Source organism: Rhodanobacter sp. DHG33, from assembly GCF_014843005.1.
Taxonomy (GTDB): domain Bacteria; phylum Pseudomonadota; class Gammaproteobacteria; order Xanthomonadales; family Rhodanobacteraceae; genus Rhodanobacter_A.
Genome location: NZ_JACYXM010000004.1, coordinates 230,687 through 455,393, shown reverse-complemented (window position 1 = coordinate 455,393; position 224,707 = coordinate 230,687). Strand labels below are relative to the sequence as shown.

At 66.8% G+C, this 224,707-nt stretch carries 217 protein-coding genes, 1 pseudogene and 1 riboswitch (2 of these 219 cut by a window edge); of the genes and pseudogenes, 125 read left to right on the top strand and 93 right to left on the bottom strand.

All coding sequences use genetic code 11. The features are described from left to right. From IHE46_RS09965 to IHE46_RS09945, 5 genes are all read right to left on the bottom strand, one after another. Positions 1–791 carry the start of an ABC transporter ATP-binding protein gene (locus IHE46_RS09965; RefSeq protein WP_192164474.1) on the bottom strand. 952 nt of this gene lie to the left of the window's left edge, so 791 of the gene's 1,743 nt are visible here — the first part of the coding sequence; its start codon is at positions 789–791; the stop codon falls past the left edge of the window. Positions 792–996: 205 nt separating this feature from the next. Then, a complete protein-coding gene (locus IHE46_RS09960) occupies positions 997–2,955 on the bottom strand; it encodes a hypothetical protein (RefSeq protein WP_192164473.1) in 1,959 nt (652 codons plus the stop codon). Positions 2,956–3,085: 130 nt separating this feature from the next. Next, complete coding sequence (locus IHE46_RS09955) at positions 3,086–5,023, bottom strand: hypothetical protein (RefSeq protein WP_192164472.1); 1,938 nt, start codon at positions 5,021–5,023, stop codon at positions 3,086–3,088. A gap of 102 nt (positions 5,024–5,125) precedes the next feature. Further along, a complete protein-coding gene (locus tag IHE46_RS09950) occupies positions 5,126–5,608 on the bottom strand; it encodes a pilin (RefSeq protein WP_192164471.1) in 483 nt (160 codons plus the stop codon). Positions 5,609–5,933: 325 nt separating this feature from the next. Continuing rightward, on the bottom strand, positions 5,934–6,362 hold the full coding sequence (locus IHE46_RS09945) for a pilin (protein ID WP_192164470.1): 429 nt from the start codon (positions 6,360–6,362) through the stop codon (positions 5,934–5,936). Between the two features lie 215 nt (positions 6,363–6,577). Between IHE46_RS09945 and IHE46_RS09940 the strand changes: the two genes are divergently transcribed. Genes IHE46_RS09940 through IHE46_RS17005 form a run of 3 tightly spaced genes read left to right on the top strand, consistent with a single transcriptional unit; the run spans position 6,578 to position 9,763 of the window. Next, on the top strand, positions 6,578–8,716 hold the full coding sequence (locus IHE46_RS09940) for a S9 family peptidase (protein WP_192164469.1): 2,139 nt from the start codon (positions 6,578–6,580) through the stop codon (positions 8,714–8,716). A 27-nt stretch (positions 8,717–8,743) separates the two neighbouring features. Continuing rightward, positions 8,744–9,211, top strand: a complete 468-nt coding sequence (locus IHE46_RS17010) for a glycosyltransferase family 2 protein (protein WP_343230015.1) — start codon at positions 8,744–8,746, stop codon at positions 9,209–9,211. Between the two features lie 42 nt (positions 9,212–9,253). Then, a complete protein-coding gene (locus IHE46_RS17005; protein ID WP_225562936.1) occupies positions 9,254–9,763 on the top strand; it encodes a bactoprenol glucosyl transferase in 510 nt (169 codons plus the stop codon). Between the two features lie 21 nt (positions 9,764–9,784). Here IHE46_RS17005 and corA read toward each other — a convergent pair whose 3' ends face one another. Together corA and IHE46_RS09925 are read right to left on the bottom strand one after the other, a co-directional pair. After that, positions 9,785–10,753, bottom strand: coding sequence for a magnesium/cobalt transporter CorA (gene corA, locus IHE46_RS09930; RefSeq protein WP_192164468.1), 969 nt, complete (start codon positions 10,751–10,753; stop codon positions 9,785–9,787). A gap of 70 nt (positions 10,754–10,823) precedes the next feature. Further along, a complete protein-coding gene (locus IHE46_RS09925) occupies positions 10,824–12,623 on the bottom strand; it encodes a tetratricopeptide repeat protein (protein ID WP_192164467.1) in 1,800 nt (599 codons plus the stop codon). A gap of 328 nt (positions 12,624–12,951) precedes the next feature. Between IHE46_RS09925 and IHE46_RS09920 the strand changes: the two genes are divergently transcribed. Further along, positions 12,952–14,946: an acyltransferase family protein gene (locus IHE46_RS09920; protein WP_225562935.1), complete on the top strand. Its 1,995-nt coding sequence runs from the start codon at positions 12,952–12,954 to the stop codon at positions 14,944–14,946. Positions 14,947–14,958: 12 nt separating this feature from the next. Here IHE46_RS09920 and IHE46_RS09915 read toward each other — a convergent pair whose 3' ends face one another. The 6 genes from IHE46_RS09915 to miaB all read right to left on the bottom strand — a co-directional run bounded on the left by IHE46_RS09915 (position 14,959) and on the right by miaB (position 21,611). Further along, positions 14,959–16,167, bottom strand: coding sequence for a DUF4105 domain-containing protein (locus tag IHE46_RS09915; protein WP_192164465.1), 1,209 nt, complete (start codon positions 16,165–16,167; stop codon positions 14,959–14,961). A 115-nt stretch (positions 16,168–16,282) separates the two neighbouring features. Then, positions 16,283–17,131 (bottom strand): transporter associated domain-containing protein, encoded by an 849-nt coding sequence (locus IHE46_RS09910; RefSeq protein ID WP_192164464.1) that lies wholly within the window; start codon positions 17,129–17,131, stop codon positions 16,283–16,285. Between the two features lie 159 nt (positions 17,132–17,290). Then, entirely contained in the window at positions 17,291–18,592 is a 1,302-nt protein-coding gene (locus IHE46_RS09905; RefSeq protein WP_225562934.1) for a hypothetical protein, read from the bottom strand. Between the two features lie 39 nt (positions 18,593–18,631). After that, positions 18,632–19,126: an rRNA maturation RNase YbeY gene (gene ybeY, locus IHE46_RS09900; protein WP_192164463.1), complete on the bottom strand. Its 495-nt coding sequence runs from the start codon at positions 19,124–19,126 to the stop codon at positions 18,632–18,634. After that, positions 19,113–20,111 carry a PhoH family protein gene (locus tag IHE46_RS09895; protein ID WP_192164462.1) on the bottom strand — a complete coding sequence of 333 codons (999 nt, stop codon included), beginning with the start codon at positions 20,109–20,111 and terminating at the stop codon, positions 19,113–19,115. Before IHE46_RS09895 ends, ybeY begins: the two co-directional genes overlap by 14 nt. Before the next feature lie 156 nt (positions 20,112–20,267). After that, complete coding sequence (gene miaB, locus IHE46_RS09890; protein WP_192164461.1) at positions 20,268–21,611, bottom strand: tRNA (N6-isopentenyl adenosine(37)-C2)-methylthiotransferase MiaB; 1,344 nt, start codon at positions 21,609–21,611, stop codon at positions 20,268–20,270. A 193-nt stretch (positions 21,612–21,804) separates the two neighbouring features. Here miaB and IHE46_RS09885 point away from each other — a divergent pair, with 193 nt between their 5' ends. Further along, positions 21,805–22,914, top strand: coding sequence for a lytic transglycosylase domain-containing protein (locus IHE46_RS09885; protein ID WP_192164460.1), 1,110 nt, complete (start codon positions 21,805–21,807; stop codon positions 22,912–22,914). A gap of 1 nt (position 22,915) precedes the next feature. Here the strand turns inward: IHE46_RS09885 and IHE46_RS09880 are convergent, their stop codons facing one another. Continuing rightward, positions 22,916–24,097: a trypsin-like peptidase domain-containing protein gene (locus IHE46_RS09880; RefSeq protein WP_192164459.1), complete on the bottom strand. Its 1,182-nt coding sequence runs from the start codon at positions 24,095–24,097 to the stop codon at positions 22,916–22,918. A 189-nt stretch (positions 24,098–24,286) separates the two neighbouring features. Between IHE46_RS09880 and petA the strand changes: the two genes are divergently transcribed. The 5 genes from petA to IHE46_RS09855 all read left to right on the top strand — a co-directional run bounded on the left by petA (position 24,287) and on the right by IHE46_RS09855 (position 28,103). Then, positions 24,287–24,892, top strand: a complete 606-nt coding sequence (petA, locus tag IHE46_RS09875) for a ubiquinol-cytochrome c reductase iron-sulfur subunit (protein ID WP_192164458.1) — start codon at positions 24,287–24,289, stop codon at positions 24,890–24,892. Next, a complete protein-coding gene (locus IHE46_RS09870; RefSeq protein WP_192164457.1) occupies positions 24,892–26,196 on the top strand; it encodes a cytochrome bc complex cytochrome b subunit in 1,305 nt (434 codons plus the stop codon). Before petA ends, IHE46_RS09870 begins: the two co-directional genes overlap by 1 nt. A gap of 13 nt (positions 26,197–26,209) precedes the next feature. After that, complete coding sequence (locus tag IHE46_RS09865; protein ID WP_225562933.1) at positions 26,210–26,959, top strand: cytochrome c1; 750 nt, start codon at positions 26,210–26,212, stop codon at positions 26,957–26,959. Between the two features lie 74 nt (positions 26,960–27,033). After that, a complete protein-coding gene (locus tag IHE46_RS09860) occupies positions 27,034–27,657 on the top strand; it encodes a glutathione S-transferase N-terminal domain-containing protein (protein ID WP_192164456.1) in 624 nt (207 codons plus the stop codon). Positions 27,658–27,677: 20 nt separating this feature from the next. Then, positions 27,678–28,103: a ClpXP protease specificity-enhancing factor gene (locus IHE46_RS09855; RefSeq protein ID WP_192164455.1), complete on the top strand. Its 426-nt coding sequence runs from the start codon at positions 27,678–27,680 to the stop codon at positions 28,101–28,103. Between the two features lie 264 nt (positions 28,104–28,367). Here the strand turns inward: IHE46_RS09855 and IHE46_RS09850 are convergent, their stop codons facing one another. From IHE46_RS09850 to IHE46_RS09835, 4 genes are read right to left on the bottom strand one after another with little or no spacing between them, the layout of a single operon-like run. Next, positions 28,368–28,832, bottom strand: a complete 465-nt coding sequence (locus tag IHE46_RS09850) for a DUF3301 domain-containing protein (RefSeq protein ID WP_192164454.1) — start codon at positions 28,830–28,832, stop codon at positions 28,368–28,370. A gap of 37 nt (positions 28,833–28,869) precedes the next feature. Then, complete coding sequence (nadC, locus tag IHE46_RS09845) at positions 28,870–29,727, bottom strand: carboxylating nicotinate-nucleotide diphosphorylase (protein WP_192164453.1); 858 nt, start codon at positions 29,725–29,727, stop codon at positions 28,870–28,872. Further along, a complete protein-coding gene (locus tag IHE46_RS09840; RefSeq protein ID WP_192164452.1) occupies positions 29,724–31,994 on the bottom strand; it encodes a DUF1631 domain-containing protein in 2,271 nt (756 codons plus the stop codon). Before IHE46_RS09840 ends, nadC begins: the two co-directional genes overlap by 4 nt. A 41-nt stretch (positions 31,995–32,035) precedes the next feature. Next, positions 32,036–32,308: a Trm112 family protein gene (locus IHE46_RS09835; protein WP_192164451.1), complete on the bottom strand. Its 273-nt coding sequence runs from the start codon at positions 32,306–32,308 to the stop codon at positions 32,036–32,038. A gap of 61 nt (positions 32,309–32,369) precedes the next feature. Between IHE46_RS09835 and purE the strand changes: the two genes are divergently transcribed. Continuing rightward, the gene (gene purE / locus IHE46_RS09830; protein WP_192164450.1) at positions 32,370–32,873 is read left to right on the top strand and encodes a 5-(carboxyamino)imidazole ribonucleotide mutase; all 504 of its coding nucleotides are present in this window, start codon (positions 32,370–32,372) and stop codon (positions 32,871–32,873) included. Further along, on the top strand, positions 32,870–34,027 hold the full coding sequence (locus tag IHE46_RS09825) for a 5-(carboxyamino)imidazole ribonucleotide synthase (protein ID WP_192164449.1): 1,158 nt from the start codon (positions 32,870–32,872) through the stop codon (positions 34,025–34,027). The genes purE and IHE46_RS09825 overlap by 4 nt, the downstream gene beginning before the upstream one ends. A gap of 75 nt (positions 34,028–34,102) precedes the next feature. On the opposite strand, the gene tsf is transcribed toward IHE46_RS09825, so the two are convergent. After that, the gene (gene tsf / locus IHE46_RS09820; protein WP_192164448.1) at positions 34,103–34,981 is read right to left on the bottom strand and encodes a translation elongation factor Ts; all 879 of its coding nucleotides are present in this window, start codon (positions 34,979–34,981) and stop codon (positions 34,103–34,105) included. A 103-nt stretch (positions 34,982–35,084) separates the two neighbouring features. Continuing rightward, the gene (gene rpsB, locus IHE46_RS09815; protein ID WP_192164447.1) at positions 35,085–35,960 is read right to left on the bottom strand and encodes a 30S ribosomal protein S2; all 876 of its coding nucleotides are present in this window, start codon (positions 35,958–35,960) and stop codon (positions 35,085–35,087) included. Between the two features lie 316 nt (positions 35,961–36,276). Here rpsB and map point away from each other — a divergent pair, with 316 nt between their 5' ends. The 7 genes from map to IHE46_RS09780 all read left to right on the top strand — a co-directional run bounded on the left by map (position 36,277) and on the right by IHE46_RS09780 (position 43,000). Further along, positions 36,277–37,041, top strand: coding sequence for a type I methionyl aminopeptidase (gene map / locus IHE46_RS09810; RefSeq protein WP_192164446.1), 765 nt, complete (start codon positions 36,277–36,279; stop codon positions 37,039–37,041). Between the two features lie 29 nt (positions 37,042–37,070). Then, positions 37,071–37,352 carry a hypothetical protein gene (locus IHE46_RS09805; RefSeq protein ID WP_192164445.1) on the top strand — a complete coding sequence of 94 codons (282 nt, stop codon included), beginning with the start codon at positions 37,071–37,073 and terminating at the stop codon, positions 37,350–37,352. A gap of 31 nt (positions 37,353–37,383) precedes the next feature. After that, the gene (gene glnD / locus IHE46_RS09800; RefSeq protein ID WP_192164444.1) at positions 37,384–40,029 is read left to right on the top strand and encodes a [protein-PII] uridylyltransferase; all 2,646 of its coding nucleotides are present in this window, start codon (positions 37,384–37,386) and stop codon (positions 40,027–40,029) included. Positions 40,030–40,135: 106 nt separating this feature from the next. Next, a complete protein-coding gene (locus IHE46_RS09795; protein WP_192164443.1) occupies positions 40,136–40,618 on the top strand; it encodes a PepSY domain-containing protein in 483 nt (160 codons plus the stop codon). Between the two features lie 17 nt (positions 40,619–40,635). Then, positions 40,636–41,568 carry a 2,3,4,5-tetrahydropyridine-2,6-dicarboxylate N-succinyltransferase gene (gene dapD, locus IHE46_RS09790; protein ID WP_225562932.1) on the top strand — a complete coding sequence of 311 codons (933 nt, stop codon included), beginning with the start codon at positions 40,636–40,638 and terminating at the stop codon, positions 41,566–41,568. Further along, positions 41,565–41,921: a Spx/MgsR family RNA polymerase-binding regulatory protein gene (locus IHE46_RS09785; protein WP_192164441.1), complete on the top strand. Its 357-nt coding sequence runs from the start codon at positions 41,565–41,567 to the stop codon at positions 41,919–41,921. Before dapD ends, IHE46_RS09785 begins: the two co-directional genes overlap by 4 nt. Positions 41,922–41,935: 14 nt before the next feature. Next, complete coding sequence (locus tag IHE46_RS09780) at positions 41,936–43,000, top strand: VIT1/CCC1 transporter family protein (protein ID WP_192164440.1); 1,065 nt, start codon at positions 41,936–41,938, stop codon at positions 42,998–43,000. 12 nt (positions 43,001–43,012) lie between these two features. Here the strand turns inward: IHE46_RS09780 and IHE46_RS09775 are convergent, their stop codons facing one another. Continuing rightward, positions 43,013–43,948: a helix-turn-helix domain-containing GNAT family N-acetyltransferase gene (locus IHE46_RS09775; RefSeq protein ID WP_192164439.1), complete on the bottom strand. Its 936-nt coding sequence runs from the start codon at positions 43,946–43,948 to the stop codon at positions 43,013–43,015. A gap of 129 nt (positions 43,949–44,077) precedes the next feature. Here IHE46_RS09775 and dapE point away from each other — a divergent pair, with 129 nt between their 5' ends. Both dapE and IHE46_RS09765 read left to right on the top strand, forming a co-directional pair. Further along, complete coding sequence (dapE, locus tag IHE46_RS09770) at positions 44,078–45,214, top strand: succinyl-diaminopimelate desuccinylase (protein WP_192164438.1); 1,137 nt, start codon at positions 44,078–44,080, stop codon at positions 45,212–45,214. A 23-nt stretch (positions 45,215–45,237) separates the two neighbouring features. After that, positions 45,238–46,614, top strand: coding sequence for an MBL fold metallo-hydrolase (locus IHE46_RS09765; protein ID WP_192164437.1), 1,377 nt, complete (start codon positions 45,238–45,240; stop codon positions 46,612–46,614). 1 nt (position 46,615) lies between these two features. Here IHE46_RS09765 and IHE46_RS09760 read toward each other — a convergent pair whose 3' ends face one another. Then, on the bottom strand, positions 46,616–47,452 hold the full coding sequence (locus tag IHE46_RS09760; protein WP_192164436.1) for a helix-turn-helix domain-containing protein: 837 nt from the start codon (positions 47,450–47,452) through the stop codon (positions 46,616–46,618). Between the two features lie 143 nt (positions 47,453–47,595). Here IHE46_RS09760 and IHE46_RS09755 point away from each other — a divergent pair, with 143 nt between their 5' ends. Beyond that, positions 47,596–47,982 carry a DUF3224 domain-containing protein gene (locus tag IHE46_RS09755; RefSeq protein ID WP_192164435.1) on the top strand — a complete coding sequence of 129 codons (387 nt, stop codon included), beginning with the start codon at positions 47,596–47,598 and terminating at the stop codon, positions 47,980–47,982. A 4-nt stretch (positions 47,983–47,986) separates the two neighbouring features. Here the strand turns inward: IHE46_RS09755 and IHE46_RS09750 are convergent, their stop codons facing one another. After that, positions 47,987–48,790, bottom strand: a complete 804-nt coding sequence (locus IHE46_RS09750) for a phosphodiester glycosidase family protein (protein ID WP_192164434.1) — start codon at positions 48,788–48,790, stop codon at positions 47,987–47,989. A gap of 100 nt (positions 48,791–48,890) precedes the next feature. Here IHE46_RS09750 and IHE46_RS09745 point away from each other — a divergent pair, with 100 nt between their 5' ends. Continuing rightward, positions 48,891–49,379 carry an 8-oxo-dGTP diphosphatase gene (locus IHE46_RS09745; RefSeq protein WP_192164433.1) on the top strand — a complete coding sequence of 163 codons (489 nt, stop codon included), beginning with the start codon at positions 48,891–48,893 and terminating at the stop codon, positions 49,377–49,379. 108 nt (positions 49,380–49,487) lie between these two features. Here the strand turns inward: IHE46_RS09745 and IHE46_RS09740 are convergent, their stop codons facing one another. The 14 genes from IHE46_RS09740 to IHE46_RS09675 form a co-directional block, all read right to left on the bottom strand. Further along, positions 49,488–49,988: a hypothetical protein gene (locus IHE46_RS09740; protein ID WP_192164432.1), complete on the bottom strand. Its 501-nt coding sequence runs from the start codon at positions 49,986–49,988 to the stop codon at positions 49,488–49,490. A 135-nt stretch (positions 49,989–50,123) separates the two neighbouring features. Beyond that, a complete protein-coding gene (gene parC, locus IHE46_RS09735) occupies positions 50,124–52,361 on the bottom strand; it encodes a DNA topoisomerase IV subunit A (protein WP_192164431.1) in 2,238 nt (745 codons plus the stop codon). A gap of 531 nt (positions 52,362–52,892) precedes the next feature. After that, the gene (gene cfa, locus IHE46_RS09730) at positions 52,893–54,011 is read right to left on the bottom strand and encodes a cyclopropane fatty acyl phospholipid synthase (RefSeq protein WP_192164608.1); all 1,119 of its coding nucleotides are present in this window, start codon (positions 54,009–54,011) and stop codon (positions 52,893–52,895) included. A 14-nt stretch (positions 54,012–54,025) separates the two neighbouring features. Further along, positions 54,026–54,364: a DUF190 domain-containing protein gene (locus IHE46_RS09725; RefSeq protein ID WP_192164430.1), complete on the bottom strand. Its 339-nt coding sequence runs from the start codon at positions 54,362–54,364 to the stop codon at positions 54,026–54,028. A gap of 15 nt (positions 54,365–54,379) precedes the next feature. Continuing rightward, entirely contained in the window at positions 54,380–54,781 is a 402-nt protein-coding gene (gene crcB / locus IHE46_RS09720) for a fluoride efflux transporter CrcB (protein ID WP_192164429.1), read from the bottom strand. 54 nt (positions 54,782–54,835) lie between these two features. Continuing rightward, positions 54,836–55,219 (bottom strand): fluoride efflux transporter CrcB, encoded by a 384-nt coding sequence (crcB, locus tag IHE46_RS09715; protein ID WP_192164428.1) that lies wholly within the window; start codon positions 55,217–55,219, stop codon positions 54,836–54,838. A gap of 66 nt (positions 55,220–55,285) precedes the next feature. Beyond that, a riboswitch (Fluoride riboswitch) is annotated at positions 55,286–55,386 on the bottom strand. Between the two features lie 31 nt (positions 55,387–55,417). Further along, positions 55,418–56,521 (bottom strand): DUF2235 domain-containing protein, encoded by a 1,104-nt coding sequence (locus tag IHE46_RS09710; RefSeq protein WP_192164427.1) that lies wholly within the window; start codon positions 56,519–56,521, stop codon positions 55,418–55,420. A gap of 97 nt (positions 56,522–56,618) precedes the next feature. After that, the gene (locus tag IHE46_RS09705; RefSeq protein WP_192164426.1) at positions 56,619–58,391 is read right to left on the bottom strand and encodes a DUF885 domain-containing protein; all 1,773 of its coding nucleotides are present in this window, start codon (positions 58,389–58,391) and stop codon (positions 56,619–56,621) included. Between the two features lie 96 nt (positions 58,392–58,487). After that, a complete protein-coding gene (locus IHE46_RS17220) occupies positions 58,488–59,567 on the bottom strand; it encodes a glycosyltransferase family 9 protein (RefSeq protein ID WP_192164425.1) in 1,080 nt (359 codons plus the stop codon). Between the two features lie 24 nt (positions 59,568–59,591). Continuing rightward, entirely contained in the window at positions 59,592–60,119 is a 528-nt protein-coding gene (locus IHE46_RS09695) for a hypothetical protein (RefSeq protein WP_192164424.1), read from the bottom strand. A 38-nt stretch (positions 60,120–60,157) separates the two neighbouring features. Then, positions 60,158–60,433 (bottom strand): cell division topological specificity factor MinE, encoded by a 276-nt coding sequence (minE, locus tag IHE46_RS09690; RefSeq protein WP_192164423.1) that lies wholly within the window; start codon positions 60,431–60,433, stop codon positions 60,158–60,160. Between the two features lie 4 nt (positions 60,434–60,437). Further along, entirely contained in the window at positions 60,438–61,256 is an 819-nt protein-coding gene (minD, locus tag IHE46_RS09685) for a septum site-determining protein MinD (RefSeq protein ID WP_192164422.1), read from the bottom strand. Between the two features lie 55 nt (positions 61,257–61,311). Next, positions 61,312–62,079 (bottom strand): septum site-determining protein MinC, encoded by a 768-nt coding sequence (minC, locus tag IHE46_RS09680; RefSeq protein ID WP_192164421.1) that lies wholly within the window; start codon positions 62,077–62,079, stop codon positions 61,312–61,314. Continuing rightward, a complete protein-coding gene (locus IHE46_RS09675) occupies positions 62,076–62,693 on the bottom strand; it encodes a GNAT family N-acetyltransferase (RefSeq protein WP_192164420.1) in 618 nt (205 codons plus the stop codon). The genes minC and IHE46_RS09675 overlap by 4 nt, the downstream gene beginning before the upstream one ends. 193 nt (positions 62,694–62,886) lie before the next feature. On the opposite strand from IHE46_RS09675, the gene IHE46_RS09670 reads away from it, so the two are divergent. From IHE46_RS09670 to IHE46_RS09640, 7 genes are all read left to right on the top strand, one after another. Continuing rightward, positions 62,887–64,107 (top strand): sensor histidine kinase, encoded by a 1,221-nt coding sequence (locus IHE46_RS09670; RefSeq protein WP_225562931.1) that lies wholly within the window; start codon positions 62,887–62,889, stop codon positions 64,105–64,107. A 121-nt stretch (positions 64,108–64,228) separates the two neighbouring features. Continuing rightward, positions 64,229–64,870, top strand: a complete 642-nt coding sequence (locus tag IHE46_RS09665) for a response regulator transcription factor (RefSeq protein ID WP_192164418.1) — start codon at positions 64,229–64,231, stop codon at positions 64,868–64,870. A 265-nt stretch (positions 64,871–65,135) separates the two neighbouring features. Then, the gene (locus tag IHE46_RS09660; protein ID WP_343230014.1) at positions 65,136–66,563 is read left to right on the top strand and encodes a polyketide cyclase; all 1,428 of its coding nucleotides are present in this window, start codon (positions 65,136–65,138) and stop codon (positions 66,561–66,563) included. Positions 66,564–66,733: 170 nt separating this feature from the next. After that, positions 66,734–67,669, top strand: coding sequence for an ABC transporter ATP-binding protein (locus IHE46_RS09655; protein ID WP_192164416.1), 936 nt, complete (start codon positions 66,734–66,736; stop codon positions 67,667–67,669). Further along, positions 67,666–68,400: an ABC transporter permease subunit gene (locus IHE46_RS09650; protein WP_192164415.1), complete on the top strand. Its 735-nt coding sequence runs from the start codon at positions 67,666–67,668 to the stop codon at positions 68,398–68,400. The genes IHE46_RS09655 and IHE46_RS09650 overlap by 4 nt, the downstream gene beginning before the upstream one ends. Beyond that, positions 68,400–70,319, top strand: coding sequence for a GldG family protein (locus tag IHE46_RS09645; protein ID WP_192164414.1), 1,920 nt, complete (start codon positions 68,400–68,402; stop codon positions 70,317–70,319). Before IHE46_RS09650 ends, IHE46_RS09645 begins: the two co-directional genes overlap by 1 nt. Beyond that, positions 70,316–71,176, top strand: coding sequence for a cytochrome c oxidase assembly protein (locus IHE46_RS09640; RefSeq protein WP_192164413.1), 861 nt, complete (start codon positions 70,316–70,318; stop codon positions 71,174–71,176). The genes IHE46_RS09645 and IHE46_RS09640 overlap by 4 nt, the downstream gene beginning before the upstream one ends. Positions 71,177–71,257: 81 nt before the next feature. On the opposite strand, the gene IHE46_RS09635 is transcribed toward IHE46_RS09640, so the two are convergent. Together IHE46_RS09635 and IHE46_RS09630 are read right to left on the bottom strand one after the other, a co-directional pair. Further along, positions 71,258–71,698, bottom strand: coding sequence for a copper chaperone PCu(A)C (locus IHE46_RS09635; RefSeq protein ID WP_192164412.1), 441 nt, complete (start codon positions 71,696–71,698; stop codon positions 71,258–71,260). Continuing rightward, complete coding sequence (locus IHE46_RS09630; RefSeq protein WP_192164411.1) at positions 71,695–72,309, bottom strand: SCO family protein; 615 nt, start codon at positions 72,307–72,309, stop codon at positions 71,695–71,697. The genes IHE46_RS09635 and IHE46_RS09630 overlap by 4 nt, the downstream gene beginning before the upstream one ends. 81 nt (positions 72,310–72,390) lie before the next feature. Between IHE46_RS09630 and IHE46_RS09625 the strand changes: the two genes are divergently transcribed. The 4 genes from IHE46_RS09625 to IHE46_RS09610 all read left to right on the top strand — a co-directional run bounded on the left by IHE46_RS09625 (position 72,391) and on the right by IHE46_RS09610 (position 76,040). Further along, complete coding sequence (locus tag IHE46_RS09625) at positions 72,391–72,768, top strand: DUF423 domain-containing protein (RefSeq protein ID WP_225562975.1); 378 nt, start codon at positions 72,391–72,393, stop codon at positions 72,766–72,768. 61 nt (positions 72,769–72,829) lie between these two features. Further along, complete coding sequence (locus tag IHE46_RS09620; protein ID WP_225562929.1) at positions 72,830–73,180, top strand: hypothetical protein; 351 nt, start codon at positions 72,830–72,832, stop codon at positions 73,178–73,180. An 88-nt stretch (positions 73,181–73,268) separates the two neighbouring features. Next, entirely contained in the window at positions 73,269–74,450 is a 1,182-nt protein-coding gene (gene purT, locus IHE46_RS09615; protein WP_192164408.1) for a formate-dependent phosphoribosylglycinamide formyltransferase, read from the top strand. Positions 74,451–74,531: 81 nt separating this feature from the next. Further along, positions 74,532–76,040: an FMN-binding glutamate synthase family protein gene (locus IHE46_RS09610; protein WP_192164407.1), complete on the top strand. Its 1,509-nt coding sequence runs from the start codon at positions 74,532–74,534 to the stop codon at positions 76,038–76,040. Positions 76,041–76,117: 77 nt separating this feature from the next. On the opposite strand, the gene IHE46_RS09605 is transcribed toward IHE46_RS09610, so the two are convergent. The 4 genes from IHE46_RS09605 to IHE46_RS09590 all read right to left on the bottom strand — a co-directional run bounded on the left by IHE46_RS09605 (position 76,118) and on the right by IHE46_RS09590 (position 78,791). Beyond that, positions 76,118–76,822 (bottom strand): arginyltransferase, encoded by a 705-nt coding sequence (locus IHE46_RS09605; protein ID WP_192164406.1) that lies wholly within the window; start codon positions 76,820–76,822, stop codon positions 76,118–76,120. Between the two features lie 72 nt (positions 76,823–76,894). Continuing rightward, positions 76,895–77,287 (bottom strand): DUF2007 domain-containing protein, encoded by a 393-nt coding sequence (locus tag IHE46_RS09600; protein WP_192164405.1) that lies wholly within the window; start codon positions 77,285–77,287, stop codon positions 76,895–76,897. Between the two features lie 9 nt (positions 77,288–77,296). Then, complete coding sequence (locus IHE46_RS09595) at positions 77,297–78,163, bottom strand: acyl-CoA thioesterase II (RefSeq protein ID WP_192164404.1); 867 nt, start codon at positions 78,161–78,163, stop codon at positions 77,297–77,299. Between the two features lie 67 nt (positions 78,164–78,230). After that, positions 78,231–78,791, bottom strand: a complete 561-nt coding sequence (locus IHE46_RS09590) for an N-acetylmuramoyl-L-alanine amidase (protein ID WP_192164403.1) — start codon at positions 78,789–78,791, stop codon at positions 78,231–78,233. Between the two features lie 74 nt (positions 78,792–78,865). Here IHE46_RS09590 and IHE46_RS09585 point away from each other — a divergent pair, with 74 nt between their 5' ends. From IHE46_RS09585 to IHE46_RS09575, 3 genes are all read left to right on the top strand, one after another. Further along, positions 78,866–79,384 (top strand): alpha/beta fold hydrolase, encoded by a 519-nt coding sequence (locus IHE46_RS09585; protein ID WP_192164402.1) that lies wholly within the window; start codon positions 78,866–78,868, stop codon positions 79,382–79,384. Then, entirely contained in the window at positions 79,381–81,567 is a 2,187-nt protein-coding gene (gene rlmKL / locus IHE46_RS09580) for a bifunctional 23S rRNA (guanine(2069)-N(7))-methyltransferase RlmK/23S rRNA (guanine(2445)-N(2))-methyltransferase RlmL (RefSeq protein ID WP_192164401.1), read from the top strand. The genes IHE46_RS09585 and rlmKL overlap by 4 nt, the downstream gene beginning before the upstream one ends. A 68-nt stretch (positions 81,568–81,635) precedes the next feature. After that, positions 81,636–82,037 carry a hypothetical protein gene (locus IHE46_RS09575; protein ID WP_192164400.1) on the top strand — a complete coding sequence of 134 codons (402 nt, stop codon included), beginning with the start codon at positions 81,636–81,638 and terminating at the stop codon, positions 82,035–82,037. A gap of 63 nt (positions 82,038–82,100) precedes the next feature. Here IHE46_RS09575 and IHE46_RS09570 read toward each other — a convergent pair whose 3' ends face one another. Both IHE46_RS09570 and IHE46_RS09565 read right to left on the bottom strand, forming a co-directional pair. After that, positions 82,101–82,550, bottom strand: a complete 450-nt coding sequence (locus IHE46_RS09570) for a DUF6491 family protein (RefSeq protein WP_192164399.1) — start codon at positions 82,548–82,550, stop codon at positions 82,101–82,103. Between the two features lie 100 nt (positions 82,551–82,650). Continuing rightward, entirely contained in the window at positions 82,651–84,159 is a 1,509-nt protein-coding gene (locus tag IHE46_RS09565; RefSeq protein ID WP_192164398.1) for a peptidase S10, read from the bottom strand. A 248-nt stretch (positions 84,160–84,407) separates the two neighbouring features. On the opposite strand from IHE46_RS09565, the gene IHE46_RS09560 reads away from it, so the two are divergent. The 4 genes from IHE46_RS09560 to IHE46_RS09545 all read left to right on the top strand — a co-directional run bounded on the left by IHE46_RS09560 (position 84,408) and on the right by IHE46_RS09545 (position 89,215). Beyond that, complete coding sequence (locus IHE46_RS09560) at positions 84,408–86,177, top strand: GGDEF domain-containing protein (RefSeq protein WP_192164397.1); 1,770 nt, start codon at positions 84,408–84,410, stop codon at positions 86,175–86,177. Between the two features lie 81 nt (positions 86,178–86,258). Beyond that, on the top strand, positions 86,259–87,077 hold the full coding sequence (locus IHE46_RS09555) for an SAM-dependent methyltransferase (protein WP_192164396.1): 819 nt from the start codon (positions 86,259–86,261) through the stop codon (positions 87,075–87,077). A 49-nt stretch (positions 87,078–87,126) separates the two neighbouring features. Beyond that, positions 87,127–87,426: a hypothetical protein gene (locus IHE46_RS09550; RefSeq protein ID WP_192164395.1), complete on the top strand. Its 300-nt coding sequence runs from the start codon at positions 87,127–87,129 to the stop codon at positions 87,424–87,426. A gap of 19 nt (positions 87,427–87,445) precedes the next feature. Beyond that, positions 87,446–89,215: a GGDEF domain-containing protein gene (locus IHE46_RS09545; protein WP_192164394.1), complete on the top strand. Its 1,770-nt coding sequence runs from the start codon at positions 87,446–87,448 to the stop codon at positions 89,213–89,215. 10 nt (positions 89,216–89,225) lie between these two features. Here the strand turns inward: IHE46_RS09545 and IHE46_RS09540 are convergent, their stop codons facing one another. From IHE46_RS09540 to IHE46_RS09530, 3 genes are all read right to left on the bottom strand, one after another. Further along, entirely contained in the window at positions 89,226–89,654 is a 429-nt protein-coding gene (locus tag IHE46_RS09540) for an FKBP-type peptidyl-prolyl cis-trans isomerase (RefSeq protein WP_192164393.1), read from the bottom strand. 85 nt (positions 89,655–89,739) lie between these two features. After that, a complete protein-coding gene (locus tag IHE46_RS09535; protein WP_192164392.1) occupies positions 89,740–90,399 on the bottom strand; it encodes an SH3 domain-containing protein in 660 nt (219 codons plus the stop codon). An 85-nt stretch (positions 90,400–90,484) separates the two neighbouring features. After that, complete coding sequence (locus tag IHE46_RS09530) at positions 90,485–92,353, bottom strand: 3'-5' exonuclease (protein ID WP_192164391.1); 1,869 nt, start codon at positions 92,351–92,353, stop codon at positions 90,485–90,487. 181 nt (positions 92,354–92,534) lie between these two features. On the opposite strand from IHE46_RS09530, the gene IHE46_RS09525 reads away from it, so the two are divergent. The 4 genes from IHE46_RS09525 to IHE46_RS09510 all read left to right on the top strand — a co-directional run bounded on the left by IHE46_RS09525 (position 92,535) and on the right by IHE46_RS09510 (position 96,023). Next, complete coding sequence (locus IHE46_RS09525; protein ID WP_192164390.1) at positions 92,535–93,728, top strand: GGDEF domain-containing protein; 1,194 nt, start codon at positions 92,535–92,537, stop codon at positions 93,726–93,728. Positions 93,729–93,945: 217 nt separating this feature from the next. Further along, positions 93,946–95,025, top strand: a complete 1,080-nt coding sequence (locus IHE46_RS09520; RefSeq protein WP_192164389.1) for a 3-deoxy-7-phosphoheptulonate synthase — start codon at positions 93,946–93,948, stop codon at positions 95,023–95,025. 36 nt (positions 95,026–95,061) lie between these two features. After that, a complete protein-coding gene (locus tag IHE46_RS09515; protein WP_192164388.1) occupies positions 95,062–95,337 on the top strand; it encodes a GNAT family N-acetyltransferase in 276 nt (91 codons plus the stop codon). Continuing rightward, positions 95,334–96,023 (top strand): DUF1345 domain-containing protein, encoded by a 690-nt coding sequence (locus IHE46_RS09510; protein WP_192164387.1) that lies wholly within the window; start codon positions 95,334–95,336, stop codon positions 96,021–96,023. The genes IHE46_RS09515 and IHE46_RS09510 overlap by 4 nt, the downstream gene beginning before the upstream one ends. Before the next feature lie 20 nt (positions 96,024–96,043). Here IHE46_RS09510 and IHE46_RS09505 read toward each other — a convergent pair whose 3' ends face one another. Continuing rightward, positions 96,044–96,526 (bottom strand): YajQ family cyclic di-GMP-binding protein, encoded by a 483-nt coding sequence (locus tag IHE46_RS09505; protein ID WP_192164386.1) that lies wholly within the window; start codon positions 96,524–96,526, stop codon positions 96,044–96,046. 47 nt (positions 96,527–96,573) lie between these two features. Here IHE46_RS09505 and IHE46_RS09500 point away from each other — a divergent pair, with 47 nt between their 5' ends. Both IHE46_RS09500 and IHE46_RS09495 read left to right on the top strand, forming a co-directional pair. Beyond that, entirely contained in the window at positions 96,574–97,782 is a 1,209-nt protein-coding gene (locus tag IHE46_RS09500) for an NAD(P)/FAD-dependent oxidoreductase (RefSeq protein WP_192164385.1), read from the top strand. 74 nt (positions 97,783–97,856) lie between these two features. Continuing rightward, positions 97,857–98,744, top strand: a complete 888-nt coding sequence (locus tag IHE46_RS09495) for an NAD(P)-dependent oxidoreductase (protein WP_192164384.1) — start codon at positions 97,857–97,859, stop codon at positions 98,742–98,744. Here the strand turns inward: IHE46_RS09495 and IHE46_RS09490 are convergent. After that, complete coding sequence (locus IHE46_RS09490; RefSeq protein ID WP_343230013.1) at positions 98,741–99,196, bottom strand: YaiI/YqxD family protein; 456 nt, start codon at positions 99,194–99,196, stop codon at positions 98,741–98,743. The two genes, IHE46_RS09495 and IHE46_RS09490, sit on opposite strands and share 4 nt — an antisense overlap. Further along, positions 99,193–100,074, bottom strand: coding sequence for a PhzF family phenazine biosynthesis protein (locus IHE46_RS09485; protein ID WP_192164382.1), 882 nt, complete (start codon positions 100,072–100,074; stop codon positions 99,193–99,195). Before IHE46_RS09485 ends, IHE46_RS09490 begins: the two co-directional genes overlap by 4 nt. A gap of 134 nt (positions 100,075–100,208) precedes the next feature. On the opposite strand from IHE46_RS09485, the gene IHE46_RS09480 reads away from it, so the two are divergent. The 3 genes from IHE46_RS09480 to IHE46_RS09470 all read left to right on the top strand — a co-directional run bounded on the left by IHE46_RS09480 (position 100,209) and on the right by IHE46_RS09470 (position 102,349). Then, positions 100,209–100,817 (top strand): rhomboid family intramembrane serine protease, encoded by a 609-nt coding sequence (locus IHE46_RS09480; protein WP_192164381.1) that lies wholly within the window; start codon positions 100,209–100,211, stop codon positions 100,815–100,817. Positions 100,818–100,882: 65 nt separating this feature from the next. Further along, positions 100,883–101,257 carry a hypothetical protein gene (locus IHE46_RS09475; protein WP_192164380.1) on the top strand — a complete coding sequence of 125 codons (375 nt, stop codon included), beginning with the start codon at positions 100,883–100,885 and terminating at the stop codon, positions 101,255–101,257. Positions 101,258–101,341: 84 nt separating this feature from the next. Continuing rightward, entirely contained in the window at positions 101,342–102,349 is a 1,008-nt protein-coding gene (locus IHE46_RS09470; protein WP_225562973.1) for an aminopeptidase, read from the top strand. Positions 102,350–102,352: 3 nt separating this feature from the next. Here the strand turns inward: IHE46_RS09470 and IHE46_RS09465 are convergent, their stop codons facing one another. Then, the gene (locus tag IHE46_RS09465) at positions 102,353–103,162 is read right to left on the bottom strand and encodes a cytochrome c (RefSeq protein ID WP_192164378.1); all 810 of its coding nucleotides are present in this window, start codon (positions 103,160–103,162) and stop codon (positions 102,353–102,355) included. Between the two features lie 358 nt (positions 103,163–103,520). On the opposite strand from IHE46_RS09465, the gene pncB reads away from it, so the two are divergent. Beyond that, a complete protein-coding gene (gene pncB / locus IHE46_RS09460; RefSeq protein WP_192164377.1) occupies positions 103,521–104,705 on the top strand; it encodes a nicotinate phosphoribosyltransferase in 1,185 nt (394 codons plus the stop codon). Positions 104,706–104,708: 3 nt separating this feature from the next. Here the strand turns inward: pncB and queG are convergent, their stop codons facing one another. Then, positions 104,709–105,773: a tRNA epoxyqueuosine(34) reductase QueG gene (gene queG, locus IHE46_RS09455; RefSeq protein WP_192164376.1), complete on the bottom strand. Its 1,065-nt coding sequence runs from the start codon at positions 105,771–105,773 to the stop codon at positions 104,709–104,711. A gap of 41 nt (positions 105,774–105,814) precedes the next feature. Between queG and IHE46_RS09450 the strand changes: the two genes are divergently transcribed. From IHE46_RS09450 to IHE46_RS09430, 5 genes are all read left to right on the top strand, one after another. After that, positions 105,815–107,296 carry an NAD(P)H-hydrate dehydratase gene (locus IHE46_RS09450; protein ID WP_192164375.1) on the top strand — a complete coding sequence of 494 codons (1,482 nt, stop codon included), beginning with the start codon at positions 105,815–105,817 and terminating at the stop codon, positions 107,294–107,296. Then, positions 107,293–107,754, top strand: coding sequence for a tRNA (adenosine(37)-N6)-threonylcarbamoyltransferase complex ATPase subunit type 1 TsaE (gene tsaE / locus IHE46_RS09445; protein ID WP_192164374.1), 462 nt, complete (start codon positions 107,293–107,295; stop codon positions 107,752–107,754). The genes IHE46_RS09450 and tsaE overlap by 4 nt, the downstream gene beginning before the upstream one ends. Positions 107,755–107,970: 216 nt before the next feature. Next, on the top strand, positions 107,971–109,500 hold the full coding sequence (locus IHE46_RS09440) for an N-acetylmuramoyl-L-alanine amidase (protein WP_343230012.1): 1,530 nt from the start codon (positions 107,971–107,973) through the stop codon (positions 109,498–109,500). 26 nt (positions 109,501–109,526) lie between these two features. Further along, positions 109,527–111,368, top strand: coding sequence for a DNA mismatch repair endonuclease MutL (gene mutL, locus IHE46_RS09435; RefSeq protein ID WP_192164372.1), 1,842 nt, complete (start codon positions 109,527–109,529; stop codon positions 111,366–111,368). Positions 111,369–111,438: 70 nt separating this feature from the next. Then, positions 111,439–112,359, top strand: a complete 921-nt coding sequence (locus IHE46_RS09430) for a DUF1684 domain-containing protein (protein WP_192164371.1) — start codon at positions 111,439–111,441, stop codon at positions 112,357–112,359. Positions 112,360–112,412: 53 nt separating this feature from the next. Here IHE46_RS09430 and IHE46_RS09425 read toward each other — a convergent pair whose 3' ends face one another. Then, complete coding sequence (locus IHE46_RS09425; protein WP_192164370.1) at positions 112,413–113,195, bottom strand: enoyl-CoA hydratase-related protein; 783 nt, start codon at positions 113,193–113,195, stop codon at positions 112,413–112,415. 144 nt (positions 113,196–113,339) lie between these two features. On the opposite strand from IHE46_RS09425, the gene IHE46_RS09420 reads away from it, so the two are divergent. The 4 genes and pseudogenes from IHE46_RS09420 (at position 113,340) to IHE46_RS09400 (ending at position 116,239) form a co-directional block, all read left to right on the top strand. Then, complete coding sequence (locus IHE46_RS09420) at positions 113,340–114,083, top strand: FKBP-type peptidyl-prolyl cis-trans isomerase (RefSeq protein WP_192164369.1); 744 nt, start codon at positions 113,340–113,342, stop codon at positions 114,081–114,083. A 33-nt stretch (positions 114,084–114,116) separates the two neighbouring features. Next, positions 114,117–114,898, top strand: a pseudogene (locus tag IHE46_RS09410) (CoA pyrophosphatase). Further along, on the top strand, positions 114,895–115,743 hold the full coding sequence (locus tag IHE46_RS09405) for a sulfurtransferase (RefSeq protein WP_192164366.1): 849 nt from the start codon (positions 114,895–114,897) through the stop codon (positions 115,741–115,743). The pseudogene IHE46_RS09410 and the gene IHE46_RS09405 overlap by 4 nt, the downstream one beginning before the upstream one ends. 7 nt (positions 115,744–115,750) lie before the next feature. After that, on the top strand, positions 115,751–116,239 hold the full coding sequence (locus IHE46_RS09400; RefSeq protein WP_192164365.1) for a GNAT family N-acetyltransferase: 489 nt from the start codon (positions 115,751–115,753) through the stop codon (positions 116,237–116,239). Positions 116,240–116,245: 6 nt separating this feature from the next. Here the strand turns inward: IHE46_RS09400 and IHE46_RS09395 are convergent, their stop codons facing one another. The 3 genes from IHE46_RS09395 to IHE46_RS09385 form a co-directional block, all read right to left on the bottom strand. Beyond that, entirely contained in the window at positions 116,246–117,001 is a 756-nt protein-coding gene (locus tag IHE46_RS09395) for an enoyl-CoA hydratase/isomerase family protein (RefSeq protein ID WP_192164364.1), read from the bottom strand. Positions 117,002–117,079: 78 nt separating this feature from the next. Next, a complete protein-coding gene (locus tag IHE46_RS09390; RefSeq protein ID WP_192164363.1) occupies positions 117,080–118,552 on the bottom strand; it encodes a DUF4139 domain-containing protein in 1,473 nt (490 codons plus the stop codon). A 114-nt stretch (positions 118,553–118,666) separates the two neighbouring features. Further along, a complete protein-coding gene (locus IHE46_RS09385) occupies positions 118,667–119,440 on the bottom strand; it encodes an IclR family transcriptional regulator (RefSeq protein WP_192164607.1) in 774 nt (257 codons plus the stop codon). Between the two features lie 153 nt (positions 119,441–119,593). Here IHE46_RS09385 and fucP point away from each other — a divergent pair, with 153 nt between their 5' ends. After that, positions 119,594–120,901, top strand: a complete 1,308-nt coding sequence (fucP, locus tag IHE46_RS09380) for an L-fucose:H+ symporter permease (protein ID WP_192164362.1) — start codon at positions 119,594–119,596, stop codon at positions 120,899–120,901. 2 nt (positions 120,902–120,903) lie between these two features. Further along, on the top strand, positions 120,904–121,287 hold the full coding sequence (locus tag IHE46_RS09375; protein ID WP_192164361.1) for an L-rhamnose mutarotase: 384 nt from the start codon (positions 120,904–120,906) through the stop codon (positions 121,285–121,287). Positions 121,288–121,375: 88 nt separating this feature from the next. On the opposite strand, the gene IHE46_RS09370 is transcribed toward IHE46_RS09375, so the two are convergent. The 6 genes from IHE46_RS09370 to IHE46_RS09345 are packed head-to-tail and all read right to left on the bottom strand — an operon-like array spanning position 121,376 to position 127,668. Beyond that, positions 121,376–122,785: an alpha-L-fucosidase gene (locus IHE46_RS09370; RefSeq protein WP_192164360.1), complete on the bottom strand. Its 1,410-nt coding sequence runs from the start codon at positions 122,783–122,785 to the stop codon at positions 121,376–121,378. Between the two features lie 17 nt (positions 122,786–122,802). After that, complete coding sequence (locus IHE46_RS09365; RefSeq protein ID WP_192164359.1) at positions 122,803–124,122, bottom strand: L-fuconate dehydratase; 1,320 nt, start codon at positions 124,120–124,122, stop codon at positions 122,803–122,805. Then, the gene (locus IHE46_RS09360; protein ID WP_192164358.1) at positions 124,119–124,979 is read right to left on the bottom strand and encodes a fumarylacetoacetate hydrolase family protein; all 861 of its coding nucleotides are present in this window, start codon (positions 124,977–124,979) and stop codon (positions 124,119–124,121) included. Before IHE46_RS09360 ends, IHE46_RS09365 begins: the two co-directional genes overlap by 4 nt. A gap of 10 nt (positions 124,980–124,989) precedes the next feature. Continuing rightward, positions 124,990–125,736, bottom strand: a complete 747-nt coding sequence (locus IHE46_RS09355; RefSeq protein WP_192164357.1) for an SDR family oxidoreductase — start codon at positions 125,734–125,736, stop codon at positions 124,990–124,992. 22 nt (positions 125,737–125,758) lie between these two features. Next, on the bottom strand, positions 125,759–126,634 hold the full coding sequence (locus IHE46_RS09350; RefSeq protein WP_192164356.1) for an amidohydrolase family protein: 876 nt from the start codon (positions 126,632–126,634) through the stop codon (positions 125,759–125,761). Further along, entirely contained in the window at positions 126,631–127,668 is a 1,038-nt protein-coding gene (locus IHE46_RS09345; protein WP_192164355.1) for an aldo/keto reductase, read from the bottom strand. Before IHE46_RS09345 ends, IHE46_RS09350 begins: the two co-directional genes overlap by 4 nt. A 122-nt stretch (positions 127,669–127,790) precedes the next feature. Between IHE46_RS09345 and IHE46_RS09340 the strand changes: the two genes are divergently transcribed. Both IHE46_RS09340 and IHE46_RS09335 read left to right on the top strand, forming a co-directional pair. Beyond that, a complete protein-coding gene (locus IHE46_RS09340) occupies positions 127,791–130,037 on the top strand; it encodes a family 20 glycosylhydrolase (protein ID WP_192164354.1) in 2,247 nt (748 codons plus the stop codon). Between the two features lie 94 nt (positions 130,038–130,131). Further along, positions 130,132–130,617, top strand: a complete 486-nt coding sequence (locus tag IHE46_RS09335) for a GNAT family N-acetyltransferase (protein ID WP_192164353.1) — start codon at positions 130,132–130,134, stop codon at positions 130,615–130,617. Between the two features lie 7 nt (positions 130,618–130,624). Here the strand turns inward: IHE46_RS09335 and IHE46_RS09330 are convergent, their stop codons facing one another. Genes IHE46_RS09330 through uvrA form a run of 3 tightly spaced genes read right to left on the bottom strand, consistent with a single transcriptional unit; the run spans position 130,625 to position 134,689 of the window. Continuing rightward, positions 130,625–131,260: an AraC family transcriptional regulator gene (locus tag IHE46_RS09330; RefSeq protein ID WP_192164352.1), complete on the bottom strand. Its 636-nt coding sequence runs from the start codon at positions 131,258–131,260 to the stop codon at positions 130,625–130,627. 10 nt (positions 131,261–131,270) lie between these two features. Beyond that, complete coding sequence (locus tag IHE46_RS09325) at positions 131,271–131,762, bottom strand: thioesterase family protein (protein ID WP_192164351.1); 492 nt, start codon at positions 131,760–131,762, stop codon at positions 131,271–131,273. Then, positions 131,759–134,689 carry an excinuclease ABC subunit UvrA gene (gene uvrA / locus IHE46_RS09320; RefSeq protein WP_192164350.1) on the bottom strand — a complete coding sequence of 977 codons (2,931 nt, stop codon included), beginning with the start codon at positions 134,687–134,689 and terminating at the stop codon, positions 131,759–131,761. The genes IHE46_RS09325 and uvrA overlap by 4 nt, the downstream gene beginning before the upstream one ends. A gap of 191 nt (positions 134,690–134,880) precedes the next feature. Here uvrA and rplU point away from each other — a divergent pair, with 191 nt between their 5' ends. The 3 genes from rplU to cgtA all read left to right on the top strand — a co-directional run bounded on the left by rplU (position 134,881) and on the right by cgtA (position 136,688). Beyond that, the gene (gene rplU, locus IHE46_RS09315) at positions 134,881–135,195 is read left to right on the top strand and encodes a 50S ribosomal protein L21 (RefSeq protein WP_192105614.1); all 315 of its coding nucleotides are present in this window, start codon (positions 134,881–134,883) and stop codon (positions 135,193–135,195) included. A 19-nt stretch (positions 135,196–135,214) separates the two neighbouring features. Next, a complete protein-coding gene (gene rpmA / locus IHE46_RS09310) occupies positions 135,215–135,472 on the top strand; it encodes a 50S ribosomal protein L27 (RefSeq protein WP_192105613.1) in 258 nt (85 codons plus the stop codon). Between the two features lie 145 nt (positions 135,473–135,617). Further along, positions 135,618–136,688 carry an Obg family GTPase CgtA gene (gene cgtA / locus IHE46_RS09305; RefSeq protein ID WP_192164349.1) on the top strand — a complete coding sequence of 357 codons (1,071 nt, stop codon included), beginning with the start codon at positions 135,618–135,620 and terminating at the stop codon, positions 136,686–136,688. 248 nt (positions 136,689–136,936) lie between these two features. Here the strand turns inward: cgtA and ccsA are convergent, their stop codons facing one another. Next, positions 136,937–137,734, bottom strand: coding sequence for a cytochrome c biogenesis protein CcsA (ccsA, locus tag IHE46_RS09300; RefSeq protein WP_192164348.1), 798 nt, complete (start codon positions 137,732–137,734; stop codon positions 136,937–136,939). Between the two features lie 117 nt (positions 137,735–137,851). Between ccsA and IHE46_RS09295 the strand changes: the two genes are divergently transcribed. From IHE46_RS09295 to IHE46_RS09280, 4 genes are all read left to right on the top strand, one after another. Next, a complete protein-coding gene (locus IHE46_RS09295; RefSeq protein ID WP_192164347.1) occupies positions 137,852–138,136 on the top strand; it encodes an autorepressor SdpR family transcription factor in 285 nt (94 codons plus the stop codon). Beyond that, positions 138,136–138,801: an SdpI family protein gene (locus IHE46_RS09290; protein ID WP_192164346.1), complete on the top strand. Its 666-nt coding sequence runs from the start codon at positions 138,136–138,138 to the stop codon at positions 138,799–138,801. The genes IHE46_RS09295 and IHE46_RS09290 overlap by 1 nt, the downstream gene beginning before the upstream one ends. Continuing rightward, the gene (locus tag IHE46_RS09285) at positions 138,798–140,126 is read left to right on the top strand and encodes an alpha/beta fold hydrolase (protein ID WP_192164345.1); all 1,329 of its coding nucleotides are present in this window, start codon (positions 138,798–138,800) and stop codon (positions 140,124–140,126) included. The genes IHE46_RS09290 and IHE46_RS09285 overlap by 4 nt, the downstream gene beginning before the upstream one ends. Positions 140,127–140,317: 191 nt before the next feature. Next, complete coding sequence (locus tag IHE46_RS09280) at positions 140,318–142,033, top strand: DUF6538 domain-containing protein (RefSeq protein WP_192164344.1); 1,716 nt, start codon at positions 140,318–140,320, stop codon at positions 142,031–142,033. 112 nt (positions 142,034–142,145) lie between these two features. Here IHE46_RS09280 and IHE46_RS09275 read toward each other — a convergent pair whose 3' ends face one another. Then, positions 142,146–142,709, bottom strand: coding sequence for a DUF4755 domain-containing protein (locus tag IHE46_RS09275; protein WP_192164343.1), 564 nt, complete (start codon positions 142,707–142,709; stop codon positions 142,146–142,148). A gap of 204 nt (positions 142,710–142,913) precedes the next feature. Here IHE46_RS09275 and IHE46_RS09270 point away from each other — a divergent pair, with 204 nt between their 5' ends. After that, positions 142,914–143,219, top strand: a complete 306-nt coding sequence (locus tag IHE46_RS09270) for a helix-turn-helix transcriptional regulator (protein ID WP_192164342.1) — start codon at positions 142,914–142,916, stop codon at positions 143,217–143,219. A 55-nt stretch (positions 143,220–143,274) separates the two neighbouring features. Here the strand turns inward: IHE46_RS09270 and IHE46_RS09265 are convergent, their stop codons facing one another. Beyond that, positions 143,275–143,571 carry a hypothetical protein gene (locus tag IHE46_RS09265; protein WP_192164341.1) on the bottom strand — a complete coding sequence of 99 codons (297 nt, stop codon included), beginning with the start codon at positions 143,569–143,571 and terminating at the stop codon, positions 143,275–143,277. Positions 143,572–143,796: 225 nt separating this feature from the next. Here IHE46_RS09265 and mobQ point away from each other — a divergent pair, with 225 nt between their 5' ends. Next, positions 143,797–145,170 carry a MobQ family relaxase gene (gene mobQ, locus IHE46_RS09260; RefSeq protein ID WP_192164340.1) on the top strand — a complete coding sequence of 458 codons (1,374 nt, stop codon included), beginning with the start codon at positions 143,797–143,799 and terminating at the stop codon, positions 145,168–145,170. Positions 145,171–145,669: 499 nt separating this feature from the next. Here the strand turns inward: mobQ and IHE46_RS09255 are convergent, their stop codons facing one another. Further along, a complete protein-coding gene (locus IHE46_RS09255; protein ID WP_192164339.1) occupies positions 145,670–147,121 on the bottom strand; it encodes a J domain-containing protein in 1,452 nt (483 codons plus the stop codon). Positions 147,122–147,286: 165 nt separating this feature from the next. Between IHE46_RS09255 and IHE46_RS09250 the strand changes: the two genes are divergently transcribed. The 6 genes from IHE46_RS09250 to rplS all read left to right on the top strand — a co-directional run bounded on the left by IHE46_RS09250 (position 147,287) and on the right by rplS (position 152,187). After that, positions 147,287–147,430 (top strand): hypothetical protein, encoded by a 144-nt coding sequence (locus IHE46_RS09250; protein ID WP_192164338.1) that lies wholly within the window; start codon positions 147,287–147,289, stop codon positions 147,428–147,430. 1,085 nt (positions 147,431–148,515) lie between these two features. Further along, a complete protein-coding gene (gene ffh / locus IHE46_RS09245; RefSeq protein WP_192164337.1) occupies positions 148,516–149,901 on the top strand; it encodes a signal recognition particle protein in 1,386 nt (461 codons plus the stop codon). Between the two features lie 272 nt (positions 149,902–150,173). After that, positions 150,174–150,428, top strand: coding sequence for a 30S ribosomal protein S16 (gene rpsP / locus IHE46_RS09240; protein ID WP_192105606.1), 255 nt, complete (start codon positions 150,174–150,176; stop codon positions 150,426–150,428). A 2-nt stretch (positions 150,429–150,430) separates the two neighbouring features. Beyond that, positions 150,431–150,946, top strand: coding sequence for a ribosome maturation factor RimM (rimM, locus tag IHE46_RS09235; protein WP_192164336.1), 516 nt, complete (start codon positions 150,431–150,433; stop codon positions 150,944–150,946). A gap of 19 nt (positions 150,947–150,965) precedes the next feature. Next, entirely contained in the window at positions 150,966–151,718 is a 753-nt protein-coding gene (gene trmD, locus IHE46_RS09230) for a tRNA (guanosine(37)-N1)-methyltransferase TrmD (RefSeq protein ID WP_192164335.1), read from the top strand. 70 nt (positions 151,719–151,788) lie between these two features. Beyond that, positions 151,789–152,187, top strand: a complete 399-nt coding sequence (rplS, locus tag IHE46_RS09225) for a 50S ribosomal protein L19 (protein WP_192164334.1) — start codon at positions 151,789–151,791, stop codon at positions 152,185–152,187. A gap of 102 nt (positions 152,188–152,289) precedes the next feature. On the opposite strand, the gene IHE46_RS09220 is transcribed toward rplS, so the two are convergent. Together IHE46_RS09220 and epmB are read right to left on the bottom strand one after the other, a co-directional pair. Beyond that, entirely contained in the window at positions 152,290–154,332 is a 2,043-nt protein-coding gene (locus IHE46_RS09220; RefSeq protein WP_192164333.1) for an EAL domain-containing protein, read from the bottom strand. A gap of 129 nt (positions 154,333–154,461) precedes the next feature. Next, a complete protein-coding gene (epmB, locus tag IHE46_RS09215) occupies positions 154,462–155,484 on the bottom strand; it encodes an EF-P beta-lysylation protein EpmB (RefSeq protein WP_192164332.1) in 1,023 nt (340 codons plus the stop codon). Positions 155,485–155,592: 108 nt separating this feature from the next. Between epmB and efp the strand changes: the two genes are divergently transcribed. The 7 genes from efp (at position 155,593) to folE2 (ending at position 161,396) form a co-directional block, all read left to right on the top strand. Continuing rightward, entirely contained in the window at positions 155,593–156,162 is a 570-nt protein-coding gene (gene efp, locus IHE46_RS09210) for an elongation factor P (RefSeq protein ID WP_192164331.1), read from the top strand. Between the two features lie 89 nt (positions 156,163–156,251). Next, positions 156,252–157,583 (top strand): TRZ/ATZ family hydrolase, encoded by a 1,332-nt coding sequence (locus IHE46_RS09205; RefSeq protein ID WP_192164330.1) that lies wholly within the window; start codon positions 156,252–156,254, stop codon positions 157,581–157,583. Between the two features lie 139 nt (positions 157,584–157,722). Next, complete coding sequence (locus tag IHE46_RS09200) at positions 157,723–157,977, top strand: YciI family protein (protein WP_192164606.1); 255 nt, start codon at positions 157,723–157,725, stop codon at positions 157,975–157,977. 156 nt (positions 157,978–158,133) lie between these two features. Next, positions 158,134–158,838 carry a bifunctional 2-polyprenyl-6-hydroxyphenol methylase/3-demethylubiquinol 3-O-methyltransferase UbiG gene (gene ubiG, locus IHE46_RS09195; protein WP_192164329.1) on the top strand — a complete coding sequence of 235 codons (705 nt, stop codon included), beginning with the start codon at positions 158,134–158,136 and terminating at the stop codon, positions 158,836–158,838. Then, on the top strand, positions 158,835–159,509 hold the full coding sequence (gene gph / locus IHE46_RS09190; RefSeq protein WP_192164328.1) for a phosphoglycolate phosphatase: 675 nt from the start codon (positions 158,835–158,837) through the stop codon (positions 159,507–159,509). Before ubiG ends, gph begins: the two co-directional genes overlap by 4 nt. Further along, positions 159,506–160,360, top strand: coding sequence for a phytoene synthase (locus IHE46_RS09185; protein ID WP_192164327.1), 855 nt, complete (start codon positions 159,506–159,508; stop codon positions 160,358–160,360). Before gph ends, IHE46_RS09185 begins: the two co-directional genes overlap by 4 nt. A 91-nt stretch (positions 160,361–160,451) precedes the next feature. Then, positions 160,452–161,396: a GTP cyclohydrolase FolE2 gene (folE2, locus tag IHE46_RS09180; RefSeq protein WP_192164326.1), complete on the top strand. Its 945-nt coding sequence runs from the start codon at positions 160,452–160,454 to the stop codon at positions 161,394–161,396. A 10-nt stretch (positions 161,397–161,406) separates the two neighbouring features. Here folE2 and yidD read toward each other — a convergent pair whose 3' ends face one another. Together yidD and IHE46_RS16995 are read right to left on the bottom strand one after the other, a co-directional pair. Continuing rightward, a complete protein-coding gene (yidD, locus tag IHE46_RS09175) occupies positions 161,407–161,700 on the bottom strand; it encodes a membrane protein insertion efficiency factor YidD (RefSeq protein WP_192164325.1) in 294 nt (97 codons plus the stop codon). Beyond that, positions 161,697–162,356 carry a hypothetical protein gene (locus tag IHE46_RS16995; protein ID WP_225562966.1) on the bottom strand — a complete coding sequence of 220 codons (660 nt, stop codon included), beginning with the start codon at positions 162,354–162,356 and terminating at the stop codon, positions 161,697–161,699. Before IHE46_RS16995 ends, yidD begins: the two co-directional genes overlap by 4 nt. A gap of 196 nt (positions 162,357–162,552) precedes the next feature. Between IHE46_RS16995 and dksA the strand changes: the two genes are divergently transcribed. Beyond that, on the top strand, positions 162,553–162,915 hold the full coding sequence (dksA, locus tag IHE46_RS09170) for an RNA polymerase-binding protein DksA (protein WP_225562928.1): 363 nt from the start codon (positions 162,553–162,555) through the stop codon (positions 162,913–162,915). Between the two features lie 132 nt (positions 162,916–163,047). On the opposite strand, the gene IHE46_RS09165 is transcribed toward dksA, so the two are convergent. Continuing rightward, positions 163,048–163,494, bottom strand: coding sequence for a SufE family protein (locus IHE46_RS09165; protein WP_192164324.1), 447 nt, complete (start codon positions 163,492–163,494; stop codon positions 163,048–163,050). A 55-nt stretch (positions 163,495–163,549) separates the two neighbouring features. Continuing rightward, positions 163,550–164,923: a cysteine--tRNA ligase gene (gene cysS, locus IHE46_RS09160; protein ID WP_192164323.1), complete on the bottom strand. Its 1,374-nt coding sequence runs from the start codon at positions 164,921–164,923 to the stop codon at positions 163,550–163,552. Positions 164,924–165,262: 339 nt separating this feature from the next. On the opposite strand from cysS, the gene IHE46_RS09155 reads away from it, so the two are divergent. From IHE46_RS09155 to IHE46_RS09075, 17 genes are all read left to right on the top strand, one after another. Continuing rightward, complete coding sequence (locus IHE46_RS09155) at positions 165,263–165,823, top strand: glycine zipper 2TM domain-containing protein (RefSeq protein ID WP_192164322.1); 561 nt, start codon at positions 165,263–165,265, stop codon at positions 165,821–165,823. A 452-nt stretch (positions 165,824–166,275) separates the two neighbouring features. Further along, entirely contained in the window at positions 166,276–167,283 is a 1,008-nt protein-coding gene (locus IHE46_RS09150; protein WP_192164604.1) for an N-acetylornithine carbamoyltransferase, read from the top strand. A gap of 7 nt (positions 167,284–167,290) precedes the next feature. Continuing rightward, entirely contained in the window at positions 167,291–167,914 is a 624-nt protein-coding gene (locus IHE46_RS09145) for an FMN-binding negative transcriptional regulator (protein WP_192164321.1), read from the top strand. Continuing rightward, the gene (locus IHE46_RS09140) at positions 167,911–168,384 is read left to right on the top strand and encodes an OsmC family protein (protein ID WP_192164320.1); all 474 of its coding nucleotides are present in this window, start codon (positions 167,911–167,913) and stop codon (positions 168,382–168,384) included. The genes IHE46_RS09145 and IHE46_RS09140 overlap by 4 nt, the downstream gene beginning before the upstream one ends. A gap of 28 nt (positions 168,385–168,412) precedes the next feature. Further along, positions 168,413–169,603, top strand: a complete 1,191-nt coding sequence (locus tag IHE46_RS09135; RefSeq protein ID WP_192164319.1) for an argininosuccinate synthase — start codon at positions 168,413–168,415, stop codon at positions 169,601–169,603. A 1-nt stretch (position 169,604) separates the two neighbouring features. Continuing rightward, positions 169,605–170,108, top strand: coding sequence for a DinB family protein (locus IHE46_RS09130; protein WP_192164318.1), 504 nt, complete (start codon positions 169,605–169,607; stop codon positions 170,106–170,108). Beyond that, positions 170,108–170,560 (top strand): GNAT family N-acetyltransferase, encoded by a 453-nt coding sequence (locus IHE46_RS09125; RefSeq protein ID WP_192164317.1) that lies wholly within the window; start codon positions 170,108–170,110, stop codon positions 170,558–170,560. The genes IHE46_RS09130 and IHE46_RS09125 overlap by 1 nt, the downstream gene beginning before the upstream one ends. Next, positions 170,557–170,928 (top strand): nuclear transport factor 2 family protein, encoded by a 372-nt coding sequence (locus IHE46_RS09120; RefSeq protein WP_225562927.1) that lies wholly within the window; start codon positions 170,557–170,559, stop codon positions 170,926–170,928. The genes IHE46_RS09125 and IHE46_RS09120 overlap by 4 nt, the downstream gene beginning before the upstream one ends. Positions 170,929–170,941: 13 nt before the next feature. Continuing rightward, complete coding sequence (locus tag IHE46_RS09115) at positions 170,942–172,135, top strand: acetylornithine deacetylase (protein ID WP_192164316.1); 1,194 nt, start codon at positions 170,942–170,944, stop codon at positions 172,133–172,135. A 6-nt stretch (positions 172,136–172,141) separates the two neighbouring features. Beyond that, positions 172,142–173,464, top strand: a complete 1,323-nt coding sequence (locus IHE46_RS09110) for an acetylglutamate kinase (RefSeq protein WP_192164315.1) — start codon at positions 172,142–172,144, stop codon at positions 173,462–173,464. Then, positions 173,461–174,081 (top strand): GNAT family protein, encoded by a 621-nt coding sequence (locus IHE46_RS09105; protein ID WP_192164314.1) that lies wholly within the window; start codon positions 173,461–173,463, stop codon positions 174,079–174,081. Before IHE46_RS09110 ends, IHE46_RS09105 begins: the two co-directional genes overlap by 4 nt. Position 174,082: 1 nt before the next feature. Continuing rightward, positions 174,083–175,063: an N-acetyl-gamma-glutamyl-phosphate reductase gene (argC, locus tag IHE46_RS09100; protein ID WP_192164313.1), complete on the top strand. Its 981-nt coding sequence runs from the start codon at positions 174,083–174,085 to the stop codon at positions 175,061–175,063. Between the two features lie 55 nt (positions 175,064–175,118). Then, positions 175,119–176,480, top strand: a complete 1,362-nt coding sequence (gene proS, locus IHE46_RS09095) for a proline--tRNA ligase (RefSeq protein ID WP_192164312.1) — start codon at positions 175,119–175,121, stop codon at positions 176,478–176,480. Next, on the top strand, positions 176,477–177,772 hold the full coding sequence (locus IHE46_RS09090) for an argininosuccinate lyase (RefSeq protein ID WP_192164311.1): 1,296 nt from the start codon (positions 176,477–176,479) through the stop codon (positions 177,770–177,772). The genes proS and IHE46_RS09090 overlap by 4 nt, the downstream gene beginning before the upstream one ends. Positions 177,773–177,784: 12 nt before the next feature. After that, on the top strand, positions 177,785–178,144 hold the full coding sequence (locus IHE46_RS09085) for a cupin domain-containing protein (protein ID WP_192164310.1): 360 nt from the start codon (positions 177,785–177,787) through the stop codon (positions 178,142–178,144). Beyond that, on the top strand, positions 178,141–179,292 hold the full coding sequence (gene proB, locus IHE46_RS09080; RefSeq protein WP_192164309.1) for a glutamate 5-kinase: 1,152 nt from the start codon (positions 178,141–178,143) through the stop codon (positions 179,290–179,292). The genes IHE46_RS09085 and proB overlap by 4 nt, the downstream gene beginning before the upstream one ends. Further along, positions 179,289–180,554 carry a glutamate-5-semialdehyde dehydrogenase gene (locus IHE46_RS09075; RefSeq protein WP_192164308.1) on the top strand — a complete coding sequence of 422 codons (1,266 nt, stop codon included), beginning with the start codon at positions 179,289–179,291 and terminating at the stop codon, positions 180,552–180,554. The genes proB and IHE46_RS09075 overlap by 4 nt, the downstream gene beginning before the upstream one ends. Positions 180,555–180,601: 47 nt before the next feature. Here IHE46_RS09075 and ggt read toward each other — a convergent pair whose 3' ends face one another. The 3 genes from ggt to IHE46_RS09060 all read right to left on the bottom strand — a co-directional run bounded on the left by ggt (position 180,602) and on the right by IHE46_RS09060 (position 187,393). Next, complete coding sequence (gene ggt / locus IHE46_RS09070) at positions 180,602–182,305, bottom strand: gamma-glutamyltransferase (RefSeq protein WP_225562926.1); 1,704 nt, start codon at positions 182,303–182,305, stop codon at positions 180,602–180,604. A 261-nt stretch (positions 182,306–182,566) separates the two neighbouring features. Continuing rightward, positions 182,567–184,162 carry a tetratricopeptide repeat-containing sulfotransferase family protein gene (locus tag IHE46_RS09065; RefSeq protein ID WP_192164306.1) on the bottom strand — a complete coding sequence of 532 codons (1,596 nt, stop codon included), beginning with the start codon at positions 184,160–184,162 and terminating at the stop codon, positions 182,567–182,569. Positions 184,163–184,273: 111 nt separating this feature from the next. Next, positions 184,274–187,393 carry a TonB-dependent receptor gene (locus IHE46_RS09060; RefSeq protein WP_192164305.1) on the bottom strand — a complete coding sequence of 1,040 codons (3,120 nt, stop codon included), beginning with the start codon at positions 187,391–187,393 and terminating at the stop codon, positions 184,274–184,276. Between the two features lie 402 nt (positions 187,394–187,795). On the opposite strand from IHE46_RS09060, the gene IHE46_RS09055 reads away from it, so the two are divergent. After that, a complete protein-coding gene (locus tag IHE46_RS09055) occupies positions 187,796–189,685 on the top strand; it encodes a M61 family metallopeptidase (protein WP_192164304.1) in 1,890 nt (629 codons plus the stop codon). A 975-nt stretch (positions 189,686–190,660) separates the two neighbouring features. Here IHE46_RS09055 and gltS read toward each other — a convergent pair. After that, complete coding sequence (gltS, locus tag IHE46_RS09050; RefSeq protein WP_225562963.1) at positions 190,661–191,860, bottom strand: sodium/glutamate symporter; 1,200 nt, start codon at positions 191,858–191,860, stop codon at positions 190,661–190,663. A 63-nt stretch (positions 191,861–191,923) separates the two neighbouring features. After that, positions 191,924–192,964 (bottom strand): N-acetyltransferase DgcN, encoded by a 1,041-nt coding sequence (dgcN, locus tag IHE46_RS09045; RefSeq protein ID WP_192164302.1) that lies wholly within the window; start codon positions 192,962–192,964, stop codon positions 191,924–191,926. A gap of 217 nt (positions 192,965–193,181) precedes the next feature. On the opposite strand from dgcN, the gene IHE46_RS09040 reads away from it, so the two are divergent. Beyond that, a complete protein-coding gene (locus tag IHE46_RS09040) occupies positions 193,182–194,075 on the top strand; it encodes a LysR substrate-binding domain-containing protein (protein ID WP_192164301.1) in 894 nt (297 codons plus the stop codon). A gap of 19 nt (positions 194,076–194,094) precedes the next feature. Here the strand turns inward: IHE46_RS09040 and IHE46_RS09035 are convergent, their stop codons facing one another. From IHE46_RS09035 to IHE46_RS09015, 5 genes are all read right to left on the bottom strand, one after another. Continuing rightward, complete coding sequence (locus IHE46_RS09035) at positions 194,095–194,895, bottom strand: hypothetical protein (protein ID WP_192164300.1); 801 nt, start codon at positions 194,893–194,895, stop codon at positions 194,095–194,097. A gap of 61 nt (positions 194,896–194,956) precedes the next feature. Beyond that, positions 194,957–196,234: a kynureninase gene (kynU, locus tag IHE46_RS09030; RefSeq protein ID WP_192164299.1), complete on the bottom strand. Its 1,278-nt coding sequence runs from the start codon at positions 196,232–196,234 to the stop codon at positions 194,957–194,959. A 119-nt stretch (positions 196,235–196,353) separates the two neighbouring features. Beyond that, entirely contained in the window at positions 196,354–196,872 is a 519-nt protein-coding gene (locus tag IHE46_RS09025) for a hypothetical protein (protein ID WP_192164298.1), read from the bottom strand. Positions 196,873–196,881: 9 nt separating this feature from the next. Further along, positions 196,882–197,922: an amidohydrolase family protein gene (locus tag IHE46_RS09020; RefSeq protein ID WP_225562925.1), complete on the bottom strand. Its 1,041-nt coding sequence runs from the start codon at positions 197,920–197,922 to the stop codon at positions 196,882–196,884. 60 nt (positions 197,923–197,982) lie between these two features. Further along, entirely contained in the window at positions 197,983–200,037 is a 2,055-nt protein-coding gene (locus IHE46_RS09015; protein ID WP_192164297.1) for an FUSC family protein, read from the bottom strand. Here IHE46_RS09015 and IHE46_RS09010 point away from each other — a divergent pair. Next, positions 200,036–200,686, top strand: a complete 651-nt coding sequence (locus IHE46_RS09010; protein WP_343230016.1) for a DinB family protein — start codon at positions 200,036–200,038, stop codon at positions 200,684–200,686. The two genes, IHE46_RS09015 and IHE46_RS09010, sit on opposite strands and share 2 nt — an antisense overlap. A 33-nt stretch (positions 200,687–200,719) precedes the next feature. Here the strand turns inward: IHE46_RS09010 and yeiP are convergent, their stop codons facing one another. The 3 genes from yeiP to IHE46_RS08995 all read right to left on the bottom strand — a co-directional run bounded on the left by yeiP (position 200,720) and on the right by IHE46_RS08995 (position 203,008). Then, a complete protein-coding gene (gene yeiP / locus IHE46_RS09005; protein WP_192164296.1) occupies positions 200,720–201,283 on the bottom strand; it encodes an elongation factor P-like protein YeiP in 564 nt (187 codons plus the stop codon). Beyond that, positions 201,280–202,176, bottom strand: coding sequence for an alpha/beta hydrolase fold domain-containing protein (locus IHE46_RS09000; RefSeq protein ID WP_192164295.1), 897 nt, complete (start codon positions 202,174–202,176; stop codon positions 201,280–201,282). Before IHE46_RS09000 ends, yeiP begins: the two co-directional genes overlap by 4 nt. 64 nt (positions 202,177–202,240) lie before the next feature. Beyond that, positions 202,241–203,008: an SDR family NAD(P)-dependent oxidoreductase gene (locus tag IHE46_RS08995; protein WP_192164294.1), complete on the bottom strand. Its 768-nt coding sequence runs from the start codon at positions 203,006–203,008 to the stop codon at positions 202,241–202,243. Between the two features lie 209 nt (positions 203,009–203,217). Here IHE46_RS08995 and IHE46_RS08990 point away from each other — a divergent pair, with 209 nt between their 5' ends. Continuing rightward, positions 203,218–203,556, top strand: a complete 339-nt coding sequence (locus IHE46_RS08990; protein ID WP_192164293.1) for an RcnB family protein — start codon at positions 203,218–203,220, stop codon at positions 203,554–203,556. A gap of 48 nt (positions 203,557–203,604) precedes the next feature. Here IHE46_RS08990 and IHE46_RS08985 read toward each other — a convergent pair whose 3' ends face one another. From IHE46_RS08985 to IHE46_RS08975, 3 genes are read right to left on the bottom strand one after another with little or no spacing between them, the layout of a single operon-like run. Further along, positions 203,605–204,174 (bottom strand): GNAT family N-acetyltransferase, encoded by a 570-nt coding sequence (locus IHE46_RS08985; protein ID WP_192164292.1) that lies wholly within the window; start codon positions 204,172–204,174, stop codon positions 203,605–203,607. 13 nt (positions 204,175–204,187) lie between these two features. Next, entirely contained in the window at positions 204,188–204,790 is a 603-nt protein-coding gene (locus IHE46_RS08980) for a YdeI/OmpD-associated family protein (RefSeq protein WP_192164291.1), read from the bottom strand. An 8-nt stretch (positions 204,791–204,798) separates the two neighbouring features. Next, positions 204,799–205,284 (bottom strand): GNAT family N-acetyltransferase, encoded by a 486-nt coding sequence (locus IHE46_RS08975; protein ID WP_192164290.1) that lies wholly within the window; start codon positions 205,282–205,284, stop codon positions 204,799–204,801. A 143-nt stretch (positions 205,285–205,427) separates the two neighbouring features. On the opposite strand from IHE46_RS08975, the gene IHE46_RS08970 reads away from it, so the two are divergent. The 4 genes from IHE46_RS08970 (at position 205,428) to IHE46_RS08955 (ending at position 208,281) form a co-directional block, all read left to right on the top strand. Beyond that, on the top strand, positions 205,428–206,951 hold the full coding sequence (locus tag IHE46_RS08970; RefSeq protein ID WP_225562924.1) for a serine hydrolase domain-containing protein: 1,524 nt from the start codon (positions 205,428–205,430) through the stop codon (positions 206,949–206,951). Positions 206,952–207,024: 73 nt separating this feature from the next. Further along, complete coding sequence (locus IHE46_RS08965) at positions 207,025–207,393, top strand: DUF6249 domain-containing protein (protein ID WP_192164289.1); 369 nt, start codon at positions 207,025–207,027, stop codon at positions 207,391–207,393. Continuing rightward, the gene (locus tag IHE46_RS08960; protein WP_192164288.1) at positions 207,386–207,961 is read left to right on the top strand and encodes an RNA polymerase sigma factor; all 576 of its coding nucleotides are present in this window, start codon (positions 207,386–207,388) and stop codon (positions 207,959–207,961) included. Before IHE46_RS08965 ends, IHE46_RS08960 begins: the two co-directional genes overlap by 8 nt. Next, on the top strand, positions 207,958–208,281 hold the full coding sequence (locus tag IHE46_RS08955; protein WP_192164287.1) for a hypothetical protein: 324 nt from the start codon (positions 207,958–207,960) through the stop codon (positions 208,279–208,281). Before IHE46_RS08960 ends, IHE46_RS08955 begins: the two co-directional genes overlap by 4 nt. Before the next feature lie 151 nt (positions 208,282–208,432). Here IHE46_RS08955 and rpsT read toward each other — a convergent pair whose 3' ends face one another. Then, a complete protein-coding gene (gene rpsT, locus IHE46_RS08950; protein ID WP_181301634.1) occupies positions 208,433–208,696 on the bottom strand; it encodes a 30S ribosomal protein S20 in 264 nt (87 codons plus the stop codon). 195 nt (positions 208,697–208,891) lie between these two features. Between rpsT and murJ the strand changes: the two genes are divergently transcribed. The 13 genes from murJ to IHE46_RS08885 all read left to right on the top strand — a co-directional run. Next, positions 208,892–210,499 carry a murein biosynthesis integral membrane protein MurJ gene (gene murJ, locus IHE46_RS08945; RefSeq protein WP_192164286.1) on the top strand — a complete coding sequence of 536 codons (1,608 nt, stop codon included), beginning with the start codon at positions 208,892–208,894 and terminating at the stop codon, positions 210,497–210,499. Positions 210,500–210,629: 130 nt separating this feature from the next. Beyond that, a complete protein-coding gene (locus tag IHE46_RS08940; protein WP_192164285.1) occupies positions 210,630–211,583 on the top strand; it encodes a bifunctional riboflavin kinase/FAD synthetase in 954 nt (317 codons plus the stop codon). A gap of 180 nt (positions 211,584–211,763) precedes the next feature. Continuing rightward, positions 211,764–214,625, top strand: coding sequence for an isoleucine--tRNA ligase (ileS, locus tag IHE46_RS08935; protein WP_192164284.1), 2,862 nt, complete (start codon positions 211,764–211,766; stop codon positions 214,623–214,625). A gap of 151 nt (positions 214,626–214,776) precedes the next feature. Then, a complete protein-coding gene (lspA, locus tag IHE46_RS08930; RefSeq protein WP_192164283.1) occupies positions 214,777–215,277 on the top strand; it encodes a signal peptidase II in 501 nt (166 codons plus the stop codon). A 66-nt stretch (positions 215,278–215,343) separates the two neighbouring features. Beyond that, entirely contained in the window at positions 215,344–216,288 is a 945-nt protein-coding gene (gene ispH / locus IHE46_RS08925; protein ID WP_192164282.1) for a 4-hydroxy-3-methylbut-2-enyl diphosphate reductase, read from the top strand. Between the two features lie 127 nt (positions 216,289–216,415). Further along, a complete protein-coding gene (gene mltB, locus IHE46_RS08920) occupies positions 216,416–217,435 on the top strand; it encodes a lytic murein transglycosylase B (RefSeq protein WP_192164281.1) in 1,020 nt (339 codons plus the stop codon). Next, on the top strand, positions 217,432–218,373 hold the full coding sequence (locus IHE46_RS08915; RefSeq protein ID WP_192164280.1) for a septal ring lytic transglycosylase RlpA family protein: 942 nt from the start codon (positions 217,432–217,434) through the stop codon (positions 218,371–218,373). Before mltB ends, IHE46_RS08915 begins: the two co-directional genes overlap by 4 nt. Before the next feature lie 64 nt (positions 218,374–218,437). Next, on the top strand, positions 218,438–219,721 hold the full coding sequence (locus IHE46_RS08910) for a D-alanyl-D-alanine carboxypeptidase family protein (RefSeq protein WP_192164279.1): 1,284 nt from the start codon (positions 218,438–218,440) through the stop codon (positions 219,719–219,721). Continuing rightward, positions 219,721–220,011 carry a DUF493 family protein gene (locus IHE46_RS08905; protein ID WP_192164278.1) on the top strand — a complete coding sequence of 97 codons (291 nt, stop codon included), beginning with the start codon at positions 219,721–219,723 and terminating at the stop codon, positions 220,009–220,011. Before IHE46_RS08910 ends, IHE46_RS08905 begins: the two co-directional genes overlap by 1 nt. Before the next feature lie 49 nt (positions 220,012–220,060). Next, on the top strand, positions 220,061–220,762 hold the full coding sequence (gene lipB, locus IHE46_RS08900; protein ID WP_192164599.1) for a lipoyl(octanoyl) transferase LipB: 702 nt from the start codon (positions 220,061–220,063) through the stop codon (positions 220,760–220,762). After that, the gene (gene lipA, locus IHE46_RS08895) at positions 220,759–221,769 is read left to right on the top strand and encodes a lipoyl synthase (RefSeq protein ID WP_192164277.1); all 1,011 of its coding nucleotides are present in this window, start codon (positions 220,759–220,761) and stop codon (positions 221,767–221,769) included. Before lipB ends, lipA begins: the two co-directional genes overlap by 4 nt. Positions 221,770–221,777: 8 nt before the next feature. Beyond that, on the top strand, positions 221,778–224,054 hold the full coding sequence (locus tag IHE46_RS08890; protein WP_192164276.1) for a carboxy terminal-processing peptidase: 2,277 nt from the start codon (positions 221,778–221,780) through the stop codon (positions 224,052–224,054). A 120-nt stretch (positions 224,055–224,174) separates the two neighbouring features. Then, positions 224,175–224,707 carry the 5' portion of a DUF4126 domain-containing protein gene (locus tag IHE46_RS08885; protein ID WP_192164275.1) on the top strand. Its footprint extends 76 nt past the window's final position, so only the first 533 of its 609 coding nucleotides appear in the window; its start codon is at positions 224,175–224,177; its stop codon lies off the right edge, out of view.

Genomic DNA, 224,707 nt, shown 5'->3' with positions numbered 1-224,707 from the left:
GGCGACTGGCTCAAAGTATCGTTGGTGGCCATGTGGCGCGAGAACAGGCGCGAAGCATCCTCGAACTGCTTCTGATAGGCCGCGGCCGAATGAGTGATCTTCACGTCCTTGATGCCGCCCAGCGCCTCGTTGCAGGCCAGGTAGCGTTGGCCATTCGCGATCTGACGCTCCTTGCCGATATGCGCCAACCGTTTGCGCGCCATGCCGTAGATGACACCGTAGAGCAGCGTCAGCACAGAGACGATGCAAATGGCTGTCAGCGGGTCATAGCAGAAGATCAGCAGTGCCATTGCCAGCACCACGGTGCCCTGGGCGATCAGTTGCGAGAGCGGCTGGATCAGCTCGAACAGCAGCTGGTCGACTTCGGAAAGCACATTCTTGCCAAGGACCGACGAATTGCGGGTCAGAAAGAACTCATATGGCTGATGCAGGTAACGCGACAGCAGGCGCGCGCTGATGGAATGCCGCTCCAGATGCACGAAGCGGTTGAGCAGATGCAGGGTCGCCGTCTTGAAGATCGAGGAGCCGATGACGATCGCGATCGAGGTCAGACCCAGGGCGAGGATGAACCCGCGCGTGTCATGAAAGCCGAAGCTCTGATAGACGGACTGCAGCAGCGGGTTGTCGTGGATGATCGCGGGCCGACCAAGCACCGAGAGGAAGGGCATGATGGAAACCACGCTCAGGGTTTCCGCCACAGCCATCAGGACGACAAGCACCAGCATGCCGACGGCCTTTCGCCGCTCGGGTGGGGTGAAGACTGTCCAGATTTTCTTGAGATCGCTGGTCATGCGGTGGCGGGTAGGCAAGATGGCTCATACAGCATGGAGCGGGGTCGACGGGTGCCGGTAACTCGCCTGAGGATCATGGGCAGACTCCGGTCGCTCCGCAATGGGGGCATGCAAGCCTGGCCGAGCCACCCTTGTGGAGCTTCCTGGAGCGCCGCCTGGCATGTGGTAACAACATTGATGGGGGTAGTTTCGCGATCAAGGCGCGTTATTCCTTGCTATCCGCCGGGACCAGGGCCTGCAGACCTGCAATGTCGCGATCCAGCCGTCCGCCGATGTCGAGTGCACGCAACGCCTGGATTTGTTCGCGGACATCGGCATATCGGCCTTGCGCCGCAGCCATGCGCGCCAGGGTGATGCGATATGCCGGTTCATTCGGGCTGGTTTTCACGGCGTCGGCCATCATGCTTCCACCCAGCGCATGGTTGCCGAGCACGTTCCACGCATAGTCGCCATAAGTGGCCTGCAGTCTGGCGCTGGGGCCCGGATGGTCAAGAGCCGCCTCGAACGCCTGCACCATGCGGTCGGGGGGTAGGGGGCAGGAGCCGTCCCTGGCGCATTGGGTCAGCGCGGCCAGCGAGCTTTCGTCCTGCACGCCGGGTTTGCGCGCCCTGAGCTTGGCGATCAGGCTGTCCCACCATGCAGCTTTCAGTGGCAGGCCCATGCGCGAGTTCATGAAGATCAGCGCCTGCTGCGGCAGGATCGAGCTTTCGGGGAAGCTTGCGGCCTTTTCCAGCGGAGCGTAAGCGAGCTGGGTGAACAGGGAGGCCGGGTCGTAGCGCGAGTCGATGATGTAGGTGCGGCCCAGCTCATATTCCGCGCGCGGCGAGTCGGGGGCTCGAGCAGCCAAATCCTGTGCTAGCCGCAGTGGGTCGCCCCATACATAGGCGGTGATGGCGGTAAGGCTGCCCCACCATACCAACAGGCAGCCCAGCAGCATGCGCCTGGGCAACAGCCATGCGGGTCGTTGCGCACCTGAGGATGGCGACGGAATGGCCGTCAGCCAAGGCACCACAGCCAGCAGCAAGCCTAAGCTGGCGAAATAGTTGCGGTGTTCATAGACCAGCTCGAGCGGCAGAATGGTGCCGGTCAACGATTGGCAGCCAAGAAACAGGGCAATGCCCAGGGCCGGCAACGGATAGTGTCGGCGCAGTCGCATCATGGCGACGACAAGGGCGGCCAATATCAGCAAGCTGGCCAGCGTAGTCCAAGGGCTGAGCAGGCCGGTCGAGATGCGGAACTGGTCGTGATAGAACGAAAGCGCATCTGGCGTGGGCAGCAGTGTCCACGCGATGTAATCGCAGACGACGCGCGTTTCGGTGAGCAGTCGCTGTCCCAGGGTGAAATTGCGCGTGGCCCAATAGGATTTATGCAACACGGCGGCCAATTGCCATGCAAGGCCAGCCAGCATCGGCAACAGCAGTACTGCGGTGAACAACACATACAGGCGGCGCTCGCGAACGCCTGTCGGGGTTCGGAACCGGAATATGATCCACTCGATCAAGAAGGCGTAGAGCGGCAGCATCACCGCTGTTTCCTTGGCGAGCAGGCCGATGGCGACGGGCAGGGTGATACTGGCGGCACAGAGCCAGAAGCCGTTCCAGTCCCTGGCGCGCAACATCCGCTGCCGCCCAGTCATGTAGCCGATCAACCCGAGCAGAACGAACAGGTTGGCCATGCTTTCCTCGCGCTGCACTACGTAGAGCACGGCGGTGAGGTTGATGGGCAGCAGCATCCAGCCGGCGGCAATCAGCGTTGCCACCGTATCCGTTTCGGGAAGTGGTTTCGGCGGTGACTCCGCGGGAAATGTGGTTGAAACCTTCCCGTAGATCAGCAGCCGCCGCGTCAGCAGAAACACCAGCCATCCGTTCAACAAGTGGATGACGAGGTTGGTGAGTTTCCAGCCGAAAGGGTCGAGCCCGCTCGCCAGATAATTCGTGGCAAAGCTCAGCGAAGCCAGCGGTCGTTTGAACTCGCTGGCCGGAGAGGACAGCGCCGCGCGCACCAGAGCCGGCACGCTGACCTCGTGGGGCTGCACACCGGGGTTATCCACAATGTTGGGGTTGTCGTCGAACAGCCAGCTGCCGGAGAGGCCGGGCCAGTACGCCACAGCGGTGACGAGCATTGCCGCGAGCAACAGCCAGCGGGCACGGAGTCGGATGTTCATCGCGTGGTCGGGCCGCGGCTTGAGAGGTGCATGAGGCTTGGCGTCGATTATTTGGCAGGAGCCGTTATCTTAATGACTCCGGCCAATCGTTCGGTTGCCTGCGATGGGCATGGCAACCGGCAAGCCAAGGTCAATGCGCCAAGGTTGCCTTGTTGAGGGTTTGGGCGCTGGCCTGCAAGGAGCGCAAGGTGGCGTCGTTGTGCAGGCCTGGCCGCAGCTGCATTGCCTCCGAGATCACGGCTAGCGCTTCTTGCGGACGCTTCTGTTTGACAAGGTATTCAGCCAGTCGTGAGGCGTAGTTGCCGATGTCCGAATCATGCGACAGCGCTTGTTGCCACTGCTCGATGGCAAGCGAGGTGTCGTGCAATACGGCGCCAGCCAGTTCGGCGTACTCGGCATGCAGGCTGCTTCGCCAGGGGGCGCGCGAAACGGCGATGGCATAGGCCTCGGCCAATTGTTGCGCATCGATATGGGTATTGCCGCCGACGCGTTCGGTCATCAGCTGGCTCAGTGCTCGCCAGGTATCGGAAGTCAGTGGGCGCGTCTGCAGTTTGTGTTTGATGCTGTCCCACCAAGGTTGGGTCGGTAGCTGGGGATTTTTCGCGGCCTCCAACAACAGGGCTTCTTCGGCCAGCGGCGAGTCCGTATTCAGGGTGGTGGCATGCTCCAGCAGCCGGATACTCAACGAGTACAGCGGCATATTTGGATTGTCGCCAGACATCGCCATGTACCTGCGTGCCAGATCCATGGTGGCTCGGGTCGAGTCGGGATTGGTATCCACCAGGGTGGTGGCCAGCATCTGCCCATTGCCCCAGACGGAGGCGCGCAGCATGGTGAGGTAGCCGAGGTTGAGGATTAGCGCGCAGGCCACCAGCGCCGGCACAATCGAGCGGCTGCGCCGGGTGGCGCTCCAGGCGAGGTCGGCCAATGCGAACACCACGCCCAACAGCGCCGGATAGTTGCGATGCTCGAATACCAGTTCCAGATTGATGGGGGCGCTGGTCAGTGCATGCGCCATGAAGAACCAGACAATGCCCAGTGCCAGCAGCGGGCGTCGCTTGCGCAATGCAACGGCAGCCCCGAGCAACCCGAGCAGGAACAGGCCCCCCAGCAGGGTGGTGGCCGGGTGCAGCCATCCGGTGGAGGCCGCATAGTTGTCGTAATAGAACACCATGTGGCCAGGAGCCGGCCACACGATCCAGTACAGGTAGAGCGGCAGCACGCGAAGCTGGGTGAGTTCGCGCTGCCATGCGCTGAAGTCGCGGCCGGCATAAGCCCCTGCCGTGGCGTAATGCGGCAGCAGATAGAGCGCGAACACGAGCGAAGCGGCGATGCAGCCTGCAATGTAGAACAGTTTCCAGCGGCGACTCGTGAGAGGGCTGGCGGCAGCAAAGCGCAGCACGGTCAGCTCCATCAGCAGCGCGTAGCCGGGTACCAGCACGGCGGTTTCCTTGGCACCGTAGCCCACCGCAATCAGTACCGTGCACAGTAGCAGCCAGGGCCAGCTGCGTTGCCCATCCTGTTGCAACTGGCGTGCATGCCAGTAAGCCAGCAGGGCCATCAGCACGAAGCTGAAACCCATCAGCTCCATGCGTTGCACCACGTACATCACCGCCGAAACCTGCAGCGGATGCATGGCCCAGGCTGCTGCGATGCCCAGCGCCCACCAGTCGAGTTGGCGTGCGTAGGCCCCGGCCTCTTCGCCGCTGCGCGATGGCCAGCATGCGCCCAGCAACCGCCGGGCGAGCAGCAGCACTAGCGCTGTGTTGAACAAATGGATGAGCAGGTTGGTGAACTTGAAGCCCCAGGTGCCATTACCCAGCGCGTAGTTCAACGCATAGCTCAGCATGGCCAGCGGGCGCTGGATATTGATGCGTGACCACACCCATACACGCTGCCATTCCGCCCAATGCCAGCCCATAACATGGATGGTGGGGTTCTCGACGAAGATCGGGTAGTCGTCGAAGATGAAGCTGCCGGTGAGGGCTGGCCAGAAAGCTAGGGCGACCAGCCCCAGCATGGCCGCTGCAATCGATAGGTGGCGGATGGTGGGCTTGGGTGGCGGCATGCTGACAATAAATAACGGGAGTACACAAAAAGCGAAGGCCGCACGATGGCGGCCTTTGCTCTGAAGCGACGGCGTGAGAGCCGTAACGTCTGCAGGCAGGCGTTACTGGCAGCTGGCCGGAGCGTAGTTGCTCGTGATGATCGTACCGTCGGTCGAGCAGGTCCAAGCGCCGCTACCAGTGCGTGCCCAGGTAATCGTGCCGCCAGAGATCTTGGCAGAAGCGTGGTTGCCCAGGGTGGCGATGACTTTCGTCTGACCCGTGCCGCTTAAGGGGTTGACTTGCGCGTAACCGGTGCCGGTCGGCGGAGCAGCCTCACTACCTTGCTGAGCGCCGCTAAGGATGTCGGAAGGGGTAAGCGCCTGCAGCGTGCAGTCCGTGGAGGCGGTACCGACGGTGCTCTGGCCGTTGTTCAAACAGTCCTCGATCACAACCTTGGCATCACCAGCTTCGCCCATGGCGCGCGACACCTGCGACTTGATCACGTAGGTCTGGTACTGCGGGATGGCGATGGCCGCCAGGATGGCGATGATCGCGACCACGATCATCAGTTCGATCAGGGTGAAGCCCTTTTGCATGCTCTTCATGGTGGTTCCTCGTGGTTTGAATGACCTTTGTTGCCCCCTGAGCTCCCGATCCCATCCCCCTGAATGGAACCGGCCCCTGTCATGCGTCGTCGGGAACGACCAGGAAGCTCGCTGAAACAGGCTGCACGTTGTGTGCCACGCCGACTTTCGAACGCTGCCTGCAGCAGCGCAGGCGGGTGGATTGTGCAGAGCTTCGCATTGCGTTAGCAAGCCGTGGCGGAGGGCGAGATGATCGGATTGTGGCGTCCGTCGCGTCACCTTTGCAGGTGCTGACGCAGAGGGGCAGGGAGTGACGCTGTATGTCACGTGCCTGCCGGGTATGGGCTCAGCCGGAGACGCAACTGCTCGGCATGTAGTTGGCATTGAGATTGGAAAGACACTGCCAGGAACCGCTACTGCTGCGCTCAAGATTGATGTAATGCCCGCTGACGGCCGGCGAGCCCTTGAGCGTGCACTGAATCGAGCCGCTGCCACGGACGGATGTCGTCGCGGTGATCGTGCAATTGGAGGTGTCGGTGGGGAGGCCGAGGTTGCCCACGTCGACGTAGCTGCCATTGCTGACCACGCCTTGGTTCACCAGGGTTTCGTAGGCGGTGCGGCCTGGCGTGATCTCGCTGAGGCCCGCGGTGGCCTGGGCACGGGCCACGTAGGTTTGGTACATCGGTATGGCAATGGCGGCGAGTACCGCGATGATTGCCACCACGATCATCAGTTCGATCAGTGTGAAGCCGCCAGAGGCTCGTGCGTGTGGCATGGTCATTTCCCCCTTGAAATTCCCCTACCCTCAGGCAGGTTTCGTACCAGTAGCGCGCCTTCCATGTGGGTTTGGGCGGATTCGAAGTGAGTTCGGCGAGGCCGATGCTGTGTGGGGTGAACCGCATCACATATTCGGTTTGTGTGGCGACTTGCTTGCCTCATTGGGCCGATCTGCTTACCTTGCCCCCGTGCCGACCACCCTGGGGAATCTCCATGAAGAACACCTTGGCTGCTGCGCTGCTGCTGGCGTTGGCGACTTCACCTGTGCTGGCGGCGGACACAGACACCGTCGCACCGGTGGATACCGCAATCACGCTGGACCACGCGCCGCACCCGTTCAACGTGCGCGACCTGGTGATGATGCAGCGGGTGAGCGATCCGCAATTGTCCGTGGACGGGCGCTACGCGGCCTTCGGCGTGCGCAGCACGGACTACGCTGCGAACAAGGGTGTCAACGCGATCGCGGTGCTGGATCTGTCGCACGACGGCCAACCGGTGACGGTGGTGGAGAAGGGCGCTTCCTCGCCGCGCTGGTCGGCGGATGGCAAGAGCCTGTATTACGTGGCGGCAGCCAAAGGCGTGGCGCAGTTGTGGCGGCTGGACTTCACGACGGGCAAGAACGGACTTGATCTCGCCGCCCACAAGGCGCCGGTGCAGGTGAGCCACGGCGTGCTGGACATCCAGGACTACAAGCTCGCGCCGGACGACAAGAGCGTGCTGTTGTCCTATGCGGTGTTCACCGATTGCGACACGCTGGCCTGTACCAAGCAGATGCAGGACAAGCGCGCGGCGGACAAGGCCACCGGCACGATCTATAAGAAGCTGTTCGTGCGGCACTGGGACACCTGGGCGGACGGCACGCGCAACCAGCTCTATCTCGGCCGTTTCGATGCGAACGGCCAGCTGCCGGCGGAGCCGGCGCTGCTTTCGCGCGGCATCGACGGCGACGTTCCCAGCAAGCCCTTCGGCGACGACAGCGAGTTCGCGTTCTCGCCCGATGGCCGCACCGTGTACTTCGGCGTGCGCATCGCAGGCAACAGCGAGCCGTGGTCGACCAACTTCGACATCTACAAGGTGCCGGCCGACGGCTCGGCTGCGCCGGTGAACCTGACTGCCGAAAACAAGGCATGGGACGCCTACCCGGTGCCCTCGCCGGACGGCAAGACGCTGTACTACCTCGCGATGAAGACCCCGGCTTTCGAGGCGGACCGCTTCGGCATCATGGCGCTGGACTTGGCCACGGGCGCGAAGCATGAAGTCGATCCTCAGTGGGACCGTTCGCCGGGCGGCATGGGCATTTCCGCCGACGGCAAGACGCTCTATGTCACTGCCGACGACAACGGCCAGCATCCGTTGTTCGCCGTGGATACGGCCAGCGGCAAGGCGCGTCAGGTAGTGGGCGATGGCGAAGTGGACAGCTATTCGCTGGCCGGCTCGCACCTGCTGCTTGCGCGCAACGATCTGAAGCGCCCCACCGATCTCTACACCGTGAACACGGACGGCAAGGATCTCAAACAGGTCACCCACTACAACGCTGCGATGCTCGCGAACGTGCACCAGGGCGACTTCGAGTTCTTCACCTTCAAGGGCTGGAACGACGAAACGGTGCAGGGTTACGTGGTGAAGCCGGCGGATTATCAGCCCGGCAAGAAGTATCCGGTGGCCTTCATCATCCACGGCGGCCCGCAGGGCGCGATGACCAACAGCTGGAGCTATCGCTGGAATCCGCAGACCTATGCGGGCCAGGGCTTCGCGGTGGTCACCATCAACTTCCATGGTTCCACCGGCTACGGCCAGAAGTTCACCGATGCCATCTCCGGCGACTGGGGCGGCAAGCCGCTGCAGGATCTCAAGCTCGGCTGGCAGGCGGCGCTGGACAAATACAGCTTCCTCGACGGCAGCCGCGCCTGCGCCTTGGGCGCCAGCTACGGCGGCTACATGACCTACTGGATTGCCGGCGTATGGAACCAGCCGTGGCGCTGCCTCGTCGACCACGACGGCGTATTCGATGCACGCATGATGTATTACGCCACCGAGGAACTGTGGTTCGAGGAACACGAGAACGGCGGCCCGCAGTTCGAGGTGCCGGCCAACTACGAGAAGTTCAACCCGGTCGACCACGTCAAGGACTGGCGCGTACCGATGCTGGTCGTACACAGCGGCGACGATTTCCGCATCCCGATCACCCAGGGCATGGGCGCGTTCACCGCGATGCAGCGCCGCGGTATTCCCAGCGAATTCCTCACCTTTCCGGACGAGAACCACTGGGTGCTGAAGCCGCACAACAGTGTGTTGTGGCACGACACGGTGAATGCGTGGCTGAAGCAGTGGGCGGGTGCGCCCAAACAATAGGCCGCCCGTGACCGTTCTGGATTCGAAGTGGCAGCGGCATCGATGCGCCCGACAGAGGAAGAGGTATTCATGCAAATACGGACGCCACACGCTGTGCAGCGTATCTCCCTTGTTGTTCCTTTCTACAACGAGTCCGTCGTCATCGCCGATTTTTTCCGAGAAGTGCCGAAGGTGCTGGCGTCGATCGAGCAGGCCGACTATGAAATAGTCTGCGTGAACGATGGCAGCAAGGACGATACGCTAGCGCAGCTGTGCGCCGCCGCGCGCCTGGATCCTCGGATCAAGGTGGTCGATCTGTCGCGAAACTTCGGCAAGGAAGCTGCGCTAACTGCCGGGATCGATATTGCGATGGGGGATGCGGCGATACCGTTCGATGCGGATCTGCAGGACCCGCCCGGACTGATACCGGAGCTTGTGCGCAAATGGCGGGAAGGCTCTGACGTCGTCATTGCCCGACGCATCGAACGCAATAGCGACACTTACGCAAAGCGTTGAACCGCGGCCCTCTTCTACAGATTCCACAATTCGATAGCCGATGTGAAGGTCCCCGAGAATGCGGGTGATTTCAGGCTAATGTCGCGCCAAGTGGTCGATGAGCTGAAGCGCCTGCCAGAGAACCGGCGGTTCATGAAGGGGCTGTTTGCATGGGTAGGTTTCTCGCAAGCCTACGTGGATTATGCGAGGGCACCGCGCGCTGCCGGGAAAACCAAGTTCTCGGGCTGGAAACTGTGGAATCTCGCGCTGGAAGGCCTCACGAGTTTCAGTACCTTGCCGCTGCGGGTTTGGACTTATATCGGCATATTGAGTGCGCTTGTGTCGATGACGTACGCGATATACCTGGTGGCTAGGACGATTCTGTACGGGCGAGACTTGCCCGGCTATGCGTCGATCATCACCGCGGTACTTTTCCTTGGCGGCATCCAGTTGATCGGCATCGGCGTGATTGGTGAGTACGTCGGGCGTATCTACATCGAGTCCAAACGTAGGCCCATCTATGTTGTCCGGAGCGTGTTCCAGTCATCGAGGACCGATGGCGCGCATGAGTGAGTGCGGTCGGGTCATCCGGCGTTACAGCCATTTAGCCCGCTTCAATCCGATGTAGATGCCGCCGACCACGCAGATCACCACCCCAATGATGAGCGGGTAGCTCCAGGGCTCGGACAGTTCGGGCATGTGCTGAAAATTCATGCCGTACCAGCTGGTGATGAGGGTAGGGGCGGCGAGCATCGCGGCCCAGCCGGCGAGTTTCTTCATCACCTCGTTCTGACCGAAAGTGACCAGCGAAAGATTCACGGAGATGGCCGCGGAGAGCATTTCACGCATCGCGTTGATTGAATCGTTCAAGCGTGTCACGTGGTCGTGCACGTCGCGGAAATAGACGCGCAGTTCGTCGGGGATAAGCTGTTGATGCAGACGCACCAGCTGGCTGATGACATCCTGCAGCGGAGCCACCGCGAGGCGCAGCGTCATCAAATCGCGTTGCATGTCGTACAAGCGGCGCACGGTGTCGCGGTTGAAGCTTTCCGAGAAGATGTCCTGTTCCAGCTCCTGCAGCTCCTCGCGGTAGTCGCGCACGATGGGCAGCAGGTTGTCCACGATGAAGTCCAGCACGCTGTACAGGCCGTAGCTCGGTCCCAGCGCCAGCAATTCCGGCGTGTGCTCGCAGCTGCGTCGTGCCGGCGCATAGGACAGCGACGCGCCGTGGCGCACAGTGACCAGATAGCGCGGCCCTAGGAAGATGTGCGTCTCGCCGAACGCGATGTGGCCACCGTCCAGCTGGGCGGTCTGCACCACGATGAATAGCGAATTGCCGTAGGCCTCGACCTTGGTACGCTGGTGCGCGGCCTGTGCGTCCTCGATGGCGAGGTCGTGCAGGTCGAACTCCTCCTGGAGCTTCAGCAGCAATGCCTCGTCCGGCTCGTGCAGTCCAACCCAGACGAAGGTGTCAGGCTCTTTCAGCACATCGCTGATCGCATCCAGTCCTATATCGCCCATACGCTGGCCGTCGCTGCGATAGGCGACGCAGTTGATCACCATGGAGCCTTGCGCTGCATGGTTGGCAGTGTCACATGTCATAGGGATGGACCGGGACGATGCGCGGGTGATTTCATTTCGTCTGTGGCGCCAATTGACTCAGTTGGTCGTCCAGGGCCTTCTGTACAATGGGGCGTCGGGAGGCCGGCTGCATGGCTACACCGGTCTCGCCAATCGAACGCGCTTCGGATGAATGCCCCTGTCTTGCCAAGGCCAGGGCAAGCAAGATGTAGGACTGCGAATTGTCCGGGGCAACCTTGATTGCGCCGCGGAGGACTTCGATCGCATCCGGCACGTTGTTTTTCTGAAGAAGCATCTCGCCGGTGGTTTGCAGGTACAGGCCGAACAAGGTTTTGCTTGCGACAACTTCTCTCGAAGTTCTCACTTCCTCGAGATACCTGGATGCAGCGGTGGCATCGTTTTTCTCAAGAGCCATGTTGGCAGCATTCAACATGCAGTATGCGCACTCTACATGGGTGGCACTGATCTTCTCCAGAAGCGCGTCGGCATCTCTGTAATCTTTGCGGTTGATATACGCGGACAACAGGTTGTTCATGGCATCCGCCGATTCCGGATTCACCGTGAGGGCCCATTGCCATAATTCGATGTTGCTTGACCACATCGGGATGGTGGTCCGTATCGACACGACGGCCGCCGCAAGCCAGATAACAGCCAGGAAGGCCGCCGCGCGTGAAGCCAAGAGTACAGTCCTCTCCCTCTGGTCGGCAGCCAGGCCAAGGCGCAGGCGCGGCAGCATGGCGCAGGCGGCGGCCAGTCCAGTGATGACGTAACGTTCATGGTAAAGACTGGTGTCGAACCCGGAAGGAATGATGTGCAGCACGGGGAGAAGCGCTGCGGTCACCACCATCACGATGCATGCCAGTACCGATCGGCGCGCCACTGCGAAATAAAGAGCGCCAAGGACCATTGCGATGGCGAGGATGTCGACGAGCAAAGAGCCAGGAGTCGCAACGGCGAACGGGGCCATGTCGATGGGATGAATCGGGCTCATGCCGGGCATCGGCACGAACAGGGTTCGCCAGTAGTGGAGGTAGAGGAAGCAGACTTCCTGAAAACGACCAAATGCCGACGGCGCGTCGCTGCCGGTCGGTTGAAGCAGCTGCCCCAGCGCCCAATGCCGGAAAGCCAGATACATCAATCCTGCGGCCAGGAATGCAACAAAGGTCTGCCAATGGCGATCCAGGAAGGCGCGAATGCCCGTGCGCAGGTCGCCAGTGGATGACATGGCCCAGTCATGGAAAACAAGGATCAGCGGGAACGCGGCGGCGGACTCCTTGCAGCAGGCAGCAAGGAAGAACAACAGACCTATGGTGGCTGCCCGGAGCGTTTTGCTGCGAATCAGCTGATTGGCCAGCAATCCCAGCAACATAAACATTGTTGCCATCAGATCGAACTGGCAGCCGATCCATGTCACGCTTTCTATGAGTATGGGATGCAAGCCATAGAGAAGCATCGAACACGCAAGAAGAATGACTCTTTGGCGCGAGTGGCGTGATGCGGCAGTCGCGGAGAGCCAAGCAAGCAGGCCCACGAGCAAGGTGTCGATCAGGTGCATGCATAGGGATACAACATGCATCGGAGCAGGCTGGCTGTTGAAGAGCCGCACCTGCGCGGTGAACAACGCGACTACCAGTGGCCTGAAGTAGCTCGACCAGAAGTTGAAATCCTTGAAGATGTAGTGCTTCCACTCGTCGCCATAGGTCAGCCACGACATTTTCTGGAAGTCGGTGACATCGTCCCATACGAAGCCTGCACGCATGACAGGCCAGTAAGCCAGCACAATCAAGGCCAAGACGAATCCGGCGACGATCGCTGGCTTGGCGCCCCAACTGGATAATGGTTTGGTGATCATGCTTCGTGGAATCGAATGAGGTCTTGATGTGTCCGTCGGCAAGCATGTTTGAAGCGCGGAGCTGATGGACGAGCGCTTCTTGCCAAATTCAATTTCACGATGGATCCCTCCCCCTGAAAGACTGTCGATGCGCTGTAGTCGAGGATGTGGCCGGCCGCCATGTGATTCGGTCGCCAGGACAATCGCGCATAGGGCTGCATAATGCCGTTCTGGCATGCGTCTGGGCAAACATCGAAGCGATCGGTGTTCCCGGAACGCTGCCGCAAGTTGTGTAATGCATGGCTTGTGGCGCAGGCTGGCATTCGTGACGAAACAGGGGTGTTGGGTGATGGGGCACGATTACCGGCTGGGTTACCGGGCCGATCTGGAAGGTCTGCGCGCCATCGCGATCATGCTGGTGGTGGCGGTGCATGCCAGCGTGCCGTGGCTGCACGGCGGTTTCGTCGGCGTGGACGTGTTCTTCGTGCTGTCGGGCTTTCTCATCACTGGCCTGCTGGTGCAGGAGGTGTCGGGCAGCGGACGGTTGCGGTTCGCGGAGTTCTATGTGCGCCGTTTGCGCCGGCTGCTGCCGGCGTTGCTGCTGATGCTGTTGGTCGTTGGCATGCTTGCGTCGCTATTGCTCGCCCCCGTGGAGCAACGCGATCAGTCGTCTGCGGCGGCCGCGGCGGCGCTGTGGCTCAGCAATATCCATTTCGCTTTCGCGCGATTGGATTATTTCTCGCCTGGCACGGAAACCAATCTGTTCCTGCACACGTGGTCGCTGGGCGTGGAGGAGCAGTTTTACTTGATCTGGCCTGCACTGCTGGCGTGGCTGCTCGGTGGCGATGGCGGGCGCGGTGTCGCGCGCTTGAAGGTCGGGATGTTTGCCGTGGCAATCGTCAGCTTCGCGGCTTGCGTGTGGTTGAGCTACAAGGCGCCGTCGCAGGCGTTCTACATGATGCCCATGCGGGCCTGGCAATTTGCTGCCGGCGCATTGGTCTGGCTCTATTTCAAGGTGCCTGGGGTAGCCGACGCCTCGCCATGCTGGGTTCGTTATCCGGGAATAACGAAGGTTGCAGGGTGGATCGGCCTAGCCATGATCACGTTGGCCAGTGTGTGGTTCGGAGCGAATATCCCTTATCCCGGCGGTTATGCGCTGCTGCCCACACTGGGAGCCGTGAGCATCATTGCCTCCGGCAGCGCGGCCGCCCGTCCGGATGGAGTGTCGCGGCTGCTGGCATGGCGTCCTCTGCAATGGATCGGCGGCATTTCCTATTCGTGGTACCTGTGGCATTGGCCGGTCCTGTTGCTGGGGCATGCGGTCACGGGTTCGGACGCCCCGTCGTATCGCGCATCCTGGGTATTGCTGTCGTTGGTGTTGGCCTGCTTGTCTTGCTGGTTTGTCGAATCGCCGATCCGCAATCGTCGGGAGTGGTTGGCGCGCCCGCGCGCGGCGATCTATGTCGCATTGACACTGATGCTGGCGGCCAGCGGGTTGTGCGTGCATTGGAACAATCGGGCAGGCGACCTCATGCAGTCGTCGGACATGCAGCGGTATGCCATGGCGCATGGCGATGCGCCGGCGATCTATGGCATGGGTTGCGATGACTGGTACCAGAGCGATCGAGTGCGTATCTGCGCGTTCGGCCCCGCCGATGCGATGCATACAGCGGTATTGATGGGCGACAGCCACGCCGGGCAGTGGTTTCCCGCGGTCGCCAGGGCATTCGACCGGCCGGATTGGCGTGTGCTGGTACTCACCAAATCGTCCTGTCCCATGGTGGACGAGCCGTTTTTCTATACCCGCATCGGCAAGGAATACACCGTGTGTGCGACGTGGCGCGCGCATGCCTTGAAGCAACTTGCAAGGATCAAGCCTGATGTAGTGATGCTTGGCACCGCAGATGCAGACGGCTTTTCGAAGGAGCAATGGATAACTGGTACGACGAAGGTGCTGGCTTCGCTCAGCCCGGTAGCAGGGCATGTATGGCTACTGCGCGATACGCCCAGTTTGCCGTTTGATGGCCCGGATTGCCTGGCCGAACACGCAGGGCGCCCGGCATGGCTGGGCCTGCAGCATGCTTGCAGTGCACCAACGGGTGACCGGCGCGCGGATCAGGTGTATCGATGGCAAGGCGAGGCAGCGGGCCGCTACGCCAATGTCAGCATGTTGGATATGAATACGCAGGTTTGCCCGGACAACATCTGCGCTGCGGAGCGCAATGGCTTTGTGGTGTTTCGCGACAGCCAGCATCTGACCGGCAGTTTCGCGGCCTCGCTGGGCCCGGTGATGGCGGAGAAACTGGGCATCGGTGCGGCAAGCCCGCCTGTTGTTTCACGCTGACGCGGATAGCCGTCAGGAGTGTGCGAGCAAGGGGCGCCGCAGACTCCACGCCAGCGCCAGCCAAACCGGCAGCGCGAACAGTATCCAAGGCTGGTTCTGCTGCACGGTGCCGGGCAGCAGGTGCAGCAGCACGGCGGTGAGAGCGGCGAGCAGTTGCAGCACCAGCACGGTATCGACGAAGCGCGTGGGCGCGATACCGCGGCGCATGCGCCACGGTGCGCGAAGCAGCAGGAAGGCGAGCGGACTGAACAGCAGCAGATTGGCGTTGGCCCAGGCGGAATGGTGGCTGGTGAGCGTCCAGAGCACGAGCAACAGCAGACCGACCAGCCCGGCAGCGAGCAGCCAGAGTGTGGCCAGTAGGGCATGCATCGTTGGCCAGCGACGCGCAGCCAGTATCAGCACGATGGCGAACGCCAGGCCTGCCGCGCCCAGCGGCAGACGCAGATCGGGCGCCTGTGCCGGCGGTACGGCGACATGGTTGGGCGACAGGAGTTGTTCGTCCTGTACCAGTGATTGGGTGCCGCCGTGGCCATCGGGTACGCGGATGCCGCGCAGGTTGTCCTGCAACTCGTAAGGCAGGAAGCTTTCCTGCCATGCATCGAGCGGCTGGTCGGCGTAGGGGCCGAGGCCGAGGTCTAGCACCAGCATCAGCCAGGGCTGGGCGCTCATCAGGCGGTCGGTCTGCTGGCGGTAGGTCATGCCGCCGGACTGCGCGGTCAGGCGCGCCTTGATGATGCCGCCCAGCGCCTTGTCCAGCGCATCGCGCACGCGGGTGGTGCAATTGTCGGCGTAGTAGTCGTAGTTGTAGCCGGCGTTTTCCGGGCGCATGTTCCACAGCAGGAAGTCGCGCAGCGCGCTGGCCTGTTCTGGCGTGAGCGCCAGGCGCTGGCGGGTGATCGAGCGACCCACCTGCACGTAATAGCTTTCTTCTTCACCCGTGTACTCGGCATCCATCAAGTAATGCATGCGGCCGCGCGCAAAGTTGAGGAAGAAGTTTTTCTCGTTGAAGTCGAATACGCCGTAATTGAAATTCACGGCTTCGCCGCTGACGGTGTCGCGCAGTTCCAGCGCGTCGTGGCCGAAACGCTCCCAATAGACGTCGCCGGGACCGTAGGTGACCAGCGCGACTTCCAGGTTCGCGCCCGGGGCGTCGGCCACGCTGGCGTGGGCCGGCACAACGGCCAGCAGGAAGAGGGCGAGCAGCAGGGCGAGGGCGCGCATGGATTCCGGTCTTTTCTCTTTCCCCTGCATGCAGGGGAAGGTCGGGAAAGGGTGAAAGCCTGCGGCAGGATTGCTGCCCCGATCCCTCCCCGCAAGCCGGGGAAGGGAAGCGCCGTCAGGCGTCGTGGCGCCGCGTGACGCGGAACTGCTGCACGCGGCGGTCGTCGGCTTCGGTGACGTGGAACAGGAATTCGCCCGCCTCGGTTTCCTCGCCCGCCTCGGGCAGGTGGCCGAACTCGGCGGTGACAAGGCCGCCGATGGTGTCGAACTCCTCGTCGGAGAACGCCGCGCCGATCTCCTCGTTGAAGTCCTCGATGGGCGTGAGCGCGCTGACCAGCCACGAACCGTCGGCCTGGGCATGGATCTGCGCCGGTTCCTCCGCATCGTCGTGTTCGTCGTCGATCTCGCCGACGATCTGTTCGAGCACGTCCTCGATGGTGATCAGGCCGGCCACGCCGCCGTATTCGTCCACCACCATCGCCAGGTGGTTGCGGCTGCGGCGGAACTCGGCCAGCAGCACGTTGAGGCGCATCGACTCGGGAATCAGCACCGCAGGGCGCAGGATCGCGCGTATGTCGAAATCGGCGCCGTTGCCGAAATACTTCAGCAGGTCCTTGGCCAGCAGCACGCCGAGGATCTCGTCCTTGTCCTCGCCGTGCACGGGGAAGCGCGAGTGGCCGGATTCGACCACGGCGGAGAGGATGTCCGAAAGCGGTGCGTCGGCGGCGATCATCACGATCTGCACACGCGGCACCATCACGTCGTCCACGGTCAGCTCGGTGACCTTGAGCGCGCCTTCCAGCATGGGCAGGGTGTCGGCGCTCAGCAGGCCGTTGACCTGGGCGGTGCGCAGCTCGTCGATCAGTTCCGCGCGGTTGCGCGGTTCGCCGGAAAACAGGTGGCCCAGTCGATCCCACCATTTGCGATGGGCCGGGCCGCTGGTACTGCCGGGGTCGTCGTTCATTACTCTTGGAGATGCTGCCCTGATGCGGGCGGAAGATCGAGTCTAGCGGAAAAGTCGTGACAATTCAGGAACAAGGCCTCAGGTAGACCGGGCGCCGGCTCCCCGCAGAAGGTAGGGGTCCAGGGTGATGGCGATAAGCCATGGGACACCGAAAGGCACTCATGGCTTGCCCTCTGCATGGGCCATCTGCCTGCCGGTAAATGGGTTCCAGGCCTTCGCGGCCAGCGCGGTCCAGGCGGTCGCCCCCAGGTGTGGGTAGTGGTAGTAGAAAAAGTCGGCGTGGGTCGAGGTGGGACCGATCGCGAAATCGGTGCCGATGCGCGGCTGTGGCGTGGCGTAGAGCATGCCGTCGTCGCTGCGCTGGGCCGCGAGCAGTTGCCACAGCGAATCAGGGACGGCTTTCCCGCCGGCTTGCATGGCGGCGGCAACCTGCGCGGTGCCTTCCGTCCATACCCCGTCGGGTTGGCGCCGGTAACCGTAACCCTCGCCGCTGCGATGCTGGCTATCGACCCAGGTCCATACCTGATTCCATTCGGCAGGGTGAGGATTGAAGGCCAGCAGCGGCCACACCTGCGCGTCCAGCCCGGACTTGTCGCGTGACAGCGTCATGCCGTCATCCAGCGTGCCGACCAGGAAGCGATGCTGCGTGCCGTCCCACATCATGTGAACAAAGCTGCCCGCGAATTTGGCCTGTTGCGTCAACGTCGCATCGCCGGATTCGCGTGCGGCCCAGGATGCTGCGGCGTAGACATCGATATTGTGTTCGGTGGCCTTCCAGTGCTGTGCGCGCTGGGCATTGTCGTAGCCGAATAGGCCGCCTTCGTAGGCCGGAGGGTTGATGCCGCTGGCGGTATGTGCCTGTATCCAGTGCAGTTGCGCGACAGCGGCGTCCAGATAGCGCCTATCGTGCGTGCTGTCGTACACGTTCAATAGCAGCAACGCCGCCCATGCCACGTTGCCTGTCGCGGTGCCTGTTTGATAAGGATCCTGGCTCCAGTAGTTGCCATGACTCTGCCAATAGCCCGGAAGTTCGACTTTCCCGCCGTCGATCGCGCCGCTGCGATAGGCATTGCGCAAGCGGCCATCGCTGAAACCCGGGTCATGTGCGGAAGCCAGCACGAAGGCGTCCGCGATGCGGCGGGCCTCGGCTGGCTCGCCACAGGCAACAAGCGCGACACCTGCCAGTGCGTTGTCGTAGACAAAAGCAACACCTTGCAAGGCACGAATGGAGTCATCGCCCTGCTTCAGGCTCGGATAGCTCGGCAATAGCATCGGGCCGTTGCCGGGCACGGTCTGCGCGGCCGAGCGCAAGGCTGCGCAAGTGCTGGCCGCCAGTTGCTGCTGGGTGGTGTCCGCCGCATGCGCCGGAAGGGCGGCCGCCATGACGAGCATCGAGCCGATACTTGCAGCAAGATGGAATGGTGCGGACATGCAGATCTCTCCAGTGCCGCGACGGCACAAACGTTCGAGCCGTTCGAACGTGAAAAGATGTCTGAATGTTCAGACGTCGCGTTCGATGGCGTAAGGATCGTCGATGCCGAGCTTGGCCAGGATGCGCGTTTCCAGCGCTTCCATCACTTCGGCTTCGCCATCTTCGATGTGATCGTAGCCCAGCAGATGCAGCACGCCGTGTACGGTCATGTGTGCCCAGTGATGGTTTGATAGCTTGCCTTGTTCCTTCGCTTCACGCGCAACCACCGGGGCGCAGATCGCCAAATCGCCGATCAGCGGCAGGTTTACGCCCGGCGGAAGCTCAGCCGCAAAAGACAGCACATTGGTGGCGTAGTCTTTGTCGCGATAGTCGCGATTAAGACTACGGCCCTCTCGCGTACCAACGATGCGAATGGCCAGTTCGGCCGGCCTGCGCCGCTTTGCGCCAGCGAGCGCAGCGTTCGCCCAGCGGCGGAAGCTCAATGCGGAAGGCAACCCTTTGCGTCCCACGCCATAGCTGAGATGCACAATATGGTCGTCGGTGGATGCGTTATTTCGCGCCATTACCTTGCTTTCCCTCGTCGGCGTTTTCAAATGCCTCGTAGGCGCGCACGATCTTCGCCACCAGCGGATGACGCACCACGTCGCGCGAGGTGAAGAAGGTGAAGCTGATGCCGTCCACGCCGCGCAGCACTTCCACCGCATGGCGCAGGCCGGAGCGCACGTTGCGCGGCAGGTCGACCTGGCTGACGTCGCCGGTGATCACCGCCACCGAGCCGAAGCCGATGCGGGTGAGGAACATCTTCATCTGCTCGACAGTGGTGTTCTGCGCCTCGTCCAGGATGACGTAGGAGTCGTTCAAGGTGCGCCCGCGCATATAGGCCAGCGGCGCGATCTCGATCACGTTGCGTTCGATCAGCTTGGCCACCTTTTCGAAGCCGAGCATTTCATAAAGCGCGTCGTACAGCGGACGCAGGTAGGGGTCGACCTTCTGCGTGAGGTCGCCGGGCAGGAAGCCCAGCTTCTCGCCGGCCTCGACGGCAGGGCGCACCAGCAGCAGGCGCTGCACGCGGTTCGCCTCCAGCGCCTCCACCGCGCTGGCCACAGCGAGGTAGGTCTTGCCGGTGCCGGCCGGCCCCACGCCGAAGTTGATGTCGTGGCGCGAGATGGCGTGCAGGTAGCGTGCCTGGTTGGGACCGCGGCCCTTGATCACGCCGCGCTTCACCTTGATGACGACTTCCTGGGCGCCTTCGCCCGCATCCTCGGTGAGGGAATCCACGCCCGATTCGGCCAGGTGCAGGTTGATCTTGGCGCCGTTCAAGGTCTCGTTCTCGGTGACGGCGTACAGCGCGCGCAGCACTTTTTCGGCGCTGCGCGCGGCGGCTTCCTCGCCGATCGCCTTGAACAGGTTGCCGCGGTGGTCGATCTCCACGCCCAGGCGCAGCTCGATCTGGCGCAGGTGCTCGTCGAACGGCCCGCACAGGCTGGCAAGCCGGGCGTTGTCTTCCGGGTCGAGGGCGAAGTCGCGTTCGTGGATGCCTGGGTTCATGGATTTGGTCAAGGACTTGAAGGGTGAATCCTTCTCCCTCCGGGAGAAGGTGCCGACAGGCGGATGAGGGTGCGGGCGGAGCGTGTCGTTGAAATGCTTCGCAAGCCCCGTACCCTCACCCCAACCCCTCTCCCGCCGGGAGAGGGGCTTCAAAGCTCAGGCAACCGCCTCGGCCAGCGCGTGCACGCGCCCGCGCAGCGAGTTGGTCATGGCGTCGGTGATGAGCACGTCGACGAAGCGGCCGATCATGCGTGCGTCGCCGGGGAAATTCACGTAGCGCATGTTCTCGGTGCGGCCGGCGAGTTCGTTCGGATTCTTGGTGCTGGGTTTCTCCACCAGTACGCGCTGCACGGTGCCGACCATCGCTTCGTTGATGGCCTTCGCCTTGGCGTTGATCGCCGCCTGCAGGCGTTCCAGGCGCTGGTGCTTCGCCGCCATCGGCGTGTCGTCGGCGAGGCTGGCCGCAGGAGTGCCGGGGCGGGCGGAGAAAATGAAGGAGAAGCTCTGGTCGAAGCCCATGTCTTCGATCAGCTTCATGGTCTTCTCGAAGTCTTCGTCGGTTTCGCCAGGGAAGCCCACGATGAAGTCGGACGACACGCAGATGTCCGGGCGCACGGCGCGCAGCTTGCGGATCTTCTGCTTGAACTCCAGCGCGGTGTAGCCGCGCTTCATCGCCGCGAGGATGCGGTCCGAGCCGGCCTGCACCGGCAGGTGCAGGAAGTTGGCGAGCTTGGGCACGCTGGCGTAGGCCTCGATCAGCGAGTCGGAAAACTCCAGCGGGTGCGAGGTGGTGAAGCGGATGCGGCCGATGCCTTCGATCTGCGCGATGGCATGGATCAGCACGGCGAGATCCGCGATGCCGCCGTCGTGCATGGGACCGCGGTAGGCGTTGACGTTCTGGCCCAGCAGGTTCACCTCGCGCACGCCCTGCTCGGCGAGCCGGGCCACCTCCACCAGCACGTCGTCGAACGGACGGCTGATCTCGGTGCCGCGGGTGTAGGGCACCACGCAGTAGCTGCAGTACTTCGAACAGCCTTCCATGATCGAGACGAAGGCGGTGGGGCCCTCGGCGCGCGGTTCGGGCAGCTTGTCGAACTTCTCGATCTCGGGGAAGGAGATGTCCACCTGCGGCTTGCCGCTTTCGCGGCGCGATTCGATCAGCTCGGGCAGGCGGTGCAGGGTCTGCGGGCCGAACACCAGGTCCACGAAGGGGGCGCGCTTGATGATGGCCTCGCCCTCCTGCGACGCCACGCAGCCGCCCACGCCGATCAGCACGGCCTTGCCGCCCTGCTTGTGTTCCTTCCAGCGGCCGAGCTGGCTGAACACCTTCTCCTGCGCCTTCTCGCGGATCGAGCAGGTGTTGACCAGGATGACGTCCGCCTCGGATTCGTCCTGGGTCAGTTCCAGGCCGTGCGAAGCCTTGAGCACGTCGGCCATCTTGGCCGAGTCGTACTCGTTCATCTGGCAGCCGTGGGTTTTGATGAAAAGCTTGCCGCTCATGGTGCTGGTTACCGTGGTTGCGCGAGGCACGGCGCGGATCGCGCCGAACTGGTCATTTTACGCGGACGAGCCGCCGCCCGCCATCGAATGGCCATGCGCGATCAAGCACTTGGGCCATTCGGCCGGCGGCTGCCGTGCAGGAAACGATACGCTTGCACTTGGCGCTGGAGCCATGCGGCGGCACACTGCCGCCATGTTTGAAGCCGCACGCCACAGGGGGAGGGCTGGCCGGCTCGAGGCAGGCTCCCCGCCGAAACGTCCGCTATTCCGCTCGATCCTGGGGCGGATCGCGCTGGGCTGCGCCTTGCTGGCGGGGGCGCTGTGGCTGCCGGGGGCGCATGCCGGAGTCCTGTACCGCTGCACCGGGGCCAGTGGCGAGACGGTGTTCACCGGCAATACCGCCGGTTACCGCAGCTGCCACAAGCTGGGCGATTACGGTACGCCTGCGCGCCGTAAGTCGCCGGCTTCGCTGGAGGGCGTGCGAGGCGTGGCGGTGGGTACCCGCACCCAGGCCGAAACCGCCTCGACCCTGCTGGCGACGGTGAAAGGCAGCGTGTTCACCACGGCGAAGGCGACGGCCGCCGACCCGCTGCCGTCGGCCTCGGCGGTGCCGCCTGGGCTGCGCGGACATTGGACCTACAGCCAGGCGAGCGACGGCGACGCTGCGCTGCCCGGCATGCCGGCCGCCGCTGCGCCGAGCGACCGCGTGCTGCGCGGCGCGGTGTACCGCATCGCGCGCGCCGACGGCAGCGTGGAATACACCAACATCCCGCCCGCCGGCCACGCCGCGCAGACGGCGAAGATGCTGTTCACCTACATCGCCACCTGTTTCGCCTGCAACCTGCACTCGAACATTCATTGGGGCAGCGTGCCGCTCGACGTCACCGACTACGCCGACGTCATCCGCGCGGCCAGCGTGGAATACGGCGTGGACGAGGCGTTCATCCGCGCGATCATCCATGCGGAGAGCGCGTTCAACCCGCGTGCGATGTCGATCAAGGGCGCCCAGGGGCTGATGCAGCTGATGCCGGGCACGGCCGGCGACATGGGCGTGCTCGACGCCTTCGACAGCGCCCAGAACATCCGCGGCGGCGCGCGCTACCTTGCCATGTTGCTGCGCGACTTCAACGGCAACGAGCATCTCGCCGCCGCCGCCTACAACGCCGGCCCCGCCGCGGTGCAGAAGTACAACGGCATACCGCCGTATGCGGAAACCCAGGTCTACGTGGAACGCGTGGACACCTTGCGCAAGCGTTACGAGGTGGCCCTGCATCCGCCGCTGGCGGCGGCCCGGCCGGGCTGACTCACTGCTGGCTGTCGTCGGTGGCGGTCGTGGTGTCCGCGCTCATCGCCGGGCGCTCGCTCAGCGTAGCCTTGGTGTGGAACGGGCTGCCGTTGCGCAGGCCGGAAATCTCCACCGTGGTGCCGGGCTTGATGGCCGACTCGCGCTTGCGCAGGTCGGCCGGGTCGCGAATGTCGTCGTCGCCGATGCGCAGCAGGATGTCATGCGGCTGGATACCCGCCAGCGCGGCGGGGCTGCCGGGGTAGACGTCGGTGACCGAGGCGCCACGTGCCGCGCTGGGCAGGCCGCTGTCGGCGGTCACCGGTACAAAGCTGTAGTCCGCGCCCAGCCAGCCGCGCATCACGTGGCCGGTGGCCACGATCTGGTCCAGCACGTTCTTGGCGGTGTCCGCCGGGATCGCGAAGCCGATGCCTTCGGCGTTGGCGGCCCGGCCGATCAGCAGGGCGTTGATGCCCACCAGCTTGCCCTCGGCGTTGACCAGTGCGCCGCCGGAGTTGCCGAAGTTGATCGCCGCATCGGTCTGGATAAAGTCCTCCGCGCTGGAGTCGTTCAACTGGCGGCCTACCGCGCTGACGATGCCCATCGTCACAGTCTGGTTGAGGCCCAGCGGGTTGCCGATCGCCAGCACCACGTCGCCGGGGCGCGGCTTCTGCTCGGCGAGCTGGATCACCGGCAGGTTGCCGGCGTCGATCTTCAGCACGGCGAGGTCGGTCTCCTCGTCCGAGCCGACCACGCGGGCCTGGGCCACGCGGCCGTCGTAGAGCAGCACCTGGATGTCGGTGGCGTGCGCGATCACGTGATAGTTGGTGAGCACGTAGCCCTGCGCGCTGATAATCACACCCGACCCCAGGGTCTTCTCGGGGCGCGCGTAGGTGGTGAGCGTGCCGCCCAGCATCTGCTGCAGGATGGGGTTGTCGTACATCTTGATCGCCCGCTCGTTGACGATCTTGTTGGCGTAGATGTTCACCACCGAGGGCGCGGCGACGGCGACCGCATCGGCATAGGAGGTCGGCGCGGGCGCGGCCTGCGCGCCCGGAGAGGCCGCCGGTGCCGCGGGCAGATGCAGCCCCGCGCGCAGGCGTTCGCCGCTGGCGGGCCAGACCAGGCCGATCACGAAGGCCGCGGCGAGGCCGACGACGACACAGCGGGCGAGGAAGGCGAGCGTGCCGGCGGCATGTTTCATGTCGTGCTGCGAATCCGTGACGGGCGGGCGGACGGTAGGGTAGTCTGGCCACGGCATGGAGCGTCGATACGACGTGGCCCTTTTATTGTACGGTGTGGGGGCTGACGCTAGACTAAAACGATTTTAAGGGGTTCCAATCTGATCGCGGGGCGCAAGCCCTTCCTGACGCAGCAAGTACCGGAGAGCCTGATGGCGAACGAAGTCGTCGACCATGGCCGCCGCCGGTTTCTCACGACGGCCACCGCAGTGGTCGGAGGTGTGGGAATCGTTTCGGCAGCCGTGCCCTTCATCAAGTCGTGGGAACCCAGCGCCCGAGCCAAGGCCGCCGGGGCTCCGGTCACCCAATCGCTGAAGAAGATCGAACCCGGCCAGCAGTTGATCATCGGCTGGCGCAGCCTTCCGGTGTTTATCGTCAACCGCACGCCGGAACAACTTGCGGCATTGCCGAAGCAGGATCCCCGCCTCGTCGATCCCAAATCCGACGGCTCCTCCGCCGAGCAGCAGCCGACGTACGCGCAGAACGGAACCCGCTCGATCAAGCCCGAATGGCTGGTCATGGTCGGCATCTGCACCCACCTGGGCTGCGTGCCGAACTACGTGGGCGAGATGAAGCCCGAGCCGTTCGATCCGAACTGGCAGGGCGGCTACTACTGCCCCTGCCACCACTCGCGCTACGACATGGCCGGCCGCGTGTACCAGGGCGTGCCCGCGCCCAAGAACATGCAGATCCCCCCATACCACTTCATCGACGACACGACCGTGCAGATCGGCGTGGATGCGAAGGGGAACGCGTGATGGCCAACGTATTTGTCCGTATCGGCGACTGGGTCAACGAGCGTGCGCCCGGCCTTGCGCCGACGTACCGCAAGCACATGACCGAGTACTACGCGCCGAAGAACTTCAACCTCTGGTACTACTTCGGTTCGCTCGCCTTGCTGGTGCTGGTCAACCAGATCGTCACCGGTATCTTCCTCACGATGAACTACGACCCGAGCGCGGCAGGCGCCTTCGACTCGGTGCAGTACATCATGCGCGACGTGGAGTGGGGCTGGCTGATCCGCTACATGCACACCACCGGTGCCTCGCTGTTCTTCGTGGTGGTGTTCCTGCACATGTTCCGCGGCATCATGTACGGCTCGTTCAAGAAGCCGCGCGAGCTGGTGTGGCTGCTCGGCATGCTGATCTTCCTGGTGCTGATGGCCGAGGCCTTCATGGGCTACGTGCTGCCCTGGGGCAACATGTCGTTCTGGGGCGCCAAGGTGATCGTGTCGCTGTTCGGCACCATCCCGAAGATCGGCCCGGGCCTGCAAGAGTGGATCATGGGCGACTTCCTGCCCGCCGACGCCACGCTCAACCGCTTCTTCGCGCTGCACGTGATCGCGCTGCCGATCGTGCTGCTGCTGCTGGTGGTGCTGCACCTGGCCGCCCTGCACGAGGTGGGCTCCAACAACCCCGACGGCGTGGACATCAAGCATGGCCCCAAGGGCAACCGCTGGGATGCGCTGAAGCCGGCCGACGGCATTCCGTTCCATCCGTACTACACGGTGAAGGACCTGGCCGGCGTGGGCTTCTTCCTGCTGATCGCGGCCTTCATCATCTTCTTCGCACCGACCTTCGGCGGCTGGTTCCTGGAGCACGACAACTCCATTGCAGCCAACAACCTGGTCACGCCCGCGCAGATCAAGCCGGTGTGGTATTTCACGGCCTTCTACGCCATCGTGCGCATGATCCCGTCGGCCTTCGGCACCGCGGTCTGGGGCGTGCTCGGCATGTTCGGCTCGATCGCGCTGCTGTTCGCCCTGCCGTGGATCGACGTGGGCCCGGTCAAGTCGATCCGCTACCGCGGCACCGGCTACAAGGTGGCGCTCACGATCTTCGTGATCGCGTTCCTGTGCCTGATGGCGATCGGCATGGACCTTACCGACGAATACTTCCCGAAGATCTTCGGTGCCGACATCGACATCACGCTGTGGGACAACGTCTTCGGCCGCATCATGACGCTGACTTACTTCGGGTTCTTCGTGTTCCTGTGGCTGTACACACACCTCGGCTGGGAAAAGACCAAGCCGGTTCCGGATCGGGTGACGACGCATGACTAAGCCGACGCTCTTGATGAAGCCCATGCTCCTGGTGAAGCGTGTCCTTCCCGCGTGCGCGCTGGCCCTGGGCCTGTTGTTCGCCGGCCAGCAGGCGGCGCACGCCGAGGACGACGGACAGCTGATGGCGTCCGGTTCCAGCATCCGCGACCAGGCTTCGCTGCAGCGTGGCGCCCGGCTGTTCTTCAACTACTGCGTGGGCTGCCATTCGCTGAAGTACGTGCGCTATTCGCGCATGGCCGACGACCTCGGCCTGACCGAACAGCAGGTGATGCAGAACCTCAATTTCACCGGCGCCAAGTTCGACGAGCAGGTGGTCTCGCACATGCCGGCGGACGACGCCGGCAAGTGGTTCGGCAAGGCGCCGCCCGATCTCTCGCTGGAAGTCAGCGCGAAGGGTTCCGACTGGGTCTACACCTACCTCAACACCTTCTACCTCGACCCGAAGAGCCCGATCGGTTGGAACAACACCACCCTGCCGAACGCGGCGATGCCGTTCCCGCTGTGGGAGCTGCAGGGCGAGCAGACCGCGGTGACCAAGCCCGGCTCCGGCGAGGTGGAGAAGCTGGAACTCGCCCATCCCGGCAAGCTGACCCCGGAGCAATACCAGCAGGCGACACGTGACCTGGTGAATTTCCTGGAGTACGTTTCGGAGCCAGCGGCCCTGCAGCGGCAGCACTACGGCATCTGGGTGCTGCTGTTCTTGGTGGCGTTCACCATGCTGGCCTATCTGCTCAAGAAGGAGTACTGGAAAGACGTCCACTGATTTCCAGAGGCAACACCCATCGGGTGGGTGGCTCCGGCCACCCACCCGTGCAACCGCAACAGGGAATACCGCGCATGGTTCCAAGCGCTCGCTCGCGTACCGCACTCACTCTCTACACCACGGCCGACGGCATCCAGTGCCATCGTGCCCGCTTGGTGCTGGCCGCCAAGGGCGTCAGCTACGAGCGGGTGCTGGTCGATCCGGACAAGCCGCCGGAGGACTTGCTCGACCTCAACCCGTACGGCAGCGTGCCTACCCTGGTCGACCGCGATCTGATCCTGTACGACGCCAGCGTGGTGTGCGAGTACCTGGACGAGCGCTACCCGCACCCGCCGTTGATGCCGATCGATCCGCTGTCGCGCGCGCGCCTGCGCGTGGCCGCAGTGCGCATCGAGAAGGACTGGCTGACCGAGGTGGACACGATCCGCGCCGGCGGCCGTACCACGGAGCCTGCGCGCAAGCGCCTGCGTGCCAACCTGCTGGGCGCGCTGCCGCTGTTCAAGGCGTCCAAGTTTTTCCTCAACCCCGAGATGAGCCTGGCGGATTGCCTGGTGGCGCCGGTGGTATGGCGCCTGCCGTGGCTGGGCGTGGACCTGGGGCGCGAGGGCAAGCCGATCATGGATTACGGCGAGCGTCTGTTCCATAGCCAGGGTTTTGCGCGCAGCATGACCGAGCAAGAAAAGGCCATGCGTCCCTGATGAGCGAAGCATCACTCCCCATGAGCTCCAACCGTCCGTACCTGCTGCGGGCGATCTACGACTGGATCAGCGACAACGGCCTGACCCCGTACCTGCTGATCGATGCCACCGGCGAAGGCGTGCGCGTGCCACCGCAGGTGATCAAGAACGGCCAGGTGGTGCTGAACATCGCGATGCGCGCGGTGGCCAGCCTGGAACTGGGCAACGACTGGATCGGCTTTTCCGCACGCTTCTCCGGCGTGAGCCACGTGGTGCGCATCCCGGTCGGCTCGGTGCTGGCGCTGTACGCGCAGGAAAACGGGCAGGGCATGATGTTCCCCGCCGAAGAGGAAGGCGGCGACACGCCGCCGCCCGCTCCCGCTCCTGACGAACCGCCGACCGGCCAGGGCGGCACGGGCGACGACAAGCCCAAGCGCGGCGCCCCGTTCCTGCGGGTCATCAAGTAGCGCAGCGATAGGCGTCCGCCCCGTCTTTCGGAGACTGGTCAAAACTCAGCATGCAAGGCGTCTGATCCAGTTTGTACTGGGACGGCGAGCGCGTGCCCAGTTTCCAGCGGCAGTGCGAGATGGCCGTGCCGTCCGTCAGCGGCTGGCTCTCCGGTCCTGGACGCGGTCTGCTTGCCATCCTGGAAGGTCGAATCTGGATATTTCTCCGGATTGCCTCTCATGACTCCAGGCATGCTGCCCTCCCGCAAGGAGGACAGGACATTTTTAATGCAAGGTGTCGTCGCCGCTGGAGTAACGGCGCGGGCGCAGCGGGACCACGTTGCTGCCGGATGCAGACTGGTCGGTGCGACCGTCCGTCGATTCGCCCGATGCCCGGGACTCCGCATCGATGTCCGGAAGCTCGCCTTGCTCCGGCGGCGTGAGCACCACGGTGGGCAACCGCAATTCGCTCAATGCATCGCCCAGCATCCACAGCGAAGCCTGTTCGCGATCCGCACCGTCGATGCTGACCTCGAAACCGTAGCAGCGCTCCAGCCGCAGGCGTCCCGCCACGCGGCGCAGGCGCAGCGCGCGCAGTCCCGCGGAATCGTCCAGCATCTGCAGGCCGTAGCGTTCGCATTGCTGGCGTGCCTCGGCGGCCGCACGCTCGCGCGCGGCGCTCAGCCTCAGCCACAGCGCTATCGCGGCGACCAGCGCCAGCAGTATCAACAGGTCGTGGATGTTGCCCATCTCTTCAGTGTGTGGGCGGCCTATGCGGCACGCAAGCTCAGGTGACGTGCAGGCGCAGCGAAAGATCGACTGCGTGGATGTGCTTGGTCAGCGCACCCACCGAGACGAAATCGACGCCGGTGCGGGCATATTCGCCGATGCTGCGCAGGTCGACGTTGCCGGACACTTCCAGCGGTACGCGCCCGGCAGTGAGCTGCACGGCTTCGCGCATCAGCGGCACGTCGAAGTTGTCGAGCATGATCCGATCCACGCCTGCGGCGATCGCCTGCTGCAATTCGTCGAGGTTCTCGACTTCGACCTCGAGCAGCAGGCCAGGATGCAGCTGGCGCGCAGCCGCCGCGGCAGGGGCGATGCCGCCAGCGGCGATGATGTGGTTTTCCTTGACCAGGATCGCGTCGTACAGGCCGATGCGGTGGTTGTGGCCGCCGCCGCAGCGCACCGCGTATTTCTGCGCCAGGCGCAGGCCGGGCACGGTCTTGCGGGTGTCGAGCACGCGCGCGCCGGTGCCGGCCACCGCGGCCACGTAGGCCGCGGTGGCGGTGGCGGTGGCGGAGAGCAGCTGCAGGAAATTCAGTGCCGAGCGTTCGGCGCTCACCAATGAGCGCGCATGGCCGGAAAGCCGGCAGATCACCGTGCCGGGCGCCACGCGTTCGCCGTCGCGCACCTGCCAGTCGATCTGCACGGCGGGGTCCATGCGCTGGAAGCAGGCGTCGAACCACGGCGCGCCCGCGATCACGGCCTCGTCGCGGCAGGTAAGCGTGGCTTCGGCCACGGCATCGGCGGGCAGCAGTCCGGCGGTGGCGTCGCCGTTGCCGAGATCTTCGGCGAAGGCGCGCTCCACATCGGCGGCAATCCATTCATGGCCGGGCGGGTCGAACGGGAAATCGGATGTCATGCGTCGTCGGAACCTGGAGTACCTGGTTGGCGCAGGCGGCTGACGATCGCGCTCATCGCGCGGTCGAACAGCGCACTGGTGGCCAGCGTCTGTGCATGGCCGCTGGTGAGCAGCACGGTCAATTCCTGTGGCGAATAATCGGCCACCTTCAGGCCGCGCCGATTGACGAACAGATAGCGGCCGCTCATCGGGCTGATCCACGACAGCTTGGCGCGCACCATCGGTTCGTCGGGCAACTGGAATTCCAGCCAGGCACCGGGCCGCAGCGCTTCAATCTGTTGCCATTCGGGGCTGTCGGTGGTGACCGGTACGCTTTCCTCGAGCGGTTCGTCCGGTTCGGCGTGCTGCACGACGAGGGGCTGGATGCTTTCGGGTATCGCGGCCACCGTGGCGGCCTTGGCCGCGGCGCCCGGTGCCGTGCTGCGCGGCGGCTCGCCCAGTTGCTGGCCGTACCAGTCGCGCAGTTGCGCCAGCAGGCGCTCGATGTCCTGCGGCTGGAAGGCCACGTTGGTCAGGCCTTGGCGCAGCGACCGCTCGATGCCCGGCAGCAACTGGCGCAGTTGCCGTTGCGAGGCGGCGTCCGGCACCGGCTGCGTGCTGGCGATGAAATCGTCCACGAAGCGCAGGGCGTCGCGGAACTCTCCCGATTCCTCGCCCTGGCGCAGCAGCACCAGCACGAGGTGGTTCGCCCAGGCGCGTGCCAGCACTTCGTGCGCCAGTGGGGGCAGCGGGCGATTGCCGATGCGGTCGACGATCTCGCGGGCCGCGCGGCGACGCGCCTGTTCCAGCTTCTCACGGCCGCGGGTGGATTCGGCCACGCGCTGTTCGGCCAGCTCGGAGCGGCGGCGGTTGGTGTCGGCGAATTGCTGCAGGTCGAGCAACAGGCGCTCGAAGATGCCGAGGTCGTCGTCGAACTCGTGCAGCAGTTGATCGACGATGGCCTTGATCTTGTCGTGCAGGCGGCCGTCGCGGTCGGATTCCTGCGACCAGCCCTTGGCCTGCTCGGCCAGCGCATCGAGCAGCCGGCGCGCCGGGTGCTGGCGGTGCGCAAACAGTTTGCGGTCGAGGATCGCGGCCTTGAGGTAGGGAATCTGCAGCCGCGCCAGCATCGCCTGCATTTCTGGCGGCAGGGTGGGGTCGTCGAGAATGAACTCGAACAGCATGCCGACCAGGTCGATGGTGTCTTCGTCGACGCTGGCGACGTGGCTGGGGCGGGCGCCGCGGAGCGCGCCGAGTTGGCCCAGCAGCAGTTCCTTGAGTTGCGTCACGGCCTCGCGGTCGAAGTTGCCGACGCCACTCACCATGGAAGGCGCGGCCATTCCGCCCGCAGCGAGCTGGGTCTGCATCACGCTGAGCGCACCCAGCAGCTCGTTGGCGGAAGGCGGCGGGCCACTCGTATCAGGGGCGCGGGCAACGGCGGCTGTGCCGCTGCCGCGCCGCGCGACGAACAGGCTGTGCAGGGTCTGCAGCAACTCGGCGGCCGCGGGATCGACGGTTTCGTCCGCGGCGGCAGCCGCACCGGCGTAGGCCGCCGTCTGCGGGGCGCCATGCGTCGCTCCGGCACCGCGCGGCGCCACCGGGCGCAGCTGCGGCAGCACGCCGGCGCGTGCCAATTCGGCGTTCGCTTCGGCGTAGAGCTCTTCCAGCGTGGACAGCACGTAGCGGTCGAACAGCTTGTAGATGAGCAGCTTGACGCGCATGTCCGCGCCCAGCTCTTTCAGGGCCTGGCGGAAGGCCTGCGACAGCGCCGCAGGGGCGATCGGGTTGCTGGCGTCGTCGATCTTGCGGCCGCCGCAGATCACCGCGAGACGCTGGTTGATCGCGAACAGGTCGCGCGCCAGCCGGCTCTCGTGCTTGCTGCTCATGCTGGTGATCGCCAGCGACTCCTCCAGCTCGGTATCGGCCACCAGCGACAGCTCGACCATCGCCGACGCGGAAGTCGCCGACGCCGGCGTGGAGCGCCCGGTCAGCGCGCCGAGTTCCCGGTTCACCGTGGCGAGGAAGTTGCGCTCGACCGCCGGGCGCCCCTTGCGCACCTCGCGCATGCCGTCGAAGTAGTGCGTCTGGGTGGCGTTGTTTTCGGCTTTCTCGGCCAGGTCGAACAACGCGTCGTCCACGTGTTCGAACAGGTGGCCAAGGCACTCCTGCAGGCGCTTGCCGGCAATGCTCCGCACGGCGTTGAGCAGTTCGCCCACGCGCTGCTCACCGGCCGCGTCCAGGCGCGGAGCGAGTGGCACGATCCTGGGCGGTTCGAAGGCGTCGTTCATGGACATGCCGGAGAGGTTGCCGTCGTTGGGGTTGTGCCGAGTCAGGATTGGGCCGGGAAATCGTGCAGCTGGGTAGTGCCGATGCCTTCTTCCGGCAGCATCACGGGGATGCCGTCGTCGATGCGGTAGATCAGCTTGCGGTCGGTGGTGATCAGGCCTTCGGCCAGACGCTCGGCCACGGCATTGCCGGTCGTCGTCATCACGCTGCCGGTCGCGATGGCGCCATTGAGCGCGTCGAGCTCGGTACGGCCGAGCAGGCGCACCGGCGTCTTGCTTACCGGGCAACACAGGATGTCGAGCAGGCGCTTGTCCATGGGGGAAAATCGTGACGGAACCGGAAAGCCCGTACAATAGCCACTTTTGGACGGCCGAACCATGACAACAACGACGGAAACGCCACGAGTTGGCGTGGTGATGGGGTCGCGTTCGGACTGGGAAACCATGGAGCATGCCTCCACGGTGCTGACCGAGCTGGGTGTGGCGCACGAGGTGCAGGTGGTCTCCGCACACCGCACGCCGGATCTGCTGTTCCGTTACGCCGAGCAGGCGGCCGCCCGCGGCATCCAGGTGATCGTGGCTGGCGCCGGTGGCGCCGCCCACCTGCCGGGCATGCTGGCCGCCAAGACGCGGCTGCCGGTGTTCGGGGTGCCGGTGCAATCCAAGGCATTGAACGGCATGGATTCTTTGCTCTCCATCGCACAGATGCCGGCGGGTATTCCGGTGGGTACGCTGGCGATCGGCCGTGCCGGCGCGGCGAACGCCGGCCTGCTCGCTGCCGCGGTGCTGGCGCTGCACGATCCGCGCCTTGCGCAGGCGCTGGAGGATTGGCGCGCCAGGCAGACCCAGGCCGTGCTCGACAGGCCGGACCCGCGCGCATGAGCCAGTCGCGGCAACCCGTACTCGGCATCCTCGGCGGCGGCCAGCTGGCACGCATGCTGGCGCTGGCCGCTGCGCCGCTGGGTGTGAACAGCCTCGTGGTGGACAGCGCCGACGACGCCTGTGCCGGCCAGGTGGCGCCGTTGCTCAAGGCCGACTGGACCGACTACGCCGCGCTGGAAGACTTCGCGCGCCGGGTCGACGTGGTCACCTTCGACTTCGAGAACGTGCCGGCGGAAACCGCGCAGTGGCTGGCCGAGCGCGTGGCGGTGTTCCCGAACCCGCGTGCGCTGGCGGTGGCCCAGGACCGTCTTGCCGAGAAAACCCTGTTCCGCGACTGCGGCCTGCACACTCCCGAGTTCATGGCGGTCGACGACCGTGCCGGTCTCGACCGCGCGCTCGCGGCGGTGGGGGCGCCGGCCATCCTCAAGACGCGTCGGCTGGGCTACGACGGCAAGGGCCAGTTCCGCCTGAAATCGCTGGCCGACGCCGATGCGGCCTGGAGCGCGCTGGGCGCGCAGGCGGCGAAGCACGGTCTGATTCTGGAGGCCTTCGTGCCGTTCCAGCGCGAGCTGTCGGTGCTGGCAGTGCGCGGCCGCGATGGCGATTTCCGTACCTGGCCGCTGACCCGCAACTGGCACGTGGACGGCGTGCTGTCGATGAGCCTGGCGCCGGCGCCCGATATCGATGCGCTGCAGCCGCGCGCCACCGCGCTGGCCCGCACGCTGGCCGAGCGGCTGGACTATGTGGGCGTGTTCGCGCTGGAACTGTTCGTGAAGGACGGCGAGCTGCTCGGCAACGAGATGGCGCCGCGCGTGCACAACTCCGGCCACTGGACCATCGAGGGCGCACACACCAGCCAGTTCGAGAACCACGTGCGCGCGGTGCTCGGCCTGCCGCTGGGCGATACCGGTGCCCGGGCGCGGTCGGCGATGTTCAACTGGATCGGCGAGCTGCCCGATCCCGCGCCCGTGCTGCGCGGCGTTGATGCGCACTGGCACGACTACGGCAAGTCCGCGCGTGCTGGCCGCAAGGTGGGGCACGCCACCGTGTGCGCGCCGGATCCAGCGCAGCTGGCGCAGCGCCTTGAGGCACTTGGGCAGGCATTGAACCGCGAAGTGCAGGTGGCGCCAACGCTGGAGGCACTGCGCGGCTGATCGGCCACGATCTCATCGCTCACGAAAAAGCCGCGGTTTCCCGCGGCTTTTTCATATCAGACGGATGGAAGGTTCTTAGCCCTGCATCGCCTTAGCGACTTCGGCCAGATAGTCTTCCTGCACCTTCTCGATGCCTTCGCCCACGGCCAGGCGCACCACCGAAACCACGTCCGCGCCTTCCTTCTTCAGCGCGTCGCCCACGGTGACGTTGGTGTCCAGCACGTAAGGCTGGCCGACCAGGGTGACTTCGGAAACGATCTTGTTGATCTTGCCGGAGACGATCTTTTCCAGGATGTCGGCCGGCTTGTTCTTTTCCTTGTCCGACATCGCGGCTAGCGCGATTTCCTTTTCCTTGGCGATGAAATCGGCGGGGACGTCCTCGGCCTTCACGTAGGGCGGGTTCATCGCAGCCACGTGCATGGCGATGCCCTTGGCCAGCTCGTCCGAGCCGCCCTTGAGCGCCACGATCACACCGATCTTGCCGCCGTGCGAGTAGGTGGCCAGCGGGCCCGCGTTCTCGACGCGCGCCGCGCGGCGCACTTCGATCTTTTCGCCGATGGTCGCGGTCTGCGCCTTGGCGGCTTCCTCGATGCTGGTGGCGCCCGGGAAAGCGGCCGCCTTCACGGCGTCGATGTCGCCGGCGCTGGCCTGCAGGGCGGCCTCGGCGACGGCGTTGGTGAACTCGATGAAGTTCGGTGCCTTGGCGACGAAGTCGGTCTCGCTGTTGACCTCGACCAGGACGGCCTTGCCGTTGGCCTGGGCGGCGGTGACGCGGCCTTCGGCGGCGATGCGGTCGGCCTTCTTCTCGGCCTTGACCATGCCGGTCTTGCGCAGCCACTCCATCGCGGCGTCGATGTCGCCGTTGTTCTCGACCAGCGCCTTCTTGCACTCCATCATGCCGGCGCCGGAACGCTCGCGCAGTTCCTTCACGAGTTGGGCGGAGATATTGCTCATCGGTATTCCTCGAATGCTTGAGGCGTCGTGACGGATCACGCCACGACGCCGGGATGGGCTTTGTCTTGTCACTGCGACGGCGGTTGCCCGCCGTCACATCGCCTTACTTGGCGTCGCGCGGGGCGCGGCCTTCGCGGCCACCGTCACGGCGCGGTGCACCGGCACCCTTGCGGGGAGCGGCGTCACGCTCGCGGCGCGGGGCGGCCTTGCGCTCGCTGCGCTCGGCCTTCGCGACCGGGTTGCCTTCCTCGTCCAGCTCGACGAACTCGTCGGCGTCGCCCTGGGCGGCGGCCGGCGCGGCGGCCTTGCCTTCCAGGATCGAGTCGGCGGCGGCGCGGGCGTACAGCTGGATCGCGCGGATCGCGTCGTCGTTGCCGGGGATCGCGTAATCCACCAGCTCCGGGTTGTAGTTGGTGTCGACCACCGCCACCACCGGGATGCCCAGCTTGCGGGCTTCCTGCACGGCGATGTCTTCGTGGCCGATGTCGATCACGAACAGCGCGTCGGGCAGGCGGTTCATGTTCTTGATGCCGCCCAGCGAGTTCTGCAGCTTCTCGCGCTCGCGACGGCGGGCCAGCACTTCGTGCTTGACCAGCTTGTCGAAGCTGCCGTCGGTCTCGGCCGCTTCCAGCTCCTTGAGCTTGGCTACCGACTGCTTCACGGTGCGGAAGTTGGTGAGCATGCCGCCCAGCCAGCGCGCGGTGACGAAGGGCATGCCGGCGCGCGAGGCTTCCTCGGCCAGCGCCTCGCGGGCGGAGCGCTTGGTGCCCACGAACAGGATGGTGCCGCGCTTCTGCGCCAGACCCGACAGGAAGTTCATCGCGTCGGTGAACAGCGGCAGGGTCTTCTCGAGGTTGATGATGTGGATCTTGCCGCGGGCGCCGAAGATGTACGGACCCATCTTCGGATTCCAGTAACGGGTCTGGTGACCGAAATGCACGCCGGCTTCGAGCATTTCGCGCATGGTGACTTGAGCCATGGTGTAACTCCTTAACGCATTGGGCCTTTTTATGTGGCCCGGGGGTTGGGACCTCCACGCATCCCCGGCTTCGACCGCGGCAGCGAACGCTGCGCGCGGCACCCCGAAGAACGGTGCCGATGCGTGTGTGGCGTTGGGTTGGGATGCTGCCGCGGCGCGGTTACAATCCCGTTTCGCCTTGCAGTGTGCGCCGGTCGAAAGGCTCGATGACGGTCTGCAAAACTGTGAGATTGTAGCCGGTACGCCGGCGCGGCGGCAAGTTGCCTGCGGTACCGGCTTGATCGGCACGCGCGGCGCCGCCATCTGGACTTCCGCTATGGCCATCACGTTGAAATCCCCGAAAGACCTCGAAGGCATGCGCGAGGCCGGCCGCCTGGCCGCCGAAGTGCTGGCCATGCTCAAGGACCACGTCAAGCCCGGTGTCACCACCGAGGAGCTGGACCGGCTGGCCTGGGAGCACATCGTCAACGTGCAGAAGGCGATCCCGGCCAACGTGGGCTACCACGGCTTTCCCAAGACGCTGTGCACCTCGGTCAACCACGTGATCTGCCACGGCATTCCCAGCCCCGGCAAGGTGCTGAAGGACGGCGACATCGTCAACCTCGACGTCACCGTCATCAAGGACGGCTGGCATGGCGACACCAGCCGCATGTATTTCGTGGGCACGCCCTCGGTGCTGGCCAAGCGGTTGGTGGAGACCACGCACGAGGCGATGATGCGCGGCATCGGCGCGGTGCGCCCCGGCGCCACGCTGGGCGACGTCGGCCACGCGATCCAGCAGCACGCCGAAGCCGCCGGCTTCAGCGTGGTGCGCGAGTACTGCGGCCACGGCATCGGCAAGGTCTACCACGACGAGCCGCAGGTGCTGCATTACGGCAAGCCCGGCACCGGCGTGGAGCTGAAGGAAGGCATGACCTTCACCGTCGAGCCGATGATCAACGCCGGCAAGCCGCAGACCAAGCAACTGCCCGACGGCTGGACCGTGGTCACCAAGGACCACTCGCTCTCCGCGCAATGGGAGCACACCATCGCGGTCACCGCCGACGGTTTCGAGATACTCACGCCCTGGCCGGATGCCTGAGGCGTGAGTGCGGCAAGGTGGCACCGGGCGTGATCGTCGTCTTTCTCGCTTCCCTGGCATTGATCGCGCTCTGCATCCTCTGGCTGCCGGCATGGTCGGCAGCGTTGCTGCTGCGTGGCATGGGCGTGCCGCAACCGCTTCGCGTATTGCGCGTCGTCATGCCGGCGCAGCTGCTGATCGCCGCCGCCCTGATCTGGGCTGCCGATGCGATCGGATTGACCCATCCTGCCGGCTATTCGCTGGCCATCCTGTTGTTGATCAGCATCGCCGGCGTCGCCATCGTATGGCGCCAGCGGCACGGAAACGTTTGACTGGTACTGAGGCCGTGCTGTACTGGGCATCATGACGACTGCGCCTCGTTTGACCTTGCCTCCCCTGCCACGCCTCCCGCCGGCCGTGCCGCGTTCCGGCGTATCCGCCGACGCGCGGCGCGCGTTGCGGCAGCTGCTCGGTGATGTGGATCGCGACCTGGCGACCGCCTTCCGCGAAGGCGCCGATGCCAGCGCGCTGGCGCGGCGGCGCGCCGAGGCGGTGGCGCGCATCGTGGTGCACGTATGGATGGCCTGCCTCGGCGAGGTGAGCGGCGCGGCGCTGTTCGCGGTGGGCGGCTTCGGCCGCGGCCTGCTGTTTCCGCATTCCGACGTGGATCTGCTGGTGCTGGTCACGCAGCGCGAACCGTCGCGCCTGCGTGCGTTGGAGCAGTGCTTCGCCACGCTGTGGGACGTGGGCCTGAAGGTCGGTCATGCCGTGCGCGAACCGACGCAATGCCGTGCCCTGGCTGCCGAAGACGCCAGCGTGTTCACCAGCCTGCTCGATGCGCAGTGGATGGCGGGCGATAGGGCATTGGAGGTTGCGCTGCGCGCCATCGTGGACGATCCCGCGCTGTGGCCGCCGCGCGAGTACCTTGCCGCGCGACTGGCCGAGCGCGACGCGCGCCATGCGCGCCACGGCGATACCGCGAGCAATCTCGAACCCAACCTCAAGGACGGCCCCGGCGGCCTGCGCACGCTGGATTCGCTGCGCTGGCTGGGCCGTCGGCTCGCGCATGCCGGCGGCTTCGAGGCGATGCAGGACGCGGGCCTGCTCGATCCCGCCGAGCGCGCCAGCCTGTGCGATGCCGAAACCACGCTGCGGCGTTACCGCTGGGCGCTGCACCAGGAGGCCGGGCGGCCGGAAGAGCGCCTGCTGTTCGACTACCAGCGCGCGCTCGCCGTGCAGCTGGGCTTCGAAGACGAACACGAGAAGAACCTTGGCGTCGAGCAGTTCATGCAGGGCTATTACCGCGCGGCCAGCCAGGTCGAGCGGCTGGGCGTGCAGATCGCCGAACGTTTCGTCGAACTGCTGGAGCCGCCCGGCGAAGCGAAGCCGGTGGGCGAGCATTTCGTGCGTTTCGGCACGCGGCTGGCGGCGCGCGATCCCGAATTGTTCGCGCGGCGGCCGGCGGCGCTGGTGGAGATCTTCATCGCGCGGCTGGACGAGCAGGGCCTGATCGGATTCACCGCCGACACCATGCGGCGCATCCATCAGGCCACCGCGCAGCACGACGGCAAACTGGCCGACGATCCCGACGTACTGGCGGCTTTCCTGCGCCTGCTCAAGCGCGGCGCGCCGGCGGTGGATGCGCTGTGGCGGATGAACCGGCATGGTCTGCTCGCCGCGATCCTGCCTGCGTTCGGCAAAGTGTTCGGGCGCATGCAGTACGACCTGTTCCACGTCTACACCGTGGACGAACACACGTTGCGCGTGCTGCGCCAGATGGCGCGCTTCGCCGATCCGGAGGCGCGTCACGATTTTCCGGTCGCCTGCGACATCTGGTCCAGCCTGGGCCAGCCGGAGCTGATGCTGCTGGCTGGCCTGTTCCACGACATCGCCAAGGGGCGCGGCGGCGACCATTCCGTGCTCGGCGAGGGCGACGCGCTTGCGTTCTGCGCCAAGCTGGGCCTGCCCGCGGCCGATGGCGAGCGCGTCGCCTGGCTGGTGCGCTGGCATCTGCTGATGAGCACCACCGCGCAGCGGCAGGACATCACCGACCCCGACGTGGTGCGGCACTTCGCCGATGCCGTGCGCGACCGCGAGCGGCTGGGACGGCTCTACCTGCTCACCGTGGCCGACATCATCGGCACCAGTCCGAAACTGTGGAACGGCTGGAAGGATCGCCTGCTGGCCGACCTCTACGCGGCCGCCCGCCAGACATTGCGCAGCGATACGCGGCCCGGACACGATGCCGCGGCGCGCATCGAAGCCTGCCGCGCCCAGGCGCTGATCCTGCTGCAGGACGAAGGCATCGCCGCGGAAGCGGCCGAGCGTGCGTGGAGCACGTTCCCGGGTTCCAGCTTCCTGCGCCACCGCCCCGAGCAGATCGCCTGGCAGACGGCGGCCATCGTGCGCGCGAAAGGCGCGTGGCCGCTGGTCGCCGTGCATCCGCTTTCGGTGCGCGGCAGCACCGAGCTGTTCGTCTGCACGCCCGACCGCGACGGCCTGTTCGCCAGCGTCACGGCCATGCTGGACCGGCTGCACTTCTCGGTGGTGGAGGCGCGCATCCTCGGTTCCAGCGCCGGTTTGGCGATGGACACCTTCCTGTTGCTGGAAGCGGACGGCCAGCAGCCGGCCAGCGCGGATCGCGCGGAAGAACTGCGCCAGCGCATGCAGCGCGCGCTCGCGCAAAGCGGGCAGATCCTGCCGCCACGGCGCAGCATGTCGCGCCAGCTCAAGCACTTCCAGATGCCACCGGACATCGAGTTCCGGCAGGAAGGCGGCCGCACGCGCATGGCGCTGGTGTGCAGCGACCGTCCCGGCCTGCTGGCCGCGGTGGCGCAGGTGCTGGTGGCTTGCGAGGCGCGCGTGCACGACGCACGCATCGCCACCTTCGGCGAGCGCGTGGAGGACTTCTTCCAGCTCAGCGATCGTCGCGACGCGCCGCTTTCCGAACAGCAGCAGCAGCGGCTGTTGCAGGCGCTGCACCAGCGGCTCGGTGCTTCGAAGGACTGAGCGGCCAATCCGCCGGCGGCCAGCGGCCGTGGTGCCGGCCGGATGCTTCCCACGAGCGGCGCGATCTGCTTAGATGATATTTATTCTCATTTGAAAAGATCCCTTCATGTCGCTGTCTCACCGTTTCCTCAAGGTTTGCCGCCAGGTGCACCTCTACCTCGGCGTATTCACCGCGCCGGCCCTGCTGTTCTTCGCCATCACCGGCGGCTTGCAGACCTTCAGCCTGCACGAGACGACGCGCGGCAGCAGCTACGCGCCGCCCCGGTGGCTGGTGGTGGCGGGACAGCTGCACAAGAAGCAGACCCTGGAGGTGCCGTCGCACAAGCCGCGACCCGTCGCGAACCCGCCGGTGGCACAGCCCACGGATGCGATGCCTGCACCTGCAGCGCACCCGACTGCCGAAGCGAGCCGGCCCAAGGGGAGAAATCCCCTGCCGCTGAAGATCTTCACTGCGCTGGTGGCCTTGTCGCTGGCCTTGTCGAGCCTTACCGGCCTGTACATGGCCTGGCGCTACTCGCGCCATGCAGGGCGCGTCATCGCCGTCTTCCTGGCCGGCATCGCCGTACCGATCCTGCTCGCGCTGATCTAGCCCTACATCCGCCGGCGATGCTCACCATCGCCGGCGCGCCACAGAACGCGCGGTTTCCCCGCACGGCGCGGGCGGGCACAATGGCGAGGTTCCCTCTCGAATTATTTGGACGTCCATTCGCCATGCAAAGCATCGAATCCCTGATCGACGACGCCTTCGAGCGCCGCAACGAGCTCACCCAGGCCGAGATCGAAACCCATCTGCGCCCCGCGCTGGCCCAGGTGCTCGACCTGCTCGAGTCCGGCGAGCGCCGCGTGGCCGAGCCGGACGGGCAGGGCGGCTGGAAGGTCAACCAGTGGCTGAAGAAGGCCGTGCTGCTGTACTTCCGCATCAATGGCAACCGCGTGGTGGACGGCGGCCCGGCGCTGGCCTTCGACAAGGTGCCGCTGCGCTTCGGTCACGGCAACGACGCGGAGCTGGAGGGCCTCGGCGCGCGCGTGGTGCCCGGTGCACTGGTGCGCCGTGGCGCGCACATCGCCAAGGATGCGGTGCTGATGCCCAGCTACGTAAACATCGGTGCGCACGTGGGCGCCGGCACCATGGTGGATACCTGGGCCACGGTCGGATCCTGTGCGCAGATCGGTGCGGGCGTGCATCTTTCCGGCGGCGTGGGCATCGGCGGCGTGCTGGAGCCGCTGCAGGCCAACCCCACCATCATCGAGGATCACTGCTTCGTCGGCGCTCGCTCGGAAGTGGTCGAGGGCGTGGTAGTGGAGAAGGGCAGCGTGATCGGCATGGGCGTCTTCCTTGGCCAGTCCACCCGCATCTACAACCGCGCCACCGGCGAAACCAGCTACGGCCGCGTGCCTGCCGGCAGCGTGGTGGTGGCCGGCAACCTGCCCGCGAAGGATGGTTCGCACAGCCTGTACGCCGCGATCATCGTGAAGCAGGTGGACGAAAAGACGCGCGGCAAGACCTCGATCAACGAACTGCTGCGGAGCGGCGAATGAGCACCACCCTCTACGGCCTGACTACCTGCGACACCTGCCGCAAGGCGCGCAACTGGCTGGACCGGTTCGAGGTGCCGTACGGCTTCGTCGACTACCGCGCCAACCCTGTGCCGGCGGCCACGCTGAAGGTCTGGGCGGCGCAGCTCGGCGGCTGGGAGGCGCTGGTCAACAAGTCTTCCACCACCTGGCGCAATCTGCTGCCGCAACGCAAGAATCCCGGCAGCGATCCGGAGTGGACGCTGTTGCTGAAGGAATACCCCGCGCTGATCCGTCGCCCGGTTGTGTTGCGGGAGGACGGCAGCGTCAGCGTGGGCTTCAGCGACAACGGCTTCAAGAAACTGTTCGGTCGCTGAAGCAGGCCGACGCAGTGACCGACCATCGCATCCGGCGTTACCGCATCAACCTGCGCATAGAGCGCGACAACGCCGCGCTCTATGCCCGGCTGGCCGAACTGGCCACCGATCCGCGGCTGGCGCGCGCGTACCGGCGCATCGCCGAGGGTGAACAGGGCAATGCCGCGTTCTGGGAATCGCGTCTGCGCGAGCAGGGTGCAGCCGTGCCGCCGCCGCGCACCGGCATGCGCGTGCGCGCGCTGGGCTGGTTCGCGCGGGCCTTCGGCACCGAATTCGTGATGCCTACCGTGGTGCGGCTGGAGCACGCCGACCACGACGTGACGCCGGTGGACCGCAGCGGCCACCGCGATCATTTCCTGCCGCCGCATGCGCGCGTCGCGCGCGGCCACAGCCATCGGGCACAGAGCGGCAACACGCTGCGTGCCGCGGTGCTGGGCGCCAATGACGGTCTGGTTTCCAACGTCAGCCTGGTGATGGGCATGGCCGGCGCTGCCGCCGCCGATCGTGCAGTGCTCCTGGCGGGCCTGGCCGGCTTGGTTGCGGGCGCGTGCTCAATGGCGCTGGGGGAGTGGCTCAGCGTGAACAGCTCGCGCGAGTTCTACCAGGCGCAGATCACCGAGCGCGCCGAGCGCCTCGCGGTGGCGCCGGAAGACGGCGTGAGCCATATCGCCGGCATCTACCGCGACAAGGGACTGGGCAGCGCCGAGGCCGAGCATCTGGCCGAGCACCTCACCGAGACGCCGCGCGCCGCGCTGGATACCGTGGTGCGCGAGGATCTCGGCGTCGATCCTTCCGAGCTGGGCGGCTCCGCATGGAGCGCAGCGGTGTCCTCGTTCTGCCTGTTCGCGTTCGGCGCGGCGTTTCCGGTGGCGCCGTACCTGTTCCTGCATGGCCACGCCGCCATGCTGGGCAGCATCGCCGCCGCCGCCGTGGGGCTGGCGCTGATCGGCACCGGCACGTCGCTGTTCACCGGGCGCGGCATGCTGTTCTCGATCGCGCGGCAGTTCGTGATCACGGTGGCCGCGGCGGCGATCACCTATGGCGTGGGGCATCTGCTGGGGGCGGTGATCGCCGGTTGAGCGGCTCCGGCTCTACAGATCGCGCGACCAGATCTGGCCAACCAGCTCGTGGCCGAAACTGTGGTGGCGATACTCCTTCGCCAGTGTGAACCCGGCGGTCTCGTAGATGTGCCGTGCGGCTACCAGAACATCGTTCGTCCACAGCGTCATGCCCCGGTAGCCGGCATCGCGCGCGAAGGCGATGCATCGCTCCACCAGGCGCCGGCCGATGCCGTGGCCGCGGCCGGCGGGATCGACCAGCAGGCAGCGCAGTTGCGCGATCCCGGGATCGTCCGCGTTCTGCACCACGAACACGCAGCCGACGCGTGTACCGTCGAGCTCGGCGATCCACATGCGTTCGCGCGCCGGATCGTGGCGGGTGGCGAAGTCGGCAAACAGCGTCGCCACCAGTGCCTCGAATTCCAGGTTCCAGCGGTATTCGTCCGCGTACAGCTTGCCGTGGCGCTCGATGGCCCAGCCGATGTCGCCGGGGCGATGCGTGCGTAGCACAAGGCGACCGCTGCGTTCGCTCGGCGTTTCCAGCATCCCGCGCACGGCGAGCATGTTGCCGAGCAGGCGTTCGCGGTCGGCAGGAGGCAGTTCGCCCAGCATGGTCGCGGCCTGTGTCTGCGAGCGGCGATCCAGGTCGGCGAAAGCGCGCCGGCCGGCGGCGGTGAGCGACAACATCGTGCATCGGCGGTCGTGCGGCGAAGGCTTGCGCGTGATCAGGCCGTCGCTCGCGAAACCGCGGACGATGCGGCTGAGGTAGCCCGCGTCGAGTCCGAGGTGGTCGCCGATTTCGTTGGCGCTGGCCTGGCCGCGCTGCGCCAGCTCGAACAGGACGCGGGCCTGGGTGAGCGAGAACGGGCTGGACAACAGGCCTTTCTCGAGCACGCCGATCTTGCGCGTATAGAAGCGGTTGAATGCGCGCAGCGCTTCCACATGGGTGGCTGGGGCGGCTTTCGGCATGGCGCGTCTCCTGTCCGGAGCGCACGATGCTAGCAAATTGATTGACTGAGTCAACTATATGGCGAGCGGTCCGCCGGGTGGTTCCGCCCGCCTGATATGCTGCGCCATTGCCGACTTCCAGCCACGCGCATGTCCGATGTCCTCGACCTTGCCTGCGAACTGATCCGCCGCCGCTCGGTGACGCCGGAAGACGCCGGTTGCCAGTCGCTGCTGGCCGAGCGCCTGCAGCGCGTGGGCTTCCGCATCGAACACCTGCGCCACGGCGAAGTGGACAACCTGTGGGCGGTGCATGGTGCGGGCGGACCGACGCTGGCTTTCCTCGGCCACACCGACGTGGTGCCCAGCGGGCCGGAAACCTCGTGGCAAAGCCCGCCGTTCGAGCCGGTGATCCGGGAGGGAAAGCTGTACGGCCGCGGCGCCGCCGACATGAAGGGTTCGGTGGCGGCGATGGCGGTGGCGCTGGAGAGTTTCGTCTCGGCGCATCCCGCCCATGCGGGTCGCGTGGCCCTCCTGCTCACCAGCGACGAGGAAGGTCCGACCAACCTCGACGGCGTGCGCAAGGTAGCCGAAGGCTTCCGCGCCCGCGGCGAGCGTATCGATTGGTGCGTGGTGGGCGAGCCCTCGGCGAAGGAGAAACTCGGCGACCTGATCCGCGTGGGGCGGCGCGGCTCGCTTTCCGGCACGCTCACGGTGCGCGGTGTGCAGGGTCACGTGGCCTATCCCGAGAAGGCGTTGAACCCCATCCACGCCTTCGCGCCGGCGCTGGCCGAACTCGCCGCCGAACGCTGGGACGAAGGCAATGCGGATTTTCCGCCCACCTCGTTCCAGGTCTCCAACCTCAACGCGGGTACCGGCGCGACCAATGTGATCCCGGGTGCGCTCATCGCGCTCATTAATTTCCGCTACTGCACCGCCAGTCGCGCCGAAGACTTGCGCGCGCGCACCGAAGCCATCCTCGTGCGCCATGGCCTGGACTACTCGCTGGACTGGAATCTGTCCGGCGAATCCTTCCTCACCCCGCCGGGTGGCCGCCTGCGCGAAACGGTGGTGGCAGTGTGCCGCGAGCTGTGCGGCACGGAACCCGAGCAGAGCACCGGAGGCGGCACTTCGGATGGCCGCTTCATCGCGCCGCTGGGTGCGGAAGTGGTGGAGCTGGGGCCGGTCAACGCCACCATCCACAAGGTGGACGAGTGCGTGGACGTGGCTCAGCTGGAACACCTGCCGGCCTTGTACCAGGCAATCTGCGAGCGGATGCTGGCGGTCTGACAACGCGACACATCGGAGGCGGCATGCGTATCGAATTCCACGGCGCGGCAGGCGGCGAAGTCACGGGTTCCTGCCATCTCATCGAGGCGGCCGGCAAGCGCATCCTGTTCGACTGCGGCATGGTGCAGGGCGGCCACGAGGCGGACGTGCGCAATGCCGAGCCGTTCGCGTTCGATCCGGCCTGCATCGATGCGCTGGTCGTCAGCCACGCGCACATCGACCACATCGGCCGCGTGCCGCTGCTGGTCAAGCGCGGCTTCAAGGGGCCGATCTACGCGCAGGCGGCCACCTGCGACTTGTTTCCCATCATGCTGCTCGACGCCGCCTCGCTGTCCGAGCACAGCGCCGAACGCGAGAATCGCGAACGCGCGCCGGGCCAGCCGGAAGTCGAGCCGCTCTACACGGCCGCCGACGTCACCGCCGCGCAACGGCAGTTGCACCCGCTGCCCTACGAGACCGACACGGACATCCTGCCTGGCCTGACGTTGCGCCTGCACGAGGCGGGTCACATCCTCGGTTCGGCCATGCTGGAGCTGCGCGCGGACGGTCGCTCGATGCTGTTCACCGGCGACGTCGGCATGCGCGGCACGCCCATCCTGCGCGATCCCGCGCCGGCGCCGCGTACCGACCTGATCCTGATGGAATCCACCTACGGCGACCGCAACCACAAGGACCGCGCCGCCACCGTGGCCGAGCTGGGGCAGATCCTCGCCGCGGCGCGTGCCGATGGCGGCAACGTGGTGATCCCCGCGTTCGCGGTGGGGCGCAGCCAGGAGTTGCTGTACTGGTTCGCCGAGCACTTCGAGGACTGGAACCTTGCCCCTTGGACGATCTTCCTCGACAGCCCGATGGCGGCCAAGGTGATGGCGGTCTACGACAAGCACGAGGAACTGTTCGACGCCGAGGCGGCGGCGGTGTGGCGTGGCCGCATCAAGCCCTTCCACCTGCCGAACCTGCGTGCGGGCGCAAGCGTGGAGGACAGCAAGGCGATCAACCGCATTCATGGTGGCGCCATCATCATCGCCGGCTCCGGCATGGCCAACGGTGGGCGCGTGCGCCATCACCTGGCGAACAACCTCGCCTTCGCGCGCAACCACGTGATCTTCGTGGGCTACCAGGCTGCCGGCACGTTGGGGCGTCTGCTGGTGAACGGTGTGAAGCACGTGCGCATGTACGGCGAGGACATCCCGGTGCGCGCAAACATCCATACCGTGGGCGGCCTGTCCGCGCATGCGGACCAGCAGGGCCTGCTCGAATGGTACGGCGCGAGTCCCAATCATCCGCCGGTGGCGCTGGCGCACGGCGAGAACCCCGCGCGCGAAGCGCTGGCGGCGCTGCTGAAGCAGCGCTTCGGCACCACGGTGACGCTGTCGCAGCCGGGCATGCGGCTGGAGGTCTGAGTCAGCGCGTGTGCTGGCGCCGGGCGTAATCCGCCGGCGCACAACCACAACCGACCAGGCGGCGGAAGTCGCGGATGAAATGCGCCTGGTCGTAATAGCCGAGCGCCAGCGCCAGTTCGGCCCAGGCCAGCTCGCGTCCCGCCTGCAACTGCGCCACCGCTTCGTGCAGGCGATAGCGCGCGATCACCCATTTCGGGCTGACGCCCACGTACTCGCGGAACAGTCGCTGCAGGGCGCGCAGGCCCATGCCCGCGCGTTCGGCCAGTTGCTCGGCGCGCAGCAAGTCGCGATCGTTCGCCGCCTGCGCCACCAGGGCACGGGCCTGCGCTGCGAGCGGATCGGGAGCGGGTGCGTTCGCCAGCAGCAGCGGTTCGACCAGGGCCGCCATCGCGGCGATGTCGGAGCAGGCGGGAATGGCCGGTGCGATCGCGTCGATGCCATCTCCGAATATTTCGCGCGCAGGCAATGAGCGATTCGCCAAGGCGCCTACCGGGCCACGCAGCAAGGCACGGAAGCCGCCCGCCGCGAACTTCACGCCGAACACCGTTTCCCGACCTTCCATCACGCGGCGGTAGCGGCCGTCGTGCACGCCCCACACTCTCGCCTCGCCGCGCTCCACCACCAGATGCACGTTCGGGTGCGGCAGCGTCTCCTGCGGTTGCGGCGGGCGGCCGCGCAGGTCCCAGCGCACGCACCAGTAGTGTTCCACGAAGGCGGCCAGCGCCGGCGCCGGCGGCTGCCGCGCATGCTCGAACGTGCCGTCGCCGAGGTGCGTGTGCAGCACACCGCGCGGCGCATCGGCGGAGGGAGTATCGGTGCGTCGCGTTTTTCCAATCATCGGCGGCGGCTCGGTGCTGGAATGTGCAGGTGCCAGCCGCGATCATCGCAGAGGCGTTGCCGCGACAGGCGGTTCCTGGTCACGGCAGCATCACGCTGTCCGCTCTCGTCGCGGCGGCCGCAACCCTTACGGAGGAAGACACCATGCAAGCCAGCGGCACCTTCACGGTAAAGCTCGAACCGCAATCGCCGGCGCACGCCGACAGCGGGCTGGGCCGCATGAGCATCTACAAGCAGTTCAGCGGCGACCTCGAAGCGCGCAGCCTGGGCGAGATGCTGGCCTACCGCGGCACGGTGGACGGCTCGGCGGGCTACGTCGCGATGGAACGCGTGGTGGGCACGCTGCACGGCCGTCAGGGCGCCTTCGTGCTGCAGCATTCCGGCACGATGGACCGCGGCGCGTCCGGCCTGCTGGTGAGCGTGGTGCCCGACTCGGGCACAGATGCGCTGGCCGGATTGACCGGCACGCTGGCGATCCACATCGACGCGCAGGGCGGCCACTCGTATACGTTCGACTACCGGTTGCCCTGAGGCGTCATCGCTGCGGCACGAACACCGCGAAGATGCCCGCATAGGGTTTCACGAGGAAGGCGGGCGCGCCGGCGTAGCCTTGGCCTTCCACGAAGATCTGCGAGATGCTGCCGTCGAGGTACAGCGCGTCGCGGCAGCCCAGCTTGTCGCGGAACAGGCGCGCGAAACCGTGGAAGTTCACCGGCACTTCGCTCACCGCGAAAACCACCTCGGTGGGCGATTTCGCGCAGACGCCGCTGCGCCACTTCAGGCTGCCCGAGTCGTCCACGAAGCTGGGGTTGATCTGGCCGTCGATTACCAGCATCGGGCCGGACTGTGTGGCCCAGCGCGCCGGCTTGCCGTCGGCCTTGAACGCGGCACTCGTGCGCACCGCGGCGTGGCCGTCGGCATAGATCGCGAACACGCCGTTCGGCAGCAAGGAGAAGTTGCCCGAGGTCGGGTTGCCGTGCGCCATGTTCAGCGGCACCTGGGTCTTGCCGTCTTCCACGTAGAGGCCCAGCGGCGCGTTCTGGCGGTCGTAGATGCCGGCGTTGGCGGCGAACAGCAGGCGTTGGCCGCGAGCCTCGCCCCACTGTTGCAGCGTCTCGATGTCGCCGTACGCTTCGCCGCTGGCCGGGTCGCGCCAGTGCAGGCTGAGCGGATCGTGCTTCAGGTCCAGCGCCACCACACGGTAGTTCTGGCCGTCGAACACCAGTTCGCGGCTCACCGGCGTGCGCGACGACGCGCTGCAGCCGGCCGCGCCGGCAAGCAGCGCCAACAGCAGGAGCCGGCGTGGAAGCCGTGACGTGAGGTGGAGATGGAACGGCATGCGCATCCGACGATGGTCGCCGCCTTCCGCGGGTCGACGCAAGTCCACGATGGCAGTTGACGGCAAACGCTAGAATGGGCGCTTTCCGCGGCTGTTTGCCATGCCCTATACGCCCATTGTCGCCACCCTCGGCTACGTGCTTTCGCCCGATCGCACGCAGGTGCTGATGATCCACCGCAACGCGCGGCCCGACGACCAGCATCTCGGCAAGTACAACGGCCTGGGCGGCAAGATGGAGCCAGGCGAGGACATCGCCGCGTGCATGCGCCGCGAGATCCGCGAGGAGGCCGGCATCGACTGCCTGTCGATGCAACTGCGCGGCACGCTCAACTGGCCTGGCTTCGGCAAGCAGGGCGAGGACTGGCTGGGCTTCATCTTCCTGATCGACCGCTACGAGGGTGAGCCGCTGGCGAGCAATCCCGAAGGCACGCTGGAATGGGTGGCGCGCGACAGGCTGATGGAATTGCCGATGTGGGAGGGCGACCGCCACTTCCTGCCGCTGGTGTTCGACGACGACGCGCGCCCGTTCCATGGCGTGATGCCGTACGAGGACGGGCGCATGCAGTCGTGGTCGTACACGCGGTTGTGAGTTGGTGTGGCCTTGAGCGAAGGCCGCTCGGGCAAGATCAAGTGCCGGGTGCCGAAGACCCGTTACCCGCGGAAGGTTTGAACGTACCGGCGGTTCCGATCCGGCGGTTTACCACCCGCGCCCGTGGAACTGCCCCTGGCTCACGCCCACGGAGAAGCTGACGCCGCCGCTGGGGTGGTCGCAGTCGCCGAGGTTCTTGGTGACGCTGACCGCGCCGGTCTGGTAGCTGCCGCTCATGTGGTTGCCGCCCACCACGCCCATGCCCACGTCGCCGTGCACCTGGGGCTGGTTGTAGGTGGAGTCGTCGCAGGTCTGCGATGCGCTCGCCGTGCGGTCTTCGTCCGTATTGCCCATGCGGCCGCTGGTGTCGCCGTAATAGGCGCCGGGCGCGCTGCCGGGCTTGGCGGCGGAAGTGCTGGCGGTGCTGCCGGCGGCCGGCTTGGCTGCGCTGCTGCTGGCGGCCGGCACCAGGGTGGAGGGCATGCTGTTGGCCTGTGGCAGCGTGAGGTTGAGCGGCGGCGGCGCCTGGTTGGAGGAGGTCTGCGCCCAGGCCGCGCCGGCGAACAGGCTGGCGGCGAGCAGGGCGGTGGCGAGGCGAGTGGTTTTCATGGGGAGCTCCGGGGCTTGCCGCTTGCAACGCGCGAACCGGCGTCGGGGCATACAGGACTTGGATGCCGCGGCGCGGCTCGAAGTTCCTCATGTGTTGCCTTCCCCTTGCGGGCAAGGGGAAGGCACAGCGTTTGTTCAGCCCGTGGTCTCGATGCGCTCCACGCGGCGCAGTCCGCGCGGCAGCAGGCCGCCGCGGGTGGCGCGGTTGCCGCCGTACTCGACCAGGTCGGCCCATTTCAGGGTGAGCTTGCGCGCACCGGCGTACATGGTGACCTCGCCCTTGCCCTCGGCCACCACGGCGATGCCGGCCACGCGCTCGCCTTCCGTGAGCTGTTTCTTCGGCACGTCGATCAGCTTGTTGCCCTTGCCCTTGTCCAGTTCCGGCAGCTCGGCCACGGAGAACATCAGCAGGTGGCCTTCGGTGGTGACCACCACGATGCGGTCGCGCGCCGGGTCGGCGCTGGCCTGAGGCGCCAGCACCTTGGCGCCGTCGCTGAGCGAGATGATCTGCTTGCCGGCCTTGTTGCGGCCGGTGAGCGCCTCGAAGCGGGTGACGAAGCCGTAGCCGAAATCGGTGGCGAGGATCAGCCGCGTGTCGTTGTCGCCGGCAATCAGCGCGTCGAAGCTGGCGCCCGCCGGCGGCGTGAAGCGGCCGGTGAGGGGGTCGCCGTTGCCGCGCGCCGAGGGCAGCGTATGCGCGGGCGTGGAGTAGCTGCGGCCGGTGGAGTCGATCACCGCCACCTGCTGGGTGGTGCGCGCCTTGGCGGTGGCGAGCAGGCCGTCGCCTTCGCGGTAGCTCAGGCCTTCGGCGTCGATGTCGTGGCCCTTGGCGGCGCGGATCCAGCCCTTCTGGCTCAGCACCACGGTGACCGGCTCGCTGGCCACCAGCGCGCTCTCGTCCAGCGCCTGCGCGGCCTCGCGTTCGACCAGCGGCGAACGGCGTGCGTCGCCGTATTTCTCGGCGTCGGCGCGCAGTTCTTCCTTGATCAGGCTCCTGAGCTTGGTGGGCGATTTCAGCAGCACGTTGATGCGCGCGCGCTCTTCTTCGAGCTGGTCGCGCTCGGCGTTGATCTTCATTTCCTCGAGACGGGCCAGCTGGCGCAGGCGGGTTTCGAGGATGTAGTCGGTCTGCTCCTCGCTGAGGCCGAAGCGCGCCATCAGCACGGCCTTCGGCTCTTCCTCGGTGCGGATGATGCGGATCACTTCATCCAGGTTGAGGTAGGCGATGCGCAGGCCTTCCAGCAGGTGCAGGCGGCGCTCCACCTTGGCCAGGCGGTGGTTGAGGCGACGCGTGACCGTGTTGGTGCGGAACGCCAGCCATTCGGTGAGGATCTTCTTGAGGTCCTTCACCTGCGGACGGCCGTCCAGGCCGATCATGTTGAGGTTGACGCGGAAGCTCTTCTCGAGGTCCGTGGTGGCGAACAGGTGCGGCATCAGCTCGTCGGCGTCGACGCGGTTGGAACGCGGCACCAGCACCAGGCGGATCGGGTTCTCGTGGTCGGACTCGTCACGCAGGTCCTCGATCATCGGCAGCTTCTTCGCGCGCATCTGCGCAGCGATCTGCTCGAGGATCTTCGACGGGCTGACCTGGTGCGGCAGCGCGGTGATGACGATGTTGCCTTCCTCGCGCACGTACACCGCGCGGGCGCGCACCGAGCCGATGCCGTTCTGGTACATCGCCAGCAGTTCGTTGCGCGAGGTGATGATCTCCGCCTCGGTGGGATAGTCGGGGCCCTTCACGTGCTCGCAGAGATCGGCCACCGTCGCGTCGGGCTCGTCGAGCAGCCGGATGCAGGCGGACACCAGTTCGCGCAGGTTGTGCGGCGGGATGTCGGTGGCCATGCCCACCGCGATGCCCATCGAGCCGTTGAGCAACACGTGCGGCACACGCGCGGGCAGCCACGAGGGTTCTTCCAGCGTGCCGTCGAAGTTCGGCACCCAGTCCACCGTGCCCTGGCCCAGCTCGCCCAGCAGCGCCTCGGCGATGGGGCTGAGCTTGGACTCGGTGTAGCGCATCGCCGCGAAGCTCTTCGGGTCGTCCGGCGAGCCGAAGTTGCCCTGGCCGTCCACCAGCGGGTAGCGGTAGGAGAACGGCTGCGCCATCAGCACCATCGCCTCGTAGCACGAGGTGTCGCCGTGCGGATGGAACTTGCCGATCACGTCGCCGATGGTGCGCGCGGATTTCTTGGGCTTGCTGCTGGCGGCCAGGCCCAGTTCGCTCATCGCGTACACGATGCGCCGTTGCACCGGCTTCAGGCCGTCGCCTACGAAAGGCAGGGCGCGGTCCAGCACCACGTACATCGAATAGTCGAGGTAGGCGCGCTCTGCGTATTCCTTGAGCGGGATCTGTTCGTAGTTGGCTTGCAGGTTCATGCAGGGGGATTCGGGTGCGGGTAACTGGCGGATGGTGCCAGATCGGCCGGGTGGGGGACAGCTTGACGCAGGGCGTATTGCTGCGGGGCGGGCTCGGGTGTCAGCGATGGCGGCGCCGGGGCTCCGGGCTCGCCGCGCCGGGCAAAAAGCCCGGTAGGTGGAGTTCCGAGCCCGGATCGTCGAGCAAAAAGCTCGGCAGGAGGAGCTCCGGACTCGACCCGCCGAGCAAAGAGCTCAGCAGCTGGAGTTCCCGGCTCGGGGCGCCGAGCAAAAAGCCTGGCAGGCGGAGCTCCGGACTCGGCTCGCCGAGCAAAGAGCTCGGTAGCTGGAGTTCCCAGCTCGGGACGCCGAGCAAAAAGCTCGGTAGCTGGAGTTCCCAGCTCGGGACGCCGAGCAAAAAGCTCGGCAGATGGAGCTCCGGGCTCGGGTCACCGAGCAAAGAGCCCGGCGTGCGGAGCTCCGGACTCGGGCAGTCGAGCAAAAAGCCCGGCGGGTGGAATGAAGACTCGCAGCGCCAGGCAAAACGCCGCCTCAGCGCGGCACGTGCAGCCCCCCCGGCACCCCTTCCGGGCTCATCACCAGCTGCCACAGTTGGTCGCGCCGCGTGCGGAACACGGCGGCGGAGGCGGCGAGGTAGTAGTGCCACATGCGGCGGAAGCGTTCGTCGTAGGTCTGCGCGAGCTGCGGCCAGGCGGCGTCGAAGTTGGCGCGCCAGGCGGTGAGCGTGCGGTCGTAGTCGGTGCCGAAGTTGTGCCAGTCCTCGACCACGAACAGCCCTTCCAGCGCGGCCGTCACCTGGCTGGCCGCGGGAATCATCGAATTGGGAAAGATGTATTTCTCGATCCACGGATCGGGGCGCGCGGGCGTGTTGTTGCTGCCGATGCAGTGCAGCAGCGAGAGGCCGCCTTCCTTCAGGCAGCGCCGCACCGTCTCGAAGTAGGCGCGGTAGTTCTTTCCGCCGACGTGTTCGAACATGCCGATGGAGTACACCGCGTCGAAGGGTTCGTCGAGCTCGTGGTAGTCCTGCAGGCGGATCTCGATCGGCAGCCCCTTGCACAGCTCGCGGGCGAATTCGGCCTGCTGCTGCGAGATGGTGACGCCCACGCCTTCGACGCCGTAGTGCTCCGCCGCGTACTTCAGCGCCTCGCCCCAGCCGCAGCCGATGTCGAGCACGCGCTGGCCGGGTTTCAGCTGCAGCTTGCGGCACACCAGGTCGAGCTTGGCCGCCTGCGCGTCGTCGAGGTTGCCGGCCTGCGCCCAGTAGCCGCAGGAGTACACCAGCCGCTTGCCCAGCATGGCGTTGAACAGGTCGTTGCCGAGGTCGTAGTGCACCTTGCCGACTTCGAAGCTGTGCTCGCCGCGCTGCAGGTTGATGAAGCGCGCCTTGAAGTGCGAGATCAGGGTGTCCAGCGTCTTGAGGTGTTCGTCCAGGTGCGAGGCGAGCAGCCGGGTCATGAAGCCGGGCAGATCGTCCACGTCCCACCAGCCGTCCATGTAGCCTTCACCCAGGCCGAGCGATCCGTGCGCGAACACGCGCGCGTAGAGGCGTTCGTCGTGCACGCGCAGGTCGGTGGGCGCATCGCCGTCGATGCGGATGCCGGCGTGCTGCAGCAGGTCGCCGGCGCGTTGCCGCAGTGAATCCTGGCTCATGTGGCTCATGCTGCTTATTCCTTGGTGAGGATGCCGAACTGGACGGGTTCGAGAGCGTAGACCAGCTCCACGTCGGCCTCGCGCACCAGGTCGAGCAGGACGCGTGCCTGCTTCTCGCGCAGCAGGAATTCGATCTTCACCGGCAGGTCGTCGGCCAGTTCGAAGAAGGTCTCCTGGTGCACCACGCTGTGGCGACCGAAACCGGCGACGGCGCGGAATACCGAGCCGCCGCCGAACTTGTGCTTCTTGGCCTGTTCCAGCAGCCATTCGGACAGCAGCAGGTCCTCGTGCCGGGCGTGGGCGTGGGTGTAGAAGCGCAGATAGACACCGTCGACCAGGGTTTCCGAGCTCATACCGTTTCCTTCGAATCAGTGGGCGTCCGTAGGGCGACGCAGGATGCTTCGGATAAGGAAGATGCCGAACAAGGTGAGCAGCAGCGTGCCGAAGAGGTGGGCTGCCACATGCAGACCAAACCACATGTACTGTCCACGCAAGATCAAGGTGTTGGCTTCGGCGGAAAAGGTGGAGAAGGTGGTCAGGCCGCCCAGGAAGCCGGTGGCGGCGAACAGGCGCACGGCCGGCGGCAGGGCCTGGGAGCGCTCGAACAGGCCCATCAGGCAGCCCATGAGCAGGCCGCCGACGAGGTTGGCGGCGAGCGTGCCGGGCGGCAGATCGGGGAAGAGGTGGTTGAGCAGCACGGCCAGGATCCAGCGCAGCCAGCAACCCAGCAGGCCACCCAGGCCCACGGCGAGGAATCCGGAGAAATTCACGGCGCGTTCTCCCGGCGGGTGCTGCGGCGATTCGGGGCGTTTCGCATCGGCATGTCAGTGCAGCACGCTATGGACGAGGGCGATGCCGAGCATGGTCAGCGCCAGCGTGCCGGCCAGGTGCGCCATCACGTGGATGAAGGTCCATAGCGTCTGCCGGCGCAGCAGCAGCGTGTTGGCCTCGGCGGAAAAGGTCGAAAAAGTGGTCAGGCCACCGAGAAGGCCGGTGGTGACGAACAGTTGCGCCGCCTGCGGTATCGCCGGGTAGTGGCTGAACACGGCCATCACCAGGCCCATGACGATGCCGCCGACCAGGTTGGCGGTCAGCGTGCCCAGCGGCAGGGTCGGGAACACCGGGTTCAGCAGCACGCCCAGCGCCCAGCGCAGCCAGCAGCCGAGCATGCCGCCCAGGCCCACGGCAACGAATCCAGCAAAACTCACGGGTGGCATCTCCTGTCTGCATGGCGATGGTTCGCGACGACAGGCACGCCTGCGCCGCCGGAATCCGGTGGTGCAGGCATCATCAGCTTCGGTGCTTTCGCACGTGGGCGGTTCGTTCCGCGCGCAACGCATGGCGGAACGGGAGGCATGCCATCTCCCTCATGAGCCGGCATGCTAGCCGATGGGGTAGGCCCGGGGTCAAGCCACGCCGGGCGGTGCGGCGATCACGTCGTCGCGCATCGCCCGCGCCAGTGTGAGCGAACGGTAGGTGGTGAGCCTGGCGTGTCGCCACACCGATTCGTCCACGGTCTCGTTGATGCCGTTGCCGATCACCCGGCCGAACCGCGGCTTGAACAGCTTGTAGATACCGCCCATGAATTCGCCGTAGGAGTCGCGCGGTATGCCGAGCGCGGCATCGGCAGCCGGGGCGACCAGCGTGGTGCAGGCCAGCCCGGCGGCCATCGCCTTGCGCTGCAGCCAGGCCAGCGGCAGGTCCGGCAGCGGGTCGGGGCTGCGGCCGGCGCCGTCGTGGTCGTTGCCGCCGCCCACGTCGGCGTGCGCGCCCACGAACCAGCGCTGCTCCACCTCGATCTGCTCGGGCTTCTTCGCGGTGGGCGACTCGCCGGGAGCGAGCATCGCGGGGTTGCGCACCCACTTGGCCGGGGCGAAGTCGGCGCGGTGTTCGTCCAGCGCCAGGGCCTGGTAGGCGTGCTTGACGATGTAGCTGATGTCGGTGTCGTGGAACTGGTAGCGCGCACGGGCGTACGGAAACCACGCGGCGGTGTGCGGGATGCCCAGCGAACCCACGGTGTCCCACACGCCGACGAAATGGATGTCCGTCTCCACCGAGTGCGCGGCGCGCCAGGCTGTCGCGTCGTCGTCGCCGGGCTTGATCGCAGTGTCGCGGTAGAACGCGTAGGCGGCTGTCACCGCGGCATCGGTGATGGCGCCGTTGCCGTCGCGGCGCAGCAGGCCGCACTTGCGGATCAGGCCGCCGAGGCTGCGCGCGGTATAGGCTCCGCGGCTGAAGCCGAACAGCCAGATTTCGTCGCCGGGTTGCCATTGCTCGCACAACCAGCGGTAACCGTCCTTCACGTTGCCGGAGAGGCCGTAGCCGAACGCGCCGCCGAGCAGGTGGGCCATGCCCGGCGCCACGCCTACGCCGGGGATGTAGTTGACGAGCTGCTCGACGCCGGCTGCATCGCGCGGCGCGATCAGCCGGCACAGACGCTCGACGTTGGTGTTCGACTCGGGCTTGTTCCAGGTGCCGTCGAACAGGGCCACCAGCCTGCGTGTGCTCATGTCGTCCTCCGTGTCGGCATGCGGCGGCATCCCTCTGTCAGGTGTTGGTGCGTCGAGCCATCGTCCGCGCCCGGCAGGGCGCGGACGTTGCGCCACGTCACAGCACCGGCGAATCGTTCCCCAGCATGGCCTTGCGCACGATGACGATCGGGGCGAAGCCCTGCTGCATGAAGGCGTTGTGGAAACGCTCGAGGTTGAAGTCCTTGCCCTGCTTCTTCTGCACGTCGGCGCGCAGCTTGAGGATCTCCAGCTTGCCCAGCGTGTAGTAGAGGTAGGTGGGGTCGGAGGTGCCGCGCTTGGTTTCCACTTCGCCCACGGCGCGCGACTGGTAGCCTTCCTTGACGAAGAAAGCTATGGCCTGGTCCATCGTCATCTGGCCCGTGTGCAGCTTGATGCCGACGATGAAGCGCGCGTTGCGCAGCAGCGCGTCCTGCAGCTGGCCGAGGCGCAGCAGCAGTTGCTGGCGGTGATCGTTCGGGTAGAGGTACTGCGCCAGCCCTTCGTCCAGCATCATCTGTTCGCAGTAGTGCGCCCAGCCTTCCACGTTGGTGTTCGCGCCCAGCAGCTTGCGTACGCGGTCGTCCAGGTGATGCATCCAGAGGAACTGCACGTAGTGGCCCGGGTAGGCCTCGTGCGTGGCCACGCTGTTGATCACCGGATAGCTGAACTGCGCCATGAATTCGTCGGTGTGCTGCTTGTCCCACGACGGGTCGGGCAGGGTGACGTTGAGGTAGGCCTCCTTCGCCACCGTCTCGTACGGCCCGGGCGTGTCCATCGAGGCGAAGGTGGTGGCGCGCATGAAGGGCGGCGTTTCCTCCACCAGGGGCAGCACGTCGGAGGGAATCGTGATGATGTGCTGTTGCCGGATGAAGGTCACCAGCTTGCCGAGGCTGTCGCGGAACACGGTCAGCAGCTTGTCCGGCGCGGGATGGTCGGCGGCCAGTTCGGCCAGCACCTGCTGCGGCGTCTTGGTGGGGTCGAGCTCGTGCGCCACCTTGGCGAACTGCTGCTGGTTGGCGTGCATGTTCGCGGTGTCGATGGCAATCAGCTGGTCGAGTGGCAGGGTGACCATCTCGTCGTACTTCAGCTTGTCGCGGTAGGCCTGCGCGCCGAGGCGGAAGTCGCCGTGCGAGCGCGGGAGCACATCGGTCTTCAGCCAGCTCTGGTAATCCTGCAGGGCCTTGATGACCGCGCTGTTGCTGTCGGCGAACTGCTGCTTGAGCGTCGCGTCGGTGACGTCGGCGAAGGCCGAGGGCACGTCGTGCTGGAAGAAATCCACCAGCCCGGGCAGCTGTTCCAGCGCGATCTGCGTGTAGATCGCCGGCGGGTTGTCGAGGTTCTTGCGCGCGTCGGCCAGGGCACCGGGCATCTGCTTCTCGCGGGAGATCAGCGCGCGCAGCCGCGTCTCGGGCGAGGCGAACTTGCGCTCCATCAGGGTGAACGCGCTGCTGGTGATGCCGCTGGAATAGGTGTCGGGGTTCTTTTGCCACGGCCGGATGGTCTGCAGCGTGAGCAGGGTGCTGCGGATGTTGTTGAGCACCAGCTCGCGGTCGCCGCGGATGAACTGGCCGAGCGTGTTCGGATCGACGGCCGCAACGCGCGCCTCCCACTGCTTCAGCGCCTTGACGTTGGCGTCCACGCCGGCGCGCGAGTAGTCCTCCAGCTTGCCGTCCCATGCATGGAAACCGTCGGATGTGGCGGTGCTGGGGTTGGTGGGGAAGTAGTAGGTGTCGAAATACTGGTCGGCCAGATGCGTGAAGGCCTGGTCGGCGGCGGCGGGGTCGGCCGGCACGGGCTGTGCGGCGAAGGCGGTGCTGCCCAGTGGCAGGGCGAGGGCAATGGCGCAGGCGATCCGGCTGAGCGGTTTCATCGGGGTTCCCCATGGTGGCGAGTCGCGTCGCACGCGGGCGGTGCGACAACCGGGGAAGCCTAGCGCACGACGCGGCACGATGCGCCGCGCTTCCGCTCACAGATGCGCGGCGAGCTCCCGCGCCACGGCATCGGGCGCGAGGTCGTAGGCGGCGATCACGTGGTTGCCGGGGCCGTAGGGGCCCCATTCGTCGGCGCGCGTGGTGGTGAAGATGCCCAGCGTGGGTACGCGCGAGGCGTAGGCGAGATGCATGATGCCGCAGTCGAGGCTGAGGTAGCCGTCGAGGTTGGCGAGCACCCCGCCGAGCTGGCGCAGATCGGTGGAGAAGTAGCTGGGGTAGCGCGAGTCCAGCATGGAGTGGCCGCTCATCGGCACGATCTCCACCAGCCGCCAATCCGGGCGCAGCTGTTCCAGCGTCCTGAGCAGGGGATTCCACCAGTCCGTGCCGAGCAGCTTGGGCCCGGTGGCGTTGGCGAATACGCCGATGACCTTGCGGTGCGCTGGATCGGCAGGCGCAGTGGCGAGCACATGCTCCAGCACGCGCCGGCCCTGCGCGCGCTCGGCGTCGTCGAGGCGCAGGTCGGGTACGGGGTAGTCGGTTTCGGTGCTCACGCCGAGCGCCTTGCGCAGCAGGTACACCGGGCGCTGGCCCTTGTTCTGCACGTGCTCGGGCACTTCGACCGCGTGCGTCACGCTGCCGCTCTTCTTGCGGCCGCTGAAACCCAGCGTCCAGGTGGCGCGCGCCTTCAGCAGCAGCAGGCGGCCGGTCTGCGACTGCGGGTCGGCGTCGATGGCGAGGTCGTAGTGCGCCTTGCGCATGCCGCGCGTGGCGCGCAGCCACTGGATCGGGTGGCCGAAACCGTGCGCGGGCAGCTGGAACACCTGGCTCACGCGGTCATAGTGGCCGTACAGCACCTCGCCCACCTGGCTGCGCGTGACGATGTCGATCTCGGCGCCCGGATAGGTGGCCTCCAGTTCCTGGATCAGCGGCGTCAGCAGCAGGGCATTGCCCAGCGTGTGGCTGACGTGGCAGACGAGGATGCGATAGATGCCGCGGCGCGGCAGCGGTTCGCCGCTGGGCTCGGCGCCCTTGCCGTACAGCAGGCGCATCAGGCCGCGCGCCATGCGGCGGCGCAGATGGTCGAGGTCGAAGGAGTCGTGCGGTGATCGCGCCACGGCGTGCCTGCAAAGGGAAAAGAGTCAGTCGGCAGCGCGCATCGTAGCGTCAGGCGCGACGGAAGGCTTGCCCTCGTGCGTGAGCAGGCCGCGCTCGACCAGCCAGCGCCGTGCGTTCTCCGCGTCCTGCTCGAACCATGCGCGAGTGGAGCCGAGCCGGAAGTTGTAACCCCAGGCGTCCATGTCCGTCATCAGGCGTACGCGGCCCACGCCGGGCAGTTCGTCGGCCAGCACGATCTGCAGGTAGCAGGTGGCGTCCTCTTCCTCGATGGAATCGGTGGCGTCGGTATGCACGGCTGCGCGCCGTTCCGAGGGCAGCACGATCAGGTGGCAGGCCTCGTGCAGCAGCGAATGCACCGGCGTGTCGCCGCGCGCGTACACGGTATGGCCGATGATGCCGGCTTCCTCGTCGCCCCAGTAGCTGCCGGGAATCGGCGTGCCGTCGTCCACGCGCTGCAGGGCGAGGCCATAGCGGACGAGCAGCGGAGCGGGCACGGATTCGCCGATGTCGGCGAGGCGCAGCACGCCGTGATCGGGAGGGGTGTTGATCATGGGGGAACGCCGCCCGCCGCTGGCGGGCAGCGATGCGTTCAGCCGGCTGGGGTGGACGCGGCCTTGCCTTCGGGCAGCGCCACCGAGAGTTCCAGCACCTCGTGTCCGCTGTCGTGCTCGACGTTGATGTTGATCGCATCGAGATCGACGTGGACGTACTTCTTGATGACTTCAAGCAACTCGTTGCGCAGCAGCGGCAGGTAGTCCGGCGCGCCGCGGGTGGAGCGCTCCTGCGCCACGATGATGCGCAGGCGTTCCTTGGCGACACCGGCAGTGGGTTCGGGCTTGCGTTTCAGGAAGTCGAGAATGCCCATCGGCTCAGCCTCCGAATACGCGTTGCAGGAAGCCCTTCTTCGGCACTTCCAGGAAGCGCAGTGCGCGCTCCTCGCCAAGGATGCGGGCCACGGTGTCGTGGTAGGCATGGCCAGCGTTGGAGGCCTCGTCGAGGATCACCGGCACGCCCGAGTTGGAGGCGGCCAGCACCTGCTCGGATTCCGGGATCACGCCCACCACGGTGATGCCGAGGATCTCCTCGACGTCCTTCACGCTGAGCATGTCGCCGCTGGCCACGCGTGCGGGGTTGTAGCGGGTCAGCAGCAGGTGCTGCTTGACGGTAGAGCCATCGGCGCGTTCGGCATGGCGGGTCTTGCTGGCGAGCAAACCGAGAATGCGGTCGGAGTCGCGCACGGAGGACACTTCCGGGTTGACCACCACCACCGCCATGTCGGCGAAGTACATCGCCAGGTGCGCGCCCTTCTCGATGCCGGCGGGCGAGTCGCACACGATGTAGTCGAAACCGTCTTCGGACAGGCCGTCGAGCACCTTCTCCACGCCTTCCTGGGTCAGCGCGTCCTTGTCGCGGGTCTGGCTGGCAGCCAGCACGTAGAGGTTCTCGTGACGCTTGTCCTTGATCAGCGCCTGCTTCAGCGTGGCCTCGCCGTGCACGACGTTGACGAAGTCGTACACCACGCGGCGCTCGCAGCCCATGATGAGGTCGAGGTTGCGCAGGCCGACGTCGAAGTCGATCACCGCGACCTTCTTGCCGGCCATCGCGAGGCCGGTGGCGAGCGAAGCGCTGGTCGTGGTCTTGCCGACGCCGCCCTTGCCCGAAGTGACAACTATGATTTCAGCGGTCAAGGAACCATCTCCCGGTTACGTTTATTGTCGTTGTGGGTGTCGCGCCTGCGTGCGGTCAGAGTTTGGCCAGCAGCAGTTTTTCCCCTTCCAGCCAGCATCGCACGGACTGGCCTTCGAGGTCTTTAGGAATCTGCTCGAACACGCGGTAGTGGCCGGCGATGGCCACCAGTTCGGCGCGGAAATCGTGCACGAAGATGCGCGCGTCGGTGTCGCCCTGCGCGCCGGCCATCGCGCGGCCGCGCAGGCTGCCGTAGATGTGGATGTCGCCGTCGGCGATCACTTCGGCGCCATTGGCGACGATGCCGGTGACCACGAGATCGCGGTCGCGCGCGTAGATCTGCTGGCCCGAGCGCACGGCGCCGTCGTGGTGCAGCGAGCCTTCCGTCCGACCGGGGGCGGCTTCGGGCGGCGCCGCTGCCTGCGCCGTTTCGTGCACCGGTGCGGGAGCCGGGGCCGCGGCCGGCGCGGGGGCGCCGTCCGCAGGCTCGTAGGCGGCGCGGAATTTCGCGATCAGCGGCAGGCCCATGCGCTTGGCCAGCGCCTCGGTCTCGCTGGTGCCGTAGGCCAGGCCCACCGGCAGCATGCCGGCGCTGCGCACCGCTTCCAGCAGGGCGTCGACGGCGCCGTCGTCGGGCAGCTTCAGCAGGTGGCTGAGGTCCAGCACCACGGCGGCGCGGGCGAACAGCTGCGGCGCGGAACGCACGCGGCGCTCCAGTTCCTCGCACAACGCGGCGGCGTCCACGCGCTTGATGCGCACGTTGGCGATGCCCACCTGGCCGAAGCGCAGGTCGCAGGCATCGGCGGTATCCATTTTTGCATTCAAGAGTGGCGCTCCCCGGCGATGCGGCGCGGGCTGGGTGTCGGGGTGGAGTGCAGGCGCTCGGCCAGCCAGGGCACGTCGGGCAGGCCGCCGTGCGCCAGCCAAGTTTCGCGTACGTAGGTATAGCTGGGCAGTTCCTTGGCGAGCAGGCTCACCTGGCGGCCCTTCGACCCCATGCGTTGCTGCCCCACTTCCTGGAACCCGTAGGTGCCGTGGAACAGCACGACCACGTCGTCGCGCGGCTCCAGAAAGACCTCGCAGGCCAGCTTCGGCACGCGCACCTCGGCGTAGCTGGTCACGTCGCAATAGAAGATGCGGCCCAGGCCGTGGCGGCGGTAGGTGTTGGCGATCACGATCCGGTCGATGTACAGGAACGCCGGGTACCGCTCGCTGAACCAGCGGTAGTTCGGGCTCTGGTAGTCGCTGTCTTCGCGCAGGGCGATCAGGAAGCCGGCGATGTGGCCGTCGATCTCGGCCACGCGGAAGTAGTCGGCGCGCTCGAAAAAGTAGCGCAGCTGCACGGCGTCGAGGGCGATGATGGATTGACCGCCGGCGTTGTTGAGGGCCAGCACGGCGTCAAGGTCGTGCTCGCTGACGTCGCGGATGGCGAGGGCCATTCGTTGCTCCGCAGGATGAAGATGAACCAAGGCCGGCACGGCCTCATGGCAAGTGCGCATTATGGCATGCACCCGGCGGGGGTACACCTCGCGTTGCCACATGTAAAGACGCCGTAAAACGGCTGCGTGCCTTTCGGCAGGGATGACTTCCCGCGCATTGCGCAGGCCCGGCGGGTGTCCAATGATGCACGGCATGTTCCAGGTCAATTTCAGCCATATCCGGCTACTGCGCTTTGCCGGATTGTTCACCTATCTGTGTGTGGGCACGCCGCTGCTCACGCATTGGGCGACCGATCGCCTGAGCCTGCTGCACCGTTCCGATTTCGCCTTGCCGCTGTGGTCGCTCTGCTACCTGGTGTTCGGCGTGCTGTATTGGGCGGTGACCTACGACCTCGGTTCGCGCCGCCACCTCGGCCTGCGCCTGCTCGGCCTGATGCTGATGACGCTCGCGTCGATGGCGATCGGCTGGTACAGCCACAGCGGCATCACCGCGATGTTCCTGGCGGTGATGGCGATGGTGCTGCCGTGGCTGCTGCCGTTCTGGCTGGGCGTGCTGTGCATGGTGCTGCAGAACGCCTGCCTGGTGGCGGTGTTCACGCGCTTCCCGGAATACCCCTCGCTGGCGCTGGCCTTCCTGCAGACCATCATCTACCTGGGCATCTGCGCGCTGGCCTTCGTCGCGTCGATGGTGGCGAGCCGGCAGACCGACGAGCGCGAGGCCTTGCGGCGGCTCAACACGGAGCTGCGCGCCACCCGCGCGCTGCTGGCCGAATCCAGCCGGCTGGCCGAGCGCATGCGCATCGCGCGCGAGCTGCACGACCTGATCGGCCACCACCTCACGGCCTTGAGCCTGAACCTGGAAGTCGCCAGCCACGTCTGCAACGAGGATGCCGGCGCGCACGTGCGCAAGGCGCAGGCCACCGCCAAGCATTTGCTGGCCGACGTGCGCGAGGCGGTGAGCGAGCTGCGCCAGGACGACGCGATCGACCTGACCCAGGCGCTGCGCAGCCTGACCGAGGGCGTACCGGGCCTGAACGTGCAGGTGTCGATGCCGCCGCGTTTCAGCGTGGAGGATCCGCGTCGCGCGCAGGTGCTGCTGCGCTGTGCGCAGGAAATCATCACCAATGCCGCCAAGCATGCCGGCGCGCGTAACCTGTGGCTGACCTTTGCCTATGCCGGGCCCAGCCTGCTGGGCCTGCATGCGCGCGACGACGGCCGTGGCGCGGTGCAGCCGGCGGCAGGCAACGGCCTGTCGGGCATGCGCGAGCGGCTGGCCGAATTCGGCGGCAGCCTGGTGCTGGAAACCGCGCCGGGAGAAGGCTTCGCGCTTACCGTACGGTTGCCGCTGGGCGAGCAGCCGGAGCTGGCGCACGCGCCGTCGCGCGTCGAGCCGCCCGCATTGAGTGTGCCGTGATGCACGTTTCCGGTTCGCTCCGCCCGGTTTCCGCATGCCAGAATGTTCCGGCTCGAAAGCCGCATTGTTCCCCTTGCTGCCTGCCGCCGCGCCGGCAGGACGACCGTTTCGAGGATCCGCGATGATTTCCGTCTGTCTCGTCGATGACCAGAACCTGGTGCGCCAGGGTGTGCGCTCGCTGCTCGATCTGGCCCAGGACATCCGCGTGGTGGCCGAGTGCGCCGACGGCGCGCAGGCGGTGCAGGAGATCCCGCGCGTCAAGCCCGACGTGGTGCTGCTGGACCTGCGCATGCCGAACATGAGCGGCCTGGAAGTGCTGCAGGCGCTGTCCGGGCGCAACGAGTTGCCGCCGACCATCATCCTCACCACGTTCGACGACGACCAGCTGGTGCTGCAGGGCCTGAAAGCCGGCGCGCGCGGGTACCTGCTCAAGGACGTCTCGCTGGAACAACTGGTGGAAGCGGTGCGCACCGTGGCCGCGGGCGGCTCGCTGGTGGCGCCGATGGTTACCCAGCGCCTGCTGGCCGGCGTGGGCCGCATGCAGAACCAGTTCACCAGCCTGGAACAACCCGACCCGCTCACCGAGCGCGAGACGGAAATCCTGCGCCTGCTCTCCGGCGGCTACTCCAACAAGGAGATCGCCAACTCGCTGAAGGTGGCCGAGGGCACGGTGAAGAACCACGTCTCCAACATCCTCTCCAAGCTGGGCGTGCGCGACCGTACCCGGGCGGTGCTGAAGGCGCTGGAACTGGGCATCGTCTGAGGCCTTGCGCGGCGGGCCCCGTGCGCTTGCGGACGATGCGGCGGCGCGATGCCGCAGCGAGTCGGCAAGCCTGCCGCAACAATGACTTGCGGCCGTCCAAATGGCCGATCGTGGCCCGATGGCGTTCCGGCGCCTGAACCAGTACCATCCAGAGCTTCGGCACTTGCCGACCCCGTCTTTTACCGCGATCGAGCCACCGTCAGGTTCGCGCGATGGCTGGGGCAACACTGAGTACCGCGTACAGACGCTCGGAGACCTTGGAATGATGCGTGATCGTGTTCTTGAATTCTTGGCGGCGTGCGCCATCGTCGTCGGCATCGGCGTGCTCGCTGCGGTGGTAATGCCCGGCAGCGGCCACATCGAGCGCTCGATGGTGGTTGGCAAGGACATGCGCCAGGTCTATGACGTGCTGGACAATTTCCACCGCCTGCCCGAGTACTCGGTGCTGACCTCGAGCGACCCGGACATCAAGTACACCTATTCCGGCAAGGCCTATGGCCCCGGCGCCGAGGTGAGCTGGAACAGCAGCAATGTCACCGTGGGCAACGGCTCGCTGACCATCGACAGTGCCACCCCGGATTTCGACAAGGTCGACGGTACCGCCAAGACCGCGCAGATCGTGTGGGACCTGGACAACAACTGGAAGGGCTACGACAAGACCTTCACCATCGCGCTGGAGCGCCAGGGCAACCGCAACCAGCTCACCAACATCACCTGGTCGTATGACGTGAAGTACGGCTGGAACCTGGTGAACCGCTTCGCCAACCTGTACATCCACGGCGATCCCGACGCGTTCATCCAGTACGGCCTCAACAACGTGCAGAACGTGCTGGCTTCGGTGCCGAACGTCAACTACGGCAACCTGATTCCGTACATCCGCCAGACCGAGCAGGCCCCGGTGCTGCTGGTGCCCGTCACGATCCAGATCAAGGACGGCAACGACGCCTACAACGACGCCGTCAGCAAGTCCGTTGCGGCGATCCTGGCCACGGCGAAGAAGCTGGGCGTGAACGTCACCGGCCCGCGCATCGTGTTCACCACGAACTACGGCGATACCGAGTACAGCTTCGACGTGGCGATGCCGATCGACTCGAGCAGCATCAACGTCAACGGCCAGACCCAGCAGCTCACCCCGCCGACCCCGCCCGCCGCGAACGCGCTGCCGGCCGATGCCGGCACCGCGGCCACGCCGGCTGCTCCCGCCGCGCTGAATCCGGGCGACCATGACACGCTGGGCCGCCTGGTGGTCGATGGCGACGTCCGCGCCACCCTGGCGTTCGGTGGTCCCGCACTCGAAGGCGTGTGGAACGGCACCTTCGTCGGCGTGCGCTCGACCCGCGACGAGCTGAAGGCCTATGCACTGACCCATGGCTACAAGTTCGACGAAACGGCGAACCGCAGCTACGACATCGAAGCCAAGCCGGCCGTGAAGGACGCACAGGGCAACATCACGAGCTACCCCGAGTACGACGTGTACCTGCCGATCACCAATGCGCCGGACCAGACCCCGGAGCAGGCCGCAGGCATCAAGCAGCCGACCCTGGACACCGCCCCGGCCAGCTCCGGCACGGCGGCGGCTCCGGCCAGCGCCGGCAGCGCCCCGGCCCCGGCCAGCACGGCCCCGGCAGCGGCGCCCGCGCCCGCGGCCAAGCCTGAGGCCAAGCACCCGGCCAAGCATCACGGCAAGCACTGAGTCCGCTCCCGCTTCACCGAAAGGCCCTTCCTCGCGAAGGGCCTTTTTTATTGCCCGCACTCGGCGCTGCTCCGATGGCATGCGGGACGGCAGTGCTGCCGTTTCGATGCACGAAGGAACCTTCCGCGCCTCATGCGGTACATTGCGGTGATCCCTTTGCCTGCCACGCCATGATCGAAACCGAACGACTCACCCGCCGCTACGGCAACTTCACCGCGGTGGACGCGCTGAGCATCCGCGCCGAGCCGGGGCAGGTGCTGGGGTTGCTCGGTCCCAACGGCGCGGGCAAATCGACCGCCATGCGCATGATCGCGGGCTTCCTCGCGCCCAGCGCCGGCACGGCGCGGGTCTGCGGGCACGACGTGCAGCGCGAGCCGCTGGCGGCCCGTCGCGCGCTGGGCTACCTGCCGGAGGGCGCGCCCAGCTACGGCGAGATGACGGTACGCGAGTTCCTGGTGTTCATCGCGCGCATGCGCCGGCTCGGCGCGGACGTGGGGCGCCGCCGCTTCGACGAGGTGGTGGGCTGGCTGCAGCTCGAAGACGTGCTGGAGGCCGGCATCGACACGCTGTCCAAGGGCCTGCGCCGGCGCGTGGGACTGGCGCAGGCGATCCTGCACGATCCGCCGGTGCTGATGCTGGACGAACCCACCGACGGCCTCGACCCGAACCAGAAGCACACCGTGCGCCAGCTGATCGACGCGATGGCGCGCGAGCGCACCATCCTGATCTCCACGCACCTGCTGGAGGAAGTGCATGCGCTGTGCAACCGCGTGGTGATTCTCGCGCACGGCCGCCTGCAGGCCGACGCCACGCCGGCCGAGCTGGAGGCGCGGTCGCGCTACCACGGAGCCGTGTCGTTCAGCGCGCCGGGCAGCGGCGTGTCGCAGGAAATGCTGGGACGGCTGCCGCAGGTGGCGGCGATCGAGGTGGATCCGCTGGACGGGCGCATCACCGTGTTCCCGAAACCCGGCGCACGCATTCTGGAGCCGGTGGAGCAGCTGTTGCGCGAGCAGGGGCTGGAGGTTTCCGAGATCCAGCTCGAACGCGGCCGGCTGGACGAGGTGTTCCGCCAGATCACCACCGCGCCGCAGGGAGCGCAGGCATGAGCCCGGTCAACGCGGTGATGCGGCGCGAGCTGCGCAGCTTTTTCGTGACGCCGCTGGCCTGGGTGTTCCTGGTGATCTTCCTGGTGCTGGCGGGCATCCTCACGTTCTACACCGGCGACTTCTACGAACGCGGGCAGGCCGATCTGCAGCCGTTCTTCATGATGCACCCTTGGCTGTACCTGATCCTGGTGCCTGCGGTCACCATGCGCATGTGGGCGGAGGAGGCCAAGGGCGGCACGCTGGAACTGCTGCTGACGCTGCCGCAGACGCTGTGGCAGGCCATGCTGGGCAAGTTCCTCGCGGCATGGCTGTTCATCGGGTTGGCGCTGGCGTTGACCTTCCCGATCTGGCTCACCGTGAACTATCTCGGCACGCCCGACAACGGCGTGATCTTCGCGGGGTACCTCGCGAGCTGGCTGATGGCGGGCAGCTTCGTGGCGATCGGCGCCTGCCTGTCCGCGCTCACCCGCAGCCAGGTGGTGGCCTTCGTGCTCACCGCGGTGGTCTGCGTGCTGCTGATCCTGGCCGGGCAGCCGCAGGTGCTGGACTTCTTCTCCGGCGCGCTGCCGCGCAGGCTCATCAACGCACTGGCCTACCTCAGCATGCTGCGGCATTTCGAGGCGATCGCGCGCGGCGTGCTGGACTTGCGTGACGTGGCCTATTTCGCACTCAGCATCATCGGCTGGCTGGTCGCCGGCGTGTTGCTGCTCGAACTGAAGCGGGTGCGCTGATGGCCCGCATGCAATTGCCGAAAGCGTTCACCAGCCCGCTGCGCGTGAGCCGGCGCGCAGCGATCTATGCGGCGCTGGCGCTGCTGACCCTCGTGTTCGTCTCGCTGATTGTGTCGAGCGGACACTGGTTGCGCGTGCGGCGCATCGATCTCACCGCCGACCGTCTTTACACGCTCTCGCCCGGCACCGTGCAGATCGTCGAAGGTTTGCAGCGACCCATCCGGCTTACGCTGTATTTCTCGGAGCACGCCACCCGCGACCTGCCCAAGCTGCGCAGCTACGAACAGCGCGTGCGCGACACGCTGCAGGAGATCGCCGCGCGTTCGCACGGGCGCGTGCAGCTGCAGGTGATCGATCCGGTGCCGTATTCGGACGACGAGGCCAGCGCGGAAAGCGTGGGCCTCACGCCTTTCAGCGGCGGCAGCAACGGCGAGCGGGTGTTCTTCGGCCTCGCCGGCAGTGTGTACTCCGCCGACGTCGACGGCGACGGGGCCGAGAGCGCGGCGCCAGAGCGTTCGCTGGCGGTGCCGTTCTTCGACCCGACGCGCGAGTCCTTCCTCGAATACGACATCGCCAAGCTGCTGTATGAGCTCAACCAGCCCAGCAAGCAGCACATCGGCGTCATCAGCTCGCTGCCGGTGGAAGGCAACCCGGTGCTGGGCCAGCAGCCGTGGGTGGCCGTGCAGCAGCTGGACCAGCTGTTCGACGTGCAGACCCTGGACCCCGCCAGTCTTAAGCAGGTGGGCAAAGACATCAGCGTGCTGCTGCTGATTCATCCGAAACACCTGTCGGACGACGCGCTGTATGCGATCGACCAGTACGTGCTGCGCGGCGGCCACCTGGTGGTGTTCGTCGACCCCGACGCGGAGATGGACGATGCGCAGGGCGATCCGGCTGCCGGTGCGTTGCCCGACCGCAGCTCCGACCTGCCGCGCCTGTTCGCGGCCTGGGGCGTGCGCTACGACCCGCACGCCGTGGTGCTCGACCGCTCGCATGCGCTGAGCATCGAGCTGGGCGGCAACAGCGTCAGCCATCCGGCCATGCTCGGGCTGGATACGCAGCAGCTCAACCGCGACGACGTGGTCACGGCGAGCCTGCAGCGCCTCGACCTCTCGACCGCCGGGCACTTCGACCTCGAGGGCAGTGCGAATACACGGCTGATACCGCTGCTGCAGAGCACGACCGATGCCGAGGTGATGCCGGTGCAGCGTGTGCTGCAGGCGGACGGCAATCCGTCGCTGCTCCTGCAGGACTACAAGCCGGACAACACCAACTACGTGCTGGCCGCACGCCTGCGCGGCAGTTTCGTCAGTGCGTTCCCGGAACGCGCGAAACAGCCCGGACACCTGGCGCAGTCCGCGCCCGGCGACGAGGTGATCCTGGTCGCCGACACCGACCTGCTCAGCGACCGCCTATGGGTGGTGCCGCAAACGATGCTCGGCCAGGTCGTGATGCAGCCGTTCGCCAACAACGGCGAATTCCTGGGCAACCTGGTGGACAACCTCAGCGGCTCCTCGGCGTTGCTGTCGATACGCGGCCGTTCCACGTCGCAGCGTCCGTTCACGCGCGTGGAGGCCTTGCGCAGCGTGGCCGACCAGAAGTTCCTGCAGAAAGAGCAGGAGCTGGAGCGAGAACTGGCCGAGACGCGGCAGCGGCTGGAAGAACTGCAGCCGGGCAAGGTCGGCAGCCATGCCGGCAGCGTGGGCGCCGAGCAGCGTCAGGAAATCGAGCAGTTCCGCCGGCGCCAGCTGGCGATCAACAAGGAACTGCGCGACGTGCAGCACCAGCTCAATGCCGAGATCGATGCGCTAGGGATACGGCTGAAGGTCATCAACATCGTGCTGGTGCCTGCGTTGGTAGCGCTGCTGGGACTGCTGTACGGCTGGCGGCGCACCCGTCGCAACCGGCGACGCAGGTGATGGCGACGCTGCTGAAATGGCTCGTGCCGTGGGAGTTCTCGTGGGTGTTCCTCGCGAGTTTCCTCGTGGCCGGCGTGCTGTACTGGCGCGGCAGCCGACGCCTCCGCGTGAGCTTCGCGCGGCGTGCGGCGTTCTGGACCGGCATGGCCATCATCTGGCTCACGCTGCAGACCTATCTCGATTTCTATGCGGAGCACGAGTTCCTCGTGCACCGCCTGCAGCAGTTGTTGCTGCATCACCTCACGCCGATGCTGATCTGCGCCTCGTATCCGGCCGGCGTAATGCGCGCCGGCCTGCCGCTGCGCTGGCGGTTGCGCTGGCTGAAGACACTGCGGCGTTCGTGGCCGTGGCGGGTGGTCGGCGGCGTGCTGTTCCAGCCGATGGTGGCGTCGGTGCTGTTCGTGTTCTTCGTGCTGATCTGGCTGGTGCCGTCGATGCAGACGCTGGCCATGCTGGACTGGCGCGTCTACCGCTTCATGAACTGGACGATGCTGCTCAGCGGCCTGATCTACTGGTCGCTGGTCGTCGACCATCGCCCGCATCCGCCCGGACGCATGGGGGCGGGTATGCGCGTGCTGTCCCCGGGCATCACCATGGCGCCGCAGATCCTCGCCGGCGCCATCGTCACGTTCTCGCGCACGGATCTCTATCCGATCTTCGAGATATGCGGCCGCGCATTCACGTTCAATGTGCTCACCGGGCAGATGGTCGGCGGAGTGATCACCTGGGTGCCTGCCGCGCTGATCGAATCCTTCGGCGCGCTGCTGGCGCTGCGCCAGTGGCTGCGGCTGTCGCGCAGCGGGCGCCTGCCGCGCAAGACGTGGCAGACGAGGCGTCCGGTCATGGCGCGCGACTGAAAGCGCCGGAGTGCGTGCGCCCGCGGCGACCGGCGAATCGAAACGCCAGATTCGCAGACGGCACGCCGCTCTTTCGCTTGCTCAGCCGCCGAGCGCGCTGGCCGGCCGCGCGACGAAATCCACCGGCAACGTGGAACCGTCGCTGAACTTCAGCGTGATGCGCACCGTGTCGCCGGGCTGCACCGGGTGCTTCGCGTCCATCAGCATCAGGTGATAGCCGCCGGGTGCGAGCGCCTGCGTGCCATGGGCGGGAATCGGCATCGCGTCGACCATCGCCATGCGGCTGGTGCCGCCGGTCTCCGAACTCCGGTGCAGCATCGCCATGCCGTATGCGGCGCTGTCGGCGCCGGTCAGGGCGATGGGCTTGTCGCCGTCGTTACGCAGCAGCGCGTAGGCGCCAGCCGGCAGGGCGCCAGGCAATACGCGGATCCATGCCTGGCTGGCGCTGACGTGCGGCGCCGTGCCGGCGTGCACGAGTCCGGCGCAGAGCACGCAGGCCAGCAACGCGAAGCCGCGCTTCACGGCGAAGTCCCGCCGGTCAGCAGCAGCTTGAGGTCGTGCACCAGATCCTCCGGCGGTGCATTGGCGGAGAGCACGCGTGCGTGACCGTTCTGATCGAACACGTAGATCGCCGAGCTGTGGGTGACCTCGTAATTGCCGCCCGCGCCGGACGGCTCGCGGGTGAAGGCGGAGCGGTAGCGCTTGCTCAGCGCCTCGATCGCGCCGGGGCTGCCGGTGAGGCCCACGGTGTGTTTGTCGAAGGCGTTGACGTAGGCGTGCAGTGCGGCGGGCGTGTCGCGCGCCGGATCGACGCTGACGAACAGGATGCGCACGTCGTTGGATTGCGGGCCCAGCTTCTGCAGCGTCGCGTGCAGCTGCGCCAGCGTGAGCGGGCAGACATCGGGGCAGTGCGTGTAGCCGAAGTACAGCAGCGCCACCTTGCCGCGATAGTCGGCGGCGGTCACGGCCTTGCCGTTGTCGTCGGTGAGCTGGAACTGCAGGTCCGGCATGTGCCCGCGGATGTTGGTGAGCTTGAACGGCAGATCGTCGCTGCGCTGGCAACCGGCCAGCAGCAGGACGCAGGCCAATGACAGCAAGAGCATGGCGACACGCGGAGCGCGCGGGAACTTCATGGGAGAATCCGTGGGCTGCAATCGCCCAAGCATACGCTAGCGATCGCGCCGGACGACATCTGCCTTCGGAGCCACGCCATGCTGCGACAAATTGCCCGATCCCGTGCCGGTGTGCTTGTCGGCCTGGCTGGCGCAAGCGCGGTGCTGTTCGGCGCGTTCGGTGCGCATGCCTTGCGCAACGTGCTCGATCCGGCGCATCGCGAGCTGTGGCACACCGCCGTGGAATACCACGCATGGCATGCGCTGGCCCTGGTGCTGGCCGTGGGACTCGGCAACGGCCGCGCAGGCCGTTGCGCGGTGTTCGCGTTCGCTCTCGGGATCGTGCTGTTCAGCGGCAGCCTGTATGCCTTGGCGCTGGGTGCACCGCGCTGGGTGGGCATCATCACGCCGTTCGGCGGCGTGGCTTTCGTGGTGGGCTGGGTGGCGTTGGGTCTTGCGCTGCGGCCGCGCACGGACTGAACGCGGGCCTCGTCATTCGCCTGTCACGCCGCGGAGGGAACATGCATGCATGAGGCTCGCCATGATCCCGCACTCCCATCCGCGCTGGCTGGTGGCCGCCATGCTGGCGGCCATGGTCGTGATCGTGTCGAACGGCTTCGGCCTGGCGACGCCACGGCAGGGTTCCGGCACGTCGCTGCCCGGACGCGACGCCGGCCATGACCGGGTGCTCGTGGTCGACAGCGAGACCGATCGGTTGACCGTATACGACGCCATCGATGGACGCCCGCTGCAGCAGCTCGACACCGATACCGCCGCTGCGGCCGCGATGCTGGACCGGCACGACGGCCGGGTACTCGTGATTCCCGCCGACGGTACGCGCAGCGAGCCCGCGTTGCCGCAGCCGCGACAGGTCGCCGCCAGCGGTCGTTGAAGCCATCCGGCGGATGGCCGCCCGCAGGCGGCCGGAACGGTGTTCTCCTGCCCGCTACAATGCGCCTTTGCCCGGGCCGGAGAATCCCATGAAGCCGTTCGGTACACCCCATTCCGACCATGCCGTGCGCGTGCTGCTGCTGGGTTCCGGCGAACTGGGCAAGGAAGTGGCGATCGAGCTGCAGCGCTACGCGGTGGAAGTGATCGCAGTGGATCGCTACGCCGACGCGCCGGCCATGCAGGTGGCGCATCGCAGCCACGTCATCGACATGCTGGACGGCAACGCGCTGCGCGCACTGATCGAACAGGAAAAGCCCGACCTCGTGGTGCCGGAGATCGAGGCGATCCACACGCCCACGCTGGTGGAGATGGAGCGCGAAGGCCTGCACGTGATCCCCACCGCGCGCGCGGCGTGGCTGACGATGGACCGCGAAGGCATCCGCCGGCTTGCTGCGCAGGAGCTTGAACTGCCCACCTCGCCCTACCGTTTCTGCGACAACGAAGCCGACTACCGGCGCGCGGTGGCCGAGATCGGCTACCCCTTCGTGATCAAGCCGGTGATGAGCTCCTCGGGCAAGGGCCAGAGCGTGGTGCGCGACGAGTCCGGCGTGCAGCAGGCGTGGGATTACGCGCAGTCCGGCGGTCGTGCCGGCAAGGGCAGGGTGATCGTCGAGGGCTTCGTCGATTTCGATTTCGAGATCACGCTGCTCACCGTGCGCCACAAGGACGGCACCAGCTTCTGCGCGCCCATCGGCCACCGCCAGGAGGACGGCGACTACCGCGAGTCGTGGCAGCCGCAGCCCATGAGCGGCAACGCGCTGGCCGAGGCGCAGCGACAGGCCGCGGCGGTGTCGAACGCGCTGGGCGGCTGGGGCGTGTTCGGCATGGAGTTCTTCGTCAAGGGCGACCAGGTGATCTTCTCCGAAGTCAGCCCGCGTCCGCACGACACGGGCCTGGTCACGTTGATCTCCCAGGATCTGTCGGAGTTCGCGCTGCACGCGCGGGCGATCCTGGGCCTGCCGATTCCAGAGATCCGCCAGTTCGGCCCTGCCGCCTCGTGCGCGGTGCTGGTGGAGGGCGAGGGGCGCGCGCCGCGCTATCACGGCGTGGCCCTGGCGCTGGCCGAGCCGGATACCCAGCTGCGTCTGTTCGGCAAGCCCGAGGTGAAGGGGCGCCGCCGCATGGCGGTGACGCTGGCGCGCGATGCCGACATCGAGACGGCGCGCGCGAAGGCCGTCCGCGCGGCGGCGCAGCTGCGCGTGGAGCTGTAACGACTTTCTCCCTCTCCATTCTTGGGGGAGGAGCGACGCACCGAACGACATTCGCTCGCAACGACCTAACAGGAGCCGCTCATGCAATCGACGGGTTTTTCGCACTGGCTGGTGGTGCTGGTGCAGACGTTCGCGGTGCTGTTCTTGCTGTTGCTGGCCGTGGCCGCGGTGGTGATCGCGGCAGTGTGGGTGCTGGATCGCAACCAAACGTCCAACGCCGTGCTGCGCAACTTTCCGGTCATCGGCCACTTCCGCTACGGCTTCCTGCGCCTGGGCGAGTTTTTCCGCCAGTACCTGTTTTCCAGCGATCGCGAAGAAATGCCGTTCAACCGCGCCGAACGCGTGTGGGTGTACCGCGCCGCGAAGAATGCGGACAACACCAACGCGTTCGGCTCCACCCGCGACCTGCGCGGCGAGGGCGTGCCGTTTTTCGTCAATGCGGCGTTTCCCGCGTTGGGCGACCACCATGTGGAGCCGCAGCCGGTACGTATCGGCCCGTATGCGCGCGAACCCTATGACCACGCCGCGTTCTTCAACATTTCCGCGATGAGTTTCGGCGCACTCGGTGCACCCGCGGTGCGCGCGCTGTCGCATGGTGCGGCGAAGGCCGGCATCTGGATGGACACCGGCGAGGGCGGCCTGGCGCCGTATCACCTCGAAGGCGGCTGCGACATCGTGTTCGAGATCGGCACCGCCAAGTACGGCGTGCGCACGTCGGACGGCAAGCTCGACGACGCCAAGCTCTCGGCGATCTGCGCGCATAAGCAGGTGAAGATGGTCAGCATCAAGCTCGGCCAGGGGGCCAAGCCCGGCATGGGCGGCCTGCTGCCCGCGGCGAAGGTGACGCCGGAGATCGCCGAGATCCGCGGCATTCCGGTGGGCCAGGATTCGCAAAGCCCGAACCGGCACCTGGATATCGGCAACGTCTCGCAACTGCTGGACGCCATCCACCATATCCGCGAGCTCACCGGCAAGCCCACCGGCTTCAAGGCGGTGTTCGGCGACATGCGCATGATCGAGGCGCTGTGCGACGAGGTGCACAAGCGCGGCATCGAGAGCGCGCCGGATTTCATCATCGTGGACGGTTCCGAAGGCGGCACGGGCGCCGCGCCGCAGACCCTGATGGAAGGCGTCGGTCTGCCGCTGCACGAATCGCTGCCCGCGCTGGTCGATACGCTGGTCGTCAAGCGGCTGCGCGAGCGCATCAAGGTCGTGTGCTCCGGCAAGCGCATCACCGCCTACGACGTGGCCTGGGCCCTGTCGATGGGCGCGGACTTCGTCAACTCCGCGCGCGGCTTCATGCTGGCGCTGGGCTGCATCCAGTCGCTGCAATGCAATCGCAATACCTGCCCCACCGGCATCACCACGCAGAACCCCAGACTGCAGCGCGGCCTGGTGGTGACGGACAAGAGCCAGAAGGTGGCGAACTACGCGAAGAACGTGATGCACGAAGTGGGCATCATCGCGCACAGCTGCGGCGTGGACGATCCGCGCGAACTCGACCGCACGCATTGCCGTGTGGTGGGCGACGATGGGATTTCGGTGCCGCTGGTGAAGCTTTTTCCGTATCCGGAAGTTGGCGATGCGTGAGCCTGTCGAGGCGCGCTCGGTAGGGATGTCTCCGGATCAACAGGCGCCGTGTCCATACACAGGGTGCGGCCGCACCCTCAAGGCATCGCCACCCAGCCATCCACCGTGCGCAGCTGCAATGGCTTGAACCGCCGCTTGTAGTCCATCTTCGAGTGGCCTTCGATCCAGAAGCCCAGGTAGACCCACGACAGGTTGCGCTGCCTGGCCAGTTCCACCTGCTTGAGAATGGCGAACGTGCCGAGGCCGCGGGCTTCTTCGTCGGGGTCGTAGAAGGTGTAGACGGCGGAGAGCGCGCTGCGGCAGACGTCAGTGACCGCCACGCCGAGCAGGCGTCCGCGCAGGCGGAATTCCAGGAACTCGGTGGGGCTCCATGGCGCGGTGAGGAAGCGGCGGAAATCGCTGGCGTCCGCTTCGTCCATGCCGCCACCGGGGTGGCGGCGGCGTAGGTATTTCTCGTACAGCGCGTGGCGCTCGGCGTTGTAGCCGGCCTGGCATTCGGTGATCGTGAGGTCGGCGTTGCGTTTCAGGCAGCGCCGCTGCGAGCGGTCGGGCCGGAACTGCTGCACGTCGATGCGGCAGGGCTTGCAGGCGCGGCATTCCGGGCAGTGGGGGAAATACAGGTGACCGCCGGCACGACGGAAGCCGCGCTCCAGCGCCGGCCCGTACAGCCGATCCAGCTGCGGCGCCGCCGGGTCGAGCACCAGATTCTGCGCCGTGCGCTCGGCGTAGTAGCCGCAGGCGTGCGGCAGAGTCTGGAACAGCCGGACATGTTCGGAGCGCATGCCCCCGATTCTAGGCCGGAAATCGGGCCTCGCGCATGCCGAGCGGCTGGGCGTTCAGATGCGGCTGGGCGTTCAGATCACGCCCCGGTAACGCAGCACCACCAGCGCGAAGGCGATGAGTATCGCCAGCATCACGATGCGGCGCGCACGGGCCACGGTGTATTTGCGCTTGGCCTGCGGCGAGGGATCGCGCGCTTCGGCCAGGTCCTGCCCGAAGCGAACCACCGGTTCGATGCCCAGCTCGCGCATCAGTTCGCGGGCGCGGGTGTAGTCGTCGGCATAGGTGATCCACACCTGTTCCCAGCGTTCGCGCGCGTTGTCCGGCTCCTGGTAGCTGAAGCGCCGGTAGCCCTGCGTGCGCCAGTTGGAGCGGTTTTCCACCTGGGTGGCGATGCCGTGTTCGGCCATCAGGGCGACCACGCGATCGATGTTGCCGGGGCGGGGCGAGGTATAGATCTGGCGCATGGTCGTTGCTTACTCCCCGCGCAGGCGGATCAGGCCTTCCTGGGCGGTGGAGGCCACCAGCCGGCCGGCGCGGTCGAAAATCTGCCCGCGCGCCAGCCCGCGGCCGCCCTGCGCGGTGGGGCTGTCGAAGGAGTACAGCAGCCATTCGTCCACGCGGAACGGGCGGTGGAACCATAGCGCGTGGTCGAGGCTGGCCATCTGCACGTTGTGGGTGAGGTAGGAGATGCCGTGCGGCAGCGTGGCGGTGCCGATCAGGTGGAAGTCCGAGGCGTAGGCGAGCAGGGCGCGGTGCAGGATCGCCGAATCGTCGATGGGAGCGGCGAGGCGGAACCAGATGTGCTGGATCGGCGGCCGTTTCACCGGGTGCATCTCGTCGCGCGGCCAGACCAGGCGGAATTCGAACGGACCGTCGATGCCCAGCCAGCGCTGCAGCTTCACCGGCAGGCGCGCCAGTTCGTCCGGCGGCAGCGGGCGCATCGGCTCCACGTCTTCCGGCGCCGGCACCTCGGGCATGGCGGTCTGGTGTTCGAAACCCTTTTCCGGCACCTGGAACGAGATCGAGCCGTTGAGGATGGGCTGGCCGTGCTGAATCGCCAGCACCCGCCGCGAGGAGAACGAGCCGCCGTCGCGCGCGCGTTCCACGCTGTATACGATGGGTGCGTCGATGTCGCCGGCCCGCAGGAAGTAGGCGTGCAGCGAATGCGCCTCGCGCGAAGAGTCGACCGTCTGCTGCGCCGCCGACAGGGCCTGCCCCAGCACCTGGCCGCCGAACACGAAGCGCGTGCCGATGTCGCGGCTTTGGCCGCGGAACAGGTTGTCTTCCAACCGCTCGAGCTGCAGCAGTTCGACCAGTTCCTTGACGTGTGTTTCGCGCATGCGGGCGTGTTTCGGGCGAGGGGGAACGTCGATTATAGCCGCCCGCGCCTCAGGCCCCGCCCGGGGCTTACGGCTTGATCCGGACCAGCCCGCATCCCTCCAACACGGTATCCCACGGAAACAGGGGGCCGGGGTCGAGCTTGCGCGGGACGGTTTGTTCGGGGTCGTCGCTGGCCGCCACGCGGGCGGTGTCCAGGTCCTCGTGGCCGGCGATTTCGCGCAGGCCGGGGAAATCGCGGCGCAATTGCATCAGCAGCGCACGCAGGGCGGCGATCTGCGCGGCGGTATAGGGCTCGGTCATGGTCTGGTTGCCCGAGTCGAACCAGTCGGGATAGCGCCCGCGATTCACAAGCTCGATGCCGATGGAGGACGGGTTCCAGCCGCGCACGTGGTGCGCCACGCGGGTGCCGGGCACGTAGCGGTACACCGCGCCGTCGCGGTCGATGTAGTAGTGGCCGCTGTTGCCTGCGCCGCTGTCGTACAGCACCTTTTCGCCGTATTCGCGGGCGGTCGCGAGGTCGGGCAGCTCCGTGCAATGGATCACCACCAGGGTCACCGCATCGGCGGGGCGTTCGGGCAGTTTCGCCGCGTAGGGCAGGGGCTGGTCGTGGATGGCGAAGGCGCTCATGCGGGGAGTCTCGCATGCGGCCCGCTATCATGGACAACCGCAGTACGCGGCAATCATGACTTTCGGAGACCGCGATGCGCGGCCACATCATCCTCTCGCACGGCCTGGATTCCAGCCCGGACGCCACCAAGATCAGCGCCCTGGCGGCCCGCGCGGAGGCGCAGGGCTGGCGCGCGCAGCGCCCGGATTTTCGCGCCTGCGACGGCAACGGCTACGCGGGCGCAGTCGTGCCGCGGGTGACGCAATTACGGGAGGCCATCGCGGCCTGCGACACCCCGCCGGTGCTGGTGGGGTCGAGCATGGGAGCGTTCGCCTCCGCGCTGGCGTCGCTGGACGCGCCGGTGGCCGCGTTGTTCCTGCTTGCCACCCCGCCGGGGATTCCCGGTTTCGCGCAGGCGCTGGATCTGCGTCCGGGCGTGCCCGCGGTGCTGGTCCACGGCTGGCGCGACGAAGTGTGCCCGGTGGCGGCGGTGCAGGCGTTCGCCGCGCAGCGCCAGCTGCCGCTGTTGCTGCTGGACGACGACCACCGCCTGCTCGCGAGCATGGCGCCGATCGCCGCGCAGTTCGACGCATTGCTGGGAGCCTTGGCATGAATCGCTGGTTCGCCACCTGCCCGAAGGGGCTGGAATACCTGCTGCGCGACGAACTGGTCGCGCTGGGCGCGCAGGACGTGCGCGAGGCGCTGGCCGGCGTGCATTTCGCCGGCCCGCTGGAAACCGCCTACCGCGCCTGCCTGTGGTCGCGCCTCGCCAGCCGCATCCTGCTGCCGCTGGCCGAATTCGACGCGGCGACGGACGACGCCCTGTACGCCGGCGTGCAGGCCATCGACTGGTCGCGGCACCTCGCCGCCCACGCCACGCTGGCGGTGGACGCGCACACCGCGCTGAGCAAGCTCACGCACAGCCAGTTCATCGCGCAGCGCGTGAAGGACGCCGTGGTCGACCAGTTCCGTCAGCAGGGCGGCACGCGCCCCGGCGTGGATACCGACGAACCCGACGTGCGCCTCAACCTGCGCCTCAAGCGCGACCGCGCCACGCTGTCGCTGGATCTTGCCGGTTCGCCGCTGCACCGCCGTGGCTGGCGCGAACTGCAGGGCGAGGCGCCGCTGAAGGAAAACCTCGCCGCCGCCATGCTGCTGCGCGCACGCTGGCCGGAAACCTATGCCGAAGGCGGCGCCCTGCTCGATCCGATGTGCGGTTCGGGCACCCTGCTGGTCGAGGCCGCGCTGATGGCCGCCGACGTGGCCTCCGGCTGGCGTCGCGACTACTACGGTTTCCTCGGCTGGCAGCAGCACGACATCGCGCTGTGGCGAAGCCTGCTCGACGAGGCGCGCCAGCGCGCCGAAACAGGCCTGAAGCAGTTGCGTCCCTGTTTTTTCGGCAGCGATGCCGACCCGCGCATGGTGCAGACCGCCAAGCGCAACGCGCAGGAGGCGGGCGTGGCGGGATTCCTCGCGCTGGAAAAGCGCGACATGTCGCATGTCGAATCGCCGCCGGGCGTAGAGCGTGGCCTGGTCATCACCAACCCGCCGTATGGCGAGCGCCTGGGCGAGCGCGCGGAAATGCCCGCGCTGTACCACGCGCTGGGCGAGCGCCTGCGCACGCAGTTCGCGGGGTGGCGAGCCGCCGTGCTGGCGGGCGATGCGGAGCTGGGCCGTGCCCTGGGCCTGCACGCGGAGAAGAAGTACGCGCTGTACAACGGCGCGCTGGAAACCCAGCTGCTCACGTTCGAGATCCGCCGGCGCGACGAGGCGCCGCGCGAGCAGAAGCCGCTTTCCGCCGGCGCGCAGATGCTGAAGAACCGGCTGGAGAAGAACCTGCGTCACCTGCGCAAGCGGCTGGCGCGCGAAGGCATCCATTGCTGGCGCGCCTACGACCAGGACCTGCCCGAATACGCCGCCGCCATCGACGTCTATGCGCGCGAAGGCGGCGATACCTGGCTGCACGTGCAGGAATACCGCGCGCCCGCCGAAGTGCCTGCCGACGTGGCGCGCCAGCGTCTGCGCGAGATCGCGCGCGTGGCCGGCGACGTGTTCGAGGTGCCGCGCGAGCGCGTGGCGCTCAAGACGCGCTCGCGCGGCAAGGGCGGCTCCAAGTACGGCCAGTTCGACCAGCGCGGCGAGTTCGTGGAAGTGGCGGAGGGCGGCCTGCAGTTCCTGGTCAACCTCACCGACTATCTCGATACCGGCCTGTTCCTCGACCACCGCCTCGTGCGCGCCAAGCTGCGCGAGCTGGCGGCGAACAAGCGCTTCCTCAACCTGTTCGCCTATACCGCCACCGCCAGCGTGTACGCGGCGGCGGGCGGCGCGCGCGACACCACCAGCGTGGACCTGTCGGCCACATACCTCGAGTGGGCTTCGCGCAATCTTGCGCTCAACGGCTTCACCGGCGCGAAGCACCGGCTGATGCAGGCGGATGCCGTCACTTTCCTGCGGCAGGATCGCGCGCACTACGGCCTGATCTACGTCGACCCGCCGACCTTTTCCAATTCCAAGCGCGCCGACGACTTCGACGTGCAGCGCGACCACGTGGCCTTGCTGGAAGCCTGCGCCGAGCGGCTGACCAACGACGGCGTGATCGTGTTTTCCAACAATTTCCGTCGTTTCAAGCTGGACGAATCCGCGCTGGCGGACCGGTTCGACATCGAGGACTGGAGCGCCGCCAGCATCCCGTTCGATTTCGCCCGCCGCGCGGACATCCACGGCTGCTGGCTGCTGCGCCATCGCAAGCCTGAAGGCGAGTTCAATCCGTGGAGCGAGGCCCGCCCCAAATCTTGAACCCTTCAGTTCGGATTAAGTGCGGAAGGCCGAGCATCACACCCGCAGATCAACAGGAGGTATGCGTCATGTCCAAGCGCAATGTCGGCAAGGTTCTAGCTATCGGTATGGCCGTGGCTGCGGCGGTGGCGATGCCGCTGAGCGCATCGGCGCATGGCTGGGGTCATGGCGGCGGCTATTACCATGGTGGCGGTTATTACCATGGTGGTTACGGCTACCGCGGTGGCTACTACCACGGTGGTTACTGGAGCGGCGGCCGCTGGATCGCCGGTGCGATCGTGGCGGGTGCGGTGGCCGGCGTCGTCGGCAGCGCGCTGGCGCCGGCGCCGGTGTACTACCCGCCCGCTCCGGTGGTGTACAGCCAGCCCGCGACAGTGGTCTACCAGGCTGCGCCGCCGCCGACCACGGTGGTGTACACCAACGGTTATCCCACGCAGTATGTGGGTAGCGCTCCGTACTACGGCAACTGATCGCCGCAGTGCGTCGCAAACGAAGAGCCCGGCTTTCGCCGGGCTCTTTGTTTTCATGGGTTTTCAGGGCTTGGTGGGCTGGTCCGCGCCGCTGCCGTTGCGCTTGGCGTGCGCGCTGATCTTGTCGAAGGTGGCCTTGTCGATCGGGCGCACCGACTGGATCGGGCAGGAGGGCGGCTGCGTGGAACGCACCGATTCGCCGGCCTCGCCGCAGATGCTGAAGGGAGCCGTCCCCTGGTTTGCCTTGCTGCTCCCGAACCGCAGAGTGGGCGGTCCGTAGCTCAGCTGCGGACACGAGGCCTGCAGCTTCACCAGGAACCGGTTGGGGCCATTGCGCACGGTGATCGTGCGCGAATTCACCAGGTGCCACTCGGTGATGCGGTCGGTACGCAGGCAATCGGAAACCGGACGCAGCGGCGTATAGGCGGGCGCCTGCGTTTTCGTCTGTGCGGACGCGGTGGCGGCGATGGCCGCAAGAGACAGCGCGAGCAGACCGGCAGTGACGGGCTTCATGGGACACCTCATCGCGGATGTGGGTGCCGATTATGGTGATGCGAGTGACGGCCGATGTGAAGAGCGCCCTCTCCCGTTTGCGGGAGAGGGCGCCATGTCCTCAATTCACCCCGTACAGGGTCTTCACGTCCCGCAGCAGATCCGCCTGGCTCGAGGGTCGCGCGTAGAACATGTGCCCGCCGGGATACTCCTTCACCTGCACGCGGTTGGGATCGCCCATCGCGGGCATCTGGTCGACGATCAGCACCGAAGCCATGAATGGGCAGGAGAGGTCGTCCCAGCCGTGGGCGATCAGCACGCGCAGGCCGGGGTCGTTGGCCACGGCTTCGCGCAGCTGCGACACCGAGCCGCTGTTGGCGTCGTCGTCGTCGTGCCACAGGCGGCCCACGTCGTAGCTGAGCGCGCCGTAGCGGCCGTCGTATTTCCAGCCCACGGTCTGGGTGATGAAGTTCACCATCGCCGTAGTGGTGGGGGCGATGATGCCGTTGAGGATGGGGTCGCCCGAGTTCTGGTGCGGCGCGTAGGGGAACGGATCCCATGCGGTGACGTTGGAGTCGTAGCGGCTGCCCAGCTTGCCCTCGGCGCGGTAGACCTCGCGCAGGTAGGCCTGCGTTTCGATCCGGCCGCCGGAGCGCTGCACGAACAACGGGTCGAGACCGGTAAGTTCGGTCACTTTCTTGATCATTGCGTCCGTGGCCGCCGGGTTGCTGCGGCCCTGCATCAGCGTGTCGGCATAGGTGGTGCGCGTGTAGTCGATGATCGACTGCATGGACTGCGCATCGAGCTTGCCCTGGCGCTCGAGATGCGCGGCGGCGATGGAGGGCAGGGTGAGCATCCACGGCAGCGGGGAGACGTTTTCGTCGTCCGAAGCGCCGGGATCGAGGTAGGGCGAGAGCAGCACCACGCCGTTCATCGCCACGCCCAGCTGGGTCTGCAGGTAGTCGGTGATGCGCGGGCCGCGGAAGCCGCCGTAGCTCTCGCCGACCAGATACTTGCGCGACTCCATGCGGCCGTTCTTCAGCAGCCAGTCGTAGATGATGCGCGACAGGTAGTGGATGTCGCTGTTGGTGCTGTAGAAATCCTTGGTGGCCTGCTTCTCGTCCACCAGCGCACGGCTGAAGCCGGTGCCTACCGGGTCGATGAACACCAGGTCGGTGAAGCCCAGCCAGGTGCCGGGGTTGTCGTGCAGCGTGGCGGGGTCGGAAGGGTTGTCGCCCTCCACGCCGAAGTTCACTTTCTTCGGGCCGATGGCGCCGAGGTTCAGATACACCGAGGAGGCGCCGGGGCCGCCGTTCAGCGCGAAGGTCACCGGGCGATTCTTGCCGGGCATGGTGTAGGCGGTGAACATCACCTGGGCAATCACCTTGCCCTTGTCGTCGCGTACCGGCAGCGAACCGACCGTGGCGGTGTACGACAGCGTGCGGCCGTTCACCGTGGCCGATTGCGATACATGCGCGTCGGCGGGAAAGGCGGGAAGGTGGAATCCGTCGCCGGCGTCCGGCGCCTCCGCTGCGGGCGGCTTCTTGTCGGCGGCCAGTGCCGGATGGTGGAAACCGGCCAGCAGCAACGCTGCCAGCAAGCTCGTCTGCAGCGGCTTGCGCACGGGCATCTCCTCGCGGGGTAAAGCGTCTAGCCTAGCGAGCTGCGGCGTGGCGCAACTGTGCCTGATGGCATGGATGGCCGGGCCAGCTGTCGCGATATTCCCTAAGAACCGCTGGAAGACCACCGGCCGCGGCTGTGACCTTGCGGCCGAACCATGCCATGCTTGTACGGATCAGGGGCGGGCGGGCAATGGACGGGCGATGCGGCCGGAAGCCGGATGCGCATGTCTTGGCCCGGGTGCACGGGGGAAGAAGCATGGACTGGCTATTCAGCGGCATCAGGACGCGGCTCGCGTGGGTGGGCCTCGCCGCCGGCCTGTGCTGGCAGGCGGGCTTTGCCGCCGTGCCCGCGGCCGATCCGGATGCCCTGATCCGGCAGATCTATCAATTGCAGGTCACGGATCACGCGCGATCCCTGCAGGTGCTGGCTCAGCTCAACCAGCAGGCTGCCAGCCTGACGCCGGCCCAGCAATGGCAGATGCGCTATCTCAATGCCTGGGAAGTCATGTACCAGGGCGATTACGCCAAGTCGGAATCGCTGCTCGACGACATCATTCGGCATTCCGGCGATCCGCTCCTGGCGGATCGTGCGTCGGCCATGTTGCTCAGCCAGCTCGGGGCCGCCCGGCATTACACCGAGGCGTTCGAGCTGGCCAATCGCGTCGCGGCACGCCTGCCGCAGGTCACGGACGCCAAGGTACGCCGCTTGTTGTTGTCCAACCTGTCGCAGGTGATGGGGTCTGCGGGCCAGACCGACCTGGCGGTGCGCTATGCGCGCATGGCCATCGCGGCCGTTCCCGCGGGCGAAAGCCAGTGCTATCCCGCTTCGATCCTGGTCGAGGCGCTCTATTACGGCAAAAGGCTCAAGTCGGACAGCCCGGAATTGCGGCAGGCCTTCGACGACTGCCCGGCGGCCAAGGCGCCGCTGTACAACACCAACCTGTATTTCATGCTCGCCGAGGAGCTCCTGCGCGAGGGGCAACCGCGTCAGGTGCTCGCCCTGCTCGACCGCATTCAACCCAGTGTCGATGCCAACGGCTATGTCCCCGCGCAGCGTTCGGCCCAGGTGGACAGGGCAACGGCGCTGGCCGCCATAGGCCAGGACGACGACGCCAAGCGGATGGCTTTGGCCGTGGTTGCCCAGGGAAAGTCGGGCGACATCGACGCGTGGTTGAAAGATGCCTACCAGGTGCTTTACCGCATCGAGAAAAAGCAGGGCAACGCCGCCGCCGCGCTCGATTATTACGAGAAGTTCGCCGCATTGGACAAGGCCTATCTGGACGATGTGCATGCGCGTGCGATGGCCTACGAAACCGTGCAGCAGCACGTGCTGGCGCAGAACCTGGAAACGGAAAGGCTGGGCCAGCAGAACGCCGAACTGCTGGTGCAGCAGAAGCTGGCCGCCAAGACGGCCGAGGCCAGCCGGCTGTATCTCTTGCTGCTGCTCATGGCGCTGGGCTTCGCCGCGATGTGGATGTACCGGCTCAAGCGCTCGCAGCTGCGCTTCGAGCGGCTGTCCCGCCTCGACGGCCTGACCGCCATCTACAACCGCCAGCATTTCATGGGCGAGGCCGAACGCATGCTGCAGCAGCTGGCGAAGCGGAACGGTGCGGCTTGCCTGGCCTTCATCGACCTCGACCATTTCAAGCGCATCAACGACACCCACGGGCATGCCATGGGCGACGAGGTGCTGCGCTGCATGGTCGCTGCCTGCAAGCAGCACTTGCGTGCCGTCGACCTGTTCGGCCGCCTCGGCGGCGAGGAGTTCGGCATCCTGCTGGTGGATTGCTCGCGCGAGCAGGGCATCGCCATCGCCGAACGCATGCGCGTCACCATCGAAGCCACCGTGGTGGAATTCGATGACGTGGCCGTGACCGCATCCACCAGCATCGGACTCGCCTTCACCGATGCTGCCGGCCACGATCTGCGCCGCCTCTGCGCCGACGCCGATGCCGCGCTTTACCGCGCCAAGCACGACGGGCGTAACCGCGTGATGGCCGGTGTCGGGGATCTCGAGCCGGCCTGACCCGCGCGGTGCGCCGGAAGGCTGCGCCACCCTCGATATTTCCTCCGCAAGCAGGAGCGGGAAGTTCGCTAAGATCGCCGGATGACGACTCCCATCCTCTCCACCTTGAACGTTCCCGGCCGCGGCCGCCTGGCCTGCGTGGGCCTGGGCATGACGCTGGGCTCCCATCTCACCCCGCTGGCACGCAGCCATATCGTGCAGGCAGACGTGGTGTTCGCGGCGCTGTCCGATGCCATTGCGGAAGAGTGGCTGAAGCGCATGCACCCGGACGTGCGCAGCCTGCAGCCCTACTACGCCGAGGGCAAGCCGCGCATGAAAACCTACCGCGAGTGGGTGGCGTTGATGATGGACGAACTGCGCGCCGGCAAGCGGGTCTGCGGCGTGTTCTACGGCCATCCCGGCATCTTCGCCTGGTCGCCGCACAAGGTGATCGAGCAGGCCCGCGCCGAGGGTTTCGACGCGCACATGGAACCGGGCATTTCCGCCGAGGATTGCCTCTACGCCGACCTTGGCTTCGACCCGGGCCAATGCGGTTGCCAGCATTTCGAGGCCAGCCAGCTGCTGTACTGCGAGCGCCGCATCGACCCTGCCGGCTATCTCGTGCTGTGGCAGGTGGGCGTGATCGGCAACCGCTCCGTGGGTCGCTTCGACACCGGACCGGCCTACCGCGCCCTGCTGGTGGAGCGGCTGGAGCAGGACTATCCGTCGGATCACGAGGTCATCGTCTACCGCGGCGCCACGCTGCCCATCGAGCAGCCGCGCATTCAGCGCATAACCTTGCGCGAACTGGCCGACGTGCCGCTGACCGCCGAGGAAACGGTGGTGCTGCCGCCCGCCGTGACCTTGCAACCGAACCGTGCCATGCTGGAGCGGCTGAAGGCGCTGGATATGGCGACCTGAAGCGGGGGGCGGCACGTCTGTGCCGTTTAGACAGGGGCAGGGGAACAATATGACCGATACGATCGAGTTGCTGGAAGCCATCGGCAGCGATGCGTCGCTGCGCTATGCGCGAACCGATGAGTTGAAGAGTGTGCTAGAGCAGGTGCAGGCAAGCGCCGAGCTTACGGCGGCGGTGGCGGCGGGAGACAGCTCGCCGTTGCGCGTGGAGCTGGGAATTCAACAGGTGCCGCAAGCACCTCAGACGCATGCGCCAGGTCACGGAGATGACGAAGAGGACGGCGAAAGCGATACACCGCAGCAACCAGACCGCGCACCGCCTTCGTCCTCAAATCAGGATTCGTCGCACTGACAATCGACGGATGCATGACATGTCCCGGTGGTCGAATAGCCTGCGGCGCTGGGCGGCGGGCATAGGTCTGGCCAGTTGTCTGTGCTGGCAGGTCGGCTATGCCGCCACGCGCATCGCCGACTCGAATGCTCTCCTCAAGCAGATCGAGGACTTGCAGCTGACGGATCATTCGCGATCCCTTGGTCTGTTGGCGCAGATCAACCAACAAGCTTCCGGGCTGACATCGGAGCAGCAATGGCACCTGCAGCTCTTGAATGCATGGGAAGCCATGTACGAGGGCGATTACCCCAAGTCGGAAGTCCTGTTTCAGGGCATCATTCAGCATTCCGGCGACCCGTTGCTGGCGGGGCGCGCATCTGCGTTGCTGTTGAGCCAATTAGGGCTTACCCGGCGCTACACGGAAGCATTTGAGTTGGCCAATCACCTTGCGGCGCGCTTGCCTCAGATTACAGACGCAAAGGTTCGCTTTTCACTGTTGTTGAACTTGTCGGCGACACTCGGTCTAGCCGGACAGACCGATCTGGCGTTGGGCTACGCGCGAATGGCAATGAGGGCTGTCCCTGCCGGAGATAGCCCGTGCTATCCGGCTTCTTATTTGGTTGAGGCACTCTTCAACGGGCACCGGCTCAAACCTGACAGTCCGGAGTTGCAACAGGCTTTCGATGCCTGTCCGGCGACGAAGGAGCCGGTGTACAACACCAACCTCATGATCACACTTGCTGATCTGTATGTGCGCGGAGGGCAGCCGAACAAGGCGCTTGCGTTGCTCGATCAGGCTGAGCCAAGCCTTGATATCAATGGTTATGTTCCCAACAAGTTGTCGGCCTTGGTGAACAGAGCACAGGCATTGGCGGCACTGGGCGACGATGACGCCGCCCGGAAAGCCGCCTTGGCCGTGGTAGCCGAAGGCCAGTCGGGTGATATCGATGCGTGGCTCAAAGACACCTACGAGGTGCTCTACCGCATCGAGAAAAAGCGGGGTGATATTGCCGCCGCGCTCGACTATCACGAGAAATTCGCCGCGCTGGACAAGGCCTATCTGGACGACGTCCATGCGCGTGCGCTGGCCTATGAGACGGTGCAGCAGCACGTGCTGGCGCAGAAGCTGGAGACGGAGAGGCTGAGTCAGCAGAACGCCGAACTGCTGGTGCGGCAGAAGCTGGATGCCAAGACGGTCGAGGCCAACCGGCTGTACCTCGCGCTGCTGCTCACCGCGCTGGGTTTCGGCACGCTGTGGATGTTCCGGCTCAAGCGCTCGCAACTGCGCTTCAAGCGGTTGTCCCACCTCGATGGCCTGACCGCCATCTACAACCGCCAGCATTTCATGGGCGAAGCCGAGCGCATCTTGCGCCAGCTGGAGAAGCGGCGGGGTGATGCCTGCCTGGCCTTCATCGACCTGGATCACTTCAAGCGCATCAACGACACCCACGGGCACGGCATCGGCGACGAAGTGCTGTGTCGTGCCGTCGCCGCCTGCCGGCAGTACCTGCGCCCGACCGATCTGTTCGGCCGTCTCGGCGGCGAGGAATTCGGCATCCTGTTTGTCGACGGTTCGCGCGGACAGGCCATGGCCGTTGCCGAGCGCATCCGCGGAGCCATCGAGGCCGCCGTGGTGGACAACGGCGGCATGGTCGTGACGGTGTCCGCCAGCATCGGTCTGGCCTTCACCGAGAGCACCGGTCACGACCTGCACCGCCTGTGCACGGAAGCCGATGCTTCGCTGTACCGCGCCAAGCGCGGTGGCCGCAATCGCGTGATGGTCGGCGCGGAAGGCCTTGTGGAAGCGTGAGCTTCCCGGCTCAGCGCACGCCCACCAGCTCCACGTCAAATACCAGCGTGGCATCCGGCGGCACCGCGTCACCGGCGCCGCGGCTGCCGTAGGCCAGCCGGGCGGGAATGACCAGGGTGCGCTTGCCGCCCACGTGCATGCCGCGGATGCCCTGGTCCCAGCCGGCAATCACCTCGCCCGCGCCCAGCGTGAAGCTGATCGGTTCGCCGTTTTGCTCCGAGCTGTCGAACTCCGTGCCGTGATGGTCCTTGGCGTCCGCGTCGTACAGCCAGCCGGTGTAATTCACCTCGACCACGTCGCCATCGTTCGCCACGCTGCCGTGGCCGACCACGATGTCGGTCTTCTGCAGCTGGACGATTTTGTCCGCGGCCCAAGCCAGTGGCGTGGCGACCAGGGCACCCAGCAGGACGGTGGCGAATGCGATGGAAAGGCGGCACATGCAATGGGATTCCGGGAACGAAGCGCGCGCAGTCTAGCGCGTCTCTCGGCCCGGCTGCGGCCGAGAGACGCCGTGTTCAGAGACTCTAGTGATCCTGATGGTCGCCGTTGTCCTTGGGGGCAGGTTTGCCGTGTGCCGGTGCGGGCTTGCCGGCGCCGGGGCGAGGAGCGACGGGCGGGCGCTGCGGCGCGACCGGACGTGCTCCTGCAGGCGGCCCCATCGGCGGGCGTTGCGGCATGGGACGAGGATTGTGGCCCGGCAGCGGGCGCGCCGGTGGCTGCGGCCGGCTGCCGCCTGGCGGTGGCATCGGGCGGGGCATCGGCGGCGGTGGCGGCCGCCTCGGCATGGGGCGCGCGTACCAGCTGGCGCGCTGGCGGTAGAACGGACGGTTGCGGTAGTAGCTGTCCCAGTAGCTGCTGATCACGAAGGTGACGATGGGGATGCCGATCTGCGCACCGTACTGGGGTACCAGCACGTACTGGTTGTTGTAGTCGTACTGGATGAAGTTGCCGGCGATCCACCCGCGCTCGTCCTGGTAGATCACGTCGCACCACTCCCAGCCGCTGGTGCAGCCCTGCACGCTCAGCGGCGCACCGGCAGGAAGCGTGTCTATGAGCGGGTAGCTGAAGTCCGGTCCGGCACGAAGGTGCGCGTTGCCGGTGGTGTAGCCAGCGGCGCCTTGTGCGAGCGCGAGCGCGGGCAGGGCGAGCAACGGGAGTGTGGCGAGCCATGCGATGCGTTTCATCGGAACTCCTCCTGTGTCGTGGACGTACTACCTCGGTGGAAGCCTGCGCCGGACCGGGTGAATCCGACGAGACGGATGGATGACGTCAGCCGTGCAGCGCCAACTGCCCCTGCACCTCGTTGATCGAGTCGCGGATGCGCTTGGAAAATACCGAATCGAGGTGGTGGATCAGCACCAGCCGTTCGGTGGCGCGGGTCATCGCCACGTAGAGCAGGCGCGCCTCGTCCACTTCGCGCTGGCCTTCGTGGGGCAGCGAGCCGAGGCCGGGCACGATCACGAAGGGGAATTCCAGGCCCTTGCAGGAGTGCATGGTGAGCAGCTTCACGCTGTCCTTCACCACGAACAGCGCCTGCTTGCCGCGCTCGTCGGCGAGGCTGGAGGGGATGTCGATGCGCGTGAGCGCCTCGTGCAGCTTCTCGCCTTCCCAGTTGTTGCGGTAGATCACCGCCATGTCGCCCCAGGGGCGGCCGTGCGCGCGTTCCTCGCGCAGCTGGGCGATCAGCGCGTCGAGCTGGGCGGCGGCGGTATCGGTGCGGATCAGTTCGGGCAGCGGGCCGCGGCGGCCGGCGCTTTCCGGAGCGATCAGCGGCACGCCGTCGTCATCGTCGCTGCGTGCGGCGAGCAGCTCGTTGGCGAAGTTGCGTGCCACCGCGAGAATCTCCAGCGTATTGCGGTAGTTGAGCTTGAGGATGGTGGTGCGGCCCTGCGCCTGCACGCCCAGGCTTTTCCAGCTGATGCGGCGGCGGTCGGGGTTGCCGTAGATGTTCTGCGCGTCGTCGTACAGCACCAGCAGCGAATTGGTGGCCGGGTCGATCATCTGCACGATCAGCTTGTACCAGTCCGGCTCGAAGTCGTGGCCTTCGTCCACCAGCACGGCGCCGTACTGGAAGCGCGGGATCTGGCCCTTGTCGACGCCCTCGATCACGCGCTCCACCATCTTCTCGAAGAAGCGCTCGCCCTTGGGCGGCAGTTCCACGTGATAACTGGTGAGCATGCGCCGGCACCAGCGGTGGAAGTTGTAGACCTGCACCTTGTCGCTGAGCCCGCGTTCGCCGATGAGTTCCTCCAGCCGCGCCGCCAGCGCCTTGTTGTAGCAGAGCACCAGGATGGGCCGGCTCATCGAGCGCGCCAGCTGCATCGCGCGGAAGCCGAGGATCATGGTTTTGCCGGAGCCGGCCACGCCGTGGATGATGCGGTGCTCGTCGCCCAGCGAGCGCGCGAGCTGCTCCTGCTGCGCGTCCATCACCTTCACCAGTTCGGGGATCTCCAGCGCGCGCACGTCCTTGCCCGTGGCGGCGAACAGGCCGAACTGGCCGCTGCCCGGCTCCACCCGGATCTCGGGGAACAGGTGCCAGCGCACGCGGTCGATCTGCGGCAGGGTGAGCGCCACCGGGAACACCTGCGGGAACATCGCCCACAGCCGCTCCTGGAAGGCTTCGGAGTCCACCGTCTCGTACAGCTCGTCGCGGCAAATCGCGAGGTGCGCGGGAATCACCGCATCGAGGCTGCCTTCCTGGAACTGGTTGCGCGTGATGTTGGCCAGCACCACGCCGTAACCCCAGGGCATGGCGAGCTTGCCGGCGTAGCGGTGGCCTTCCGGGTTGCGCAGGGCGGGATCGTTCTCCAGCACCACGCCGATCTCCAGCGCATAGGCGCGCGCCTGCAGCAGCGGGTTGGTTTCCTTCGCCAGCCCGCGCTCGGTGACCAGGGTGAACTGGGTCTTGTCGGCGTGACGGATGGTGTCGGCCTTCCAGTCCTTCACTTCCAGCACCAGCAGGCCGCGGCGCGGGTGGAACACCACGAAGTCGGGCTGGCGCTGTTTCAGGCCGACGGGCACGTCGTACCAGAGCAGGTAGTCGTCCTCGAGCTTCTGCTCCAGCCGCTCGGACACGCGTTTCTCGCCGCCGGTCATGCGCGGCAGGCAGCTGTTGCGGGAAGGTATGAGCGTGGCCATGCCGGCTTCCGTGGAGGGCTTGCCGGAAAGTAGCTGAACGGTTCGGGCTGTCAACGGATGCCCCTGCCTGGGCGCTTGTGCAGGGTGGGACTCGCTGGGGCAAAAACCGGAACGGGATACGTGCCGGAAACCCGCGGATACACCAAGATACGTCCGCCGGTCATTGCCCAAGGGGGGGCGGATGCCTATCCAGGTTCAGAGCTTGTCGTTGCTCGGCGCGCTGCAGGCCATGACCGTGGCCCTGATGCTGTGGCTGGGCGTGCGTTCGGACAAGAGCCGGATGGTGCGCAGCCTGTACCTGCGGGCTTCGGCCCTGGCCGTGGAGGCATTGGGCTATGCCTCGCTGGCGTTCGGGCAGCATCTGCCGCCGGCCGCCATCACCCTGGGGGGCAACGCGCTCAACCTGCTGGCGCAGGCGATGAGCGTGATCGCACTGCGCATGCTGCTGGGCGTGCCGCTGCGCTGGCGCAGCGTGATCGCGGTGGGCGTGGTCGGCTGGGGTGGTGTGGCCTGGTTTGCCGTAGTGGACCCGGACTACCAGAGCCGCGTGTTGTGGGGCTCGGTGGCCATCGCATGCAACCTCCTGCTGAACATCGAGGCGTTGCTTGGCGATCGCCGCGACCATGGCTCGCGGGCGCGCTACGTGCTGCTGTGGATTTTCGTGTTGTCGCTGCTACTGCTGGTGTGGCGCAACGGCATGCTGTGGCTGACGGGCAGGCAGCTGCTGGACGTATACGCGCCCAGCCCGATCAACGTGTTCTGGATGCTCATGTCGATCATGCAGCCGCTGTTCTACGGCCTGGGTTTCGTGCTGCTCTACAACGAGTTGCTGCAACGCGAGTTGTACGTAATGGCACGCACGGATCCGTTGACCGGCGTGCCGAACCGGTTGGCGCTGGAAGAGCGCTTCGCCGGCATGCTGGTCGCCAGCGAGGTGGCACGCGTGCCGTTCTGTCTGCTGTTGCTGGATGTCGACCATTTCAAGAGCGTGAACGACCGCTTCGGGCATGACTGCGGTGACGAGGCGCTGAAGGCGTTGATGCAGCGTGTGGGTGCCGCCTTGCCTCCCGAGAGCATGATCGGAAGGCTGGGCGGCGAGGAATTCATCGTGCTGGTCCCGGCAGCTGGGCGCCGCGACGGCGAAGCCCTGGCGGAATGGATTCGCGAAGCAGTGATGGATGGGCCGGTAGTCATCGATGGCCGCAGCCTGCCTCTGACCATCTCGGTGGGCGTGGCCGAGGTTGAATCGTACGAGCGGGACATGTCGTCCACGCTGCGCCGCGCGGACAAGGCGCTGTACGTAGCCAAGCACGGTGGCCGCAACCGCGTGGTCACGGCGCCCGCCAATGCTGCCGACCGGCTGCAGGTTATTTGAACCGGTTATTTGCAGTGGGCTGGACTTGGTGTTATTGATGGAACCCATGACCCACACCGCCCGCCAGTACTTTTGGTTTTATGGCTATCCGAAGCCGCTGGCGGAGGCATGGGTGCGATCGTCCTGACGAAACACTGAAACCCCATCCCGAAAGCCGCCAGCAACATCGAGGCGGCTTTTTTCATGGCCGCCGCACCCCACACGAGGAGCCGCCGCCATGTCCCACGTTTCCACCGATGACCTGCGCATCCGCAGCATCCAGCCGCTTGCCACGCCCGTCGAGGTGATGGACGAGTGCCCCGCCACCGACGCCATGCTGGACACCGTGGGGCATGCGCGCACGGCACTGCATCGCATCCTCGAAGGCACGGACGACCGCCTCGCGGTAGTGATCGGCCCGTGCTCCATCCACGATCCACGCGCGGCGCTGGACTATGCGCAGCGGCTGGCGGAGCAGCGCAGGCGGCTGGGCGGCGAGCTGGAAATCGTGATGCGCGTGTACTTCGAGAAGCCGCGCACCACGGTGGGCTGGAAGGGGCTCATCAACGATCCGGATCTCGACGGCAGCTTCCAGATCAATAAAGGCCTGCGCGTCGCGCGCAAGCTGCTGTGCGACATCAACGCGCTGGGCATGCCGGCGGGCTGCGAATTCCTCGACATCATCTCGCCGCAGTATCTCGCGGACCTGGTGGCCTGGGGCGCCATCGGTGCGCGCACCACCGAGAGCCAGGTGCACCGCGAGCTGGCTTCCGGGCTGTCCTGCCCGGTGGGCTTCAAGAACGGCACCGACGGCAACGTGAAGATCGCGCTGGACGCGGTGCAGGCCGCCTCGCATCCGCACCATTTCCTCGCGGTGACCAAGCAGGGGCAGGCCGCCATCGCCGCCACCAGCGGCAACCGCGACTGCCACGTGATCCTGCGCGGCGGCAAAGTGCCCAACTACGACGCGGCCAGCGTCGAGGCCGCCTGCACCGAGATCGGCAAGGCCGGTTTGCCGCCGCGGGTGATGATCGACGCCAGCCACGCCAACAGCGGCAAGAATCCCGAGAACCAGCCGCGCGTGGTGGCCGCTATCGCCGCCCAGCTCGAGGCGGGCGAGTCGCGCATCGTGGGTGCGATGGTGGAGAGCCACCTGGTCGGTGGCCGCCAGGAGCTGCTACCAGATCATCCGCTGGTCTACGGCCAGAGCATCACCGACGGCTGCATCGGCTGGGACGATTCGGTGTGCGTGCTGGAACGGCTGGCCGCGGCCGTGCGCCGACGCCGCGAACTGGCGCGGGACGAGCTGGCGGCCTGACGCGTATGCTTGGCGGCATCGTTCATGGAGAACAGCATGCATCTCGACATTCGGCATGATCGGGCCACGCACCGCTTCGAGGTAAGAGTGGAAGGCGCGCATTGCGTGCTCGATTACATGCTCGGCGACGGCACGTTGACGATCACCCACACCGGGGTGCCGGCGGCGGTAGGCGGCCGTGGCGTGGCCGGCGAGCTGGTCCGTGCGGCAATGGAGTTCGCGCGCGCGGAAGGCTGGAAGGTGCGGCCTGCCTGCTCGTATGCCGCGGTCTGGCTGGAACGGCACCCCGACTACGCGGAGTTGCGCGCATGAACGGCGGGGCATCGGGCACGAACGGCGCAACCAAGGCGCGGCGCTGGCGGCCTTTCCGCTACGTGACGGCGCGGCCGCGGCTCAGCGTGTCGTTCGCGATTTTCCTGGTCACGGGCACCGTGCTGATGCTGCTGGGCCTGCGCGTGGCCACGGCGATCCTGCTCGGCTTCGACCTGGCTGCAGTGGTCTACCTGTTCGCACTGGCGCGCCTGTTCAACAAATCCACGCCCGCGCGCATGCGCCTGCAGGCGAAGGCGCAGGACACCGGGCGCTGGGGCGTGCTGTGGAGCGCGGTGGTGCTCTCCGGCGTGGTGCTGGTGGCGCTGGGCACCGAACTGCATGCCGCGAAAGGCGGCGGCCTGCCCGCGCTGGGCGTGGGCGCGCTCAGCGTGGTGCTGAGCTGGCTTTTCCTCAACATCATGTTTGCGCTGCATTACGCGCACGGCTTCTACGGCGACTTCGGCGAGAAGCATTCCGGGCTGGAATTCCCCGACACCCCCGAGCCCGACTACTGGGACTTTGCCTACTTCGCCATCGTGATCGGCATGACCTTCCAGGTCTCCGACGTGCAGATCAGCAGCCGCTACCTGCGCCGCGTGGCCCTGCTGCACAGCGTGATCGCATTCTTCTTCAACGTGTTCATCATCGCGATCACGGTGAACATCGTGGCGGGGATGGGTGGGTAGCAGCGCAGGCCTGCGGGCGATCAGTCCCGCAGGTTGTCGAACTGCAGCGGCAGTTCCACGTCGGCCTTGCGCAGCACCGCCATCGCGTCCTGGAGGTCGTCGCGCTTCTTGCCGGTGACACGCAGCTTGTCGCCGTTGATCTGCGCCTCGACCTTGAGCTTGGCCTCCTTCAGCGTGGCCACCAGCTTCTTCGCCACCGGCTGCTCGATACCCTGCTTCACGGTGATCTTCTGCCGCGCGCCGGCGAGGTTGGTTTCCACCTCGCCGATGTCCAGCGCGCGGATGTCGATCTTCCGCGTGGTGAGCCGGCCGCGCAGGATGTCCAGCATCTGCTGCAGCTGGAAGTCGCTGGGCGCGGTGAGCAGGATCTCGGACTTCTCCAGCGCGAACTTCGCGTCCGAACCCTTGAAATCGAAGCGGTTCGCCAGCTCGCGGTTGGCCTGGTCCACGGCGTTGGTCAGTTCGTGCTTGTCGACTTCGGAAATCACGTCGAAGGAGGGCATGGCGAAGGCTCGCAGGTGGGAAGGCGCAAAGTGTACGCGATGCAATAATGCGCGCCTTGCATGGCGGGAGTGGCCGGGTGAAAACGGATGTGCTGATCGTCGGCGCCGGCGCCGCGGGGCTTATGTGCGCGATCACCGCTGGGCAACGCGGCCGCCATGTGCTGGTGGTCGACCATGCCAACCGCGTCGGCAAGAAGATCCTGATGTCCGGCGGCGGGCGGTGCAACTTCACCAATACCGGCGCATCGCCCGCGAACTACCTCAGCGCCAACCCGCATTTCGCCAAGTCCGCGCTGGCGCGTTATACGCCGGCGGACTTCATCGAACTGGTGGAGAAGCACGGCATCGCCTACCACGAGAAAGAGCTGGGGCAGCTGTTCTGCGACGACTCGTCGAAGCAGATCGTGCGCCTGCTGCTCGACGAGTGCGCCGACGCCGGTGTACGCATCGAGGCCAACTGTGGCGTCGAGCGCGTGCGCAAGACGGACACGGGCTTCGCCGTGCTCACCGCGCACGGCGAGGTACATGCGGAGTCGCTGGTGGTGGCGACGGGCGGCCTGTCCATCCCCAGCATGGGCGCCACCGGCTTCGGCTACGAGCTGGCGCGCCAGTTCGGCCATGCCGTGTTGCCCGTGCGAGCCGCGCTGGTGCCGCTGACCCTGAGCGGCAAGCACCAGGAGCATTACGCCGATCTCGCCGGCGTGGCGCTGCCGGCGGCCGAGGCGCGGGTAGGCAAGCGCGCCTTCCGTGCGGGTCTGCTGTTCACCCATCGCGGCCTGAGCGGGCCGTCCATCCTGCAGATTTCCTCGTACTGGCAGCCGGGCGACGACCTGCGGCTCGATCTCGCGCCCGATGTGGACCTGGGCGATTGGCTGCTGGCGCAGCGCGCCGCGCACCCGGCGGCCGAGCTAAGGAACGTGCTGGCCGATGCCTTGCCCAAGCGTCTCGCGCATCGCCTATGCGAGCAGTGGTTTCCTAGCCGTCCCATGCGCCAGTACCGCGACGCCGAACTGCGCGAGATCGGGCGGCAACTGCACGACTGGCCCGTGGTGGCCAGCGGTACCGAAGGCTATCGCACTGCCGAGGTCACCCTGGGTGGCGTGGATACCGACGGCCTCTCCTCCAGCACCATGCAATCGAAGCGGGTATCCGGTTTGTACTTCATCGGCGAAGTGGTCGACGTCACCGGTTGGCTGGGCGGCTACAACTTCCAGTGGGCCTGGGCCTCGGGGCATGCGGCGGGTGAGGTGGCGTGACGACGCGGTTTCGCGGTGGCTGAACGTCAGGGATGTTCCACTGCATGGATGATCCCATCCTTGGAGTGCAGCTCATGAAAATCGGTTTTCTCGGCCTTGGCGCGATGGGCGCCGCGATGGCGACGAATCTGCTCAAGGCAGGGCATGAAGTGACGGTGTGGAACCGTTCGCCGGCCGCGGCGAGGCCGCTGGCGGCGCTGGGGGCCGTGGTGGCTTCGACACCTGCCGACGCGGCGCATGGCGATGCCGTACTGAGCATGCTGGCGAACGATGATGCGGTGCGTGGCGTGATCCTCGACGGCGGCGTGCTCGGCGCCATGGTGCCCGGCACCGTGCACGTGAACCACGCGACGGTGTCGGTGGAGCTGGCGAGGGAATTGGCGCACAGGCATGCCGCGCGCGACGTGGGTTACGTCGCCGCGCCGGTGTTCGGACGGCCAGACGTCGCCGCTGCCGGCAAGCTCAACATCCTTGCTGCTGGCGAGACGCAGGCCGTCGAGCGCGTGCGCCCGCTGCTGGATGCGATGGGCAGCCGCGTATGGCCGCTGGGCGACGCGCCGGAGCGTGCCAACGTGGCGAAAATCGCGGGCAATTTCATGCTGGCGACGGCGATTGAAAGCATGGCCGAGGCATCCGCGCTGGTGCGCGCACATGGCATCAGCGCAGCGGATTTCCTCGAAGTGATGACCGGCACGCTGTTCGCCGCGCCGGCTTACCAGGGTTATGCGGCACTGATCGCCGCGCAGCGCTTCAAGCCGGCGGGCTTCGCATTGCCGTTGGGCTACAAGGACGTGGGACTGGCGCTGCGCGCCGGCGAGGCGGCGCGGGTGCCGCTACCGTTTGCCGGGGTGCTGCGCGATAGCCTGCTGGAGGCCTTGGCCGCGGGCGACGAGGATGTGGACTGGTCGGTACTGTCGCAAGTGGCGGCGCGGCGCGCGCGGCTCGACGAACGCGGGTGTTAGCGCTGGCGCAGCCAGCGGTCCAACTGGTTCGCGAAGGCCTGTTTGTCGCGCGCATGGAATGGCGCGTGGCCGCCGGTGTCGACCCCGGCGCCGCGCAGTTCGTCCATGAAATTGCGCATGGTCAGGCGCTGGGCGATGGTGTCGGGCGTGTGCAGCGCGCCGCGCGGATCCAGCGCCAATGCGCCTTTCTCGATGACGGCGGCGGCCAGCGGAATGTCCTGCGTGACGACGAGGTCGCCGGCGTTCACGCGGCGGGCGATCTCGTGATCCGCCACATCGAAGCCGCCGGGCACCTGCACCGCGCGGATGAAGCGGGACGGCGGCGTGCGCAGATACTGATTCGCCACCAGCGTCACCATCACCTGTTCGCGCTCGGCGGCGCGGAACAGGATTTCCTTGATCGGCACCGGGCAGGCGTCGGCGTCGACCAGGATCTGCGCCGTCCCGCTCACGCTGCGTTCCAGTGCAGCGCGCCGTCGACGATGGTGTGGGTACGGCCGCCGACCCATACCGTGCCATCCACGATGCGGACGACGAGCTGGGCATCGTGGCCGATCTCGCGCCCCTGGCTCACCACGTAGCCGCCGGCCAGCGCGCCGTGCGGTTCGGCTTGTGCGATGTACGCGGCGATCAGGCCATTGGCGGCGCCGGAGGCGGGATCTTCGACGATGCCCACGCCGGCGGGGAAAGCGCGCACCACCAGCTGATAGTCGGAATGTGCGCTGCGTGCGAACGCGCACAGGCCCATGCTGTCGCTGGCACGGGCCAGCGCGCCGATGGCGCTGTGGTCGGGGTTCCATGCGCGCAGCGCGGCTTCGTCCTCCACCTCCGCCATCCACCAGCGCCGGCCGCCATCCACCAGCGCGGGCGGCAGCCTGCCTCCGCCGATGCCGGCCAGTGCGGCAGCGAGCAGCGGATGCACGTCGCGACCGGTTTTCAGCACGCGTTCGCCGGGGGACTGCAGCAGCAGGCAGCGATCCGCGCCAGCGCCTTCCACGCGCAGCGGCAGCACGCCGGCGCCGCATTCCTGCCACAGCAACCCATCGACGGGCTGTGCCAGCCCGCATTCCAGAGCCGCATGGGCGCTGCCCACGCTAGGGTGGCCGGCGAACGGGATCTCCTTGTGCGGGGTAAAGATGCGCACGCGGTAACTGGCCGAGGGATCGGCGGGCGGCAGCAGGAAAGTGGTTTCGACGAGATCCGTCCAGCGTGCGAAGCGCTGCATCGCTTCGCTGTTCCAGTGCTCTGCGCCAAGCACCACGCCGAGGTGGTTGCCGCCGCCGTGAGTAGCCGCAAAGACGTCCAGATGAAGATAGCGAAGCAGGGGCATGGCCATGGGTTCGTGGGGGGAGCGCGCATGATAGTCGCGTCCGCCGTTCATGCAGCCGTTTTGTTCCGGATTCGACAAGCGCCCGCGCTGCCGCCAAGATGCCGCCACCTCATCGCCCGGGCGCGGAATCGTTCATGTCGACCACCCTCATCATCCTCGCGATCACCTGCGTCGTCTCGTTCATCGCCTTCAACAACCGCAAGGTGATGGACGACCTGATCCTGTGGCCGCCGGCGATCAGTCGCCACAAGGAATATCACCGGCTGGTGAGCTACGGCCTGGTGCATGCGGATGTCGGCCATCTGCTGTTCAACATGCTCACGCTGTTCTTCTTCGGGCGGTACATGGAGGGTTTCTATACCAGCCAGTTGGGCGCGTTCGGTTTCGCGCTGTTCTACATCGGCGGCCTGGTGGTTTCGATCCTGCCTACCTACCTGAGGAATCGCGGCAATCCGAACTACCGCAGCCTGGGTGCCTCGGGCGCCGTGTCGGCGGTGCTGTTCGGCTTCGTGCTGCTAGGGCCATGGCAACGCATCATCGTGTTCGTGATCCCGATGCCGGCGATCATCTACGCCGCGCTCTACACCGCCTATTCGATGTACATGGACAAGCGCGGGATGGACGGCGTCAACCACAGCGCCCACCTGTGGGGCGCGGCTTATGGCGTGCTGTTCACCGTGCTGGTGAATCCTCCCCTGGTGCTGTCGAATTTTCTCGGTCAGCTGCTGCAGCCGCGATTCTGAGCATCAGCGTCGGTTCAACCATCCGGTAGCAGGCTGAAGCCATCGTCTCCCGAGGAGGCCACGTCATGAAACGCCTGTTGAGTGTTTTCGCCCTTGTCGCGCTGACTGCGCTGCTGTCGGGCTGCTATTACGAGCCGAGTTACGGTTACGTGCGGCCCACGGCGTATGCCGGTGCGGCCTATTACGGCAACAGCACGGCCTATGGCGATGGTTACTACGCCGCGCCGGGCTGGTACGGCTATGACGGCTGGTACGGCGGTTATGGCTACGGCTGCTGCTACGCGCCGGGTGTGGTGGTGGGTGGCGTGTGGTACGACCACTGGGGCCATCGCCACTATGGCGGCGGCGGCTATGTGCGCGGCCGCGGTCCCAGCCCCGGCCATGTCGGCGGCGGCAGCCATGGGCACTGGAGCGGCCATACCGGCGGTAACCATCACTGAGTGTCCGTGGGGCATGATGGCGGGATGCCCCGCCACCTTGCCCTTGTTCGCCGCTTCCGTCCCGGATACCTCGCGTTTGCGATGCTGAGCCTCGTGCTGTGCGCCTGCAGCGGCCTCCGTTACTACGCGCAGGCGGTGCACGGACAGGGCGAATTGGTGCTGCGGCGGCAGCCGGTGCGCAAGCTGCTGCAGGATCCGTCCACCGATCCGAAGCTCGCCGCGCGCCTGTCGCTGGCGCTGGCCGCGCGCGGGTTCGCCAGCCGCCATCTCGGGCTGCCCGACAACCGCAGCTACACCACCTATGTGGCTCTGCGCCGCTCCTACGTGGTGTGGAACGTGTTCGCCACCCCGCGTTATTCGGTGGATGCGGTGCGCCACTGCTTCCCCGTCGCCGGCTGCGTGGCCTATCGCGGCTGGTTCAGCGAGGCCGCCGCCAAGGCCGATGCGGCGCGCCTGCGCAGCGCGGGCGACGACGTATGGGTCGGTGGCGTCCCTGCGTACTCCACGCTGGGCTGGTTCGCCGACCCCATCCTCTCCACCATGCTGGGCTGGGATGACGACGAGCTGGCCAGCACGATCTTCCACGAACTGGCGCACCAGCTGATCTACGCCAAGGGCGACACCGCGTTCAACGAATCCTTCGCCACCTTCGTGCAGACCGAGGGCCTACGCGAATGGCGCGCCTCGCGCGGTCTGTCGCCGGACGACGGGCGGGCGCAGGCGATGGACGACGGCTTCACGAAACTGGTGCTGGACCTGCGCGACCGTCTGCAGGAGCTCTATGCCAGCGGTGCGGACACCGAGGCCATGGAGGCGGGCAAGCAGCGCGAGATCGCCGCATTCCGCCAGCGCTACGCCCAGTGGCGCGATGCCAACTGGCCGAACGAGCATAACTACGACGCGTGGGTGGCCAGGCCGATCAACAACGCGCAATTGCTGCCGTTCGGGCTGTACGACCAATGGACGCCGGCCTTCGACGCGATCTTCCGCAAGGGCGGTTCGCAGTGGCCCGCGTTCTACGCCAGGGTGCGCGAGCTTGCGAGCGAACCCAAGGCGGCGCGCGATGCCGCGCTCAAGGCGCTACTGCCTTGAAGTTCAATGCACGGCCTTGTGCCTTGCCATGTAGCGCAGATAGTCCAGTGTCGCATCGAGATCGGCGTCGCTGAGTGACTCCTGCGTGGGGAAGCCCTGCATCTTCGCCTGCGGCCAGCGGCGCAGCGACTGCGGGTTGCGGATATAGCCGCGCAGCAGGTCGGCGCACAGATATTCCGTCGGGTTGTAAGGCAGGTTCAGATCCGGCCCCAGCTTCGCGTCGCCCTCGCCGTTCAACGTGTGGCAGGCGAAGCAGGTGCGCTTGAATACGTCGAAGCCGCGGCGCACGTCGGCGGACGCATCGGCCGAGGGCACGATGGCCGGGAAGCGCGCATCCACCCCGGAAAGCGCCCGGATCGCGGCCAGCTGGTAGGGCCACTGCTCGGGGCCGATGTGTGCGGCCTGCGGGTTCGTCCACACCAGGTAGAACGGGCCAGCGCCCTTGGCATTTTCGGCCAGCGCAGGCCACGGACGCGCCGGATCTTCCACCGCCAGCCACGCCTGCGCACCCTGCCGGTTGAGGATCGCCGTGGCAGGAATCTCGGCAGTGAAGCCGTCGGCGGCGACGAACTGCAGGTGCTGGTCCGCCCGCAGGCCGGGCAGCAGGGCGAGCAGCGGCACGGCGCGATAGCGCATGGTGCGGCGGAATGCCACATCGCCCGGCACCGTCACCTCGGTCGCATCGGGGCGGGCGAGCAACTGGGCGGTGCTCCAGGTTTTTGTGCCCTTGCCCAGGTCGATACGCAGATCCGCTGCGTGGGCTAGCAGGGGCAGGGACAGCCAGAGCAGGCAGCAGCGCAGCAGCAGTTTCATGACGACCTTCCTATGGATTAGGGCATTGTATTGCCGCACCATCATCCCAACCTCTGGAACGACCATGGTTGGATGGCTGGCTGAAAACTGAATCGGTCCAAAAAATTTGGTCCGGTTACCTTGAACTTCAGCTTCCCCGGCTACACTAAGCACATGTATCGCCGTGAGGCGAAAGGAGACGGGGCAAAACATCGCACCGTCGAGGGGTCGGCCCCTCTCTCCCCTCTTGACGCGCCGACCTGACGAATCCCGGTAACTACTCCCCTGGTTACCGGGATTTTTTATGCCCGCGATTTGCCAAAGCCTTCATAATCGGCCACTTGGCGCGACTGGCGCCGCCGCGCCGACCGGGCGACGCATGATTGTCGAATCGCTGCTGGACACCGACCTCTACAAGTTCTCGATGATGCAGGTGGTGCTGCACCACTACCCGGCCGCGCAGGTCGAGTACCGGTTCAAGTGCCGCAACCCGGGCATCGACCTGGTTCCCTACATCGCCGAGATCCGCGCCGAACTGGAGCAGCTGTGCGAACTGCGCTTCAGCACGGAGGAGTTGGACTACCTGCGTGCGATGCGCTTCATCAAGAGCGATTTCGTGGACTTCCTGGGCCTGTTCCGGCTCAACGCGAAGTACGTGACCATCGCCCCGGCCGAAGCCGGCAACGGCGAGATCGAGATACGCATCCAGGGGCCGTGGCTGCACACCATCCTGTTCGAGGTGCCGCTGCTCGCCATCGTCAACGAGGTGTATTTCCGCAACACGCAGCCGCGGCACGATCTGGCGGAAGGTCGGCACCGGCTGCAGGAGAAGATCGCGCTGCTGCACGGCACGCCCGGCTACGAGCATTGCCGCATCGCCGACTACGGCACGCGGCGCCGCTTCTCGCGCACTTGGCACGAGGAAGTGCTGGTTGCCTTGCGCGACGGTCTGGGTGCACAGCTCGCCGGCACCAGCAACGTGTGGTTCGCCATGCGGCTCGGCCTCGTCCCGCTGGGCACGCTCGCGCACGAATACCTGCAGGCGCACCAGGCGCTGGGGCCGCGCCTGCGCGATTCGCAGGTGGCCGCGCTGGAGGCCTGGGCGAAGGAGTACCGCGGCGACCTCGGCATCGCGCTGTCCGACGTGTACGGGCTGGACGCCTTCCTGCGCGACTTCGACATGTATTTCTGCAAGCTGTTCGACGGCGCGCGCCACGATTCCGGCGACCCGTTCGACTGGGGCGAGCGCATGCTGGCGCACTACCGCGCCAACCGCGTCGACCCGCGCAGCAAGGTGCTGGTGTTCAGCGACGGGCTGGACATCCCCAAGGTGATGCAGCTCTACGAACACTTCCGCGGCCGCTGCCTGCTCGCCTTCGGCGTAGGCACCAACCTCAGCAACGACACCGGACCGACGCCGCTCAACATCGTGATCAAGATGGTCCGCTGCAACGGCCAGCCGGTGGCCAAGCTCAGCGACTCGCCGGGCAAGAACATGTGCGAGGACGAGGCCTATGTGACCTACCTGCGGCAGGTGTTCGGCATTCCCGACACGCAGGGCTGATGCTCAGCGAGACTGCTGCGCCAGCGCCCAGGCCACGTGCTCGCGCACGATGGGCGAAGGGTGGTCGGCGCGCGCAGCGAGCGCGTCGCGCACCGTCGCCGATCCCGGCGCATTGCCCAGCGCCACCGCGATGTTGCGCAGCCAGCCTTCGTAGCCGGTGCGGCGGATCGCCATGCCCTCGGTGTGTTTCAGGAACTCGTCCTCGCTCCATGCGAACAGCTCGACCAGCTTGGCGCCGTCGAGGCTGTGCCGCGGCGCGAAATCCGGTTCGGCGGCGTCCTGCGCGAATTTGTTCCACGGGCAGATCAGCTGGCAGTCGTCGCAGCCGAAGATGCGGTTGCCCATGGGCGCGCGCAGTTCCTCGGGGATCGAACCCTTCAGCTCGATGGTGAGGTAGGAGATGCAGCGGCGCGCGTCGAGCCGGTACGGCGCGATGATCGCCTGGGTGGGGCAGATGTCGATGCAGCGCCGGCAGGAGCCGCAATGCGCGCTGGCCGGCTCGTCCAGCGGCAGCGGCAGGTCGGTGTACAGCTCGCCCAGGAAGAAGTACGAGCCGGCGCGACGATTGATCAGCACGGTGTGCTTGCCGATCCAGCCCAGCCCCGCGTTGCGCGCCAGCGCCTTCTCCAGCACCGGCGCGGAGTCGACGTAGGCGCGATAGCCGAAGTCGCCCACCACGGCATGGATGCGTTCGGCCAGTTTCTGCAGGCGGTTGCGCATCAGCTTGTGGTAGTCGCGGCCCAGCGCGTAGCGCGCCACGTAGCCGGCCTCGCCGTCGCGGATGACGTCCCAGGCATTGCGCGTGCCCGGCGGCACGTAGTCCATGCGTACCGAGATCACCCGCTGCGTGCCCGGCTCGAGCTCGGCCGGCCGCGCGCGCTTTGCGCCGTGACGCGCCATGTATTCCATCTCGCCGTGGTGACCGTCGGCCAGCCAGCGTTCCAGGTGCTGCTCGTCCTCGCCCAGCGCCACGCCGCTGATGCCGGCTTCCGCAAAACCCAGCTCGCATGCCCACTGCTTGATGTCGCAGGCAAGGGCGGCGTAGTCGATGGCGGTGCTGGCGGACATGGGCACATTGTAAGTGGGCAGTGCCGCCTATAATCCGCAGCATGTCCGATCGCCCTCACAGCCATCAGCTCTACACCGTTGCTCAGGTGCGCGAACTGGATCGCCGGGCGATCGAGGAATTGCACGTGCCGGGTTTCGAATTGATGCGCCGCGCGGCCTGGGCGGCGCTGTCCGGCCTGCGCCGGCAGTGGCCGCAGGCGCGCCGCATCGCGGTGCATTGCGGCCCGGGCAACAACGGCGGCGACGGCTTCCTGCTGGCGGTGCTGGCGCGCGAGGCCGGCCTGCAGGTGGATGTGTTCGCGCTGGGCGAGACGTCCGCGGGCGATGCCGCCACGGCCCGGCAGGCGTGGAAGGATGCCGGCGGTGCCGTGCGCCTGTGGCAGCCTGACGACGCCTTGCCCGTCGTCGATGTTCATGTCGATGCGCTGTATGGCACCGGCCTGCGGCGTGCACCGGAAGCACCGGTGGCGGCGCTGATCGAGGCGGTCAATGCCAGCGGCGCGCCCGTGCTGGCGCTGGACGTGCCTTCGGGGTTGGATGCCGATACCGGCCGGACGCCCGGTGCGGCGATCCGTGCCGACCTCACGATGAGTTTCATCGCCGCCAAGCGCGGCCTGTACACCGGTCGTGCCGCGAATGTCGTGGGCCGGTTGGAGCTGGATGCGCTGGGCTTGCCCGAATCCCTGTGGCGGGACGTTCCGCCCGATGCGCAGTTGCTGATGGCCGAGCATCTGCCGCCGCGCCCGCGCGACGCAAACAAGGGCACGAATGGCCACGTGCTGGCGATCGGCGGCGAGCATGGCATGGCCGGCGCGATCCGCCTGAGCGGCGAGGCGGCGTTGCGCGTCGGCGCGGGCCTGGTCAGCGTCGCGACCCGCGCCGAGCATCTGCTCGCCTTGAATGCCGCGCGTCCCGAGTTGATGGCGCATGGCGTGGATGGCCCGCAGACGCTGGAGCCGCTGCTGGCCCGCGCCAGCGTGCTGGCGGTGGGGCCGGGCCTGGGGCAGGGCGCGTGGAGCCATGCGCTGTGGCTCACCGCGCTGGACAGCGGCAAGCCCTTGGTGCTCGATGCCGATGGACTGAATCTGCTGGCGCGTGAACCACGCTGTTTTGCACAGCCGGCGGTACTAACACCGCATCCCGGAGAAGCTGCGCGCCTGCTCGGCAGTACGGTGGCCGAGGTGGAGGCGGATCGTTTCGCCGCCGCGCGCGGCCTGGCGGATCGCTTCCAGACCGTGGTCGTGCTGAAGGGCTCGGGCAGCCTGATCGCCGATCCGGATGGACGTCTGGACGTCTGTCCATGGGGCAATCCCGGGATGGCCACGGGCGGCATGGGCGACCTGCTCACCGGCATCGTCGCGGCGCTGCTGGCGCAGGGCTGCGGTGCATGGGAGGCGGCCTGTCTTGGCGTCGGCCTGCATGCGCGCGCCGGCGATTGCGCGGCGCGGCAGGGGGAACGCGGCCTGCTTGCCACGGACCTGCTGGCGCCGCTGCGTGCGCTGGGCAATGGACTCGACGTATGACCGCACAACGCTGGACACTCGCCGACGAAGCCGCCACCGATGCGCTGGGGCGCCGATTCGCCGCCGCGCTGGCCGGCGGCGGCATGGTGGTCTACCTGCATGGCGACCTGGGCGCGGGCAAGACCACGTTCGCCCGCGCGCTGCTGGGCGCGCTGGACGTGGGCGAGCGCATCAAGAGTCCCACCTACAGCCTGGTCGAAGGCTATGCCGCCCAAGGGCGGCCAGCTTGGCACCTGGATCTCTACCGCATCGCCGACCCGGGCGAACTCGAATGGCTGGGACTGGACGCGCTGGCCGACCCGGCGGCGCTGGTGCTGGTGGAATGGCCCGAGCGCGGCCGTGGCGCACTGCCTTCGCCCGATCTCACCCTGCATCTGTCCTATGAGGGCGACGGGCGGCAGGCACAGCTCGAGGCACATACGGAACGTGGCCGGGACCTGCTGGCGTGCGTGGCCTGATTTCTCGCGGCAACTGCTTGTTTTTCTTCAGGGAAAGGCTGCGGCCCGGGCGGCGGCCGGCCCGGCTGTGCAAGGCATGGAAAAAGGTCACTTGCGAGCCATAGCTAGACGAGGGCTGACAAATAGTTTGCAGGTCATGGATATTCAAGGGAAAACTTCTTGCTTTCCTGCGATGCCTGCGATTCAATGCGGCCCATGCGGGGATACCTGAACAGCTTGGGTGGGGTACTCGTCGTCGCTATCGCTGCGGCGATGGCGCCCGTGGGCGCGCGCGCGGCCGATGTGACGGCGGTGCGGGTCTGGGCCGATGCCACCCACACGCGGCTGGTGTTCGATCTGGACGGCAAGCCGGATTACCACCTCGACCGCGCGAACGACCAGGTCGTGGTGTCTTTCGCCCGCGGCAGGATCGCGGACGGCTATGCCGATCCGGTCGCGCACGGGCTGCTCCGCGGCATCAGCCGCAGCCAACAAGGGTCGGGCCTGCAGCTCACCGCGAAGATGGTGGCCGGCAGTCAGGTGCGCAGCTTCGTGCTTGCGCCTACCCAGGGCGACCATTACCGGCTGGTGCTTGATCTGCTGCCCGGCAACGGTGCGGCCGATGCCTCGCCGGTTGCCGTCACGAAGCCGGCCAGCGTCCCGGTAGCCGTGCCGCAGGCGGACGACTCGGACCATGATTCGCCGCCGCCCGTCGTCGCGACGGTCAGCGGACGCCATGGCGGCAAGGCCATCGGCGCCAGCCGGCAGGTCACCGAGCAGGCCGCTGCACTGCTGAGCGGCCAGCGCAAGGTGGTGGTGTGCATCGACGCCGGTCATGGCGGCAAGGATTCGGGGGCGATCGGTCCTGACGGCACGATGGAGAAGAACGTCACCCTGGCGGTGGCGCGCGACCTCGCCGCGCAGATCGACAAGCAGCCGGGCATGACGGCCATCCTCACCCGCGACGGCGATTACTTCATCCCGCTGGAACGCCGCTACCAGATCGCCCGCCAGCACGATGCCGACCTGTTCGTTTCCATCCACGCCGATTCGTACGCGAGCGGCGACGCACGCGGCTCTTCAGTGTGGGTGCTGTCCCCGCGCGGCAAGAGCTCGGTGGCGGCGCAGATGCTGGCCGACCGCGAAAACAGCTCCGACCTGATCGGCGGCGCTTCGCTGGCTGCCGAGGACGACAGCCTCGCCAAGGTGCTGCTGGACATGCAGCAGGACTGGGCGGTGCAGGCCGGCAATGCGGTGGCCAACAACGTGCTCAAGGCGCTGGGGGATATCGGCCCCACCCATCGCGGCTATGTGGAGCGCGCCAACTTCGTGGTGCTGCGTTCGCCCGACGTGCCTTCGATCCTGGTCGAGACCGCCTTCATCAGTAATCCGGCGGAAGAGAGCAAGCTGCGCGACCCCGGTCACCAGCAGGCACTGGCCAGTGCGGTGATGGACGGCGTGAAGGGTTACTTCGAATCCACGCCACCCAAGGGCACCTGGTTTGCGGCGCAGGCTGTGCGCCGCGACGGCGTGGAACTGGCTTCGGTCAAGCCCGGCCAGCGGCCGGCGCCCGGCGGCGACGCCGTTGTCGACACGTCCGCGACCGCCGACGCCGGTGTGCGCGACATGCATCGCGTCGGCGAGGGCGAAAGCCTGCGCAGCATCGCGCGCGACTACGGCATCAGCGTCGGCGCCCTGAAGAGCGCCAACCACATCGACAGCAACGCGGTGCGCGTGGGTACCGTGCTGGCCATTCCGGCCGGCTGATCGCCGGCAACTGCTAAAATCCGCAGATGCCCGTCATCCGCCCGCTGCCCCCCGAGCTCATCAACCAGATCGCCGCCGGCGAGGTGATCGAGCGTCCTTCGTCCGTGGTCAAGGAGCTGGTCGAGAATAGCCTCGACGCCGGAGCTTCGCGCATCGAAGTGGACATCGAGCAGGGCGGTGCGCGCCTGATCCGCGTGCGCGACGACGGCGGCGGCATCGCGCCCGACGAGCTGCCGCTGGCGGTGGCCTCGCATGCCACCAGCAAGATCGGCAGCTTCGACGACCTCGAGCACGTCGCCAGCATGGGCTTCCGCGGCGAGGCGCTGGCCTCGGTGTCCTCGGTGGCGCGCTTCGCGCTCACCTCGCGCCAGCGCGAGGCCGACGCCGCATTCCGCATCGAGGTGGATGGCGGCAAACTGCAGGCCGCGCGCCCCGCGCAGCATCCCACTGGCACCAGCGTGGAAGTGCGCGACCTGTTCTACAACGTGCCGGCGCGCAAGAAGTTCATGCGTGCCGAGCGCACCGAATTCGCGCACATCGACGATCTTCTGAAATCGCTGGCGCTGGCGCGCGGTAGCGTCGAATTCCGGCTTAGCCACAACGGCAAGCCGGTGCGCATCTGGAAAGCCGCGCGCGACGCGCAGGCACAGCTGGCGCGCGTGGCCGAGGTGCTGGGCGAGGATTTCCCGGCACAGAGCTTGCGCGTGGACCACGCCGCCGCCGGCATGCGGCTGTCCGGCTGGGTGGGCCTGCCCACCGCCTCGCGTTCGCAGGCGGACCAGCAGTACTTCTACGTCAACGGCAGGCTGGTGCGCGACCGCGTGGTGGCGCATGCGGTACGCCAGGCCTATGCCGACGTGCTGTTCCACGGGCGCCACCCGGCCTTCGTGCTGTACCTCGAACTCGACCCGGCCGGGGTGGACGTCAACGTGCATCCGGCCAAGCACGAGGTGCGCTTCCGCGAGCAGCGCCTGGTGCACGACTTCCTGTTCCGCACCCTGCACGAGGCGCTGGCGCAGACGCGCGCGGGGCAGGTGGAATCGCACGCACAGGACGACGACGGCCGCCTACACATGAGCACCGCGAGTGCAGGGGGCATGCATGCGACCGCGCCCGGCCTTCCGGCCATTGCGCGCGGCGCAGCGTGGCCGGCGCGCGCCGAGCAGAACCGCCTGGCGCTCGGCGTGCGCGACGAACCGCTGGCCGATTACGCGGCTCTGCTGGGCGAACCGCCGCGCGCAGCGCCTGCCGCCGCCGCGATGCCCGCCGTGGAGGAGGGCGAGGCGCCCCCATTGGGCTACGCCATCGCCCAGCTCAAGAGCATCTACGTGCTGGCCGAGAATGCGCAGGGCCTGGTGCTGGTGGATATGCACGCCGCGCACGAGCGCATCACCTACGAAAAGCTCAAGGGCGCCCGCGCCGGCAGCAACCTGCGCTCGCAGTTGTTGCTGGTGCCGCTCAACCTCGCGGTGAGCGCGAAAGAGGCTGCCGCGGCGGAGGAACACGCCGATGCACTGGCCGAGTGGGGGCTGGAGTTGTCGCGCAGCGGGCCGTCCGGCGTGGTGGTGCGGCGCATTCCCGCGTTGCTCGAAGGCGCCGACGTGACGCAGCTGACCCGCGACGTGCTGGCCGAACTCGCCCAGCACGGCAGTTCGCGCCGCCTACAGGAGCTGGAAAACGAGCTGCTCTCCACCATGGCCTGCCACGGCTCGGTGCGCGCGGGGCGCCGCCTCAGTCTGCCCGAGATGAATGCGCTCCTGCGCGAAATGGAGGCCACCGAGCGCTCCGGGCAGTGCAACCATGGCCGTCCGACCTGGACGCAGCTCTCCCTGTCGGAACTGGACCGGTTGTTCATGCGCGGGAGGTGAGGGCCGCCCGCTTGCCCGCCTGGCATTTGGACGTCCATACTCGGACCTTTCCTTGCCGCGGATCGTCCCCATGTTGCGAATCGCCGCTTTCCTGTTCGCCTCGCTTTTCGGAGTCGTCGCCGTGTCTTCCGCCGAAACCCCGTCGTCCTACACGCATGAAATCGAACAATGGCGCGCCGGCCGCGTGGCCCGGCTCACCGCGCCGGACGGCTGGCTCAGCCTGATCGGGCTGGAGTGGCTGCACGAAGGTGCGAACCGCGTAGGCAGCGCCGCAGGCAACGACATCGTGCTGAAGGCCGGCCCCGCGCACCTCGGCACGGTGACGCTGGCGGCCGACGGCACGGTGCGCATCGCGCTGGACAAGGACGGCGGCGCCACCGTCGACGGCAAGTCCGTCGCCGAGGCGGCGCTGATCGACGACATGCACGCGGCCGCGGGTACCGACCCCACCACCGTGCGCTTCGGCAACGCGAGCTTTTTCGTGATCGACCGCGACGGCCGCAAGGCGCTGCGCGTGAAGGACACCGACGCCGAGGCGCGCCGCCATTTCCTCGGCATCGACTATTTCCCGATCGATCCGTCCTGGCGCATCGAGGCCGAGTGGGTGCCCTTCGTGCCGGAGCACGATCTCGAGATCGGCACCGCCATCGGCACCATCGACAAGGTGAAGGTGCCCGGCAAGGCGGTGTTCCACCGCGACGGCCACACGTTCGAGCTGCTGCCCTACCAGGAGGAGCCGAGCGGCGAGCTGTTCTTCGTGATCGCCGACAAGACCTCGGGCAAGGAAACCTACGGCGCCGCGCGTTTCCTCTACGCCGCGCTGCCCGCCGGTGGCCTGGCCAAGCCGGGCAAGCTGGTGCTGGACTTCAACCAGGCCTACAACCCGCCTTGCGCGTTCACGCCATTCGCTACCTGCCCGCTGGCGCCGCCGGAGAATCGCCTCGACATCGCGGTGACGGCGGGCGAGAAGAAGTACCGCGGCCACCATTGATTCGCGGCAGCGCGAGGTGCCCCGGCTTGAGAACGGGGCGGCTGTAGCGTCGCTCAGGCGCCCTTGAACTGCGCCTTGCGCTTCTCCAGGAAGGCGTTCGTACCTTCGCGCATGTCCGCGGTGGAGAACATCAGCGCGAAGCCCTGGGTTTCGAACTCCAGGCCCTGGTCCAGCGAGGCCTCGCCGCCTTGCAGCACCGCGTCGAGGATGCCTGCGGCAGCCAGCGGCGCGGCGGCGGCGAGCTGGTCGGCGAGGGCGTCGACGGTTTCGTCCAGCGCTTCCGGCGCGACCACGCGGCTGACGACGCCGAGTTCGTACGCGCGCTGCGCGTTGATCGTGGCGCCGGTGAGGCACAGCTCCAGCGCGGCGCTGCGGCCAGCGAGGCGCAGCAGGCGCTGGGTGCCGCCGAAGCCGGGGATCAGGCCGAGGTTGATCTCGGGCTGGCCGAACTTCGCCTTTTCGCTGGCCACGCGCAGATGGCAGGCCATCGCCAGCTCCATGCCGCCGCCCAGCGCGAAGCCTTGGATGCGCGCGACGACCGGCTTGCCGAGGCGCTCGATGCTCGTCATCAGCCGCTGGCCGGTACGCGAGAAGCCCTGTGCCTGCACCGGCGTGTAAGCGTTCATCTCGGCGATGTCGGCACCGGCCACGAAGGCCTTTTCGCCGGCACCGGCCAGCACCACTGCGCGTACGGCGTCGTCCTGCGCGGCCTGGGCGAAGGCGAGGGTGAGTTCGTTGAGTGTGTCGCGGTTCAGCGCGTTGAGCTTGTCGGGACGATTCACCGTGATGGTGCGCACCGCGCCGCGATGGGCGATTTCGAGGTTGCGATAGGCCATGGGCTTGACTCCGCGTGTGCCAAAACGCGCATGGTAACAGCGGGAACCTTTGCGCTTCCGCGAGTTCTTACTATGCGCGTCGCGCTGCACACAATGCGCAGAACGCTTACGATGGTGCGCCTTGGATGCGCGATGGAGAACGGCATGATTCGACTGCGTTGGCTGCTGCCCTGCCTGTTGCTGGTCGGCGCGGCGCATGCGCAGGATCAGGCACAGCCACAGGCGCCGGTGAAGCTGGACAAGACCAAGCTGTCCTACGCCATCGGCTACCAGATCGGCAGCCAGTTCGCCGCGGGCCGCAATCAGCCGGGCATCCCGGAGATCGACGTCGCCACCCTGCAGCGCGCCATCCAGGACGCCTACAGCAAGCGTCAGCCCACCGTTTCGATGCAGGCCATGCACCAGCAGCTGCGCGCCTTCAACCAGCAGCTGCGCACCGATGCGCAGGCCGAGTACGAGCAGCTCGCCGAAGCCAACGCGAGCAAAAGTACCGCCTTCATGGCGCGCAACGCCAAGTTGGCGGGCGTGGTGTCGCTGCCTTCCGGCATCCAGTATTCGGTGATGAAGAAGGGTGACGGCAGGGTCAGCCCCGCGGTCACCAGCACGGTGGTGGTGAACTACCGCGGCATGCTGATCGACGGCACCGAATTCGACAGCACCTGGGCACACGGCGCACCGGTGAGCTTCGCCGTAGACAAGGTGATACCCGGCTGGCGCGACGTGATTCCGCGCATGCACGTGGGCGACCGCTGGAAGGTGGTGATCCCACCGCAGCTGGCCTACGGCAAGGCGGGCGCGTTGCCGCGCATCGGCCCCAACGAGGCGCTGGTGTTCGAAATCGAACTACTGGCGATCAAGCCGGACGAGCCGGATCAGGGCTCTCCCTGAGAAGCGGGCGCCCTGCTGCTAAAATTGCGGGGCATGTCGAACGAACTTCCTTCCGCGCCGCCGTCCCCGGCTACGCCGTGCATCGGTGTCTGCCAATTGGACGCGCAGGGCTATTGCATCGGTTGTCGCCGTACGATCGAAGAGATCGGCCGCTGGCGCAGCATGAGCGACGCCGAACGCCTGCGCGTGATGCGCGAGGTGCTGCCCGCGCGAGGGCAGCCATGAGCGACGATCTGCTGAAGGCGCTGTTGCCGCTCACCACGTCGACCGACACGCCCGGCTGGAATCACGCCGACATGAGCGAACTGCTGGGCACGGCACAGCGCCGACCGGCGGCGGTGTTGCTGGCCTTGCGCGATGGCGAGTCGCCGCGGCTGGTACTCACGGTGCGCACCGACAACCTGCAATCGCACGCGGGGCAGGTGGCGCTTCCCGGTGGCCGGGCGGATCCCGGCGACGCCGATGCGCTGGCCACCGCGCTGCGCGAAAGCGAAGAGGAAATCGGCTTGGATCCGGCCCAGGTCACGCCGCTGGGCTATCTCGACAACTTCGACACGATCAGCGGCTACCGCATCACCCCGGTCGTGGCGCGCATTGCCGAGCACATCCACCTGAAGGCCGCGCCCGCCGAAGTGGCCGAAGTGTTCGAGGTGCCGCTGGCCTTTTTTCTCGACCCGGCCAATCTGCGCCGCTACACCATGGAGTTCCGCGGCCACCGCCGCGAGATGGTGGAGTTCGTGCATGGCGGCCACCGCATCTGGGGCGCCACCGCGGCGATCCTGCTCAACCTGCTGAAGAGGATGGGGCGCGCATGAAGACCACGCTGATTTCCGCTGCCGAACTTGCCGCGTTGCCGCCGGGCGACGTGCTGATCGTCGATTGCCGCAAGGATCTGGCCGATCCGGCGAAGGGGCGGCGCGACTATCTCGCCGGCCACATTCCCGGTGCCGTCTACGCCGAGCTGGATGTCGACCTCTCCGATCTTTCGCTGCAGCCGCAGGGATTAGGGCGCCATCCCCTGCCATCGGCGCAGGCATTCTCCGCCGTGCTCGGCCGCTGGGGCTGGCGTCCGGGTCTGCAGGTGGTGGTGTACGACGCCGCCCATGGCGCCTTGGCCGCCGCGCGGCTGTGGTGGCTGCTGCGCTTCGCCGGCGAACGTGCGGTGGCCGTGCTCGATGGCGGCTATGCCGCGTGGCAGGCCGCGGGCTTGCCGGCGGAAACCGCCGTGCCGCAGCGGACGGCGACTTCGGTGGCCGTGCATTTCGATCCGGCCCAGGTGGTGCTCGACCACGCGGCCTTGCATGCCGCGCCCGCGCCGCTGCTCATCGACGCCCGTGCCGTGCCGCGTTACCGCGGCGATACCGAGCCGCTCGATCCCGTCGCGGGGCATGTGCCCGGCGCACTCAATCGTCCGTTCACCGACAACCTCGCCTCCGATGGCCGCTTCAAGGATGCGGCCGAACTGAAGCGCGACTTCCTTGCCATGCTGGGCGCGCGCGATCCCGCCGAAGTCGTGCACATGTGCGGCTCCGGGGTCACCGCCTGCCACAACCTGCTGGCGATGGAGCACGCCGGTCTCGCCGGCTCGCGGCTCTATGCGCCGTCGTGGAGCGGCTGGGTGAGCGATCGTTCGCGCGCAGTGGCGACGGGCGGCCAATGACCCCGCGATGAGTACGCCCACGAAATCGCACGGCATCCGCATCGTCGGCTTCGAGCCGCATCTGCGCGAAGCCTTCGCCACGCTCAACATCGAGTGGCTGGAGCACTGGTTCGTGGTGGAAGACTACGACCGCGAAGTGCTGGGCGATCCCGGCAAATACATACTCGCAAATGGCGGACACGTCCTGTTCGCCATCGACGAAACGGGATGCGCGCTCGGCACCGTCGCACTGAAGCACGAGGGCGACGGCATCTACGAACTCACCAAAATGGTGGTGTCGCCCGAGGCGCGCGGTCGCGGTATCGGACGACTGCTGATGGATGCGGCGCTGGATCTGTACCGCACGCTGGATGCGCGCGAGCTGTTCCTGGAGTCCAACAGCCTGCTCGGCCCCGCACTGGCGCTGTACGAGAGCGTCGGTTTCCGCCATCACCCAGCACCGCGCGCGGGCTCGCACTACGCGCGGGCGGACGTGCATATGATCTGGGAGCCCTGAGCGGAGCTACCCCTTGCTCTTGAGCCGGGCCACCAATGCCTGCAGCGTGGCCTGCGTCTGCGGGTGGAAGAAACCCTCGAGGAAATCGTCGATGGGCAGCGCATCCACGTTGGCGTAGGTGGCGATGAGGTCGGCGCGCGCCACGCGGCGCGTGGCGAGCATGGCGTGCGGGGGCAGGGCGAGCATGCCGTTCATCCAGTGCAGCGCGCGCGTCACCACCTGGTCGATGCCGGTGGTTTCGTCTACGAAGCCGCAGGCCAGCGCCTGTTCCGCGTCGATCATCGCGCCGGATACCAGCAGGCGTTCGGCACGGTAGGCGCCCACCACGCGGCGCAGCGCCAGCTGGATGCAGTCGGGCACGGCCAGGCCCACCTGCACCTCGTTGAGGCCGATCTTGTACGGCCCTTGCGCCATCACGCGGTAGTCGCACATCAGCGCCAGCACGGCGCCGCCGGCGGGGCTGTGGCCGGTGATCGCCGCAACCACCGGCACGGGCGAGCAGGCCAGCGCGGCGCCGGTGGCGAAGAACTCGCGCCAGAACGCGCGTGCGCCGGCGCGATCGGCCTGCAGCAGCGCTGGCACGTCGACGCCGGCGGAGAACATGCCGGGTATGCCGGAGAGCACGATGCCGCGCGCGCTGCCACGGATGCTTTCGGCCAGTGCGCCGCGCAGCGCGTGCAGCATCTCCAGGTTCAGCGCATTGACCGGCGCCCGTGCGAGATGGATTTCGGCGACGGCATCGTGGTGGGTGATTTCGATCATGACGGCTCCGCGATTCAGGGTCGTTCGTTGCCGCAGGATGCGGCTTGTCGCCGTATCCTGCGTATGCAGCGGGTTTCTTCAGGGCTGCGGATTCTGCTCTGCAGTCCACGTGTAATGCACGGCATAGTCCAGCACGGCCTTGCCGTTGGCAGGCACGTCGACGCGGAACTCCAACGTGTCGGTGGTCTGCTTGCTGGGCTGGATGCTGGACGAAGCCAGTTTCCATTCGCGCCAGCGGTTGGGGTGTTCGCGCACGGTGACGGTGCGTGCGCTGTCACCGGCATTGGTGAGGGTGATGCGGAAGGCTTCGTCCATCGTGCGGCTGGCCTTGTCCGCGTGGAAGGCGGTGCGTTCGCGCGTGGCGCGCAGGTCGAAGGCGCTGCCCAGCTCGATGGTGGCGTCGCTGCCCTTGGGTGTGTCGTCGATGCGGCCTTCGCCGATGAATTGCGGTGTGCCGTGGCTGTCCTGCGTGAGCACGCGTAGGTAGCCGGCGGGCAGGCTGTCGAAGGCGGTGAACTTGAGCGTGCTGACGATATTGTCGTGACCGCTGCCGCTGTCGAAATCGGGACCGAGCATGGGTTGCTGCGGTTGCCACACATTGCCGTTTTCGACGAGGTTGGTGCGTTCGCATGAAAGCGGACGTGCTTCGTACAGCGGCACCTGGCTGACGCTGCCGTCGGGGAGGCTGACCGGCGCAGGAAGGGTGTAGCTGCGATAGTTGTCCATCTGCTCCTGCTGCGGCATGGGCGCGGCGGCGGCATACGACTTGGCCACCATCATCATCGGCCGCGGTGCGGAAGGCTTGGCGAAGTTCGGCTCGCCCGCAATCAGGGTGAGCTTCGCGTCGTTCCAATCGCGTCCACTGCGATTGGCGATGCTGGCGCGCGATTCGAACTGCATGCGGCAGCCGTTGCCAGGCTGCAGTGTGGCCACGTATGCGGCGCGCCAGCCCAGGCCGGAAGTGGGATAGCTGAGCACGGCCTCGCTATTGCCGCCATGCGCGGCATCCACGCGCAGGCGCAGGCTGGAGCCGGTGGGGAAGTCGCCGCTGCTCACGCGCACGCCGGCGTATTGGCGGATCCAGCTCGTGCCCTGCGCGCTTTCGATCATCAGCCCATCGTCGCCGACGCGCCGCAACGTGCCGTTGGCGAGCGGCTGGCCGTTGTCGCCCAGCACGGTGACCTCGCGGCCGATCAGGCCGGTCAGCGCGGCGCTGCCGCCCTGGCCGAGCAGCAAGCGCTGCGAGACGACTTTGGCATTGCCGTCGGGGAAGCCCAGCGCCAGCGCTTCGGCATCGAGCTGGTCGGGCAGGTCGCCCAGGGTGATGTCCTGCATGCCGGATTGCAGGCTGAGCGTGCGCCGCTCGCGGATCACCGCGTAGCCATCGCTGACCTGGCCATCGCTGCTGCTCGCATACAGTGCGGTGCTGTCGCTGCGGTACAGCGTGATGTCGGCGCCACCCGCGGTGGGCGTGGCGGCGCCGACCGGTGCGGCGATGGCGAGGCCGGCGACGCAGGCCAGTGCGAGGACGGACAGGGCAGGCTGATTCATGGCGGGCTCCTTGCGGGTCTGGAATCTTCTATGGCGGGGCGCACCCTGTGCGCGATAACCCGCGGCCCCGGTCAAGGCATGGAGCCGTCGCGCACAAGGTGCGCCCGTGCGGATTTACCGCTTCTGAGTGGCCGAGCCGTACTGCAGGATGTCGGAGATCTCCGTGGTGGCCTCGCACAGGGCCGCGATGGTGCGTTGCTGCGTCTGCGCCGAGGCGCGCTGCGCGATGAATGGCACGGTGAGCGCGCACACGGCCCGGCCATGCTGCAGCACCGGCGCCGAGAGATCGGTGACCGCATCCACCACATGGCTGCGCGCGCAGGCGTAGCCCTGGTTGCGCACCTGCGCGAGCTGGCGGACCAGCTTCTTGCGGTCGAGGTCGGCCTCCTGGCCGGCGATGATGTCCAGCCAGTGCTCGCGCAACTGCTCGTCCTGGAAGGCGAGCAGCACATGACCGGAGGTGGACTGCGACATCGGCCGGCGATGGCCGATACGCACCACCAGCGCGATCTCGCCCGGCGGATCGGCGCGGGCGATCACCACGATCTGGTCGCGCGAAGGCACCACGAGATGGCAGGCCTGCTCGGTGGTTTCGGCGAGGCGGTGCATCACCGGCAGCGCGGCTTCGATGGCGCTTTTCACCGGCGGCTGTTCCATCGCCAGCAGGAACAGCCGTGGCGTGATGCTGTAGCCGCCGTCGCCTTCCGCGCGGGCCAGGTAGTCGCGCTCCTCCAGCACCTGCAGCATGCGGAAGATCTCGCCGCGAGAGCGGCCGACGCCCTCGGAAATCTCCACGATGCTCAGCGGCTTGTGCGCGCTGGCCAGCAGTTCGAGGATGTCCAGGCCCTTGTCGAGCGCGGGGGCACGGTATTTGGGTGCGGGCTTCATCATGGTCCCGCTAGCTTGCCGCATGTGGCGGGCGACCGCCATGCGGTCGGGCATGTTGCAGTGCGTCTTTGTGCTGGTGAATATCTGTTTCATATTTGCACTGCCGTGTCCGGCATGTGCGGGTTACAACGGGAGAGCGGGGTGGATGCACCAATGACGACGGAATACCCGGCCACGCCGGCAGCCGCAGCGCCGCAAGGCATTCGCCGCTGGCTGCCCTTGCTCCTGATCGTTGGCCTGTTCTTCCTGTGGGGCGCTGCCAACAACCTCAACGACGTGCTGATCGCGCAGTTCAAGAAAGCTTTCGTGCTGGACGATTTCCAGGCGGGCCTGGTGCAGAGCGCGTTCTACCTCGGCTACTTTCTGGTGGCGATGCCGGCGGCGATGTTCATGCGCCGGTTCGGCTACAAGCAGGCGGTGGTGCTGGGCCTGGTGCTGTACGGCATAGGCGCGTTGCTGTTCTGGCCGGCGGCGGAGCTGCACACCTATGGCGTGTTCCTGTTCGCGCTGTTCGTGATCGCCACCGGGCTGGCGTTTCTGGAAACCTCGGCCAATCCGCTGATGACGGTGCTGGGGCCGCCCGATGGCGCGACGCGCCGGCTCAATTTCGCGCAGGCGTTCAACCCGCTGGGCTCCATCGCCGGCGTGGTGGTCGGCCAGCAGTTCATCCTTGCGGGGGTGGAACACACGCCGGTGCAACTGGCTGCAATGAGCGCCGCCGAACGCGCGGCGTATTACGCGGACGCGACGCATGCGGTGCAGTTGCCCTACCTGTGCATCGGGCTGGTCGTGCTGGCGTGGGCTGTATTGGTGCTGCTGGTCCGCTTCCCTGCGGTGACCGCGCCGCATGCGCTCGTCACGCACGCTGCAGGGCGCGACGGCGTGCTGGCGCGGCTGCTGCGCGACCGCGGCTTCACCGGTGCGATGGCGGCGCAGTTCTTCTACGTAGGGGCGCAGGTCGGTGTGTGGAGCTACACCATCCGCTACGTGCAGGCGACGATGCCGGGCACGTCGGCGCAGGTGGCGGCCAATTTCATCCTCGCCGGGCTGGTGTGCTTCATGCTCGGCCGTTTCGCGGGCACCTTGCTGATGAAATACCTGGCGCCGGTGCGCCTGCTGCTGGCATTCGCGCTGATCAATGTCGTGCTCGCGCTGTACGCGCTGGCGTGGCCCGGCCTGAGCGGCGCCTGCGCGCTGGTGGCCTGCAGCTTCTTCATGTCGGTGATGTATCCGACCATCTTCGCGCTGGGCGTGGAAGGCATGGATGACGACGAGCGCAAGCTCGGTTCGGCCTTGCTGGTAATGACCATCATCGGCGGCGCGGTGCTCACCGCAGCGATGGGCAAGGTGTCCGATCTCGCCGGCATCGCGCGTGCGCTGAGCGTGCCGGCCCTGGGTTTTGTGGTGGTAGCGTGGTTCGCGTGGCGGCGCCTGCCGCGCGCCGGCAAGGCGAGGGGCTGATCGTGCCGCGCCTCTACTACGCACTCGACCTGCGCGACGATGCGGCCGCCATCGCCGAGTATGAAAACTGGCATCGGCCCGAGAAGGTCTGGCCCGAAATCGTCGCTTCGATCCGCTCGGCGGGCATCGAGGACATGGAGATTTTCCGCACCGGCAACCGGCTGGTGATGATGATGCAGGTGCCTGACGACTACGACGCTGCAGGCAAGCAGTCGGCCGATGCGGCTGACCCGCGTGTGCAGGCGTGGGAGCAGCTGATGGATGGCTACCAGCAACGCTTGCCGTGGGCGAAGCCGGGCGAGAAGTGGGTGGCGATGCGCGGGATCTTCTCGCTCAGGGCAGCACTGGCCGTCAGCGACACGGCAGAGCAGGGCGCGCGCCGCTAGGCGCATAGCTACGCGGCCGTATCAGTCCGCCGTCTCTTGCCAACGCCCGTCGTGACCGGCGGACGAGGGTTGATAAGCGCGACTGCCCTCAGCTCTTGGTGGTGACGACCAGCACGGTGTCGATCGGATCGAGCGGCTTGGCCGGCAATTGCACGTCGAGCTGCGTGCCGTGCTGCGTGAACTTGAGCGGCTTGTGCTGCGGATCGGCCAGCAGGTAGGCGCCGGTGGCGTGGATGTCCGCGTCGGCGATGTGGAGCGAACTCCCAGGCCATTCGAGCAGGTGGATGTAGACCTTGCCGGGTCGACTAGTGGCGCGCCAATCCCAGGTGGGCACCCACACGGGCTTGCCGTCGGAATCCTTCTGGGTGGCGGAGTAGCTGCCGTGCGGATCGGCGAACGGCGTGGGGCCGGTGCCGTAGATCGATTCGCCGTTGACCTTGAGCCACTGGCCGATGGCCTGCAGGCGCTCGGCCTCGCCTGACGGGATCACACCGTGCGAATCGGGGCCGACGTTGAGCAGGTAGTTGCCGCCCTTGCTGGCGATGTCGACCAGGTTGTGCAGCAGCACGGTGGTCGATTTGAAATCGATGTCGGCGGACTTGTAGCCCCAGGTGCCGTTGATCGTCATGCAGGTTTCCCAGTCCTTGCCGGGAAAGCCCTGCGGCGGGATGTGCTGCTCCGGCGTCTCGGTGTCGCCTTCGTAGCCGCCGCCCAGCCGGTTGTTCCAGATCAGCTGCGGATACTGGTCGAGCAGCTTCACGATCTCCGAGGCGAGCTGCGGCGTCATCTCGCGGGTAGGCGTGTCGAACCACAGTACCGCCGGGTGGTACTTCGCCAGCAGCTCCTTGATCTGCGGGATCGCCTTGGTATGCAGGTAGGTGGCGAAATCGCCGTCCTGCGCCTTGTCCCAGTGTCCACCGATGGCGGCGCCGCCCGGTGCGGTCCAGTCCTGATCCTGCGAGTAGTAGACGCCGAACTTGATGCCTTGCCGCTTCGCCTCGTCGGCCAGGGCGCGCAGCGGGTCGCGCTTGAACGGCGTGGCGTCGACGATGTTGAACGCGTTCGCCTTCGAGTCGAACATCGCAAAGCCGTCGTGGTGCTTGGCCGTGATCACGATGTATTTCATGCCCGCGGCCTTGGCCAGCGACACCCAGGTGTGCGCGTCGAACTGCGTCGGATCGAACTGCGCGGGCAGCTGCTTGTACTCGGCCACCGGGATGCGCGCGTCGTGCATGATCCATTCGCCCGCGCCGTCCACCGGCTTGCCGTGCCACACGCCCGCCGGCACCGAATACACGCCCCAGTGGATGAACATGCCGTAGCGCGCCGCGCGCCACCAGGCCATGCGCGCATCGCGCTGCGCCGGCGTTTCGGTGTCCTGGATCGCCGCGACCGGATGCGTGCCGGTGTTCGTCGGCGTCGCGGCATGCGCCATGGCGCAGGCGGAGACGAGCGCACAGGCGAGGGCGGATTTCACGAGGCGGTACGGCATGTTCATCGCTCAGCTCCAGTGGGTCAGGATTGCCACACCACGCCTTGCGGGAAGGCGTAGTCGCGCAGCGAGCTTTCCTTCATTTCCGCGGAGAAGCCCGGTTCCGAAGGCGCGATGTAGCGGCCTTCGCGTATCACCACCGGGTCGACGAAGTGCTCGTGCAGGTGGTCGACGAATTCGATGGCGCGATCTTCCTTCTTGCCGGTGATCGCCACGAAGTCGGCCATCGCCAGGTGTTGCACCAGTTCGCACAGGCCCACGCCGCCCGCATGCGGAAACACACGCACGCCGAACTTGGCCGCCATCAGCAGGATCGCCAGGTTCTCGTTGACCCCGCCCACGCGGGCCGCGTCGATCTGCACCAGGTCCACCGAACCGGCCTGGAACAGCTGCTTGAACATCACGCGGTTGTGGGTGTGCTCGCCGGTGGAAACCGGCATCGGTGCGACTGCGCGGCGGATCGCCGCGTGGCCGAGGATGTCGTCGGGGCTGGTGGGCTCCTCGATCCAGGCGATGTCGAATGCGATGAGCTGCTTCAGCCAGGCGATGGCATCGGGCACGTCCCAGCGCTGGTTGGCGTCGATGGCGATCTTGATGTCGGGGCCGACCGCTGCGCGCGCGAGGCGGCAGCGCCGCACGTCGTCCGCCGCGTTGAGGCCCACCTTGAGCTTGATCGTGCGGAAGCCGTCGGCGACCGCTTCGTGCGCCAGCCGCTGCATCTTCTCGTCGCTGTAGCCAAGCCAGCCCGGCGAGGTGGTGTAGGCAGGGTAGCCTTCGGCCAGCAGCTGCTCGATGCGCTGCTGCCGGTGCGGCAACGCCGCGCGCAGGATGGCCAGCGCCTCGTCGGGCGTGAGTGCGTCGCTGAGGTAGCGGAAGTCGATGGCGGCGACGATTTCCTCTGGCGACAGCTCGGCGATGTAGCGCCACAGCGGCTTGCCGGCGAGTCGCGCGGCAAGATCCCAGGCGGCGTTGATCACCGCGCCGATCGCCATGTGCATCACGCCCTTCTCGGGGCCGAGCCAGCGCAGCTGCGAATCGCCGACGAGGCGCCGGGCGAAGCCGCCGAGGTCGTTGACGATGGCGTCGACGGAGAGGCCGGCGACGTGCTCGGACAGCGCCGCCAGCGCAGCGGTCTGCACGTCGTTGCCGCGGCCGATGGTGAACACGAAGCCGTGGCCCACCACGCCGGGACGGTCGGTGCGCAGCGTGACGCAGGCGGCCGAGTAGTCCGGGTCGGGATTCATCGCGTCCGAGCCGTCTAGCTCGCGCGACGTGGGGAAGCGCACGTCGAGCGTATCGAGCGCCACGATGTGCGCGGCATGGGTGTCGACGACGCTGCTCATGATTGCGCCGCTTCGCTGTAGGCAACCGTGCGCTGGCGCTGCGTGCCCAGGCCGTCTATGCCCAGCTCGATCACGTCGCCTGGGCGCAGGTACACCGGCGGCTTCAGGCCCAGGCCCACGCCGGCCGGCGTGCCGGTGCTGATGATGTCGCCCGGCTGCAGGGTCATGTAGCGGCTGACGTAGCTCACCAGCTCGGCCACGCCGAAGATCATGTTGCGCGTGTTGCCGTTCTGGTAGCGGTGGCCGTTGACCTCCAGCCACATCGCCAGGTTCTGCGGATCGGCCACTTCGTCGGCGGTGAGCAGCCACGGGCCGATGGGGCCGAAGGTGTCGCAGCTCTTGCCCTTCACCCACTGGCCGCCGTGTTCCAGCTGGAACTCGCGTTCGGACAAATCGTTCACCAGCAGGTAGCCGGCGACGTGGTTCAGCGCATCCGCCGCGCTCACGTGGCGTGCGGCGTCGCCGATCACCACGCCCAGCTCCACTTCCCAGTCGGTCTTGACCGAATCCTTGGGAATGACGACGTCGTCGTTGGGGCCCATGATGGCGCTGGTGGCCTTCATAAAGAGGATGGGCTGCGCGGGCGGCTTCGCGCCGGTCTCGGCGGCGTGGTCGGTGTAGTTGAGGCCGATGCAGATCATCTTGCCCACGTGCGCCACCGGTGCGCCATGGCGCGGTGCGCCGGCGACTTCAGGCAGCGAAGCCGGATCGATGGCTGCGAGCCGCGCGCGGCCCGCGCGTACGAGCGTGCCGGCGTCGATATCGCCGACATGGGCGGAAAGGTCGCGCAGCTTGCCCTGCGCGTCGATCAGGCCGGGGCGCTCCTGGCCGGGTGCGCCGTAACGAACGAGTTTCATGAAGGTGTGCTCAGTTAGACCAGCCGCCATCCACGACGTGGGTGGTGCCGGTAGTGAAGGAGGATTCGTCGGAGGCGAGATACAGCGCGAGCGCGGCGATCTCCTCCGGCGTGCCGAGGCGGCCCATCGGCTGGCGGTCGGTGAAGCTGCGCCACACCGCCTGCTCGTCGCCGCCCAGCGCGCGCACGCGATCGGCCAGCGAAGGCGTCTTCACCGTGCCCGGGCAGATCGCGTTGCAGCGCACGCCGCGCGCCACGTAGTCGGCGGCGATGGCGCGGGTGAGGCCGATCACCGCGGCCTTGGTCGTGCCGTAGGCGAAGCGGTTGGGCACGCCCTTGATGCTGGACGCCACCGAGGACATGTTGATGATGCTGCCGCGGCCGCGCTCCAGCATCGCCGGCAACACGGCGCGGCACAGCCAGTACATGCTGTCCACGTTGATGCGGAACGAGCGCTGCCACGCATCGTCGTCGGTGTCGAGGATGGTGCCCGCGTGCACGAAGCCAGCGCAGTTGAACAGCACGTCGAACGGCGCATTGGCCTCGACCAGCGCGCGGATGGCGGCATTGCTGGTGACGTCCAGCGCCTGTGTGCGGATCGCCGGGTGTTCCTGCGCGAGGCTGGCCAGCGCCGCGGCGTCGATGTCGGTGGCCAGCACCTGCGCGCCCTCGCGCGCGAAGGCGACGGCGGTGGAGCGGCCGATGCCGGCGCCGGCCGCGGTGACGAGGGCGTGCTTGCCTTGCAGCCGTGCGCTCATGCGCGTGACCTCGGTTGGATGTTCATGGCGTGGCTCCTGTGGAAGCGGTGGATGCGTGTGCGCGTTGCGGCCGGTAGAACGCCAGGGCGTTGCGGCCGAAGATGGCGTCGAGAGCGTGCGGCGCGCGTTGCTGCGCTAGCGTGCGGGCGAGTTCCAGCCAGTGCGCGTAGCTGTCGCGCAGCGTGAGCACCGGCCAGTCGCTGCCCCAGATCAGCCGATCCGCGCCGAAGCAGGCGAACAGGTGGTCGACATAGGGATCGAGTGCGTCGATCGGCATGCCGGGCGCCAGTTCGGTCAGCAGGCCGGAGAACTTGCAGTGGACGTTGGGCAGTGCGGCGAGTTCGCGGATGTGCGCGGCCCAGTCGTCGAAACGGCCGCGCGCGATGTCGGGCTTGCCGGCATGGTCGAGCACCCCCCGCAGTTCGCGTTCGCGCTGCAGTCGTTTTTGCAGTGCGGGCAATTGAGCGGGCTTCACCAGCGCGTCGAAAGCGAGTCCCAGTTCCTGTAAGCGGCCGAAGGCTGCATCGAGCGCGGGGCGCGACAGCCAATCGGGATCGGGATGGTCTTGCGCCATCGGTCGCAGGCCGAGCAGCAGGCCTGCGCCGTCGTGCAGCAAGGCATCAATACGCGACGGTGCGCCGGGTGCCTCGAAATCCACCCAGCCCACGACACCAAGGATGTTGCGGTCGGCGCGGGCGAGTTCGAACAGATAACGCGTTTCCGCCTCGCTCGCCGCGGCCTGCACTAGCACGCTGCCGGTCACTTTGGCGGCGGAGCGCTGCGCCTGGAGGTCCGCGGGGAGGAAGTCGCGTTGCAGCGCGGCGGGTGCGTCGTGCAGCCACGCGTAATCGCCGCGATCCACGCGCCAGTAATGCTGGTGGGCGTCGATCAGGTTCATGGCGTGCGCGCGTCGGCGTCGAGCAGGCCGGCCTGGCGCAAGCCGTCCCACAATGCAGGCGGGAGGGTGGCCTGCATGCGTTGTGCGGCGCTGTCCACTTCCGCCGTCGAACGCAGGCCGCACACCACGGTGGCGACGGCGGGATGACCCAGCGGGAATTGCAGCGCGGCGGCAGCGGCACTGACGCCGAATCGGCTGCAGGCGTCGTAGAAGCGCTGGGCGCGGGTGCGCGTCGCGCTGTCGGCAGGGGCGTAGTTGTAAGTATCGCCGGGTGCGCCGTCGGCGCCGAGCAGGCCAGAGTTGTACGGACCGGCCGTCATGATCGCGACGTCCTGCTGCACGGCCAGCGCCATCAGCTGTGCGCTGTCGTGTTGTTCGAACAAGGTGTAGCGGCCCGCCAGCATGATGACATCGAGAGGGAATGCCGGCAGCACCTGCAGGCATACATCCTGTTCGTTGACGCCGAGGCCGATCGCGCCGCACACGCCCTGGCTGCGCAGCTCGGCCATCGCAGGCAGCGCTTCGTCCAGCGCCTGCCGCAGGATGCTTGCGTGGTTGGCGCCGTGGGTCAGCGCGCCGATGTCGTGCAGCAGAAGGATCTCGACGTGGTCGGTGGCCAGTCGGCGCAGGCTGGATTCCACCGAGCGCAGGATGCCGTCGCGGCTGTAGTCGAACACGGCGCGGCGGCCCTGCACGGCGAAGCCGTCATCCACTGCCGGCGTGCTGCCGTCGGCGTCCAGCAAGAGTCGGCCCACTTTGGTGGACAGGCTGTAGTCGCTGCGCGGAACGCCAGCCAGCGCATTGCCGAGTCGCGATTCGCTGAGGCCGTAGCCGTAATAGGGAGCCGTGTCGAAATGGCGCACGCCGAGATGCAGGGCATGGCGTACCGCATCGAGCGCGTCGCGCTCTTCCACGCCTGCATACAGGTTGCCGATGGGGGCGCCGCCGAAGGACAGTCGCGGCAACTGGCGCGCTACGGATTTCCGCGTTTTCGCGGAGCGTGTCGACTCGGGGGCCGTATTGGCGTGCGTCATGGATTCAAACCGCCTTGTGCCTTGCATGCTAGTGTGCACATATGAAACGATGATTTACAAGTGATTATGGATGTTGCCGCCACGGACTCCGGCCCGCCCGAACCAACCAAGGGGTAGCACCGATGTCGAAGTTGCTTGCGCGATGCCTGCTGGGCCTGTCCACGCTGCTGCCGGCCTTGGGCATGGCGTCGGGCATTTCGATCATTCCCGAGCCACAGCATATGCAGGTCGGGCAGGGCAGTTATCGGCTGGATGCGCATGCACGCGTGTCGGCGCCGGGCGATGCGCGCGGCCGCGAGATCGCCGCCTTTCTGCGCGATGCCATTCGTGCGCAGACCGGCATCGCGGTGCAGGAGGGTGATGCCGCGCCCGGCATTGCGCTGAAGCTCGATCCCGCCGTGAAGGGCGAGGAGGCTTACCGCCTCGCGGTGACGCCATCCGGCATCACGATCAGCGCTTCCACCGAAAACGGCCTGTTCTGGGGCGTGCAGACGCTGCGCCAGCTGTTGCCGGTGCAGAAATCGGCGCAGGTGGCGGTGCCCGCGGTGGACATCGAAGACGTGCCGGCCTATCCGTGGCGCGGCGTGATGCTGGACGTCGGCCGGCATTTCTATCCGGTGAGCTTCGTCGAGAAGCAGCTCGACCTGCTCAGCTACTACAAGATCAACACCTTCCACTGGCACCTCACCGACGACCAGGGCTGGCGCATCGAGATCAAGCGCTATCCGAAGCTCACCAGCGTCGGCGCATGGCGCACCGAGGCGGACGGCACGCGCTACGGCGGCTTCTACACGCAGGCGCAGATCCGCGAGGTGGTGGATTATGCGCGCCGCCTCAACATCACCGTGATCCCAGAAATCGAGATGCCGGGGCACAGCGTGGCGGCGATCGCCGCTTATCCCGAATTGTCGTGCAGCAAGAAGCCGGTGGCCGTGACCACTGCCTGGGGCGTGCACAAGAACATCGACTGCGTGGGCGACGAAGGCACCTTCACCTTCATCGAAAACGTGCTGGACGAGGTGCTGCCGCTGTTCCCGTCGAAGTACGTGCACATCGGCGGCGACGAGACGCCCAAGGTCGCCTGGCACGAATGCGCTTCCTGCCAGGCGCTGATGCACAAGCTGGGCCTGAAGGACGAGGACGGCCTACAGAGCTATTTCATCAAGCGCATCCAGCGTTACCTGGAAGGCAAGGGCAAGACCCTGGTCGGCTGGGACGAGATCCTCGAAGGCGGCGCCGACACGCAGGCCATCATCGAAGCCTGGCGCGGCGCGGACGAGCAGGCCAAGGCCTTGGCGAACGGCAACCACGTGGTGGTCGCCGGGCCGTTCTACATCGACCAGGCGCTGGATTCGCTGACGGTGAAGGATGTATTCCGCACCGACATCGCCAACGACAGCAGCCCGGATGATGCGAAGACGGACGCCGCCGTGTTCGCGGCGCACCGTTCGCAGCTGCTGGGCGGCGAGGCGCCGCTGTGGAGCGAGCGGGCGAATCCGTACAACGCCGAATCCAAGATGTATCCGCGCGTGCTGGCCTTCGCCGAGAACCTGTGGCGCGGCAATGCGCACGACGATGCGGCGTGGGCGGATTTCCAGCAGCGCCTGCAGGCGCAATACCCGCGACTCGATGCGTGGCACGTGGCCTACGGGCCGGAAGATCGCGCCGTGGTGAAGTACACAATCGCGACGGATGCACAGGGTGGCTGGCAACTGCACGCACAGCGCGGTTTCGACGACCTGGTGAATCGCTACACGTTGGACGGCAGCATGCCCACCGCCAGCTCGCCTTTGTTCACCGACGTGGTGGCCCTGCACCGGGCCGGCACGCTGCAGGTGGTGCTGTTCCGCAAGGGGCTGCGCTACGACAACCCGGTCCGCTTCACGCTGATGGACAACCTGGCCACCGGCAAGCCGCTGAGCCTCGCCCAGCCGCCTTCGGCCAAGTACGCCCCCGCTGCCGCGCTGACTGATGGCGTGCTGGGCGGCAACGACTTCCACAACGGTCAATGGTCGGGCTGGAACGATGCCGATGTGGACGCCACCATCGACTTGCAGAAGCCTGCGACTGTCCATGCGATCGAGGTGGATTTCCTGCAGGACACAGGTTCGCGCATCCTGCCGCCGCAACAGGTGAGCTTCCAGGTCTCCGGCGACGGAAAGCACTGGACCACGGTCGATACGGAGCAGCCGAAAGCCGACGTGATGGACACGAGCCCGCGCGTGTTCCACATCGCATTCAAGGCGTCCAAGACGCTGGATGCGCACTATGTGCGAGTCGTCGCGAACCGCTACGCCACGTTGCCGGCAGGCTTCGCGAACGGAGCGACGAATACCTGGCTGTTCGCGGACGAGATTCTGGTGCAGTAATCCGAATCGGGTGCGCCGGATCAGAATCGTCCAAGCGCATGACGATGGCCTCCATCAGACTGTCGCCATGACAGTCTGATGGAGGCGGTCGAACATGACGGCATCGGGAATCAGCATCGCGTCGGCGCGCTTTCCGACGGATGGTGAGGTGGTGTGCGAGCTGTTCGCGGAATACGCGGACAGCCTGGGCATCGATCTCTCCTTCCAGGGTTTCGAGGCGGAGTTGGCGCAACTGCCCGGCAAATACGCGCGACCGTTGGGCGACATCCTGATTGCGCGCGACACCGCGGGCGTACCACTGGGATGCGTGGCGCTGCGGCCGACGGCCATGCCGGGCACGGGCGAGATCAAGCGTCTCTACCTGCGTCCCGCGGCGCGCGGGCAGGCGCTAGGGCGTCGCCTGGCGGAAACGGCCATCGCGCGCGCCCGCGAAGCGGGCCATGCACGCGTGGTGCTGGATACGCTCGCCAACATGGATGCCGCGAGGCACCTGTATGCATCGCTGGGGTTCCGTCCCGTGCCGCCTTACTACGACAACCCGTTGCCAGGCACGTCGTACATGGAGCTGGAACTGGGTTGAGCGATCTTCATGCGGCGGCGGCCCAGCCGTCGCGGAAGGCGGCCGGCGTCATGCCGTAAGTGCGGACGAATTCGCGATTGAGGTGCGCCTGGTCATAGAAGCCGGCCACCAATGCCGCTTCCACTACGGAAGCCTGCCGGCGCAGCAGCGCCTTGGCCTGCTGCAGGGCGAGCAGCACATGGAAGTTGTGCAGGTTGCTGCCGGTCTCGCGGCGGAAGGTGCGCGACAGGTGTCCTTCGGATACGGCACAGCCCTGCGCAATGGCAGCGACATTGGTGCGCAGCGAAGGGCGCTCCGCCAGGAGCGCTGTGGCGCGTGTTGCCAGCGTGGCGATTCCACGCGCGCTTGCTCGAGGTGCAGGCACGAAGTGCGAGACGAACGCCCAGCCCTGCCGGTCGATGGGTTCGAAGCGATGGACCACACCGGCCGGCACCACCAGCGTGTCGCCCGCGGCCACGTCGCGGCAGCCTTCGGGCAAGCGCAGCCTCGCGCGGCCGGCGAGCACGCGCACGACTTCGTCGCCGGCATGGAAGTGCGGGCGAAAGCGCCAGGCATGGCGTCCGCCAGCAATGCTCTCGACCGGTGCGCCCGTTTCGCGGTCGACCGCAAATGCGGTGCGGGCGAGAGCGGGGCGGCCATGCATGGCTGCTGGCCTAGCCGACCGCGTCGCGGATTGCCTGCGGCAGCGATACCGGCTTGCCGCTGGTGGGGTCCATCCACACCATCACCACGTTGCCGTCGCAGTAGAGGATGCCGGCGTCGGTGGCGTCAACCAGACGATGGGCGATGGTCATCGAGCTGTTGCCGATGCGCTCGCAGTAGAGCTCCACGTGCAGCTGCGCCGGCCACTCGATCGGCCGGCGGTAGTTGAGCTGCACGGCGGCCATCACCGGCATGCTGTGTTCGTCGAACCACGGGCCGGGCACGTGGCTCAGCCACTGCAGCCGCGCTTCCTCAAGGTAGGTGAGGTAGTTGGAGTTGTTGACGTGGTTGAAGGCGTCGAGGTCGCGCCAACGCGCGGCGATGTCCGCCGTGAAGAGGGGTGCCGGCGTATGCGCCGCATCCACGGCTGCAGTTGCAGCAGCCGGTTCGGTTTTCTTGCCGCGGCGTGCGGGCTTGGGTGATTCGTTGTTGGTATTGCTCATGGGGTCTTCTTCTTTCCGCGCATCGACTTGTGCTTGTCCGCCGAGGCGATGTGCTTGAGTTCGTTCTTCACCCGCTTCGCGGCGGCGGGCTTGGCCTTGGTCTGTTTCAGGTGCGGCGCGAGGAAGCGGCCAGTGTGCGACTCGGGTGTGGCGGCCACGGTTTCCGGCGTGCCGCTGACCAGGATGCGGCCGCCGCCCGCGCCGCCCTCGGGGCCGAGGTCGACCACCCAGTCGGCGGTTTTGATCACATCGAGGTTGTGTTCGATCACCACCACCGTGTTGCCCTGGTCCACCAGCTGGTGCAGCACGTCGAGCAACTGCTCGATGTCGTGGAAATGCAGGCCGGTGGTGGGCTCGTCGAGGATGTACAGCGTGTTGCCGGTGTCGCGCTTGCTGAGCTCCTTGGAGAGCTTCACGCGCTGCGCCTCGCCGCCGGACAGCGTGGTCGCGCTCTGGCCGAGCTTGATGTAGTCCAGGCCCACCGCACGCAGCGTGTCGAGCTTGCGCGCGATCACCGGCACGTTCTCGAACAGCTTCAGCGCGTCCTCCACCGTCATGCCAAGCACGTCGGCGATGGTGTGGCCCTTGTAGTGGATCTCCAGCGTCTCGCGGTTGTAGCGCTTGCCGTGGCAGACGTCACAGGGCACGTAGACGTCGGGCAGGAAGTGCATCTCCACCTTCAGCATGCCGTCGCCTTCGCAGGCCTCGCAGCGGCCGCCGCGCACGTTGAAGCTGAATCGGCCCGGCTCGTAGCCGCGCGCACGCGCCTCGGGCACCTGCGCGAACAGCTCGCGCAGCGGCGTGAACAGGCCGGTGTAGGTGGCCGGGTTGGAGCGGGGCGTGCGGCCGATCGGCGACTGGTCGATGTCCACCACTTTGTCGAACAGCTGCAGGCCCTGCACCGATTTGTACGGCGCTGCCTGCCCGCTGGCGCCGTTGAGTTCGCTGGCGGCGAGGCGGAACAGAGTGTCGTTGACCAGGGTGGACTTGCCCGAGCCGGAGACGCCGGTGACGCAGGTGAACAGACCGGCGGGGACGTCCAGGTCCACGTTCTTCAGGTTGTTGCCGCTGGCGCCGTGCAGGCGCAGCCAGTACGCCTCGTCGTTGGGCTGGCGGCGCTGTTTCGGCACCTCGATGGCGCGTTCGCCGGAAAGGAACTGGCCGGTGACGGAACGCTTCGAGGCCAGGATGTCCTTCACCGTGCCCTGCGCCACCACGTCGCCGCCGTGCACGCCGGCGCCGGGGCCGATGTCGAGCACGTGGTCGGCCATGCGGATGGCGTCCTCGTCGTGCTCGACCACGATCACCGTGTTGCCGAGGTCGCGCAGGCGGGTGAGCGTGCCGAGCAGGCGCTCGTTGTCGCGCTGATGCAGGCCGATGGAGGGTTCGTCCAGCACGTACATCACGCCGACCAGGCCGGCGCCGATCTGCGAGGCGAGGCGAATGCGCTGCGCCTCGCCGCCGGACAGCGTGTCGGCCTGGCGGTCCAGCGTGAGGTAGTTGAGGCCCACGTCGTTGAGGAAGGTGAGGCGCTCGCGGATCTCCTTGATGATCTTCGCCGCGATCTCGCCGCGCCAGCCGGCGAGCGTCAGCTCGGCGAAGAACGCCAGCGCGTCGTCGATGGAGCGATGGGTGAGCGCGGGCAGCGCGTGGTCGGCCACGAACACGTTGCGCGCCGAGCGGTTGAGGCGCTGGCCGCCGCACTCGGGGCAGGGGTGGTCGCTGATGTACTTCGCCAGCTCCTCGCGCACCGCGTTGGATTCGGTTTCCTTGTAGCGCCGTTCCAGGTTGGGGAGGATGCCCTCGAAGGCATGCTCGCGCGTGACCCGGCCGCCGCGTTCGGTGAGGTAGCGGAAGGCGATCTTCTCCTTGCCGCTGCCGTGCAGGATCGACTGCTGGGTGGCCTTGGGCAGGTCGACCCAGGCCGTGTCCACGTCGAAGCCGTAGTGCGCGGCCAGCGACTGCAGCATCTGGAAGTAGTGCGGGTTGCGCCGGTCCCAGCCGCGGATCGCGCCGCCGGACAGCGGCAGTTCCGGATGCCCCACCACGCGCGCGGGGTCGAACACCTGGGTCACGCCCAGGCCGTCGCAGGACGGGCAGGCGCCTACCGGCGAGTTGAACGAGAACAGGCGCGGCTCCAGCTCCGGCAGCGAGTAGTCGCACACCGGGCAGGAATAGCGCGAGGAGAACAGCTGCTCCTTCGCGGACGGGTCGTCCATGTCCGCCAGGATCACCAGCCCGTCGCCCAGTCGCAGCGCGGTCTCGAAGGACTCGGCGAGGCGCTGTTTGATGTCGTCGCGCGGGCGGAAGCGGTCGATCACCGCCTCGATGGTGTGCTTGATGCGCAGGCCCAGCGGCGGCACTGCGTCGAGGTCGTACACCTGTCCGTCCACGCGGGCGCGCACGAAGCCCTGCGCACGCAGCTGCTCGAACACCTGCACGTGCTCGCCCTTGCGCTCGCGCACTACCGGGGCCAGCAGCATCCAGCGCTTCTCGGGGTCGAGCGCGAGGGTGGCGTCCACCATCTGGCTCACCGTCTGTGCCTCCAGCGGGATGCCATGGTCGGGGCAGCGAGGTGTGCCCACGCGGGCGTACAGCAGGCGCAGGTAGTCGTACACCTCGGTGATCGTGCCCACGGTGGAGCGCGGGTTGTGCGAGGTGGACTTCTGCTCGATCGAGATCGCCGGCGACAGGCCCTCGATGTGGTCGACGTCGGGCTTCTCCATCATCGAGAGGAACTGGCGGGCATAGGCCGACAGCGACTCGACGTAGCGCCGCTGCCCTTCCGCGTAGATGGTGTCGAAGGCCAGCGAGGACTTGCCGGAGCCGGACAGGCCGGTGATCACGATCAGCTTGTCGCGCGGCAGGTCGAGGTCGATGTTCTTGAGGTTGTGCGTGCGTGCGCCGCGGATGCGGATGGTGTCCATGCGTAGGGGTCGCAAGGGGGAAAAAGTGAACTATACCAAACTGGACAGGTTAGTTATTGCCATCCCGGCCCGTGCTTTTCGTATTGGTCACGATTTGACCAGCGCGGCCTCTGCTGGCTACAATCCCAGGTTCGTCCGGCCGGAAAGGTCGTGACGGAACCCAAGAGAATAACGACAGAAGGGCTTTTCCCATGAGTTACGCAGTCATCAAGACTGGCGGCAAGCAGTATCGCGTGCAGCAGGGCGACGTCCTGCGCGTGGAGCTGTTGACCGCCGAAGAAGGCGCCAGCGTGAGCTTCGACCAGGTGCTGCTGGTCGGCTCCGGCGAGTCGGTCACCGTCGGTGCGCCGGTTGTCGCGGGCGCCACCGTCAGTGCCACCGTGCGCAAGCATGGTCGCGCCGACAAGGTCCGCATCATCAAGTTCCGCCGCCGCAAGCACTACAAGCGTCAGCAGGGTCACCGCCAGCACTTCACCGAAATCGAGATCACGGGCATCAACGCCTGAGCAACTGGAGCATTGAGTCATGGCACATAAAAAAGGCGTAGGTTCCAGCCGCAACGGTCGCGATTCGAACCCGAAATACCTCGGCGTGAAGGTTTACGGCGGGCAGGCCATCGAGGCCGGCAACATCATCGTGCGTCAGCGCGGCACCCAGTTCCATCCGGGCGCCGGCGTTGGCCTTGGCCGCGACCACACCCTGTTCGCCCTGGTGGACGGCAAGGTGGAGTTCAAGGTCCGCGGCGAGAACAACCGCCGTTTCGTCAGCGTCGTGAAGGCCTAATCCTTTCCGAAGCTGCTGCAAGGGCCCCGCTCCGGCGGGGCTTTTGTTTTTTGCAGGACGTTCCAAGAAACCCTCGCCCTGCCTGCATTGCGCCCGACGTACCATGGGCGCGCTTTCCCATCCCTGATCCCGAAGCCCGCCTCCCATGAAATTCGTCGACGAAGCAATCATCAAGGTCCAGGCCGGCGACGGCGGCAACGGCTGCGCGAGCTTCCGCCGCGAGAAGTTCATCCCGTTCGGTGGCCCGAACGGCGGCGACGGCGGCAGCGGCGGCTCGGTGTGGCTGGTGGCCGACGAGGGCATCAACACCCTGATCGATTTCCGCCACCAGCGCAGCTACAAGGCAGAGCGCGGCGAGAACGGCAGGGGCAGCGACATGTACGGCAAGGGCGGCGAGGACACCACGATCCGCGTGCCGGTGGGCACCATGGTCACCAATGTCGACACCGACGAGATGATCGGCGACCTCACCACGCACGGCCAGCGCCTGCTGGTGGCGCAGGGTGGCAAGGGCGGTCTCGGCAACATTCACTTCAAGAGTTCGGTGAACCGCGCGCCGCGCCAGTTCACCAACGGCACGCCGGGCGAATCGCGCGATCTGAAGCTGGAGCTGCGCCTGCTGGCCGACGTGGGCCTGCTCGGTTTCCCGAACGCGGGCAAGTCCACCTTCATTCGTGCGGTGTCGGCGGCGACGCCGCGCGTGGCGGATTATCCGTTCACCACCCTGCACCCGAATCTCGGCGTGGTGAGCCTGGGCACCGACCAGAGCTTCGTGATCGCCGACATCCCCGGCCTGATCGAGGGTGCGGCCGACGGCGCGGGCCTGGGCATCCAGTTCCTGCGCCACGTGGCGCGCACCAGCCTGCTGCTGCATCTGGTGGACATCGCGCCCGTCGACGACATCGACCCGGTGGAGCAGGTGCGTGCGATCGAGCACGAACTGACCAAGTTCAATCCCGAATTGCTGGAGCGTCCGCGCTGGCTGGTGCTGAACAAGTCCGATGCGCTGCCCGAGGACGAGCGCCAGCAGGTGGCTGAAGACATCGTGCGCCGCCTCGACTGGAAGGAGCCGTGGTTCCTCGTCTCCGCACTGGCGCGCGAGAACACCATGGCGGTGTGCCAGCGGGTGCAGCGCTTCTTCGAGGAACAGCGCGTGGCGCGCGCGGAAGAGCGTGCCGAGATCGCGCCCGGCGACGTACGCCTGCGCGGCGAGTGAGCGATATCGCTGCGCGGTTGCGCGCGGCGCGAATCTGAATTTGCTGCAGGAGCGTGGCCGGGGTGAGGTGGCGTGGGTCACGCAGCCTTGGCAGTTGGCCGAAAACAGGCGATGTCATCGCTAGGTCGTGCTGGCTGTTCCTGAAGAGTGCGGGCATGGATGGTCGCGGCTGGCGTTCGGGTAAAGCAGGCACTCGAAGCTCGCCGTGTTACCGCGTCGAGCCGCGATTCCGGACGAATCGCACCAACTTACACACTCCGGTGCAGGATCAGTTCCAGCACCGCCTTGCTGCCGAAGAAGGCCAGCAGCAGCACGGCCATGCCGATCAGGCACAGGTTCACCGCGCTGCGCCCGCGCCAGCCGTGCTTCCAGCGGCCCCACAACAAGATGCCGAAGATCAGCCACGCGAGCACGCTGAGCACCGTGGTGTGGATCAGGTGCTGGGCGCGGATGTTCTGGATGAACAGCAGGCCGCTCAGCAGGGTCAGCGTGAGCAGGGCGAAGCCGGCGCCGATCAAACGGAACAGCAGCGATTCGGTCTGCGTCAGCGGCGGCAGCGCGCGCATCAGGCGGATCGGTCGGTGCGTGCGTAGCGCGCGTTCCTGCACGGCCAGCAGCACCGCCAGCACCGCGGCGATCGACAGCACGCTGTAGCCGAGCAGGGCGATCGCCACGTGCAGGCTGATCTGCCAGTCCAGCGGATTCGGCGTGGTGGGCGGCGCGAGGAAGACGTCCAGCCCCAGCAGCAGCGCCGCCAGCGGGAACACGATGACGCCCAGGCCGGCCACCGGTTTCGACAGGTTCACCAGCAGGGTCAGTGCTGCCACCACGCAGGCGACCAGCGACAGCGCGGCGAAGAAATGCAGGTCCACCCGCCCACCGTGCGCGCCAAGCAGTACCGCGATATGCAGCAGCAAGGCCACGGTTGCGGCGCCCAGGCCAAGGCGTTGCGGCGTGCGCGGGCAGCCGGTCAACGGCGCGGCAAGCAGGCTGGCGCCACCGAGATAGAACACGATGGCGAGGATGGTGGGCAGTACGAGCGACATGGCCTGGAAGTGTCGCACACGCCCCCAAGCCAGTGAACGCGGCAAATCGCGCGGCGGCACTTGCAATATTTAGAAAAATATCTAATTATCTAGAAACGTTCCCTGATGGCGTCTCCGATGAAGCAGCAGGAAGTGTTCAAGGCCATGGCCGATCCCACGCGGCGCGCGATCCTCAAGCGCCTGCAGGGCGGCCCGCTCACCGCCGGCGAAATCGGCGAGGCATTCGACATCACGCCGGCTTCGCTGTCGCACCACTTCGCGGTGCTCAAGCACGCCGACCTGGTGCGTACCGAGCGGCGCGGGCAGTACATCGTCTATTCGCTCAACAGCACCGTGTTCGAGGACCTCGCGCGGATGCTGCTGGATCTGTTCCCCACCAAGGGCAAGGTTGGAGGCAAGTGATGAAACCGGCACGCACTTTGATCGTTTCGATCGTTTTCCTGGCCATCGCCGTCGGCGTGGCGGTCTGGCTGTGGCCGCAGATGCCGGCGCGCATGCCGGTGCATTGGGGCATCGACGGGCAACCGAACGGATACGCCTCCCGGTTCTGGGCCGTGGCCATGTGGCCTCTGCTGATCGTCGGCCTGGCCGCGCTCACGGCGGCACTGCCGCGCATTTCGCCGAAGCGCTTTGAGATGGAGTCTTTCGCCGGCATCTACGCCGTACTGATGCTGGCGATCCAGGGCGTGATGCTGGTGCTAGGCATCGCGGCCATGCTGGCCGGTGCCGGCCATGCCGTGCCCATGGCGACCATCGCGCCGCTGGCGGTCGGTGTGCTGCTGATGGTGCTGGGCAATTACATGGGGAAGCTACGCCGCAATTTCTTCATCGGCATCCGCACGCCGTGGACGCTGGCCAGCGAAGCGGTATGGGAGCGCACGCACCGTCTGGCTGGCTGGACGTACGTGTTGGCCGGCGCGGCGATAGTCGTCATGGCCCTGGCTGGCGCCATGGCGGGATGGACGCTGGCGCCCGTGATTGTCGTCTTGCTGATCCCGCACGTGTGCTCGTACTTCATCTATCGGCGCCTCGAGGGGCGCCATCCGTCCGAAGGAGATGCGCGATGAAACCTTTTTACGTCTTGTTGGCCGCAGTCACCCTTTCCATCCCGGCGGTTCACGCCGCCGATGCGCCCACGCCGGCCTGCGTGGCCCATGCGGCCGCATCGTTGGATGCCCTGACGCATGGCGACTACGCCGGTGCACGCAAGGACTTCGACGATGCCGTCGCGAGCAAGCTGGATGCCGCCAAGCTCGAACAGGTGTGGGAGCAGCTGCAAGGCTCGCTTGGCGCCTATCAGTCGCATGGCGCGGTGGGGCAGAAAACCATTTCCGGCCACGCCGTCGCTGGCGCGGCGTTGAGCTTCGCCAACATGCAACTGGGCTTCGTGGCGGCATGCGATGCGCAGGACAAGATCAGCAGCTACCGCTTCGTGCCGGTGGAAGCGCTGGCTTCTACGGCCGTGCAGGCGCATGTCGAAGACGGCGGGGTGCGGGTGTCGCCGCTGGATGTGCCGACGCCGGTAGGCCCCTTGCATGGCGCGCTGACGTTGCCGGCGGGAGCAGGGCCGTTTCCCGCGATCGTGCTGGTGGCCGGCTCCGGCGCGCACGACATGGACGAGACCATCGGCCCGAACAAGCCGTTTCGCGACATTGCCGAGGGGTTGGCGCGCGCCGGTGTCGCCACGCTGCGCTACGACAAGCGCACGTTCGATCACCCCGGACGCAGCGCCGATTTCGCGATCGATGCCGAAGTCACCGACGATGCCGTGGCGGCAGCCCGCCTGCTGGCGCAGCAGAAAGAGATCGATCCGAGGCGCGTGTTCGTGCTCGGCCACAGCCTGGGCGCGCTGATGGCGCCGCGCATCGGCCAGCGCGATCCGCAGCTGGCCGGTTTGGTGCTGATGGCTGCGCCGGGCCGCTCGTTGCTGGACGTGTCGGCCCAGCAGGCGCGTGAACAGGGGCAGCGCGCTCACGAGACGGCGGCGCAGATCGCTGCCGACGAACAGGCCATCGCCGCTGAGCAAAAGCTGCTGGCCGGCGCCGATCCGCAGCATCCGCCGGCGGGTTCGTTCGACAACCTGCCGCAGGGCTACTGGCTGAGCTTGTACGACTACCATCAGGTGGAAGTGGCGAAAGCCTTGCCGATGCCCATGCTGCTGCTGCAGGGCGGCAGCGATTTCCAGGTGTCCCCCACGCTGGATTTTGCGCGCTGGCAGCAGGAGCTGGCAGGTCGTCCGCGTACGGCATTCCATCTGTACCCGGGGCTCAGCCATCTGTTCATGCCGGCGGGCAAGACCGGGACGTTGGCCGACTACAAGGCGCCCGCCCATGTGGATGCGAAAGTGATCGACGACATCGCGTCGTGGGTGAAGGCGCAGCCTGCGGGCTGAGCCTCGAACAGGCTCCGGGCGGCCTCGGCTATAATCATCCGTTCGCTCATACCGATGCCGCATCCATGTTCGAATCGCTCAGCCAACGCCTTTGATGTTTTGCTTTTTTATCTAGCCTTTTCAAGGCGTTAGAGCGGTCGCAAAAGTTCAGAACCGGCCACTTAGTGCGACACTAAGTGAGATACCGCCGGATGTTTGCACCTCATTACCTCACCCGCCGCGCCAGCGGCTACACCTTCCAAATGAAGGTGCCCACGGCGCTGCGCGCGCCGGGCGGAAAGCACCTGATCCGCGTCACCCTCGGCACCGACCGCCGCCACGCGCAGCGGCTGGCCCTTGCCTTGGCCGACACCTTCGCGGCAACCTTTCGGTGGGTGCGGTGCGGGGGCGGCAAGATGGGCAAAGAGGATGAAGCGCGGGCGCTGGCGGCTGGCTTGGCCGCCGCAGCCGGCAAGGAGTGGACAATCACGCCGACGCCACACGGGCCGCAGTTTGCGACCGAACCGCACGACACGCCGGACGCCATCCAGCAAGGGGTCGCGGAGTACCGCGAAGCGCGGGCCGATTGGAAAGAAATCGAACGGTTGCGGGTGCAACTCGACGCCGAGGCGACCGCCACCGCGCGGGCGCGAGACGACGAGCGGATGGGGGCAGTGGCGGCGGAAATGGCTGCCTTCCGGGCGTCGCTCGATACGCGCGCCGCCCCGGTTCCGGGGCACTTGCTGGGCGCGGCGGTGGATCAGTGGCTTGCCGCCGAGGACAAAAGGATGAAAGCGGCTAACAGGCGGCCCACCTCATTTGAGACCAAAGCCAAGGCGATAAGGGATTTCGTCGCGGCAATGACACCCGCGCGGCGGCTGGACAGTATCGAACCGCAGGACTTGGGGGCCTACGCCACCCAGTTGTTGAATGATTGGAAGCCCGGCACCGCCCACGACAAAATGTCGTACATCGGCCATTTTTTCGCGTGGGCGATGAAAATGCGGTGGTATCCGCCGGGAGAAAACCCGACGGAAGGCTGGACGAAGCGCGGCCGGGCGGAGCGGGAGGCGTCCGCCGCACGCGGCGCGCAGGCGTTCGAGGACGACGAACTGCGCCGGATTTTCGAGCCGGCGGACTTCGCGCGGTTGGACGCTCTGAACCGCTGGCAGACGCTGTTAATGCTGTACACCGGCGGTCGTAGCGACGACATCGCCAACATCCTGCTAAAGGATGCCCACAATGACGCCGGAGCCGGCGGGTGGTGGGTGGAAATCCGGGGCGGCAAGACCGACGCCACCGCCCGAAAAATCCCCATCCATGATGAGCTGGTTACCATCGGGTTCGGTACGTGGGTCGAGGCCCGGCGCGCCGAAAAATCCGATTACCTCTTCCCCGGATTGCCGCGTGACACGAAGAAGGGCGCTGCGGGGCGGGTGCAAAAAGACCTCTCGAAATACCTGAAATCTGTTGAGGTTTTTTCGCCGCCAGGCACGGAGGGCGTCACCCATCGCTTTCGCGATACGGTCATCACCGCGCACGAGGTGGCGGGCGTGGACCAAGCGATGAGCGAGCGGTACACGGGCCACGCGGTGAGCGGTAAAAGCGTCCTGGCCGTACCCCGTGTCATGAACTACGTTGCCAAGGACGAAAGACGCGGCGCGCTGCTGGCGCAGATTTCCAACCTACGCGTCATCTGCTTGCCGCCGATCTCGTGGGGTGCGCATGGTGTGGTTAACGTCGAAAACCTCGCCGCTATCATGCAGGACACCACCGCGCCGAAAGTTCGCCGCCGAGGCCAGTACAAGGAGCGGCGACAAAGTGACCCCGCCGCCGACGCAGAACACGCGCGCCGCGCCGTCGAGCGTAAAGCGATTCGGGACGCGCGCGCCGCAGGACTGCCACGCCCGGTCGAAAAGAAAACCTAACAGCGGTTTGGCGTGGAAAAGAAGGGGCAGAACCAAAGCGTTGTCCGCCCTTCGGGCACGAGCCAGAAACGGAAACGCTGACACCCCGCAATCTGATCGGGTTCGCCCTTGTTCAAGCGTTGTTGACGGTTTGACGCAAAATCTCCATCCAACGCTGTTGCTGCGGCTTGTCGATGAGCGGAATACGCCAGACAGGGTTGTCGACGTCGCGCACTGTGATGAACAGGCCAGAGTTTGCCTTCGCCTCCCGATGCATTCGTATGTTGGCGGCATCTGCCGCCAACGCGGAGGAGATGTTGACAGCATTGCTCACATGTCCCGGCCGCTCAAACGACGTTTCCCACTTGCGGACGTCGCTGAAGCCATACACCTTGCTTTTCCCGTCAGAAATCAAAGCGAGTTGCTGGGTTTGGCCGTTTACGGCGATGCCCCATTTCGGGCCATGCGCCGAGTACACGCCATTACCTTCCGAGGTGGCTCCGACCATCGCAAGCACATTGCTCGCTCGTTGACCGGAGATCGCCGTCTCTTTTTTCCCAGCCAAAATGATGCCGTAGACGAACCCTGCAATCGGGCACAACACAAAGACCAGAGAACCGAGAGTACCTAGCCATATCGCGCGAAGAATGGTGGCAGCGATAAGGCCGACGATGAAGCCAGCAATGGCGAGGCCCACCGCGTAAACCAGTGACCGAGAGAAGTTCACAATGCCCCCTATTCAAGAACTTGATTGGTACACCAAGGCCTCACCTGTTCGACCCGTGGCGTCACGGAAGGAATCCGGCTGGTCAACTCATGTGCCAGCGCAAAGGTAGAATATCCCTGATAGGGATGTATAGATGAATGAAGGATATCTAGGGCTCATCGGTACGGTGGGCTCATGCCGAAAGCCAAGCCCAAGCCGTCTTCTACTCACCGGCCCGAGAACATGGTTCTTGCCCAGTTGCTCAGAGAGTTGCGCCTGGCAGCCGGGCTCACTCAGGCTCAGGCCGCCGAGGCCTTGGGCCTGACTCAGACAGGAATCTCGGACATTGAAACCAGCGACCGGGGGCTGGAACTGCTGGTGGTTCGTGATCTTGTCCGGGTGTATGGGGCAGACTGGCTGGCATTCGTCGCTGAGTTGGAACGCAGGCTGGCGGCAGAGCCGAGGCTGGCGAGTGCGCTAATCCAGAAGTCCCCAAACTAAAAATAGGCTCTGTAGGGAGGCATCTTTCGGAGGGGCATCTACACCTGGTCGATTTTTACGGATGCGGTGGTGTTACGGCAGCCTTGGCAATCACGGCTGGCAAATATGCGGCGATGGCTTTGCGTTGTGTTTCCGTCAACGCTTCCCAGGCATCGAGACAACCGGCTGATTCAAAATACGACCCAGCGATGATTAGTCGTCGGGTTCTTTTTGCGCGTTCCGATTTCGCAGCACGCTTTTCCATCGCATCCGCCCGAGCGCGCAGTCGCTCTGCGCGCTCGTAAGGTGTCAACTTTGGTTTCGTGATGGCGGTGTCTGTCATGGCGTGGACCTCGTGCAGGGTTTCAGCCATCCAAACAGTTTTCGGCGCAGACACAACGTCGAAAGCGTTAAGCACCTCACGCCTTGCAGCAAGGCCACCTCGTCAACGCGCAGTCCACCCATAGACTGAAATCCGAAGGCCGTAGGCCATCCCTTGCCGAGCAAAGCGAAGCAAGGGCGCACTTATACGTTGCCCGTTGGGCAACGTGTGCGGTCGGGGCACCACCCCGACACCCACCGGCAGGAGCGATAGAACGTGGCCATTTTCCATCTTGCCGCTCAGATCATCGGACGCGCTGCGGGCCGTTCGTCCACCGCTGCGGCTGCATACCGTCTGGGTACGGTTATTGAGGATGAACGCACCGGCCAATGCTTTGACTATTCACGTAAGAGCGGGGTCAGCGGTTGGCAAATCATCGGCCCAGACTGCATGCCGGATCGCCTTCGCGATCCGGCTCGGTTGTGGAACGCGGTGGAGGCGGCGGAGCGACGTCATGACGCGCAGTTGTGCAGGGAGGTCAATGTCGCCCTTCCGTGCGAACTTTCGCCCTCTCAAAACACCGCATTGGTGTTGGATTGGTGCCAGCAGTTCGTCGATGCAGGAATGATCGCCTGCGTTGCCCTTCATCAACTTGAAAACAACAATCCACACGCGCATGTCATGTTGACCCTGCGCGAAATCGCCCAGGGTGGTTTCGGCGTCAAGGTGCGAGCGTGGAATGATCGCCGCGTGCTTGATCGCTGGCGTGAAACATGGGCCGAGAAAGTGAACCAGCATCTCGCTACGGCGGGCATGGCTGAGCGCGTGGACCACCGCACCCTTGAAGCGCAAGGCGTCGAGCGGGCACCCACGCAGCATCAGGGGCCCATTGCGCATGCGATGGAACAGCGCGGGGAGGGCCCTGATCGTTTGAGTGTGATTGCACCAACACCGCGTGCAATGAATCACACCCAGGCCGTGATCTACCGAGCACGCGAGCAGAACGTGGTTGGTCATGACGATGTCCCTGAGCATGTGCGGCAAGCAACAGAGGCGGTGGAAAAGGCTCACGAAGCACTTCATGCGGCGAAGATAGAAGAAGTGCGGTGCAAGAAGGCCGAACAACACGCTTCCGACGAACGCACCAACAAGCAACAGATCACCAATGCGGACCGATTGGTTGCACATGACGCACAGCAACGCGCCGACGCCTTGCGCGGTATGGCACAAGCACAGCAGAGAACGATCGAACAGTGGAAGCAAACGCACCGTTGGCGTGTGTGGTGGTGGCGGCACGGTATCCGGAATGCTATTCCGGCTCTCGTGCGCCAAGCGGATGCGGAGCGCATCAAGGCCAAACGCCGAGCCATTGCAGCAACGCTGCATCAACAGGAGGCTGTCGACATTGCGCTGGCGTCACGCAGCGCGCTCGTTCAAGCAGACAATGCGCACAAGCATTGTCTGCGACGATGGACACAAGCCACGCAGCAAGTGGCCGACGCTATCGAGCGGTTGGCGCAGGCCCAGGATGATTTGCGAGACGCCATGACACCTGGCTACGAACTGCGGCATTTCGGACGACATGGGAGGCAGCCCGATGCAGCCCATGACCAGCCCCTACTCGTCAACCGCCGCATGCGGCGCCCATGAATGAGGACACCATATGACGATTTCCGAAGTCCTTGCCATGACACCGGACCTCGACGCTATCACGCCGATTATGGTGGGTCAGTGGGCCGCGTGTTTCACCAGTGGCAATCAAGCCGCCATCGTGGCGGCGATTGCGAGAGAGCGCCGCAGGCGGGGTACCTATCTTGCGTCCATAGCGATGGCGCCCCAGGTGGCGCCAGTGACAGCGGCCAGCATTCGAGCAAAGCGCGCCAAGCAGGCTGAGCAGGTTGCTATGGCGGAGACCACTGGACCGACGCGTAGGCGTCGTTAGTGACGATCCCCGGAATCCATATGGCCCTGCGCTGGGGATTCTGGATGCCGAGCACGGCGCCGACCCGCGTTGAGGTATAACGTGGCAGTGTTACCAGATCGGGGTGTTGTTTCTTGTGCTCACCTAATGAGCATGCCTTTAGACCCGTGCGCTTTTCGATTGCGCTTTTGGGAGAGGAGAGTCGGACGAGGAGTGACTCTCCCCGTCCTAAAACTCATCGTCCGACAGCGGATGCATCTGCATGTTGCCGTCAGGTACCGTGTAGAGGGTCAACTCGTACCTGCTGTATTCGACGCCATCGGACACCGGTGTTTCCGTCAACGTGAACGAGGGGGTCCCCTCTTTGTCGCCCGTGTCTAGATTTTCATAGCGAACGTCGTAGGTCCCCGCCCGCACATTTTTCGCTACAAACGAACCGTGGGCGGGGATGAAAAGTTGCCTTATGGGGAATGCTTTTCCTTGAGCCGGCTCGGCGACGATCTTTACAAAAACATCCGAACCGTTCTGGCCGTTGTCGATTGAGATCGTGGAATAGCCATTGGTGTATTTCTTGGGGTACCCAGACACATACCCAGCCACCGCTGGCCAAGGGTTTCCATTGGGCGCCTGCGCCGGGCGCTCATAAGACAGAGAGGGGCGCGTGTTGTTGGGACAGTCCACGACGTAGCCCGATGGTGGTGGTGGCGCGCCGGCGGGTAGATCGCATGTCGTGGAGGATGGCGGCGGATTTTGTGCCGTCTGCGGACTATTGTTTTGCTCACTTGCTACAGGTTGAGGGTCCGGGGCAGGAGTGGGGTTGTACGACGCAACAGCCTCCTCATGTTCCTGTTGCGCATTCCAGTTGATGGAGTAGGCGAGCCCACCGAACAGCAGAACCATCGCGCCAAGTTGGGCCAGAGTCATGCGCTTAATCTGATCCCAACGACTGGGGAGAAGAAGCGTGCGGGTGCTTGGAAGTGCGGCAATGAATGCGTCTAGGAAGGCGCGTAGTTCTGCTGCTTCGTTGTCTTTGTTTGGGGGCAGTTTGAGCGCCAGTTTCAATGCCTCGTTGGCAATGGCGCGAGCCAGATCGAACTCTCTGATGTCGGCAAAATACTGTGCTTGGTGCGCCAGAACCCGCGCGTTCACGGTGGCAGGTCGTTTACCGCCTACCAGGTTGGTGAAAAGCGCCGAGAGGGTGTAAATCGGTCCCCACGGAAACCCCCACCATCCCAGCAACCAAGTGTGTGCGGTTGCCTTGAAGCATGCTTTTTCCGCGCACTTTTTACAGTAGATGCCTTGGACGCCGTCGCGCCGCGTTGCCAGCACCAAACTGGTCACCCGATAAAAAATCACGTAAATCGGCTGCGCAGACACCTTGTCGCATACAGAGCACCGAACAGGATCGTGTGGCGGCCGCCGCGCCGACCCTTGTTTAGCTCCTTGGGCCGGCCCCGCTTTAACGGGTTCCGTGTCGTACTCGGCCCGGGATTCGGGATTGCCAAGCACACTGAACGCCGTGTTGATTTTCTGAAACAGCGCCGTGGCGTTTGGGAGGGTGCAGCGATCTGGGTGGTACTCCATCGCCTTCCGGCGAAATGCGGCTTTGATCTCTGCCGCTGTGGCGCTGGGGTGGATTCCTAAAACCTCGTAGTACCCCAGCGGATCTCTGCCGCTCATGGAGCACCCCCAACCGTCAAGTTAGCCCGAACCGCCACCTTGGCGGCCGCATCGGTCGCTGCCCCTGGCATTCCTTTCCCCTCCCCCTTGATGGGTTGATTCTAGGTCAGAGCGTGGGCCCGTGGTGCGATTGCGGTCGGCGCGCTTTTCGGTACAACGCGCGGCATGGACAACGCCACCCGACGGGCCGCGATGCTGGCGGCCGACAAACTCCTCGCCGCTGCCGGGTACGACTTGGCGGGGTTGAGCCTCAAGGCCCGAGCCAAGAAGAAGGGCGCCGCGCCGAGCATGACACCGCACGCGCTTTGAAGAAGCGCCGACAGGGGCCCAAAAATAAGAAGGGTCGGAGGTTGACAGACCCCCGGCCCTTCTTACGTTGGATGAATGGCCTCCTGGTTTAGCAGACCGAGGGGGCGAGTAAGCAACCCGAACCGTTGCGATACCCAGCGGATGCCCTGGTTTCCAGGATACAGAGCCCGCCTCGGCCGTCAAACGATCCGGTCCGCCTTTCTCGCCTTCCCCGATCTGTGGTTGCACTCCGGTGGCCTGCGCGGCATGGCCATACGTCCACAGCGGACGTCGAAAACCCGCTGGTCTCGGTCTGTCATGTCTGGTCCTTTGAGGACGGGCGCGCCCTATGACGGTGGCTTGGGGCACTCTTAGAGAGACGGTCGGGTTCGCATCCGACCGGGGGGCACAAGAGGCCCGCCGCGCGTCTTGCGGTGAAGCCCCCTAACTGCGTCGGAAGCGATCCCGGCGCGGTGCGGTCCACAGAATGCCCAGCGGTGGATTCGCCGATCTCAGCCAGGAAAGACCCCCGGGTCTGGCCTTGGGGCCCCTCTGCCCCGCCGCCCCCGGTGCGGCCGGCCCCCGCGCTTCCGCGCCGCCGTTTTTCGACCCCTTCGGGCCGTAGGCTCCGGCAGGTAATGGGCCGGAGGCTCAAGCGACCGAAAGGGAGCCAAAGCGGCGGACGTGCGTCCGCACGCCGCCGCCGGCGAGGGGGGGCGCGCGCAGCGCGGAGGGGGAGGTGGCCGGGACCACCTCCCCCTGAATGCGGAGGCTCTCGGAAAACGGTGCGCCGGCGCCTGGCCGCCGGCAGGGGGAAATCTGTCCCGGATTCGGGACCGCTACGGCCCTTTGCCCCGCCGCCCCCGGTGCGGTCGGTCCCCGCGCTTCCTCGCGGGGAGACCCCATCGTTTTGCGGTGAAAAGAAGGGGCAGAGCCAGGGCATCACCGTCCTGCGGACACGAGTCAGATCAAAACCGGAGTTGGGGCGGGTGCCACCCGCCCCGTAGGCGTCATGTCGCCGCCTGCGGCCCGTGGGAGCGTGGACGTAGCCTCGCCGGCCGTGATACCCTTTGGATACTTTAACCTAGCCTAAGTGCCTGATCTGTATGACTTTCGCGGCTTCGCTCAGCCAACGCCTTTCCGCCACCGTCAACCGCCTGCGCGGCCGCGGCCGGCTGACCGAGGAAAACATCCGCGAAGCCCTGCGCGAAGTGCGCATAGCGCTGCTGGAGGCCGACGTGGCGCTGCCGGTGGTGCAGGCCCTGGTCCAGCGCGTGAAGGTGCGCGCAGTGGGCCAGGACGTGATGAAGAGCCTCACGCCCGGCCAGGCGCTGGTAAAGGTGGTCAGCGACGAGCTGACCGCGGTGATGGGCACGGCCAACAGCGAACTGAACCTCGCCGTCACACCGCCGGCGGTGGTGCTGATGGCCGGCCTGCAGGGCGCGGGCAAGACCACCACGGTGGCCAAGCTGGCGCGCCTGCTCACCGAGCGCAAGAAGAAAAAGGTGATGGTGGTGAGCTGCGACGTCTACCGGCCGGCCGCCATCGAGCAGTTGCGCACGCTGGCCGAGCAGGTGGGCGTGAAGTTCTTCCCGTCCGCGGCAGGGCAGGATCCGGTGCAGATCGCGAAAGATGCGGTTGCCGCTGCGCGTCGCGAAGTGGTCGACGTGCTGCTGGTCGATACCGCCGGCCGCCTGCACGTGGACGAGGCGATGATGGCGGAGATCAAGGCGCTGCACGCCGCGATCACGCCGGTTGAGACCCTGTTCGTGGTGGACTCGATGACCGGCCAGGACGCGGCCACTACTGCCAAGGCTTTCAGCGATGCGTTGCCGCTAACCGGCGTGGTGCTGACCAAGACCGATGGCGACGCCCGCGGCGGCGCGGCGCTGTCGGTGCGCTACATCACCGGGCGGCCGATCAAGTTCCTCGGTGCCGGCGAGAAGACCGACGCGCTGGAACCGTTCCATCCGGACCGCGTGGCGCAGCGCATCCTCGGCATGGGCGACGTGCTGTCGCTGGTCGAGGAGGTCGAGCGCAAGGTCGATCAGGAGAAGGCGCAGAAGCTGGCCCAGAAGGTGATGAAGGGCAAGCGCTTCGACCTCGAGGACATGCGCGACCAGCTGGAACAGATGAACAACATGGGTGGCCTGGCCGGCCTGATGGACAAGCTGCCCGGCGTCTCCGGCCTGCCCGACAGCGTGAAGTCCAAGGTCAACGACGGCGAGATCAAGCGCATGGTGGCGATCATCGGCTCGATGACGCCCCGCGAACGCCGCCACCCCGATCTGCTGAACGGCTCGCGCCGCGCCCGCGTGGCCAAGGGCTCGGGCACCCAGCCCGCCGACGTCAACCGCCTGCTCAAGCAGTACATGCAGATGGAAAAGATGATGTCCAAGCTATCCAAGGGCGGCGGCAAGGGCCTGCTGCGCCAGATGAGCGGCGCGCTGAAGGGCATGGGCGGAATGGGCGGTATGCCTCCGCTCCGTTAAGGAGTGGCGCGGGCGGGGATGGTTCGCTCGTCACCTGCCGCGTAGCGACGGATGACGGAGCCAAGGCCGGCTTGCCGGCCTTGGCGAGCCTTGGAAGGGCAGGAAAGCCCTTTCAAGGCAATCAGGTAACTGCCCCGACTCTTGGAACGCGCAGCAAAGCCAAAGCGTTCCCGGCTCTTCCTTTTTCCCCCCTATGCCCCTAAAATGCCGGATTCACCGCGCACGATACGCGTGCGCGAGGCCGGCACACCGGCATCTCTGGAGCTTTCATCATGGTCAAGATTCGTCTTTCGCGCGGTGGCGCCAAGGGCCGTCCGTTCTACCACGTCGTGGTCACCGATCAGCGCAACAAGCGCGATGGCCGCAACATCGAGAGCGTGGGTTTCTACAACCCGGTCGCCTCGGGCAAGGACAAGCGCCTCGAGCTGAACGTCGCGCGCGTGCAGGAGTGGGTGGGCAAGGGCGCCCAGCTGAGCGACAAGGTCGCCGCGCTCGTCAAGGAAGCCGGCAAGCAGCAGGCGGCCTGAGCGTGACGGCAGCCGGTCGGCGCGTCCCGGTCGGGCGCATCGTCGGGCTGTATGGCGTGCAGGGCTGGGTCAAGATCGAATCCTGGACCGAGCCGCGCACGAAGATCTTCGACTACCACCCCTGGCTGCTGACAACAGCGCCGGATGTGGTCAAGGAGATCGCGGGAGCGAAAGGGCGCCCGCAGGGCAAGGGCCTGGTGGCCTGCCTGCCCGGCGTGGATGACCGCGACACGGCAGCCGCCCTCGTCGGCAGCGACATCCACGTCGCCCGCGAGCAGCTGCCGCCTCCCGGCAAGGACGAGTATTACTGGGTCGACCTCGAAGGGCTTGAGGTCGTCACCACCGAAGGCGCGGCGCTCGGGCGGGTCAGTCACCTGTTCGCCACCGGCGCCAACGACGTGGTGGTGGTGCGGGACGGCGAGCGCGAGCGGCTGATCCCCTTCATCCAGGGCAGTTACGTGCGTTCGGTGGACTTGTCCGGCGGGTGCATGGTGGTGGACTGGGATCCCGAATTCTGAGAGCTGGAGTTTGAGATCCATGCGCATCGATGTCGTCACGCTGTTTCCCGACTTCATGCGCCAGTGCGCCGCGGTCGGTGTGGTGGGACGCGCGCAGCAACGCGAGTTGCTGCAGGTGGAAACCTGGAGCCCGCGCGACTACGCCACCGACAATTACCGCACCGTGGACGGCCGCACCTGCGGTGGTGGACCCGGGATGGTGATGCTGATCGAGCCCTTGCGGGCGGCCCTCAAGGCCATGCGCGAGGCGGCACCGGAACCGGTGCATGTGATTTACCTCAGTCCGCAAGGAGCGCGGCTGACGCAGGGCAAGGTGGAGGCGCTGGCCAAGATGCCGCGCATCGCCTTGCTTTGCGGTCGTTACGAGGGTGTGGATGAGCGCCTGCTGGCGCACGAGGTCGACGAGGAGCTTTCCATCGGCGACTATGTGCTGTCCGGCGGCGAGCTGGGTGCCGCGGTGGTGATCGACGCGGTGGGCAGGTTGCAGGACGGTGCGTTGAACGACGCGCAGTCCGCCGAGCAGGACTCGTTTTCGAACGGCCTGCTGGACTGTCCCCACTACGCGAAGCCGGTGCGGGATGCCTACGGCGAGGTGCCGGCGGTATTGCTCTCCGGCGACCACGCGGCGATCCGCCGCTGGCGCTTGAAGCAGGCGCTGGGCCGGACTTGGCTCAGGCGCCCGGAGCTGTTGACGCAACGCGCGCTGGATGCGGAATCCCGCGCGTTGCTGGAAGAATTCCGTCGCGAATACCGCGCGGCGGGTGGACAATAAACGATGCGGCCAGGAAGCGCCGCTAACAGAACTACCGCGGCAGGGATCGCCGCAAACCACTGAGGTCGCCATGAACAAGATCATCCAGCAGTTCGAAGCCGAGCAGATCACCCGTCCCTTGCCGGAGTTCGGCGCCGGCGACACCGTGGTGGTCAACGTCAAGGTGAAGGAAGGCAATCGCGAGCGCGTGCAGGCTTTCGAGGGCATCGTCATCGCCAAGCGCAACCGCGGCCTGCATTCGGCCTTCACCGTGCGCAAGATTTCGCACGGCACGGGCGTCGAGCGCGTGTTCCAGGCGCACAGCCCGGCGATCGATTCGGTCGAAGTGAAGCGCAAGGGCAAGGTGCGTGGCGCCAAGCTGTACTACCTGCGCAACCTGGAAGGCAAGGCTGCCCGCATCAAGGAAGACGTCGCCGCCGCCGCCGCCATCAAGGCCGCGAACAAGGCTGCTGCCGCCAGCGCCGAGTAAGGCGAGCGGTTCTCCCGCATCAAACAAAAAGCCCGCGGAGCGATCCGCGGGCTTTTTGTCGTGCATGCCTCGTGCGAACGGTTTGCGGCAGTGCCGCGGCGCTCAATCCAGCCGCTGCGGCACCTGCAGGAAGTTACCCTGCACGAAGTCCACGCCGGCGGCGAACAGCAGCGAAGTGCTGGTGGCGTCCTCGACCCATTCGGCGATGGTCTGCTTGCTGAGCTGGTGCGCTTGATGGCACAGCTCGGTGACCTTCTTCTGGTTTTCGGGGGATTTCGGCAGGTCGGCCATGTAGCTGCGATCGATCTTCAGGAAGTCCGCGTCGACGTGGTTGAGCAGCTGGAATGAGTTCAGGCCGGAGCCGAACTGTTCCAGCGCGAAACGGCCTCCCAGTTTCTTCCAGCCGTTGACGAATTCCTGTGCGGGACGCAGCAGGGTCATCACCTTGCTTTCGGTCATCTCCAGCACCAGCTGGCCATGCTTGAGCGCGGCCTGGGCCAGGCGATCGCCCAGCCACGGCAGCAGCGTGTCGTCCTGCAGCGAGGCCGCGGTGAGCTTGACGAAGAACGTGGTCTGCTGGCCTCTGCCTTCGCGACGCTGCAGGGCCTTGATCGTGCTGTCGAGCACCCAGCGGTCGACGGCGCCGATGAGGCCGTGCTTCTCGGCGATCGGCATGAACAGGCCCGGCAGCACTTCGCCCTGCGGGCCGTTCATGCGCAGCAGGATTTCCGAATAGTCGCCTTCGGCGTCCTGCAGGCTGATGGTGTGCTGGTGGTAGAGCACCAGGCCGTCGCCCTGCAGACCCTTGCGCACTTGGTCCAGCCAGTAGCGTTCGCGCTCCTCGTCGGCTTTTTCGCGCGCGGCGGGGTCGTGCAGGCCCACCTGGTTGCTGCCCTGGCTCTGTGCCGTGCGCAGGGCTTCGCTGGCCTGGTTGAGCAGCAGCTCGGTGCTGGCGTTCTTCTCGCCGAGCAGGCTGCCGCCGACGCTGGCGGTGACGGTGATCGAACGCGAGCCGGCATCGAAGATGGCGTGGCCGACGCTGTGCTGCAGCTTGGTGACCCATTCGTGGATCGCCTCGTCGGAGCGCGAGTCGAGCAGCACGCCAAAGGTGTGCTCGGCCAGCATGCCGGCGGTGTCGTCGGCGCCCAGCAGCATGCGCAGGCGCTCCGCGAAGCCGGCCAGCAGTTCGTCGGCCTTGGCCAGGCCGATGCCGTTCACCAGCGAGGTCCAGTTGTCCGGTTCGATCAGCAGCAGCGCCTGGCCTTTCTTGCCCTTGGCGGCATCGCCTACCGCGTGATCGATGCCTTCCAGCGTGCGTGCGCGGTTGTACAGGCCGGTGACGGGGTCGCGCTGCAGCTGTTCGAGCATGGCCGGGTCGACCGCCTGGCGGCGGAACACGATCTGCAGGCAGGGTTCGCCCTCGAACGTGGCAGGCGCGAATTCCACGGTGGCGTCGAACAGGCTGCCGTCGGAGCGGCGCGCGCGCAGGCTGACCTGGCTGGGCAGCTTTTCCTGGCGTGCGTGGTCGCGCAGCATGTTCTTGAAGGCGTCCACGCTGGGGGAGTCGATCATGTCGAGGATCGGCATGCCGAGCAGATCGTCGAAATTCTCGTAGCCGAAGGTTTCCAGGTAGGCCTGGTTGGCGCGCACGTGCACGCCTTCGTGCACGTAGGCGATGGCGTCGCGGGAAGAGTCGAGCAGGGCGTCGCAGCGACGCTCCAGCTCGCGCTGGGTGGCTTCCAGCTGGCGCAGGTGGCGGCGGTTCTGCAGGGACTCGAATTCGCGGCGCAGCACGGCCAGCAACTGGCCCGGCATGCTGCGAGTGGCCACGCCATGCACGCCCTGTTCGAACAGCTCCGCCACTTTGCGGGTGTCCAGCGAATCCACCAAGCCGATCAGCGAGTAGTCGCTGCTGTGGGCGTCCAGCATGTGCAGCACTTCGGCCGGCGTGATGGTGCCGGTGTCCGGGTCGAACATCACCAGGTCCGGTTCCAGTTCGGCCAGTACGGCCTGCATCTGGTCCACGGTGGTGGCGCGCGCGGGGCGCACCGCGATGCCGGAGTTGCGCAGCAGGCTGATGGTCTGCTCTGCCCGCTCTACCGAGGGTTCGATGAAGAGAATCCTGACGACGAAGTCTTTTTTCATGGGCAGTCGTGTTGCGGAGAGCGGATGGAGGCCGCTCGCCTTCCCGGCGGAGTGGGCATCGTAGCGGTTGTAACGGATTGGCGGGGGAACTGCCAGCAGATAACCGAACGGACGTGATCCGTCGCGGGTTTACAGCGGCCGCTTGGAAGGATCGCCGCCCACTTCGCGCACCAGCTTCGGCACAAGATAGCCGGGCAATCGTGCACGCAGCGCATCCATCAGCGCCAGCGCGCCGGCATCGTCCACCTCGAAATGGGCAGCGCCCTGCACGCGGTCGAGCTGGTGCAGGTAATACGGCAGCACACCGGCGGCGAACAGCCGCTCGGACAGCTCGGCCAGGGTCTCCGCCGCGTCGTTCACGCCACGCAGCAGTACCGACTGGTTGAGCAGGGTGGCGCCGGCGCCGCGCAGGCGGGCGCAGGCGGCGTCGACACTGGCATCGAATTCGTTGGCGTGGTTCGCGTGCAGCACCAAGACCTTCTGCAGCGGCAGCGTAGCGAGCCAGCTCGTGAAGGCGTCGTCGATGCGTTCGGGCAGCACCACCGGCAGGCGGGTGTGGATACGCAGGCGGGTGATGTGCGGGATATCGGCCAGCCCGCGCGACAGCTCTTCCAGCTTGGCGGTGGACAAAGCCAGCGGGTCGCCGCCGGAGAGGATCAGTTCGCTGATGCTGGCATCGTGCCGTACGTGTTCCAGCGCCTGCCGCCATTGGCCGGCGGCGGCCATTTCCTCGCCGTAGGGGAAATGCCGGCGGAAGCAATAGCGGCAGTTGATCGCGCAACTGCCGCTGGCGATCAGCAGGGCGCGGCCCTGGTACTTGTGCAGGACGCCCTGCGCCTCGCGTGCGGCGAGGTCGCCCACTGCATCGGCGACGAAGCCGGGCACCTGGTCCAGCTCGGCCAGTTGCGGCAAGACCTGAAGCAGCAGCGGGTCGCGTGCATCGCCATGGCGCATGCGGGCCACGAAACCGCGCGGCACGCGCAGGGCGAAGCCGGCATCCGCAGGCGGGAGGCGCTCGGCCAGGTGCGCCAGGCCGAGCATGGCCAGCAGTTGGGCAGCGTCGGTGACGGCTTCGCGCCACGCCTGCCGCCAGTCGCCGGTCGGCGTGACGGCGGCGGGTGTAATGCGTGCGCCAGGGCTTGCGGTTATCATGTGGGGCCTTGTCCGGGCCGTCCCGGACCCTCGAACCGTCCATTTTAGCCGCCGTTGCGGCACGAGGGGCGCTCGGGCCCCGAATCATTCACCTTTGGAGTTCACTGCATGGCCACCGCCGGTCTCAACGACGTCAAGAAGGGCATGAAGATCCTTCACAACAACGATCCGTGGATCATCACCGAAGCCGAGTTCATCAAGCCCGGCAAGGGCCAGGCGTTCACCCGCATCTTCATCCGCAACCTGAAGACCGGCCGCACCACCGAGCAGACGATGAAGTCCAGCGACAGCTTCGAAGTCGCCGACGTCACCGACACCGACATGCAGTACCTGTACTCCGACGGCGAGTTCTGGCACTTCATGCACCAGGAAAGCTTCGAGCAGCACCAGGCCAGCAAGGCCGGCATCGGCGACACCTCGAAGTGGCTGAAGGGCGAGGAAGAGTGCGTGGTCACGCTGTTCAACGGCGAGATCATCGCGGTACAGGCGCCGAACTTCGTCGAGCTGAAGATCACCGAGACCGACCCCGGCGTGCGCGGCGATACCTCCGGCGGCGGCGGCAAGCCGGCCACGCTGGAAACCGGTGCCGTGGTGCGCGTGCCGCTGTTCGTAGGGCAGGATGAAGTCGTCAAGGTCGACACCCGCACCGGCGAATACGTCAGCCGCGTCGGCAAGTGACGGACCGGCGCAAGCCGGCATGACGAGCGAGGGGCGGCGCCGCGAGGCCAGCCGCCCTTTGCGTATCTGAACAACGGGAACCGTTTGCCATGAGCGAAACCCAGCCCCAACCTGTCGACCTCCTGATCGAAGCCCGCTGGGTCGTCCCGGTGGAGCCGCACGGCGTGGTGCTGGAAGACCATGCGGTGGCGGTCAGCGGCGACCGCATCGTGGCCCTGCTGCCCATCGCCGAGGCGCACGCGGCTTATGCGCCGCGCGAGACCGTGCGGCTGCAAGAGCACGCGCTGATCCCCGGCCTGGTGAATGCCCACACGCACAACCCGATGACCCTGCTGCGCGGATTGGCCGACGACCTGCCGCTGATGGTCTGGCTGCAGCAGCACATCTGGCCGGCCGAGGCCAAGGTGATCGGCCCGGAGTTCGTGCGCGACGGCGTCGAACTGGCGGTGGCCGAGATGCTGCGCGGCGGCACCACCTGCGCCAACGAGAACTACTTCTTCCCCGACGCCATCGGCGCCACCTACCGCAAGCTGGGTTTCCGCGCGGTGGTTGGCCTGCCGGTGATCGAGTTTCCCACCGCCTGGGCGAAGTCGCAGGACGAATACTTCGAGCGCGCCAGCGAAGTGCACGACAGCTTCCGCGGCGATGCGCTGGTGTCCACCGCGTTCGCGCCGCACGCGCCGTACACGGTGTCCGACGAGAGCTTTTCGCGCATCCGCGTGCTGGCCGACCAGCTCGACATCCCGGTGCACCTGCATCTGCACGAGACCGCGCACGAGGTCGAGGAAGAGAAGCAGAAGAGCGGCCTGCGTCCGTTCCAGCGCCTGCAGAAGCTGGGTCTGGTCAACGACCGCCTGATCGCCGTGCACATGACCCAGCTCACCGACGGCGAGATCGCCGCCTGTGCCGAGGCCGGCGTGTCGGTGGTGCATTGCCCCGAGTCCAACCTCAAGCTGGCCTCCGGCTTCTGTCCGGCGGAGAAGCTGCGCAAGGCCGGCGTGAACCTCGCCATCGGCACCGACGGCTGCGCATCGAACAACGACCTCGACATGTTCGGCGAACTGCGCACCGCCGCGCTGCTGGCCAAGGCGGTGGCGCAGGACGCGGCAGCCCTGGATGCCGCCAGCGCGTTGCGCGCGGCCACGCTGGGCGGTGCGAAAGCGATGGGGCTGGACGCGAAGATCGGCTCCATCGAAGCGGGCAAGCAGGCCGACCTCGCCGCGGTGCGATTGTCCGACCTGGAGACCCAGCCGCTGTACCACGTGGCCTCGCAGCTGGCCTATGCCGCAGGGCGCCACCAGGTCAGCGACGTGTGGATCGCCGGGCGCCGCAAGCTGGCTGCGCGCGAGCTGGTGGGCATGGACGTGGACGCCATTCTTGCCCGCACGCGCGCATGGCGGGAACGTATCGCGAGCCATTGATTCTTGCGCTCGTCCTCGAGCGCGAAGATCAAAAGCGACCATCCCTGGCCGCACTCTCCAGTAGAACCAGGCGCCCATTTCTGAGCGCGAAGATCGACCGAAGGCCTTTCGCGGCCGCGCTTTCCGATGGACTTCCATGATGAACCGTTACCTCGTCCTCCTCATGCGTCGCCCGCAGTGCGACCCGGCGGTCGTTCCGCTGCACCGCGAGTTTCTCGAAAGCCTGCGTGCGCAGGGGCGCAACGAATTGTCCGGACCGTTCGGAGACAAGAGTGGCGGCGCCTACCTGCTGCGTGCCGAGTCGCTCGACGACGCGCTGGCGACAGCCCATCGCGACCCCGCCCACACCAGCGGCGGCTGGGACGTCACGGTGCATGAATGGATCGCGGTTTAGTTTTGCGCTCATCCATGAGTGCGAAGGTCAAACAGAGGTCATCCGTGGCCGCACTCTTCGACAAGGCTTGCGCCTATCCATGAATGCCAAGATCGGGAAGCGGCCATCCCAGGCCGCACTTTTCAATAGACTCATGCGCTCACCCTGGATTCGAACATGACCGCTGCCAACGTCAGTCCCGCCGAGATCGCCCGCTTCGACCAACTGGCCGCACGCTGGTGGGATCCGGATGGCGAGTCGCGTCCGCTGCATGACCTCAACCCCGTGCGCGCCGACTATGTCGCCGCACGCGTGGACCTGCGCGGCGCGAAGGTCGCCGACGTGGGCTGCGGCGGCGGCCTGCTCAGCGAGGCGCTAGCACGCGCGGGTGCGCAGGTCACCGGCATCGACCTGGGCGAGAAGGTGATCGGCATCGCCCGGCTGCACCTGCACGAATCCAATCTCAAGGTGGACTACCGCAAGCAATCCTCGGCCGAACTGGCCGCGAGCGAACCGGAGTCGTTCGACGCCGTGTGCTGCATGGAGCTGATCGAGCACGTGCCCGATCCCGCCGCCCTGGTGCACGATCTCGCCGCCATGCTCAAGCCCGGCGGTCGCGTGTTCCTGTCCACGCTCAATCGCACGCCGGCTGCGTTCGGCGCGGCCATCCTCGGCGCGGAGTACCTGATGCGCCTGCTGCCGCGCGGCACGCACCACTACGCGCAATTCCTCAAGCCTTCCGAACTGGCGCGCCTGCTGCGCATCGAAGGGCTGGAGCTGGAGGACGTCAGCGGCCTCGGCTACAACCCGCTCAACCGCAAGGCGTGGCTCAGCCGCGTCACCGCAGTGAACTACATCCTCTGCGCAAGGAAGCCGGCATGAAGCCCCTGCCCACGAACGTCGAAGGCGTGCTGTTCGATCTCGACGGCACCCTGCTCGACAGCGCTCCCGACCTGCATGCCGCGCTGGTGGCCTACTGTGCGGAAGTCGGTGCGCCCGCGCCGGATTACGCGCCGGTGCGCAACGTGGTCTCGCGCGGCAGCCGCGCGATCCTGCGTTGCGCCTTCGACGAGAACGACGCAGCGCTGCTGGCGCGCATGCCGCGCTACCTCGAGCTTTACCAGGGCATGCTGGCCACGCACACGCGGCCCTTCGACGGCATTGCGCCGTTGCTGGAGGGCATCGAGTCGCGCGGACAGCGCTGGGGCATCGTCACCAACAAGCCCGGCTTCCTCACCGAGGAACTGATCGCCCGCATGGACTGGGATCTGCGCGCCAGCGCGGTGGTCTGCGGCGACACCCTGCCGGTGAAGAAGCCCGATCCCGCGCCGGTGCAGCTGGCCTGCGAGCGCGCCGGCGTGGCGCCTGCGCATTCCGTGTTCGTGGGCGACGACGCACGCGATGTCGAAGCCGGCCGCGCCGCCGGTTTGTACACGGTGGCGGTGCGCTGGGGTTATCTTGACGGCGGCGACCCGGACAGCTGGGGCGCCGACGCGGTGATCGACCATCCGCAGCAGCTGGCCGACTTGCTGGGATTGCAGGTGGCCGCGTGAGCGAGCTGGCGATCCCGCACGGCGCGCTGCAGAGTTACGTCGACAAGTGGCTGGCGGTGCAGCCGGTGCAGCGCATGGCGCTGGTCTTCGTCGATCCGGCGAAGTACCCGGGTCACATCGCGCTGGCTGCCCTGGAGCAGGAATGGCTCTCCGCCGCCTACGGCATCCGCGAACCGCACGTGGCGTTGGGCAAACTCAACTGGTGGGCCGAGGAGCTGACCGGTGCCGCCGCCAGCGGCGGCCGCCATCCGCTGACCCAGGTGCTGTTCGACGACGAGCGTGCCCATGCCATGGGTACCGAGCGCTGGCTGGCGCCGGTGCTGGCCGCGATGGCGCAGCTGGAAGAGGGCACCGCGGCGGATTTCCCCGCCCAGCTCGCCGCGGCCGCCCCGTTGCACGGGGCGCTGGCGGCACTGGAAACCGCATGGTGGTACGGCAACGAAGCTTCGCCCGACCGCGCGTCGCGCGTGGCTGCGCTCGGCCACCTGCTGTACGCATTGCGCCGGCTCGAGGACGATGCCGAGCGCGACCGCCTGCCGCTGCCGATGGCGCGGCTGGCCCGCTACGGCCTGGCCCGCAATGCCTTGCGACAACGTGGTGCAGGGCGTGACGAAGCGATCAAGGCGCAACTGGCCGACCTGCAATTGGGCTGGCGCGAAGCCGCGCGCCTGCCGGGGCCGCTGAGCGTGTTCCGCGCCCTGGAATCACGCGAGGCCGAACGCCTGCTGCGCCGCGCGCGCGGTGCAGGCGATCCGCTGGCCGTGCTGCAGCAGGGCGGCCGCAGCGGCTTCGGCAGTACCTTCGCTGCCTGGCGGGCAGCGCAGCGCTGGCAGTCGATCGCGGCGGCCTGAACGCAGCGTTTCCCCTGCGTTGCCTGTTGCATTGCGGCAGGGTGGCCCAAAATACATGGCTTCAGAGTTGCCGGCGTTTCACGGATACCCCATGCACAGCCACGAGAACACCACCCGCCTGCTGCCCGATGTCGCCGTCCAGGCACAGCCGCACCTGCGCGGCGCACTGGACTGGGTGGGCATGGATGGCATCGAGGTCCCGGTGCGCTTCGATGCCGGCGACGGCGAGGTGCAGCGCGCCAACGCGCAGGTCGGCGCCTTCGTCAACCTGGTGCATCCCGACAAGCGCGGCATCCACATGTCGCGGCTGTACCTCCTGCTCGATCATCACCTGGGTGCGCAGCCGCTGGGCGCGGCGATGCTGGAAAACCTGCTGCGCGCCTTCCTGGAATCGCATGGCGAGTTGTCCGACCACGCCCGCCTCAGCATCCGCTTCGACGTGCTGGTACGCCGCAACGCCCTGCGCAGCGGCCACAGCGGCTGGCGCAGCTACCCGGTGTCGGTCGAAGCCTGCCTCGGCCCGCAGGGTTTCCGGCTGGAGCTAGGCACCGAGGTGGTTTATTCCTCGACCTGTCCCGCTTCCGCCGCGCTGTCGCGCCAGCTGATCCAGGAACAGTTCGCGAAAGATTTCGACGCGGCCGGCCCGGTCGACCACGCCGCCGTGCTGGCGTGGCTGGGCAGCGAGCGCGGCATCGTCGCCACCCCGCATGCGCAGCGCAGCGTGGCACGCCTGCTGGTGCGCTTGAACGAAGGCGTGCCGTTCGACCTCATCGATACGCTGGATCGCGTGGAGCACGCGCTGGGCACCCCGGTGCAGACGGCGGTGAAGCGCGAGGACGAACAGGCTTTCGCGCTGGCCAATGGCGGCAACCTGATGTTCTGCGAGGATGCCGCGCGGCGCATCCAGCAGGCGCTCGACGCCGACGAGCGCCTCGCCGACTTCCACGTCCGCGTGGAGCACCAGGAAAGCCTGCATCCGCACGATGCCGTGGCCTACGCCAGCAAGGGCGTGCCGGGGGGCTTCGGCTCGCTCTGATCCTCTGGCGCTACTCGCCTGCGGGCGGGTGGGGCTGCGCCCCGCCCGGCCTGTCGTGATGCCCGCAACGCACGAAGTGGAAGCGGTCGGGCACCGGGTCCTCGCCGCCCGCGCACAGCGGCTGGCAGCGCAACAAGCGCCATGCAGTCAGCAGGCAGCCGCGCCATGGACCGAAACGCGTGATCGTGCCGCGTGCATAATCCGAGCAACTGGGGTAGAAACGGCAGTGCTGCCCGATGAGGGGGCTGAGCCAGCGTTTGTAAAGGCGCAGCAGGAGCAGCAGGAATCGAGTTGTCACGTTCACGTTGCAGGATCAACCTGCCTCCGGGTAGTGTGGGCGAGTATCCCAGAAGCCGGCTTGCCGGTGCAGGGTACATGGGCTATAACACCCGGCCGCCAAGACCAAAAATGGTGAAGGAAGATGGCGAAAACCACGCGCAATTCGACCGCCGCCAAGGCATCGAAAGGGAAAGCAGGTAGCAGCACATCCGCCAAGGCGAAAGCCGCTGGCGCGAAGGTGTCTGCGAAAAAGGTTGTCGCCAAGAAAGTATCCAAACCGATCGCGAAAAAGGCTGCGGCGAAGAAGCCCGTCGCGAAGAAGGCTCCGGCCAAGAAGCCGGTTGCCAAGAAGGCCGCGAAGCCCGCGATGAAGAAGGCGGCCAAGCCTGTCGCGAAGAAGTCTGTCGCGCGGCCGGTCGCGAAGGTCGCCAAGAAAGTTGCCAAGGTTGCCAAGCCGGCTCCCAAGCCTGCCGCAAAGAAGGTCGCCAAGCCAGTTGCCAAACCAGCCCCGGCAAAGAAGGCCGTCGCCAAGCCGGTGGCTGTCGTCAAGCCGGTCAAGGGCAAGCCCGCCTCTCCCCAGCCGGCCGCCGCGCCGGTCAAGGCGGTGCCTGTCGTCGAGAAGAAACCCTCCCCGCCCGCCGCCTCGCCGTTCAAGGGCAAGGTGGCAAGCGCCACGGCCATGGTGTTGCCACGTACCGCGAACAGCACGGCCAGCGCATCCCACAAGCCATCAAAAAACGCCTCATCCGCAATGAACAAATCGGCAGCAAAAAATCTGGACAACGGCGTCACCCGCGAAGACGGGCGCTATGCCTTGCCCGCTACCACCACGATCGCCTTGCCCAAGGGTTACCGTCCCTCCTCCAAGGAGGAGTACATGAACCCGATGCATCTGGCCTACTTCCGCAACAAGCTGCGCGACTGGCGCGACCAGCTTGTCGAGGAGTCGCGCCAGACCATGGACAACCTGCGCGACGAAGTGCGTGACGTGGGCGACGAGGCCGAGCGCGCCACGCGCGAGACCGAGAATTCGCTGGAGCTTCGCACGCGCGACCGCTACCGCAAGCTGATCTCCAAGATCGACAAGGCGTTGCGTCGCATCGAGGACGGCAGCTACGGCTACTGCGAGGAAACCGACGAGGAGATCGGCGTCGAGCGCCTCGACGCGCGTCCGATCGCCACGCTCTCGCTGGATGCGCAGGAGCGCCGCGAGCATCTGCAGAAGCAGATGGGAGATTGATTTCTGCGCTCCTCCGGGAGCGCAAGGATCAAGCCCGGCATCCGTGCAGGACTTCCAAAAAAAGCCCCGCTTCGAGCGGGGCTTCATGTGTCGAGCAAAGCGAAAGGTGAAGTGCGGCGCCGCTTTCCCTGTTCACGCCTTGCTTGCTGCCGCAGCGGCGTAAGCCTTCAGTTTCGCCAGCATCGCCGCCAAGCCGTTCGAGCGCGTGGGCGAAAGGTGCTTGGCGAGGCCGATGGCCTGGATGAAGTCGGGCTCGGTGGCCACGATTTCCGCCGCCGGGCGATCGGAATACACGCGCAGCACCAGCGCGATCAGGCCGGACACGATGGCCGAATCGCTGGCTGCCGCGAAATGCATCTTCGATGCGTCGCCGCTGGGTACGAGCCACACCATCGACTGGCAGCCGTGCACGCGCCATGCATCGGTGCGGTACTCGTCGGGGAAGGGCGGCAACTGTTTGCCGAGGTCGATCAGGTACTGGTAGCGCTCGCTCCACTCGTTGAAGTAGGCGAACTCCTCGGCGATTTCGCGCTGCGCCTCGGCGGCGCTGCGGGTGGTGCTCGTGGCGATGTCGTTCATGCGCACATTATCGCGCGCATGACGACGATGCGCTAAGTGTCTCCTGCCGTGGCGGTCACGCCTTGACCACGCTCCAGCGCGTGCCCTGCGCGCCGTCCTCGATGGTCACGCCCATGGCGGAAAGCTCGCCGCGGATCGCGTCGGCGCGGGCGAAGTCGCGCGCGGCGCGCGCGGCGCGGCGCTCCTCGAGCAAGGCCTCCACCCTGGCGGCATCGACCTCGCTGCCGCCGGCCCGCTTGAGCCATGCCTCGGGGTCCTGCTGCAGCAGGCCGAGCAGTGCGCCGCCGCCGAGCAAAGCGGCCTTGGCTTCGGGCGTGCCCTGTGCGCGGGCGGCGTCGGCCAGCACGGAGAGTTCGGCCAGCGCTTGCGGAGTGTTGAGGTCGTCGCACAGCGCGGCTTCGATGGCGGCAGGCACCGGCAGCTGCGCGGTATCCGCCACGACATGCGCCAAGTCGCGCAGCACGCGGTACCAGCCGTCCAGCGTGCTCACCGACTGCGCGATGGCGGCGTCGGACCAGTCCAGCGGCTGACGGTAGTGGCCGCTCATCAGGCGCAGGCGCAGCGCTTCAGCCGGGTGGTGCTTGAGCATTTCGTGCAGCTGCAGCACGTTGCCCAGCGACTTGGACATCTTCCTGCCGTCGAAGGTGAGCATGCCGTTGTGCAGCCACCAGCGCGCGAAGGTCTTGCCGCCGTGGGCGCAGGTGGACTGGGCGATCTCGTTCTCGTGGTGGGGGAATAGCAGATCGTTGCCGCCGGCGTGGATGTCGATGGTTTCGCCCAGGTGCTTCTCGGCCATCGCCGAGCACTCGATGTGCCAGCCGGGCCGGCCGCGGCCCCAGGGGCTGTCCCAGCCGGGCAACTCGGGCGTGGAGGGCTTCCACAGCACGAAGTCGACGGGATTCTTCTTGTACGGGGCCACTTCCACGCGCGCGCCAGCGATCAGCTCATCGGTGTCGCGGCCGGAAAGCGAGCCGTAGTCGGGATAGCTGGCCACGTCGAACAGCGCATGGCCCTCCGCCACATAGGCGTGGCCGTCGACGATCAGCCGCTCGATCATTGCGACGATCGGGGCGATGTGCGTGGTGGCGCAAGGCTCCACGTCCGGTGGGGTGATGCCGAGTGCGGCCATGTCCTCGCGGTAGGCAGCGGTGAACTTGCCGGTGATCGTTTCGATGCCCACGCCCTGTTCCAGCGCGGCGGCATTGATCTTGTCGTCCACGTCGGTGATGTTGCGGGCGTACACGACGTTCGGGTAATGCCGGCGCAGCAGCCGGGCCAGCACGTCGAACACCACAGGGCCGCGCGCGTTGCCGATGTGCACGTAGCTGTATACCGTGGGACCGCACACATACATCGTCACGCGCTGCGGATCGAGTGGCGCGAAGGTTTCGGCGCGGCGGGTGAGGCTGTTGTAGAGCGAGATCGGCATCGGGATGGATTCCAGCAGTGGCCGCAGGCATGGGCCAGCCGTGCATCTTAACAAGGCATAAGCGATGCGGTGACAGGCGGTTGCGGTTGGGGAATTCCAGGCACGCGCCAATGTCTTCGCATGGCTCGTGCCAGGAACCACCTCGCGCCGGTCAGGGAGGAACGAAGGTGTGCAGGGAGCCGTGGGGTGCGGGCGCCGGTCCGTGACCGTGGGGTAGGGCGAAAAGGCCCCGCTCTGCGAGACGCGGAACCGATTCTAAGCCGCGATTCAGTATCCCTTTGCTGCAATCTGCCATGCGCCGAAGTTGCGCCCAAAAGCAAGAATGTCCCGGAGTCCGCAATGCCTAAGTTTCTCTTTGTTCCGCTGATGCTGGCGCTGGTCGCCACCGGCGTTCAGGCGCAGGATGCGAATTACCCACCACCGCCCCCGCCGTCCGGCGCGCAGCCCGGGGCGCCGCAGGACGATAGCGCCCATTTCGGATGGGCGGACGTGCTGCGGGTCGATCCGGTCTACGTGCAGGTGGCCGCGCCGCGTCAGGTCTGCCAGGACCAGACCGTGGTCGTGCAGCACCCCGGCAACACCACGGCAGGCTCGATCCTGGGCGCCGTCGTCGGTGGCGTGCTGGGCAACACGGTTGGCCGTGGCGGCGGGCGCGTGCTCACCACCGCGGTCGGCGCCGTGGCAGGCAGCGCGGTAGGCGGCCAGGTGGCGGCCAACAGCGGCAGCCAGACCGCGCAGACGGTGACCAACTGCAGCATGGTCAACACCGGCGCCAGCCAGCAGCAGATCGCGGGCTACGACGTGGAATACCGCTACCGCGGCGAGATCTACGAGTCGCGCCTGAACTACGACCCGGGCGAGCGCCTGCGCGTGCGGGTGAGCGTGACTCCCGCCGATTGACGTTTGCAGACGCCGCCTTCGGGCGGCGTCTTCGTTAGGGGTTTCGGAAAACTTGCTGCAAGCGTTTTTTGGCGCTGCGCACCAGCGCTGCCCGGCGGTCGGCAGCCTCGGATGACCATCGCAAAAAGCATGTTGCATGGCAGCGAAAATCCCGTCATGATGTCGGCTCGCCCGACTGGAACCCCCATGTCCACAGCCGTCTATACCGCCAATGTCCTGACCAGCGCCCGCATGGCTGCTGGCATGACGTCGCGTGCGCGCCGACCGCTGGACGAACATCCGGCCGGGTAGGCTGTCGCGCGCTGTTGTATACGTATCGACGAAAAACCCGGCCACCGTGCCGGGTTTTTTTGTTTGGTTTTATCTCACCGCCGTTCCGTCCGCGAAAGCAAAACCGGTCATCCATGGCCGGACTACTCACCAAGAGCGATTTCATCAAGGCGACCCCATCCATGACCATCCGCCACTTCCTCACCACCCAGGACTGGAGCCGCGCCGAGATCGACGCGCTGCTGGAACAGGCCGCCGCATTCAAGCGTTCGCCCGCGGGCACGCAGCTGGCCGGCAAGTCGGTGGCGTTGCTGTTCTTCAATCCCTCGATGCGCACGCGCACCAGTTTCGAACTGGGCGCGTTCCAGCTGGGCGGCCATGCGGTGGTGCTGGCGCCTGGCAAGGACGCGTGGCCGATCGAGTTCGAACCGGGCACGGTGATGGACGGCGACACCGAGGAGCACGTTGCCGAGGTGGCGCGCGTGCTCAGCCGCTACGCCGATCTGATCTGCGTGCGCGCCTTCCCGAAGTTCCAGGACTGGTCGGTGGACCGCGAGGACAAGGTCATCAAGGCGATCGCGAAATACGCCACGGTGCCGGTTATCAACATGGAGACGATCACCCATCCCTGCCAGGAGCTGGCGCATGCGCTGGCCATGCGCGAACACCTGGGCGACCTCACCAAGAAGAAGTACGTGCTCACCTGGACCTACCACCCCAAGCCGCTCAACACCGCGGTGGCCAACTCCGCGCTGCTGATCGCCACCAAGATGGGCATGGACGTGACCCTGTTGTGCCCCACGCCCGACTACGTGCTGGACGAACGCTACATGGAGTTCGGACGGCTGAATGCCGCGCAGAACGGCGGCTCGCTCAAGGTCAGCCACGACATCGAGGAAGCCTACAGCGGCGCCGACGTGGTGTACGCCAAGAGCTGGGGTGCGCTGCCGTATTTCGGCAAGTGGGAGCAGGAGAAGCCCATCCGCGATGCGCACAAGCACTTCATCGTGGACGAGGCCAAGATGGCGCTCACCAACAACGGCCTCTTCAGTCATTGCCTGCCGTTGCGCCGCAACGTCAAGGCCACCGACGCGGTGATGGATGCGCCGTACTGCATGGCCATCGACGAAGCCGAGAACCGCCTGCACGTGCAGAAGGCGGTGATGGCGTCGCTGGTCGGCCAGCGCTGAGCCTGCCATGTACATGCCGAAGTCGTTCGTCGAAACGCGCCCGGAGGCCCTGCAGGGGCTGATCCGCGACTACCCGTTCGCCACCGTGGTGGCGAACGCGGCGGACGGCGTCGTCGCCAACCACTTTCCGCTGGAGTGGGTGGATGGCGAGCTGCATGGCCACGTGGCGCGTGGCAATGAATTGGCCGGGATGAATGGTGCCGAAGTGCTGGCGATCTTCCAGGGCCCGCAGGGCTACATCAGCCCGAATTGGTATCCGACCAAGGCGGAGACGCACCGCGAAGTGCCCACGTGGAACTACGCGGTGGTGCATGTGCGCGGTCGCCTGAAGGTCGTCGAGGACGCCGCCTGGCTGCGTGCGCTGCTGGAGCGCCTGACCGACCACCACGAGGCCGCCGAACCGCAGCCGTGGCGCGTCGGCGATGCGCCGGACGATCATGTCGAGAAACTGCTGCGCGCCATCGTCGGCATCGAGATCGCCGTCGAACACATCGAAGGCAAGTTCAAGCTCAGCCAGAACCACCCCGAGCGCAACCGTCTCGGCGTGATCGCCGGCCTGCGCCGGCGCAACGCCGACGGCGATGCGACGCTGGCCAGCTGGATGGCCAGACTGGAAGAGGCGAAATCATGAACCACCCGCACCGTTACCGCGTGGATGTGGTCTGGACCGGCAACCGCGGCAGCGGCACCGACGGCTACCGCAACTACAGCCGCAACCACCTGATCCGCGTCCCCGGCAAGCCGGACCTCGCCGGTTCGTCCGATCCCACCTTCCGTGGTGATGCCACCAGGCACAACCCGGAAGACATGCTGGTGGCCGCGCTTTCCACCTGCCACATGCTGTCCTACCTGCACATGGCCACCGTGGCGGGCGTGGTGGTCGTCGCCTACGACGACAGCGCCGAAGGCACGATGGTCACCGAAGGCGACGGCGGCCGTTTCACCGAGGTCGTGCTGCGCCCGCTGGTCGCCATCCGCGCCGACAGCGACCTCGACAAGGCATTGGCCGCGCACGAGGCCGCGCACCACGCCTGCTTCATCGCCAACTCCGTGAATTTCCCGGTGCGCTGCGAACCGCGCATCGTCGTTTCCTCCGACTGACATCTTCCCCGATCAGGATTCGCAAGCCATGAGCAAAGACATCGTCCTCGCCTTCTCCGGCGGCCTCGACACCAGTTTCTGCGTGCCCTACCTCAAGGAGCGCGGCTGGGCCGTGCACACCGTGTTCGCCGACACCGGCGGCGTGGATGCCGAGGAGCGCGCCTTCATCGAGAACCGCGCGAAGGAGCTGGGCGTGGCCAGCCACGTCACCGTGGACGGCGGCCCGGCGATCTGGGCAGGCTTCGTGAAGCCCTTCGTGTGGGCGGGCGAGGGCTACCAGGGCCAGTACCCGCTGCTGGTGTCCGACCGCTACCTGATCGTGGAGGCCGCACTGAAGCGCGCCGCCGAGCTGGGCACGCGCGCCATCGCGCACGGCTGCACCGGCATGGGCAACGATCAGGTGCGCTTCGACCTCGCGGTGAAGTCGCTGGGCGACTACGAGATCGTGGCGCCGATCCGCGAGATCCAGAAAGAGCACACGCAGACGCGCGCCTATGAGCAGAAGTTCCTGGAGGAGCGCGGCTTCGGCGTGCGCGCCAAGCAGCAGGCCTACACCATCAACGAGAACCTGCTCGGCGTCACCATGTCCGGCGGCGAGATCGACAAGTGGGAAGCCCCGGGCGAGGGCGCGCGCGGCTGGTGCAAGCCGCGCGCCGAATGGCCGTCCGCGCCGCTGCGCGTGAAGATCGGCTTCGAGAAGGGCGAGGCGGTGACGCTGGACGGCAAGAAGATCGCCGGCCACCAGCTGCTGGCCAAGCTCAACGCGCTGTTCGCGCCGTACGGCGTGGGCCGCGGCCTCTACACCGGCGACACCACCATCGGCCTCAAGGGCCGCATCATCTTCGAGGCGCCGGGCCTGATCTCGCTGCTGACGGCGCACCGCGCGCTGGAAGAAGCCGTGCTGAGCAAGCAGCAGAACCGCTTCAAGCCGGACGTGGCGCGCAAATGGGTAGAGGTGGTGTACGAAGGCTTCTTCCACGATCCGCTGAAGGCCGACCTGGAGGCCTTCCTCGCCTCCAGCCAGTCCACCGTCAACGGCGAAGTCACGCTGGAGACGAACGGCGGCGTGGTCAACGCCGTAGCCATCGAATCGAAGCACATCCTCAACGCCAAGGGCGCCACCTATGCGCAGTCCGCCGACTGGGGCGTGGCCGAGGCCGAGGGCTTCATCAAGCTGTTCGGCATGAGCAGTACGCTGTGGGCGGAGGTCAATCGCTGACATGTTCGCGCCCCTGTTCGCGTACAAGGCGTGGGCAAACGCCGCCATGCTTGAGGCCATGCTCGCCATCGACGGCGAGCGTTTCCCCGAGCAGCGGCGCAAGGCCGTTCGCGTGATGAACCACACGTTCGTGGTGGATCGGATCTTCGCGGCGCATCTGTCAGGCGAAGCGAACCCGTACGCCGCCACCAACACCGAGGACACGCCGGAGCTTCCGGCGTTGACGGCGAGCATCCGCGACAGCGATGCCTGGCTGGCCGGCTACGCGCGCGAACTGTCGCCGGAGCGCTGGGGCGAGCGCATCCGCTTCCGTTTCACCGACGGCAAGGCGGGCGAGATGTCGCGCGCCGAGATGCTGCAGCACCTGGTCGTGCACGGTGCGTATCACCGCGGTGCGGTGGGGCAGATCCTCGATGCGTTGTCGCTGCCGCGTCCCGCCGACACGATCAATGTCTATCTGCATGCGGCGGAACCGTGGCGCCGCGAACACGGGAGTGCGGCCTGATGGGAACCCTGCAGGTCAACACCGACAAGGACAGCCTTGACATCGGGCTGATCCACCATTTCCTCAGTACCGAGGCCTACTGGAGCCGCGGCATCCCGCGCGCGACGGTGGAGCGGGCGATCGCCGGTTCGCTGTGTTTCGGCGGCTATATCGACGGACGCCAGGTGGCATTCGCGCGGGTGGTTACCGACGGCGCCACGTTCGCCTACCTGGCGGACGTGTTCGTGCTGCCGGAACACCGCGGGCAGGGCCATTCCAAGACGCTGGTGACGGCGGTCATGGCGCATCCGCAGTTGCAGGGGCTGCGTCGCTTCATGCTCGCCACAGCCGATGCGCACAGCCTGTACGAGAAATTCGGCTTCGCAACGTCGGCCCGGCCCGAGCGACTGATGGAAATCCTTCACCGCGATCTCTACACGCAGGCCGCCGGAAGCACGGTGGCCATCCCATGACTCCCGGCACGGACTCCTGCATGTCTGATATCGCTGCTCCCGTGGTCCGGCAGTTTGAGGCGTACAACCGTCGCGATCTCGAGGCCTTCCTCGCCTGTTTTGCGGACGACTTCCGTTCGTGGCGCATGCCGGCGGAGGCGCCGTCGATAAAGGGCAAGCCGGCCCTGGCGGCCTTCTACGCCGAGCACCGGTTCAACAATCCACAGCTGAGAGCGGAGCTGGTCTCGCGCACCATGGTAGGCAACAAGGTGTTCGACCACGAACTGATCCATGGCCTCGGCGAGCAGCCGTTGGAAAGCATGGCGGTGTTCGAGGTATGCGACGGGCTGATCCGATCGGCGTGGTTCTATTCCGCGAGTCCGCAATGAGCGCAACGACGAAATGAGCGACTTACTGCAATCCACACTGGAACACCTCAAGGCGCTGGTGTCGTTCGATACCCGCAATCCGCCGCGCGCGATCACCACGGGCGGCATCTTCGACTACCTCCGCGCGCAGCTGCCCGGCTTCGACATCACGGTGACCGACCACGGTGCCGGCGCGGTGGGCCTGCACGCGGTGCGCGGCCGGCCGAGGCTGCTGTTCAACGTGCACCTGGACACGGTGCCCGACTCGCCGGCGTGGACGGCCAGCCCGCACGAACTGCGCCTGACGGCGGACCGCGCCATCGGCCTCGGTGCCTGCGACATCAAGGGTGCGGCGGCGGCCCTGCTGGCGGTGGCGAACGCCAGCGGCGGCGACATGGCGCTGCTGTTCACCACGGACGAAGAGGCCAACGACCCGCGCTGCATCGCCGGCTTCCTCCGCGCCTTTCCCCCTCTCCCTCCGGGAGAGGGCCGGAGTGAGGGTACGGGCGAAGCGGAGCGTGGCGGAGTAGCCGAACCCTCACCCCAACCCCTCTCCCAGGGGGAGAGGGGCTATGAAGCAGTGATCGTGGCCGAGCCCACCAAGGGCGAAGCCGTGCTGGCGCACCGTGGCATCCAGTCCGTATTGATGCGCTTCGCCGGCCATGCCGGGCACGCCTCGGGCGAGCAGAAGCCGAGCGACAGCGCGCTGCACCAGGCGGTGCGCTGGGGCGATGCCGCGCTGGATTTCGTCGCCGCGCAATCGCACGAGCGCTTCGGTGGCCTCACCGGACTGCGCTTCAACATCGGCCGCATCGAAGGCGGCATCAAGGCCAACATGATCGCGCCCAGCGCCGAAGTGCGCTTCGGCATGCGGCCTCTGCCGACGATGCATCCCGATGGACTGCTCGAACGCTTCCGCACGCTCGCCGAGCCGGCGCCCGCGCACTTCGAGGAAACCTTCCGCGGTCCCTCGCTGCCGGCCGGCGACACCGCCACCGCCGAGGCGCGGCGCCTGGCGGCGCGCGACCTGGCCGACGAGCTGGACATCCCCGTGGGCAACGCGGTGGATTTCTGGACCGAGGCCTCGCTGTTTTCCGCCGCCGGCTACATCGCCTTCGTCTACGGCCCCGGCGACATCGCGCAGGCGCATACCGCCGACGAGTGGGTTGCGCTGGACCAATTGCAGCATTACGCCGAAACCATCCATTACATCATCGATAAGAGCTGAGTCATCGTGGAAGCCCATACGCATACACGGAAAACCATCGTCCGCCTGCTGTCGAGCATGGGCAGCGCGAAGGAAATCCAGCAATACCTCAAGCGTTTCTCCGAGTTGGATTCCAAGCGCTTCGCCGTGGTGAAGGTGGGCGGCGCGGTGCTGCGCGACGAACTGCAGGACCTCGCATCCTCGCTCACCTTCCTGCAGCAGGTGGGCCTCACGCCCATCGTGCTGCACGGCGCCGGCCCGCAGCTGGACGAAGAGCTGTCCGCCGCCGGCATCGTCAAGCAGACGGTGAACGGCCTGCGCGTCACCTCGCCCAAGGCGCTGGGCATCGTGCGCAAGGTGTTCATGCAGCAGAACCTCAAGCTGGTCGAGGCGCTGCAGGCGATGGACACGCGCGCCACCGCCGTGCCCTCGGGTGTGTTCATGGCCAGCTACCTCGATCGCGATGCGCTCGGCATGGTGGGCAAGGTGGAGAGCATCAACCTCGCGCCCATCGAAGCCAGTCTGCGCGCGAACTCGATCCCGGTGATCGCCAGCCTGGGCGAAACCGACGAGGGGCAGATCCTCAACATCAATGCCGACGTCGCCGCCAACGAACTGGTGCGCATGCTGCAGCCGTACAAGATCGTGTTCCTCACCGGCACCGGCGGCCTGCTCGACGGCGAAGGCAAGCTGATCGATTCGATCAACCTCAGCACCGAATACGAACACCTGATGGCGCAGCCGTGGATCAACGGCGGCATGCGCCTGAAGATCGAGCAGATTGCCGACCTGCTGAACAGCCTGCCGCTCACCTCGTCCGTGTCGATCACGCGGCCTGCCGAGCTGGCCAAGGAGCTGTTCACCCACAAGGGTTCGGGCACCCTGGTGCGGCGGGGCGAGAAGGTGTTGCGCTTCGAGTCGTGGGACGGCATCGACCGGACGCGCATGCGCGATTTGATCGAATCCAGCTTCGGCCGCGATCTGGTGCCGGATTACTTCGAGCGCACCACGCCCTACCGCATCTACGTGAGCGAGAACTATCGCGCGGCGATGATACTCACCATGGAAGATGGTCTTCCTTATCTCGACAAGTTCGCCGTGCTCGACGACGCGCAGGGCGAGGGCCTTGGCCGCGCCGTGTGGCAAGTGATGCGCGAGGAGAACCCGCAGCTGTTCTGGCGTTCGCGCCACGGCAACCAGGTCAACATCTTCTACTACGCCGAATCCGACGGCTGCCTCAAGCAGCCGAAGTGGAAAGTGTTCTGGTACGGCCTCGACGGCAATTTCGACACCATCGCCCGCTGCGTGATGCATTGCGCGCAGCGGCAGCCCACCCTGGTGGACCGATGACGACCGATACCGATCTGCCGCTGGCCTGGCGCAACACTCCCGTGCTGGCGGGGCGCCACGTTTCGCTCGTGCCGCTGGAGGCGGTCCACCTCGACGGGTTGCGCAAGGCGCGCGACCACGCGGGGCTCGAAGGCCTGTGGTTCACCAACACGCCGTCGGTGGACGACATGCCGGCCTATCTGGACGCCGCCCTGCAGGCACGGGACGAAGGCAAAGTGTTGCCGTTCGCCGTGCTCGACGCGCGTGGCGAGCTGGTGGGCACCACGCGGTTCTACGGCCTGGAGCCGTCGGTGCCGCGGATCAGCATCGGCTACACCTGGTACGCACCGCGCGTGCAGCGCACGGGGGCCAATACCGAGGCCAAGCTTTTGCTGCTCGGCCATGCTTTCGAAACGCTGGGCAGCATCTGCGTGAACCTGGAGACCAGCACGCTCAACGCGCGCTCGCGCGCCGCCATCGAGCGGCTGGGCGCAAAGCAGGACGGCATCCTTCGCCACCACAAACGCCATGCCGACGGCAGTCCGCGCGACACGGTGATGTATTCGATCATCGACGGCGAATGGCCCGAAGTGAAACGCAACCTGCAGGCGAAACTGCAGCAGCACGGAAACGCATGACATGAACAGGAAAACCATCGGCATCGTCGGCGCACGCGGCCACACCGGCGCGGAACTGATCCGCCTGGTCGCGGCGCATCCGTCGCTGGAGCTGTGCTTCGTCTCGTCGCGCGAGCTGGACGGCCAGCGCGTCAGCGACCACAGCGACGCCTACGCGGGCGAGCTGCGTTACGAAAGCCTCGATCCTGCCGCGGCGGCCGCCAAGCGTGCCGACGTGGTGATCCTTGCGCTGCCCAACGGCAAGGCCGCGCCCTACGTGGAGGCCATCGACAAGGACGCTCCGGACACGGTGGTGGTCGACCTTTCCGCCGACTACCGTTTCGACAAGTCGTGGTACTACGGCCTGCCCGAGCTCACCCGTAACAAATGGCGCGGCGACGGTACCTATCAAAGCCGGCGCATCAGCAACCCCGGCTGCTACGCCACGGCGATGCAGCTTTCCATCGCGCCGCTGAAAGACCTGCTGGCCGCGCCGCCGGTGTGCTTCGGCGTATCCGGCTATTCCGGTGCGGGCACCACGCCGTCGGACAAGAACGATCCGGAGAAGCTGCGCGACAACCTGATGCCGTATTCGCTCACCGGCCACACGCACGAGAAGGAGGTCAGCTTCCAGCTCGGCCTGCCGGTGGAGTTCATGCCGCACGTGGCGCCGCATTTCCGCGGCCTCACCGTCACCACCAACCTCTACCTGGCCAAGCCGCTGAAGCGCGAAGAAGTGCTTGCGCGCTTCCGCCACGCCTACGAGGCCGAGCCGCTGGTGCAGGTGCTGGACGAGGCGCCGTGGGTGAGCCGCATCGCGCATCGGCACCATGTCGAGATCGGCGGCTTCGCGCTGTCGGCCGACGGCAAGCGCGTGGTGGTAGTGGCCACGCTGGACAACCTGTTGAAGGGCGCGGCTACCCAGGCCATGCAGAACGTCAACCGCGCCATCGGCAGCCCGGAGCTGGCAGGCATTCCGCTGGACGTCGCCGCACGACCGTGAAGCGGCATTCCGCCGTTTTCACCGTCGTTCGTCCCGTCCTTTCGGAGTTCCTGCCATGCGTCTTTCGCACTATTTGTTGCCCACTCTCAAGGAGAATCCTGCCGAGGCGCAGATCGCCTCGCACCGGCTGATGCTGCGCGCCGGCCTGATCCGGCAGGAAGCCGCCGGCATCTACGCCTGGCTGCCGCTGGGGTTGCGCGTGCTGCGCAACGTCGAACGCATCGTGCGCGAGGAGATGGATCGCGCCGGCGCGGTCGAGCTGCTGATGCCCACGCTGCAGCTGGCCGAGCTGTGGCGCGAGAGCGGCCGCTACGACGCCTACGGCCCGGAGATGCTGCGCATCCGCGACCGCCACGAGCGCGAGCTGCTGTACGGGCCGACCAACGAGGAGATGGTCACGGAGATCTTCCGCGCCTGCGTGCATTCCTGGCGCAACCTGCCGATGACCCTGTACCAGGTGCAGTGGAAGTTCCGCGACGAACAGCGCCCGCGCTTCGGCGTGATGCGCGGCCGCGAGTTCCTGATGAAGGACGCCTATTCGTTCGATCTCGACGAGGCGGCCGCACGGCGCTCGTACCAGCGCATGTTCGTCGCCTACCTGCGCATGTTCGCGCGCATGGGCCTGTGCGCGATCCCGATGCGCGCCGAGACCGGGCCGATCGGCGGCGACCTCTCGCACGAATTCATCGTGCTGGCGCAGACCGGCGAATCGGCGGTGTACTGCGACCAGGCGCTGCTGCAACTGCCGGTGCCGGGCGAAGACGTGGACTACGCGAGCGACCTGTCGCCGCTGATCGCGCAGTGGACCGCACCCTACGCGGCTACCGAGGACGTGCACGACGCCGCGCGCTTCGAGCGCGAGGTGCCGGACGCGCAGCGCGTGCTGGCGCGCGGCATCGAAGTCGGCCAGATCTTCTACTACGGCACCAGGTACTCGCTGCCGATGAAGGCGCACGTGACCGGTCCGGATGGCGCCGAGCGGCCGATCCACGGCGGCTGCTACGGCGTGGGCGTGTCGCGCCTGTTGGGCGCGATCATCGAAGCCAGCCACGACGAGCACGGCATCGTCTGGCCCGAAGCGGTGGCGCCTTACCGCGTGGGTCTGGTCAACCTCAAGGTCGGCGACGCGCGCACCGACGCCACCTGCGCGATGCTGCAGGACCGGTTGGCCCAGGCGGGCACCGAAGTGCTGTACGACGATACCGACGAGCGCCCCGGCGCCAAGTTCGCCCGGATGGACCTGATCGGCGTGCCCTGGCAGCTGATCGTGGGGCCGCGCGGGCTCGAAACCGGCACGGTCGAACTGAAACACCGCGCCAGCGGCGAACGCCGCGAACTCACGGCGGAGGCCGCGCTGCAGGCGCTGGCCGCGCAACATCCTTTCGATACGGATCACACAGGCAGGCAATCACCATGAGCGATCTTTTGTGGCAGAAGGCGGGCGTCGCGACCAACGAACGCATCATGCGTTTCCTGGCCGGCGACGACGTGGTACTCGACCGCGAGTTCTTCCTGCACGACATCGCCGCCAGCAAGGCGCACGTCGAAGGCCTGGCGCACATCGGCGTGGTGAGCGCCGACGAAGCGGCCGCGCTGAAGCGCGAGCTGGACGTGCTGGCGGAGGATTTCCGTGCCGGTGCCTTCGTGCTGGACGAGCGCTACGAGGACGGCCACTCCGCCATCGAGGCGCGCCTCACCGAGCGCCTGGGCGACGCCGGGCGCCGCGTGCACACCGGGCGCAGCCGCAACGACCAGATCCTGGTCGCCACGCGGCTGTGGCTGAAGGAAAAGCTCGAGGCGCTGGAAGCGCATTGCCGTGCCATCGCCGAAGTGTGCCTGCAGCGCGCCGCACAGCCGGCCATCCCGCTGCCGGGTTATACCCACCTGCAGCGCGCCGTGGTGTCGTCCACCGGCATGTGGTTCGCCGGCTTCGCCGAGGGCTTCATCGACAACGCCTTCCGCGCCCGCGGCACGCGCGAGCTGGTCGACGCGAATCCGCTGGGCACCGCCGCCGGCTACGGCGTGAACCTGCCGCTGGACCGTGCGCACACCACCGCCGCGCTGGGCTTCGGGCGCATGCAGGTGTCGCCGATCTACGCCCAGCTCTCGCGCGGCAAGTACGAGATCGCCGTGCTGGAGGCGATCGGCGCCGCGATGCTGGACGTGCGCCGCATGGCCTGGGACCTGTCGCTGTTCACCACCGCCGAATTCGACTTCGTGAAGCTGCCGGCCGAATACACCACCGGCAGCTCGATCATGCCCAACAAGCGCAACCCGGACGTGGTGGAGCTGCTGCGCGCCAGCTACGCCAGCGTGGCGGCGGCACGCACCGAGATCGAGCAGCTGCTGTCGCTGCCCACCGGCTACCAGCGCGACCTGCAGTTCTCCAAAGGTTCGATCTTCCACGGTGTGCGCCATGGCCTGATGGCGCTGGAGCTGGTGCCCGACCTGCTGGCGCGGCTGCAGTGGAACGAGCCCGCGATGCGCGCGGCGATCGAGCCGGCGATGTACGCCACCGACGTGGCCATCGAACAGGCCGCCGCGGGCGTGCCGTTCCGCGACGCCTACCGTACTGCTGCCGAGGCGGCCGCCTCGGCGGGGCAGGGGCGCACGCCCGAGTCCAGTCTCGCCCAGCGCGTTTCGCCGGGCTCGGGCAACGACCTTCGCCTGCACGAATTGCATGCTAGGCTTGGACGTCTGGACGTCTAAACGGAGAGGATCATGTTGGCGGTCGGTACGCGCAATGCCGAGCATTACCAATGGGGTCAAGGCTGCGACGGCTGGCACCTGCTGGCAGGCGATGATCTCAGCGTGATCGAGGAACGCATGCCGCCCGGTACGGCCGAGCAGCGCCACCGCCACGTGCACGCGCGGCAGTTCTTCTACGTGCTGGAAGGCGAGGCCGTGCTGGAGCTGGAAGGCATCCCGCACCGGTTGCGCCGAGGCGAAGGCCTGCACGTGCCGCCCGCAGCGGCACACCAGATGCGCAACGAGAGCGACGCCGACACACGCTTCCTGGTGGTGTCGTCGCCGAAAAGCCATGGCGACCGCGTCGCCGCGCCGCCGGAGGCGGACACGTGAGCGGGCACCTGCCGGAACAGGCGCTGCCGAACTGGCGGTGCGCGGTGCTCAAGGTCGGCAGCAACCTGCTGGCGGCGGATGGCGGCGGCCTGACCGATCGCTATGCCGTGGCGCTGGCCGCTTTCATCGGCGCCAGCCATGCCGCAGGCCGAAAGGTGGTGCTGGTGTCCTCCGGTGCGGTGGCTGCGGGGCGTGCCCTGCTGCGCGAACACGCGCCGGCCGCAGGCGACCTCGCGGCACGGCAGGCGCTGGCTGCGCTGGGGCAGGCGCCGATGATCGCCTTGTGGCAGTCCCTGTCGGCGCGTCCGGTGGCGCAGGTACTGCTCACCCACGACGACCTGCGCAACCGCCGCCGCTACCTCAACGCGCGCACCACGCTGCGTGGGTTGCTGACACTGGATGTGCTGCCGGTGGTGAACGAAAACGACACCGTGGCGGTGGACGAGCTGAAGCTCGGCGACAACGACAACCTCGCCGCCATCGTCGCCGCGCTGGTCGATGCCGACCTGCTGCTGATCGCCTCGGACATCGATGCGCTGTACAACGCCGACCCGCGCCGCGACCCGCAGGCAGCGCCGATCGCCCACGTGGGGGTGCTGACGCCCGAGGTGCTGGCGATGGCCGGCGGCAGCGGCAGCGTGGTCGGTACCGGCGGCATGCGCACCAAATTGGAAGCGGCGAGCAAGGCCGCTGCCGCGGGTATCCCCACGGTGCTGTTCAGTGGCCGCGATGCGGCGACGGTGGAAGCGCTTGGTCACGATCGCCTGCACGGCACCCTGGTCGATGCCGCCGCGACGCGCATGCAGGCGCGCAAATACTGGCTGCGCCATGCGCCGGCCGCGGCGGGCTGCATCAGTGTGGATGCCGGCGCGGCGCATGCGCTGGCAGGCGGCCGCGCGTCGCTGCTGCCGGGTGGCGTCGCCGGTGCGCAGGGTGAGTTCCAGCGCGGCGATCTGGTGGAGATCGTGGATGCCGGCGGCAAGGCCGTGGCGCGCGGTCTCTGCCAGTACGCTGCGGGCGAAGTGCGCCGGCTCGCCGGCCGGCACAGCCGCGACATCGAGGCGGTGCTGGGCTACAGCTACGGCAACGAGGTGGTGCACCGCGACGATCTCGTCGCGCTTGAAACCGCAGGAGGCATGACGGCATGAGCGAGATCCGTTCCCTGGCACAGGCCAGCCGCGATGCGGTGCCGGCGATGGCCGCGCTGGACACCGATACCAAGGCGGCGTTGCTGCGCGACATGGCAACTGCGCTGGAGGCACGTTCCGCCGACGTGCTCGCCGCAAACGCGCAGGACATGGCGCAGGCCGCCGCCAAGGGCGTGCAGGGCGCGATGCTGGACCGCCTGCGGCTGGACGAAACGCGCGTGGCGGCCATCGCCAACGCCCTGCGCGAAGTGGCCGAACTGCCCGACCCGGTCGGCCAGGTGACGCGCCGCGAGACGCGCCCCAACGGCCTTGCGGTGGAGCGCGTGCGCATCCCGCTGGGCGTGGTGGCGATGATCTACGAGGCGCGCCCCAACGTCACTGCCGACGCGGCCGCGCTGTGCCTGAAGGCGGGCAACTCGGTGATCCTGCGTGGCGGCTCCGAGGCCATCCATTCCAACACCGCCATCGCCGCGGCCCTGCACGACGCCTTGCGCGCGCGCGGGCTGCCGACGACGGCGGTGACACTGCTGGAAGATCTGAGCCGCGAGGCCATGGTCGAGCTGCTGCAGCTGAGCGACCTCGTCGACCTCGCCATCCCGCGTGGCGGCGAAGGACTGATCCGCTTCGTCGCCGAACATGCGCGCGTGCCGGTCATCAAACACTACAAGGGCGTGTGCCATCTCTACGTAGATCGCGCGGCCGACCTCGACCTGGCGCTGAACCTGCTGGTCGACGGCAAGACCTCGCGTCCCGGCGTGTGCAATGCGCTGGAGACCCTATTGGTGCATCGCGACGTGGCGGCGGATTTTCTGCCGCGTGCCGCGCAGGCGTTGCGCGAGCGCGGCGTGGAATTACGCGGCGATGCGCGTACATGCGAAGTGGTGGCCGACGCGAAGCCGGCCACCGAGGACGACTACGCCGCCGAGTTCCTCGACCTGATCCTGGCCGTGCACACGGTGGACAGCCTGGACGAGGCCATCGCCCACATCCGCCGCTACGGCTCCGACCACACCGAAGTGATCGCCACCCGCGACGAGGCCGCCGCGCAATGCTTCGTACAGGCAATCCGTTCGGCGGTGGTGATGGTCAACGCCTCCTCGCGCTTCAGCGACGGCGGCGAGCTGGGGCTGGGCGCGGAGATCGGCATCTCCACCACGCGCCTTCACGCCTACGGCCCGATGGGCGCGGAGGCGCTCACAATCGAACGCTTCGTGGTGCGTGGCGAAGGGCAGGTCAGGCACGCGCAGAGCCGCGTGCGGTAACGCGATGCATGCGGAAGCGGCAACGCTCCCGCATGCATGAGGGCTGGTCAGTAGCCTGCAGCCAGACCCGCCGGTGTCCTGGGATCGCTGGCGCCTTCGCGCAGGCCGGTGCGGGGATCGATCAGGATCGCCTCGTCGTCGCCGATCGCCTGGCGTGTCTCGAACGTGTAGCCCATAGCCTCCAAGGTTTTCTGCGTCTGCGGCGTGACCAGCCCGGGCTCGATGTAAACGACATCGGGATACCACTGGTGGTGCATGCGCGGTGCATCGATCGCCTGCTGCACGTTCATGCCGAAGTCGATCACGTTGACGATGCTCTCCATCGTGGTCGAGATGATGGTGGCGCTGCCGGGGCTGCCGGTCAGCAGGAACGGCTTGCCGTCGCGCAGCACGATGGTGGGCGTCATCGAACTCAGTGGGCGCTTGCCAGGCTCGACCTGGTTGACCACGCCTTGCACCAGGCCGGCGCCGTTGGCCACGCCGGGCTTGCCGGTGAGGTCGTCCATCTCGTCGTTGAGGAAGAAGCCGGTGTCGCCAGCGATCTGCCGGATGCCGAACAGGTAGTTGATGGTGTAGGTCACCGCGACGGCATTGCCGTCCTTGTCGATCACCGAGTAATGCGTGGTGTGCATGCCTTCCGGCTGGCCCAGGCTGCCCTTGATGTCGGACGAGGGCGTGGCCTTGTCGGGCTGGATGCTGGCCCTGACCTGGGCCAGGTGATCGGGGGAAAGCAGCCGGTCGATCGGGTTGTGCACGAAGGCCGGATCGCCCAGGTAGGTGTTGCGGTCGGCGAAGGCGCGGCGCTCGGCTTCCACCAGGTAGTGCAGGCTCTTCGCCGATCCGTAGCCCCACTGGCCTAGCGCATAGGGTTCGACCAGCTTGAGGATCATGCAGACGGTGACGCCGCCGGAGCTGGGCGGCGGTGCGGAGACGATCGTGTAGCCGCGGTAGTCGCATTGCACCGGCTTGTCCCACTGCACGGTGTAGTCGGCGAAATCCTTCATCGAAAGGATGCCGTGGTTGGCCTCGCTTGCCGCGACCAGCTTGTGGGCGATCGGCCCCTTGTAGAACGCGTCGGTGCCGCCCTGGGCGATCTGCTCCAGCGTCTGTGCCAACTGTTTCTGCACCAGGCGCTGGCCGGCCACGAAAGGTTTGCCGTGGTCGAGGAAGATGGCCGCCACGTTCGGGTACTTGGCGAAGTCCTCCGCGCTGCCGTCCATGAAATCCACGTCGCCCTGCTCGAGCACGTAGCCTTCGCTGGCCAGCTTGATCGCCGGCGCGATGACCTGCTTGAGCGACATCGTGCCGTATTTCTTCAGCGCCTCGTCCAACCCCATCACCGTGCCGGGCACGCCCACGCCGAGGTAGCTGTCGGTGCTGAGCCCCGGGACCACGTTGCCCTTGGCGTCCTGGAACATGGTCGGCGTGGCTTTCAGCGGGGCCTTTTCGCGGAAGTCGAGGAAGACGTCGCGGCCGTCCTTGAAATGGATGGTCATGAAGCCGCCACCGCCGATGTTGCCGCAGCAGGGATGCACCACCGCCTCGGCGTAGCCGACCGCCACCGCGGCGTCGATGGCGTTGCCGCCGCGCTTGAGGATGTCCAGCCCGACCATGGAGGCGAGGTGCTGCGCGCTGACCACCATGCCGTGTTTCGCGATGACCGGCTTCGCCTGGTTCAGCGCGGCCTGGGTGGCGGCGGGCGCGTTGGCTATCGCAGCGGTTCGCGGCGGGCTGGCCTCGCGAGCGTGCAAGGACAGGCAACTTGCGGCAATCACCGTTGCCAGGGCGTAACGTCCCCATCCCGATGGCGCGCGCTTCGCATGCGTCCACCCACACTGCGGTTGCGGTGTATTGCTGTCGGACATCCGTTCGGTCTCCTCGACGTATCGCCAAAGCATAGCCATGCGCGCGAGGGCCGCTCCAATGAAAAGACGCGCGAGGGGCATAACCGGCGGTTGTGGGCCTGCCGCTTCGACGATGGATTTCATGTCACGCGATGCGGCTTGCCGCGTTCAGTCCTTCAGCACGCCGGCATCGCGCAGGCGTTGGCGCAGGCCATCCAGTCGGTCGCCGTAGCGTGCGCTGCGTGCGGTGTCGCGGCGCATGGGCTGTCGTACCTGCGCCGCGCTGGGCGAGCTCAGCACGGCGCGCGAGGTCTTGTGGAACTCCAGGCAGGCCGGATCGAACGGCAGGCCGCAGAAATCCAGCAGGCGTCGGGTGGTGGGCTCGGGCTCGGCGGTCAGGGTTTCGTATTCGAGGTCGAACACCCGGTCCGGATAGCGCTCCAGCCAGAAGCGGGTCAGCCGGATGAAGTCGATGCAGTAGTCGGCCATCTCGTCGAGATCGCAGGTGAAGCTGCTCTGCTCGGTGAAGAGCTGGCGGAAGCAGGCGAGGCAGGTTTCCAGCGGGTCGCGCCGCACCACTACCACGCGCGCCGACGGCAGCATCGCCAGCGCGGCGCCCACCAGGTACCAGTTCACCAGGCTCTTGTCGGTGAAGCGTGGCTTGGCCTTGCGCCATGGCGCGGTGCGCGCGAGGTATTCCTTGCCCAGGCGTTGCCAGTCCGCCGCACTCGCGTGCGGCGTCCACAGCGGGAACGCGGAATGGCGGCGATGCGTTTCCGCGTCGATCACCTGCGACAGGTCCTTGATCTCGTTCGCGCCCTCGACCTCGGGATGCGAGGCCAGGATCTGCTCGACCAGGGTGGAGCCGGAGCGCGGCACGCTGACGATGAAGATGACTTCGCGACCCAGTGCGGGATCCAGCGGCGCCGGTGTGTCGTGCGCATAGATGCGCTGGATCGCTTCCACGCGCTGCCGCTCGCCTGTTGCGTTCCACTGCACGCGCTGGCGGCGCGAGGCGTTGGCTTGCCGGAACAGGTCGAAGGCCTGCGTGTAATCGCCCTGGTCTTCTAGCGCCTTGGCCAGCGAGAAGCCCAGCAGTTCGCGGTGGCGGGGCGTTTGGCCGCCGCGCGCCAACGCCTGCCGCAGGTGGGTCGTGTCGGTGGCGTCGAAGCGCACGGTATTGAGGTTGGACAATCCGAACCATGCTTCGGCATTGCCCGGATCGCGCCGGAGCACTTCGCGGAAACCGGTCACCGCGGCATCGATCTGGCCCTGGCTGGCCTGCGCCTTGGCCAGCGATAGGCGGGAGGGGAGGTGCGCGGGGGCGAGTTCCAGCGTGCGTTGCAGTGCCGCGATGGCCTCATCGGTGCGCGCCCGCCGCCACAGCGCTTCGCCCAGGTTGAACCAGGCCGATGCGGAGGCGGGATCCAATTCGCAGCCGCGTCGCAGGTGGGTCATGGCTTCTTCGATCTCGCCACGTTCGTGCAGCGCGATACCCAGTCCCACGTGCAGGTCGGAGTCATGGGGCCACACGGGCAGCACGCGCCGGAAGCAGTCGACGGCCCGGGCCTGGTCGCCGCGGTGCTGGGCCATGACGCCGAGCATGCGCAGCGCATCGGGGTTGCCGGGCGCGAGCGACAGCACTTGCTGGACCGATCGCTCGGCGGCCTCGAATTGCCGTTGCCGCCATTCGCTGCGCGCCCTTTCCAGCAACTGGGCGGCCGCGGGCGACAATGACGAGGAATGTGTGGTTTCGCTGCTCATGCCGTCACGCTACACAAGTCGTCCGCGGGCTGCAAAAAAACTCCGACGTCGATTTCCGGCATTAAAAAAACGCCGGGCATGCGCCCGGCGTATGGGGAAGCCATGCGTGGCTCAAAAGTCGTAGGCAACGGAGAAGCGGACGCTGCGCGGCGCGTACGTGTCCTGGATGCGTCCGTAATCCGGGTTGGGCGAACTCGTGGTGCCGTAGAAATCGTTGTAGAAGATCGTGGTCTGGTCGTTGAGTATGTTGAACACGGTGAGGTTGAAGTCGAGCTTCTGCTGCGCCCACTTCGGCTTGTAGTCCAGGCTGAGGTCGACGTCATGCACCCACGGAGTGAAGCCGAGGGAGCCGGGGGGCACGGGTACGCCGCCGCACCAGTAGTAGGTGTGCGAGCCGTGCAGGGCCAGCTGGTCCGGACCGTAACCGCCGCGGCACATGATCGGCGTGCCCGAGGTGACGTATAGGTTGGCGCCGACCGTCCATTCGGGCGTGAGCGCATAGGAGCCGAACAGCTTGAACTGGTGCTTGCGGTCGTTGGGAAGTATGCCGCCCGAATACTGCATGCGCTCCGGGAAGTCCCAGGCGGTAGTGATGGATTCGTAGGAGCCGCCCTGCTGCGAATAGGTGCTCACCGGGCCTTCGGTGTTGCCCCAGCTGCGCGAGAACACGTAGTCGAACTTGGCGAACCACTTGCCGTCCCAAGCGTGTTCCAGCGAAAGATCCAGCGAGTAATAGCGGCGCTCCGGTCCCTTCGGGAAATTCTGATCGGCACCGGTAAGCGTCACCGGCACGATGGCTCCGCTGGGCGACAGCATCCAGATATGGTTGGTCACGCCGGGGTTCACCAGCACCAGGCTCTGCGCGTAGTTGGAGCAATTCTGCGGCGTCATCCACGAATAGCCCTGCGCGAGGCCGGCGGCGCATTCGATCTGCTCGTCGTCGAAGTCGTCGATGATGCGGCTCATGCGCTGGTAGGTGCCGGTGGCACTGAACACCCAGTTCGTGCCCAGCATGTTGAATTGCTGCTGCAGGCCCAGCACGTAGTTGTCGGAGAATTCGGCCCTGGCGTTGCTGGCGGCGGAAAGGCGCGGATCTTTCGCCTGCCCGTATTCGTTGTCGATCGATACGCCTGTCGAGGGACTTTGCGGCAGCGGCGTGAAGCCGGTCGGTATGCCGGTCACCGGGTCGATGCCGGTATAGGTGCCGTAGATGCCGGCATTCGTCACCGGGGCGGCGATGGACAAGGCCACATTGGTGGGCAGCGAGAGGTAGTAGCGACCGGCGTTGCCGAACACCTTCAGCGAAGCATCCCCATGCACGTCCCAGCTGAAGCCCAGGCGCGGCGACCACTGCGGCTTGGTCTCGCGGATGTAGGGTATGCCGGAGGCGTCGTAGTTCACGAACTGGTCGTTGCGTATACCGAGATTAAGCAGCAGGTTCGGGGTGACCTGCCAGTTGTCCATGACGTACTGCGCACGCTGTACCACGCGCACGGTGGCGGCGCTGATGTCGGTGTGCTTCTGCACGTAGTAGCAGGTGCCCTGGTAGCACTGGGTCGAGGGGGCGACATAGGGCGGGATGTTCGGGTCGTTGCCGAACACCGGGACACCGGGGCCGGTCGCGCCGTACATCCACTGGTAGCCTGGGCCGGTGTCCAGCGAGCCATCGTCGATATCGTAGGAATTGATATTGTCGATGCCCACCTGGAAATCATGGCTGCCCAACTTCCAGTCGAGGCTGAAGCGGTAGTTGGTGATCGACTCGTGGTGGTTCGGGTCGCTGAGTGTCGAATTGGACTGGGCGTTGATGATGCCGCCAGGCGGCGAGAACTGCGGATCCTGCAGCGACGCGCTGGCGATATGCGGCAGTTCGGGGTTGTAGCCCGGATAGGCCGGCTGCACCGAATAGTACTGGCCGTGCATCTTGCCCAGGGTGGCGTTCAGCGTGAGGTCGTCGGTGATGTAGGAGGTGTAGTTCAACACCGCCATCTTGAACACGGTCTTGTTGTACTGGCCGAGGCTGCTGAAGGCGCCGTTCTGCAGCGTGTCGTAGTTGAAGTCGTAATAGGTGGGCTGCGTCTGGTGCGCGTTCTGCAGGTAGCTCAGCGTCAGCACATTGCTGTCGTTGATGTTCCAGTTCAACTTGCCGTAGAACTTCGGGTCGTGCTGGCTGAGCGAGTAGGCCGGGCCGTTGCCGAATTCCTGCGTGTCGTGGTACTGGCTGTCGTCCTTTTCGGCGCTCAGGAAGAAGAACAGCTTGTCCTTGATCAGCGGGCCGCTGATGTAGGCGTCGTAGATCTTCTCGTCCGCGGTGTTGCCCTTGCGGTATACGGCCAGGTCGCCGGGCGAATACACCGGATCGCCGGCCATCAAGGGGTTGGCGTAGTAGAGGTTGTCCGGCGCGGCGCGCATGCTGGCCGGCTGCCACAGGGCGCGCACGCCGAAATGCCAGTCGTTGGTGCCGCTCTTGCCGATCTGGTTGATCACGCCGCCGATGGAACGGCCATAGCGGGCGTCGTAACCGCTGATGTAGGTCTGCTGCTGGTCGATGGCACCGTAGGGCAGGGCGATGCCGCCCGAGTTGTTGAGTGCCTCGGTGGTGTTCATGCCGTCGACGTAGTACGCGTTCTCCGCGGTGGAGGCGCCGCCGAACACGTTCATCGGCGTGCCGAGCGGGCCGCTGCCGAGCTCGGGCGAACCCATGTTGACGCCCGGCGCCAGCATGGCGATGTCTTCGGCGGTGCGCGCCAGCGGCAGCTGCTGCAGCTGCTTGGAGGTGATCGTGGTGACCTGGTTGGTGGTGGTCACATCGATCGGCGGCGAGGTGTTGGCCGTGACGTGGATCGAGTTGAGGTTGATCGCGTTGGCGGGGCCGCCGGCGCCCGAGGCGAAATCGACCGCCACCGCGCCCGCCGCCACCGGCGTGACGTCGGTGCGGGTCTGCACGACCTGGCCGTTTTGCAGCAGCGACACCGTATAGCTGCCTACCGGCAGGGTGATCGAATACTTGCCGGACTCGCTCACCGGGATGCTGCGGTTGAAACCGCTGCCGCTGGTGATCTGCACCGTTTCGCCGGGCGCTACGGGCACCGTGCCGTAGATGGTGCCGTTGGTCGCCTGCGCCCAGGCCGTGCCTGCGGCGCCGCAGGCCAGCAGGCCAATGGCAAGGGGCAATGCCTTGCGCTTGAGGACGTTGCTACGGTGCATCGCGCGCTGGGATTTGCCCTTCATGTATTCACTCCACTGTGGTGAAACGCCGGGTACCGCGATTGGGTTCGCAAGCGGGTGGCCATCGTCCGGACGGTCCGCAAGCCAACAGGATGGACGGCGCGCGTGCGCGCCGTCGGGTCGAATGCGGGCGTGGAGATGCCGGAACGTGGCGGCATCGCGGCATGTCACGACGCTGGCGTTCCCCCTGGGTTCGCCATGCGTCTGGCAGCGATGCGCATCGAGCGGACATCCTCCATGCCCACAGTGCTGATCGAGCGTAGTCCGCGCCGCGCGACAGCCGCCAATGAAAAGTCTTGGGACCGCCATAACTGCGGGTTATGCGTGTCGTTTGGCGCTTGAAAAATTTCCCATCGTGCGCTTCATTCGTGGTCTCTCGATCCAATCGAAGGCACGGGGAAACGCATGAAACGATGGCCATCACTGGTGGGCGCAGTCGCGTTCGCCGCATCCGCAGCCTGCGTAGCGCACGCCGACACCAATGCACCATCCGACGCCGTCGCGTTGACGGTGAGCCTGCCCAACCCGGCGCAGAAAGTGCTTTACGTGCACGAGACGATGCCCGTTGCGCCGGGCAAGCTCACGCTGTACTACCCGAAGTACATCCCCGGCGACCATGCGCCCGACGGACCGATCGGCGAAATGATGGGGCTGGAGATCAGCGCGGGCGGCAAGCGCATCGCGTGGCAGCGCGATCCCGTGGACATGTTCACCTTCCACCTGGAGGTGCCGGCCGGGGTGGACAGCATCGATATCAGCTTCCAGTTTCCGGACACCGACCGGATCACGCCAAACCTGATGGACCTCACCTGGGACCACGTGGCGCTGTATCGCGCCGGCGAGCCGACCAAGGACCAGCTGTTCCGGCCCACGCTGGAGATGCCGGCGGACTGGGGCTACGGAACGGCGTTGGAAACCGAGGCGCGCGACGGCGGTCGCATCCGCTTCAAGCCCGTGCCGTTCAACACGCTGGTCGACGCGCCGGTGATCGCCGGCAAGCATTTCCGGCAGATCGACGTCACTCCGGCGAACTCCAGCGTGCACCGCTGGCTCGACCTGGTGGGCGACAGCGAAGCCGCGCTGCAGATCAAGCCCGAACAGCTGGAGGGCTACCGTAACCTCGTCGTGCAGGCGCAGGACCTGTTCCATTCGCACCACTACACGAACTACCACTTCCTGCTGACGCTGAGCGATTACACCTCGGTCGGCGGACTGGAGCACCACCAGTCCAGCGACGACCGCGCGCGCGGCGGTTCGCACATGTTCGCCGATCCCGGACACTTTCTGCTCGACGGTTCGCTGCTGCCGCACGAGTACACGCATTCGTGGAACGGGAAATTCATGCGCCCGGAAGGCCTGTGGCAGCCCGATTTCGAGCAGCCCCAGATCGGTGACGGGTTGTGGGTGTACGAGGGTCTCACGGTCTACCTTGGCGACATGCTGACCGCGCGCAGCGGCCTGTGGTCGGCGCAGGACTGGCGCGACGCGGTGGCTTACCGCGCGGCCGCGTTCGCGCACCGTCCCGGCCGCGAATGGAGGCCGCTGTCGGACACTACCCGGGCCGCGCAACTCGTGTACGGCGGGGATCCCGCATGGGTGAACTGGCGCCGCACCACCGATTTCTACCGTGAAGGCCAGCTGCTGTGGCTGACCGTGGACACGAAAATCCGCGCGCTCAGCCACGACAAGTACACGTTGGACGATTTCGCCCAGCGCTTCTTCGGCAAGGACGATGGCAGCTACGTCACCCGGACCTACAGCTTCGACGACGTCGTTGCGGGACTGAACGCGGTGCAGCCCTGGGACTGGGCGAAGTTCCTGCACGGCTGGCTGGATGGCGTGGGCGACCAGGTACCGTTGCTGTCGGGCATCGAGCAGAGCGGCTGGAAGCTGGTCTACACCGATACGCCTTCGCGCTACCAGGACGCCGTCGAGAACGTCGGCCCCGAGGAACTGGGACCGTCGGGCGTCGACGAGACGTTCTCGGTGGGCCTGTTCATCAGGCACGACGGCCGCATCATGGACGTGCTGTGGCAGGGGCCGGCGTTCAAAGCCGGGCTGGCGCCGGAGATGACGCTGCAGGCGGTCGACGGACATGCGTACAGCCCGCGCGTGCTGCGCGACGCCATCGTGCGGGCGCAGAAGGAGAAGCAGCCGATCCAGATCCGGGCGCAGATCGATGGGGTCAGTCGGACGTATGCGGTGGATTACTTTGGTGGGTTGAAGTATCCGCATTTGGTGCGGGTTGCGGGGACGCCAGATTATTTGAGCGAGATATTGGCGGCGAAGCACTGAGGTAGCCGTTTTTATTTCCCTCTTCCTCTTGCTTGTGGGAGAGGGGGCTCTTTGAGTGTTGCGGTTTTCGCAAGTGACAGAGCGGTTTCGTGCCGCTGCCGCGGCCCGAGCTACTTCTCTTTTGCGTGCCCAAAAGAGAAGTAGCCAAGAGAAAAGGGCACCCCGATGCGGCGCTCTCCGGGCATCCTGCCCTGCGAGTCCGTGAGGCGGGGCCGGGCTTTTCGGCCGGGCTTCCTGCCCGGTCGAAAAGGCGAGTCCATCCCTGGACTCGCCCGCTGCGCGGCCTGATCGTCCCCGCCTCACCGCCGCATAGGGGCCCCGGAAGAGCAGCGCGCTCCCAGCGCGCAGAAGCCACGGCCAGAGCAGAATCAAACCAAACCAAACCAAACCAGAGCCAAGCTAAAGCAGAGAGCAGAGAGCAGAGAGCAGAGAGCAGAGAGCAGAGAGCAGAGCCAAGCTAAAGCGGGGCGAGGTACTAACGTCTCTGCTCGTCATCCCGGCGCAGGCCGGGATCCAGTAGCGACCACGATTGTTCGAGCATCACGGCCACTAGATTCCGGCCTGCGCCGGAATGACGAGCAAGACATGCAGAGCAAGACATGCAGAGCAAGACATGCAGAGCGAAGCGCCCTAGGGTCTTGCCCTCAGTTCCCAGATGTTTCCCTCAGTTCCCAGATACGGCGAGGCGTGGCCGCTGTGCAGGACGTGTCGCCGCGCGTAGTTCCAACTTCCTCGACACCACCCGCTTGTAGTTCCGGCGGATTACATAAGGCCATTTCTCTGGGTTACTTCTCTTTGGGCCAGCAAAGAGAAGTAACTCGGGCGCCGGCAGGCGACCGAAACCGCTCTGTCGCTTGCGAATTAGGGGCAGCGGATTCCGCTATCGAAGCTCGAAGCGTGGAATTCAGAGCTCGGGACATGGAGCTCGAAGCTCGAAGCCTCAAGCGCCAAGGCGCAAAACCCAAAATCCGCCCCTCAATGCCACCCGTTGACGAACCCCGTAATGATGATCGCATTGGTGAAATCGATCAGGAACGCCCCCACCACCGGCGCCACCAGAAACGCCCGCGGCGCCGCTCCATAGCGCTCCGTGAGCGCACTCATGCAAGCCACCGCATTCGCCGTAGTCCCCAGCATGAAACCGGTGAACCCGCTGGCCATCACCGCGGCGTCGTAGTCGCGCCCCATCAGCTGCAGCAGCGGCCAGCAGCAGAACGCCAGCACCAGGACCGACTGCACCGCCAGGTTCGCCAGCAGCGGCAGCGCCAGTCCGGCCAGGTCCCACAGGTGCAGGTTCATCAGCGCCACGACGAGGAACAGCGACAGCGCGGTGTTGCCGATCAGCTCCATGCCGCGCGTCGACAATCCGAACCAGCCCCAGGCGTCGTCGATGTTGCGGATCACCGCGCCCACCAGCATCGCGCCGATGTAGCTCGGCAAGGTCACGCCGAGCCGGCTCAGGCCGCCGCTGATCCATGCGCCGATGCCCATCGCCAGCAGCATGAACACCAAGGTCTTGAGTCCCGCGTAGGCGGGATCTGCGGTGCGCTCCGGTTCCGTCGACACGGCCGCCGCAGGCGCCTCCGTGCTGACCTCTCCGGTTGCGCCGGCGGTGCGCAGGTGAAAGCGCTCGATCAGCATCGCCGCGATCGGCGAGCCGAAAATGGAGCCGAGCACGATACCGGCCATCGCGTTGGCCAGCGCCACGCTCTGCGCGCCGTGCACGCCCACTTTCTCGAACAGCGGCGCGAAAGCCATGCCGGTGGCGGGGCCGCCCGCGAGCGTGACCGAGCCGGTGATCACGCCGAACAGCGGCGGCAGGCCGAAGGCCTTGGCCATGGCGATGCCCAGGAAGTTCTGCGCGATCGCCAGCACGCTGGCCAGGGCGAGGAACAGCAGGATCTGGCGGCCGCCGATCTTGAGCAGGGTCGCGCTGGCGTTGAAGCCGATGCCGGTGAAGAACGCGATCATCAGCGGCTGCTGCCACGACGTGTCGAAGCGCAGCGGCGTGACGCCCCAGTGGCGGCAGGCCAGCATGAACAGCGCCACCAGCAGGCCGCCGATCACCGGGGCGGGGATGCTGAAACGCATCAGCAGCGGCACGCGCCGCCGGACCATGTAGCCGACCAGCAGGAACAGGCCGCCGCAGGCCAGGGTCTGGACCGAGTCGAGCATCAACACGTGCAGTCGCTCCGGGCGGCGGCGCTCATGCCGGCAAGCGGCCACTATGCCGGATGTTCAACCCGGGAAGCATGCGACGAGGTTGTCCACGATCGCTTCGACGCCCATGGTGACCGGATCCTGGCACGGCAGCCCGAACAGCGTGCTGACCCGTTCGCACGCCGCCTGCGCCTCGTGCGACGGCATCTTCGACGTGTTCAGCGCGATGCCGACGGGACGCACCGCAGGGTTGGTCAACCGCGCGGCGACCAGGTTGGCTTCCATGCAGGCCACCAGATCCGGGAGCGGGTAATGCGGCAGCCCGCGCATGTGCTGCCGTGTCGGCTCGTGGCAGAGCACCAGGGCATCGGGTTGCGAACCGTGCAGCAGGCCCAGCGATACGCCGGAGAAGGACGGATGGAACAGCGAGCCCTGGCCTTCGATCAGGTCCCAGCCGTTGTCGTCGCGCGCGGGCGAGATCGCTTCGGCGGCGCCGGAGATGAAATCCGCCACCACCGCATCCACCGGGATGCCTGCGCCTGCGATCAGGATGCCGGTTTGCCCGGTAGCGCGGAAATCCGCAGCCTGGCCGCGTGCGCGCAGCGCGCGCTCCAGCGCCAGCGTGGTGTACATCTTGCCGACCGAGCAGTCCGTGCCCACGGTGAGCAGGCGCCGGCCGGCACGCGGCTTGCCGTTGCCTACCGCAATGTTGGGACCGGGTGCGCGCGCATCGAACAGGGCACGCCCGTTGCGGCGCGCGGCGGCCACGATGTCGGCGTTGTCGCGCAGCTTGTGGTGCAGGCCGGAGACCACGTTGAGCCCGGCGTCCAGCGCGGCGACGGCATCGGCGACGATCTCCGGGCCCATCACGCCGCCCGCGTTCGCCGCGCCGATCACCATGGTGTCGGCGCCCATGGCCTTGGCCTGGACGAAGCCGAGGTCGGGCAGGTTCAGCGTCACCGAGCAATCAAGGCGGCGGTGCTGGCCGAGGCAATGCTCGGTCCGCCAGAACGCCAGGCCGCGCGCGGTCTTGATCGACAGGTCGTCGACGGCACTGCCCAGGTACAGCAGGTACGGCGGGCCCCAGCGGACTGCGGTTTCTGCGCCTTGGTTCGACATGTGGACACTGGCTCCAGGGTTGGGTGGATTCCGCTTCGTGCGGTGCGGCGAGCATAGTCAGCGGCCGGCGCGGGCCGCCAATGAAAAGACGGTCAGATGGCATAACCGTCGGTTGTGGGTGCCGCGCGGCCGGTGTGCGCAGTCTGCCGGGTTTGCCTGCAAAAACGTTATGTGTTGCACTCGAATGACACGTGCCGAGGGCAGGGTGGGGAGTGCGATGCGATTGCGCTACATCGAGTTGTTCCATGCCGTATTGAGCACCGGCAGCCTGACCGGCGCGGCGAACCTTCTGAACATCTCGCAGCCTGCCGCGAGCAAGGCGTTGCAGCAGGCCGAAAACCATCTGGGCTTTCCCCTGTTCAGTCGCGTGCGCGGGCGCCTGCAGCCCACCCAGCAGGCGCTGCTGATGCGCCACCACATCGACCGCATCATGCAGGAGATGTACGACCTGCAGCGTCTCTCGACCAACATCGCCCGCCCTGAGAGCCATCCGCTGCGGGTGACCTGCACGCCCACCCTGGCGCAGACCCTGGTGCCCGACGCGATCGCGCGGCTGGGCAAGGTCTACCCCGACACCAGCATCGAGCTCTATACCCAGCATTCGGCGGCGATGTGCGAATCGCTGATGCTGCGCGAAAGCGACATCGGCCTCACCTTGCAGGACATGAGCCGCCACGGGCTGCTGCAGCAATCGCTGTGCGACGGCAGCATCATGGTGATCGCCCCGCCGGGCTGGTGGCCGGAGCGCGACCTCGCGAAGCCGCTGCCGATCAGCGCGCTGGCCGGCCAGCCGATGATCGGCATCACGGTGCAGGACGCGATGGGCAACATGCTGCACGGGCATCTCGCCGAGGTCGAACCCGCGCCGCGTGCGCACGTCTGGGTGCAGACCTACCAGCTCGCCTGCTCGCTGGTCGCGCGTGGCGGCGGACTGGCGCTGGTGGACCCCTTCACCGCGCGCTGCAGCAAGGAGCCGTTGCAGACGCGTCCGCTGAAACTGCAGCTCGACGTCACCCTGCGCGCCGTCTACCGGCCGGACAGTCCGTTGAACGGCGTGCAGACGCGTTTCCTCGACTACGTGCGCGAGTTCGCGCAGAGCTTGCTGGCCTGAGGGCTGCGGTTGTGCGGCATCAGGAAACGGATGCCGCCGCAGGCTGCGTCCGCCCAGGCCGGTAAGGGCCGTAGTAGCGCGACATCAGATACAGCATGCAGAGAGGGACCAGCAGGTACTTCGACGTGATGCAGAGCAGCTGGGAAATCAGCCCGTAGTTCCCGCCGATGCCGTCGCCGCCGAAGAACGAGAAGAACCAGAAAGCCGTCAGCGCCGCCAGGAGGATGAAGTTGTTGCCGTCGCCGCCGGCGATCTTCTGCTGGCAGAGCGGGAACGTCCTGCGGAAGAAGTGCTGGACGATGTAGAGCGAAGGCACCGCGACGAACGGAAACAGCGCCCACACGGACAGGTGCAGGCCTTCGGCACCGAGCGCGATGTCGGCGTGCGTGGTGATCGCCCTGAGCGGCACGTAGCCCCACAGGTTGCCGGCGCACATCAGGCAGAGCCAGTAGGCGAACGCGGTGCCGAAGCGGCTTGTTCCGACGGCCGTCCACCGGATCAGGCCGTAGACGATGAAGTACAGCAGACCGTTGCCGATGAAGGGGCCGGCGAGGGCGATCAGCGCGGCATCGAGTCCGTGCCCGCTGGCGAATATCGGCGGGTAGTTGACGTTGTCGTCCACGTCGCCGAGGAAGAGGAAGTTGTCGAGCGTCGGGTGCCCGTAGTCGATCCCGAACGGGGTGCCCATCCAGCCCAGGCTCCACGCCATCACCGAATGGGAGTACTCGTGGGTCAGGTAGGCGATGGCGTGGGTTACCAATAACAGCACGAATGAAGCGATCAGGAAGCGGATGTTTCCGCCGGTGATCTTTACGTCCATGACCGCCCCTTGATGGTTTGCCTGCTTCGTTACGCCTGTGCGGTACTGCCGCGATGGAACATCAGCCGGCCTGCCGCCAGTCGCGCACCACGTCCGCGAACCGCAGGCAATCCGCGTAGCGGTTGTACAGCGGTGCGGGCGAGATGCGGATGACGTCGGGCTCGCGCCAGTCGCCGACCACACCGTGTTCCATCAGATGGTCGAACAGCGCGCGCCCGCGTTCGCGTCCGCCGTGCACGCGGATGGAAAGCTGCGCGCCGCGACGCGCGGGATCGGCGGGCGTGAGCACGTCCAGCACGTCGGCGAGCTGCGTCTGCACCAGCCATTCCAGGTAGCCGGTGAGCTTGAGCGATTTCTCGCGCAGCCGCGCCATGCCGGCGCGATGAAAGACTTCCAGCGATACGCGCAGCGGCGCCAACGCAAGGATGGGCGGGTTGCTGAGCTGCCAGCCGTCCGCGCCGGGCGTGGGCACGAACTCAGGGCCCATGCGGAAACGCGAGGTCTTGTCGTGGCCCCACCAGCCGGCGAAGCGCGGCAGCACGGCGCGCGCGTGGCGCTCGTGCACGAAGGCGCCGCCGACCGCGCCGGGGCCGCTGTTGAGGTACTTGTAGCTGCACCAGATCGCGAAGTCGGCGCCGCTGTCGTGCAGGCGTATCGGCAGGTTGCCCACGGCGTGGGCGAGGTCGAAGCCCACCACGCAGCCGTGCCGGTGCCCGAGTGCGGCGATGGCCTCGAGGTCGAAGGCCTGGCCGCTGCGGTACTGCACGCCGGGCAGCATCACCAGTGCGATGCGCGAGCCATGCTCGGCCAGCGCGCGCTCGATGGCCGCCATCGACAACGTGCCGTTGGGTTCGTCAGCTTCAAGCTCGATCAGCGTGGTGGCCGGGTCGAAACCGTGGAAGCGGATCTGCGACTCCAGCGCGTAGCGGTCGGTGGGGAAGGCGCCGGCTTCCATCAGGATCGCCGGACGTTCGGCGGTGGGGCGATAGAAGCTCACCATCATCAGGTGCAGGTTCACACCCAGCGTGTTCATCGCCACCACCTCGGACGGCAGCGCACCGACCACTTCGGCGAGGTGGTCGCGCACGAACTCGTGGTAGTCCATCCACGGCAGGCGGCCTTTGAAGTGGCCTTCCACGCCGAGCTGCGCCCAGTCGTCCAGCTCGGCGGCGAGCGCGGCGCGCACGGCGCGCGGCTGCAGGCCCAGCGAGTTGCCGCAGAAGTACGCACTGTCGTGACCTGCGTGCGGCGGTATCAGGAATTCGTCGCGGAACGCGCGCAGCGGATCGGCGGCATCGGCGGCTTGCGCCCAGGCGGCGGTGGCTTGGTAGTCGGTCATCGGAGGGTTCTGCATGGGCATGTGTCTTGCGCAGGGCGCACCCTTATGCGCGATTGCCTTGCGTTTCGTACCCAGCGAAAGGCAATCGCGCACGGGGTGCGCCCTCTATGGGGTTTCCGTTACTGCAGCCGCGCGGCGATGGCGTCGCAGCCGCGGTCGAAGGCGGCGATCCACGACGCGCCGGACTGGCTCTGCTGGGGACGCACGCAACGCAGTTGGATCGCATAGCCGCCCTTGAACCAGTAACGCTCGCGGTAATGGGAGGGCACGCCCGCTTCCTGCGCGGTGTAGCTGAGGTTGTCGGGGCTGGAGGTGCCGAGCGCCTTGTAGGCCTGCAGGGTCGTGGCCTTGCCGGCGGCCTGGCTCTGGTAGGCGCGGAACTGGTCGAGACCGGACACCTGGGTCACCGTGACGGTGACGCGCGCCAGCACCGTCTGGCCGGTGGGCGAGGGGTCGGGCACCTCGAAGGCACGCACCTCCGGGTTGCCGTCGGTGTCCATGATGTCCATCCAGTTGTCCGGCGTGCTGAAGGTGACGCTGCCGTTGGCCATGCTGACGTCGGTGGCCGCTGCGGGTGCGGCGGCAAGCATGCCGAGCGCGAGCGCGAAGGCGGCGACGGCGGTGCGCGGAAAATGCATGCGAAATCCTCAGGCGATGGTGTCGGGAGCGAAACGCTGCTTGGGCAGGCCCAGCCATTCCAGCGCCGTGCCGTGGAACAGGCGGGCGCGGTCGGCATCGCTCAGGCCCAGGGCCTCGATGCCGCTGCCGGGCTCCTGTTCGCCCAGCGGGAAAGGATAGTCGGTGCCCAGCATCACCTGCTGTGTGCCGGTCAGTTCCAGCAGCCAGCGCAGCGCCTGGTCGTCGTGCACGCAGGAGTCGAAGTAGAAGCGATGGAGGTACTCGCGCGGATTGCGCGGGTTGTCGGTGGCGACCAGGTCGGGGCGCATCTTGAAGCCGTGTTCGATGCGGCCTACGGTCCACGGGAAGCTGCCGCCGCCGTGGGCCAGCATCACGCGCAGCTTCGGCAGCCGCTCCAGCACGCCGCCGAAGGCGAGGCAGCAGGCGGCGCGCGCCTGCTCGGCGGGCATGCCCACCAGCCACGGCAGCCAGTACTTGGGCATGCTGGCCATGCCCATCATGTCCCAGGGATGCACCAGCACCGCGGCGCCGAGGTCGGCGGCGGCTTCGAAGAACGGGAACAGTTCCGGCGCGTCGAGGTTCCAGTCGTTGCAGTGCGAACCGACCTGCACGCCCTGCAGGCCGAGCTCGTCGATGCAGCGCTCCAGTTCGCGCACGGCGAGGTCGGGCGCCTGCAGCGGCACGGTGCCGATACCCGCGTAGTGGCGCGGGTAGTCGCGGCAGATGCCGGCCATGTGGTCGTTGAGGTGCCGGTGCAGCTCCAGCGCCTGGTAACCCGGCGCCCAGTACGAGAACAGCACCGGCACGGTGGAGATCACCTGCACGTCCACGCCGAAGCGCGCGTAATCGGCGATGCGCATCTGCGGGTCGAAGGCCGAATCCCACACTTCGCGGAAGAACCGGCCGTCCTTGTAGATGCGGTGGCGGTCGTCGCTGTGGGTCATCACCGGAAAACGCTCGTCGCCGAACCGGGCGGCGAGGTTAGGCCAGTCGCGGGGCAGGATGTGCGCGTGGGTATCGATCTTCAGCATCCGCGCAGTGTAAGCCAACGGCCAAACCGTGGATCGGGGCATACCCTGCAAAAGCGGAAGCGCGGCCCGGCCCCGGGCCTAGCCCCGGGGGACCGCCTGCGCGCGGCGCAGCACGTGGGCCAGCGTGTTGATGTTGTCGGTGAGGCGGTCGCTGAGCCGCAGCAGCGGGTCGGTCTCCTGCGGTTCGCCCGCCTGCTCCAGCGTGGCGGCCAACGTCTGCTGCAGGGCGCGCAGGTCGGGCAGCTCGTCCGGCGCATGGCGCTCGCGCAGTGCGACGGCGATGGCGTGCATGGCATCCGCGCAGGTGGCGACGAACTCGTTCATGGCGGCCGGGCGGGAGGGCGCATCGTCGTCCAGCGCCTCCAGGGTCATCGCGGTGCGCGCCAGGCGGTTGCCGTTGGCGAACAGCGCGCGCGCCAGTTCCAGCAGCGCCAGCGGCGTGGCCGGTTCCACGCGCATGCGTTCGAGCGAGGCCGCCGCGTTGCTGCGCGCGGTGCGCGCCAGGCTGCGGGTTTCGCGCTGCGCTTCGCGCTGCCCCGGCATGGCCAGCGCGCGCAGGTAGCCGGCATAGGCGTCCAGCATCTCGGCGAGCGCCGCCCGCGCGCGGCCACGTTCCCAGGTGGGCCACGCGAGGTACGCGGCCATCGCCATGCCGCAGCCCATCACGGTGTTGATGACGCGATCGGTCACCGCCACGCCGGAATTGACGCCCTCGTACGACAGCAGGATCACCACCGTGCCGGTGAGCGCGGCCACCGCGATGCCGTAGTGCGCGTTGGCCAGCCAGCGGAACGCCATGCACAGCAGCGCCATCAGCGCGAGATGCGCCCAGGGCGAGGCCGGGGTGAGGTGCAGCAGGGCGGTGGTCAGCACCAGGCCCAGCACCGTGCCGACCACGCGCAGCAGGCCGAAGTTGAAGGTGGCGGCGAAGTCGGCGCGCAGCACGATGGCCGTGGTCATCGGCAGCCAGTAGCCATGCGGCAGGTTGAGCAGGCGCGATACGAGCAGCGCCGCACTGAGGCAGGCCGCGGTGCGCAGCGCATGGCGGAAGGCCACCGAATGCAGGGTGAGGTTGGCGCGCAGCACGGCCCACGTCGAACTGCTCTGCAGCGTGCGCGGCAATTGCGTTTCCGCCGCGGCCGCGCGCAGCTCGCCGCGGCTGCCGGCCCAGTTCGCATTGCGCACCGCGGCGGCCAGCTGGCCGTCCAGCGCGCGCAGGTGCGCGGCCAGCTTGTAGGGCATGTCCTGGATGTCGCTGCGCATGGCGTCGAGCGCGCGTTCCGCCTGCCGCGGTGGTTCGCCGACCTCCAGCGCGTGCGCAAGGGCGTCCAGTACGCGCGCGGCATCTTCGCGGTAGCGGGCATGCGCGGCGGGGTCCGCATGCAGGGCGGAGATCGCGGTCAGCTCCAACCGGATGCGCTCGGCCAGTTCCAGCAGCACGGTGAAAGCTTCCATCGCGCGGCCGTGCGAACGGTAGCGGCCGAGCAGGGTGTGCTGCAGCGAAGTCATCGCATCGGTGAGCGCGGGAGTGGCGTTCTCGTCGTCGCCGGGCTGGCGCGCCAGCCCGGCGAGGCCGGCATACACGCCGGCCAGCGCAAGACGTTCCGGGCGATAGCGCTGCAGCGGCCACTCGGCCACCGCGAACAGGGTGAGCAGCAGGCCGCCGCAGGCAATCAGGCCGGAAACGGGCAACGCATCCTTGGCGGGCAGCGGCGTGGCGGCGGCGATCACCAGCAGGATCATGCTGGTCATGCCCACGCGCGCGGCGTCGATGCCGAACACCACCAGCATGCCGCCGCAGAAACCGAACACGGCAGTGGCCAGCAGCATCGGCAGCAGCTCGCCGCCGACGGTGAAGCCCACCAGCGCGGCCAGTCCCGCCACCAGCGTCGCCAGCAGCAGCCAGAGCATGCGCTGGCGATACGGGCCGGGCTGGTCGGAGAACATCGTGTCCAGCGCACCGGCGCTGACGCCCAGGCCGATTTCCGTGTGCCCGGTGGCCAGCCCCACGCCCAGCGGCAGGACCACCGCCAGCGTATTGCGCAGCACCACCCACAACGGCACCTCCGGCCGCTTGGTCAGCGTCAAGGTTTCGACGAACTGTGCGCGCAGGGAATAGCCGCTGTTGGGCATGGGGTCCGGATGTTGCAGGGGGTATCGGGATTCTGCCCTAAGCCGCCTGAAACTGTCGTGCCGGTGCGTCGATTCGCTACCATCGACGACACGCTACGGCCATGTCATGACCATGTCGCTCAAGAACCCGTTCGAACTGATGGCCGGATACAACCGGTGGATGAATGACAAGCTTTACGATGCCGCATCGCGGTTGGACGCGGCGGCGATGCATGAGGATCGGGGCGCGTTCTTCGGTTCGCTGTTCGGCACGCTCAACCACCTGCTGGTGGCCGACACCATCTGGCTGAAGCGCTTCGCCGATCATCCGGCGGCGTTCCGCTCGCTGGCTCGCGTGCGCGACTTGCCGCATCCGTACTCGCTTGCGGAGGTTCTGTACCCCGAGTTCGATTCGCTGCGCGAAGCGCGTCGCGACATGGACGAAACGATCGTGCGGCTCTGTGCGGAAGCGAGGGACGATGCGTACGACCAGGCCTTGACCTACAGCAACCGCTCAGGCCAGGTGTTTGTCAGGAAGTTCGGGCATCTGATGCAGCATTTCTTCAACCATCAGACGCACCACCGCGGGCAGGTCACCACCCTGCTCAGCCAGTCGGGCATCGATGTGGGCGTGACGGACTTGTCCGCGATGCTGCCCGAGGCGGATTGACGGCGCCGGTTGGCCCGGCGCCGTCCTTGCGTGTCAGGCGCGCCCGGCGAACTCGCCGGTCAGCGTGTTCACCCACACCTTCTCGTCGTTGGTGATGTATTCGGGCACCTGGATCTCCACGCCGGTATTGAGCTTGGCCGGCTTGGTGCGCTTGGTGGCGCTGGCGCCCTTCAGCTCCGGCGCGGTGTCCACCACGGTGAGCACCACGCTGGTGGGTACCTGCAGGCCCACCGGCGCGTCGTCGATCAGTTGCACGTGGAAGCCTTCCACGTCTTCGACGATGTAGCCGGCGTTGTCGCCTACCAGCTCGGGGTCGAGCAGGTACTGGGTGTAGTCCTCCGCATCCATGAACACGAAGGCCTCGCCGTCCTTGTAGGAATAGTTGGCGGCGCGGCGCACCAGGTCCATTTCCTTCAGGTCGTCGTCGGCGCGCAGGCTGAGGTCGAACTTGCGGCCGCCGGGGATGGAATACAGGGTGAAGCGGAAGGTGACGTTGCCGCCGCGCGCGGTGGGCGAGCTGCGCTCGATGTCGCGCACCTGGTACACGGTGCCTTCGTGCTCGACCACGTTGCCTTTCTTGACGTCGGAAGCTTTCATTGGGTGGTTGCCTTGCTGCTTGGTTCGGTTGGGAGGAATCCCTGGTCCGCCAGGAACCGCTGTTCGCGCCGATGGGCATCGGCGAGTGCGTCCGGATCGGGATCGAAATCGTCTTCCTGGTTATCCAGCCTGCGTGTCAGCAAGTGTCCCAGGTTCGGGTACAACGCCAATTCGCAGGTGGCCTGCGCCGCATGCATGCGTTCGCAGAATGCCTTGGCGCCACTGGGGCGAGTCAAGGTATCGGCTTCGCCCTGCACGATCAGCGCGGGGGGTGTTGTGGCATCGGCGTGTTCCAGCGGCGAGTACGCGGACGGTTCCGCGCGGCCTTGCAGCAGGTGGCGGAACCAGCCGTCGCGGGCGGTGTTCACCGCAGGCGAAACCAGCAGCATGGCGTTCGGCCGGGTCTGCTGCGGGGTTCCGGTGTCGGCCGGGCAGGCCAGTGTGCCGGCGCTGGCAACCAGGTGGCCGCCTGCCGAGACGCCGTACCCGGCAACGCGTTCGGGATCCAGCTTCAGCTCGGTCGCATGCCGGCGTGCCCAGGCAAAGGCGGCGCAGGTATCCGCAAAGGCATCGATCGGGGTGAGTTTGTCCGCCGACAGTCGATAGTCGATCGCGATCGCCACCAGGCCCAGCGCCGCGAAACGGCGCGCATCGTCGAAGCTCCAGTCGGCGCTGCCGCCGCGCCAGCCGCCGCCATGGAACAGCAGGATCGCGGCGCGCGGTGTTCGAGCCGCCGTGGCCGGCGGCTCGAACACATAGGCGCCCAGCGATTGTCCGTCCACCTTGCGGTAGACATGATGATTTGGCGCGGGGTCCATCGGCTGCGTGGCCGCCGTTGCGCCGGTCGCCAGCAGCATGGCCGCCAGTCCGGAAAACCTGCGTAATCCCTTCATGGTTTCTCCTCTTTCCTGTGGAGGCCGGAATCCGGTGGCGCGCATGCTGGCTGGCGCTGGGCGGTTACTTCGGCTGCAGCCGCACCGCGCCGTCGAGGCGGATGGTCTCGCCGTTGATGTAGCGGTTGCCGAGGATGAAGGCCACGGTCTGCGCGAATTCTTCCGGCTTGCCGAGGCGCGACGGGAAGGGGATGGAGGCGGACAGCGATTCCTGCACCTGCGGCGGCATGCCGTCGACCATCGGCGTCCAGAAGATGCCCGGCGCGATGGTGGCCACGCGGATGCCGAAGCGCGACAGCTCGCGCGCCATCGGCAGGGTCATGCCGACCACGCCGCCCTTGGAGGCGGAATAGGCCGCTTGGCCGATCTGCCCTTCGTAGGCGGCCACGGAGGCGGTGTTGACGATCACGCCGCGTTCGCCGTCTTCGCCTGCTTCATTGTTCTGCATCAGCGCCGCGGCGGCCTTGGCCACGTTGAAGCTGCCGACCAGGTTCACCATCACGGTGCTGGCGAAGGTGGACAGCGGCATCGGGCCTTCCTTGCCCAGCACGCGGCCGGCGCCGAGGATGCCGGCGCAGTTCATCACCACGTTGAGCCCGCCCATCGCTTCGCGCGCGGCGGCGACGTTGGCGGTGACGCCGTCCTCGCTGGTCACGTCGGTCTTGTAGAAGCGCGCGACGTCGCCCAGCGACTTGGCGGCGGCCTGGCCCTTTTCCTCATTGACGTCGAACAGCGCCACCTTGGCGCCATGGGCGACGAGATGCTGTGCCACCGCGTGGCCGAGACCGGAGGCGCCGCCGGTGATGATCGCCTTGACCTGATCGAGCTGCATGTCGGGAAATTCCGTGGATGTCGAAATGGGCATTTTAGCAGCGTCATTCTCCGGCGCAGGCGGGGCGGATGGCGCGCTGCGGGGAATTCACGTTGGGTTGAGGGTGTCCGGTGGATGGTTGCACCGTCGCGATAAGGCTTGTATCGGGACAGGGGGGGACGGGCACGTCAGGGCACGGTGTGCTGGCAAATCCAACCGAGGAGGTTTCGATGAAAAAGTTGATTGCAATCGTGTTGAGTGGTTCTCTGCTGGCTTCGACCGGCGCAGCGTTCGCGCAACAGTACGGGCCGGGCCCGGATCATGGTCACCCGCAGTATCACGGCATGCATGACCAAGGGCGCCACGAAGGCTGGTACAAGAAGGGCGGCCGTCTGCCGCAGTCCTATCGCGGGCAGCAGTACGTGGTGTCCGACTGGCACAGGGACCATCTGCGTCCGCCGCCGCGCGGCTACCACTGGGTTCGCAGCGACAATGGCGATTTCCTGCTGGTGGCGGTCACCACGGGCGTGATCGCCAGCATCATCGCGGCCGCCGCATCCGGCAATTGATGTGTACGGATTCCCTGCCGAGGCCTGTTGGCTTCGGCAGGGAATCGCTCAGGCGTGGCCTAAGATCTGCCCGAGAGCGGTCGTCGACGCCAGGGCGGCGAACGGCGTGACGGGTGGCGGCGGCACGGGCGCCGGCTGAAGCTCTTTCTGCCACACGCCCACGTCCCACCATTGCCCCAGCTTCCAGCCGCTCTGTCGCCACACGCCGGCGGGTGCGAAACCCATCGCCTCGTGCAGGGCTACGCTGGCGGTGCCGGGCAGGGTGATGACGCCCACGGCCTGCGTGAGGCCCTGCAGGCGCATTACATCGAACAGGCATCCGTAGAGTCGCCGCGCAATGCCGCGGCCTTGTGCGGCGGCATCGACGTAGATCGAGGTTTCGGCGATCCAGTCGTAGGCCGCGCGCTCGCGAAAGCGGTAGGCATAGGCGTAGGCCAGCACTTCGCCGCCTTCCTCCCATACCAGCCAGGGATAGTTCGGCAGCCGTGCACGTATGCGTTCGCGCATTGCGTCCGCGCCGGGCAGCGCGGTTTCGAACGTGGCCATGCCTGCGGTGACGTGCGGCGCGTAGATCGCGTGGATGGCGCTGGCGTCTGCCTCGTGTGCAACGCGGATCATCGGATGGCGTTCCTCATTTCTTTTCGTATTTCCAGTTGCGGCGCTTGCCTTCGGCCAGCCACTCCAGCGTAGTGGCGAGTCGCTTCTGGCGGGTGGCGTCGGTTTTCGCCTCGGCGATCCAGGCAATGTATTCGCGCCGGCAGCCATCCGGAAAACCCTCCCAGCTCTTGCGTGCGGCGGCGTGCTTGCGCTGGGCGAGCAGGGCGATGAAATCCTCGGGCGGCGTGGGCGGCGGTTTGGTGCCGGTTTTGGCGCGCGTCGATTTCACGCCCGCCTCGTTCAACGCCATCGCTTTCCCGATCAGGGCGATCAGCGTTTTCTTCGCAGGCAGATCCTTGGTCGAGGTGATCTTGCCGAACTGGCCCATGCCGTCTTCCGCATCGCCGCCGGTAACCTGCCTGCTCAGCCAGAAGCCGAAGCCGCAGTGCTGCTTGAACGAGGCCATCATGCACAGCGAGGCGCCGCGATAGACAAAGAACGGCATGCTCCACTTGATCGTCTCCTCGACGTCCGGACAGGCCGAATGCACCGTGGCGCGCAGGTATTCGAGGATGGGGCGGGCGAACTCGGCGGACTTGGCGATGTAGGCGTCGATGCGCGGATCGTGGCTCGTCATGGCGCACCTCAAAGCTCGCGGATGAAGAAACGGTCGCAACTGAAGTGCCCGGTGCCGCCCATCGGCGCGCACAGCGGGACGAAGCCGGACTTCGCGTACAGCGCCTGCGCGGCGTCCATGCCGGTGAGCGTCTCCAGGTAGCAGCGGCGGAAACCGTGCGCGCGCGCCGCGTCGAGGCAGCGCTGCATCATCGCGGCGCCGGCGCCGATGCCGCGCGCCTCCGGCAGGAAGTACATCTTGCGCAGCTCGCACACGTCCGGCTCGCCGTTCACCAGCGGCGCGATGCCGCCGCCGCCGATCACCCTGCCGTCGCGTTCGACGACGAAGTAGCTGCAACGGGGCTGCGCGTAGGCCGCGCTCATGCTGTCCACCTCGGCATCGTGGATCGCGAAGCCGGGGCCGTCGGCGCCGAACTCGGGCATCACCGCGCGGATGATCGCTGCAACCGCGGCGTCGTCGCGCGGCTCTATGGGGCGGATCAGGGATGGCGACATGTCGGCTCCGGCGGGTGGTCGTGCCGATTATTCCATTCCCCGCTGCGGACGCCAGTGACGGGTTGAATCCAACGGCATGGTTCGTTGCATCCAAGCCTTCGACATCCGCGCTTGTGCGGACTGGACACGATCAGGAGAGCGCAATGAGGAACCACCCCATCCATGCCCGTTCGCCCAGGACGCGGCTGCGTTTGCTGGCTTTCGCCCTGGCCTGCGCGGCAGGCATGCCCGTGGCCATGGCGGCGACCCCGGCCATGAACCCCACGCTGCCCGACACGCCGGTCGGAAAGCTCGCCGCCACGCTGGTGCGGCATATCGACGCCGACAATCCGGCGCAGATCCGCCAGTGGGCTCCCGGCATCCTGTCGGCGTCCGTCGACCCTGACGACAAGACGGACTTCATTGCCGGCCTGGTTTCGGCCGTGCGCGACGAAGGCGGCGTGGACGTGTTCGACGTGCGCACGGACCCGCACCAGCCGGGGCTGCTCGAAGTCGCCGTCAAGGGACGACGCAACGCGCAGGCCGGCCTGTTCTGGCTGATCGCCGACCCGGCGCATCCCGGCCAGTTCGCGCAGGTGCACCTGGTCGGGATGGACAATCCGCTTTTTGCCGACTGGCCCAAGGGGCCGGTGTCGCACGCGGAGCTGGGAAAACAGATACACGCCGTGCTGGACCGGCTGGTGAGCGTGTCCGACTTCTCCGGTTGCGTGACCGTGCTCGATGGCGGCGAGACCGTGTTCGACGAATGCCGCGGCCTGGCCGACCGCAGCTTCAACGTGCCGGTCGATCACCAGACGAAGTTCCATGTCGGCTCGGTCGGCAAGATGTTCACCGCGGTCGCCATCGCGCAGCTGGTCGAGGCCGGCAAGCTGTCGTGGGACGACACGCTGGCGGAGCGGGTGCCGGAGTATCCCGACCAGGCGACGGCGAAGAAGATCACCGTGTGGGAGCTGCTGCACCACACCTCGGGCCTGGGCGATTTCATGGTGCCGGATTATTTCGAGCACGCCCAGCGTTACGTCAATCCGGCGGACTACCTGGGATTGATCGCCCGCCAGCCCAAAGTGGGCGAGCCGGGCAAGGGGCTGAGCTACAGCAACGCCGGCTACGTCCTGCTTGGCCGCATCATCGAGAACGTCTCCGGCGAAAGCTATTTCGACTACATCCAGCATCACATCTTCGAGCCCGCGCACATGGCGTCCAGCGGCTTCGACAGCGAGGACGAGATCGTGCCCGGGCTGGCGGTCGGCTACTACCACGACGACGGGGCGTTTTCCCGCAAGTGGAAGGCCAACTGGGTGCTGGGCGTCTACAAGGGCAGTCCCGCGGGCGGCGGTTATTCCACCAATGCCGACCTGTTGCGGTTCGCCACGGCCCTGCACGGCGGCAAGCTGCTCAAGCCCGCGACGCTGGCGAAGATGTCCGACGACGAAGTGCCGAATGAAGGCGGCCCCGGTGCCATTGGCGCCGGCATCGACGAGCGGCTCTCGCACGGCCGTCATATCCGCGGGCACCAGGGCGGCATCGAAGGCACCACGGCGGACCTGGAGATGATCTCGGAAACCGGCGCGGCCGTGGCCCTGACCAGCAACGAAGGGCTTTCGCAGCACTGGTTGCTGGCCGAACAGATCGCTGATCTGCTAGCCGCCGAAGGCGCCAAGAACTGAGTTCCGGAAAGCGCGTCGTTCAATCACCCGTCATCAAGGCCGTACGGCTCGATACACCTGCTGGAGCAAACCCATGGAATTCCTTTTCATTCCCTTCGTAGTGATGTCGGCTCCGGTCCTCATCGTCCTGATCCTGCTGCGCTACCGCTATCTGCAGACGCAGGCGCGCTACCGCACCCTGATGCAACTGGCCGACAAGGGCGTGGAGTTGCCGCCGCAACTGCTGGTGGAACCGCAGGTGGCCTATTGCGAACGGCGCCGTGCGCTGGTGCTGATCAGCATCGGCCTGGGGTTGATGGGGATGCTGCTTGCGTTGCCGGGTCAGCTCGACAGCGGCCGTAGCATCGGCAGTCTGTGGGGGCTGGGCCTGCTGCCCCTGATGACCGGCCTGGGCTATCTCGCCAGCTGGTGGTTGAACCGGCGCGAAAGCCGGCATGACTGACGGCGATGCCGAGGCGCGCGTCGACCAGGCCCTGGTGGCGCGCGCCCTGCTGGACCAGGACCGCAGGGCGTTCGAGCAGCTGCTGCGCCGCCATCAGGGCATGGTGCGCGCCCAGCTGCGTCGACTGCTGCACGGCGACGAGGCCACGGCCGACGACCTGGCGCAGGAAACCTTCCTGCTGGCGTGGCGCAAGCTGGACCAGTTCCGCGGCGAGTCGCGTTTCTCCACCTGGCTCTACCGCATCGCCTACAGCTGTTTCCTGCAGGCATTGCGCAAGCGGGCGTGGGTCGCGGACGAAGCCGGGGAGGGCGAACTCGAACGGTTTCCGGCAGCGCCGCAGCCGGTCGACCTGCAGCTGGACGTCGAGCGTGCGATGCGGCGCCTGTCCGCCGCCGAGCAGGCGGTACTGTTGCATTGCGTGCAGCTTGGCCTCAGCCACGAAGAGGCCTCCTATGTGCTGGCGATGCCGCTGGGCACGGTGAAGACCCATGCGCTGCGCGGCAAGGCGAAACTCAAGGCCTGGCTTTCGGCCTGGCAAGAATCCACTGGTGAGGAGCGGACATCATGAGCGATCTGCATGACGACGAGATCGAGGCATTGCTGCGCCGGAGCTTCGAAGGCCCCGTGCCCGATGCGGGCTTCAGCGAAAAGCTTATGCAGCAGTTGCCGCCGCGTCCCCGCCGTGCCGCGTGGCCGTTGTGGAGCGGCGTTCTGGTTGGAGCGGCGGGTTGCGGGCTGAGCCTGCTGCATTCGTCCTTGCTGGGTGCCGGCCTGCACGACTGGCTGCATGGCGCATGGTCGGCACCGGCGGCTGCGCTGCTGCTGGCGGCGGCCGGCATGTCGCTGCTGGCGTGCTGGTGGAGCATGGCCGAAGCGGATGCGCGCTGACCCGCAATAAGTTCGGGCGTGCGGGCAGGGAGATCGCCTTAAGCGATCCTGGCCCCGCGCCAGTGGCGACCGATGGGCGGCCGGCAGAATCGACGGACGCAAAAAAAGCCGGCATCAGCCGGCTTTTTTCGTGACGCGCGAAGCGAGTGGCTTACGCCAGTTCGCGGATCTTCGCGTTCAGGCGGCTCTTGTGGCGAGCGGCCTTGTTCTTGTGGATCAGGCCACGCGAGGCGTAGCGATCCATCACCGGCTGAGCGGCGGCGAAGGCTTCCACGGCGGCTGCCTTGTCCTTGGACTCGATGGCCTTGACGACCTTCTTCAGCGCGGTGCGCACCATGGAACGGGCGCTGATGTTGCGCAGGCGGCGCTGCTCGGACTGGCGCGCACGCTTCTTCGCGGACTTGATGTTGGCCAAGGTAAAACTCCCGAATCGCGGGTTGCAGGTTGGAGAAAGAGGCGAATTATGCGGGTGATTCGCTCACGCGTCAAGCATTTAGGCGGTCGGGGCGGCGACATTGCCCGCATTCGGCCATGATCCGCCGGTGATCTTGCCCGCGCCGGCTGGCAGACTGTGCGCCCATTGCCCGCACTATCCAGGATTCCTTACCGGATGAAGTCCCCCAGCATGTTCCGCGGGCTGCTCTCGTTCAGCAGCATGACGATGATATCGCGCGTGCTCGGCCTGGTCCGGGACATGTCGCTCAACGTGGTGTTCGGCGCCAATGCCGTCACCGACGCGTTCTGGGTGGCGTTCCGCATTCCCAACTTCATGCGCCGGTTGTTCGCCGAGGGCTCGTTCTCCACGGCGTTCGTGCCGGTGTTCACCGAGGTGAAGGAGAAGGGCACGCACGAGGACCTGAAGGCGCTGATGGCGCGCGTCTCGGGCACGCTGGGCGCGGTGGTGCTGCTGGTGACCGCGCTGGGGCTGATCTTCGCGCCGCAGGTGGCGACGCTGTTCGAGCCGGGCGCGTTGAACCAGCCGCACAAGTTCGACCTCACGATCGATTTGCTGCGACTGACGTTCCCGTTCCTGTTCTTCGTGTCGCTGACCGCACTTGCCGGGGGCGTGCTCAACAGTTTCCATCGCTTCGCGTTGCCGGCGCTGGCGCCGGTGATCCTCAACGTCTGCATGATCGCGGGCGCGCTATGGCTGTCGAAGCGGCTGGCGGTGCCGATCATGGCGATGGGCTGGGCGGTGCTGGCGGCGGGCATCCTGCAGTTGCTGTTCCTATTGCCGTCGCTGCGCAGGCTCGACCTGCTGGTGTCGCCGCGCTGGGGCTGGCGCCACCCTGAAGTGCGGCGCATCCTCAAGCTGATGGTGCCTACGCTATTCGGCTCCTCGGTGGCGCAGATCAACCTGCTGCTGGACACGGTGATCGCCTCGCTGCTGATCACCGGCTCGCAGAGCTGGCTATCGCTGTCTACCCGTTTCCTCGAACTGCCGCTGGGCGTGTTCGGCGTGGCGCTGGGTTCGGTGGTGCTGCCGTCGCTGTCGCGCCATCACGTGAACACGGATCGCGAGGGTTTTTCGCGCGCGCTGGACTGGGGCCTCCGCCTCACCCTGCTGATCTCGGTGCCGGCGATGTGCGCGCTGCTGCTGCTGAGCGGGCCCATCATCAGCACGCTGTTCCAGCATGGGCGCTTCAATGCGTTCGACACGCAGATGTCCACGCTGTCCATCCTCGCGCTGTCCTGCGGCCTGCCGGCCTTCGCGCTGGTGAAGGTGCTGCTGCCCGCGTTCTATGCGCGGCAGGACACCCGGACCCCGGTGCGCGCCGGCGTGGCGGCGATGGTGACGAACATGCTGTTCAACGGCGTGTTCATCGTGATGCTGTTCGAGATGTGGGCGACGCCGGCGGCGCGGCAGGCCGGCTGGATGGCCGGCATCGCGCAGGTGCCGGGGCTGCACCTGGCGCTGGGCATCGCCAGCTCGCTGTCCAGCTATCTCAACTTCGTGCTGCTGTGGCACTGGCTGAGGCGCACCGGCGTCTACCGGCGCCAGCCGGGCTGGCTGCGCCACTGGACGCGGCTGGCGCTGGCCTGCGCGGCGATGGTGCTGGTGCTGGCGGCGGGTCGCTGGCTCTGGCCGGACTGGGACCATGTCGCCACCTTCACCCGCGTCTGGCGTCTCGGCGTGCTGGTGGCGGCGGGCGGGGTGGCGTACGTGGCGACGCTGTTTGCGGCCGGCTTGAGGATGCGGGATCTGCGGGCCGTGTGAGGGCGGTCTGCTTCATGGAGGCGATCCTCCCTGGTCGCGAAGATCAGGAGGCAGGCCTCCATAGCTGCACTCTTCACAAAAGTCATGCGCCATCGGGGCGTGACCGGGAGCGGCCCGATATACTGCCGCGATGACGAAACTTTCCCGCGATATCGCAGGCTCCTGCCTGGCGCCCAACGGCAGCGTGGTGGCGATCGGTGCGTTCGACGGCCTGCATCGGGGCCACCAGGCCCTGTTTGCGCAAGTGCAGCGCCGTGCCCGCTCCCTGGGCTGCGCGGCGGCCGTGGTGACGTTCGAACCGCTGCCACGGACCTACTTCTCGGCCGAGCCGCTGCCCCGCCTTTCCAGCGTGCGCGAAAAGCTGCTCGGCTTTGCGGCGGCGGGTTTCGAGCAGGTGCACATGCTGCGCTTCAATGCCGAACTGGCGGCGATGTCCGCCCGGGACTTCGTGCAGCGCATCCTGGTCGAGCGCCTGGCCGCCAAAGAAGTGTGGGTGGGCGCGGACTTCCGCTTCGGACACAAGCGCGAAGGCGACGTGGCCCTGCTGCGCGAACTGGGCGAAAAGGCCGGCTTCGCGGGCTGCGTGATGCCGTCGATCCTGTTGGATGGCGCCCGTGTCTCCGCCAGCCGCGTGCGCCAGTTGCTGGGCGCGGGCAATTTTGCCGCCGCCACCCCCTTGCTCGGCCGTCCGTTCGTGATCGAAGGCAAGGTGGAATACGGCAACCAGCTCGGCCGCACGCTGGGCTTCCCCACCGCCAACGTGCATCTGCGCGAGCGGATCAGCCCGGTGCAAGGCATCTTCGCCGTGCGCGTCGGGCTGGGCGAGGGCGAGTGCAGCTGGCCGGGCGTGGCCAGTCTGGGCGTGCGCCCCACGGTGAACCAGGTCAGCCGGCCGCTGCTGGAGACCCACCTGTTCGATTTCGAGGGCGACCTCTACGGGCGGCGCATGGCGGTGGAGTTCGTCGCCAAGCTGCGCGACGAGCAGAAATTCGACGGCCTGGATGCGCTGAAGGCGCAGATGAATCATGATGCGCATTCGGCCCGGCAGATCCTGGGCATGAATCCGGTACTGGCCCGCGCATGAGCAACCGCAAGCCCAACCTGCCGCATTCCGTCCGCGGGCGCGCCAGCGCCGTCGCGGCGATCATTATTATTTGAAGGCATCCGCCCGCAGCGCGAGCGCCTGCCGCCGCGCGCGGTGGGCGGTACAACAGCGCTCCGGGCCGGGCGGCTTCGGGGCGGGACTGAAGAGGCACCCGAAGCGATGAGCACCGACTACAAGAGCACGATCAACCTGCCGCAGACGGAATTCCCGATGCGCGGCGACCTGCCCAAGCGCGAGCCGGGCTGGCTGGCCGAGTGGGAGCGGGTCGGGCGCTATGCGCAGATCCAGGCGAAGACCGCCGGCCGCGACAAGGCCTTCGTGCTCCACGATGGCCCGCCCTATGCGAACGGCGCGATCCACATCGGCCACGCGGTCAACAAGATCCTCAAGGACATGGTGGTGCGCTCCAAGCTGCTCGCCGGCCACCGCGCGCCTTACGTACCGGGTTGGGACTGCCATGGCCTGCCGATCGAGATCGCGGTGGAGAAGCAGCACGGCAAGCCGGGCGAGAAGCTCGACGCCCGCGCGTTCCGCCAGAAGTGCCGCGAATACGCCGCCGAGCAGATCGACACCCAGCGCGCCGGCTTCAAGCGCCTGGGCGTGCTGGGCGACTGGGAAAACCCGTACCGCACGATGGACTTCAAGTACGAGGCCGACATGGTGCGCGCGCTGTCGCGCATCGTCGCCAACGGCCATGTGGTGCGCGGCGCCAAGCCGGTGTACTGGTGCTTCGACTGCGGCTCGGCGCTGGCCGAGGCGGAGATCGAGTACGGCGACAAGGTCTCGCCGGCGGTGGACGTGGCCTACGACGCGGTCGATCCTGCGGCGCTGGCCGCCAAGTTCGGCGCAGATGCAGGTGATGCCATCGTCGCGGTGCCGATCTGGACCACCACGCCCTGGACGCTGCCGGAAAGCCAGGCGGTGTCGCTGGGTGCGGAACTCGAATACGCCCTGGTCGAAGGCCCGGCGCGCAACGGCAAGCGCGTGCTGCTGGTGATCGCCGCCGCGCTGGTGGAGAAGGCGCTGGCGCGCTACGGCGTCGAATCGCCCAAGCTGCTGGGTCACGTCACCGGCGCCGCGCTCAACGGCGTGCAGCTGCGCCACCCGTTCTACGAGCGCATCGTGCCGGTGATCCTCGGCGAGCACGTCAGCGCCGAAGACGGTACCGGTGCGGTGCATACCTCGCCCGACCACGGCGTGGAGGACTTCGTGGTCGGCCGCGAGAACGGCATCGGCCTGCTCAACTACATCGGCGCGCGCGGCACCTACCGCGACGACACGCCGAAAGTCGACGGGCTGGACCTGGCCGGCATGCACGTGTGGAAGGCCAACGACGCCATCGTCGAGCTGCTGCGCGCGCGCGGCGTGCTGCTGGCGCACGCGAAGATCGAGCACAGTTACCCGAATTGCTGGCGCCACAAGACGCCGGTGATCTTCCGCGCTACGCCGCAGTGGTTCATCGGCATGGAACAGGCCGGCTTGCGCGCCACGGCGTTGAAGTCGATCAAGGACGTGCGCTGGGTGCCGGGCTGGGGCGAGGAACGCATCGCCGGCATGGTGGCCGGTCGTCCCGACTGGTGCATCAGCCGCCAGCGCACCTGGGGCGTGCCGATCGCGCTGTTCGTGCACAAGGCGACGCAGGAGCCGCATGCCGATTCCGTGGCGCTGATGGAACAAGTAGCCAAGCGCATGGAGCAGGGCGGTATCGACGCGTGGTACGACCTCGATCCCGCCGACCTGTTGGGCGACCAGGCCAAGGACTACGACAAGGTCACCGACGTGCTCGACGTGTGGTTCGACTCCGGCGTCACCCATTTCGGCGTGATCGGCCAGCGCCCCGAACTGCAGCAGGGCAGCGCGTCGCAGTACAAGGTGATGTACCTCGAAGGTTCCGACCAGCATCGCGGCTGGTTCCAGTCCTCGCTGCTCACCTCGGCGGCGATCCACGGCCGTGCGCCCTACGACGACGTGCTCACCCACGGCTTCACTGTGGACGCCTCGGGCCGCAAGATGTCCAAGTCGCTGGGCAACGTGGTGGCGCCGCAGAAGGTGATGGACACACTGGGCGCCGACGTGTTGCGCCTGTGGGTGGCCTCGGCCGACTACCGCAACGAGATGAGCGTCTCCGACGAGATCCTCAAGCGCGTGTCGGACGGCTACCGCCGACTGCGCAACACCGCGCGCTTCCTGCTCGGCAACCTCGACGGCTTCGATCCCGCGAAGCACCTGGTTGCGGTTGCAGACAGCCTGCCGCTCGACCAGTGGGCGGTGCAGCAGGCCTACGACGTGCAGCAGGCGGTGGTCGCCGCCTACGAGCGCTACGACTTTCCCGAAGTGGTGGCGCGCGTGCAGAACTTCTGCACCAACGAGATGGGTGCGCTCTACCTCGACATCACCAAGGACCGCCTCTACACGATGCCCACCGACAGCCACGGCCGGCGCAGCGCGCAGAGCGCGATGTACCGCATCGCCGAGGCGCTGGTGCGCTGGCTGGCGCCCATCCTCGGGTTCACCACGGAAGAGATCTGGCAGGCGCTGCCCGGCCAGCGTGGTGAGAGCGTGCTGTTCGAGACCTGGTACGACGGCCTGGCTGCCACGCAGGCTTCGCCCGAGCAGCGCCGCTGGTGGGCCGATCTCTTGGCGATCCGCGACAGCGCCGCACGGGTGCTTGAAGGCATGCGCAAGGCCGAGCAGATCGGTGCGGCGCTGGAGGCGAAGCTGGCGATCCACGCCGACGCGGCCACGGTGGCGCGCTACGCCGAGGCGGTGGACGAGCTGCGCTTCTTCTTCATCACCTCGGACGCGAAGCTCGTCACTGCTGAAGCCCAGCCCGAAGGCGCGGAAGCGGTGGAGCTGGACGGCGCCCATGCATGGGTATCGGCCAGCGTAAGCGGCGCCGCCAAGTGCGTGCGCTGCTGGCATCGCCGCGACGACGTGGGCAGCCATGCCGAACATCCGGAACTTTGCGGCCGCTGCGTGGACAATGTGGACGGGCCGGGCGAAACGCGCCGCTGGTTCTGACGCTTAGTGAAGCCCTTTTCCCGTCGGGAGAGGGTGAGGGCTCGGTACTTACTGAAGCGCACTGAGGCGCTGATATGAGTCCGAACCCTCATCCGCCCTGCCGGGCACCTTCTCCCGGAGGGAGAAGGAAATCCACCGCGAGAGTCACTGCATGAGCACCAAACCCAACGCACTGCCCTGGCTGCTGCTTTCCGCCTTCGTCATCGCCCTCGACCAGCTGAGCAAGTGGTGGGCGCTGGCCGCGCTGCAACCGGAGGGCGTGCCGCATCCGGTGATTCCCGGGTTCCTGAACTGGACGCTGATCTACAACCGGGGCGCGGCCTTCAGCTTCCTCACCTGGGCCGGCGGCTGGCAGCGCTGGCTGTTCGTGGTGCTGGCGCTGGTCATCAGCGCGGTGCTGGTGGCCTGGCTCGCACGCACCGCGCGGCGGGACTGGCGTACCGCGCTGCCGCTTTCGCTGATCGTCGGCGGCGCCATCGGCAACCTGATCGACCGCCTGCACGCAGCCCAGGTCACCGACTTCATCGACGTGTATTACCGCGACTGGCACTACCCGGTGTTCAACCTCGCCGACTGCGGCATCACCGTGGGCGCCGTGCTGCTGGTGGCGTTCGGCCTGTTCGGCGGGAAGGAGCAGGGCGGCGTGCGATAATCGCGGCCTGCCTGCGGGACGCATCCGGTGCGCTCCCGCAGTGATTTCAACGTCACGGTTTTCACTATGGACATCCTGCTCGCCAATCCCCGCGGTTTCTGCGCCGGCGTGGACCGCGCCATCGCTATCGTCGAGCGTGCGCTGGAAGCCTACGGCGCGCCGATCTACGTGCGCCACGAAGTGGTGCACAACCGCTACGTGGTGGACAAGCTGCGCCACGACGGCGCGGTGTTCGTGGAAGAACTGCACGAGGTGCCCGATGGCGCCACCGTGATCTTCAGCGCCCACGGCGTTTCCAAGGCCGTGCGCGAGGAGGCCGACGAACGTGCCCTCAAGGTGTTCGACGCCACCTGCCCGCTGGTCACCAAGGTGCATATGGAAGTGGCGCGGCTGGGCCGCGTGGGCCGCAGCGTGGTGCTGATCGGCCATGCCGGCCACCCCGAGGTGGAAGGCACCATGGGCCAATGGAACCCCGCCAACAGCGGCGAGATCCTGCTGGTGGAGTCGGTGGAGGACGTGGCCGCGATGGCGCCGAAGTTCCCGCACCTGCTGTCCTACGTCACCCAGACCACGCTGTCGGTGGACGACACCAAGGCCATCATCGCGGCGCTGCGCGAGAAGTTCTCCGACATCGAGGGGCCGCGCAAGGACGACATCTGCTACGCCACGCAGAACCGCCAGGACGCCGTGCGCCGCCTGGCCGACGCGGTGGACCTGATGCTGGTGGTCGGCTCGGTCAACAGCTCCAACTCCAACCGCCTGCGCGAGCTGGCCGAGAAGCAGGGCGTGCGCGCCTACCTGATCGACGGCGCCGAACACATCCAGCGCGAATGGCTGGACGGCGTGCAGCGCATCGGCCTCACCGCCGGCGCCTCCGCGCCCGAGAAGCTGGTGCGCGACGTGATCACGCGCTTGCAGTCCTGGGGCGCCGGTGCGGTGCGCGAGCTGGACGGCGAGCCGGAGAACATCACCTTCGCCCTGCCCAAGGAACTGCGCCTGTCCACGGGTTGATCGGGCGTCGGCGCGGCGGGATTCCGGCGGAAAAGATGGCTGTCGCCATCGGCGCCGGCCATGCCCGACAGATGACGTATCCGCGCGTGTTACGCTTCGGCGCAGCCTTGCCGAAGTCGATCGAACCATGCCCGTGAATGCCGCGCCGCGCCGTCTCCGCAGCCTGTTTCCGCTTGTCCTGCTGTCGTTCGTCGCGTCGTTGCCGGCATTCGCCGATACGCATCCCGGCCAGTCCGCCCTGGTGCGGGAGGTGGCGAAGGATACCGGCAAGGATCCGCTCGCGCTCAACGCGCTGCTCGATCACGCGAAGATGCAGCAAAGCATCCTCGACGCGATGAATCGCCCGGCCGAATCCAAGCCGTGGAGCGCGTACCGACCGATCTTCATGACCCAGAAGCGCATCGACGACGGCGTGGCGTTCTATCGCGCGCATCGCGACCTGCTGGACCGCATCGGCAAGCAGTACGGCGTGGAGCCGCAGTACATCGTGGCGATCATCGGCGTGGAGACGTTCTACGGCCGCGTCACCGGGCGTTACAAAGTGCTCGATGCGCTGGTGACGCTGGGCTTCTACTACCCGAAGCGCGCGCCCTATTTCCGCCAGCAGCTGAAGACCCTGCTGGAGCTGCCGGACAACCAGCTCGCCGGCCCGCTGGACACGCTCACCGGTTCCTACGCCGGTGCCCAGGGCTGGGGCCAGTTCATGCCCGACAGCATCCGCGACTACGGCGTGGATGAAGACGGCGACGGCCATATCGACCTGATGAATTCGCTGCCCGACATCCTTGCCAGCGTGGCGAACTACTTCGCGAAACACGGCTGGGTCACGGGTGGCCCGGTGGCGGCGCGCGCGCAGGCGGATGGCGCGGCCCGACCACTGGGGGACTGGCAGGCGAAGCCGCAGTGGCCGCTGGAGCAGCTGGAAGCCTGGGGCTATGCGCCGTTCCAGCACCTGAATCCGGGCGAGCCGACCAGCCTGCTGACGCTGGCCGGTGCCGGCGGCCCAGAGCAGTGGTTCACCTTCAACAACTTCCAGGTGATCACCACCTACAACCGCAGCCCGATGTACGCGATGGCGGTGAACCAGCTGGCGCAGGCGATCGTCGACGGCGTGCACGACGCGGATGCAGCGGGCGGCGTGCAATGAGAATACGGTGGTGGCGCGGCCTGTCGCTGCTGGCGGCGGTATCGGCGCTGACGGCCTGCGGCGGTCACAAGGCCACGCGGCCGGGATCGGAGCCCGGGCCGGAGCCGGCGGGCGCCGCAGCCGCGCCGCAGGGCACCACGCACCACGGCTGGTTCCATCGCGGCGACGACACCAGCCTGCCGCAGGACCGGCGCTACGGCGACAGCAGCGACAGCTCGCCCACCGGTGCACCGCCGTCCTACATCTACAGCTTGCCCGAGCCGGTGCCGAAGGCGGAGCCGCGCTCGCTATACGGCAACAAGTCGCCTTATTCCGTGCTGGGACAGACCTACAGCGTGCTGCCCAGCGCGAGCGGCTACGACGAGCGCGGCATCGCCTCGTTCTACGGCAACAAGTTCCACGGTTACAAGACCTCGAGCCTCGAGGACTACGACATGTACAAGTTCACCGCCGCGAGCAAGGTGCTGCCGCTGCCGAGCTACGCGCGGGTGACCAATCTCTCGAACGGCAAGAGCGTGATCGTGCGCATCAACGACCGCGGGCCGTTCCACGAGAACCGCATCATCGACCTGTCCTACGCGGCGGCGGTGCGCATCGGCATCTGGCCCAAGGGCACCGGGCTGGTCGAGGTGCAGGGCATCGACCCGTCCGCGCCCGACCGGGAACCCCCGCCGCCCGCGCCGGTCACAACGCATGGCGGATCGCCGGGCATCTACCTGCAGGTGGGGGCGTTCTCCGATCCGGCCAATGCGGAGCGGGTGGCCGCGCAGCTGCGTCAGGCCAATTTCGCGCCGGTACAGGTCGAACAGGTTCAGATCAACGACCGCACCATCCATCGCGTGCGCGTGGGGCCGCTGGACAGCGTGGATCGCGCTGACACCGTGACCGACCGCATCGAGGGTATGGGGCTGCCGCGGCCCAAGGTCGCGGTAAACTGACGCCCGTTTTTTCATTGGCTGCGCCTGCGGGCGCCGCCCAGCCAGCATCCGGACAGCACACACGATGAGTTTTCTCCGCCGCATCCTGACCCCGTTCGCCGCCGCCGTATTGGTTGCCGGCACCGCCTTCGCGCAGACGCCGCCGCACCCCACGGCCACGCCGCCGCATCCCACCGGCGTGCCGAATCCGGTGGTGGCGCCGATGCCGGTACCGCCGCCGCCGGACGTGGACGCGCAGAGCTGGGTGCTGATGGATTACGCCACCGGCCAGATCCTCGCCTCGAAGAATCCCGACGACCGCCGCGCGCCGGCCTCGCTGACCAAGGTGATGACCGACTACGTGGTCTCCGCCGAGATCGCCAACGGCCGCGTGCATGCGAACGACTCCGTGACCATCAGCGAACACGCCTGGCGTTCCGGCGGCGCCGGCACCGACGGTTCCACCAGCTTCCTGAAGCTCAACAGCCAGGTGCCGCTGGAGGACCTGCTCAAGGGCATGATCGTGCAGTCCGGCAACGATGCGGCGATCGCGCTGGCCGAGCACACCGCCGGTTCCGAGGATGCGTTCGCCAACCTGATGAACGCCTACGCCAAGCAGCTCGGCATGGTGAACACGCATTACGTGAATGCGTCGGGTTATCCGGTGGACGACCACTATTCCACCGCGCACGACATCGCGATCCTTTCGCGCGCACTGATCCGCGACTTCCCCACCGACTACGCGATCTCCGCGATCAAGGAGTACGAGTGGAACGGCATCAAGCAGCAGAACCGCAATGAGCTGCTGTGGCGCGACGCCACCGTGGACGGCATCAAGACCGGCCACACCGCCGCCGCCGGCTTCTGCCTCGATGCCTCGGCCAAGCGTGGCGACCAGCGCATGATCGCGGTGGTGCTGGGGTCCAGCACCAACAAGGGCCGCGCCGACGCGGCGATCGCGCTGCTCAACTACGGTTTCCGTTTCTACGAGACGCACAAGCTGTACGACGCCGGCAAGCCGCTGGTCAGCCCGCGTCTGTGGAAGGGGCAGAGCAACACGCTGCCGCTGGGCGTGGCCGCCGACGTGCTGGTGACGGTGAAGACCGGCCAGTACGACAAGCTCAAGGCCGCGATGGACATCCCCGCCACCCTGATCGCGCCGTTCAAGAAGGGGCAGCAGGTGGGCACGCTGCGCATCACCATGGACGGCCAGCCGGTCCAGAACGTGCCGCTGGTCGCGCTGGACGATGCGCCGCAGGGCGGCTTCTTCTCGCGCCTGTGGGATTCGATCCTGCTGTGGTTCCACGGTAGCAAGAAGACCGATGTGGCCGCCGCACCTGCGCCGGCCGCCGCAGCGAGTGCCAAGTGATGCACGAGATCGACTTCAGCCAGGCGAAGAAGGAAGGCAAGGGCTTCCAGTTCCCCGGTGAATTCGAAATCACCGCGGTGGGCAAGGCCGATGCCGACCTGGCCACGCGCGTGCCGCAGCTGCTCGAACGTGCCGGCTTGCACGTGCTGCACGAAACCGTGCGGCACCGCCATTCCGGCGGCGGCAACTACGTCTCCGTCACCGTCAGCTTCCGCTGCGACAGCCGCGAGCAGTACGACAGCGCGCATGCGGCGCTGCGTGCGGATCCGGACATCCGATACACGCTGTGACCGGCCGGGCGGCCTCGGTGCCGCCCTTGGCTTTCCGTCGAACGGCCGCATCTCTTCCATTCACGCTCCGCCAGGTTCCGCCATGTCTCTGCCGCTCAAGATCCGCCACCTCGGCCGCCAGCCCTACGCGGCGACGTGGAAGTCGATGAGCGCGTTCACCGACAACCGCACCGCCGACACGGTGGACGAGTTCTGGCTGCTGGAGCACGACCCGGTGTTCACCCTGGGCCAGGCCGGCAAGATGGAGCACGTGCTGGCGCCCGGCGATATTCCGGTGGTGCCGGTGGACCGCGGCGGCCAGGTGACCTACCACGGCCCCGGCCAGATCGTGGGCTACCCGCTGATCGACCTGCGCCGCGCCGGCGTGGGCGTGCGCGAGCTGGTCAACAAGATCGAGCAGGCCCTCATCGATACGCTGGCGCACTGGAACATCGTCGCCGAGCGCCGCGAAGGCGCCCCGGGCGTCTACGTGGCCGAGGCCAAGGTGGCCGCGCTGGGCCTGCGCGTGCGCCGCGGCTGCAGTTTCCACGGCCTGGCCTTCAACGTGAACATGAACCTAGAACCCTTCCACCGCATCAACCCTTGCGGCTACAAGGGTTTGGCGGTGACCCAGGTGCTAGACTTGGGTGGTCCGTCGCGGCTGGCGACGGTGGAAGACGTGCTGGTGGAAGAGTTCTGCCGCCAGTTCGGTTTCCGCGCCGAACCGGCCGCTCCCGTCATTCCCGAGTTGCCCGCACGCGAGTCCGCATGAGCGACGTTTCCGCATCACCCGCCAAGTCCATCCCGATCAGCGTCGTCAGCGGCGCACCCGCGGGCGAAAAGCAGCTGGGCAACGACAAGATCGCACTGAACCGCGCGGGTTTCGACGCCGCCGTGCCGACGCTGCGCAAGCCCAGCTGGATCCGCGTGCGCCTGCCGCAGGGCAATGCGGTGCAGCAGCTGAAGTCGCGCCTGCGCGAGAACTCGCTGGTGACGGTGTGCGAGGAAGCCTCGTGCCCGAACATCCACGAGTGCTTCAGCAAGGGCACCGCCACCTTCATGATCCTCGGCGAGGTGTGCACGCGCCGCTGCTCGTTCTGCGACGTGGCACATGGCCGCCCGGCCGCGCCCGATCCGCTGGAGCCGGCGCGCCTGGCCGAGACCATCCGCGACATGCGGCTGAAGTACGTGGTCATCACCTCGGTGGACCGCGACGACCTGCGCGACGGCGGCGCCGAGCATTTCGCCGCGTGCATCCGCGCGACGCGCCACGCCAGCCCCGACATCAAGATCGAAATCCTCACGCCCGACTTCCGCGGCAAGGGCCGCATGGAGCGAGCGCTGGAAGTGCTCAAGGATTTCCCGCCGGACGTGTTCAACCACAACCTGGAAACCGTGCCGCACCTGTATCGCGAAGTGCGTCCGGGCGCCGACTACCAGTGGTCGCTGGACCTGCTCAAGCGCTTCAAGGCGCAGCATCCCGAGGTGCCCACCAAGTCCGGCATCATGCTGGGTCTGGGCGAGACGCGCGAGCAGGTGATCGAGACGATGCGCGACCTGCGTGCGCACGACGTCGAGATGATCACCATCGGCCAGTACCTGCAGCCCACGCCGCACCATCACCCGGTGGTGCGCTATTGGACGCCCGAAGAATTCGACGACCTGCGCAAGGAAGGCGAGGCGATGGGCTTCCATCACGTCGCCTCCGGCCCGCTGGTGCGCTCGTCCTATCACGCCGACCTGCAGGCCCATGCGGCCGGCGTCACTGACCAGGCTTGAGAATCCCCATGACCTTTCGTCCCGCACTGGCCCTGCTGCTGGGTTTGACCGTCACCTGCGCGTTCGCGCAATCCGCCGCCGACCTCGGCGCCGGCGGCAACCGCAAAGCCGCCGTGTGGCCGCTCAAGCCCACCGCGACGCAGGAGCAGGCGGCGCAGCTTTCCGCGCGCTTCCTCACCCGCTTCCACTACGACGCGCAGCCGCTGGACGATGCGATGTCGCAGAAGATCTACAAGGCTTACATCAAGCTGCTGGATCCGGACAAGGTGTTCTTCACCCAGCAGGACATGGACCAGTTCGCCCCGGACCAGACCAAGCTGGACGATGCGATTTGGAACCAGGACCTCACGGCGCCCTTCGACATCTACAACAAGTTCCTGCAGCGCGCCGTGCAGCGCATGACCTACGCGCGCAACCTGCTCCAGGGCGGCTTCGACTTCAACGGCGACGAGACCTACCAGTACGACCGCAAGGACGCCACCTGGGCCAAGGACGACGCGGCGCTGGACGACCTCTGGCGCAAGCGCACCATGAACGACTGGCTGCGCCTCAAGCTCGCGGGCAAGAGCGACGACGATATTCGCAAGACGCTGAGCAAGCGCTACTCCAACTACATCGAGCGCGTGAAGCAGCTGGACGGCGAGGATGCCTTCCAGTCCTTCATGACCGCCTACGCCAACACCACCGACCCGCACACCGACTACCTCAGCCCGCGTGCGGCCGAGGATTTCGCGATTCAGATGAAGCTCTCGCTGGAAGGCATCGGCGCGCAGCTGCAGTCGCGCGACGACTACACCATCGTCTTCAGCCTGGTTCCCGGCGGTCCGGCGGACAAGTCCGGCAAGCTCAAGCCCGGTGACCGCATCCTCGGCGTGGGCCAGGGCGACAGCGGCCCGTTCACCGACGTGATCGGCTGGCGCATCGACGACGTGGTGAACCTGATCCGCGGCAAGAAGGACACCACGGTGCGGCTGGAAGTGCTGCCCGCCGATGCCGGTCCCGACGGCAAGCACGAGGTCATCAGCCTCGTGCGCAAGAAGGTCAACATCGAAGAGAGCGCGGCCAAGAAGAAGATCATCGACGTCAAGGACGGCGACGTCGTGCGCAAGATCGGTGTGATCGACCTGCCGAGCTTCTACTCCGACTTCGGCGCGCGCAGCGAAGGCGACAAGGATTTCCGCAGCGCCACCCGCGACGTGGCGAAGCTGATCGGCGAACTCAAGACGGCCGGCGTGCAGGGCATCATCGTGGACCTGCGCAGCAACGGCGGCGGTGCGCTCACCGAGGCGGATTCGATGACCGGCCTGTTCACCGGCAAGGGCCCGGTGGTGCAGGTGCGCGACGCGCGCGGCCAGGTGGACGTGCAGGGCGCCGACAACACCACGCCGCTGTGGGACGGCCCGCTGGCGGTGATGGTGAACCGCGGCACGGCCTCGGCCTCGGAAATCTTCTCGGCGGCGATCCAGGATTACGGTCGCGGCATCATCATCGGCACGCCCACCTTCGGCAAGGGCACGGTGCAGACGCTGATCGACCTCGACCGCTTCAGCCAGAACCCCGACGGCAAGCCGCAGTACGGCGAGCTGAAGATGACGGTGCAGGAGTTCTTCCGCATCAACGGCGGCTCCACCCAGATCAAGGGCGTGACGCCGGACATCGAGTTCCCGAAGAACGGCGACGCCAAGGACTTCGGCGAGTCCACCTACGACAACGCGCTGCCGTGGACGCACATCCCCGCTGCCGACTACAAGACCGAAGGCGACGTGAAGGCCTACGTGGCGCAGCTGCAGGGCGAGCACGATGCCCGCGTGGCCAAGTCGGCGGGATGGCAGCTGATGATGGACGAGCTGAAGCAATACCTGACCATGCGCAACCAGACCTCGGTGTCGCTGAACTTCGCCAAGCGCGAAGCCGAGCGCAAGCAGCAGGATGCGCTGCAGGCCAGCTTCCGCGATCGCCAGAAGGCGATCGACGGCAGCGATGCCTACCTCAAGGACCAGGACGGTGCGCTGGACGACGGCCTCGATCCCGGCGAGCGCAGCCTGAAGAGCGAGCTGCAGCAGCAGAAGGACGCCAAGGACGCGCCCGACGCCCAGCTGCGCGAGGCTGCGCACATCGTGTCCGACGAAGTCGACATGCTGAAGTCCGGCCCGAAGGCGGCTGCGGAAATCCTGCCGCCCGGCAGCACTTACCTGGGCACCGTGCTGGCCGGCGCAGGCAAGACTGCCGCGGCGAGTTCGGCGGCCGGCCCGGCAGCGCCGGCTTCCGCCACCGCCGCGCACTGAGATAGCGGCCAGGTTCGACAAGCAGGGGCGCTTCGGCGCCCCTGCTCGTTTTCATGTGCGCGACTTGACCTCGCGGCGGTGCTGCGCGAGCGTGTCGCTACCCTCGCAGGGAGCATCGCCATGGATCCGCTGTCGAACATCGCGCTGGCCGGCGGCCTGGCCTGGGCCAGCGGCTTCCGCCTCTACGCCACCGTATTCGTCGCCGGCATGCTGGGGCGGCTGGGGTGGGTGCATTTGCCGCCCGGACTGGCGATGCTCACCGACACCTGGGTACTGGTGGTGTCCGGTGTGCTGGCGCTGGGCGAATTCCTTGCCGACAAGATTCCGGCGTTCGACAGCGTGTGGGACGCGATACACACCTTCGTGCGCATTCCCGTGGGCATGTTGCTGGCGTGGGGTGTGTTCAAGGACTCGGGAGCGGGCACGCAGGTGGCGGCGGCCCTGCTGGGCGGCGCGCTCACCGCCGGCACCCACCTCGCCAAGACGGGCGGACGCGCGCTGATCAACACCTCGCCCGAACCGCTGAGCAACTGGACGGCGAGCGCCGGCGAGGATCTCACCTGGGTGGGCGGTCTCTACCTGATGTGGCATCACCCGCTGGCCATGCTGGTGCTGTTGGCCCTGTTCGTACTGCTGCTGTGCTGGCTGCTGCC

Coding starts and splice junctions, on each gene's coding strand:
- IHE46_RS09135 (WP_192164319.1), top strand. CDS start 168,413: ATGAGCAAAGACATCGTCCTCGCCTTCTCCGGCGGCCTCGACACCAGT.
- IHE46_RS09325 (WP_192164351.1), bottom strand. CDS start 131,762: ATGAGCAATACCAACAACGAATCACCCAAGCCCGCACGCCGCGGCAAG.
- IHE46_RS09860 (WP_192164456.1), top strand. CDS start 27,034: ATGGTTCCAAGCGCTCGCTCGCGTACCGCACTCACTCTCTACACCACG.
- IHE46_RS09340 (WP_192164354.1), top strand. CDS start 127,791: ATGTCGAAGTTGCTTGCGCGATGCCTGCTGGGCCTGTCCACGCTGCTG.
- IHE46_RS09265 (WP_192164341.1), bottom strand. CDS start 143,571: ATGGCTGAAACCCTGCACGAGGTCCACGCCATGACAGACACCGCCATC.
- IHE46_RS09390 (WP_192164363.1), bottom strand. CDS start 118,552: ATGAATCAGCCTGCCCTGTCCGTCCTCGCACTGGCCTGCGTCGCCGGC.
- IHE46_RS09140 (WP_192164320.1), top strand. CDS start 167,911: ATGAACCACCCGCACCGTTACCGCGTGGATGTGGTCTGGACCGGCAAC.
- IHE46_RS08965 (WP_192164289.1), top strand. CDS start 207,025: ATGGAATTCCTTTTCATTCCCTTCGTAGTGATGTCGGCTCCGGTCCTC.
- purE (WP_192164450.1), top strand. CDS start 32,370: ATGACAACAACGACGGAAACGCCACGAGTTGGCGTGGTGATGGGGTCG.
- IHE46_RS09065 (WP_192164306.1), bottom strand. CDS start 184,162: ATGAGCAGCGAAACCACACATTCCTCGTCATTGTCGCCCGCGGCCGCC.
- IHE46_RS09425 (WP_192164370.1), bottom strand. CDS start 113,195: ATGGCCTATCGCAACCTCGAAATCGCCCATCGCGGCGCGGTGCGCACC.
- rpsP (WP_192105606.1), top strand. CDS start 150,174: ATGGTCAAGATTCGTCTTTCGCGCGGTGGCGCCAAGGGCCGTCCGTTC.
- trmD (WP_192164335.1), top strand. CDS start 150,966: ATGCGCATCGATGTCGTCACGCTGTTTCCCGACTTCATGCGCCAGTGC.
- lipA (WP_192164277.1), top strand. CDS start 220,759: ATGAGCGACGTTTCCGCATCACCCGCCAAGTCCATCCCGATCAGCGTC.
- IHE46_RS09940 (WP_192164469.1), top strand. CDS start 6,578: ATGAAGAACACCTTGGCTGCTGCGCTGCTGCTGGCGTTGGCGACTTCA.
- rpmA (WP_192105613.1), top strand. CDS start 135,215: ATGGCACATAAAAAAGGCGTAGGTTCCAGCCGCAACGGTCGCGATTCG.
- IHE46_RS09360 (WP_192164358.1), bottom strand. CDS start 124,979: ATGAAACTCGTTCGTTACGGCGCACCCGGCCAGGAGCGCCCCGGCCTG.
- rplS (WP_192164334.1), top strand. CDS start 151,789: ATGAACAAGATCATCCAGCAGTTCGAAGCCGAGCAGATCACCCGTCCC.
- queG (WP_192164376.1), bottom strand. CDS start 105,773: ATGTCCGCCAGCACCGCCATCGACTACGCCGCCCTTGCCTGCGACATC.
- IHE46_RS09150 (WP_192164604.1), top strand. CDS start 166,276: ATGACCATCCGCCACTTCCTCACCACCCAGGACTGGAGCCGCGCCGAG.
- IHE46_RS09855 (WP_192164455.1), top strand. CDS start 27,678: ATGAGCTCCAACCGTCCGTACCTGCTGCGGGCGATCTACGACTGGATC.
- IHE46_RS09405 (WP_192164366.1), top strand. CDS start 114,895: ATGAAGACCACGCTGATTTCCGCTGCCGAACTTGCCGCGTTGCCGCCG.
- dgcN (WP_192164302.1), bottom strand. CDS start 192,964: ATGTCGAACCAAGGCGCAGAAACCGCAGTCCGCTGGGGCCCGCCGTAC.
- IHE46_RS09795 (WP_192164443.1), top strand. CDS start 40,136: ATGTCGCTGTCTCACCGTTTCCTCAAGGTTTGCCGCCAGGTGCACCTC.
- dapE (WP_192164438.1), top strand. CDS start 44,078: ATGTCCGATGTCCTCGACCTTGCCTGCGAACTGATCCGCCGCCGCTCG.
- IHE46_RS09865 (WP_225562933.1), top strand. CDS start 26,210: ATGAAGCCCATGCTCCTGGTGAAGCGTGTCCTTCCCGCGTGCGCGCTG.
- IHE46_RS09535 (WP_192164392.1), bottom strand. CDS start 90,399: ATGAAACGCATCGCATGGCTCGCCACACTCCCGTTGCTCGCCCTGCCC.
- gph (WP_192164328.1), top strand. CDS start 158,835: ATGAAGCCCCTGCCCACGAACGTCGAAGGCGTGCTGTTCGATCTCGAC.
- IHE46_RS09955 (WP_192164472.1), bottom strand. CDS start 5,023: ATGCCGCCACCCAAGCCCACCATCCGCCACCTATCGATTGCAGCGGCC.
- IHE46_RS09945 (WP_192164470.1), bottom strand. CDS start 6,362: ATGCCACACGCACGAGCCTCTGGCGGCTTCACACTGATCGAACTGATG.
- IHE46_RS09705 (WP_192164426.1), bottom strand. CDS start 58,391: ATGAAACCGCTCAGCCGGATCGCCTGCGCCATTGCCCTCGCCCTGCCA.
- IHE46_RS08975 (WP_192164290.1), bottom strand. CDS start 205,284: ATGTCGCCATCCCTGATCCGCCCCATAGAGCCGCGCGACGACGCCGCG.
- IHE46_RS09495 (WP_192164384.1), top strand. CDS start 97,857: ATGAAAATCGGTTTTCTCGGCCTTGGCGCGATGGGCGCCGCGATGGCG.
- IHE46_RS09420 (WP_192164369.1), top strand. CDS start 113,340: ATGATTCGACTGCGTTGGCTGCTGCCCTGCCTGTTGCTGGTCGGCGCG.
- IHE46_RS08960 (WP_192164288.1), top strand. CDS start 207,386: ATGACTGACGGCGATGCCGAGGCGCGCGTCGACCAGGCCCTGGTGGCG.
- map (WP_192164446.1), top strand. CDS start 36,277: ATGGCCATCACGTTGAAATCCCCGAAAGACCTCGAAGGCATGCGCGAG.
- gltS (WP_225562963.1), bottom strand. CDS start 191,860: ATGCTCGACTCGGTCCAGACCCTGGCCTGCGGCGGCCTGTTCCTGCTG.
- miaB (WP_192164461.1), bottom strand. CDS start 21,611: ATGAGCGGCAAGCTTTTCATCAAAACCCACGGCTGCCAGATGAACGAG.
- IHE46_RS09775 (WP_192164439.1), bottom strand. CDS start 43,948: ATGCCGAAAGCCGCCCCAGCCACCCATGTGGAAGCGCTGCGCGCATTC.
- epmB (WP_192164332.1), bottom strand. CDS start 155,484: ATGATAACCGCAAGCCCTGGCGCACGCATTACACCCGCCGCCGTCACG.
- IHE46_RS16995 (WP_225562966.1), bottom strand. CDS start 162,356: ATGGCCGTGGCGCTTGCCACCTTGCCCTTGAACGGCGAGGCGGCGGGC.
- IHE46_RS09835 (WP_192164451.1), bottom strand. CDS start 32,308: ATGGACAAGCGCCTGCTCGACATCCTGTGTTGCCCGGTAAGCAAGACG.
- IHE46_RS09750 (WP_192164434.1), bottom strand. CDS start 48,790: ATGCCGTTCCATCTCCACCTCACGTCACGGCTTCCACGCCGGCTCCTG.
- rpsB (WP_192164447.1), bottom strand. CDS start 35,960: ATGGCTCAAGTCACCATGCGCGAAATGCTCGAAGCCGGCGTGCATTTC.
- IHE46_RS09920 (WP_225562935.1), top strand. CDS start 12,952: ATGGGGCACGATTACCGGCTGGGTTACCGGGCCGATCTGGAAGGTCTG.
- ispH (WP_192164282.1), top strand. CDS start 215,344: ATGGACATCCTGCTCGCCAATCCCCGCGGTTTCTGCGCCGGCGTGGAC.
- IHE46_RS09785 (WP_192164441.1), top strand. CDS start 41,565: ATGAGCACCACCCTCTACGGCCTGACTACCTGCGACACCTGCCGCAAG.
- IHE46_RS09090 (WP_192164311.1), top strand. CDS start 176,477: ATGAGCGATCTTTTGTGGCAGAAGGCGGGCGTCGCGACCAACGAACGC.
- IHE46_RS09145 (WP_192164321.1), top strand. CDS start 167,291: ATGTACATGCCGAAGTCGTTCGTCGAAACGCGCCCGGAGGCCCTGCAG.
- nadC (WP_192164453.1), bottom strand. CDS start 29,727: ATGACATCCGATTTCCCGTTCGACCCGCCCGGCCATGAATGGATTGCC.
- yeiP (WP_192164296.1), bottom strand. CDS start 201,283: ATGAAAGCTTCCGACGTCAAGAAAGGCAACGTGGTCGAGCACGAAGGC.
- IHE46_RS09010 (WP_343230016.1), top strand. CDS start 200,036: ATGGGGTCCGGATGTTGCAGGGGGTATCGGGATTCTGCCCTAAGCCGC.
- IHE46_RS08940 (WP_192164285.1), top strand. CDS start 210,630: ATGACGAAACTTTCCCGCGATATCGCAGGCTCCTGCCTGGCGCCCAAC.
- IHE46_RS09155 (WP_192164322.1), top strand. CDS start 165,263: ATGCCTAAGTTTCTCTTTGTTCCGCTGATGCTGGCGCTGGTCGCCACC.
- IHE46_RS09510 (WP_192164387.1), top strand. CDS start 95,334: ATGAACGGCGGGGCATCGGGCACGAACGGCGCAACCAAGGCGCGGCGC.
- IHE46_RS09610 (WP_192164407.1), top strand. CDS start 74,532: ATGCAATCGACGGGTTTTTCGCACTGGCTGGTGGTGCTGGTGCAGACG.
- IHE46_RS08905 (WP_192164278.1), top strand. CDS start 219,721: ATGCACGAGATCGACTTCAGCCAGGCGAAGAAGGAAGGCAAGGGCTTC.
- IHE46_RS09450 (WP_192164375.1), top strand. CDS start 105,815: ATGTCCGATCGCCCTCACAGCCATCAGCTCTACACCGTTGCTCAGGTG.
- IHE46_RS09500 (WP_192164385.1), top strand. CDS start 96,574: ATGCGCGCCTTGCATGGCGGGAGTGGCCGGGTGAAAACGGATGTGCTG.
- kynU (WP_192164299.1), bottom strand. CDS start 196,234: ATGACCGACTACCAAGCCACCGCCGCCTGGGCGCAAGCCGCCGATGCC.
- IHE46_RS09220 (WP_192164333.1), bottom strand. CDS start 154,332: ATGAAAAAAGACTTCGTCGTCAGGATTCTCTTCATCGAACCCTCGGTA.
- IHE46_RS09000 (WP_192164295.1), bottom strand. CDS start 202,176: ATGAAGGGATTACGCAGGTTTTCCGGACTGGCGGCCATGCTGCTGGCG.
- IHE46_RS08995 (WP_192164294.1), bottom strand. CDS start 203,008: ATGCAGCTCGATCAGGTCAAGGCGATCATCACCGGCGGCGCCTCCGGT.
- IHE46_RS09130 (WP_192164318.1), top strand. CDS start 169,605: ATGTTCGCGCCCCTGTTCGCGTACAAGGCGTGGGCAAACGCCGCCATG.
- IHE46_RS09285 (WP_192164345.1), top strand. CDS start 138,798: ATGAAACCTTTTTACGTCTTGTTGGCCGCAGTCACCCTTTCCATCCCG.
- IHE46_RS09600 (WP_192164405.1), bottom strand. CDS start 77,287: ATGCGCCAGATCTATACCTCGCCCCGCCCCGGCAACATCGATCGCGTG.
- IHE46_RS09590 (WP_192164403.1), bottom strand. CDS start 78,791: ATGAGCGCCTTCGCCATCCACGACCAGCCCCTGCCCTACGCGGCGAAA.
- IHE46_RS09585 (WP_192164402.1), top strand. CDS start 78,866: ATGCGCGGCCACATCATCCTCTCGCACGGCCTGGATTCCAGCCCGGAC.
- IHE46_RS09040 (WP_192164301.1), top strand. CDS start 193,182: ATGCGATTGCGCTACATCGAGTTGTTCCATGCCGTATTGAGCACCGGC.
- IHE46_RS09850 (WP_192164454.1), bottom strand. CDS start 28,832: ATGGGCAACATCCACGACCTGTTGATACTGCTGGCGCTGGTCGCCGCG.
- IHE46_RS09825 (WP_192164449.1), top strand. CDS start 32,870: ATGAGCCAGTCGCGGCAACCCGTACTCGGCATCCTCGGCGGCGGCCAG.
- IHE46_RS09575 (WP_192164400.1), top strand. CDS start 81,636: ATGTCCAAGCGCAATGTCGGCAAGGTTCTAGCTATCGGTATGGCCGTG.
- IHE46_RS09960 (WP_192164473.1), bottom strand. CDS start 2,955: ATGAACATCCGACTCCGTGCCCGCTGGCTGTTGCTCGCGGCAATGCTC.
- petA (WP_192164458.1), top strand. CDS start 24,287: ATGGCGAACGAAGTCGTCGACCATGGCCGCCGCCGGTTTCTCACGACG.
- IHE46_RS09630 (WP_192164411.1), bottom strand. CDS start 72,309: ATGAAGTTCCCGCGCGCTCCGCGTGTCGCCATGCTCTTGCTGTCATTG.
- IHE46_RS09060 (WP_192164305.1), bottom strand. CDS start 187,393: ATGAAGGGCAAATCCCAGCGCGCGATGCACCGTAGCAACGTCCTCAAG.
- IHE46_RS09665 (WP_192164418.1), top strand. CDS start 64,229: ATGATTTCCGTCTGTCTCGTCGATGACCAGAACCTGGTGCGCCAGGGT.
- IHE46_RS08955 (WP_192164287.1), top strand. CDS start 207,958: ATGAGCGATCTGCATGACGACGAGATCGAGGCATTGCTGCGCCGGAGC.
- IHE46_RS08990 (WP_192164293.1), top strand. CDS start 203,218: ATGAAAAAGTTGATTGCAATCGTGTTGAGTGGTTCTCTGCTGGCTTCG.
- IHE46_RS09465 (WP_192164378.1), bottom strand. CDS start 103,162: ATGAAACTGCTGCTGCGCTGCTGCCTGCTCTGGCTGTCCCTGCCCCTG.
- IHE46_RS08915 (WP_192164280.1), top strand. CDS start 217,432: ATGAGAATACGGTGGTGGCGCGGCCTGTCGCTGCTGGCGGCGGTATCG.
- IHE46_RS09485 (WP_192164382.1), bottom strand. CDS start 100,074: ATGCCCCTGCTTCGCTATCTTCATCTGGACGTCTTTGCGGCTACTCAC.
- IHE46_RS09555 (WP_192164396.1), top strand. CDS start 86,259: ATGACGACTCCCATCCTCTCCACCTTGAACGTTCCCGGCCGCGGCCGC.
- IHE46_RS09400 (WP_192164365.1), top strand. CDS start 115,751: ATGAGTACGCCCACGAAATCGCACGGCATCCGCATCGTCGGCTTCGAG.
- IHE46_RS09895 (WP_192164462.1), bottom strand. CDS start 20,111: ATGAACCCAGGCATCCACGAACGCGACTTCGCCCTCGACCCGGAAGAC.
- ubiG (WP_192164329.1), top strand. CDS start 158,134: ATGACCGCTGCCAACGTCAGTCCCGCCGAGATCGCCCGCTTCGACCAA.
- IHE46_RS09120 (WP_225562927.1), top strand. CDS start 170,557: ATGACTCCCGGCACGGACTCCTGCATGTCTGATATCGCTGCTCCCGTG.
- IHE46_RS09880 (WP_192164459.1), bottom strand. CDS start 24,097: ATGAAACATGCCGCCGGCACGCTCGCCTTCCTCGCCCGCTGTGTCGTC.
- purT (WP_192164408.1), top strand. CDS start 73,269: ATGAAGCCGTTCGGTACACCCCATTCCGACCATGCCGTGCGCGTGCTG.
- IHE46_RS09550 (WP_192164395.1), top strand. CDS start 87,127: ATGACCGATACGATCGAGTTGCTGGAAGCCATCGGCAGCGATGCGTCG.
- IHE46_RS09745 (WP_192164433.1), top strand. CDS start 48,891: ATGCCCTATACGCCCATTGTCGCCACCCTCGGCTACGTGCTTTCGCCC.
- IHE46_RS09760 (WP_192164436.1), bottom strand. CDS start 47,452: ATGATTGGAAAAACGCGACGCACCGATACTCCCTCCGCCGATGCGCCG.
- IHE46_RS09910 (WP_192164464.1), bottom strand. CDS start 17,131: ATGAACGACGACCCCGGCAGTACCAGCGGCCCGGCCCATCGCAAATGG.
- IHE46_RS09725 (WP_192164430.1), bottom strand. CDS start 54,364: ATGAGCTCGGAAACCCTGGTCGACGGTGTCTATCTGCGCTTCTACACC.
- rlmKL (WP_192164401.1), top strand. CDS start 79,381: ATGAATCGCTGGTTCGCCACCTGCCCGAAGGGGCTGGAATACCTGCTG.
- IHE46_RS09655 (WP_192164416.1), top strand. CDS start 66,734: ATGATCGAAACCGAACGACTCACCCGCCGCTACGGCAACTTCACCGCG.
- mutL (WP_192164372.1), top strand. CDS start 109,527: ATGCCCGTCATCCGCCCGCTGCCCCCCGAGCTCATCAACCAGATCGCC.
- IHE46_RS09430 (WP_192164371.1), top strand. CDS start 111,439: ATGTTGCGAATCGCCGCTTTCCTGTTCGCCTCGCTTTTCGGAGTCGTC.
- IHE46_RS09595 (WP_192164404.1), bottom strand. CDS start 78,163: ATGCGCGAAACACACGTCAAGGAACTGGTCGAACTGCTGCAGCTCGAG.
- IHE46_RS09290 (WP_192164346.1), top strand. CDS start 138,136: ATGAAACCGGCACGCACTTTGATCGTTTCGATCGTTTTCCTGGCCATC.
- IHE46_RS09345 (WP_192164355.1), bottom strand. CDS start 127,668: ATGACGCACGCCAATACGGCCCCCGAGTCGACACGCTCCGCGAAAACG.
- murJ (WP_192164286.1), top strand. CDS start 208,892: ATGAAGTCCCCCAGCATGTTCCGCGGGCTGCTCTCGTTCAGCAGCATG.
- ffh (WP_192164337.1), top strand. CDS start 148,516: ATGACTTTCGCGGCTTCGCTCAGCCAACGCCTTTCCGCCACCGTCAAC.
- IHE46_RS09840 (WP_192164452.1), bottom strand. CDS start 31,994: ATGAACGACGCCTTCGAACCGCCCAGGATCGTGCCACTCGCTCCGCGC.
- dksA (WP_225562928.1), top strand. CDS start 162,553: ATGAACCCGATGCATCTGGCCTACTTCCGCAACAAGCTGCGCGACTGG.
- IHE46_RS09035 (WP_192164300.1), bottom strand. CDS start 194,895: ATGGACGTAAAGATCACCGGCGGAAACATCCGCTTCCTGATCGCTTCA.
- uvrA (WP_192164350.1), bottom strand. CDS start 134,689: ATGGACACCATCCGCATCCGCGGCGCACGCACGCACAACCTCAAGAAC.
- rplU (WP_192105614.1), top strand. CDS start 134,881: ATGAGTTACGCAGTCATCAAGACTGGCGGCAAGCAGTATCGCGTGCAG.
- IHE46_RS09605 (WP_192164406.1), bottom strand. CDS start 76,822: ATGCGCTCCGAACATGTCCGGCTGTTCCAGACTCTGCCGCACGCCTGC.
- IHE46_RS08985 (WP_192164292.1), bottom strand. CDS start 204,174: ATGATCCGCGTTGCACACGAGGCAGACGCCAGCGCCATCCACGCGATC.
- IHE46_RS09515 (WP_192164388.1), top strand. CDS start 95,062: ATGCATCTCGACATTCGGCATGATCGGGCCACGCACCGCTTCGAGGTA.
- IHE46_RS09885 (WP_192164460.1), top strand. CDS start 21,805: ATGTTTGAAGCCGCACGCCACAGGGGGAGGGCTGGCCGGCTCGAGGCA.
- folE2 (WP_192164326.1), top strand. CDS start 160,452: ATGCACAGCCACGAGAACACCACCCGCCTGCTGCCCGATGTCGCCGTC.
- IHE46_RS09055 (WP_192164304.1), top strand. CDS start 187,796: ATGAAACGATGGCCATCACTGGTGGGCGCAGTCGCGTTCGCCGCATCC.
- IHE46_RS09530 (WP_192164391.1), bottom strand. CDS start 92,353: ATGGCCACGCTCATACCTTCCCGCAACAGCTGCCTGCCGCGCATGACC.
- IHE46_RS09250 (WP_192164338.1), top strand. CDS start 147,287: ATGGACAACGCCACCCGACGGGCCGCGATGCTGGCGGCCGACAAACTC.
- IHE46_RS09710 (WP_192164427.1), bottom strand. CDS start 56,521: ATGAGCACACGCAGGCTGGTGGCCCTGTTCGACGGCACCTGGAACAAG.
- argC (WP_192164313.1), top strand. CDS start 174,083: ATGAACAGGAAAACCATCGGCATCGTCGGCGCACGCGGCCACACCGGC.
- IHE46_RS08980 (WP_192164291.1), bottom strand. CDS start 204,790: ATGACGAGCCACGATCCGCGCATCGACGCCTACATCGCCAAGTCCGCC.
- IHE46_RS09280 (WP_192164344.1), top strand. CDS start 140,318: ATGTTTGCACCTCATTACCTCACCCGCCGCGCCAGCGGCTACACCTTC.
- IHE46_RS09505 (WP_192164386.1), bottom strand. CDS start 96,526: ATGCCCTCCTTCGACGTGATTTCCGAAGTCGACAAGCACGAACTGACC.
- IHE46_RS09205 (WP_192164330.1), top strand. CDS start 156,252: ATGAGCGAAACCCAGCCCCAACCTGTCGACCTCCTGATCGAAGCCCGC.
- IHE46_RS09480 (WP_192164381.1), top strand. CDS start 100,209: ATGTCGACCACCCTCATCATCCTCGCGATCACCTGCGTCGTCTCGTTC.
- IHE46_RS09755 (WP_192164435.1), top strand. CDS start 47,596: ATGCAAGCCAGCGGCACCTTCACGGTAAAGCTCGAACCGCAATCGCCG.
- IHE46_RS09645 (WP_192164414.1), top strand. CDS start 68,400: ATGGCCCGCATGCAATTGCCGAAAGCGTTCACCAGCCCGCTGCGCGTG.
- cfa (WP_192164608.1), bottom strand. CDS start 54,011: ATGAGCCAGGATTCACTGCGGCAACGCGCCGGCGACCTGCTGCAGCAC.
- IHE46_RS09925 (WP_192164467.1), bottom strand. CDS start 12,623: ATGATCACCAAACCATTATCCAGTTGGGGCGCCAAGCCAGCGATCGTC.
- IHE46_RS09365 (WP_192164359.1), bottom strand. CDS start 124,122: ATGAGCAGCGTCGTCGACACCCATGCCGCGCACATCGTGGCGCTCGAT.
- IHE46_RS09370 (WP_192164360.1), bottom strand. CDS start 122,785: ATGAACATGCCGTACCGCCTCGTGAAATCCGCCCTCGCCTGTGCGCTC.
- IHE46_RS09385 (WP_192164607.1), bottom strand. CDS start 119,440: ATGAAGCCCGCACCCAAATACCGTGCCCCCGCGCTCGACAAGGGCCTG.
- IHE46_RS09565 (WP_192164398.1), bottom strand. CDS start 84,159: ATGCCCGTGCGCAAGCCGCTGCAGACGAGCTTGCTGGCAGCGTTGCTG.
- IHE46_RS09165 (WP_192164324.1), bottom strand. CDS start 163,494: ATGAACGACATCGCCACGAGCACCACCCGCAGCGCCGCCGAGGCGCAG.
- IHE46_RS08970 (WP_225562924.1), top strand. CDS start 205,428: ATGAGGAACCACCCCATCCATGCCCGTTCGCCCAGGACGCGGCTGCGT.
- mltB (WP_192164281.1), top strand. CDS start 216,416: ATGCCCGTGAATGCCGCGCCGCGCCGTCTCCGCAGCCTGTTTCCGCTT.
- dapD (WP_225562932.1), top strand. CDS start 40,636: ATGCTCACCATCGCCGGCGCGCCACAGAACGCGCGGTTTCCCCGCACG.
- IHE46_RS09560 (WP_192164397.1), top strand. CDS start 84,408: ATGGACTGGCTATTCAGCGGCATCAGGACGCGGCTCGCGTGGGTGGGC.
- IHE46_RS09395 (WP_192164364.1), bottom strand. CDS start 117,001: ATGATCGAAATCACCCACCACGATGCCGTCGCCGAAATCCATCTCGCA.
- IHE46_RS09915 (WP_192164465.1), bottom strand. CDS start 16,167: ATGCGCGCCCTCGCCCTGCTGCTCGCCCTCTTCCTGCTGGCCGTTGTG.
- IHE46_RS08910 (WP_192164279.1), top strand. CDS start 218,438: ATGAGTTTTCTCCGCCGCATCCTGACCCCGTTCGCCGCCGCCGTATTG.
- efp (WP_192164331.1), top strand. CDS start 155,593: ATGGCCACCGCCGGTCTCAACGACGTCAAGAAGGGCATGAAGATCCTT.
- IHE46_RS09335 (WP_192164353.1), top strand. CDS start 130,132: ATGACGGCATCGGGAATCAGCATCGCGTCGGCGCGCTTTCCGACGGAT.
- IHE46_RS09950 (WP_192164471.1), bottom strand. CDS start 5,608: ATGAAGAGCATGCAAAAGGGCTTCACCCTGATCGAACTGATGATCGTG.
- IHE46_RS09650 (WP_192164415.1), top strand. CDS start 67,666: ATGAGCCCGGTCAACGCGGTGATGCGGCGCGAGCTGCGCAGCTTTTTC.
- parC (WP_192164431.1), bottom strand. CDS start 52,361: ATGAACCTGCAAGCCAACTACGAACAGATCCCGCTCAAGGAATACGCA.
- IHE46_RS09475 (WP_192164380.1), top strand. CDS start 100,883: ATGAAACGCCTGTTGAGTGTTTTCGCCCTTGTCGCGCTGACTGCGCTG.
- IHE46_RS09330 (WP_192164352.1), bottom strand. CDS start 131,260: ATGCATGGCCGCCCCGCTCTCGCCCGCACCGCATTTGCGGTCGACCGC.
- cysS (WP_192164323.1), bottom strand. CDS start 164,923: ATGCCGATCTCGCTCTACAACAGCCTCACCCGCCGCGCCGAAACCTTC.
- IHE46_RS09125 (WP_192164317.1), top strand. CDS start 170,108: ATGGGAACCCTGCAGGTCAACACCGACAAGGACAGCCTTGACATCGGG.
- IHE46_RS09350 (WP_192164356.1), bottom strand. CDS start 126,634: ATGAACCTGATCGACGCCCACCAGCATTACTGGCGCGTGGATCGCGGC.
- tsf (WP_192164448.1), bottom strand. CDS start 34,981: ATGAGCAATATCTCCGCCCAACTCGTGAAGGAACTGCGCGAGCGTTCC.
- IHE46_RS08890 (WP_192164276.1), top strand. CDS start 221,778: ATGACCTTTCGTCCCGCACTGGCCCTGCTGCTGGGTTTGACCGTCACC.
- IHE46_RS09015 (WP_192164297.1), bottom strand. CDS start 200,037: ATGCCCAACAGCGGCTATTCCCTGCGCGCACAGTTCGTCGAAACCTTG.
- minE (WP_192164423.1), bottom strand. CDS start 60,433: ATGGGCATTCTCGACTTCCTGAAACGCAAGCCCGAACCCACTGCCGGT.
- pncB (WP_192164377.1), top strand. CDS start 103,521: ATGATTGTCGAATCGCTGCTGGACACCGACCTCTACAAGTTCTCGATG.
- IHE46_RS09355 (WP_192164357.1), bottom strand. CDS start 125,736: ATGAGCGCACGGCTGCAAGGCAAGCACGCCCTCGTCACCGCGGCCGGC.
- IHE46_RS09025 (WP_192164298.1), bottom strand. CDS start 196,872: ATGCATTTTCCGCGCACCGCCGTCGCCGCCTTCGCGCTCGCGCTCGGC.
- IHE46_RS09570 (WP_192164399.1), bottom strand. CDS start 82,550: ATGAAGCCCGTCACTGCCGGTCTGCTCGCGCTGTCTCTTGCGGCCATC.
- corA (WP_192164468.1), bottom strand. CDS start 10,753: ATGGTGATCAACTGCGTCGCCTATCGCAGCGACGGCCAGCGTATGGGC.
- IHE46_RS09545 (WP_192164394.1), top strand. CDS start 87,446: ATGTCCCGGTGGTCGAATAGCCTGCGGCGCTGGGCGGCGGGCATAGGT.
- ileS (WP_192164284.1), top strand. CDS start 211,764: ATGAGCACCGACTACAAGAGCACGATCAACCTGCCGCAGACGGAATTC.
- IHE46_RS09200 (WP_192164606.1), top strand. CDS start 157,723: ATGAACCGTTACCTCGTCCTCCTCATGCGTCGCCCGCAGTGCGACCCG.
- proS (WP_192164312.1), top strand. CDS start 175,119: ATGCGTCTTTCGCACTATTTGTTGCCCACTCTCAAGGAGAATCCTGCC.
- ccsA (WP_192164348.1), bottom strand. CDS start 137,734: ATGTCGCTCGTACTGCCCACCATCCTCGCCATCGTGTTCTATCTCGGT.
- IHE46_RS09525 (WP_192164390.1), top strand. CDS start 92,535: ATGCCTATCCAGGTTCAGAGCTTGTCGTTGCTCGGCGCGCTGCAGGCC.
- IHE46_RS09870 (WP_192164457.1), top strand. CDS start 24,892: ATGGCCAACGTATTTGTCCGTATCGGCGACTGGGTCAACGAGCGTGCG.
- tsaE (WP_192164374.1), top strand. CDS start 107,293: ATGACCGCACAACGCTGGACACTCGCCGACGAAGCCGCCACCGATGCG.
- IHE46_RS09740 (WP_192164432.1), bottom strand. CDS start 49,988: ATGAAAACCACTCGCCTCGCCACCGCCCTGCTCGCCGCCAGCCTGTTC.
- IHE46_RS09670 (WP_225562931.1), top strand. CDS start 62,887: ATGTTCCAGGTCAATTTCAGCCATATCCGGCTACTGCGCTTTGCCGGA.
- IHE46_RS09295 (WP_192164347.1), top strand. CDS start 137,852: ATGAAGCAGCAGGAAGTGTTCAAGGCCATGGCCGATCCCACGCGGCGC.
- IHE46_RS09085 (WP_192164310.1), top strand. CDS start 177,785: ATGTTGGCGGTCGGTACGCGCAATGCCGAGCATTACCAATGGGGTCAA.
- IHE46_RS09660 (WP_343230014.1), top strand. CDS start 65,136: ATGCGTGATCGTGTTCTTGAATTCTTGGCGGCGTGCGCCATCGTCGTC.
- IHE46_RS09540 (WP_192164393.1), bottom strand. CDS start 89,654: ATGTGCCGCCTTTCCATCGCATTCGCCACCGTCCTGCTGGGTGCCCTG.
- fucP (WP_192164362.1), top strand. CDS start 119,594: ATGACGACGGAATACCCGGCCACGCCGGCAGCCGCAGCGCCGCAAGGC.
- IHE46_RS09075 (WP_192164308.1), top strand. CDS start 179,289: ATGAGCGAGATCCGTTCCCTGGCACAGGCCAGCCGCGATGCGGTGCCG.
- IHE46_RS09115 (WP_192164316.1), top strand. CDS start 170,942: ATGAGCGACTTACTGCAATCCACACTGGAACACCTCAAGGCGCTGGTG.
- IHE46_RS09620 (WP_225562929.1), top strand. CDS start 72,830: ATGATCCCGCACTCCCATCCGCGCTGGCTGGTGGCCGCCATGCTGGCG.
- IHE46_RS09105 (WP_192164314.1), top strand. CDS start 173,461: ATGACGACCGATACCGATCTGCCGCTGGCCTGGCGCAACACTCCCGTG.
- cgtA (WP_192164349.1), top strand. CDS start 135,618: ATGAAATTCGTCGACGAAGCAATCATCAAGGTCCAGGCCGGCGACGGC.
- IHE46_RS09765 (WP_192164437.1), top strand. CDS start 45,238: ATGCGTATCGAATTCCACGGCGCGGCAGGCGGCGAAGTCACGGGTTCC.
- IHE46_RS09270 (WP_192164342.1), top strand. CDS start 142,914: ATGCCGAAAGCCAAGCCCAAGCCGTCTTCTACTCACCGGCCCGAGAAC.
- ybeY (WP_192164463.1), bottom strand. CDS start 19,126: ATGGCGCGAAATAACGCATCCACCGACGACCATATTGTGCATCTCAGC.
- IHE46_RS09695 (WP_192164424.1), bottom strand. CDS start 60,119: ATGATCAACACCCCTCCCGATCACGGCGTGCTGCGCCTCGCCGACATC.
- IHE46_RS09255 (WP_192164339.1), bottom strand. CDS start 147,121: ATGAGCGGCAGAGATCCGCTGGGGTACTACGAGGTTTTAGGAATCCAC.
- glnD (WP_192164444.1), top strand. CDS start 37,384: ATGACGACTGCGCCTCGTTTGACCTTGCCTCCCCTGCCACGCCTCCCG.
- IHE46_RS09675 (WP_192164420.1), bottom strand. CDS start 62,693: ATGGCCCTCGCCATCCGCGACGTCAGCGAGCACGACCTTGACGCCGTG.
- lspA (WP_192164283.1), top strand. CDS start 214,777: ATGAGCACCAAACCCAACGCACTGCCCTGGCTGCTGCTTTCCGCCTTC.
- IHE46_RS09520 (WP_192164389.1), top strand. CDS start 93,946: ATGTCCCACGTTTCCACCGATGACCTGCGCATCCGCAGCATCCAGCCG.